The sequence below is a fragment of the Geomonas propionica genome, assembly GCF_016458235.1.
Classification (GTDB): Bacteria; Desulfobacterota; Desulfuromonadia; order Geobacterales; family Geobacteraceae; genus Geomonas; species Geomonas propionica.
The window spans coordinates 1-230686 of the sequence record NZ_JAEMHK010000003.1 but is presented as its reverse complement, the minus strand read 5'-3'; the positions used below and the strand labels follow the sequence as shown (position 1 = coordinate 230686).

The following is a 230686-nucleotide window of genomic DNA, read 5'->3' as shown; positions in this document are numbered from 1 at the left end:
AAGGTCCCCGGCAAGCGCCCGGCCACACCGCAGGCACTGGTCCGCCTCCTGGCCTCCCACGGCTTCAAACTGGTGGAGACCCCCTCGACCGCGCCCATCATCACCGGCAGACCGGACGACAGCGTGCTGTACCAGATCCCGGAGAAGGATCCCCGTGGCATCGCGGACGCGCTCCTGGAAGCATTGGGCATCCGCTTCCAGGCCGACAAGAGCATCGACCTCTACGCCGACGACAACAACGGAGTGCGGCTGGAGATCCCCGTGTACCGCTACTTCGAGAAAAACGGCAAGCGTTACGTGCTGGCGCGTTTCCAGGGGGATCCGATGGGCGAATCGCTCACTAACCTCTTGGAAGGAAAGGGGTACCAGGTCATCCCGGTCCAGGATCACGACGACCTGCAGAGCCTGTCCGACAAGCTGTTGAACCGGCTGGACGTTGCCGGGCGCTACGGGGAGCAGGAACTGTGGTCGCTTTGGGAGAAGGGATACGGGGTGCGCATGCCGGGCGTGATGCTCAACGACGCCAAGGGAGGCAGGATCTTCATCACGGACCGCAAGGTCGATCCGCTGGTGCGGGAGCTGGCAAAATTGAACGGCTACCGTCAGGAAACCCGGTAGCCGCGTGGTGACAATATTGGAGCCGGGTCAGTCCTGGCCCAGCTGTTTGTAGGCGTGTTGCAAAAGCTCGACCTGGTCACGGTTCATGATGGCCAGGAACCACTTCTGGTACGACTCGGAGAACTGCACCACCTTTTCCATGGTGATCCGGTCCAGGGTGCGCTCGAGATCGATGCCAAGCTGGAGAGCCTCCCGAACCTCGGGGGGCTCTTCTTTTGCCAGTTCCAGCGAGGCGCGGACCTTGGCCAGGACCTCCTCCGCCTCCGCCAGCTCCAGGTGCACCCCCTCTATCACGTCGTCCAGCGCGAGCTTGCCGACCAGGGTCAGCAACCTGGCCCGGTTCTCCCGCTCGAGGGCGCTCTTAAGCCAGATGTAGAAGATCTCCCGATCGTCCTTGAACAGGCTGGCAAAGTAGTGGTAAAGCTCGGCGCAGGTGAATTCCGCCCTCTCGCACACCCCCAGAACCTGACCTGCACTTGCCGCGACACGAAACGCTATCGCTTCTTGCATCTTAAAACCCTCCTATTTAAAAAACCACATAAATACATATCATTACACAAGTATCCACCGTGCCGCCCCCCAGTCGCAGTTCTAGCGGCAGGGTCTGTAGTCGAGCGTGGTGCGTCTGCAACAGGTGCCCCGCGGTAGATTGCGGTGTCTGGTATGGGGCTGGGAAGCGGTCTGAAGAGGTGGCTGATTATTCCCCGGACAGGTGCAGGAAGCAGTCGGCGCGGTACAGGGAGGCATCCGCGGCGAAACCGGAACGAGGATATTTCCGTAAAAAGACGTTGAAGCGGGCCAGGGCCTCGCGGTAGTCATGATCGAGATAGGCCCGCTGGCCACTCTGGAACAGGTCCTGTTCCCCCGGCTTGACGGGCGACATCCGCAGCGAGGCGGCTTTTTTCGGGGCCGCCGGCCGGTGGACGGAGGCCCGCGACTTTGGCTGCACCGCCTTCGCGGCCTTTACCGCCCTCGCCGCCTGCCCCGGAGGGACCGGGACCAGCAGCTTGTCACCGGGATGAATCAGGTCCGGGTTCTTGATCCTGTTGAAGACGAGCACCTGGGGATAGTAGTCAGAGACGCCGATGTGCTTCCGGGACAGCTTGGCAAGTGTATCGCCTGCCTTCACCGTCACCGTGCGCACCAGGACGCCCTCCTTGGGCGACGCCGGCGCCTCGGCGCCCGTCGCTTCCTTGGGGGTGTAGAGCAGCATCTCTTCCGCATGGCCGGCGGTGCCGCAGGCAAGCAGAAAGAGCATGCCAAGGGTGACGATGCGGCGCTTTGTCATCTCAGTACCTGTTCCCGAGCAGATCCTGGTAGGAGAGCGAGTTCTTCATTTGGACGCTGGTGCCGACGGCGATGCCCGGCTTCACGCGATAGGTCACCTTGATGTTGCGCTTTTCGCCAGCGCCGAGCTCGTCGAAGCGCCAAACGTACACCCCGTTGTCGTACCTGCTGAAGGCGGGATCTGCCGCCACCAGTTCGAGCTGCGCCGGGAGGACGCTCTGCAGGGTGACCTGTTTCGCGAGGTTGGAGCCGCGGTTCACGCAGTTGAGCTCCAGCGAGGAGACCTCGCCCGGCTTCAGCTTGCCCCCGCGGGACGCCAGCCCCAATTCCAGCACCGGCCGGGAGTAGGCCAGTTGCAACTGGACGGCGGCGGAGCGATCAGGCGCGTTCTCGGAATCAAAGCGGACCGAAGCGGAAGTAGCAGCGCCGTCAGCCGCGCTGGCCGGGGTCTCGATCTCGAAGACGACGTAAGCTTCTTCCTTGGGAGAGAGCGGCCCGACGTGGTTGATGATCGGCTCGGTGCTCTGCCGTTTGCCGTCGCGGTTTACGTCCTCGTAGAAGTTGTAGGTGGCATTGGTGGGAACGGTCGCCTTGATGGAGAATACTTCCCTGACGTTGCCGGTGTTGGTGACGATGAGCGGGACCGACACGGTCTGCCCCGGGATGACGACCAGTTTGCCGGCGCTGGTACGGGCAGTGACCCCGCTCACCCTCTGTACGACGGTGGTGGCGGAAACGAAGGATTCCTTCTTGTCCAGTTCGCCGTTGAGAAGATCCGCCCTGACGAACAGCTCCTGGTCTGCAAGCGCCTCGTCCTTGAGCCGGAAGGTGAGGTTGACGTCCTGGCTCTCGCCGGACTTGAGCCTCATGCCCTCCATGACCAGGGCACCCTTTTCTTCCTGTTTGAATCCCGCGGGCAATGCAACCGGTTCATACTGCGACGGGTAATTGAGTCGGAAGGTGACGCCGCGGGCCGGCGCGCTGCCTATGTTGAGCAGGGAGATCCGGTAAGAAACCTTCTCGCCCGGCAGCAGCTTGGCCTTATCCGTCTTCACCACGCCCCTTAAGAGTGGCGCCGAGGTCACCAGTGCGATTTCCCTGGTCTGGGAAGCCTCCCTGGCGAAAGCGGAGGTGATCTTCACCGGGTAGCTGTTCTTCTGGCCGTCAATGTTGGCGCGCGGAATGGTGCCGACACCGAGCAATCGGAACTTCTCGCCGACGCCGAGGCTGGGAGTTTTATTGATGGTGGCATCCGGAGCGGACGCGGCGGCGAAGTGGAAGCCGTACTCCGGCGGGAACCCGGATTCGAGGTTGAAGCTGTCGCTACCGTTCCCCCTGTTGACGATCACCATGGGGATCGCAAACGGCTTGCCTGCCTCCAGGGTCTCAGCGGCAGGTCCCAGCTCGACATCGACATCGGCAAACTGGGCCACCTCGATCTCGAAGACCTGGGTGACTTCCCCCGCCGCGCCAGGCGCGTCCGTCCCCTTCATGGCAGGGTACTGGACGCCCATCTGGAGCAGTTTCGCCGATGCGTTGGAGGCGGCCGGAGTGCCGGGGTAACGATCGATGACATCCTTGTAAGCTGCGACGGCCTTCTTACGTAAAGCGGCCGATTTTCCCTTCTGGGCAGCCGGCTTTTTGGCCTTGGCCGACTTCTTTACCTCTGCTTTTTGCGCAGCTTTCTCGGCAGCAACGGCTTTCTCGGCAGCAACGGCTTTCTCGGCAGCAACGGCTTTCTCGGCAGCAACGGCTTTCTCGGCAGCAGCCTTCTCCGCAGCAGCCTTCTCCGCAGCAGCCTTCTCCGCAGCAGCCTTCTCCGCAGCAGCCTTTTCAGCGGCAGCAGCTCTCTCGGCAGTTTTTTGAGCGGCGGCAGCTTTCTCGGCAGCGGCCTTGTCTATAGCCGGTTGCGCAGCGGTTTTCGGTGCCGCAGCGATAGGCTGCCCTTTCTGATATTTATCAGCGAGTTGCAGCAGTTCATCCTCGACAGTCGCTTTGAGCGGGCTCTCAGGGTAGTCGTGGAGGAACTGGGCCATGTATTTGCCGGCTTCTGTGTTATTGCCGACCTTGTAGTGAGCCCTTGCCAGCCAGAAGATCGCCATGTCCTTGAGCGGCGTGTCCGGATACTTCTTGAGCAGCCCCGACATGTTGTCGATCGCGGTCTTATAATCTCTTTTCTGGTAGGCATTGAACCCGGTGATGAAGATCTGTGAGTCATCAGAATCGAGAGAAAAGGCGGGCGCCGGCAAAAGAAGCGCAATGAGCAGCAGGACGACTGGAATTTTCGAGAATGAGGCACGGAAAATCTTATAAAGATGCACGTGTTGAACCTTTCCGGGCATAAGGTATAAAGCGTTGAACGTGTCGGAAAGTATCATCATAGACAACTATTGTCAACGCAGAATGCCCCCCGTCGGAATCCCTGTCTACCTGTGTTTGCGCTAGTTTGGACCGTTTACCACAGGGACCCGAACCTGGGCTCGGGATGAGAAGAAAAGGACGGGATGAAACGATGATGCCAATGGTTTTCACTTTACCTGCCCGACGATTTCAGCTACAGAGATCTAGCCTAAGTAACAGCAGGGACAACTTGTGAACCTCGGGAATTAATGACACGCCTTATCCTCATCGGCATTTGTTCAGCCCTCTTCTTTAGCAGCACCTTCGTCCTCAACCGCGCCATGAGCCTGCAGGGCGGCCACTGGATCTGGACCGCCAGCCTGCGCTACTTCTACATGTTTTTCATGCTGAGCCTGTGGCTGGTGCTGGCCGGCAAGACCCGCCTGCTCAAAGCGGTGCTTTCCGCTTACCGGAGCAACTGGTGTTTCTGGACCATGGCCGGCAGCATAGGATTCGGCGCCTTCTACTCGCTGCTTACCTTCAGCTCATCCTTCGCCCCCGGTTGGGTGGTGGCGACGACTTGGCAGTCCACCATCCTCGCGACGCCGCTGGTGCTGCTGCTGTTCGGCAAGCGGGTGCCGATGCGCGGAATCCTGTTCACCGCCCTCATCTTCATCGGCATCGTCCTGGTCACCTGCGAACAGGCGTCGGCCGCGGCATCGATGCGGGAAACCTTCCTCGGCGTGGTGCCCGTACTGGTGGCGGCCTTTGCCTATCCGCTCGGAAACCAGTTGATCTGGGAGGCGCGCCACGGCAAGATCGCCACGATCCCGGAGAGCAGCACGGCCGTCCTCGACGACAGCGTCGCCCGGGTGCTGCTCATGGTGCTCGGATCGATCCCGTTCTGGATCGTGCTGACGCTCTGCCTGCAGCCTCCCGCGCCATCGCCAGGGCAGTTGCTCAATACGGCGGTGGTCGCCATCTTCTCCGGCGTCATAGCCACTACACTTTTTTACAAGGCGCGCCACCTGGCTAAGACCCCTTTCGAGCTTTCCGCCGTCGACGCCACCCAATCCACCGAGGTGGTCTTCTCGCTGCTCGGCGAGATCGTCTTCCTGGGGGGAGCCTGGCCGGGCAAGGCCGGGATGGTCGGGATAACACTTTCGCTGGTCGGACTGGTCCTCTACGTGAGGTCACAGACAATAGCCGATTGAGATGAACTGCGGCGCAGGCCGCTCCTACTACAGAAAAACCGGGAGGTCGAGATGGCGATCAAGGAAGGCTGGCGCGGCAGGTTCTTCGAGGATTTTGAAGTAGGTGACGTCTATCCGCACCCGCTGGGGCGCACCGTTACCAAGACCGACAACATCTGGTTCACCCTGCTGACCCAGAACACGGCGCCGATCCATTTCGACCAGCACTACTCGGCGCAGACGGAATTCGGGAAGCCGCTGGTGGACTCCACCCTCACCCTTGCCATCGTTACCGGCCAGAGCGTCACCGACATTTCCCAGAACGTCTTCGCCAACCTCGGTTGGGACGAGGTCACCCTCCCCAACCCGCTCTTCGAAGGGGACACGTTGTATTCCCAGTCGGAGGTGCTCGCAAAGAGAGAGTCGAAGTCGCGGCCGAACCTCGGCATCGTCACGGTCAAGACCACCGGCTTCACCCAGAATGGCGACATCGTGATCAGCTTCAAACGAACGCTGATGGTGTACAAGAAGGGGCACGAGCCGAAGATCGCCCGTTTGGAGCCTAAGGCTTAGCTAATTGACATCGTTGGCCAATTTGACTACGATCCCAAGGCTGGACCAATCAACAGGGAGGCACGCTGTTATGAGTACTAAACCGACCAGGGAAGCGACCTGGAAACTTGTCGAGGAATACCTGCCCAGCGACCAGATGAGAAGACATTCGCTCGCGGTGGAGGCGGTGATGCGCCATATGGCGAAGAAGTACGGCGAGGACGAGGAGATGTGGGGCCTGATCGGGCTGGCGCACGACATCGACTACGAGCGTCACCCCCAAGAGCACTGTCACAAGGCGCCGGAGATCCTGAAGAATGCCGGGTGGCCGGAGGAGTATATTCGCGCGGTGGTTTCCCACGGCTGGGGGATCTGCAGCGACGTCGAGCCGCTTAGCAACCTGGAGAAGACACTCTTCACCATCGACGAGTTGACCGGGCTCGTGGCCGCCTCCGCGCTGGTGCGTCCCTCCAAGAGCATCCTCGACCTTCCCGTGAAGAGCGTCACCAAGAAGTGGAAGGACAAGGCCTTTGCCGCCGGCGCCGACCGTTCGGTGATCGAGAAGGGCGCCGCCATGATGGGAGTGGAGTTGAACGATCTCATCGCCGACACCATCGAAGGGATGAAGACCGAGGCGGAGGCCATCGGGCTCAAGGGGAACCTGTAGCAATCGAGCGGCAACTTTACGCCCTCAGGTCTTACCCCTGTAGGGGCGAATAATCATTCGCCCCCCTTTGCCGCACCACCTGTGTTCTCGCCCGGACGGAGATCGGGGCCAGAGCGCTGGACAAATAATTATTCGCCCCTACAGGTCCGTTGCGCCTGGAGGGGGGAAGAGGAGGATCGACCATGTCCCCATCGTTTCGCCCCCGCGGGCCGAAAAACGTCCCGCCCAAGAGCGCCGAGGAGATCGACGAGCTGGTGCGCAAGATGCGGGGCGAGCAGCAGCGCCCCGAGAACTACCGGGAGAAGTCGCTCAAGCTGCATGGCTGGATCTGCGCCAAGTGCGGGCGCGAGTTCGAGCTTGCCAACCTGCACCTTTTGACCGTGCACCACAAGGACGGCAACCACAATTACAACCCGTCTGATGGCAGCAACTGGGAAAACCTCTGTGTCTATTGTCACGACGACGAGCACAGCCGCACCATCCTCGCAGACTACCTGCAGGGGAAGGACAAAAAGTAAAACCGAACCATTGGCCGCGGAGAAAATCTGAGAAATTCGGAGTAACCCAAAGACTCTCGTTTTGTCTTTCTCAGATGTCCTCAGATTTTCTCCGTCGCTAACGGTTTTAGAAGGAAGGAATACTCATGCTGCACCTGAAGAAACTCTCCAAAGACTTCGCGGGTAAACCGCTTTTCACCGAGATCAGCTGGCACCTGAAAAAGGGCGAGCGCGTCGGTCTCGTCGGCGAAAACGGCGCCGGCAAATCGACGCTCATGCGCATCATCGCCGGTGAGGTCGAAAGCAGCAGCGGCGAGATCCAGATCACCCGCGGCGGCACGGTCGGCTATCTGCCCCAGGACGGCATTATCGCCAAAGGCCAGCCGCTCTTCGCCGAGGTGATGACGGCGCTGTCCGAACTGCAGGATATCGAGCGGGAGATCGCGGAGCTGACGGCCCGACTGGAGCACGAACCGCACGATGCTCCGGGGCACGACCAGCTCCTGGACCGCTTCGGCCACCTCCAGGAGGAATTCCGCCTCAAGGGGGGCTACGCCATGGAGAGCGAGGTGGGCAACGTCCTCACCGGCCTCGGCTTCTCCCCCGCCGACTGGGAGAAGGAATGCGGAGAGTTTTCCGGCGGCTGGCAGATGCGCATCGCCCTCGCCAAGCTGCTCCTGAAAAAACCGAACGTGCTCCTTTTGGACGAACCGACCAACCATCTGGACATCGAGGCGCGCAACTGGCTGGAAAGCTACCTGCAGGGGTACCCCTACTCGGTCATGCTCGTTTCCCACGACCGCTTCTTCCTGGATCAGGTCTGCTCCCGCATCGCCGAGGTCTGGAACCACGCCATCACCGACTACCACTGCAACTACAGCAACTACCTGGTGCAGCGCGAGGAGCGGGTCTCCGCCCTGCGCGAGGCCAAGCGGCGCCAGGACGAAGAAGTGGAGAAGATGGAGGATTTCATCTCCCGCTTCCGGTACAAGGCGGACAAGGCGGCCATGGTGCAGTCGCGCATCAAACAGTTGGATAAGATCGAACGCATCGTGCTCCCCCCGGAGCGCAAGAAGATCCATTTCCGCTTCCCCGCCGCCCCCAAAAGCGGCAAGACGGTGATGGAACTTAGCGGGGTGGTCAAGGCCTACGGCAGTAACGTGGTGTTGGATCAGGTCGACCTGACTGTGGAGAGCGGCGAGAGGATCGCCCTGGTCGGACACAACGGCGCGGGCAAATCGACTCTGATGCGCGTCCTGGCCAACGCCGACGTCACATCCGGCACGGTGAAGGACGGCCACAACGTCATCAAGGACTACTTCGCCCAAGATCAGGCCCAGGAACTGAACGCGTCCCGTTCGGCGTACGACGAACTGCTGGCCGACGCGCCGTTCGACATGGTGCCGCAGTTGCGCGACATCCTGGGGGCCTTCCTCTTCTCCGGCGACGACATCCACAAGAAGGTCGGCGTCCTCTCCGGCGGCGAGCGCAACCGCCTGGCGCTGGCCAAGCTTTTGCTGCGCCCCACCAACCTGCTCCTTATGGACGAGCCGACCAACCACCTCGACCTGTTCAGTAAGGATGTGCTCCTCGAGGCGCTCAAGAATTTCGGCGGCACCGTGGTCTTCGTCTCGCACGACCGGCATTTCATCGACGGGCTGGCTACCAGGGTGGTCGAGGTCGGCGGCGGCAAGCTGGAGAGTTTCTACGGTGACTACGAATACTATCTAGAGAAAACCTCCGGAGCGGCCGCGGCGCCCGGACAGGACGGACTCGGGCGGCTCACCCCCGCGAAGGGGGAGGAGAAAGCCGCCACGCCGGCGGAGGAGCAGCCAGACCAGCAGCTGTCCCGCCAGCAGCAGCGCGAGTTGGACAAGCAGCGCCAGAAAGAGGAGCGGGCCCGCGAGCGCAAGCTGGCTGAGATCGAACAACAGATCGGGGTGAAGGAAAAGGAACTCGCCAAGCTGGAAGAGGAAATGGCGGCGCCCGAGTTCTTTTCCAACCACGAGGCGGCCCGCGTCGCCGGCGAGCGTCACGCCCAGCTCAGTTCTGAAATCTCCTCCTTGTACGAAGCGTGGGAGGCCATCTAAACAGGCAGTTCCAGGTTGACAGGGGGCGCTTCTCCAGTAATCTTTTTAAATTCGCGCCCTCAACCAAGTATCTGGAAATACTGTCATGACAGAGAACATTACCATCAACATGCCGGAGATCGTCCCGCTGTATCCCCTGCGGGAGATCATTGCCTTCCCCTACATGGTCTTCACCATCTTCCTGAAACAGGAGGATATGCCCCCCTTCGAGGAGGCAGTGCTCTTCAATAACCTGGTGGCCCTGGTGAAGTTGAAACAGGAACCGGCCGGGGAGTTGCACTCGGCGCTGCACGAGATAGGGACGCTGTGCAAGGTGGTGCAGATCAATAAGCTTGCCGGCGGCGGCGCCAAGGTCGTTCTCGAAGGGGTGATCCGGGTCCGGGTACTGGCCATCGTGCAGCAGACCCCGGTGGCGCTGTCGCGCCTCGAACCGGTGCGCGAGTTCGCCGAGAAGTCGATGGTCTCTGAAGCGCTGGTCGGCAGCCTGAACGCCCTCCTGAAAATCGCCCTCTCCTACGGCCGCCCCCTTCCCGACGACGTCATGAAGATGATCGACTTCATCGACAACCCCGCGCGCCTCTCCGACCTGGTGGCGCTCTACCTGAACCTCCCCATCGACGAACTGCAAAAGCTCCTGGAGACCATCGACCCGCTCGAGCGGCTCAAGAAGGTCTACATGCACCTGACCAACGAGGTGCAGCGGCTGCAGATCAAGGGCGAGGTGCAGGCCGAGGTCACCAAGAAGGTCGGCAAGAGCCAGAAGGAATTCCTGCTGCGCGAGCAGATGAAGCAGATCCAGGAGGAATTGGGCGAGGAGGATTCGCGCCAGGGCGAGACCAACGAGCTCAGGAGCAAGATCGAGAGCGCCAAGATGCCCGAGGACGTCCGCAAGATCGCCGAGAAGGAGATGAGGCGGCTGGAGCGGATCAACCCGGCCTCCCCCGAATACACGGTTTCCCGCACCTACCTCGACTACCTGACCACCATCCCGTGGCAGACCAGTACCCCCGACAACAAGGACATCAACCAGGCAGAGACGGTACTGAACGAGGACCACTACGACCTGAAGAAGGTGAAGGAGCGTATTCTCGAGTACCTGGCGGTGCGGACCCTGAAAGACAATATGAAAGGACCGATCCTCTGCTTCGTGGGGCCTCCGGGCGTCGGCAAGACCAGCCTGGGCAAGTCCATCGCCCGCACTCTGGGGCGCAAGTTCATCCGCATCTCGCTGGGCGGCATGCGCGACGAGGCGGAGATCCGCGGGCATCGACGCACCTACATCGGCGCCCTCCCCGGCCGTATCATCCAGGAGATCAACCGCGCCGGCTCCAACAACCCGGTCTTCATGCTGGACGAGGTGGACAAGATCGGCGCCGACTTCCGCGGCGACCCGGCCAGTGCCCTCTTGGAGGTACTCGACCCGGAGCAGAACTTCTCGTTCACCGACCACTACCTCGACGTCCCCTTCGACCTGACCAAGGTGATGTTCATCACCACGGCGAACCAGCTCGACCCGATCCCGGCGCCCTTGAAGGACCGCATGGAGGTGATCACCCTCTCCGGCTACACCGACGAGGAGAAGCTGAACATCGCCAAGAAGTACCTGATCGCCCGGGAGGTCGAGGAAAACGGGCTGGCCAAAATGGTGCCGGAATTCACCGACGAGGCCATCTACCGGATCACCCACGACTACACCCGCGAGGCCGGCGTCAGGAACCTGCAGCGCAGCATCGCCTCCGTGTGCCGCAAGATCGCTAAGGAAGTGGCCCAGGAGAAACCGTTACGCACCTTGGTCGACCCCGAGACCGTTGCCGAACTGCTCGGCCCCCCGAGGTTCTTCGACGAGGTCGCCTCCGAGAAGGACCGGGTCGGTGTAGCCACGGGGCTGGCCTGGACCGAGAGCGGCGGCGACATCATCTTTGTGGAAGCCACCAAGATGAAGGGGAAGGAAGACCTGATCCTGACCGGTTCGTTGGGCGAGGTGATGAAGGAATCCGCCCGCGCCGCTCTCTCCTTCGTGAAGGCGAACTGCACGGAACTCGGCATCGAGAAAAAGGCCTTCGACGACACCACGCTGCACATCCACGTTCCCGCGGGAAGCATCCCCAAGGACGGCCCCTCCGCCGGGATCACCATGGCCACCACCATCGTGTCGCTCTTCTCCGGCCGCCCCGCACGCCGGGATGTCGCCATGACCGGCGAGATGAGCCTAACCGGGCGAGTGCTGGCGATCGGCGGTCTTAAGGAAAAGGTGCTCGCCGCCCGCCGCGCCGGGGTCAAGAAAGTGCTGGCACCGGCCAAGAACAAAAAGGACCTTGACGACATTCCGGAAAACGTGAAAGAGGAATTGCAGTTCTTCTTCGTGGAAGACATCCGCGAGGTATTCGCCCAGGCCCTCAAGTAGGCTGCCCTAAGGGGACAGGTACCTGGCGGAGCCAGTCCCCTCCTCAGTAGACAGCCGTCAGGTCACCCTTTCGCCGCACCCAATCCCGCGGGAGCACCTCCCGCGGGATTTCTTGTCTGCAAGCCCCTTGCGCTTCAACAGGACAAATGTTATCTTTTTTCTCGCTTCACATTAAAATCACTGAGCCGAGGTAGTCATGAAGTCAGTAGCAAGATGCGTCGTCGCCCTTGCCATCCTTGTCAACGCCGCCACCTGCTTCGCCCAGGGGCTGGCCGAACGGGTGCAAGAGCACACCCTGAAAAATGGGATGAAGCTTTTGATGGTGGAGCGGCACAACTCCCCCACCGTGGCAGCCTGGATCCGCTTCAAGGTAGGAAGCGTCGACGAGAGAAGCGACGAGCGGGGCCTCGCCCACCTCCTGGAACACATGCTCTTCAAAGGAACCAAGACCCTGGGTACCAGGGATTACGCCGCGGAAAAGCCGATCCTGGACAAGATCGAAGCGACCGCTCAAAAGCTCATGGACGAGAAGATCAAGCGTGAGCAGGCCGACCCTAAGGTGGTCGAGAAACTTTCCGCCGAACTGACCGCCCTGGAGAAGGAGGCGGAAAAGTACGTGGTCAAGGAGGAGTTCGCCGACATCTACTCGCGTAACGGCGGCTCCGGCTACAACGCCTTCACCAGCAAGGATGGCACCACCTACCTGATCAACATCCCGGCCAACAAGCTGGAGCTCTGGGCGGCGATCGAGTCGGACCGGATGCAGAACGCGGTGCTCCGTGAGTTCTACACTGAGCGCAACGTGGTCATGGAGGAGCGGCGCCGCTCCTACGACGCGGAGCCGGAAGGAAAACTCTGGGAAACCTTTCTCGCCGACGCTTTCAACGCGCACCCCAACGGCCAGCCCACCATCGGCTGGATGTCAGACATCGAAAACCTGACCCGGACTAAGGCGGAAAACTTCCTGCACAAGTACTACGCCCCCAACAATGCCATCGTGGCCATCGTCGGGGACATCGATCCGCAGAAGACCGTCGCGCTGGTGGAGCGGTACTTCGGCAACATCAAACCGGGGACCCCGGTGCCGCCGGTGGCGGTCACCGAGCCCGAGCAGGCCGGCGAGAAGCGGACCGAGGTGATCGGCGACGCCGAGCCCGAGCTGATGATCGGCTACCACAAGCCGACCCTTCCCGCCCCCGACGACTACGTGTTCGACGTGATCGACATGCTGCTCACCAGCGGCCGCACCTCGCGGCTCTACAAGAAGCTCGTCCTGGAGCAGAAGCTGGTCACCTCAGTCTCTTCCTTCGGGGCGCCGGGGAGCCGCTATCCCAACCTCTTCATCATCAACGCGACGCCACGCGCGCCGCACACGGCGGCCGAAGTGGAGCAGGCGATCTACAAGGAGCTTGAGCGCCTGAAGACCGAGCCGATGACGCGCGAGGAGCTGCAGCAGATCCTGAACCAGCTCGAATTTGAGGAGTCCCGGCAGATGGCCTCCAACGGCGGCCTGGCCCGCAACCTCACCGAGTACGAGGCGATCGCAGGGACCTGGCGTTACCTGATCGAACACCGTCAGAAGGTGGCGAAGATCACGCCCGAGGATGTGATGCGCGTGGCCAAGCAGTACTTCACGCGCCAGAACCGCAACGTCGGCTACCTCACCAAGGCTGAAGGGGGACAGTAAGTAATGATTTCAATCAGCAAAAGCTTGTTCAGCAAGATCAACCTGGCCCGCCTGACCGCCGTAGCTTTCCTGCTCGCTGTCGGCATCCCTGAGGCCAACGCCTTCAGGTCCAGCGCCATAGCAGAAGCCAAGCTCGACGCGATCTCGGGAGTGCAGGCAGTGCAAGCAGCCTCGCCCGCCAACCCGCGCACCATGACTTTCCCGCAGCTCAAGTTCCAGTTCCCCAAGACGGAGCGGGTACAGCTGAAAAACGGCATGGTGGTTTATCTCCTTCAGGACCGCGAACTGCCGCTAGTGAGCCTGACCAGCTACCTTAACGTCGGCAGCCTCTATGAGCCGGATGCCAAGGTGGGGCTCGCGGCCCTGACCGGCGCCACACTGAGAAGCGGGGGCACCTTGAAAACCGCACCGGAGCAACTGGACCGGGAGCTGGAATTCATGGCCTCATCCATCGAGTCGGGCATGAACGCCGATAACGCCAACGTCTCCTTCTCGACGCTGTCCAAGAACCTGGACCGCACCCTCGCGCTCTTTGCCGAGGTGGTCAGGGAGCCTGCTTTCGATCCGGCCCGTATCGAGCTGGCGAAGAGCCACGCCATCGAAGGGATCCGGCGCCAGAACGACGATCCGAAAGGGGTGGCCGGGCGTGAACTCACGCGTGCCATCTATGCCGGTCATCCCCTCGGGCGTATCCCGACCGTCGCCACCGTGAACGCTATCACCCGCGACGACCTGATCGCCTTCCACAAACGCTACTTCTATCCAGCCAATATGATCCTGGCGGTCTCCGGCGACTTTGACCGGGCCGAGCTGCTCAAGAAGTTGGAGGCGCTCTTCGGCGACTGGCCCAACCAGAACGCCCCCTTCCCGGTAGTGCCCAAACCGAACGAGGAGATGACCCCGGCGGTGCTGCACGTGCAAAAAGAGGTGAACCAGTCGGTGATCCGCATGGGGCACATCGGCATCGACAAGAACAACCCGGACCTCTACGCCATCAAGGTGATGGATTACATCCTCGGCGGCGGCTTCACCTCGCGGCTCACCCAGGAAATCCGCTCCAATCAGGGGCTCGCCTACAACGTGGACGCCTACTTCGACCCGGGGCGCCGCTTCAAGGGGCCGTTCATAGCCGAGACCGAGACCAAGGTGGAATCCACCGCGCGCACCATCAAGCTGCTGGAGTCGATCATCACGGGCATGACCCAGGCCGAGGTCTCCGAGGCGGAGCTGCAGCTCGCCAAGGACTCCATCATCAACTCCTTCATCTTCGCCTTCGAGAAGAGCAGCGCCGTGGTGGCGCAGCAGGCGCGCCTGGAGTTCTACGGATATCCCAAGGGATACCTGGAAAACTACCGCGACAACATTGCCCGCGTCACCCGCGCCGACGTGCTGCGCGTGGCCAAGCAATACCTGCGTCCGGACGCGATGAAACTGGTCGTGGTCGGGGACGAGAAGAAGTTCGACCAGCCGCTTTCCGTGTTCGGAAAGGTGCAGGAAATAAAGCTGAACAACAACAAATAGGAGGACGTTATGGCAACGTGGAAATGCAAGAGCTGTGGATTCACCAAGGAAGGACGCTGCAAGCCGCAGAAGTGCCCGCAGTGCCAGGAGAAGGGAAACTTCGAGAAGGCGGAAGAATAAGAGAGGCGGGCGAATGATTATTCGCCCCTACAGGATCACCAATGAAAAGCCCGACCGGGTGTACCGGTCGGGCTTTTTTGTTGTCTAGGTTCTACCCTCGCCCTCCGGGAGAGGGTGACCGAAGGCCGGGGGAGGGCCAGTGCCACAGGGGAATTCTGCTTGGTGCAACGCCCTCACCCCGCCCCTCTCCCAAAGGGAGAGGGGGGAACGGCGGGTTAGTCGCCCGTAAACACCGGAGGGCGCTTTTCGAGGAAGGCCTTGATCCCTTCCGCGTAGTCCTTGCTGTCGTAGACGGTGCGCCTGAGCCCCTGCACCCGCTCGAAGGTGAGCGGCGAGAGGGGATGGGCGCTCGCCAACAACCGGATCTGCTCCTTGATCACCCCGATGGAAAGCGGACTGTTCTTGGTGATCTTGTGGGCCATGTTGTAGGTGAACTCTTCCAGCTCATCCGCCTCGATCAAGTGGTTTAAAAGCCCGGCCTTGCTTGCCTGCTCGGCCGAAAGAGGCTCCGCGGTGAAGAACATCTCCTTGGCGAAATTCACCCCCATGATGTTCATGAAGTGCAGGATCCCCGAGACGTTGTAGGGGACGCCGATCTTCGCCGGGGTCATGCAGAACGAGGAACTGGGACAGCCGATCAGGATGTCGCAGGAAAGGGCGAGGTCGCAGGCGCCCCCCCAGACGCTCCCCTCGATCATGGCGATGACCGGGATGGGAAGGCTCTGGATGGAGCGCAGCACGGTCACCAGCGGGTCGTGGTAGGAAAGCGGATCACGCCCTGGCAGCGGCAGCTCGTGCACGTCGTGCCCGGCCGACCAGACCTTGGACCCCTTTGGGGCCCTGATCACCAACACCCTCATCCTCCCCTTCTGCAGGGCGCCGATCGACTGCAGCATCTCGTCGATGAGCGTGCCGCTCAGCATGTTGCGGTGCTCGGGGTCGTTGAAGGTGATGGTACCTACGTTGTCCTGCAGTGCCGTGTTGATGACCGCCATTGCTCTCCCCTCTCTTTCATGATGCGATAGATAAGGGCGCTCCGGAAGATCAAGCGCCAGCTCTGATTCTAACAGGTAACTCGGAAAAATCAGAAGCCGGTCTGCAAAACGTTCATTAGCTGATCGAGCCGGTAACCGGCCGCAGCAGCACTCTCCTTCATCAGGTTGGCCACGGCCTTGGCCGCCAGTTCCTGTCCCTTGCCGGCCTTGGCTTCGGCGGAGACTGCCGCGTACGGTTCCACCTGCGCCAGCCAGTCCACCAGCAGCTCAAAGCGCTCCTTGTTGAACCACTGTGCGCCGCCGCTTTCGTGCAGGAACAGGAAGCGGGCCGCCGCCGGATCCGAGAAGAGAGCGGCCGAGCAGCGGGTCACCCCGATGGCGCGGCAATTGGCGAGGTAGTCCTCGTGCCGCAGCAGGAGTCCGAGCAGCTTCCCGAAAGCGCGCGGAGGGAGATCGACCACCTGCTCCGGGTCCGCCGGGGGAAGGGTCTGCAGTACCTGCACCAGCGGGTGCACCAGGCCGAACTCCTCGAACAACGATATGCTCTCGGTTTTCCTGAGGCTCGCTGCCCGGTGCAGCGCCAGGAAGGCACACAACAAGAGCCACTCGGCAGGCAGAAGGTCCCCTTCCTGGACCGTTTGTTGGGCCTGCAGGAACTCGGTGCCGAACACGCCAAGCAGCGCGCGCTGGGCCTTTTCCGTCGCATCAGGCGCCAGGGTCTTGTAGAAGGATGCGAGCAGCGGCTCCAGCGGAGCGATCCGGGTCTGCGGGGCAACACCCGGCTCCTGCAGCACCACGGCGGCCTTGGTCAGGAACAGCCTGAACGACTCGTGCAGGGCGCCGTAGCGCACCTTCTTGACCTCCTCGTCCAGGTTCTCTACCCCGGTCCCGTTCAGCCGGTAGCAGAGCGCCCCCCAGGTGCCGAAGTCGTCGTCGTAGATCTCGGTGAAGTCGAGGAAGGCGTGGTACTCGTAGGCACCCATCTCGACGTAGAGCCCCTGGTCGCACAGATCACGGCCATTTCTCAGGTAGCAAAGGCCGGAGGCGTAATCGCGGAAACTGTAGTAATGGCGGCCGTCCCGCTTGAAGCTCAGTGCATCCCCCAAGGTGGTCTGCGCCAGGGAGGTCCCGCCGGAGGCGTTCTTCCTCAAGACGGCACAGGAGGTGCGGATCCAGCCTGCCGTTGAGGCGAAGGCGTTGTGGAACAGGATCAGGCCCCGCTCGCCGTCGTTACGGTTGGAATAGGCGAAGACGTTCTCGTTGACGCTGTGACCGGAATAGAAGTCGTACAGGGTGAACTGCTCGCTTCCTGAGAAGATGTGGCGCCGGCGCATGAGCGGGAAGATGTCGCTTTCGTGGCGGCCCACCAGCTGCTGGTCCACCGGCTCGTCCCAATAAGCGCGCCGGTACTCCATACCGTACTTCTCGTGGAACCCCTCGACCTGCCCGTGCCCGAACATAGGGAGGCCGGGCATGGTGACCAGGAGCACGGTGGCGCCGAAGTATTTCCCTTCCTTGCCGAACTGTTCCACGGCGGTGCGCTCGTCCGGGTTGTTCATGAAGTTCACGAAGCGCTTCAGGATCTCCGGCTCGAACTCGAGCACGTTCTTCACGGTCTGCCGGTACTTGGCGTTTTCTTCCATCTTCAGCATGTTCATGAAAGCGGAGTTGTAGACGCGGTGCATGCCCAGGGTCCGGACGAAGTACCCTTCCATGAGCCAGAAGGCCTCGGCCAGCAGCAGCGTGTCCGGCGCCTCCACCGCCACCCGGTCCACCACCTCGCGCCAGAATTCGGCCGGGAATACCTCGTCAAAGCTGGCGCGGTCCATGCCGTGCTCTGCGCGCGAGGGGACGCCCGTGCCGTGACCCGGCAGCGGGTACCACAGGCGCTGGTAATGCTTCTTGGCCAAGGTCATGGCCGCGTCGAAGCGGATGATGGGGAACTGGCGCGCCACGTGGAGGATGGTGCCGATTACCGCCTCGCGCACCGCGGGGATCAGGTAGTTCAATTGGGCGGTGTCGTTCCAGGGGGTGGAGGTGCCGTCATTGCCGTGATAGATGTAGCGCACGCGGCCGTTACCGCGGTCGAGATGCTTGAATACCACCGCCGCGTCGCGCTTGTCCCAGTAGCCGTCCTCGATGAAGAGGCCGACACGCCCGTCGGGGGAGAGGTCGGGGCCGTTGAACTGGTAGTCCGGGTACGGCGGGTAATCGAGCTGGATGAACCAGTCCGGGTGTTCCACGGTCCACTTGGAGTACAGGCCGGTGTGGTTGGGAACCATATCGCTGGCCAAGCGGATGCCGCGGGCGGCGCAGCGCTGGCGCAGGTTGTCCAGCGCCCAGTCCCCCCCGAGGTCGTGGGCGATCACGTAGTCGTAGAGTGAGTAGGCCGAGGAAATCGCCTCCTGGTTGCCGGCGATGCGCTTGATCTGCTGTGAGGAGGGTGAACGCTCCCAGATGCCGATCAGCCAGAGTGCGCTGAAGCCGTAGCTCGCCAGGCGGTCCAGTTCCGCGTCGGGGATCTGGTCCAGGGTGCGCACCTCGGTCTGGTAGGTCTGGGCGAGCTGCCCGAGCCAGACGTAGACCATCTTGGCGATCATCACCACGTTGGCCATCCAGTCCGCATCCTGGGAGAAGCGTTCGTACTCGGGGTACTCGTCGCCGCCGCTGGCGCTGCGGCCGAAGCGGAGCACCTTCGGTTCACCGGGGCCGCCGAAGAAGGCGCGTCCCTCCTGGGAGACGATGTCCATCGCGGTGACCAGTTCGGTGAGCAATTCCGGGGGAAGGATGGCGGCCCAATGTTCCCTGATGTAGGCGATCTGTCCCGCCAGCGAGTCGGGGGAGGCCTTCATCGGCGCCCGCAGGAGTTCGGGGAGGGAAACGCCCATGGGCTCGAACGGGGGAGCCTGGGCCAGGCGCCGGTCCAGTTCCGAGGTCACCTTGAGGTAAGGGGAGGAATCGGCCAGCGGCGAGGCGTCGAACAGGCGGCGGAATTGGTCCAGGGCCCGGTTTTCGCCGTTCAGCAGCATGAGCAACAGCTCGGCCGAGAGGGCCTGGCGCCGGGTCAGATCCTCGTCGTCGCCGGCCAGGAGACCCTGAGGCGTGTCGCCGCCCAACACCATCTGCTGCGAAGGGAACAGTTCCATGAAGCGCTGCAGGGTCGTTCCCGCCTCGCCGCCGAAACCGTCATACCCGGCCTGGGCCATGAGCGCGGTCAGTACGCCAGGCTGCTGCTTGGCGCAGTACTGTCCCATCACGTAGCGGTAGACCCGGCTCAGGATGGAATAAAGGTGCAACAGACCCGGCATGATGGCGGTCTCGTGCGGCGCAAGCTCCTTGTTCAGCTTGCCCGCTACCCGGCGGGCGTAGATGATGCCGGGGACGTCACCCAGGTCCTCGAGGATGTCCCGCAAAGCGATGCGCTCGCCGCAAGCGGCGGAAATCTGGATCTGAAACGGGAAGTAGTCTGAGTTAATAAACCTCTGCTTCATCAAGCACCTCGTCTGCCCTACTGTAGTGGTGGACCGCTTCGGGCCGAGCGGCACGGTCAGATATGATACATTGGAATTGCCCCACTGTCTTTAAAAAAATTATTATTAAATTACATCAACCATAATTCATTCCCGGGACGGCTCTGGCATTTGGCCTTGACACAGTTGCCGATTTAACCTAAACCTATTGCTGAGTTAGCAAAAGCACCGTTTTGCATAGGATAGTGCCATCGTAGCTTCCAACCTCAAAGATACGCTCCTGCGGCAGCGCAAACTCTGCGTCGCGCTGCTGCTGATAGTCATCCTGGTACCCATCACCCGTTTTTCCCGGTTCCTGCTGCTTCCCTCCGGCGACGGCAAGCGCGTGGAGATCGTCGAACTAGGTAAGGGGCGGCCGCTGAAAGCCTTGGCTGCCGACCTCGAGGCGCGCCACATCGTCTCCAGCGCCCGTCTCTTCACTCTCTACGCCCGCATCAAGGGGGGCGATGCCCGGCTCAAGGCGGGGTTCTACCAGTTCGACGACGGCATGCGTCCGAGCCAGATCCTCGCCAAGATGATCAACGGCGACATCTACCAGCGCATGTTCGCGCTGCCGGAAGGGTACTCCAGCTACCAGATAGCGGAGATGCTGGAGAAACGCGGCATCTTCACCAAGGAAAACTTCCTGGCCGCCTGTCGTGATACCGCGCTGCTCAAGGAATTCGGCATCGATGCCGCCAGCGCGGAAGGGTACCTCTTCCCCGGGAGCTACAACATCCTGCCGGGCAAGACGGAGGTGGATGTCGTGCGCGAAATGGTGCAACGGCAGCAGGCCTTCCTGAAGCAGTCGGTGGACGGCCGCGCCAAGGCCAAGGGGCTCCGGGTGCCGACGCTCCTCACCCTCGCCTCGATGGTGGAGAAGGAGGCGGTGCTCCCCGGGGAGAAGCCGCTCATCGCCGCCGTGTTCCAAAACCGCCTGAAGCTCGGCATGCGGCTGCAAAGCGACCCCACCGCGCTGTACGGGGTGCGGGCCTTCGCCGGCAAGGTGAGAAGGGAAGACATCCTGAAGCCCACCCCGTACAACACCTACCTGATCCCGGCCCTGCCGCCGGGGCCGATCGGCAACCCCGGCAAGGACGCCATCGAGGCGGTGCTCAACCCGGCCGCCGTCCCCTACCTCTACTTCGTGGGGCGCGGTGACGGCAGTCACCAGTTTTCGAAGGACCTCTCGTCTCACAACCAGGCGGTGCAGAAGTACCTGAAGGCGCCTGCCGCGGCCTCGCAAGGGGGAAGCTAGATGACGGGCAGCATTTTGCTGGTGGAGGACAACGAGAAGCTCTCCGCGATGCTGCGCACCGTACTGGAAGGGCGCGGGCACAAGGTGAAGGATGCCGCCAGCGGGGACGCCGCTCTCGCCCTGCTGCAGGAGCAGCGTTTCGACCTACTGGTGCTGGATCTGAAGCTGCCGGGGTTAAACGGCGTGGAACTTTTGCAGCGGGTGCGCCGCAGCGCAGCCCTGAAGGAGCTCCCGGTGGTGATCATGACCGGGGCGTTCCGGGGCGAAGCCTACGCACGCGCCGCGGCGAAGCTGGGGGTCAAGGCCTACCTGGAGAAGCCTTTCGGCAAGGACGATTTCCTCAAAGCCGTGCAGGACGCCCTGGAGCAGAATCCCGCGGGCAAGGAAATCTCCCGACTGCTGCTCGATCTCTACCGCAGCGGCGCGAACGGCACCATCGAGTTGCGCGGCGGGACCAGGATTTTCGTGGTCGGAGGGGAGCCCGCCGGTTTCTCGGCGCCCGGCTTCGTTCCCTTCCTGGTATCCACCCACCACCTGCAGCGCGGCGACCTGGAAGAGTTCCCACCGGCCCGCCCGGGGCGCCTGCCGCTCGTAGAGGCCGGCCTCATCCGCTACGATGACTTGCTGGAGCAGTCCCGCCTGTTCCTGTTCCGCTCCTTGGTGGAGGCGCTGCTGCAAAACCAGTCGCCCCGGTTCACCCCCGACCTTGCCGACCTGGAGCTCCCGCTCACCCCCCTCTCCGTGCCGCGCCTGCTGCACCAGGCCGCCGGCGCCGCGACCTTCGACCTAGCCCCGTACCTCGCCAGGTGCGCCGCCCTCTGCCCGGTACGCACCACGACCTATTTCCGCCTGGTGAACCTGCTCAACATGGGGCCGGAAGAGGTCGACCTGCTGCAGCAGCTGGGCCAGGGCAAGACGGTGCAGGAGATCCTGGCCGACTGCGCCACACCGGCCCGGGGAGCCGCCCTGCTCGACCTGCTGACACGCCTAGGCATGCTGTCCCTATCGCCGACGCCGGCTACGGACCAGCAGCCCGATTTCCCGCAGAAGCTCCTTTTCAACCGTCCCATCGAGGAAGTCGCCGAGCGGCGGGCCGAGGCGGTCAATTTCGAGGACCTAGTCGACGAGGTGTCGGAATCGATCGACTTGGTGGTGGGCAAGAAAGGGATGGCGGCGCCGCTTTCCGCCAGCGAAATCGACTTCGAGCAGGAGGTGCAGCGGGACTACGCCGCGATCCAGAACAAGAACTACTACGAGATCTTCGGCATGACGCCCGGCACCTTCAGCTTCGCCACCTTGAAGGAAGCCTACTTCGCCAAGACCCGCGAGTATTCGCCGGAAAAGTTCATGCAACTCTCCGGGGATACCCTGGGACGGGCACAGGACGTCCTTTCCCACTACGCCAACGCCTACAACACCCTCTCCAGCGTTATCGCCAAGGAGCGCTACGACGAGATGCTGAACGCCGACACCGTGGGCCTTGGGGGCAAGCGCGAGGACGAACTGCAGGCGCGCATCCAGTTCCAGTCCGGCAAGGTGTTCCTGGAGATGGAGGACTTCGGCAACGCCGAGCGCGCCCTGCAGGACGCCTACACCCTCGATCCCGACGATGCCCAGACCAGCGCCTACCTCGCCTGGTCCATCTACAAGAACCCCGGCAACCAGCGCTCCCAGGGCGCCCTGGAAAAGTGCCGCATGCTTCTCTCCAAGAGCCTGCAGGCCGAGCGCAACGCCGACGCCTTCGCCTTCCGCGGCTGGATGCTCCTGGACGAGGGGAGGGAGGGGCTAGCCGAGGGTGAATTCCTGAAGGCCCTGAAGCTGAACGCGCACCAACCGCACGCCCAAGGCGGCATGCGCCTGATCAAGGAGCGCCGCGAAGCCGAGAAGAAGGGACTCTTTAAACGCATCTTCGGCTGATCGCCGCTACCGCCCCCGCTCCCAAACCCATCCGGGCCTCATCACATGAGGCCCTTTCTTTTTTCCCTTCATGTGTTTCCCACCCGGCACCGTGTGTGCCCCTTCCTTGGCATGACTGCATCGGGAGAATGCCCTACCCCGGCTAAGAGATCGGCTTGCCAAGCAATCATTAGCAGATATTATTTTAAAGTTTTTTCAATACGGCCCCGACAAGGGGAAGCATGCGCCTAAGGCAGCACAGCGGCTGGAGAATTTCTCCCGCCCGCCGCCCCGCTTGCGCCCCCCTGCAGGCCCTACCCGAGAAGAGGAGGATGTCATGAAAAGGATGATGTTCCTGACCGTGGTGCTGATGATGCTCGCTCCGACGACACATGCCGCCGGGCCGGTGGGCGACGTGATCAAGATCGGCATGGTGAACGACCAGACCGGCGCCAACAAGGGTTCCGGAAGGGGCATGAAGGTGGGGGTGGAGGCGTATTTCAAGGCGGTCAACGCCAAGGGGGGCGTCAACGGCAGAAAGGTGGAGCTGGTGGCCCTGGACGACCAGATGGTGACCGACAAGACCATCGACTGCCTGCTGAAGCTCGCCGACGAGCAGAAGGTCTTCGCCGTGGTGGGGTCGGTGGGAACCTCCAACTGCGTTGCCAGCCTCCCCGTTGTCAAGGAATACAAGCTGCCGTACATAAACCCCAGGACCGGCGCTAGCGAACTGCGCACGCCGGTGGTCCGGGAGGTGTTCCACATCAGGGCGAGCTACCAGCAGGAAGTGGACCGCATCGTCGACCAACTGGTCAAGCAGGGGGCCAAGCGCTTCGCCGTCTTCTACCAGAACGACGGTCTGGGCACCGACATCCTCACTTCGACCGAGACCGCGGTCAAGCGCCATGGACTGAGCCTTGTCTCCAAGGGCTCCTTCGAGAGAAACACGGTGGCGGTAACCACGGGCCTCGCCAGCATCATGACCGGAAAGCCCGACGCCATCATCGTCGGCGCGGTGTACAAGCCGGGAGCCGAGTTCATCAAACTGGCACGCAAGGAAGGGGTGACCGCCTACCTCGCCTCCGGCTCCTTTGCCGGCGGCATGAACCTGGTCAAGGCGGTGGGGCCGGGCGCCTCGGAGGGGGTCATCATGAGCCAGGTGGTGCCGGAACTGGACGACCTGTCGCTTCCCATCACCCGCGAGTGCAAGGAAGCCATCGACAAGAACCCCGAGGACGTCGGCTTCAACTCGGTGAGCATGGAGGGGTGCATAGCGGCCAAGTCGATGGTCATGGCTCTCGAGAAGGCGGGCAACCCGCCCACCCAGGCCGCCTTCATCCAGGCCTACGAGAGCATGAAGGGAGCCGACATGGGGGGGATCAAGCTGACCTTCTCGCAGGACAACCATCAGGGGCAGGACAACGTCTACCTGCAGGTGGTCAAGGGCGACAAGCTCGTTTCCCTCAAGTAGAGGCAGGGGGGCCGAGAAGAGCGGGTAACCGGTGCCGTTGAGCTGCGCGGCACCGGTTTTATTGGTACTTCGGGGGTGGCAATGACCGTCAAAAGCAAGCTTCTGGGGAACATCGCGCTGACCATCGTCGGCATTTCCGTCCTGGCCGGGATCGGACTCTTTTCCATCGCCAAGGTCAAGTCGAGCATCGAAATCCTGACCGGCAAATCGACACCGCTGCACCTGAAGATGCTGGAGCTGCAGCAGACGGTGGAAAAGGTTTCCGCCGATTTCATGCGGCTGGAGATGAGCACGGAACCGACGGAGGTGGCGCAGCTCTCCAAGTCGATCACCACCCGCATCAAGAGAATGGAGGAACTGAACGACCAGATCGTCAAGGGAGGGGCGGACTCCAGCGGCGTGGACACCGCGGTCCTGCGCGACATAGAGAAGACCGTGGTCCAGGTCGCCTCGCAAAGGCTCAGGGACATGACGCTCTTTAAAAACGAGATCGCCACGGTCAACTCGGAGCTGCAAAAGGCGGAGGCAAGTGTGGCCGGGCTGGGCAAGCAGATCAGCCAGATGGGGAGCAGCGCACTCTCCAACATCAACTCCTCGCAGGCCGCCAACCTGCAGGTGAACAGCTCCATCAAGAAGCTTCTCACCCTGCAAAGCCGGCTCAAGGACATCAACATCATCCTGAGCGACCTGGAGCTGGTCAAGAACAAGTTCAAGGTGGCCCCGCTGCGGGAGCGCCTGAAGAACACGGTGGAGCTGACCCGCAACATCGAGGTGGACCAGGGGGACAACCCGGCCATCAAGGAGGTCAAGGGGGTGGCCGCTGACATCCTGAACCAGATCGGCGCCGAGGAGGGGGGGCTGGTGGCCCTGAAGCTGGAGATGCTCAACAACCCGGAGAAAGCGGACGCCGAGCAGTACGCCAACAAGGCGCGCGACATCCTGAAGCCGCTGGAGGAGAACAGCAGGAAGATCTTCAACACGATCGACACGCTGGAGCTGCAGATCGTGAAGGACCGCAACAAGGTGGTGTCCTCGCTCGGGTTCCAAAACGCCGCCAACAGCGTCATGGACGCGGGGAGCAATATCAGCGTCGACGTGAAAGAACTAAACTCCGGGGTGCGCCAGATCATGCTCAGTTCCACCGACGCCGAGGTCGGCAGGCTGGTCGGCACCCTGGCCCAGACCCGCAGGAGGATCGAGACCAACATCGCGCTGGCGAGAACGGCGCTGCTCGAATCGGGGCAGAAGGAGCTCGCGCAGAAGATCTCACACGTCTCGGAAACCGTGCGCCGCGCCTCGGCGTCGATCCAGAAGATCGAGGCCACCAAGCTGGGCGTGATCAGGAGCAACGCCGCCATGCAAAGGGCCCTCGAGTCTGCGCGCGGCATCTCGCACGAACAGGCGCAGCGAAGCGAAGAGCAGGTGAAGAGCATCGGCGAGAACCAGGCGCAGATCCTGACCGGCGTGCGCAGCGCGGTCGACAACGCCACCCTGCTCTCCTACGTCATGATCGCGGTTTCCGTCGCGGTGGTGTTGATTTCGCTGGTGATCAGCCTGCGCATTATCGCCTCCATCACTAAGCCTCTCTCCCACGCCAAGCTGGTGACGGCCGAGATCGCGGACGGCAACCTGACCAGGCGCATCAAGACCGGCTCCAACGACGAGATCGGCGACATCTGCAGCAGCATCAACAACATCGTGGTGCACTTCCACGAGGTGATCTCGCGGGTGTCGCACAACACGACCCAGGTCGCTTCGACCTCGACCGAACTCTCCTGCGCCGCCGAGCAGATGGCCTCAGGCGCGGCGCGGGTCGCCGAACAGGCCGCCACGGTGGCGACGGCCAGTGAAGAGATGGCCGCCACCTCGAACGACATTGCAGTCAGTTGCACCCAGGCCGCGGCCGGCTCCAAGCAGGCCAACGACGCCGCCGTCGCCGGGGCTGACGTGGTCAAAGAAACGGTGGTCGGCATGAATCAGATCGCCGAGCAGGTGCGCGCCTCCGCAGTGACCATCGGCGACTTGGGGCAGAAATCGGAGCAGATCGGCGCCATCGTCAACACCATCAACGACATCGCCGATCAGACTAACCTTTTGGCCCTGAATGCCGCCATCGAGGCGGCGCGCGCGGGAGAGCAGGGGCGCGGTTTCGCCGTGGTGGCCGACGAGGTGCGTGCGTTGGCGCAAAGAACGGCGAGCGCCACCCGGGAGATCGGAGAGATGATCAAGGCGGTGCAGCAGCAGACCAAGGGGGCCATCGGCGTGATGCAATCGGGGGTCACCCGGGTGGAGGCGGGGACGGTGGAGGCGGCCAAGTCCGGGGCCGCACTGGAGGAAATTCTGCAGCAGATAGGTTCGGTCACCCTGCAGGTGAACCAGATCGCGACGGCAGCCGAGGAGCAGACAGCGACCACGGTCGAGATCAGCAACAACATCCAGAGCATCAACGAGGTCGTGCAGGATACCGCAAAGAACGCGCAGGAATCGGCCTCGTCGGCGCTGCTGCTGTCACGGCTGGCGGAGGAGCAGCAAAAACTGGTGGGGCAGTTCAAGCTGACCGAATAGCAAGGGACGTGAGGCGCATCAGGGTGGTGTATGGTTCATCAGGGTGGGCGCGGCCCGCCGGCGACAGAGGTGGCAATCATGATCAAGATACTCCTCGAGAACCCGTTGATGCTGCTGCTCATGGTCGCAGCACTGGGCTACCCCCTGGGCAAGATCAAGGTGTACGGCATCACCCTCGGCGTCGGCGCAGTCCTCTTCGTCGGGCTCGCTTTCGGCATGCTCCATCCCGACATGAAGGCGCCCGCCATCGTGTACATCATGGGGCAGGCGCTCTTCGTCTATACCGTCGGCCTCTCCGCCGGCCCATCCTTCATCTCGACCTTCCGCCGCAACGGGGTCATGAACAACGGTCTCGCAGCGGTAGTGCTGTGCGCCTCGGCGGCGCTCTGCATCGCGCTGCAGCGGTACTTCGCCATCAAGCCCGGCATCGCCGCCGGCATCTTCTGCGGCAGCATGACCGCGTCGCCGGCCCTGGGCGGCGCGCTGGAATCGATCCGCCAGATCGCCCCGCCGGAGATGCTGGATACGCTGCTCGCCGAGCCGGTGGTCGGCTTCTCCGTCGCCTACCCGATCGGCGTCATCGGTCTCATGCTGACCATCAACGTCTGCCAGAAAATCTGGAAAGTGGACTACCAGGCGGAGTTCAAGGTGCTGCGCAAGCCCGAGGACCGCAACTCGCTGGTGCACTGCACTATCAAGGTGCAGCAGGTGGATCCGCCCGACCTGACCGTTCAGGCCCTGAACGATTCTAACAACTGCGAGATCATCTTCAGCCGGATCAAGAGGGGGGACGAGTTCTTCTATGCCGGTCCCGCCACGGTGCTGCAGCCCGGGGACTTGGCCATGGTGGCCGGAGCCCCACACGAAATAGAGAAGATCGCCACCGTGCTCGGCGAAAGAAGGAGCAAGGAGCGCCTGGGGCTGGACCGCACTGAATACGAGTATCGCAGGGTCTTCGTCTCCAGTCCGCAGGCGATCGGGCGGACCATCGGCGAGCTGCACCAGGACCAGCGCTTCGGAGAGGTGATCACACTGGTGCGGCGCGGGGACAATGAGTTCCTACCCGAGGCCGAGATGGTCCTTGAACTGGGGGACGTGGTCAGGGTCCTGGCGCACAAGACCTGCATGGATGACGTGACCGCCTTCTTTGGCAACTCCTACCGCAGGGTGAGCGAGGTCGACGTGATGACCTTCAGCCTGGGGCTGGTGATCGGGCTGATCCTGGGCCTGATCCCCTTCCCCTTCCCCGGCGGCGGCAGCATGCAGCTCGGGTTCGCGGGAGGACCGCTCATCGTCGGCATCCTGCTCGGGACCTTCGGCCGCACCGGCAAGATGGTCTGGAGCCTCCCCTACAGCGCCAGCATGGTGCTGAAACAGGTGGGGCTGGTGCTGTTTCTGGCCGGCATCGGCACCCGCTCCGGCTACAGCCTCCTCACCACCTTGAGCCACGGTGGCGGCGGCAGCATCTTCATCACCGGTGTCTGCGTCACCTCCATCACGGCGTTTCTCGGCCTGTTCATCGCACACAAGGTCTTGAAGCTCCCGATGACGCTGGCGGTCGGCATCGTGGCCGGGATGCACACCTCCACGCCGGGGCTAGGCTACATCAAGGAACAGACCGGCAACGACCTCTCCGACCAGGGTTACGCCTGTGTGTTCCCGTTCGCCACCATCGGCAAGATCATCCTGGTGCACATCATCCTGATATCGACGGGCCAGCTATGATCCACACATCCGCGTGATGGTGCTGAGGGCCGCGGGCGTAACGCCGGCGGCCCTCTTCTTTTGCCCCGTGGCCGCTGAACGTCTTCCATGCGCGATCTTCGTATATCTTTGCTATACAGCAGCCGCCACCACTCGACGCAAAGCACACCACGAAAACGCTTTATTTTCCGGTATCTTGCCATGTCACACCCTGCCCCGGTGTATAGCGTCTTTATACAGCCCGGGGCCATGCCCGCCGGACACTGGAAGCAAAACATCCGCTCTTTCGGCAACTTACACCAGAACCAAAAATCAGGCACGGCTAATGCTAAAGAGATCTCGTCCCGGTTTATCCGCGACAGCCGCAAGCGCGGCGTCAGTCCAGCCGCTTCCGGTAATCCAGCTCGCAGATGAGTAACTGATAGGCAAGCCAATCCCAATACACCGTCAAAGGAGGAAACCATGAGATTCACATCGGCATTCTTCGTCCTCGCCGCGCTAGCCGTAGGATCTTCCGCAGCATACGCCATCGAACTGAAGGACATCGCCTACCAGACCGACGGGGGGGGCAAGGTCGTCTTCAGCCACAACAAGCACCTGAAGAAGAAGGTGGAGAAGAGTCCCAACGTAAGTTGTAAGACCTGCCATGAAAATCCGCGCGCGGCCAAGGTCAAATACAGCATGGCCGACATGGAAAAGGGGAAATCGTGCGGCAAGTGCCATAACGGCAAAAAAGCGTTCAGTGTCGCCAAGTGCACGGCCTGCCACCAGGTAAAAAACATCACCTTCAAGGTGAAGGAGACCGGCCCGGTGCTCTTCAGCCACAACAAGCACCTGAAGACCATGCAGTGCAACGCCTGCCACAACACCCTCTACAAGACCGGCCCGAACAAAACGGTCTCGATGGCGGAGATGGAGAAAGGGAAATCGTGCGGGGCCTGCCATAACGGGAAGAAGGCATTCAGCGTCGCCAAGTGCGACGGCTGCCATCCTTCGCCCAAGCAGGTTGTCTTCAAGGTGAAAGAGACCGGCCCCACCGTATTCAGCCACAGCAAGCACGTGGAGATTTACAGCTGCAGCTCCTGCCACACCAAGCTGTTCCCGCTCGGCTCCAGCAAACCGGTTACCATGGCGGCGATGGAGAAAGGGAAATCATGCGGGGCCTGCCACAACGCCAAGGATGCCTTCGCCGTATCCCAGTGCGACAAGTGCCACCCAGTCAAGGAGATCAAGTTCAAGGTGGCCGATGTCGGCGACGTCAAGTTCAGCCACAGCAACCACCTCGGCATGTACAAGTGCAAGGATTGCCACAGCGGCACCTTCCCGACCAAGCGCGGTGGCAAGGCTGTCTCCATGGACGAGATGAAAAAAGCCAAGTCGTGCGGAGCCTGCCACGACGGCAAGTCCGCCTTCACCGTGAACGGCAACTGTGACTCCTGCCATCAGCACGGCTAGTAAGCCTCCTGTTGGCACTCCCGACGTACAAAAAAACCGGCCACTCGAATTCGAGTGGCCGGTTGTGCATGGAGGGCCGTTCCTGCACAGACAGATCAATCGCGCAGGCGTTCCAGGCGGGCCGTCTCCTCCTTGATCGCCTTGGCGGTGTAGCACACCACGAAGCTGTGTTCCAGAAGCAATAAGGCGAGGCCGGCAAGAAATACTACCGGGAAGTAGGTGCCGGTCGTGTCACAGAAGACATAGAGCGGGTAGAAAACGGCGGGGAGGCCGACGTTGTGCCATCTGTACCCCGGCCTGCCGTCGCTCCCCCTGCGCCCCACGATCAACACCAGGGCGGACAGCCACGAGACTCCCAGGACAAGGTTGAGCAGGTCGATCGACGGCAGAGGACCGATAATGCCTTCCAGTTCCGCCTGGGCAACCGACGGCACGCCTCCCTGGCTGAGCGCCAGAGCCGCGGCGCTCAACCCCAGGAACAGCACCATCCCCCACAACCCACGGCGGGAAAGGACATGTAGCTGCTCGACGTTTTTGGCCACCTGTTCGCGGCTCCAGGAACGTTCGCTTCCCGTCGCGACCAGGGCCGTTTCCCGTATCGGTTTCGCCTTGACGATCTGCTCGATAAGATGATGTCCTGACATGGCCGTTCTCCTTTCCCGGAATTAGCAACCTTGTCCCGTCAACTGTGGCGCTGCTCCAGAAGTTCCCGCTCGTATTCCGGATAGTGACGCACCGGCCGGTAGCCGGGGATCACCACCTCCGGGGCCGCCTCCACATCCTCATGCTCTTCCACCTCCTCCCACCCGATCAGCATCGGCTTGATGTAGTCGCCCAAGGTCGCCAGGTACACGTGCGTGCAGAGGAAGGCGAGCAGCGAGCAGGCCAGGAGGAAATGGAGCGCGACGATGAACTTGATGCCGCCCCACATCAGGATCAGCACGCGCAGTGGTGTCACGTTCAGCAGCAGGATCCCGGTGAGGCCGACCAGCGGCATGAGGACGAACATGACGGCGAGGTAGGCCGACTTCTGCATCGGGTTGAACTTGTGATCCGGTGTGGCATGATACGGGCTCGGCCGCCCCAGGAAGTACCAGAAGCAGTAATAAAGGAGCTGACGCACCAGACCGTGCTTGATGTCCTCCTCGTCCGGGATGTACAGCTTGTCCAAGGTGTTCTTCACCATCTTGTAGTAGAAGAACCAGAACGAGAAGGAGATGGAAACTATGATCCCGGCGGTGTTGTGCACCTCGATGGCGCTCTTGTAGCTGGTGAAGATGCTCAGAGTCTCAGGAAACCGGATCTGGGCGCCGGACAGGATCAGGATGATGATGCCCGAGGCGTTGATCCAGTGCCAGATGCGTATGGGCCAGGGCTGCAGGTAGATCCTCTTTGTCTCGCTCATGACTGATGCTCCTTTTGTTTCCTATTTTTGCGGGTCAGGAACCGGACGAAGCCGTGTCCGACCGGCATGATGAGACCGCAGCAGATGACGGCAAGCCCGATGCTGTTCAACCTAGTGTTCTTGGTGGACCCCATCATGTAGAAGTCCGGTGCGGCGTACAGGGCATCAAGGACCGCCCCCTTCTCTACCGGCACTCGCAGGAAGGTGCCATTCTCTTCCGGCACGGCTATAAAGCTGGTCTGCATGAGCCCCGAGCCCGAGGTGTGACAGAAACTGCAGTTACGCCGGCTGTCGAGGATCTCGAACTTGTGCGATACCGTCGACGGGGTCATCATCCCGTACAGGCGAAGCGACTTCTGGGTCCGATTGAAAACACGCAGTTCCTCCAGGGAAACGTAGTTGTCACGGTTGGTGTCGATGAGGGACACGATGGGACGGCCGTCCGCCATCGCTTTCAGCTCGGCGTACTCGGCGACTTCCTGCTTGCCGAACCGACTGTCACCCTTGCTCTTGACGATGTACATGCTGATGTAGTAGTCCTTCGCGCCGGTATGGCAGGTGATGCAGGGGAGCATGCGCAGGTGCAGCTCGGATTGGGGCAGCCACTCACCGTGTTTTGCTGTCATCTCCAAAGAGTTGTGACAGTTGGAGCAGATCATGTTGATTTCCTGCCCGGAAACGTCTTTGGGGTTTTGCACCAGGTGCGGGTTATGGCAGCCGTTGCAGTTGGTCTTCGAGGCATGAAGCCCCTTGGCGTACTCCTCGCTGATGCCCGAATGGCAATCGCGGCAGTCGGCTTTGGGCACCTTGGTTCCGTCGGGATGATTGACGGGGACGGTGGCGTGACAGGCTTCACACCCGAGGTTGGCGTGAGCGGTCTGCGTGAAGCGCTGCGGGTCGATGAAGGTCCCCTTCGGCACGTTCCCGGTTTTACCGTGACAGGACAGGCAGGCCTGGTTGTTGCCGGTCTGGTCCCCGTAAGAGAAGCCCCAGGCGTTCGCCTGCGCGATGATCCCGGCTAGGGCCCAGGCGCACAACGCCAGCTTGGCGAGCAAACTCATCTTTTGTAGGTCGGCTGGTTTCACGTATCCCTCCTTTCAAGGAGCGCGTCCTTAGTTAGGATGATTTTTTGTCAGATGAGGCAGCCTGCTCTTTGGCAGCTTGCTGCGCCATGATGCGATGCGGCAACCTGACCCGGAAGACCGGGAAGAACTGCGCCACCAGCAAGAGGGCACAGAATCCGAGGAAGAGCCAGATCCCCAGGTTGCTCTCCCGATCTATGCTCTGCGCCGCCGAAAGGGCCAGGAAGCTGGTCCCGAAGATCAAAACGGTGAGGGCCATCAACCAGGAGAAGCGCCTGGACCTGCCGGCGGTTTGCAGTTCCTGCGCCTCGCGCCGATGTGCCCGGCGCCTCATCGCGGCCTCCATGCGCTCCTGCTGCCGGCTGGCCCGATAGGTCTTGAAGGCGCACTCCACCGCGAGCCCGAGCTCTTCGGTGTCGCTGTTTTCCGCCGGTTTCATGGCCTGGTAGAAGATCCCCGCCTTGCGTACTTGCCTTGCCTGGGTCAGCGGGAGATCGTCGGATACCATGATCACGTTCAAGTGGCGGTTGCATTTCTTCAACAGGTGAATCAGATCCGAGGAAGAAACCTTCTGGTCGAAGTCACTACCCAACAACAACACCGGTGTCTTCTTCTGCAGGATGCTGCAGAGCACGTGGACTGTTGAATCAGTGGTCTCAACCTCATACCCCGCTTTGCGGAAGTATTCGGCTACCTGTTTGCGAAAGTCCGCATCGCGGTCCGCAATGATGATTCCCCGTTCGTCCATAAGCCACCTCGCGTCTCGCGACCGCTACTTTTTGTCCTGTTCCAGAGGGACCTTTACCTTCTTGCCAAACAGGCTGTAAATCCCTTTGAGCATGGCGCTGAAGAGCATGATGCCAGGGATGACCTGCACGACGATGATGGCGCCGATGAAGAGGAGGAATATCTTCGCCATCAGCCCGCTACCTTCGGAGACGTCGGCAATGCCGGAGATGAGGAGCGTTCCGGCCACAACCACCCCGATGATCGACCAACTTGTCACTTTCCCGGACAATGATTCTTTCGTTTCCTTTGTCATGGCCCTCTCCTTTTTCCGCATTATTCCCCGAAGGGTTACCCATACATAGCAACCACGGTGCCGAACCGTGCGCAGCACCTAAAACCACAGCAATGTAGGGTGGTTACCTGCAGGAGCGGCAAGAGAAGGTTTTTTTAGCGCGGGCACAGCCCCAGGGGCCGAGCAACAGCACACACGCCAAAATGACAAGCAATAACGAAAACTTACGACTACTTAAGGATCGGACGAAGGGTAAGGTGCCGTTCCTGCCGTGCAGGAACGTTCTCGCGGGACAGGAAAGTAACGGGGCAAGAGGGAGAGGTGCGGCGGCTAGGTCGAGCGGTGCAGGTCGTGAATCTTCAAGAGGGCGTAGAGGCGAGACTGCGAAAGGCCGGAGAGATCGCAGGCGGTGGCGATATCGTGTTGGGCCAGCGCCATCAGGTCGCAGAGGTATTGCTTTTCGGCCTGGGTGTAGACGGTGTCACGAAAGTCGTTCAGCTTGGGGAGTTGAGTGGGCGGCGACAGTTGAGCCGGGGCGGCGGCCGCGGCCTCGTGCCGGTTCACCGCGCTTTGGGTAACCTGTACCCGGATCTGCGTCGGCAGGTGCTGGGCGAAAAGAACCGGCTGTTCCCTGGCGGTCAACACCGTGCGCTCAATGGTGTTGATGAACTCGCGGACGTTTCCGGGCCAGTTGTACGCCTGCAGCGTTTCCACGAATTCAGGGCAGCTCCCTTTGGGTGACAAGCCGTTATTCTCGCAGAACTTGTCCATGTAATAGCGGGCGAGTTCCTTGATGTCCTCGCTGCGCTCCCGCAGCGGAGGGAGTTCAAGGACGAAGGTGCTCAACCTGAAAAGGAGGTCGCTGCGGAAGGTCCCGACGTCCGCCATCTGGTTCAGGTTGCGGTTGGTGGCGGCCACCAGCCGAAAATCGCTCTCCAACTCGCGCGCCCCCCCCACGGGACGGTAGCGCCTCTCCTGCAGCACCCTGAGGAAAGCCTTCTGCGTGGCGAAGGGAAGCTCGCCGACCTCGTCCAGAAAGAGGGTCCCGCCGTGGGCCTGGCTGATCAGTCCGTCGCGCGCTTTCTCGGCGCCGGTGAAGGCCCCCTTCTCGTGTCCGAACAGCAGGCTCTCCACCAGCGTCTCCGGCAGGCTGGCGCAGTCCACCACCACGAAAGGTTTGTCGCAGCGCTTGCTGTTCTGATGTACCGCCCTGGCGAAGAGCTCTTTCCCCGATCCCGTTTCCCCAAGGATCAGAACTCCGGCGTCGCTCACCGCCGCACGCGCCACCGCATCGAGGCACGCCGTCAGGGCCGGGCTGTTGCCGACGATGTTTTCCCGCTTCAGGGCAACCACCTCCTGGCGCCCAGAGAGCGAGAGCTTCTGCTTGCGATACTCCAGGGCGCGCACCAGGGAAAGGGTGATTTCCTTGAAGGACGATCCCTTCTCGATGTAATCCCAGGCGCCGCTGTTGATGGCCAATTCCGCGCCGGCCGGGTCGCCGTATCCGGTCATGATGACTATCTCCGGCCGGGACGGGGCCTGCGCCAGGCGCGGCAGCATTTCCAGTCCGTTGCCGTCGGGGAGCCGTACGTCGAGAAACACCAGGTCGAACGCCCCCTCCGAAGCCATTTGGCAGCCGGCGGTCAGGGTCCTGGCGCAGGCGGTTTCGTGCCCGGCACGCTTGCCTACCAGCGACATGGACTCGCAGACGGTCTCCTCGTCATCGATAATCAGGATCTTCGCCATCCCCCTCACGCCTCCCCGGCCGGGGGCATCACCCGGCGTATCAAGGCAGCCATCTCCTCGCGGTCCAGCGGTTTGTAAGCCACTTCGCGCACTCCCGCCAGCTCAGCCTCTTCCCGCTGCTGGGCACGGTCCACGCCGGAACCCAAGCCGGTGCAGAGAATGACGGGGAGCTCGGAACGCACGGCAACGAGCTGCCGCGACAGTTCGATGCCGGTCATGCGCGGCATAGTCTGGTCCGTGATGACCAGGTCGACGGCGCCGGGGTCGGCCGTGAAGATTTCCAAGGCCTCCGCGCCGTCACGGCCGGTCACCACCTGGTACCCCAGCCGCTCCAGCATCTTCTTGCCGGCAAACACGACGTCCTCTTCGTCATCAACGAGAAGTATCCTGCCGCTCCCGGTCAGGGAGGCCGCCTCAGTCTGCAACACGCAGTCTTTCTGCGCCGCCGCGATCCGGGGCAGGAATACCTCGAAGGTCGCTCCGAGGCCGGGTCGGCTGCTCACCGAGATCCCCCCACCGTGGTTCCTGACGATGCCGTGCACCACCGAGAGCCCGAGCCCGGTGCCCTCGTTGTGCCCCTTGGTGGTGAAGAAGGGATCGAAGATCTGTTCCATGGTCTTTTGATCCATGCCGTGCCCCGAGTCCTTGACCGTCAGCTTGAGGTAGGGACCTGGAGGGAGGTCCGGAGCCCCAAGGGAATCGGCGTCGAGGGTGACATTTTCCAGCGCCAGATCGAGGGTTCCCCCCTTGAGCCTCATGGCGTGGCTCGCGTTGGTCACCAAGTTCATGATGATCTGGTGAATCTGGGTGGGGTCGCCCATGATCATGCCGAGATCCTGTTCCAGTTGGGCTCGCACCGTTATCGAGGAAGGTATCGACGGGCGCATCAGGTTCAGGCACTCGTTCACAATGGCCTCGACCTGGACCGGTTGCCGCTCCTGCTCTCCCTTGCAGCAGAAGGTGAGGATCTGTTTCACAAGCTTGCGCCCACGGTAGCTTGATTTCAGCACCACGTCCAATAGCTCGCGCAGAGGACTTTCCAGCGGCACGTCGTCCCGCGCCATCTCGGTGCAGGTGATGATGGAGGCGAGGTTGTTGTTGAAGTCGTGGGCGATGCCGCCGGCCAGGGTGGCGATTGCCTCCATCCGCTGGGCCTGGCGTAATTGCCGCTCCAGTTGCAGTTCGTGGGTCACGTCCCGCACCAACGCGGCGTAGTTCTTCACTTCGCCGTCGGTATCGGATATGGACCAGAAGGTGATGTCGATTTCGTAGTAGTCGCCCTCTTTGCCCTTCTGGATGAAGTGCCCCCCCGCCCGCCGCTCCCCCTTGGTGAGGTCATCCCACACCGAACGGTAGAGTTCCACGCCCCCGTCGCCGTCGCCCAGGACCGCCACGTTGCGCCCGACCACGCACTGTGCATCGTGCCCGGTGATGCTCTCGATGGCGGGGTTGACGTACTTGATGGTGCCGTCGCTGTCGAAGAGGATGAGCCCCTCCTTGGACTGCTCGATCACCGATGCAAGCAGCATGATTTCCTGTTCCGCCTTCTTGCGCTCGAGGTTCATGCGCAGGGTCGCGATGCCGAAGGAGAGGTCGTCCGCCAGTTGCTCCAGGAGCTTGACCTCCTGTTTCCCGAAAGCCCGCTTCTCCCCGGCGAAGATTACCAGCGCCCCGAGCGGCCGTCCTTCGTTTACCAGCGGCAGCGATACCGAGGCGGCGAAGCCGTGTTTGAGCGCCTCCTCGCGCCAAAGAGCCCAGCTGGCGTCGTAGCGGATATTCTGGACAATGCGCGTGGTGCCGGTCCTGATGGCGGTTCCCGTCGGCCCGCGGCCGCGGTCGATGTCGGCCCAGCTCATGTCCAGCTTGGTCAGGTAGCCACCTTGGTCGCCCCACTGGGCCACGGGGCGCACCGTCTTCCAGTCGTCGTGCTCGGCCATGCCGACCCAGGCCAGCTTGTACCCGCCGGTCTCCACGATGGTACGGCAGATATCCTTCATCAGCTGCAGCTCCTCCGTGGCCCGTACCAGCGCTTGGTTGCAGCCGCTGAAGGTCTTCAGCGCCCGGTTCACCCTGAACAGCGACTCTCTGCCGCGCACCACGTCCCCTTCGCTGCGGCTGATCAAGAGGTAGAGGAGGGCCGCCGTGGCAAGTATGAAGAAGGCGTGATTCATGGTTTCCGCGGAGAGGTATATGAAGCTTTTGTGTGCCAGGACGGCGGGGAACAGGCAGGAGGCGGCGCCCCAGAGGACACCAACTACGGCATAGACGATCGAAATATTGAGGGGGGTCAGCTTGGTTTGATTGTTGATCTGTTTCATACACGCTCTCCCCTGCCGCTCGCGGCCGTTAAGAGAAACACGCATTGAGTCTAACACATTGGAAAAAACTCGCCATGAGTAGGCGCGTAATTAAATAGAGGAGCTGTGAGGAAGTCAGACGAAAGGGTGAGGCGCAGAAACAGCATCGGCCACGGCGGTAGCTGTTGCGATTGCACTGTCCGGGCCAGTGGGGGAGACCGGCAGAGCTGTGCTACCGGCCGAAATAGTCCTTAACGGAGATGCCCAGACGCTTCAACATGGTCTGGAAGTTGGGGCGCAGCATGCCGGTTTCCTCGGCGGCGCGGGAGATGTTCCAGTTGTTGCGCTTCAAGGCCTGGATCACGAAAGCCTTCTCCACGTTCTCTACCGAGCGGTCGCGGATGTGGCGCTTCATCTCCTTCAGGGCCTCGGCACTGGTTGGGACGAAACCGTCGAACCCGGTGCTGCACGACTCGGCCGCTTCGCCCAATTCCAGGTTTTCCTTCTGGACCACGTCACCCTCGCACAGGACCACGGCGCGCTCGATGGTGTTGACCAGTTCGCGCACGTTCCCCGGGTAGGAGTAGTTCTCCAGAAAGTGCATCGCCTCCGGGGAGATGCCCCGCACGTCCTTGCCGACCTCCTCGACGAACTTGTTCATGAAGTGGCGGATCAAAAGCGGGATGTCACCTTTGCGCTCGCGCAGCGGCGGGAGTTCCAGCGGGATGATGTTGAGGCGGAAAAAGAGGTCCTCGCGGAACTTGCCCTCGGCGACCATGGTCTTCAGGCTGCGGTTGGTGGCGGCCACTAGGTGGATGTTGAAGGAGACCGGTTGGGTGCCGCCGATGGGGGTCACCTGGCGCTCCTGCAGCACACGCAAGAGTTTTGCCTGGGTGGAGAGGCTGATGTTGGAGATCTCGTCCAGGAACAGGGTGCCGCCATCGGCCACCATGAGGAGACCCATCTTGGTCTGGACGGCACCGGTGAAGGAACCTTTCACGTGGCCGAAGAGTTCGCTCTCCAGCAGATTTTCGGCGAGGGCCGTGCAGTCGACGGCGACGAAGGGCTGGTCGCGCCTGGAGCTGTGCTTGTGGATGGCCCGGGCGGCGACCTCCTTGCCGGTGCCGCTCTCGCCGGTGATCAAGACGGTGCTGTCGGTGGCCGCGACCTGGATGATGCGACGGTAGATCTTCTGCATTTCCCGGCTTTCCCCGACGAACTCGTCGAAGCCGTGGTGGCAGTCGACCTCCTGCTTCACCACGATGTCTTCCACCGTGGTCTTCTTCTGCTCCAGGGCCAGGTGCACCTTCTCGAGGATCTGCTCAGGGGTGAAGGGCTTCACGATGTAGTCGACGGTGCCGTTCTTCATCGCCTCGACCGCCGTCTCCACCGTGGCGAACCCGGTGATCATGATGACAGGGGTGTCCGGCTGCAGGATCTTGACCGCGTTCAACACCTCAAAGCCGCTCATGCCCGGCATCTTGAGGTCGGTGATGATCAGTTCGAACTGTTTTTGCTGCAACAGTTCTATGGCAGCGTGGCCGTTCTTGGCAGCATCTACGGTGAAGGAATCTCCTTCAAGAATCCGTGCCAGACCTTCCCTAATAACAGACTCATCATCGACCACCAGAATATTCATAGAATCACCATGTTATATCCAGCTATAGATGCACCGTGCCAATCGGTTTTCCGAGCCCGCTGAAGCAGGGCGGCCTTACACCTCTTACTCTGCCAATGAGAGGCGCCTTGGACGGAGTCCGCCCGCTGTATCAATAGCCCACAAAAAACCCTCTGTCAACAGAAAGACATGAAAATACTTTCACCGCCCAACCTGTAACAGACCTCATACTTTGCCCCCCGGCTGCAGGCAAATACACGTAACGGCGCGAATTGCGCTGAATTTATTGGTGTATGCGGGAACCATACACCGCACCACATCCCTTTACCCCCCGATATCACGACGTTTTTCCTGACCAGCCCGACCGGGGCGGTCCGCGCCGGTCCGCGGCATGTATAGGGTCGCTATACATTCGGCCGCCCCGGCCGCCCGTAACCGGCCACACCCGCCCAAGAAAATCAAGCAATATCGGCAATTTACAACTTTTAGCAGTAACTGGCACGTTGGATGCTTAGTAGGTCACCAGGCAAGATAAGCTGACCAAGGTTCGCAGACACACCAAGGGAAAGGAGACTATCATGAAGGTTCTATCCGCAACGACAGCCTCGCTGGTGCTGAACGCAACCCAGGCTATGGCGTCACCCGCCGCGACAGAAACCGGCGGGCTCGGCCTGGCCTCTCTCATCTTCATCGCCTTTATAGCCATGGTGGCCCTGTTCCAGCTTATGCCGGGTCTCGCCATGTTCCTCCGCATCTTGAAAGGGATCTTTTCCAGCGAAGCCGAGCAGCGCGCGAAAGAGGTTGCCAAGGACAACAGGACCAGCCTATGACCGCTGGCCGGCTGGCGGGGCGGGACTTCCGCCGGCGCGCCCCCCCGGTGTCGGCGGCGCAGCCAACTACAGCGGAACCTATGCTCCCAGCCGTGTGAGGGTAAAGCTATGCAAGGACTTCTCATCGTGGACGAAGACATGGACTGCAGAAAACAGATGGCCGAGATGTTCATCGAGTCCGGCTACAACGTGATCGTCACCAACTCCATAGAAAGTGCCGTTTCCGGGATTCTGAAAAAAACCGCGCAGGTGGTGCTCCTGGGGACCAAGTTCGACGAGTTCTCCGCTTCTGAGATCATCCCGCTTTTGAAACAGTGCAACCGCAAGCTGTCCATCATTCTCATAGCCGCCGGCACCTCGCTGCCGCTCTCCAGGAAGCTCAGGAGCGAGGGGATCTTCTATCACGCACTCAAGCCGGTCAACGCCGAGGACCGCGCCGAGATCAGACAGGCAGTGCAGTGTGCCTTTGAAAGCCTCAAGTTGCAGATGGCGTGACGGTAACAAAGGGGGCGGCACGACAAAGCCCCGAAGATAAAACGACCGAGTCTTTCACATCAAAGCCGAAAAAGGGGGAAATCATGAAAACCAGGATGAGTCTGCCAGCTTTAGCGAACACGGCCATTGTCTTTCTCATGACGACAGCAAACGCTTTCGCCGCCTCGACCAGCAAGGTATTCGTCAGCAAGCTTGGGATCCTGCTTTTCCTGGGCTTCTGCGCCCTGGTACTGGTGGTCCAGTTGATCCCGGCCCTGATCACGCTCTACGGCATGCTGAAGGGGGTTGGCAAAGAGCAGGAAAAATCCCCCTCCCGCGTCAAGAGCCACTAGGGGCGATGGAATTCAACCTGATCGCAAAGGAGCCAAGCCATGACACTGGACGCCGTAGGACAGATAAAGGAAGTCTTCACGCTGGTGGATTTCTACCAGTACATCAAAGGGGTGGAGTACCTGATCTGCGTAGCCTTCTTCATTGGGTTCCCCATGTTCTACCGCTACCTGCACAAAAGGGAACAGGAAGAAACCAAGGAAGCGGCGCGCCACTAGCATCGGGTCAGGCAGCAAGGGAGCCAGGCTCCCCACTACTACAGAGCCAGGAGAACATGACATGTCCTCTTTCAAACATCTTTTAGTTGCCGCGCTTTCCATAGGCGCCATCTCGGTGTCCTCCCCTGCTGCGCTGCAGTGCGCGCCGGTGCCGGACTCCATCACCTTGAACCAGAACGGCAAGCTGTTCAGCCCGTTCACCTTCAACCACGCCAAGCACATCCAGTCGATCAAGGAGTGCGCCGACTGCCACCACCACACCACCGGCACCCTGGTCACTGATCCCAACTGCGTGCGCTGCCACCAGAACTCGAGCCCGACCGCCGTGGTTTCCTGCAAGGGATGCCACCTGGCCACCCCGTTCTCCCCGGAGACCCTGGCCGCCAAGCGGGCCGACAAGCAGCGCTTTCACCTGGACAAGATGGGGCTCAAGGGGGCCATGCACCAAAGCTGCATCGGCTGCCACAACAAGGTAGGCAACGGCCCGACCGGGTGCCAGGACTGCCATCCGCGCACCAAGGAGGGCTCCGCCTTCTACAGTTCCAACCGCAAGGGAGCCAAACCCGCCCATGCTGAAGAGGAATGAGATGCACCAACTCAAGCAGCTCATCATGAATTGAGGAGGAACGCTGATGAAACGAAGAAACTTCCTGAAGGCGTGCCTGATAGGCGGGACCACCATAGCGCTGGGCAAAACCAACAAGGGTTGGGCCAGCGGTTCCTTTGAGGGTTATCCCGAGGCCATGGGTGTCCTGGTCGACACCACCCGCTGCATCGGCTGCCGCAGCTGCGAAGCTGCCTGCAACAAGGAACAGAAGCTGCCCGAACCGGATACCTCCTTCGATGATCCGGCGGTATTCGAACACGAACGGCGCCCCACCTCCAAGGCCTACACGGTGGTGAACCGCTACCAGAAAGAACAGCCCTCCGGGCCGGTGTACCGCAAGGTGCAGTGCAACCACTGCAACGAGCCCGCCTGCCTCACCTCCTGCTTCGTGAACGCCTACACGAAGACCAAGGAAGGGGCGGTGATCTACAACTCCAAGATCTGCGTCGGCTGCCGCAACTGCATGATCGCCTGCCCGTTCAACGTCCCGGGCTACGACTACGACAGCGCGACCAACCCGATCGTCAAGAAGTGCATCCTGTGCTACGACACCCGGCTCAAGTACGGCAAACCGCCGGCATGCGTCGAGATCTGCCCTCAGGAGGCGCTCACCTTCGGGCACCGCGCCGACCTGATCAAGCTGGCGCACGAGCGGATCCGCGCCACCCCCGAGCGCTACGTCGACCACGTCTACGGCGAGAAAGAGGTGGGAGGCACCAGCTGGCTCTACCTGGCCCCGGTCGGCTTCGACAAGCTCGGTTTCGACACCACGCTTTCCAACGATCCGATCATTTCCAACGTGAAGGATTTCCTCGGCATGGTGCCGATGGTGCTTTCTATCTGGCCGGCGCTCTTCTCCGGCATCCACCTGCTGTGCAAGAACCAGGAGCACGACGGGCATGGGCATGATACCGATTCCAACCAGGAGGATACCAAGCCATGAAAAAAATGATCCAGCACGGTTTGGCAATAGTGGACTCACCCTACGACGAGGACGGCAAGAAGCGCACGCTGGTCAACAAGCTCCTTTTGGGGCTCACCCCGAGCCAGTACCTGCTGCAGGCTTTCCGGAACCCCTTCAACTGGATCCTCGCGGCGATCTTCGCCATTGGGATCCCGGTGCTGATCGGCCGGTTCATCTTCGGCCTGGCCTGGGCCACCAGCGGCTCCAACGATTATCCCTGGGGCCTCTTCCTCGGGTTCGGTCTCTTCGCCATGGTACCGCTCTCCTCCTCGGGCTTCCAGTTGGGGACCGCCTGCGAGATCTTCGGCAGGCATGACCTGGAGCCGATCGAGCGCCTCGCGCTCCTGAACGGCCTCTTAGGCTACTTCTTCGCGGTCATGTACCTGTTGGCCGACCTGGGGCAACCCTGGCGCCTCCCCTACCCGATGGTGGTCTCCTTCGGGCCGGCCGCGGTGCTCTTCCTGGTCGCCTGGCACGTCGCCACCTACCTCTCGGTGCAGGTCGCCGAGGTCTCTACCGCCTTCTTCGAGTGGATCGGGTTCCCGGCCGGCAAGAGGGGTATCCGCAAGATCACCCTGGGGCTCACCGTCTCCGGCATCATCCTGTCGACCCTGCACCAGGGGGCGCTGGGCGCGCTGTTCACCTACGCGCCGGGGAAAGTGCACCCCCTTTGGTACTCCTCCTCGTTCCAGTGGTTGCACTTCTTCGTCTCCTCGCTGCCGGGCGGGCTGTGCATGGTAATCACGGTGAGCACCATCGCGGCCAAGACCATGGCCTGGCGCGGCGACACCCGCTTCCGCGAGAAGTTGGACAAGGTGACCGTATCGCTCGCCAAGGGCGCCTGCATGGGGATCGCCACCTACATCACCATCAAGCTGATCGCCATCGCTCATGACAACAAGTGGGCCTACCTGGACACCGGCTGGGGGCAATGGTTCATGTTCGAGATCATCGTCGGGTTCATGCTGCCGCTGACCCTGATGACCTACGGCGTGCACACGAGGAAAATGGCGATGGTCCGCATGGGCGCCTTCATGACCGTGTTCGGCGTGGTGCTGAACCGGGTCAACACAGCGATGATCACCTTCAACTGGAAACTGCCGCACCGCGAGATCCCGCCCTGGCGCGAGGTGATCATCAGCCTGACCATCTTCGCCACCTACATCGTGGTCTACCGTTTCATCCTGTACCGGCTCCCGATCCTGTTCAAATGGCGCCAGCAGGAGCAGGAAGAGACCGTACCCGAAGCGGTGCCGGCGCCGGCGCTTGGCAGACGCGAAGCGAGCAGGGTTCCGGTGGCAAGCTACAGCAGCATGACCAAGCTGGATTAGCAGGACCGTTGCAGAGGGCAGCCGGTTCTCAGGGGGACAGGCACCTGACGGAGCCAGTCCCCACGAGGCCGGCGCCCTCAAAGGGTCTTTCAAGGAAGTAAGATGAGGCACAGCGGGGCTGACGGCGGCGGAAAGCCGGCTACCCAGATTGGAGATGGAGCCATGTTCGACAAGATCGCAGGAAGGGCCTTGGTTCCCGTAGGGATAGTGGTTACCGGATTTCTGGTGGTCTGCTTCGTGCTCCTCTACGCGGCCATCAAGCAGGTGGTGATCCGCGATTCCATCACCCAGGCGAACAACCTGGCGGGCATCGTGCTCAAGTCCACCCGTTACGCCATGATGAAGTCGGACGCGGAGTTAAACCGCGCCATCATCCGCAACATCAGCGCCCAAAACGGCGTGCAGCATGTGCGTATCTTCAACAAGAAGGGTGTGGTGGCCTTCTCCTCGAAGCCCGAGGAGGTGAACCGCCAGGTGGACAAGAAGGCGGAAGGATGCGTGGTCTGCCACGAGAAGGCGGTGCCCATCACCACCCTTGGGACCATGCAAAAGGCGCGCACCTTCAAAAACGCCTCAGGTGACGAGATCCTCGCTATCACCGCGCCCATCTACAACGAGGCGGAATGCGCCAACGCCGCCTGCCACTTCCACCCGGCCGAGCAGCGCGTACTGGGTACGCTGGACATCGGACTGTCACAGGAAGCGACGCTGCACTCTCTTGCTCTGATCAGGATGCAGATGCTGATCTTCTCGATCCTGACCCTGTTCCTCACCATCGCGGGTGTCATTACACTGTTAAAGATGATCGTACTGGTTCCGATGAGGAAACTGCAGGAGTACACTGAGAGGAGCGAGGAAGGAAACGGCACGGCGCGACCGCCACACCTTCCCTATGAGCTTGACAAGATCGCGCAATCTTACTACTTTATCAGGGCCAAATTAAACGAAATTGAACAAAAGCCTTTCCAGGGACCGAAGAACGATCCCATATGCCAGCACAAATGACCTTTTTCACAGGGGGGACCGGTTCCGCAGGTGCCTGTCCCCTTTAGAGAGTCGAGCGAGCGATGGAGCAGGCCGAAAACAACAAGACGGGGACGATGGGGGAGTTGGCGCGCGACGCGCAGGGGCAGTTGCGCCAGGGACTTCTCGAGGAGATAGGGCGCCTTAAAAGGTTTTCCAACCGGGGACTTTGGGCGCTTTCCCTGTTTCTGCTTTTGAGCACCGTGGCCTGGCGTGACTTCTGGTTCCTGCCCCGCCCCCAGGAGGTGGTGGCGTCGCTGGGAGCGGCGCCCAAGCCGCTCATGATCAGCCTGGTGCTGGTGCTCTACACCTTCTCGGCCATCATACTGAGCCTGTCGCGCATGATGGCCGGCCTGCGCCATCCAAGCAGTTTCTGCCATGTCGGCTACCTGGCCGGCTTCTACCTCTTCTACTATTTCGCCGAGGCGCTCCAGGACAATTACTGGGCGGTTTTCGGCGCCGGCTTCACCATCCTGTGCCTGGAAAGCTACCGGATCTGGACCTTTTGCAGCGACCAGATCGGCAAGCGCAGCGAACAGCTCGCCTTCCTGGAACGTAACGGCAGGATGCCCCCCGAAGAAGATGAAGATTCCCTCTACGACTGATCTCCCTACTCAGCTCTCCGCCGCACTCAACCTTTCGTAGCCCCCGCAAGGCTGCCCCGTCTTCATGCGCGGCACGTCCAGTACCGTGTAGATGGTGCAGCGCCCCTTCTGGTGCAACTTGCAGTCATCGAAACTGCACACCACGTAGGCGCGGTCGTTGGGGCCGGTGAGCATCTGGTCCAGCTTATCCGCGATCTTGTCGTTCTTTCCCGCCAGTGCCGCTATCTGTGCAAGTTTGTCGTCCATGGGCACCTCACTTTGAGAAGTAGTCGCTTTGGGGACCGCGCTGAGCCTGAAGACTAGCACTATACGTTGCGGCCCGCCATAAAAAAAGGCCCCGTGCCATCGGACGGGGCCTCTTTGTCAGTCACGCCGTCGCGGCGAGGTTACGCTTTTTCAACCTTCACTTCGACCAGGTTGCAGTTCCCCTTGAGGAGCGCGTTGGCGTTCAGATCGCGGAAGTGCGCGGGTGCGAAGAGCAGCCCGGGCTGCAGCTTGTCGCTGATCCTCGCGGCAGCGGTCAGGGCGCCGGTGCCGGAGGAGAGCTTAACGCTCGCCCCTTCGGCGACGCCCAAGGCGGTCGCGTCGGCGGGATGCAGTTCGACGAAACCGGCCGGTGCCACGTCGAGGTTGGCGTCCGAGCGGGTGGTGGAGGTGCCGTTGTGGAACCCGATCGGGCCGACCAGGAGCTGGAACTTCGGCCGGGCCGGTGCCGCGGGCTTGGCGATCGGCGCCAGGGGGGCGTCGTTTCTCGCCGCAGTCCCCCCCTTGATGACGCCGTTGCGGGAGCCGTCGAAGGGCTGATACCCCTTGGCGGACACCTTGATCTCTTCCATGACGCCCGCCGGGGTAATGCGCTGGACGCTGCCGGTCAGCCTGCCGTAGAGATCGGCCAGGATGACCCAGTCCTCTTTGGCCTGCCCCGGTGCGTCCACGGCTTTATAAATGGCCTGGACCCGGTTGTCGAGCGAGGTAAAGGAGCCGCTCTTCTCGGCGGCGGCGCCTGCCGGCAGCACGACGTGGGCGTAGTCGAGGGAATCGCCCTGGAAGACGTCCTGTACCACCAGCAGTTCCAGCTTGCCGAGGGCCTTGCGGATGCGCTGATTGTCCGGGAGGCCGGACAGGTCGCATCCCAGGAGGTAAAGCGCCTTGATGCTCCCCTGCTCGATCCCCTCGACGATGCCCCAGATGTCCTTGCCGTCGGCGCCGGGGGTGACCCCCATGTCCAGCATGCCCACGGTGTTGTTCTTGGCGTCGATCGGGAAGATGCCGCCCCCCTGCTCGCTGGCCGAGCCGGTAAGGACGGCGAGGTCGGCGAGCGCCGCGATCTTGGCGGAGGCGTCGGCGCTGCGGATCAGGTCGGCGCCGAAGACGATGGCTACGCGGGTCATGCCGGCGAGTTGCCGTACCGCGTTTTCCACCGCGGCCACGGTGACGCCGGCCTGCTGGCAGAGTTCGTCCATGGAGAGCTGAGCGAGCCCGTCCTTGATGCTCTCGGACCCGGCCGGCAGCGCCACGCCCGCCTCGACGAGTCCCTTCATCAGGGCGTAGACGACCTGGAGCTCGGTGCCGGGGAGGTGCTTCAGGTGCGCGTTGGAGAACTTCCTGAGTTTCACGTCGCGCATGTTTACCAGCACCAGGCGGGCGTCCTTCTTGGTGGCCGCCTTGATGACGCGGTACTCGGCGCCGGTCGCCTCCGCGTTCAGGTCGCAGCCAAAGACCAGGATCGCCTGGGCCTCGTCGAGCGCGTCGAGTTGCTTGCTGGCGCCGGTGAAGCCGAAGCGGCGCTGCATCTGCGCCTGCGCCTGGGCGAAGCCCAAGCCAGCCTCGGAATCGAGGTTGGAGCTGCCGAGCCCCTCGCTGAAGAGCTTGCGGAACAGGAAACTCTCCTCGTTGGTAAGCCTCGGGGAGCCGAGTCCCGCCACGGCCTTGCCGCCGTCACGCGCCACGATCTCCTTGAGTTTCGCGGCCGCCGTCCCGAGCGCCGTATCCCAGTCGGTCTTGGCGAGGGCACCGGAGTCGCCGCGCAGCAGCGGATCGGCGAGCCTCTCCGTGGAGTGCAGGTAGCGGTAGCCGAAGCGGCCGTTTATGCAGAGGTTGCCGTTGTTGTAGCTGGTGTCTTCGCTGGTGACCCGCTCGACACGCCCGTCCTTGGCGTGGTAGTCGATCTGGCAGCCGGCGCCGCAGAAGGCGCAGACGCTCGGGATGCGGTTGAAGGTCCAGGGACGCCCCTTGAACTTGAAGGGCTTGGTAATCAGGGCGCCGGTCGGGCAGGCCGCGACGCAGTTGCCGCAGAACTCGCAGTTCAAGGGCTTGCCGTCCACCGTGTCGATGATGGCGTCCTCGCCCTTGTTGACCACCTCGATGGCGTCGCAGCCGACGATCTCGTGGTCCACCTTGACGCACTTCTCGCACAGGATGCAGCGGTTGGGGTCGCTTTCGATGAGCGGCCAGTCGTAGCGGATCGCCTTGCGCTCCAGGATCGCCGAGTAGTCCTGCTTGGTGGCGTTCAGCGCGTAGCAGGAATCCTGCAGGTCGCACTCGCCGCCGGCGTCGCAGACCGGGCAGTCCAGCGGGTGGTTCACCAGCATGAGCTCCATGATCTTGCGGCGGGCTTCCCTGAGGGCCGGGGTGTCCGTGGTGACTTCGATCCCCTCCTTGACCGGCGTGTTGCAGGCGGTCATGGTACGCTCCACACCCGCCACCTCTACCGCACAGACGCGGCAGGCGCCGGTGGGGGAGACCTTCTTGAGCCAGCACAGCGTCGGGATCGTGATCCCTACCGTGGCTGCGGCCTCCAGTATGGTGGTACCTTTCTCGACCTGCACGCTTTTGCCATCAATGGTTAAGCTGACCATATAAAAACCTCAGTATTCGGTGTAATGAATTGCAATAGGTCCGGGTGCTGCGGCCCTAGACGGCCACCATGGCGACCCGGTAGCAGCGCAGGCACCTCTCGGCCTCCCGCACCGCCTGGCTGTTGGCGTAGCCCAGTTCCACCTCGCAGTAGTTCTTGAAGCTCGCCCTCTCCTTGCCGTGCACCTCTTTCTGGTGCTCACGCGAGGCGCTGTCCAGCCACTGCACGTCCTCGTTCTTGTCGTAGACGCCGAAGTAGGAGAGGATGTCCTCCATCCGCTCGTCGTCGGTGAGGTTGACCCCCTTCCCTTCCAGGTAGCGCTGGATCACCTTGGCGGCGCGGTGACCGTTGCCGACGCAGGCGACCACGGTGAGCGGGCCGATCTCGGCGTCGCCGGAGGCGAAGACGCCGTCGCAGTCGGTGATCAGGGTCCTGGAGAGCATGTTGCCCATGCCGTCCTTCAGGTCCTTGCCGTCGTGTCCCTTGAGCGGCACGTACTTGGTGACGATGGTGCTCCACTTGGTGGTGTCGATCCCCGCATCGGCCGGGATGAAGGAGAGATCGGCGTCCTGGCCGATGGCCGGGATGATGGTGTCGCACTCGATGACGAACTCGGAGCCCGGCACCGGTTCCGGACGGCGGCGCCCGGAGGCGTCCGGCTCGCCGAGAGCCATCCTGATCAGCTCGACCCCGGTGACCTCGTTCTGCTCGTTGGCGATGACCTTGGTCGGGAGCACCTGGAACTCGAAGCGTACCCCTTCCTCGTCCGCCCCGTCGACCTCCCAGACGTCCGCGGGCATCTCGGTGCGGGAGCGGCGGTAGACGAGCACGCTCTCTTCGGCCCCTTCCCGCAGCGCCACCCTGACGCAGTCGATGGCGGTGTTGCCGCCGCCGACCACGAAGACCTTCTTGCCCATACCGGTGGGAAGGCCCAGGTAGACGTTTCTCAGAAAGTCGATACCGCCGGTCAGGAAGCCCTTGTACCCCTTGTCCTCACCCTCGACGCCCATCGGCTTGGAGCGGTGTGCGCCCGGAGCGAGGAGCACGGAGTCGAACTTCTGTCGCAGCTCGGCGAGGGTGACGTCCTTGCCCACCCTGGTGTTGTATTTGATCTCGACCCCGAGGGACTCGATGATGTCGATGTCGCGCTGCAACAGGTGGCGCGGCTGGCGGTAGGGAGGGATGCCCACGGCGACCATGCCGCCACCAAGAGGGAGGGCCTCGTAGATGGTGACCGGGTAACCTTCCAGGGCCAGGTAGTAGGCGGCGGCGAGGCCTGCCGGGCCGGCACCCACCACGGCGACCTTTTTGCTCTGCTTCGCCTTGGGAGCCATCGGGGGGAGGTGGCCGTGCTGCCACTCGTAGTCGGAGGCGCTGCGCTTAAGCACCATGATGTTGATCGGCTCGTCCACGTTCTTTCTGCGGCAGGCGGTTTCGCACGGGTGAGGGCAGACGCGGCCGCAAACCGACGGCAGCGGCATCGACTCACGGATGGTGGCCAGGGAGTCGCCGAAACGGTAGTCCTTCACCGACTCGATGTAAGTCGGGATATCGATGTGGGCCGGGCACTTGTCCATGCAGGGGGCGGTGTACTTCTCGATGTAGCGGAACTCCGACGAGAGGCTCTTGGCGCCGCGGATGTAATTCACGAAGGCGTCGCGGAAGTGGGTGACCGCGTCGATGACCGGCACCGAGGAACTCGGGCAGAGGGTGCACTTGCAGTGCGACAGGACGCTGCCGACGTCGAGGATGGTGTCCAGGTCCTCTTCCTTGCCACGCCCCTCCATGATCCCGGAGAGGGCATCCATGATGACGCGGGTCCCCTTCTTGCCGGGGGTGCATTTGCCGCAAACGTACTTGGTCTGAACCCGCTTCATGTACTCGGCGATCATGGCGGGGATGTCGACATCCTTGTTGTACAAGATGATGCCGTCCCAGCCGATGAAAGCCGAAAGCGGCCGCTCTCCGTCGTAGGTGGCGGGCAGCTTGAAGGAGACCTCTTTCTTCTCGCCCCCCTTGCGGTTATCAACTACGTTTCTGCCCCAGCTGGAAAAAACTACCTCTGCCACTTAGGCCTCCGAAATAGCTGTAAAATTGGCCGGATTATCGGCTAAATATTTACATTTATTAAGTAAATTGTTCGGTGTACATTGTATACAGTATCCAGTTTTTACCACATCACTCGGCTCTAATCAAGCGAAAAATCATGCGGATTATCGCTGGGGTACGCCGTATACGACGAGCGGCGATCACGACGGCGGGCGCCCTTCTCCATAGCTTCAATTAATGGTTGTTTTTGTCCGCGATAGGCCCTAACATCGCCCCCAGCACGGCGCGACGCGCCCCCTTAAAGAATTCAACTTTTTGCTGGAGATGCCGATACTTAATCTGGAAGCGCCCATGAAGGCCCCGTGGGCGTCACCGGAGGGGGTCATGGAGACCGACATGCTCGACGGCACCGGCTTGAAGCTGCAATTGAGCCCGGACCAGAAGTCCCTGCAGGCGCAGTACACCCCGGTCACCCAGCGGCGCGCCCTGAATGTCGGGCAGCTGCGCGAGGCGATCGAGGCGTCGGATTACCGGGAGTTCTTCGTGTCACAGGACGCGCTGGAGCAGCTGCTGGCGCGCTGCGCCGTCTCCCCGGTAGCGTTCACCCTGCAAATCGGTGAACGGCGTGACGCGACCCTGACCGTGCAGCTCTCCGACGACATGATGAGCGCCACCATGAGCATCCAGCCAGCCTGCGGCGGGCGCCGGATCACCCGGGAAGAGGTGGAACAGGAGCTGTCCCGGGCCGGGGTAGTCTGCGGCATCCTTTATGACGAAATCGACGCGGCGGTCGCCGCAGGCGAGGCCGCCAAGGTGGTCATTGCCCAGGGGACCCCGCCCATTCCGGGGGAGGACAGTCAGTTCATCAGCTTGGTCCCGGAGATGGCGACCCAAGCGCCGCAGCTCTCCGATGACGACATGGCTGACTATCGCAACCTGGGCGACATCGTGAGCGTGAGCCTGGGCGATCCCCTCATGCGCCGCACCGCGCCAACCACCGGGATCCCCGGCACGAACCTGCTGGGGGTGGAGCTTCCCACCAGCGACGGGATCGACATCCCCTTCGCGGACAACCTGACCGGCATCGCCTGCGACCTCAAGGACTGCGATATGCTGGTGGCCGCCATCTCCGGCTACCCCGTGATCGTACCGCGCGGGGTCATGGTGGATCCGATCTTCAAGCTGAAGCGGGTCGACCTCTCCACCGGCAACTTCCACTTCAAGGGATCGCTCGAGATTTCAGGCGATGTCAGCGAGGGGATGGAGGTCACCGCCACCGAGGACATCACGGTGGGGGGGCTCGTGGAAGCCGCGCGGGTCAAGGCGGGAGGAAACATCGTGATCCAGGGGGGCGTGATCGGCCACGGCAAGGCGGCCCAGCCGGGCAAGATGTTGAGCCGCCAGGAGATGGCTCAACTGGAAGCGGGCGGTACGGTGACGGTGCAGTTCGCGGAAAACGCCGCCATCAGCGCTGGCGGGGACATCGTGATCCGGGAGCTGGCCATGCAGAGCGATCTCACCTCAGGCGGGAGCATCCTGGTCGGCGAGAAAGGGGGACGCAAGGGGCACATCATCGGCGGGCTTTGTCGCGCCGCGACCCTCGTGCACGCCGTGGTGATCGGCTCCCACGCCGGGGTCCCCACCGTCATCGAGGTCGGCGTCGATCCGGCTTTGAACCGCAAGCTGGAGATGGTGCAGGAGAACCTGGCCGAGAAACAGCGCCAGCTGGATGAATTGACCAAGACCCTGGCCTACGTCAAGGAAAACCCCGGCAGCATGGAAGAGGGGCTCTTCAACCTGAAGCAGCGCATCTACACCAAGTGCCAAGGGGAACTGGCCGAGCTCACCGGGGAGAAGAAAAGGCTGCAGAAAAGGATGGAGATCAACGCCCAGGCCCGGGTCGAGGTGGAGCGTGACGCCTTCCTGGGGGCGCAGATCAGGATCGGCTCCAGCACCCTCCTCGTCGAGGAGGATCTGACCAACCCGACCTTTACCCTGGGAGAGGAGGGGATCGCATTTTGAAAGGAAAAGGAGCGGCATGCGCATCATAGGACTCACCGGGGGGATCGCCTCGGGCAAGACCAGCGCCGCGCACCTGTTAGAGCGGCTGGGAGCGGCGGTGATCGACGCCGACCAGTTGGCGCGTGAGGTGGTGCAGCCGGGCGAGGAGGCCCTGGCGCAGATCGTGGCGAGCTTCGGCGACAAGATAGTGAACCCCGATGGCACCCTGAACCGCGCCGCGCTCGGGGAGATCGTCTTCGCCGACCCGGCAGCCAGACGCACCCTGGAGGGGATCACCCATCCCGCCATCAAGCAAAGGGCTGAGGAGAAACTGGAGCGGCTCAGGGCAGCCGGGACCAGCACTGCCTTCTACGTCGCCCCCCTGCTATTCGAGGCCGGGATCACGTCGCGCGTGCACGAGGTCTGGGTGGTCTACCTGGACCGGGAGACCCAGCTCCAGCGACTGATGGCGCGCGACGGACTCTCTCGGGAGGCGGCGCTGTCGCGCATCGCTTCGCAGATGCCCATGGAGGAAAAGAAGAAGCTGGGCAAGGTCGTCATCGACAACCGGGGCAGCAAGGAGGAACTGGAAGCGCAGGTGTTAAAGCTGTGGCGCGAGGAGATAGCGGACCGGGAACCGGAGCGGGAGTGAGCAATGGGCGGCGCCCCCGGGGAAAGAAGGGAGCATGAATGAAGAAGGCCCCGCGGGAAGCGGGGCCTTCTTTTTATTTCAATCTTAACCTTTGTCTTAGTCTTGACCTGTCTACTTGTGGTAGCCCAGCTTGTGCGAGATCTCTTCGCCGGAGCGGATCACCAGCGGGATCAGCTCCTTTTCGAGCCGCTCGTCGGTGAAGCGCATCGAGGGGCCGGAGATGCTCACCGCGCCGATGATGCGGCGGGTGTAGTCGCGGATCGGCGCGCCGACGCACTTGACACCGACATCCATCTCCTCGTCGTCGATGGCGTAACCCTGCTCGGCGATCACCTTGAGGTGCTTCTTGAGCTCCTCCCGGTCGGTGACCGTCTTCTGGGTGTAGCGCTTCATCTCCTTGGTGGGGAGGTAGTTCTCGAGCTCCTCGTCGGTCATGTAGGCGATCTGAACCTTGCCGGCGGCGGTGCAGTAGGCCGGCAGGCGGGCGCCGACGCGGGGCACGACCCTCACGGTCAGGTCGGTCTCCACCACGTCCAGGTAGACGATGTGGAATTCCTTGAGGATGGCGACGTAGGTGGTCTCGTTGCACTCCTTGACCAGTGCCTCGAGCACCGGGCGGGACTGGCGCAAAAGACCCATCTGCTTGATGAAGGTCTGCCCCAGCTCCAGGGTCTTGAGCCCCAGGCGGTAGTTTTCCGTTACCTTGTTCTGCTCTATGTAGTTCCGCGACTCCAGGGTAGCCAGGAGACGGAAAACGTTGTTCTTGTGAAGCTTCAGCCTCTTGCTCAGCTCGGTCACGCCCAGTTCGTCCACCTCGTCGTGGAATTGCTCCAGGAGGTCGAGTGCGTGGGAGACGGCCTGAATGATGTACTCAGATTTCTCTTTTTTCGCCATTGGCTGCACCTATAAATATCAGGAAAAATTTCAAACAATATTAACTAGGCCATTTGATAAGCCGTGTCAAGAAAATTAATCGCTTGATAAACGCTTTTAATGTGTTTAAACTCGCCCTACTGTTGCGGCCCGGAAACCGCCGTCCGGCAGGAGCGGTAAAACAGCTTCCACTGGTAAAGTCGGCAGGATGCGGCTCCGGATAGTGTCATACACGCAAAATATAGAATTATGTTCTAGAAATGTCAAGCAACAAGACGTTCGCAGCGATGCGATCTTGACGGTCTGGCGCCCGGGCATCGGCGCCGGCAAATCGGCGGAGAGCCACCGTGCGCCTCAACCTGATTTCCAAGCTTGCCCTGGCCACCGGACTGGTGCTTTTGTGCACCATGGCCCTGTTCGCCTACCTGAACCTGCAAAGCCTCAAGGGGCTCCTGCTGCAGGAGGCGATCTCCGAGGCCGACCGCATCACCGAGACCATCATCCGCACCACCCACAACCAGATGCTCCGGGACGACCGTCCCCTGTTCTATAAGACCATCGAGGAGATCGGCAACCAGCAGGGGGTGGAGCGGATCCGGCTCATCAACAAGACCGGGCGTATCATCTTTTCCACCGACGACTCCGAGACCGGGACCGTGCTCGGCAAGCACTCCGAGGTCTGCGGCATCTGCCACGGCGGATCGCAACTCCTCCTGACCGCCTCCTCCAAGAACCGCAGCCGCCGCTTCTACGGCAAATCCGGCGCCGAATTTCTCGGCATCACCAACGCCATCTACAATGAGGAGGGCTGCTACACCGCGAGCTGCCACTTCCACCCGGAGAACTTCAAGGTGCTCGGAGTGCTCGACGTCGTGGTGCCGCTGGACCGGATGCATTCACTGCTGGACGCCTACCGCGGCCGCATGCTGCTCCTCACCCTGCTCCTCATCACCCTCACCTCGCTGAGCCTCACCTATTTCACCCAGAAACTCGTGAACCGCCCGGTGCGGGAGCTCCTGGAACACACCCAGATGCTGGCCCGCGGCGAACTGGACGGCCTGGTGCACAGTTTCGCCCAAGACGAACTGGGGGAGTTGGCAGACTCCTTCAACACCATGACTGTCAACCTCAAGAAGGCCCGGGAGGAGCTGGAGGGATGGGGGCGCGACCTGGAGCTGATCGTCCAGCAAAGGACCCAGGAGATCACCCGGATGCAGGCGCAGTTGATCCGGTCCGAGAAGCTCGCCTCGCTGGGGGAGCTGGTGGCCGGCATCGCCCACGAGATCAACAACCCGCTCACCGGGATCCTGGTGTTCGCCTCCCTGATCCAGAGTAACCCAAAGCTCGACCCGGTCCTGAAAAACGACATCGAGACGGTGCTGCGGGAAACCAAGCGCTGCGCCGGCATCGTCAAGGGGCTCCTCGAGTTCGCCCGCTGCGCGCCGCCCCAGAAATCCCCCTGCTCGCTGAACGAGATCTCGGACGCCGCGCTCGAACTGGTCCGGCACCAGATCCTGTTCCAGGACGTCACCATCGCCCGCAACTACTCGGGACGCGTCCCGTCGCTTTTGATCGACCCGAACCAGATCGAGCAAGTCCTCGTGAACATGCTGGTGAACGCGGGGCACGCCCTGCGCGGCGAGGGTATGGTCATGGTGGTGACCGGCGTCGACCCGCTGCAGGGGCAGGCCTTCGTCAAGATCAGCGACAACGGCTGCGGCATTCCGGAGGCGAACCTGGGCCGGATCTTCGACCCCTTCTTCACCACCAAGTCCAACAAGGGGACCGGCCTCGGGCTCTCCGTCTCCTACGGCATCGTCCAGGAGCACGGCGGGCACATCGAGGTGCAAAGCCAGAAGGGTGCCGGAACCACCTTCACCATCTTCCTCCCCATTCCCGAAGCGGACGAGCCCACGCTCGCCCCCGCGCCCCCCGCCACCGCGCAACTCCCGGCGGAACCGACCACCGTCTAAAAAGCCGTATACAATGGGGCATTTCCCCTTCACCCGCCCCCTCCCGGCGCCTCGTACTGGGCGCAACTGCGCGGAAGAAAACGATTGACAGCAGGGGGCCGTATTGTTAGTTTACGGTCGGGTTACGCCCGGCTCGCGCCGCGGCGAAAGCCAGCCCCAACGTCACGCAGTACCGGAGCCGCAGTGAACATCACCACCAACGGCGAAGCCGTATCGATCGATCCCCTCACGGTTCAGCAGTACCTAGTTTCCCTCGGCATCGACCCGCGCCGCGTCGCGGTGGAGCTGAACCTGGACATCCTCCCCAAGGCGCAGTACGAGACCACCCTGCTCAAGGAAGGCGACGCCCTGGAGATCGTCCATTTCGTGGGAGGGGGCGCCCTCCGCGGCTAGCCTGGCGCGGCACCCCGCCCGCACGTATCCCGCTCGCCTTCCGGTCCCGCGCCGGCAGGGCCTGAGCCGACCATCTGACAAGACGCCACCGATTGGAGAATAGTGATGCCATCAACAAACGACAAGCTCGTCATCGCAGGACGCGAATTCGACTCCCGCCTCATGGTGGGGACCGGCAAGTACGCCGATTTCCAGCAGATGGTGCGCGCCATTGAGGTTTCCGGCGCCCAGATCATCACGGTCGCGGTGAGAAGGGTGAACATCTCGGACCGGAGCAAGGAATCCCTCTTAGACCACATCGACCAGAAGAAATACACCCTGCTCCCCAACACCGCCGGCTGCTACACCGCCGACGACGCCATCCGCACCTGCCGGCTGGCCCGCGAGGCTGGGCTCTCCGACTTCGTGAAACTCGAGGTACTCGGCGACGAGAAGACGCTCTTCCCGAACAACGAGGAGCTCTTGAAGGCGGCCAAGGTGCTCATCGCGGAGGGGTTCACCGTGCTCCCCTACACCAGCGACGACCCCATCATCTGCAAGAGGCTCGAGGATATGGGGTGCGCGGCGGTGATGCCGCTTGGAGCGCCCATCGGCTCGGGGCTGGGCATCCGGAACCCGTACAACATCCAGATCATCCTGGAGACGATCAAGGTACCCGTGATCGTCGACGCCGGGGTCGGCACCGCCTCCGACGCGGCCATCGCCATGGAGCTTGGCTGCGACGGCGTGCTCATGAACACCGCCATCGCGGGGGCCCAGGATCCGGTCGCCATGGCCGAGGCGATGAACCTCGCGGTCCGCGCAGGGAGGCTCGCTTACCGCGCCGGGCGCATCCCGAGGAAGCTGTACGCCTCCGCTTCGTCCCCGCTGGCAGGGCTGATCGCGTGAAAGAGCTCGATTCCCCCTGGATAGACTTCAACCTCTACCTGATCACCGGACGCGGCGAGACCCTCGGGCGCAACCTGGAGTTCGTGGTTGAGGAGGCCCTACGGGGGGGCGTGCGTGCGGTGCAGCTCAGGGACAAGAGTGCCACCAGCACCAAAGAGCTCTACGAGACGGCCCAGGAACTGCGCCGCCTCACCTCCCGCTACGGCGCCAAGCTGCTCATCAACGACCGCATCGACGTGGCGCTGGCGGTCGAAGCCGACGGCGTCCACATCGGCAGCTCCAGTCTGCCGCTGTACAAGGTGAGGAGGCTTTTGGGCGAACGCAAGCTGATCGGGGTCTCCTGTCACAACCAGACCCAGGCCATCACCGCCCAGGAGATGGGAGCCGACTTCATCACCTTCGGCCCGGTCTACTACACCCCCAGCAAGGCCGATTACGGGGAGCCCGTCGGTATCGAGAAGCTGAACAAGGTGGCGCAGATGCTGCAGATCCCGGTGTTCGCCCTCGGGGGGGTGAACCTGGACAACTGCGCCGAGGTGGTCGCAGGCGACGTGCGCGGCATCGCCCTCATCTCCGCCATTCTCTCCGCACCGGAGCCGCGCGAGGCGGCCAAGAGGCTTTTGGCCCTGCTGCCCCCGCTCGAGGAGCATAACGACTAGATGACCGTGGGCGAACCGATCCATAGCGAACTGCGCATCAACTCCTACGGCTCGTACCTGAGGCGCCGCTTCGGCTGTCGCGTCAGCAAGGTGAACGTGGACGGGGGCTTCACCTGCCCCAACCGCGACGGCAGCCGCGGTACCGGCGGGTGCATCTACTGCGACAACAGCTCCTTCTCCCCCAAGGAGACCCAGGCCCTGATCCCGGTCGAGGAGCAGATGGCGGCGGGGATGGAGTACCACCGCGCGCGCCTCTCCAGCGACAAGTTCATCGTCTACTTCCAGAAGTACACCAACACCTACGGCCCGGTGGAAAAGCTCGCCGAGCTGTACCGGCGCGCCCTGGCCCACCCGGACGTCCTCGGTATCTCGGTGGGTACCCGCCCCGATTCACTCTCCCCCGCCGCCATCGACCTTCTCACCGAACTCGCCCGCGAGCACTACGTCTGCGTGGAGCTCGGCCTGCAGTCCATGGACGACGCCATCTTATCCCGGATCAACCGCGGCCACACCCTGGCCGAGTACCTGGACGCGGTGGAGCGGCTCTCCGGCCGGGGGTTGGAGATCTGCACCCACCTGATCTACGGCTTCCCCGGCGAGACCAGGAGCGGCTTCCTGAAGACCGCCCGCCTGATCGCCTCGCTCCCGGTCAACTCCGTCAAGCTGCACCAGCTGCACGCGGTCGAGAACACGCGGCTCGCCGAGATGTATCGGGACGGGAGCTGGCAGCCGATCGGCATCGACGAGTACGTGGCTACCGCCTGCGACTTCCTGGAGGAGCTGCCGGCACGGGTCACGGTACAAAGGCTGTACGGCTCGGCCCCGCTCTCCATCCGGGTCGCCCCCAATTGGAACCTGAAGAACAACCAGATGTGGTACGCCGTGATCAACGAGCTGAGAAGGCGCGGCAGCTGGCAGGGATGCCGGCTCGCCAGCGAGGTCAGGGCGGCCTGAACAGGAGGACCATGAAAACGGCACAACTGATCGGCTCTGCGGAGCCGGTACGGATCGGCAAGATCCTCTGCATCGGGCGCAACTACGCGGACCACATCAAGGAACTGGGCAACGAGACCCCGGAGCGGCCGGTGATCTTCACCAAGCCCGCCACCAGCGTGATCGGCGCCGGCCAGGAGATCGTGATCCCCTCCTACTCCAGCGACTGTCACCACGAGGCGGAGCTGGCGCTTCTGATCGGTAAGGAGGGGCGCGACATCCCCGCCGACGACGCCCTCTCCTACCTGGCCGGTTACGCCGTCGCCATCGACCTGACCCTCAGGGACGTGCAGGCGGAGCTGAAGAAGAAGGGGCTCCCCTGGGACATCGCCAAGGGTTTCGACACCGCCTGCCCCCTCTCCCCCTTCGTCCCGGCGCAGCAGGTGGCCGATCCGCATCAGCTGCGCATCACCCTCACCGTGAACGGCGAGAAGCGCCAGGACGGCGGCACCGACCTGATGATCCACCGCATCCCCGAGCTTTTGAGCTACCTCTCCTCCATCTTCACGCTGGAGCCGGGCGACCTGGTGCTGACCGGGACCCCCGCCGGGGTGGGCCCGATCAAAAGCGGCGACCGCGTGGTCGCGGGGATCGCCGGAGTGGGGAGCATCGCGGTTTCGGTGCGGTAGAAAGGCTTTATCCCACCAAGGAGGGTTTCCATATGAACAACGAGAAAAGCTGCCCCGATTGCCAGGGGCTCATGGTACTGATGCCCGGTTGAGGTGGCCTCTTCTGGCGGTGCCAGAAGTGTGGCAAGAAGCTTCGCCAAGACGGAGACAACTCCAAAGGGTGCGGCTGCAGTTAAAGAAAAAGGGGGCTCGTTGCGAGTCCCCTTTTCGTTTCCCTCCGCCCGGCGCACACCGGCTGCGCCGGCACGGCCATAACTACTCCATAACCGCCACGGGCGCCGCTACGTCGGCGCCACCCCCCGCTCCCGCCTCACACGCTCCCCCAACCGTTCCCTGCTCGAACCGCTCCCGCTCCTCGCGCAGCACCTCGAGCAGCCGCTCCTCGGAGAGCGGACGGTGGTAGTAGTATCCCTGCAGCTCGTCGCACCCCCGGTGCGCCAGGTACTGCGCCTGCTCCAGGGTCTCCACACCCTCGGCGATCACGTGCAGCTCCATCGCCTTGGCGATGCCGATGATGGCCTCCACGATGGCACGCTCGTCGGGGAGTTCGCAGACATTTTTTATGAAGGCGCGGTCGATCTTCAAGTGGTCGATGGGGAAGTTCTTCAGGTACTGCAGCGAGGAATAGCCGGTGCCGAAGTCGTCGATGCCGATGGAGACGTTGAGCCCCTTCAGGTACCAAAGCTTGGCGGCGGTCTCCTCCACGTCCTTGACCAGGCAGGTTTCGGTGAGTTCCAGTTCGAGGAGGCCGAGGTCCACGCCGGTTTGCTCCGCCGCCTCCTCCACCATCCGGCACAGCTCGCTACGCATGAAGTGACACCCCGAGATGTTCACCGACATCCTGATCGGCAGGCACCCCGCATCGAGCCATTGGCGCAGCTTGGTGCAAGCGGTTTTCAGCACCCACTCTCCCAGCGGGACGATGATGCCGGTAGCCTCGGCGAGCGGGATGAAGGAATCCGGCATCACCCGCCCCTTTTCCGGGCTCATCCAGCGCACCAGCGCCTCCACCGCGGCGATCCTGCCGGTGCGGGCATCCATGATGGGCTGGTACTCCAGGAAGAACTCCTCCCGCTCCAGGGCCATCCAAAGCTCGAATTCGAGCCGGGTGCGCTCCTGCAGCTTCTGGTTCATCTGAGCGCTGTAGAAGCAGAATTCAATCCCCGGCTTCTTGGCGTTGTACATGGCGATGTCCGCGTTTTTAAGCAGAGTTTCCGGGGCGGTGCCGTCGTCGGGGTAAATCGAGATGCCGATGCTCGCCCCCACGAAAACTTCCCGGCCGCCGACCTCGTACACCGGGGCGAGCTTCCTGAGCAGGTTCTGCGCGATGCAGCTGGCGTTGTCCTCCGTGTCGAGGGTCGCCACCACCACGAACTCGTCCCCCCCGAGCCGGGCCAGGGTGTCCTTCTTGCGCACGGAGCTCTTCAGGCGCCGGGCCACCTCGATCAGGATCTGGTCCCCCGCTTCGTGCCCCATCGTGTCGTTGATCGGCTTGAAGCCGTTCAGGTCGAAGAAGAGGGTGGCCATCTTGATCCCGTCGCGCTGGGCAGTGCCCAGGGTATGTTCCATCCGGTCCAGCAGCATGCGGCGGTTCAACAGCCCGGTCAGACTGTCGTAGTACGCCAGGTTTTCCAGCTGTTCGGCGCTGCGCTTTTTCTCGGTGACGTCCTCCAGAAGGGTCGCCACCATCCCATCCCCCATGGCAAAGGCGTTCACAGTGAATACCCGCCCCGCCCCTTCCTGCGTCAGTTCGAGACTCACCTCGGCCGGCGCCCCCTGGAGCGCCTCCCGGACCGGCGCGAAAAGCCCCCCCTGAAGCTGCAGGATGCTCTTGCCGATGTCGTCCCGGCCGAAGCCGAAGACGGAGACGGCCGTGGGGTTGATGTCCGCCAGGACCAGGTCGATTTCAGCGCCGCCGACCGGGATCGTCCGGTACAGGGCCAGCCCCTCGTTGAGTGACTCGTACACCGAGCGATATTTCTCTTCGCTTTGTTTCAGGTTGCGGTAGGCATTCTCGATGGCCCGCAGCGGCACGGTGCGCAGCCGGAAAAAGGTGAAGCCAGCGGCGAGAGCCCCCAGACAGAAGAGCAGCGTGGTCACCATGAGGGTCGGGGCCAGCGACCGTGACACCACCAGGTTGGCCACCTGGTGCCCCGCATCGTACACGGGGAAGGCCTGGGAAAGAAGCGGCCGCAGCACCTGGTCCGAGCTCTCGGCGATGACCTGCCCTTTCAGGTTGTACAGGACCCGCGTTTCCGCCGTGTCCGTGGAGCGCCGCGCCAGGAGCTCCTTCAGGCGCAACTCCTCGAACTCCCACATCTTCGGGTTCGCCACCACCAGCGTCCCCACCACGCGCGCGTTGATCTCCCCCTCCGTCTCGATGACTCCCGTCATGTGTGAGAAGGCCATCACGAAGTAGATCGCTGGCGGCACCACGGTCAGCACAGCGGAGAGTATCCCTGCGGTCAGGGTGGTGCTGCGGCGTATGGACTGGCTGTGCCTGTTCATTTCGTCCCGGGGACGACGAGGCCGTATTTGGCGGCGATGGAGCGCCCCTTCTTCGAGTTGAGGAACTTGACGAACTTGGCCACCGCGGCAGGGGCATCTTTCCGCATCACCAGGTGCATATCCTTGACGAAGCGGTACTTGCCCGAGGCGGCGTTGGCAACGCTTGGCAGCACCCCGTCAAGCTTGAGGACGTTCACCGAATTAGGCTCGGCGAGCGCCAGCGACAGCGCCATCACCGCCACCGCCCCTTCGGTCTTCTTAAGCGATTCGAAGGCCTCGTTGTCGGTGATGCCGAGGAGCATGTCCTTACGCCCTTGGGCCGCGCCGACGCCACGGTCCATCTCCGGGGACATGGAGCGGGTCAGCTTGGTGTCGGTGTCCTCGTTGGGGCGCAGCACCACCCGGACCAGTTCGCCGCCTGGCCACTTGGCGCTGCTGCCGGCGTACATGGCCGCCAGTTCTTTCAGCGTCACCCCTTTGGAACGCACACCGCGGTTGGCAAGCACCGCCATCGGGGTCTTCCCCCACTCCTGCTGGACGAGCCCCTCGGCGCTCTCGGCCGGCTTGAGCGTGCGCCCCGAGATGGCGAGGTCGAGCGCGTTGCGGGACACGGCCTTGATGGCGGCTGAACTGCCGAGGCTCTTCTCCATTTCGATGACGATGCCGCGGTTTTCCTTCTGGAAGGCTTCTGCCAGCGGTTTCACCACCACCAAGCCGGCGCCGGTGCCGTTGATTCTGAGCGTTTCCGCTGCGGAGGAGGTCGGGGGGGACACGAAGGTGGCAAGAACGGCCGTGACTGCCAATGCTGCCTTGACGAAAGATGCCATGGGTGCTCTCCTGTCAGACTGAATTGAAGAATATGGGGAACCTGCGCGGGGATGCCAAGGGGTGGCGAAACGGCCACCGTTCACCCTACTGTTTTATCGGTTTTACGGTCGTGATCTTAAGTACTTTATCGGTACAAGCGGTGGGCGGGGTGCCGCGGGAGGCGGAACTACGGGGGGGGACGACAGCGCGGTGCTAGAGCATGAAATCGACTACGAGCCCCTTGATCTTGATGATCTGGGCCACGATACGGATATGGTCCTTCTGCTCCCGCATCACCAGGTGGTACAGGAGATCGGCCTCCTTGTCGATCACGGCGATCACCTCGTGGCTGCGCCCGGTGACCCCGCCGCTCAGCATCTCGATGCGGTAGGCCTCCGCGGAGACCTTGCGCGCCATGGTGCCGATCAGTTCGCGAAAGACCTTGAAGTTGGCGATGGTGGGCTCCTGCTCCAGGACGTCCCCCACCTTGTCGATCTCTTCCTTAAGGCGCTGCAGCTCTCCCTGGTACTCGGCGCTCGCCTTGGCGACGGCGGTCAACCTGCCGGCGAAGAGGGGCCCACCGGCTCCGGCGACGTTCTTGGGAGCGGGCCCCTTCTCCTTCTTGGCGATGCTGCGGGAATCGGACTTTTCATTGATACGCATGCGCTGGCACCGTCGCCCTGTGGGCGGAAATAAAAAGGCCCCGAAAAAGATTCGGGGCCGGACCAAGGCTCGGAAAGGATGTTAGTTCTTGACCACGTTGGCGGCCTGCGGCCCCTTAGCGCCCTGCACCACGTCGAAGCTCACCGAGTCCCCCTCGACGAGAGACTTGAAGCCGTCCCCCTGGATGGCGGAGAAGTGCACGAACACATCCGCGCCGTTGTCCTGCTCGATGAAGCCAAACCCCTTAGCGTCGTTGAACCATTTCACCACACCGTTTGCCATTACTTTTCTCCTGTACCGCTCGTTGTCTTGTTCAGGGCGGCCGGTGTCCGGCCGCCCCTCTTCGCGTCTTAAAAACGCCCTATCCGCTATTACACGTTTACATCAAGCGTGTCAAGGCTTCTCCGGCTGCCTTGCGACGTCCCTACCGTGGCGCCTGCCGGACTAGGCGCTGGCCACGGGCTGTTCCAGGGCGTCACTGGCCTTTCCCGCCGCGGCACTCTTGGCCGGAGCGGCCGCCTGCGCGTTGAGCGTGGCGTGGGCCGCGGCCAGGCGCGCGATGGGCACCCGGAACGGCGAGCAGGAAACGTAGTCGAGGCCGACCGAGTCGCAGAAGATGACCGAGGCCGGGTCGCCACCGTGCTCGCCGCAGATGCCGAGCTTGATGTTGGGGCGGGTCTGGCGACCCTTCTCGCAACCCATCCGGACCAGGGCGCCCACGCCGTTTTGGTCCAGGGTCACGAACGGGTCGTCCTCGAGGATGCCGTTCTCCACGTAGAACGGGAGGAACTTGCCGGCGTCGTCGCGGGACAGGCCGAAGGTGGTCTGGGTGAGGTCGTTGGTGCCGAAGGAGAAAAAGTCCGCCTCGGTGGCGATGCTGTCGGCGGTGATGGCGGCGCGCGGCAGCTCGATCATGGTGCCGATCAGGTACTCAACCTTGACGCCGTAGCGCTTTTGCACGTCTTCGCAGACGGCAACCGCGTTGGCGCGCATGATGGAGAGCTCCTTGGTGACCGCGACCAGCGGGATCATGATCTCCGGGACGATCTGGAAGCCTTCGTCCTTCACCAGCTCGCATGCGGCCTCCATGATGGCCTGGACCTGCATGTCGTAGATCTCGGGGAAGGTGACGCCGAGGCGGCAGCCGCGGTGCCCGAGCATCGGGTTGAACTCGTGCAGGAACTCGACCTTGTGCTTCAGGGTCTGCACGGAGACACCCATGGTGGCCGAGAGCGCCTCGATGTCCTTCTCCTCCTGGGGGAGGAACTCGTGCAGCGGCGGGTCGAGCAGGCGAATGGTGACCGGCAGCCCTTTCATCTCGCGGAAGAGCCCCTTGAAGTCGCCCTTCTGCATCGGGAGGATCTTGGCCAGCGCCTTCTTCCTACCCTCGAGGTCGGCGGAAAGGATCATCTCGCGCACCGCGGCGATGCGGTCCGCCTCGAAGAACATGTGCTCGGTGCGGCACAGGCCGATACCCTCGGCGCCGAACTCGCGGGCGGTTTTCGCGTCATGCGGGGTGTCGGCATTGGCTCTCACCTTCATGCGGCGGAACTTGTCCACCCAGGCCATGACGGTGGCGAAGTCCCCGCCCACGCCGGCGGCGACCATGGGGACGGAGCCCTTCATCACCTCGCCGGTGGAGCCGTCCAGGGTGATAACGTCACCCTTCTTGATAACGGAGCCGTCCTTGGCGACGAACTGGCCGGAGTGGTAGTCGACCTTGATGTCGCCGCAGCCGGCGACGCAGCACTTGCCCATGCCGCGCGCGACCACCGCCGCGTGCGAGGTCATGCCGCCGCGCGCGGTGAGGATACCCTGCGCCGCGTGCATGCCGTGGATGTCCTCGGGGGAGGTCTCGACGCGGACCAGGATCACCTTGTGGCCCAGTTTCGCCGCGCTCTCCGCCTCGTCGGCGGTGAAGACCACCTCGCCGGAAGCGGCGCCCGGGGAGGCCGGGAGCCCTTTGGCTATCACGGTTTTATCGGCTTTGGGGTCGAGGGAGGGGTGCAGGAGCTGATCGAGCTGGTTCGGGGCGACGCGCAAGACTGCGGTCTTCTCGTCGATCAACCCCTCGGCCACCATGTCCACCGCGATCTTCAGGGCCGCCTTCGCGGTTCTCTTGCCGCTGCGGCACTGCAGCATGTACAGGATTCCCTTCTCGATGGTGAACTCGATGTCCTGCATGTCCTTGTAGTGGCGCTCCAGGATGTCGCGGATCTGCACCAGCTGCTGGTAGCACTCGGGAAGCACCTCCTCCATGGAGGGGAGGTCGCCCGGCTTGTACTTGGCGCGGTTGATCGGCTGCGGGGTGCGGATGCCGGCCACCACGTCCTCGCCCTGGGCGTTGACTAGGTACTCGCCGTAGAAGTAGTTCTCGCCCGTGGAGGGGTCGCGGGTGAAGGCGACGCCGGTGGCGCAGTCATCACCCATGTTGCCGAACACCATGGACTGCACGTTGACCGCGGTGCCCCACTCGGCCGGGATGTTGTTCAGCCTTCTATAGGTGATGGCGCGCTGGTTCATCCAGGAGCCGAACACGGCGCCGATAGCGCCCCAAAGCTGCTGTTTCGGGTCCTCGGGGAAAGCGACGCCCAGTCGCTCCTTGATCTTGGCCTTGAACTCGCCCACCAGCTCCTTCCAGTCGGAGGCCTTCAGGTCGGTATCGAGGTGCACGCCGCGCGCGTCCTTCTTGCTCTCCAGCAGGTGCTCAAGCTCGTCCTTGTGCATCCCCATCACCACGTCCGAGTACATCTGGACGAAGCGGCGGTAGGCGTCGTAGGCGAAGCGCTCGTCTCCGGACTGGGCGATGATCCCCTGTACCGTGGTATCGTTCAACCCCAGGTTAAGGATGGTGTCCATCATACCGGGCATGGAAGCGCGGGCGCCGGAGCGTACCGAGACCAGGAGGGGGTTGGCGGGATCGCCGAACTTCTTGCCCATGAGCCCCTCGACGCGGGCCAGGTTCGCTTCGACCTCGGCGGCCAGGGCGGCGGGGTACTGCTGGTTGTTCTTGTAGTACTCGGTGCAGACCTCCGTGGTGATGGTGAAGCCGGCCGGAACCGGGAGACCGATGGCGGTCATCTCAGCCAAGTTGGCCCCCTTGCCACCCAGAAGTTCCTTCATTTTGGCGTTGCCGTCAGCCTTGCCTGCGCCAAAAAAGTAGACGTACTGCGTTCCCATGTGCACCCTCCTTAGACTTTGTTAATTAATATGGAGCTTAAAGTATACACATAAACCAAAAAAGGCAAACAGCCGCCGGGAGTTGCACCCGGACGGCTGTTTACGTGAGCGTCAGATTTTGCCTGCTTTTACCGTGGCGGCCTGCTCCAGGGTGCTGCAACCCGGCGTCAGCTGTCGCAGTCTTTTCATGCCGACAGTCTCCCGAAGTCGGCGAGGCTCCCGAAGAGCCGGGCGATCGCGGTCAAAAGCGCCAAACGGTTCTGGCGTACCGCTTCGTCCTCGGCCATAACCATGACCTTGTCGAAGAAGAGGTCGACGGCGGACTTCAGGGTGGCGATCTCGGTGAGGGCGGCGAGGTAGTCGGCCTTACCGAGGGCGGCCTCGACCTTCTGCTTCACCTGCTGCTGCGCCTCGTAGAGCGCTCCCTCGGCCTGCTCTTGGAAGAGGTTAGCCGCGACCGGCGTGTCCACCCCGTCCTTGACGATGTTGCCGACGCGCTTGAAAGCGCCTGCCAGCGGGGCGAAGTCGTCACGTTTCCTGAACTCGGCGAGCGCCTGGATCTTGGCGGCCGCCTCGACCAGATCGTCGAAGGAGACCGAGACCACCGCGTCCACCACGTCGGAGGGGTAGCGGTCAGCCATCAGGTTCACGAAACGGCCGCGGAAGAAGTCGAGCACGTCCTGGTAGACCTGCTCCACGGGGCGGTTTGCCTTGGCGGCCAACAGCTCCAGGGACGCCTTGATCAGCCCGGAGAGCGGCTCACGGTACTTCTTGTCCAGGATGATGTTGATGATGCCCAGGGCCGAGCGGCGCAGGGCGTAGGGGTCGGCGGAGCCAGTGGGGATGAGCCCCACGCTGAAGCAGCCACAGATGGTGTCGGTCTTGTCCGCCAGCGACACGAAGGCGCCGATGTCGGAAGCGGGCAGATCACCGCCGGCCTGGGTGGGCAGGTAGTGCTCGGCGATGGCGTTGGCGACCGCGGCGTCCTCGCCGTCATGCAGGGCGTATTCGCGCCCCATGATCCCCTGTACCTCCGGGAATTCGCCGACCATGCCGGAGACCAAGTCGGCCTTGCACAGGGTGGCGGCACGGGCGGCCTTGTCGGCCACCGCAGGGTTGTGGCGCTGGGCCAGCCCCTTGGCCAGCTCGCGGAAGCGCTCCATCTTCTCGTAGGAGGTACCCAGTTTCGCTTGGTAGACCACGCTCTTCAGGCTTTCCACGCGGGACTCGAGCTTCACCTTGTGGTCCTCGTCGAAGAAGAAGCGGGCGTCGGAAAGGCGCGCCCTCAGCACGCGTTCGTTCCCCTTCACCACCACCTGCGGGTCCTCGGTCAGGGTGTTGTTGATGGTGATGAAGCCCGGCAGGAGCCTCCCCTGGTCGTCCACCAGGGAGAAGTAGCGCTGATGCTCGCGCATGGAGGTGATCAGCACCTCGCGCGGCACCACCAGGAAGTCGGGGGAGAAGGTTCCGTGCACCGCGGAGGGGTACTCGACCAGGAAAGAGACCTGCTCAAGGAGCGCCTCGTCGGGGAGCACGTTACCCTTGGCCTGGCGGGCCACCCGGTCGATCTCCTGGCGGATGATCGCCTTTCTTTTCTCCGGGTCGGGAATGACGAAGTGGCGCTCGCACTCCTCCAGGTAGTGGGCGAAATCGCGCACCGGGAAGGTGCTGTTGGCCATGAAGCGGTGCCCGCGGGAGGCGGAGCCGCTTTCGATGTTGCCGAAGGCGAAGGGGACCACGCTGCCGCCGTAGAGCGCCACGATCCAGTGGATCGGGCGGGCGAAGCGGACGTCGAAGTCGGCCCAGCGCATGGACTTCTTGAAGGGGATGTTGCCGATCAGGCGCGGCAGCATCTCGGGGAGGAGCTCCGCGGTATCGCGCCCAACCTCGCTCTTCACGGCGGCCAGGTACTCCCCTTTCGGGGTCATGACGACCTTCAGGTCGGCGACATCGACACCCTGACCGCGAGCGAAGCCCTGGGCGGCCTTGGTCGGGTTGCCCTCGGCGTCGTAGGCGGCGCTTTTGGCCGGCCCCATGGCGGTCAGTTCCGCGTCGGGCTGGCGCTCAGCGATCCCCTTCACCGCCAGCACAAGGCGGCGCGGGGTGCCAAGCGTCACGATCTCGCCAAACTCGATGCGGGCCGTCTCCAGCTCGCGCTTCATGAGGGCTTCCATGTCGGCCATCGCCTTGGGGACGAAGCCGGCCGGAATCTCTTCGCAGCCTATCTCAAGGAAAAGATCCTTAGCCATTAACGACCTCCTTTCAGGAGCGGGAAGCCGAGCCGCTCACGCATCTGCAGGTAACCCTCGGCGCACAGGCGCGCCACGTTCCTCACCTTGCCGATGTAGGAGGCGCGCTCGGTGACCGAGATGGCGCCGCGGGCGTCCAGGAGGTTGAAGGTATGGGAGCATTTCATGACGTAGTCGTAGGCGGGGAGCACCAGCCCCTTCTCGACCAGGCGGACGCACTCCTTCTCGTACATCTTGAAGAGGGAGAGCAGCATGTCGACGTCGGCCTCCTCGAAGTTGTAGGTGGAGAACTCGACCTCGCTCTCGTGGTGGATGTCGCCGTACTTGACCCCCTTGACCCACTCCAGGTCGTAGACGTTGTCCACGCCCTGCAGGTACATGGCGATCCGCTCGCAGCCGTAGGTGATCTCGGAGGAGATCGGCTTCAGGTCGATGCCGCCTGCCTGCTGGAAGTAGGTGAACTGGGTGATCTCCATGCCGTCCAGCCATACCTCCCAGCCCAGGCCCCAGGCGCCCAGGGTCGGGGATTCCCAGTCGTCCTCGACGAAGCGGATGTCGTGCTTGTTGGGGTCGATGCCGAAGGCGCGCAGGGAGTCGAGGTAGAGGTCCAGGATGTTCATGGGCGAAGGCTTCATGATCACCTGAAACTGGTAGTAGTGCTGCAGGCGGTTCGGGTTCTCGCCGTAGCGCCCGTCGGTGGGGCGCCGGGAGGGCTCTACATAGGCCACTTTCCACGGCTCGGGCCCGAGCACGCGCAGGAAGGTAGCCGGGTTGAAGGTACCCGCCCCTTTTTCCGTATCATAGGGCTGCTGGATTACGCACCCCTGTCCCGCCCAATACCCCTGCAGGGAGAGGATCAGATCCTGAAATGTCAACACGCCGCCTCCGATCAAATCGTATATTTCAAGTGGTGCAGCTTTTTGGATAAAAAAGTTTACTGTATCCAAACAGTTAGGCTCGCCAGATTACAACAGCGCACACGGCGCTGTCAAGGGAATATCACCCGCAAAATCGGGAAAAACCCGGGCGCAGTGGGGCCTCCCGGGAAGGATGCCGGGACAGGTGCCTGGAAAAATCGGGTGAAATCTTCTGTTTACCGGCCGACCGCGGAACGGTAAACTTGACTGAGGGGAGATTCACATGAGTACCACCGGCGAGATCGTCATATTAGGATCGGGTTCCACGGCTTTCGCGGCCGCGTTACGGGCCAAAGAGCGGGGGGCGCGCGCCATCATGATCGAGCGCAGCGTCCTGGGGGGCACCTGCATCAACTGGGGCTGCATTCCCTCCAAGACCCTGATTCACTGCGCCCTGTTCCGGCACGAGGCCGAGCTGGGCGAGCGGCTGGGGCTTGGGGTCAGGCGCGACGGCGTCGATTACGCCACCCTGGACGGGCACAAGTTCGCCGTGGTGCAGGAACTGAGGCAGAAGAAATACCTGGACGTGCTGGCGCAGCTCCCCGAACTGTCGCTCATCAAGGGAAAGGCGGTCTTCATCGCCCCCGGCAAGGTGCAGGTGGAGGATCGGGTCATCGAGAGCGAGCACATCCTGATCGCCACCGGCGGCCACCCGCGCGTCCCGAAGATTCCGGGACTGGAGCATACCCCCTACCTGACCAGCAAGAGCGCGCTCCTGTTGAAGACCCTGCCGCAATCACTCACGGTGATCGGCGGCGGCGTGATCGCGCTGGAGCTGGGGCAGATGTTTCACCGGCTGGGGGTTCCGGTCACGGTCCTGGAGCACGGCGCGCGCGTACTTCCCGCCGTGGAGCCGGAACCGGCGCTGGCGCTGCAAAAAGCGCTGGAGGCAGAGGGGATGCGCTTGGTGGTGGGCGCCGCCATCTGCTCGGTGGCGCACGAGGGGGAAGGAGTCCGGGTCGAGGCGCTGATCGACGGTGAGCCGCGCGAGTTTCGCTCGCAGCAGCTGCTGCTGGCGGTGGGCACCGCCCCCGCCACCGAGGGGATTGGCCTCGAGCAGGCCGGGGTGGAGTTGGACGCACGCGGCTACATCAAGGTGGACGGCGAGATGCGCACCTCCGCGGCCGGCATATGGGCGGCCGGCGACGTAACCGGCGGCATGCAGATCGCGACGGTGGGTGCGCGCGAGGGGATCGCGGCGGTGGACAACATGCTGGAAACCGGCTGCCACTGCGAAATGAACTACCAGACCCTTCCCATGGCCATCTTCACCGATCCCGAGGTGGCCATGGTGGGCTACGGCGAAGAAGCGGCCCGAGAGGCAGGGTTCGACGTGGAGAGCCAGTGCATTCCCGCCTCCGCTATCCCCAAGGCCCACGTCACGGGCGCGCTGGACGGCGCAGTAAAGATCGTCGCCGACCGCGTCACTGATCGCATCCTCGGCGTCCACGTCTGCCTGCATCGCGGCGCCGACATCATCAACGAGGCGGCGCTCGCCATCCGCTGCCGCATGACCGTCGCCGAGCTTGCCGACACCCTGCACGTCTACCCCTCCATGGGTGAGGGACTGCGCCTGTGCGCCCAGGCCTTCCACCGCGACCTGACCCAACTCTCCTGCTGCGCCGAATAACTCCACTGCTGCGATTTACCAGGTTGATATAATGGCACGCGCTCCGGCGGGCATGGCACCAGTCACGCCCTTGCCGTCACTGCCAGGCCGATGCCACGGCTCCGCGTGGACGGTTCTCACCGGGAGCGGGACCATCGCCAGCAAAGACTGGCGATGGTCGTGCAAAGCAGATGATGATCATGTTCGTGCTCCACCCACTCGGGGTAGCCGATCTCTCGCATAGCCCTGTTTTCCAACTCGGCCAGGTCAAGGGTGTTGGCAAGGAGATGCTGGAGCCCCTTCCCGACTTTTTGCATCTGGCCATGGCCGGCGTCGGCGAGCAGACGGTCCAACACGGCCACGACCTTCACGTACCTGCTGTCATGTCCGCACTCGAGATCCTGGCACGGCTGCCACTCCTGTTCGTTCACGTTTACCGTCACCATTTGCCCACCGATGCGCCAAGCCATCACCAGGTACCCCGCTACAACAGATCGAAGGTCTTGCTCAACTTCAGCTCGATCCGGAACCCCTCCGAGGGGGTATTGGCCTCGTACCACCGCGCCATGGGGAACATGACGGCCAAGCCTGCCGCGAATCCAGCCGGCCGGTACTTGAAGGCCACCTTGGGCCCGGCGTACCACTCGTTCTTGGAATCGCTCTGGCTCTTGCCGTTCTTCTCGCTCTGGCCGTTCCAGTCAAACTGCGACTCAGCCCCCATATCGAAGTAGTTGTTCACGGCGTAGCCCCAGGCGGTCGTACTCCGGACGTAGGTGGGCTTACGGTAGTCGTGAGCCCCTTCGGTGAAGGTGTAGACATGGACCTCCTGGTCGATGCGGTGCGAGCCTGTCGAATAAGTGAGGCCGACGGCGCCGCCGGTGCCCCAGGCGCCGTTGCCGACGAAGTCGACGCTTCTGCTGCTGACATCCGTCGTCGGCACCACGAGGCCAACGTCCACCGCCAGGTCGAACGGTGCGCCTTTCGCCTGGTTCAAGAGCACCTTGTGCAGGGCGATAGCGGTATCGCCGATCCAGCCCAGGTGCTCCCCCCTGCCGGTGATCAGGTTCTTTTTGTGGACGTCATAAAGGGGAGTCGCCGTGCGCACGTCGAGCCCCTCGGTGATGCCGTACCGGAGTTTCACCACGCCGACGTTTTTGGACAACCTGACATTTTCGTTTACTTCACTCCCCCCCTTACGGATACCGTCCGTCTCGCAGTATTGATAATTGAGCAGGACGCCGAGCTTTCCCACCGGGAAACCGGTACCGGCAGGACCGAAGGCGGAGATGGCCGGGCCGAACGGCTGGGGGACGACAGGGGCATCAGCACCCCAGGAAAGGCCGGCGCAGGTGCTGAGTGCCGCGAGGGAAAGCGGGATGATACGCTTGCTGAATTTCATGACGTGCTCCTTTTTTCTGTGCGCAGCGGTTACTGCCGAATTGCGCTGAAGATGCGGTGGATCCCTCAGCCCCCCTGCGGGAGCCACTGGTACAGTATGGTGCTCATGGTGTTGAAGAGGCCGAAGAAGAGCAGGATCCCCACGACCATGAGCAGCAGACCGGTGAAGAACTCCATCTTCCTGATGTGCGCCCTGAAGCGTTTGAAGAAATCGAGAAACCCGTGGAAGAGCAGGCCCGAGACGATGAACGGGATACCCAGTCCCGCCGCGTAGCTCCCCAGGAGGAACATGCTTTTACCGGCCGAACCGGAAGTGCCGGCGGCCATGGCGAGGATGGCGCCGAGGATCGGGCCGATGCATGGGGTCCAGCCGGCGGCGAAGGCGACCCCGACGAGGAAGGTGCCGACAAGACCGCTGGGTTTACTGTGCAGATGGATCCTTTTGTCCCCGAGCAGGACTCCGAAATGAAACAGCCCGGACATGTGGACCCCGAAAAGGAAGATCAGCACCCCGCCGGCGCGCTGCAGCCAGATGAGGCCGTCCTTCATGACGGACTGGAAGGTGGAGGAGGCGACCCCGGCGAGGGCTCCCATGCCGATAAAGACCGCGGAGAATCCGAGCACGAAGGTGACCGAGTGAATGAGGACGGTCAGGCGCACCTTCCTGGCCGGATGGGCATCCTGCAACTGCCCGAAGGAGAGCCCCGTGATGTAGGTGATGTAGGAGGGAATCAGAGGCAGGACGCAGGGGGAGAAAAAGGAGAGAAAGCCCGCCGAGAATGCAATCCAGAAGGTGATATCGGAGCCGAAAAAGGTCATGACGGTCCCCTCCGTTACAGGGACTTCAGATAAGTGACGACCTGGGGGGAATCCCAGGCGATCCCGCCAGTCACCCTTTGCCGCAGGACTCCTTTACGGTCGACGATGAAAGTGTCGGGCAGGCGGCTGGCCCCGTACCTTTGCTGCACAAACCCGTTCGCGTCGCTGAGAAAATCGAAGGTGAAGGGGAGCTTGCGAAACCTTTCCGGGACCTTTTTCTCAACGTTCACCGCGACGACCACCAGCTCCCCCTTGGGGAACGACTTGACCAACCGGTCCATGGAGGGCATCTCGTCGCGGCAGTAGGGGCACCAGGAAGCCCAGAAGTTCACGAGGACGATCTTGCCGCGGTACTGGGCCAGGCTTTTACCTTCACCGGCGAGTGCGGGCAACCTGAAGTCCGGGGCGGGGACGCCGATTCGGACCGGGGCGGCATCATCCTGGGCTTTGCCCGGCGCCGACACGGCAAGTACCACCAGGCTCATAAGGCAGGCGCAGATGTAGCGGACCAATCGTTTCATGGTGACAACCTCTCTGCGGTTTCCTAGATGGTTCATCGAGGAATCCGGTGCAAGTTTGGGCTGTGGATCTCCCCCTCCCTTGACGGGAGGGGGCAACGGCGGCATCTTCGGGGTGGGTTACTTGGTGAAGGCCTTGTCCACGCTGAACGGCATCGCCTGGTAGCCGGTCGTATCCTTCAGCTGGATCTCGACCGCCGGCTCTTTGGAGCCGTAGTTGAACTCCATGATGTAGGGGTTCGGGTCGCTCTTGAACGCGCCGGTGGTGATGTCAAAATCGGCGCCGGCTGTTGCGGAGTAGACGAACACGGAGTCCTTGTCGGTCTGGTACTCGGTCAGCGAGGTCACCGGGCTGTACCAGCCGTTGCCGCGCTCCTTGCCAAACTCCCAGATCTGCTCGATGGTCATCTTCTTCTGGTCGATCTTGTAAATGACCGCGCGCGAGTACTTCATGCTCGGCAGGGCCGGCTGCTCCATGCCGCGGCTGTCGCCGTTGTCGAAGACGCTCACGTAGATGATGTCCCCCTTGGACTTGCTGTCGATCTTGAACGCGGTGTGCTGCGTCCAGGTCCAGTCGAAACCGCCCTCGTCGTTCTCGTAACCGGGGCACTTGGAGCCGCCGGCCTCGCATACGATCTTGTTACCCTTGGAATCGACCGGGGTCAGGAACTTGCCCAGGTATTCCTTCTTCCACCCCTCGGGGCTTCCCATGATCCACTTCACCTGCTTGTCCCGGCCGATCTTGACGACCGCCGACTGGTGGCGCGAGCTGATGATGATGGAATCGTCCTCGGCGTCATGGTCGACGCTGTTCACGTGCGCCCAGTTCCTGCCCGGTCCGACGCCGACGATGTCGCCGAACTTGTCGCTCGCGTCCTGCTTGGCGAGCTCCTCGGCCGTCATGGTGTGGCCTGCCTTGCTGGCGTCGATGTTGAGGCACACAGCCCCCTGGTCGAGAACCTTCATGTTGACGTCGCGATACGGATCGAGAATGTCGAAGAGGCGCCACTCGTCCTTCACCAGGCCGGTGCTCGGTTCGACCTCGATGATCACGTCGCGCACGGTGCGGACGTTTCTGCCGTCGGGCCGCTTCAGGTTGGAGCTCGCCACGCGGAGGAAGTAGTTGCCGTTGGGGGAGTTGTCCATGGAGTGGGAGAAATCGTTGTAACCGGCCGGCAGTTCACGGTTGAAGACTTCTTTACCCAGGATGTCGTACTTCACGTAGCGCTGGCCGAAGCCCCAGCTCATGGCGCCGTCGTTGTTCTGCTTGAAGCCCATCATGACGCCGGCGTTGTAGATCGACTTCAGGTCGTAGATGGTGTCGACTTTCATGAACCAGCGGACTTCGCCCTTGGTGTCGACGATGAAGTTCTGCGGGTAGTAGTTCCATTCCAGAGCGCCGCCGGTCGGGTTGTTCCAGACCGCCCTGGTCCCCTTGCCCGCCTTGTGCAGGAAGTTGTTCACGAAATAGAGTCGGTCGCCGAACTTCTTGTCGACCTTCTTCACCTCTGCCCCGGAGAAGAGGGCGGCCTTCAGAGTCTTAGTGGCGTTCGGCTCGGAATACACGGGGGGGGCGTAGAGGGTGTAATTTTCCTTAACCTGCTCCCACTTACCGTTGAAGAGCTTGGAGTATTCGACCTCGACGGTGTTGACGTAGTCGGCGTAAAGGCCGAACACCGGGATGCCACCGTGGGTCAGCAGATGCTTGTTGGCGACCTGGTATTTGATCTCCTGCCCGTCTTTTTTCGGGACGATGCGCACGGTCACGTCCTTGAGAACGTACCCGCCGCTTTTGATGACCGCGGTGAGCGGGGCCAAGTCATAGGGATTCATGACCACCTCGCCGAGTTTCCCCTGAACCTGGTAGTCGACATGCGCGCCGCTCGCCCCGCCGATGGCGAAAGCCATGGTCGGGATTGCAGCTCCCAGCATCGCCGAGCACAAAACGAGTCGCGCCAATCTTCCGGTCTTCACTGCTGCTGCGTTTCGACAGTTCATACTGTTCTCCTTTTTGTTGTCCGGGGCGGACGCGCCGCCCCTCACGCCGAGATTGTCGTTATGCCAACTTGCCGGTGTAGCTCGAAGTTTCCACGTGTGCCGCGGCTTGACGCTTGCGCACCAGGGTCACGACCCAGCAGGCTGCCGCCACCAGTAGTGCCAGGAGGATGACGCCGAAGGTGATGACGGTGCACTGCGCCATGTTCATGAAGTGGGCAGGAGGCCAGAGGTACCACCCGTCCGCATAGAAGTCGGTGATGGCCTTCTGCATGGAGCTCAACTGTGCCCCGTCAGGAATGATCGGGTTGTCGTAGCCGCAGTCGCCCGTCGGCTTGAACCATTCCGGAGACCACTTATCCAGCGGCAGGTGGAACGGGAAGGTGGGCTCCGGGGAGCACCCCTGCACGCCGAAAAGGTCGTCGCTGTGGGCGGCGTGGTGGATCTTGTTGAGCTTGATGCTGTAGAGGACACCTTTGAAGCTTCCCCAGATGGCGAACAGGTAGCCGACGATCTTCAAGCCCGAATTCGAGGGGCTGATGGCCGCGACGATGCCGCCGAAGGCCATGGCGAAGAAGGCGAGCCTTATGTAGACGCACTGTTCGCAGGGTCTCATGTAGAGCCAGATCTGGAACACGGAGTGGGCCAGGATGACCATGAACAGGCTGAGTGCCGCCATGAACACCCAGAGAAACCGCTTATCCTGCCACTGGCTGATGGTTCCTATGGGATCCGACCTGAAGTTGCCGATCATTTCTGAGAGTTTCACGACGCGTCTCCTTATTTGGTCTTCAGCTCGTTGATAAGCTTCAGCATGCCGTCGATGGAGGTGATGCTCTTGGTCATGACGAGGTATTTGCCGTTGACGACGAAGCCGGGGACGCCCTGGATCTTGGCGACGTCATAGGACTGGTCCCACTCTTTGAGCAGCGCCTTGACCTTGGGGTCGTTCTTTGCCTTGTCGAACTCGGCCTTGCTCATGCCGACTGCGTCGAGACCGGTCTTCAGGTAGGCTTCAGGACCCGCATCCCAGCGTTCCTTCTTGTCGTGGTAGGCGGTGTAGTAGGCCATCTTGGCCTTTTTCAGGAGGGATTTTTCGGTGTAGAGATCGCGGTCGGAGAGGCCGGCCTTCTGATCCTTGAGCAGCAGCACGGCAAATAGCTCGCTGCCCTGGACGCCGTACTTGCCCTTGGTTTTCAGATGGAAGGGGCGGAACTTCAGATCGCTCGGCAGTTTGGGAACCAGGTTCGGCGTGATCTTCTTGTCGTACTTGTAGCAGAAGGGGCAGTCGTAGCTGAACACCTTAATCAGGGTCCCCTGGGCGTTCGGGATCGGTTTTGCCAGCTTGACGTAATCGGTCCCTTCGGTGAAGGCGAAGCTGGTGCCGGCGAGAAGGGCTACCAGTGCGAAACTCTTGATGATGGTTTTTGCGAATTTGAACATGATCTGTCTCCTTTGTAGCGTATGGTTGTTACTGCTGATCCTGGCCCGTTTCCTCTCGTGTGACATCCGATCCGTCGCGTCCCTCCTTTCTCTTGATGCCGGCTGGTACAGCGCTGGTTATTTGGTTCTGTTAAATGAACTTAAATCCGTCACGCGGCCCCGGCATGTGCCCATGCTTTACTTTTGGTTTTATAAAGTGTCATAAACTCGTTTTTAGTTTATTTAACAAAACCAAAAGCTAGGTGTCAAGCACTTTTTGTCAATTTTTTTCGCACAAACCACGAAACTGTTATCTCACAAGGTCGTGTCCCTACTGGCAACGGCGCGGGAAGCTCTGTCTTAGCCAATAAAAACAGGTGATTACGACAGGGGCACGGCTTGGCTATGAGTGGGGTGGAATGTGGCTATGACTCGGCTTCAGCACGGGGGCAGGGTCAAAACAGCGGGGATGTGAGGTTCTTTCAGGAAGAATCGTGAACCTTTCCTACTTTTTGGTTTACATGGTTTGTTATACTGAAGTAAACTAAACTGGTTTTGAGGCTGGGCCGCTACGACAGGAAACCGGGGTTGTGCGCCAGGGGGACCGGCCCGCGATCGGGAGTGAAGGGGGGACGCCAGAGTGAAAAAGTTTCGGGAAGCCAGCAAGAATCGTATCGTCATAGTCACCTACGTCCTGCTCTTCTGCATGTTCTGCTTCTTTTCCCTGATGGATCTACAAAAGCGCACTTCCGACTACGCCTACTTCGCCAACAAGATCAACAGTTTCATAAAGAATGCGCACGACAGCGAGTCGGAGTACCTCTGCTCCCGGCTGGTTAACTACGTCAGTGCGATCGCGCAGGAGAAGAAGTTTGCCGAACTGCTGAAAGCTGGTGACGAAGAGTCTCTCCAAGAGGCGGCCGAGCCCGCTTTCCATGATTTCGGCAAACGTTACGTTCCGGTCATTTCGGTGCTGATCTATGACGGCAACGGGAAACTGAGATTTCACATGACGCCGCCATCCGTCCCGCATGATCCGGCGACGTTCAGACCGAGCGTCGGCAAAGAGGTCTTCACCACCAAGAAATATACCTACGGTTACGAAAGCAATATCGTCCCCCTCTACTTCTGTACGGTTCTTCCTGTGCGGGACGCGCAGGACAATGTGGTGGGCACCATCGAGATAGGGGTCGACGTCTCATTTTTCCACTACAACCTCAAGTGGTTCTTCAGTGACGTCAGGACAGCCATCTTCTCGAGGGGCAAACTGCTCGACAGTAACAACGGATTAAAACCAAACTCTGCCGAGTTCGTCTATGACTACTACCGCAAGCTGAAAGCCAACGACGCCGAGTTCTTCAACCAGTTCAAGGACAGAATCGACTTCAGGCGAAGCAGAAACGACATACAGATGGGAGACAGGTATTACCTGGTCAGCACGTCCCAGGTCCTGCGCGACAACGCGGGCCGCGAAGTCGGCAAGTACCTGGTCGCCTACGACATGACTGAACTGCGACTCCGGCACTGGGGTTATTTCTACGTGTGGCTACTGTTTTTCGCCATTACCGCATGTGTCATGCTGTGTATCAACATGGTCGGGTTCAGAAAGTACGAGCGCATCATCACCGAGCAGGGAACCATGCTGGCCCAGCGCTCCAAACAGTGCGCCCTGGGCGAGATGCTGGGACATATCGGACATCAGTGGCGGCAACCGCTCTACAACCTGTCGCTGATCGTTCAGAACATCGGACTGCAGAACCAGTTCGGCAAACTCGATGACACCATGCTCAACAACCAGATCATCCTGGCGAACCAGAACATAGAATACATGTCCAACATCATAGATGACTGGCGCTCCCTGCTGATGTCGGGCAGCAGCCGGACCGTGATCGACCTGCAGGCATCGGTCGAGCGGGCCATATCGATGGTGGCACCGGTCATGGAACAAAGCCGGATCACCATCGAAAACCGGATCACCTCTCAGGCGCAGACCATGGGATTCGTCAACGACCTGGTGCAACTGACCATTAATGTGCTGTTGAATGCCCGGGATCAGCTATCCTTGGTGACGGGTGAGCGGTTCATCCTGCTTTCTTGCGGGGAGGAGGAGGGGCTGGTGACGGTGACCTTCCAGGACAACGGCGGGGGGATTCCGGAGCATCTGCTCAAGCGTATCTTCGAGCCGTACGTGACGACCAAGGACAAGGGCGACGGCACCGGGCTGGGGCTCTACCTGTGCCACCAGATTGTCAGCAATCTGGATCAGGGCAAGGTATGGGCGGAGAACAGGTCCTTTGAATTACAGAGTAAAGTGCTGCACGGGGCCTGCATCTGCGTGCAGTTCGCCAGACTAACCGAAGGGGGATAATGTGAACGTAACGGCGTTGCAACAAATGACGATTCTTTTTGTGGATGACGAGGAGACTGCCAGGGAGCAGATGAAACTGGTGTTGAGCAGTTTCAGCAAAAACACGGTCTGTGTCGGCAGCGCAGATGAGGCCCTGCGTGCGCTGGAAGAGCATCACCCCGACATCGTACTCACCGACATCCGCATGCCCGGCCTGTCGGGCCTCGAACTGCTCAACGCCATTAAACAAAAGGATCCGGCAGTTGCGGTCGTCATGGTTTCGGCCCATTCCGAGTCGGAGTACCTGCTCGACGCCTTTCGCTTCAAGGCTGACGGCTACCTCTTGAAGCCGTTCAACTTCCACGACATGCTGGAACTCCTCTCCGACTTGGCTACCAAGAAGGTAACCGAGGGCAAAGCGTCAGACAACGGGGTTGAAAAGAAGGAGTTCGTCCTCAAGATCCTCGATACTCTCGGCGGCAGGCGGGCGGAAATCATGGAGTACGTCCTCAACCACCTTGACGCGGACAACATTTTCAACGGCACCTACGACGAGGTGGCGGAGGCCTTGGGCGCCAGTAAGCCGACTGTCGTCGCAACCTTCCAGATCATGCTGGAAAAAAACGTGCTGACCCGGATCAAGTACGGGACGTACCGGATGAACATGAATGTTTCGGAGTAGTTCGGGTGTCAGTAGGGTTCGCTGCGCGAGTGATCGCCCCCGCGCTTACCGCACCGCTCAAGTAGAGATTAGGAATTGACAACAAATACACGAAGGAATACCATGCAGCCGCGTACGCACTCGACCTGGAAAGCGCTGTACCGGTGAAATGCTTTTATGCCATGAATCATGAGCGGGGGATGCAACGATGGCGGCTGAAGTACTCTTCGTGGACGACAACAAACTGATTCTGGAGACCTCCCTCGACCTGTTCAGGTCACATGGCATCGACCTCATCACCGCGGAAAACGCGGCCGAGGCCCTGGAGCTGTTCCGCCACCATGAGATCGCCGTCGTGGTCTCGGACAACCGGATGCCCGGCATGTCCGGCCTCGACTTTCTCTCCCGACTGCGCCAGATTTCCCCAGACACCGTCAAGGTGCTCATCTCCTCCTATGTCGACCTCGCCACCGCGCTCACCGCCATCAACAGCTCGGAGGTGTTCCGCTACCTTTTGAAACCATGGAAAAATCAGGAAATTCTGGAAGTGGTGCAGGAGGGGCTCAGGCGCTATCGGACCGTGCAGGCCATGAGGCGGGAGGATGAGGCGGTGCTGCGGTCCCTGGCCCAGACTATTGAACTGAAGGACCCCAACACCAAGGGGCACTGCGACCGCGTTGCGGTCTACGCTCTGCTCATTGCCGAAGCGATGGGGCTCTCCAAGGACACCCTGCGCCAGATCAAGTACGGCAGCTGGCTGCACGACTGCGGCAAAATAGGCGTTTCGGAACTGATCCTCAACGGCAGCGGCCGTCTCAATGAGGACGAGTTCAAGACCATGAAGCTGCACACCGACTGGGGCGCCGACCTTGCCGAAAAGGCGCGCCTCTCGGAAGTGGCCAAGAACATCATCCGCCACCATCACGAGAAGTACGATGGGACCGGCTACCCCATGGGCCTGAAAGGTGAAGCGATCCCGCTGGAGGCCCGCATCGTCGCAGTGGCCGACATCTACGACGCGCTGACTACGGACCGCTCCTACCGCGACAGGTTCCTGGAAACCGAGGCCCTGGATATGGTCCGCGCCATGAGCGGCGAGGCGCTCGACCCGGAGGTCGTGGAGGTCTTCCTGAAGGTGGTCCCGGAAGGCGCACTCCCCTCCTCCGAGGAAGTGCTTGGGGAGGCGCCGGTCGAACCGGGCACCCCCACCGCGACCCTTAGCCTGGTGCGCGCCCGGGCTTAGGGCGCATCACCTCCCCGTTGCGGGGAACCATCTGCGCACCACGAAACTCCGGGCCCCGGCGCTCCCCTGCAGGAAGCTGTCCGCGGGCTTTCTCGTTTTCATAATCTGCCGGACAAGCTCCAGCTTGGGCGTGATCATGACCCCGCTTGCCTTCCCGCCGCACCCCATCCTGCTTTCAATAATGGAATCATTGTCCAGGACCATCATCACGTGCCCGTTCCAGACCAGAAGGTCCAGCGGCACGAGCTTGCGCGCGATCGCCTCGGCGGAGAGCCCCGCCACCGGGACCGCCGCGCCGTAGCCGATCAGGGTCGAGGTGTTCCGGGGGGTGAAGCCGTCGGTCGCCTGGTAGAGAAGGCCGGAACAGTCCACGCCCGCCAGCGGGTCCCCCTGCGGGTAGTACTTGCGCAGCAAGGGAACGCCGTCCTTCACGTTGCCTCCCCAGACATACGGTTTGGCCAGGGCCGCCAAAAGCCGTTTCTGGATCTCCGCCAGCTCCGGCAGATGCGGACGGCGCTCCTCTACAGCCGGACCGGCCGCCTCCACAAAACGGGCGTCGACGAACAACCCGGTTTTGGATGGATACGGGTAATCATTGCTGGTGACCCGCAGCACCTTGACGCCGTTCTTCTCCAGCTCCCCCTGCACAGTGAAGAGCGTGCCCGGCAGGGCGATGAATTCGATGGGGCGCACGCCGCGGCAGGGGTCGAGCCGAACCTTACCATCGAAGCTGCCCGCGAAATCGGGGGTGTTGAGGACCGGGGTGTAGGAGAGGGCGACTACCCGTTTCGGGGGAGCACCGGCGGCGTTGCGGGGGGAGAACGGGGTAACGAGTAGGGCAAGGGCTATTACTGCAAGGAGAAGAGTCTTCATGACTACCTCGTGACAGGACCGGCGCGAGCGGCTTTAACTGCCAGGGCCGGTGCAAGTGCGGCAGGAGCCGCGGGTTGTGGCGCGAAAGCGGGGGGCGATCACTGCGCGAAGGCCGCCGGGAGCGGCATAAGGTGCACCCCGGGCCCCTTCAAGAGCGGCAGCGCCAGCTTGATCCCTTTCGGCTCGTTACCGTTGCCGTGCACCAGGATGAAGCTGCCGGGCTGGGGCTGCTCCCCCTTGGCGAGCCAGGCGTCGGCGCCGATCGGCACCAGGGAGAGCTCAGCCAAGAGGTTCATGGCGGCGCCATCGGACACGAGCCCCGGAAAGCGGAAGAAGGGCGAGGGGACCAGGCCGCGGGAGAGAAGCTCTTGCTCCACCTGCAGCACCTCGGCGCGGAGGTCGGTTCCCGGGGCGAGCAGGAAGTTGGCGGCCAGGGGGGCCTTCGGGTCGTAGTGGTGGTGCCAGGAGTGGTTCACCCAGGTGACCGCCAGCCTGCCCGCGGCGATCTCCCCCTTAAGGTAGGCGACCTCCTCCGGGTGGCTCTCGAGCCAGAGCCCGCTGACCATCACCGCCACCGGGACCACCTTCTCCCTGGCGAACGCTTCGGCGGTCTCGAACAGCTCGCGCTCGAAGGGGCGCTTTGAGGGGCAGAGATCGACGGTGAGGAAAAAGCCGTCGGCGCCGCTGTCGGCGCGGGTGGCGCCGCCGTTTTGCAGCCGGTAGGGGGAAGCGGTGTAGCGCTTGACCGCGCGCCCGAGACGGGTGGCGTAGAAGCCGGGGGCGCCCTTCCGGGGAACCAGGTCCGCCGCCGGAAGGTCATAGCTCTGCAGGGTGACGGCATCGACCGCAAGCCGGTGCGGCACCCCCGCCTCCTTGAAACTGCGGACCGCCCAAAGCGGCCGCCCGGAGCGGTCGGCGACCGGCTCGCGCAGCACACGGTATTCGGTGATCTGTTGGGCGTGGCAAGCGCGCGAGGCGCCGAGAAAAAGCGGGAGGAAAAGGAGCAGGGAGCAGAAAAGACGCATGACGGACTCTTTGGCCGGGTGCGGGCCGCCGCCGGGCGCGGCGGCTAGGCCAGCACCGAGCGGAGCGCGGCGTCGATCTTGTCGACGTCGACGCGGGTGTTGAAGCAGGGGCCGAAGGGGCGATCGTTGAGCACCCCGATCACCGGTAGGGGGTAGCAGTCCTTGATCCCGGAGGTGAGGTCCCGTTCGCAGGCGACGGCCAGGACCAGCTTGGGGCGCTTTTCGATGATGACCTTGCGGGCCAGGGTGCCGCCGGTGGCCACCGAGATGTCGATGTTGTACTTGCGGGCCAGGTCGGCGAGCCCCATGATGTCGCAACGGCCGCAGCGCAGACACTTGTCTATCTCGCCGGTGACCTTGATCTCGCACTCGGCGAGCTGCAGGCAGTGGGGCAGCAGGATCAGGATCCGGTCGGCATTGATCTTCAGGCGCTGCGAAATCACCAGGGAGTTGTTCATGGCCACGAAGGACTGGCGGATGGTGTCCTTAGAAATGCCGCAGAGCTTGCCGATCTGCTCGATGAGCGGAAGCAGGAACTTGATCACCACCCCGCGCATGAACTTCGTGCCGAGAATGTCCTTGCCGAGCGCCGTGGTGAGCACCAACAGCGCAGTCCCGAGCACCGCGATACCGGAGAGGACGGCAAAGACCATCCCCACCACACGCGGCAGGTCCGGGTGGATGTTGGCGAGCCCCATGGTCGGGATGTACCACCCCAGGTAGATGAGCCCCACCACCAAAAGGCAGGTCACCCCCATGAGTGCCACGAAGAGCCGCTTCTGGGGCGGCTTCTGATTGGCGCCCTTATGCCCCAACTGCGCAGTCCTTCCTGCCCAGCAGGGAACCTGCCGGCACCTTGTAGCCGGCGAGGAAATCCCCCGCCGCCATGCGCTTCTTCCCTTCCAATTGCAGCTCGCGGATCAGAAGGCTCCCCTCACCGCAGGCGACCTCGATGCCGTCGCGGCCGGCGGCCACCACCTCGCCGGGGTTACCGGTCCCGGCGGTGGCCTGCACCTTGTACACCTTCAGGAGCTTGTCGTCGAGGAAGCTGAAGGCACCGGGCCAGGGGGTCATGCCGCGCACCTGGTTCTTGATGTCGCGGGCGCTCCTGGTCCAGTCGATGAGGCCGTCCTCCTTCTTCATCATGGGGGCGTAGCAGGTGAGCGCGTCGTCCTGCTTCTCCGGGATCAGTTCCCCGGCCACCAGGCGGTCCAGGGTCTCCGCCAGGAGCTCGGCGCCCAACCGCGACATGCGGTCGTGCAGGCTCTGGGTGTCCTCGTCCGGATCGATGGGGGTCGCGCTTTTCAGGAGCATGTCGCCGGTGTCGAGGCCGACGTCCATCATCATGGTGGTGACCCCGGTCTCGTTCTCGCCGTTGATGATGCACCAGTTGAGGGGCGCTGCGCCACGGTAGCGCGGCAGCAGCGAGGCGTGCACGTTGATGCAGCCGTGCTTGGGGATGTCCAAAAGCGCCTTGGGGAGGATCTGCCCGAAGGCGATCACGACGATCAGGTCCGGCTCGAGGGCGCGGATCTGCTCGATGGATTCGGGCAAGCGCACCTTCACCGGCTGCAGCACCGGGATGCCGTGCTCCTCGGCCAACACCTTCACCGGCGGCGGCAGGGTCTGCTGGCCCCTCCCCTTGGGGCGGTCGGGCTGGGTGACAACGGCCACCACGTTTTCACCGCGCTCGATCAGGGTGCGCAGGGTCGGGCAGGCGAATTCGGGCGTTCCCATGAAGATGATGCGCAAACCGGTCATCGAAGCTGCTCCTTTGCCTCTTCCTGGGCGCGCTGATAGCGCTTGCGGAAAAGCCCCTTCTTGAGCGGGGAGAGGTGGTCTATGAACAGGACACCGTCCAGGTGGTCGATCTCGTGCTGGAAGGCGATGGCCAGGAGGTCATCGGCGCGGATCACAATCTCCTCGCCGTCGAGGTTCAGCATCTTCACCACCACGCGGGCGTGGCGCCGCACGTTGGCCGAGAACTTGGGCACCGACAGGCACCCCTCCTCCTCGTAGGCCTCGCCTTCGGCGTGGACGATCTCGGGGTTGATGGCGACGATCAGCTCGGGGCTCTCATCCTGGCTCGATACGTCGATCACCACGATGCGCTGATGCACGCCGATCTGGGGGGCGGCCAGGCCGACGCCGGGGGCGTCGTACATGGTTTCGGCCATGTCCCGCACCAGTTCGCGGGTCTTTTCGTTGATCACGGTAACCGGCAGGGAGCGCTTCTTCAGCTCCGGATCCGGATAGGTTAATATTTTTCGCAGCATATGTCCGTCCTTTGCGTTGGGTCTATCCGGGTCACTATACTAAAGTTGTCGGGAAAAAATCAACGAGATACTCATGAGGGAGGCAGCGCTGCGGGGACGCCGACCGGCGCCGGCGCGCGTCAAAATCCCGGCGACGCCGGGCCCAAAGTCAAAATTACGACGGTCAAAAAAGCCGCACCCGCCGCACCGGTTCCTGCAATATCGAATAGTTGGCGAGAGGGAACACCTCTTGCTTGTCCCAAGGTTCGACAGGCAGCAGCAGGAGGAATACATGAGGCAGCAGATCGTAGCAGCATCGACAACACTCAACGCAGCAAAAAAACAGGCCCCGACACCCCTTCTCTCGGCAGCCGCCGCCCTGCCGCACCTGCTGGCCCATGGGCGCGCCGACGCTCCGTCCCGCCTGCCGGCCAGGCGCCCGCGCCGCATCTGGGGGCGCGAGGACGGCTTCACCATGGCTGCTCCCCGCTAGACCGACTCGACAGCTAACGCCCCGCCACCAGCCGTTGTCCCATATGGCGCGCCTTCTCCAGCACCCGCCGCCCCGCGCCCTGATGTTCCTCCTTGGCCGCGAACCCCACAAACACCGTCCCCACGCAACTTGCGCCCAATAGTTCCGCGCTCTGCCGGAGCGTCTTCACGACCGGCGTGAACAGCCGCGCCAGGAAGCCCGGCGCCGCGCTTGCCGCCACCAGCACGGCCCGCCTGGGCTTCTCCTTGCTGCGCACCTTGGGAGCGGGCACCCCCCAGGGCCAGTAGGCGTAGCAGACCAGCCGTTCCGCGAAGCGCTTGGTGAGCGCGGTGACCGAGCCGAAGTTGGTCGGCGAGGCGAGCACCAGCGCCTGGCACCCCTCCACCAGGTCGAGCAGCCGCGCCATCTCGTCGGCAACCGGGCAGATGCCACGCGCGCCTCCGGGCGCCTGGGTGCAGAGGCGGCAGTTGGTGCAGAACTCGACGTGGGTGTCGAGAAGATACACCTTCTGCACCTGCGCGCCGGCCTCGGACGCCCCGGCGAGGACGGCGTCCACGACCTGGTCGACCATCCCCCCCTTGCGGTAGCTCCCCACTATGGCGACCACCTTCAGTGCGTCTCCCATAATGCCTCCGATACCCTCGAAAGCCTGCGAACCCGCGGCAGCTCCCTCACCCCTGCCCCTCTCCCGAAGGGCGAGGGGAGATTACAGGTACTACTTACTTTCCGTCCTCGTCCCGCGCCGCCTGCTCGGCCTGCGCCTTGCGCTCCAGCTTCCTCCTGCGGCGCCCGCCCAGGAAGGACTCCTCGATCACGATGAACACGAACAGCACGATGAAAAGGGCGAAGATGACGCCCAGGATCTTGAACAGCAGGGTCATGTTGCGCTTGCTCCTTACTTAAGCTTCTCGCCCAGGGACGCCGGGCCGGCGGCTACTATACCGATACCGCGTCCCCTGTCAAGGCAAACCGCTACCCCTGGCCGGTGAGCTTCTTCCAGCCGCTGCCTGCCAGCTCGAGCACGCCGTCCATGGTGCGCCGGTAGAACTTCTTGACCGGGATGCGGTTCACGAGGATCTCGTCGCCGCTTCTCTCCAGGCTCACCGGCTCCCCCGATTTCAACTGCACGATCTCCGCGTAGTGCTCCCCTCCCACCCCGAACAGGAAGGAGTGGCGCTCCCCGTGGGCCAGGCAGGAGACGATCAGGATGATCCCTTCCGGGGCGCCGGTCTTGAAGTCGAAGCGGGTGGTGGCGGCGACGAAGCGTCCCGTTACCGGCTCACCGGTCAACAGCTCGCCGAGGTTCAGGTTCTTGGGCTTCATGCGCCCCAGCGGGGGGAGTCCCCAGGGGGAAAGTTGGGGGTGGGAGCGCTGTCGGTAATGGCTGGTGCGCTCCAGGAGGGTCACTACGTTGTTGTTGATCGGCCCGCCGATGGAGTGGGCGAGCCCCATCTGGAAGCGCCCGCCGGTGATCAGGCGGTGGTTCTCCACGATCTGGATCATGCCGGTGGCTCCGAGCGGGTGGCCGCGTCCCTTGAGGCCGCCGGTGATATTGGTGGGGAAGCTGCCGAACTCGCCGGTCAGTTCGTCGTTCAAGAGCGACTCGAGGATGCGGCGCCGGGGCACGAAGCCCAGGTCCACCATGTTGATGGGGCCGAAGCCGTTGAAGGGGTCATGCATGTTGACGTGGATCTTGCCGGCGAAGTCGGTGATCTTCCTGATGCCGGCCATGGCATAGGCCTCGGCGGCGGCGCGCACCGTGGCGGGGAAGCTGTGAAAGTAGGGGCGGTCGGCGATGGTGGGGATGTCGGTCGCGCTCCCCACCCCCGACACGATCACCTCGTGCGGCGTGGCGGAGAGGAGCACGGCGGCCACCCCGTCCGACATGGGGCAGAAGTCGTGGTAGCGCAAAGGCCACCAGTAGCGGTAGTTCTTGCCGGTGACGATCTGGCGGTAGTACTCCTCGAGCGGGATCTCGAAATTGAGATGGGCGTCGGGATTTCTGGCGGCGAAGCGGTGGGCCCGCTGGGTCAAAAGCGCGGAGAAGGCGGTCCACTCCTCGGTGGAGAGCTTGAGGCGCTCGATGAGCGAGCGGGCCACCAGGGCGCCGCAGGCAGGCATGGAAAGCCCGAACTCGGCCTCGTCCTTGTCGATCACCCCCGCGACGATGCGGGTCGCCTGGCCTGTGGAAACGTCGCTCATCTTCTGGATGCCGATGGCGAGCACATGGTCGCAGCGCCCGGAGGCGATCTGCAGGTAGGCGTACTCCAAGGCCGAGGCGCCGGAAGAGGAGGCGGTGTCGATCAGCACCGACTTCGCCCCCGAGATGCCGAGCACCCCGGCGATCTTGGCCGCAGTGTTGTCCACCCCGGAAAAGGCGACCGGGTTCTGGCAGCCGACCACGACCGCGCCCACCTCGGAGCGGCGGATCCGGCTCCCGGCGAACACCTCGCCGGCCTTTTCCGCCATCTGCAAGAAGCTCAGCGCCTCACGCTCGCGGCCGTTGTAGCGCCCGACCGGGGCTGCATACGAGGAGGCGACGTAGACCTCCCTGGGTTTGAAATGCTGCGTCACGGATCCCTCCTGCAACGGGCGTCCGCCGCCGTCCGGCGACTGAATAGCCTTGCCAGCGCCCGCCCACTCTGCTATGTATTAGAACGCTGTCACAACATATCACTCAAGGTGGTTTTCATGGTAGAAAAAATTAAGAATGTTGTTGTATTTGTCAAGGACATCAAGGCCGCGCGCCGTTTTTATCGGGAGCAGCTGGGGCTCCCCGCCGGACAGGAGACCGAGTACATGATGGAATTCCTCCCGACTGAGGGAACCGGCCTGGGCGTGTCGCTCGCCATGCACGAGGCAGCTCAGAAGCTGGTCGGCCGCCACACCGGCATCACCTTCACCGTGAAGGGGCTGGAGGAACTCTACGCCAAGCTGACCCAGGAAGGTGTGCGCTTCACCGAGCCGCTGGAAAAGAGCCCGTGGGGCAAAATGGCAGTTGTCGCCGACCCGGACGGCAACGAGTTCGCCCTGGTGGAAATGTGAAAAGAGTTCTGACCGCCGCACTGCTCCTTTTCGGCGCGGGTTCGGCGGCGCTGGCCGCCCTCCCTGCGCCGCGCCCTTTCAGCGGGTGCGGCGTCCTGATCCTCAAGCAGGAGGCGGGATGGCAGCCGGAGAGCGTAGCGCTGTACCAGGAGCCGGGGATGCTGCGGGTCGCCGAGACGACGCCCCAGGCGCTGCCGCGGCTCTCCGGCAGCGACACGGAGCCGCTTTTGGCGGCGAGCGAACGGCGCGGCGGCTGGGTCAAGGTTGCGCTGGACGAGGCGGGACGCCAGGGGTGGCTCGCGCAGGCGCGCGGCTGGGAGTACCGCGAGTGGCGGGACTTTCTTCCCGGGCGCACGGTGCGCCTTCTCCCCGGGCTGAAAAAGGAATGGTACCAAGTGCGTCTCACCCCCGGCGGCGAGGCGAGCCCCGCCCCGCCGCTTTCACGGGACCGTGAAGTCAGGGTCATCGAGGTGGAAAAGGAGTGGGCGCGGGTCGAGGCGCCGGCGGGGTGGCTGCGCTGGCGCGACCCCGACGGCAGGCTCACCGTCTCGCTGAAGTAAGCTGTTAAATAGAAAAAGCATTGACATTGAAATCCCTGCATGTTATTTGAGGCGTCATGTATACTAACAACGTTACATCACGTGGCTCCGTCCACGCGGCAGCAGCGGCCAGACCCTTTTAGAGCCGCCACTGCTGATTAGAAAATTAGATTTCTACTGAAGGCCGTGGGGGACCCCCACGGCCTTTTTTTATGCAAAATTCGCTTCAGTCCAGCAGACACATACCATCAGGGGGAGAAAGAATGCGCAACGAGATAGTCACTCCCGGCGCGGGAGAACTGACCTACGAAATCCGAAACATCGTCACGGTGGCCGAGAAGGTGCAGCGCCTCGGGGTGAAGATCAATTGGGAGAACATCGGGGATCCCATCGTCAAGGGAGAGAACATCCCGCTCTGGATGAAGGAGATCGTTGCGGCCGAGGCGATGCACGACGAAAGCTACGCCTACTGCCCGACCCGCGGCGTCCTGGAGACCCGGGAATTCATCTGCAGCATCACCAACCAGCGGGGCGGGGCGCAGATCACCCCGGACGACATCATCTTCTTCAACGGCCTCGGGGACGCCATCGCCAAGGTCTACGGAAACCTGAGGGCCGAGAGCCGCGTGCTGATGCCGTCGCCGACCTACACCACCCACTCCATCGGCGAGGCGGCCCACGCCAACGCGGTCCCGGTCTGCTACCGCTTGAAGCCCGAGGACAACTGGTACCCGGACATGGACGACTTGGAGTGCCACGTTAAGTACAACCCGCAGATCTCGGGCATCATGCTCATCAACCCGGACAACCCGACCGGCATGGTCTACCCCCCCGAGGTGCTCAAGCAGATCGTGGCCATCGCCAAGAAGTACGACCTGTTCCTGATCGCGGACGAGGTGTACAGCAACATCGTCTACAACGGCGAGCACACGGTCCCCATCTCCGACCTGATCGGCGAAGTGCCGGCCATCGCGATGAAAGGGATCTCCAAGGAACTCCCCTGGCCCGGCTCCCGTTGCGGCTGGATCGAGGTCTACAACGGCGAGCGCGACCCGCGCTTCAAGAAGTTCGTCAACTCCATCCTCTCCTCGAAGATGAACGAGGTCTGCTCCACGACCCTGCCGCAGCGCTGCCTCCCGGCCGTGATGAAGCACCCGGAGTACCACAACTACCTGAAAGAGCGCATCGGCCGCTATGAAAAGATGAGCAACATTATGTTCGACGCGCTCTCCAAGATCCCCGAACTGTCGGTGAACCGCACCAACGGCGCCTTCTACATGGCGGTCCCTTTCAAGCCCGGCGTTTTGAACGACACCCAGAGCCTGCCGATAACCAACCCGGAGATCCGCGCCCTGGTGGAGGGGATCGTGAACCAGCCCGGCGTGGCGCCCGACAAGCGCTTCGTCTACTACATCCTGGCCCACACCGGCATCTGCGTGGTGCCGCTCTCCTCCTTCAACACGGAGCTCCTGGGCTTCCGGGTGACGCTCCTCGAGCGCGACGAGGAGGAGTGCCGCAAGATCTACCGCACCCTGACCGACAACATCGCCGCCTACCTCGCCTCGTAAGGCGCGCCGCGGCGTCCCTCCCTGTCCCTCCCCTCCGGGGGAGGGACCCCTTTGTCCCCCCCGCACACACCGTTGGGCTTTTTTAAGCTTAAGTGGACGTCCTCATTGACTAATGAGCCGTACATATGCTATCCATTCTCCATTTGGGCAGCATCCTCATCACCGTAGGGGTTCAGATGGCCTCGGTTGCACCGGAAAGAAGGCGGTCGGCGGCAAGCGCCCGCGGCGCGGCACATGCTTAGCGGCATCACCGGCAGCGTCGAACCGGATATCGCCCCAGACACCTTCGAGGTCATCGGGCGCATCCTCAAAGCCCGCTCGGGGTTCACCCTGGACGGCTACAAGGACAAATGCGTCAAGCGGCGCATCCACATCCGCGTCCGCGCCACCCACTCCCCCTCCGCCGAGGCCTACGGCGAACTCCTCACGCAGAGCACGACCGAACAGGACCACCTGCTCCGGGTGCTCACCATCCATGTTTCCCACTTCTTCAGAAATCCATCGGTCTTCGAAAAACTGGGTGCCGAGATCGTGCCCCAGCTGCTCGAGCAGCGCGGCCAGGTCCGCGCCCTGAGTGTCGGGTGTGCCGGCGGAGAGGAACCTTACAGCCTGGCGCTGCTCATGCAGGAGCGGTGCCCCAAGGCCGTCAAGGCGGGACAGGTCACCATCCTCGGGGTGGACGTGGACACGGCCATCCTGGAGCAGGCCCGGGAGGCGTTGTACCATCAGGACCGTCTGGCGGAGCTCCCCCCGGGGCTTTTGGAGCGCCACTTCGCCCCCGAGGCGGGGCGCTACCGCCTGCGCGACGAGGTCCGCGACCAGGTCCTTTTCGAGCACGCGGACCTGAACCACCGGCAGGGGTGGGACCCCTGCGACCTGATCCTTTGTCGCAACGTGCTGATCTATTTCGAGAGGGAGCGGCAGGAAACCGTCCTGAACGGTTTCGCCGACGCCCTTTCCCCCGGAGGCTACCTGGTGCTGGGCAAGGCCGAGACCCTTTTCGGCACCGCCCGCAAGCGCTTCCGGACCATCTGCCCGGTGGAGCGGATTTACCGGGCCCTGTAGCCCTACCGATTTTTTTGAGCAGGAAAAGGAGCACGCCCACATGTACATCCAAATCGGCTACAAGTTCATCCTCGGCTTTCTGGCCGTCGTCGCCGCCGTCGTCTTCGTTCCTTCCGCGGTGCAGCACCTGCAGTACTCGCCGGAGCTGACCAGCGTCCTCTCCTACGTGGTGGCGCTCACGGTGGGTCTCATCCTGGGCTCCTTCTTCTCCCGGAGCTTTACCAAGAACATCTCGCTGCTGACCGGCGCCACGGAGGCCATCAGCCAGGGGGACCTCTCCCGCGACCTGGAGTTCCCGGCCACCCGCTTCCCCGACGAGACCCATTCCATGGCGCTCTCCGTAAACACCATGCAGGAGAACCTGCGCACCCTGGTGCGCCAGATCCGGCAGACCTCGGAACAGGTATCCGAGTCGTCCCGCACCCTGTCCTCCAGCGCCCTCGAGATCAACGCCTCCACCGAGGAGGTGGCGCAGGCCATCGAGAGCATCTCGGGAGGGGCCGAGAACCAGGCCGAGATGCTGTCCAAAAGCGCCAAGGTGATCCACGAGATGGCGATCTCGGTGGACCTCGTGGCGCGCCGGGCCAAGGAGACCGCCAAGGCGGCACGCGAGACCAGCCAGACCGCGCAGAAGGGGGGCGAGCTCGCCACCGATTCGGTGGAGCGGCTGAAGAGCTTCTTCGATTCCGTGGAGCTGATCAGCATGCAGTTCATGGACCTGAACGGGAAGCTGCAGCAGGTGGGCAAGATCGCCGACTTCATCGTGGAGATGTCGCGCCAGACCAACCTGCTCGCCCTGAACGCCTCCATCGAGGCGGCCCGCGCCGGCGAGTACGGCAAGGGGTTCGGCGTGGTGGCCGAGGAGGTGAGAAAGCTCGCCGACGGCAGCGCCAAGAGCGCCACCGACATCGTGGAGCTGATCGACCTGGTCAAGGTGGAAAGCCGCAGGGTGCAGGAAACCATCACCGACAGCTCGCGCGGCATCATCGTGGGCAAGAAGAACCTGGACACCACCGCGGACGCCTTCAAGGAGATCCTCGCCACCGTCGTCGAAACCGAGAGGAAGGCGAACTCCATCGCCGACCTGTCCCAGATGCAGACCACCGGCGCCGCCAAGATGGTGAGCATGGTGGACGAGATCGCCAAGGTGGCCGAGGACAACGCCGCATCCACCGAGGAGGTCTCCGCCGCCACCGAGGAGCAGCACTCAGCGATGCAGGAGATGGTGTACCAGACCCAGGAGCTCTCCAAACTGGCCGACGAACTGCTCCGCTCGGTGGAGCGCTTCCAGGTCGGGCCCGACAGTGCGCCGGAGCCCAAGGCGTGACCGCCGAACGCCTGCTCCTGTTCAGCGCGGCGCGGCAGCTCTTCGCCCTGAACCTGCAGGAGGTCTGCGAGGTGATGGAGCCGCAGCGGTGCTATCCCCTGGCGGGAGCGCCTTCCCACTACCACGGGTTGATCAACTTCCACGGCAACCTCACCGCGCTGGTGGACCTGGCCGGTTACCTGCGCCTGCAGGGGCGCCCGCTGCCGGGGAAGGTCCTGGTGATCGACACCAAGCTCGCTCACCTCGCCCTCAAGGTGGACGCGGTCGGCTCCATCCTGGACGCCACCAGCATCACCGGCGCCAGCAGCCACGAGGACCCGCTCACGGAGGCGGTGCTCGACACGCCGCACGGGAGCGTGCACCTGCTCCGCCTGGAGGCGCTTTTAACCGGACTGGAGCAGGAACTGCAGCAAAGCGCCCCCAACAATGCCAAACCTGGAGGTACCTGATGGCCTTGAAGGTCATGATAGTTGACGACTCCCTTTTCATGAGGAAGATGCTGCGCGACATCCTCGTGGAGGAGGGGTACGAGATAGCCGACGAGGCAAGCGACGGCGTGGAAGCGGTGCAGAAGTACAAGGAGTGCCTCCCCGACCTGGTCACCCTGGACATCGTGATGCCCAACAAGACCGGCATCGAGGCGCTGCAGGAGATCATGGCCTACGACGCCGGGGCCCGGGTGGTGATGTGCTCCGCCATCGGCCAGGAGGCGCTCACCACCGCCGCGACCGACGCCGGCGCCAAGGCCTTCATATTGAAGCCGTTCAACCCCGAGTTGGTGACCCGGGTGCTCAGGGAAGTAGCCCAGGGGTAATCGATGGACATGTCGCAGTACAAGGCCCTGTTTCTCTCGGAATCCCGGGAGTACCTGCGCAGCATCGCGGAGCAGGTGGTGGCCCTCGAGCAGTCACCCGGGGAGCGCAGCGCCGTCGACGCGCTGTTTCGCGGCGCCCACTCGCTGAAGGGGATGGCTGCCTCCATGGAGTATGGCGACGTGGTGGTGGTGGCCCACAGCATGGAGGACCTCATGGCGCGCGTGCGCGACGGTGCCCTCCCCTTCGACCCGGGCGTTGCCGACCTACTCCTGGAAGGGGTCGACCTGATCGACGTGCTGCTCCAGGATGTGGAGCAGGAGCGTCCCTCCACCCTCCCTACCGGCGATTTCGCACAGCGGCTGGCGATCTACACCCCGGCGCCCCCCAAGGCGGCCCCGGCCGACCAGGCGGAGCCGCAGGAACCTGCGGCCGCCGACGCCGTCACCGCGCCCCACTCCGCTACCGCCCCCGCCGCTGCCGACGCCGCCGCCCCCCCCGCCGCCGAGGCGGAAAAGGCCAAGGAACCGGCCGGCGAGGCTGGTGGAACGGTGCGGGTGAAGACAGAACTGCTGGACCACCTGATCAACCTGACCGGGGAACTGGTCACCAACAAGCAGCGCCTTTTGACCATCGCCGGCGAACTCGCCTCCCCGCCCCTGAACGACGCCATCTCCGAGACGGCGAAGCTTTTGCGCTCGCTGCACGACGAGGTGATGAAGGTGCGCCTGATGCCGTTCGAGGCGATCAGCGATCGCTTCCAGCGCTCGGTGCGTTCGGTGGCCAAGAAAAGCGGCAAGGAGATCCATTTCGAGTTGACCGGCCGAGAAATCGGCCTGGACCGCGGCATGCTGGAGCAGCTCGTCGATCCCCTGAACCACATGCTCAGAAACGCCGTGGACCACGGCATCGAGGAGAGCGGCGACCGGGAACGGGCGGGCAAACCCGCCCGGGGGACGGTGCGCCTGGCGGTAAGCCGGGACCGGGACCGCATCCAGATCACGGTGCGCGACGACGGCCGGGGCATGGAGCCCGCGACCATGATCGCCGCCGCCGTCGCCAAAGGCATCCTGACCCCGGAAGAAGGAGAACTGCTGTCGCCGCGCCAGGCGCTCATGCTCTCCTGCATCCCCGGCTTCTCCACCGCCAAGGAGGTGACCGACATCTCCGGCCGCGGGGTGGGGATGGACGCGGTCAACGCCGCCATTCAGAAGCTCGGCGGCACCCTGGGGATCGAGTCCGAGCCGGGAGTCGGCACCACCATCTCGCTCAGGCTCCCGCTCACCATCGCCATCATCCACGCGCTCGTGGTGCAGGTGGGCCAGGTGAAAGCCGCCATCCCCGTGAATGCGGTGCAGCGCACCGTGGAGTTGTCCCGGCGCCAGATCGAGAACATCGGCAAGCGGCAGATGTTCCAGCTCGACGACGAGGCGATCCCGCTTCTGTCGCTGAACCGGGTGCTCGGCATGCCGCTGGGGCGCTTCCCGGACGGCATCCTCCCGCTGTTCGTCACCGAGGCGCGCGGGCGCCGGGTCGGCATCGTGGTGGACCGGCTCCTCGGCCAGCACGAGCTGTTCGTAAAGCAACTGGGGCGGCCGCTCGCCAAGATGGCCGGCGTGGCCGGGGGCGCGACCCTGGGCGACGGCGAGATCGTCGCCATACTCGACTTGGCGGGACTGCTGTGAATTGTTTTCCGATCCTTAGCCGCCGTTTCCCCCTGCGGGAACGGCTCATCTCCGGAGGCTAGCATGGCGCACCACGAACTGCACGATGGCGAACTGAACGCGCTCACCCACGTGTGCAATACCGGCATGCAGCACGCCGCCGTCGCCCTGTCCCAACTGATGGGCAAGGGGGTGAGCATCCAGGTGCCCCGGCTCCAGGTGCTCGAGGGCTCCGGCGTCACCCACCTGCTCGGCGCGCAGGAGGTGACCGCCCTGCAGCTGCAGATCCTGGGCAACGTGCGCGGCAGCATCCTGATCCTGCTGATCCGGGAGAACGCCCAGCGCATCCTGGAGCTTTTGCTGGGCCAAGGGCCAAAAGAAGGTGAGCCGCTCTCCGAGATGGAGCGGGCGACCCTGATGGAGGTGGGCAACATCCTGGCATCGGCCTGCCTGAACGCCCTCGGCAACTCGCTCAAGATGACCCTGCTCCCCTCCGTCCCCGCCCTGAGCACCGGCCTGGGGAGCGATGTCCTGACCCGCGCCCTGGAGCGGAGTGACGGCGACGAGACGGTGGTGATGATCGACGCCATGTTCTCGGTCTCCGATTCGCTTTGCGGCGGAAGCATCTTCCTCATTCCCGCGCCCGCCTCGCTGGGGGCGCTCCTGGGCGCGCTGGAGCAATGAAAAGGTTGCACGTTACCCGGTTGTATGTCAGAATGCCCGGTCAAACTGCCGCCGCTGCGGCACATTGAGGGTCCCGAGCTCCAGCCCGAGACCTTCACTACTTTCAGAGGTCGAAGCTATGAAAATCGCCAGAACAGCCCTCCTGTGTCTCGCCCTGATCGCATTCAACGCCGGCCTGGCCCTGTGCGCTGAACTCTCCCAGGTGGTGCGCACCATCGAGCAGGGGTACGGGTCGCTGAACGACCTGCAGGCCGACTTCAGCCAGAGAAGCAGCATAAAAGTGATGAAACGCGAGGAAAAGGGCGCCGGCGAGCTCCTCCTGAAGAAGGGTGGCGGCAAGGAATCGATGTTCCGCTTCAACTACTCCAAGCCCAAGCAGCAGATCGTCTCCAACGGGAAGACCGTCTGGTACTACATCCCGGACCAGAAGCAGGTTATGGTGATGGACCTGGCGCAGCTCCTCGAGGCGAGTAACGGCATCGCCATGAACTACCTCTCGGGACTCGGGCAGGTTTCCAAGGATTTCAGCATCGCCTTCGCCGCCGAGGCAAAGGACAAGAGCGGCAACTACCAGTTGGAGCTCACCCCGCACAAGAAGAGCCCGGCCATGGCCAAGCTACTGCTGACCATTTCCGGGGACGCGGTGGAGAGTTTCGTCGCCAAAGGGCATCCCGGCACTCCCTTCCCGGTGCTCTCCTCCACGGTGGTCGACCAGACCGGCAACACCACCAGGATGGATTTCAGCAACGTGAAGACCAACCGCGGCATCTCCAGCGGCAAGTTCAGCTTCAAGATCCCCTCGGGGGTCCAGGTCATTAAGAGATAAAGCAGGTCAAGGTTAAGGTTGAGGTTAAGAAAGGCCTCTGCGTTTGCTCAACCTCAACCTCAACCTGCATTTTTAGGGGGTTTTATGCCGTCATTCGACATCGTTTCCAAGGTCGACCTGCAGGAGGTCGACAACGCCATCAATCAGACCGTGAAGGAGATCGCCCAGCGCTACGACTTCAAGGGGTCCAAGAGCGAGGTGACCCTGGAGAAGGAAAGCATCAAGGTCCTTTCCGAAGACGACTTCAAACTGAAGGCCGTCATCGACATCCTGCAGACCAAGTTCGTCAAGCGCAACATCTCGCCCAAGGCGCTGCAGTACGGCAAGGTGGAGCAGGCTTCCGGCGGCATGGTGCGCCAGATCATCACCCTGCAGGTGGGGATCTCCAAGGAAAAGGCCAAGGACATCGGCGCCGTGATCAAGGAAACCAAGCTTAAGGTACAGAGCCAGATCCAGGATGACCAGCTCCGGGTCACCGGCAAGAACATCGACGACCTCCAGGAAGTGATCCGGGTCCTGAAAGGGAAGGATCTCGACATCGACCTGCAGTTCGTCAACTTCAGAAGCTGACAAGAAGAAGGGGAATTTTTTGAACCAGAAGATTAAGGAAAAAGTGAGCCTGGTGAGCCTGGGCTGCCCGAAGAACCTGGTGGACGCCGAGGTCATGCTGGGCTACCTCTCCAAGGACGAGTACGAGGTCACCACCGATGAGATGCAGGCGGACATCATCGTGGTCAACACCTGCTCCTTCATCAAGGAGGCCAAGCAGGAGAGCATCGACACCATCCTCGACCTGGCCGACAGAAAGCACGACGCGCGCTGCAAGCTGCTCATCGTGACCGGCTGCCTGCCGCAGCGCTACCAGGAAGAGCTCGCCAAGGAACTCCCCGAGGTGGACATCTTCATCGGCACCGGCGACTACCCGCGCATCGCTGAGATCATCGCCGAGAAAAAAGGGACCGACTCCCAGCTCTGCTACACCGGCGATCCCAACTTCGTCTACAACGACGAGTTGCCGCGCCTGCAGTCCTCACCGCACTACACCGCCTACCTGAAGATCGCGGAAGGGTGCTCCAACAACTGCTCCTACTGCGTGATCCCGTCCCTGCGCGGCGCGCACCGCTCCCGCCCCTTCGCGACCCTCATGGCCGAGGCCAAGAGCCTGGTTGCCGGGGGAGTGAAGGAGTTGAACCTGATCGCCCAGGACATCACCGCCTACGGCCGCGACCTCCCGGAGCAGCCGAGCCTCGAGCTCCTGGTCCAGGAACTGGCCAAGCTGGAAGGGCTCAAGTGGATCAGGCTCCTGTACGCCTACCCTGACGGGGTCAGGGACTCGCTGATCGAACTGATCAAGAACGAGCCCAAGGTCTGCAAGTACCTGGACCTCCCGATCCAGCACATCTCGGACCCGGTCCTGAAGAACATGAAAAGGAGAAGCGGCGAAGAAGAGATCCGCACCCTGATCGCCAAGCTGCGCCGCGAGATCCCCGACATCGCCATCCGCACCTCGCTCATCGTCGGCTTCCCCGGCGAGACCAACGACGACTTCAAGAAGCTTTTGCAGTTCGTCGACGAGACCCGCTTCGACCGCCTCGGCGTCTTTTGCTACTCGCGCGAAGAGGGAACCCCGGCGGCGGACATGCCGGACCAGGTCTCCGAGCGGGTCAAGCGCGAGCGGCACAAGAAGCTGATGCGCACCCAGGCCCGGGTTTCCTTCAAGCACAACCGCACCTTGGTCGACAGCGAAGAGGACGTGCTGGTCGAGGGATACAGCGAGGAAACCGAGCTGCTCTTGAAGGGTCGCTCTTCCCGCCAGGCACCCGATGTGGACGGACTTGTGTACATCACGGCAGGCAACGCCAACGTCGGTGACATAGTGAGGTTGAAGATCACTGATTCCTCTGATTACGACCTGATTGGGGAGATCATCGACTAGGCTTTTAGTCTTGACACCGACCGCTATTGCTGTATTATTGCGTCGCTTTGCGGGACAATGACTCAAACGGAGATAGTTTATACATGACTGAAAAACCCGAAGAAATGAAAGCGATGCTCCTCAAAATGAAAGAGGAGACGCTTAAAGAGATTAACAAGACTGTCAAGTCCGGCTCCGATGCACCGATCAACGAGCCGAGCGGCGACATCTACGACCAGGCCTCCAGCGAGCGCGACCGTGAACTGGGTCTCTTGCTGGGCGACCGGGAGCGCGAGAAATTGCGCAACATCGACGAGGCTTTACTGCGTCTGGAAGAAGGCGAGTACGGCATCTGCGAGGAGTGCGAGGAAGAGATCCCGATCGGGAGGCTGAAGATCGTCCCCTTCGCCCGCCACTGCGTCAAGTGCAAGGCGGACCTGGAGAAGCAGCAGGCGCAGACTAAGCGCTTCGAAGAGGACCGCGCTTACCGCGAGATCGCGCTGGGCGAGGAAGAAGAAGGGTAGCAGGCAAAACAGCAACAGCGGCAGGGGAAACGGGCATTATCCTTTTTCACCCGGCCGGTGCCAGAAATACCAAGAGGGGACGGTAGAGATACCGTCCCCTCTTTTTGTTTTGTCTCAGCTCCTCCCCCTGGAGGGGGGAGGTTGGGGAGGGGGGAAGGCTTTCGGCAGCCGCTACGCGCCCCCACCGTATCCCTCCCCCTCCGGGGGAGGGGACTATGCTAGGGGTGGTCCACCGGGGGGGCGGCGATCAGGCGCTGGTAATCGGCCTTGGTGATGGAGCTGTGCCAGTGACCGGTGGCGCGACCGATGAGAGTGCCGCCAACAAACACGACCACGACCAGGGCGGCGTAGACCACGCCGGGGATCACCTTGCCATTCTTCGCCTTCATCTGCAACGCTTCGGGCTTGGGGCAGGCGCTCACACAGCGCAGGCAGCCGACACACTCCTCGGAACAAACCCTTTCCTGGTGCATGACGTCAATGTAGGAGGGGCAGGCCTTGGTGCAACCGCCACAGGAGATGCAGGCGCTTTGGTTGCGCTGCACCTTGACCGGAGACAGACGCGACACCAGGCCGAGCAGCGCGCCGTACGGGCAGAGGAAACGGCAGAACGGGTTCTTGAACAGGAACGAAAGCGCCAGCAGCACGCCGATCACCACCAGCGGCGTACCGGACAGGTTGACGAAGAAGTCGAGCATCTTCACGTCGGCCATTTTGTTGTAATCGCCGGTGATGAAGGAGGCGACGCTGTCGGGCGCCATGATCACCAGGATCGAGAACAGGAAGAAGGCGAGCAGCAGGTACTTGATCGGGCGCAAGAGCCAGTCCAGCCAGAGCCACATCTTAAAGTTCTTGCCGAAGAGCTTGGTCCCCACCTTCCAGCACACCTCGGTTATGGTGGACACCGGGCAGACCCAGGAGCAGAAAGAGCGCTTCAACAGGAGCGAAACGGCGATTACCGACAAGAGGACCACCAGCGCCGCCGGGTGCACGTCATTGATGGTGCCGAGGCTCATCCACCCCTTGAGACTTACCAGGCCGGAGATGGGAAGAAAGGCCTCGACGCCGTCGGGACGCGCCACGAACGGGGTGGCGCCGCCGTTTCTGAAATGAAGCACGAAACGGTAGAAGGTTACCCCCAAAAAGAGGGAGAAAAGAAGAAAGCCCCACTGCACCGCAATCCTGACCTGCTGCACTTTTTTTTCCGCCATGAACCTCACCTTGTTTGCCCTGCATATATGTTGCGACTTATTTTGTCGCTACCACCTGTTACCGTCGTATCATCAAGGAAAGCGGAGGTAGCATATGGAACCGATGGTAATAGGAGCTGTGGGAATCGTCGTCTACTGCGGGCACCTGACGGTGAAGGACATCATCACCGATCTGCGTCAGGAAGGCATCCTGGTCAAGCCCTTGTCCAGCAAGTGGCGCGGGTGGACGTTGGATAAGGCCTTCAAAAGGCTCTTCTTCACCAAGGGGTTGTCCCGCTCCAAGGTCTCCAACAACTCCTTCATCTTCTTGCGCTGCAAGTCCGCCGTGCCGCAGACCGGGCAACAGCAGCAGACCACGGGGAAGCGGTTGTTGCGGGAGAACGGGATAATCTCCTTCTCCGGGACGTAGACCAGCGGCCTGATCACCGTGGTGACGCCGTTGTCGGCCAGCATGCTCGGGGCCATCGCCTTCAGGGACCCGACGAAGAACTGGTTCAAAAGCAGCGTCTCGATGAAGTCGTCCATGTGGTGGCCAAGCGCCAGCTTATTGCAGCCGTACTGCTGCGCCAGGGTGTAGAGCGTACCGCGTTTCAGCCTCGCGCAGATGGAACAGTAGGAGGAGTTCGGGCGGCGCTTCTCCGAGATGATGTCGTAGTGATCCGTCTTCTCCATGTGATAGGTGAAGCCGTGCTCCTTCAGGTGCTCCTCGATGATGTCGGCGCGGTAGCCGCGGTAGCCGGAGTCGATGTTGATGGCGACCAGCTCGTAGCGCACCGGGGCGCGCCGGCGCAGCGTGTCCAGCATATGCAGCATGGCGTACGAGTCCTTGCCGCCCGAGACCGCGACGGCGATGCGGTCACCTTCCGAGATCAGGCCGAAGTCGTGGATCGCCCTGCCGACCCGGTTCTTGATGCGCGTGAAGAGCGCGTCCTCAATAAGCGCCACGGATACCTCCCGCGCGCGGTCCTCTTTCAGTCGTAATTGCCGCTCTCATATCACTTCCCGACCGCGGCGTCCTGGCTGCCGAGCACGGCCGCCCTGAATGCCTCGATCCCCTTCTCCTCAATCAGCCTGCCCAAACGCCCCTGCTGCGGGTCGTTCTTGTAGACTTCCACCACCTTGGCCACGATCTCCAGCACCTCTTCCTCGGTCTGGATGTTATCCACCAGCAGTTCGGCCAGGCGCGGCCTCGGGCCGGAGTTGCCGCCCACCAGGATGCGCCACCCCTTGTTGTGGCCGACGATGCCGATGTCTTTAACGCCGGACTCGGAGCAGGCGAGCAGGCAGCCGGAAACCCCCATCTTCATCTTGTTGGGGAGCTCCATGGCGTGATAGATCTTGTCCAGCTTGAGCCCCAGCGAGGCAGAATCGAGCACCGCCCTTTTGCACCACTGGGTGCCCGGGCAGATCTTGATGCTCCTGACACAGAGGCCGATGGCGGCTCCGGGCGTCTGGGCGAGATCGGCCCACACCGCGTCGATCTCCTCTTCCTTAACGCCGAACATGGCGATGCGCTGGGCCGAGGTGAGCTTCAGCTCCAGCTGGTACTTGTCGGCCACGTCGCAGATCTTGCGCAGGGTGACGGTGTCCGTGAAGCCGCCCGGGATGTGCGGGGCTATGGCGTAGGTCTCGCGGTCGCGCTGCAGGATGGCGCCTTTCTCAAGCATGTCCTTGGTCTTCATCATCTGCTCCTTTGTCTCCAATGAAATTGATGCAGGTCAAAATAGCTGAAAAGCAAACTCGGAACACAGAGGTCTCAGAGGTACACGGAGGGCACAGAGGAAAATGCCGGGGACAGGGGACGCCCTCACCCCGACCCTCTCCCGGAGGGCGAGGGGGAAACGGCAGGTCTTCCACAATTCCTTCCGCTGTGTCCTCTGTGGACCTTAGTGTCCTCTGTGTTCCGTGTTGTTTTTTATAAACTTAACCAACTCCACCGCAATCTCGTACTTGCCGAAGGGCGGAATGATGTAGAAACCACCGGCCTTCGCGCGGGCTGCCTCGATGAACTCCCTGGCGATGGCGAGACCTTCGGCCACACCTTCGTCGCCGCTCTTGCCGGCCATACGCCTCCTGATCTCCTCGGGGATCACGATACCGGGGACCTCGTTGTGCAGGAACTCGGCGTTTCTGCCTGAAACGAGCGGCAACACGCCGGGGAGAACCGGGATGCCCAGGTGCGAGGTCTGCTCCATCATGTCATGGAAACGGGCGATGTCGTAGATCGGCTGGGTCTGGGCGAAACGGGCACCGTTGGCCACCTTCTTCGCCAACCGCCGTACCTGCACCTCCATGTTCTGAGTGTTCGGGTTGAAGGCGGCGCCGATGGTGAAGCCGGTGCCGGATCCAATCGGGTTGCCGAGCGCATTGACGCCACTGTTCAGGTCATTCAAGAGCTTGATCAGCGTGAAGGAGTTGAGGTCGAAGACCGAGGACGCGCCCGCCTCGTCGCCGAGGCTCGCCGGGTCGCCGGTGACGGCCAAGATGGAAGTGACCCCCAAAAGGCTCGCCCCCATCAGCTCGGACTGCATGCCGATCAGATTGCGGTCGCGGCAGGTGACATGGGCGATCACCTCGATGCCGACTTCGCGGCGGATCATGGAGGCAAGCGCCAGGTTGCCCATGCGCACCCGGGCCAGCGGGTTCTCGGCCAGGTTGATGGCGTGCGCTCCCGCCTCCTTGAGCGCTCGGCTCCCCGCCAGCACCTTGGCGCAATCAAGCCCCTTGGGCGGATCGAGTTCCACCGTGATCACCGGTTCAGCGCCCCAGCCGTCCAGGAAACTGGCTGCAGGCTCCCCTCCCCCCTCGGGGGAGGGGCTGGGGGTGAGGGCGTCCACAGCAGCAACGTCTTCACTTCGTGGCACCGCCCTCACCCGCCCTTCGGGCACCCTCTCCCGGGGGGCGAGGGTAAGATTCAGACTCCCCTGCAGCCGCGCGGCCATGGCTCGGATGTGCTCGGGGGTGGTGCCGCAGCAACCGCCCACGATGGACGCGCCGGCGGCTACCAGCTCCTCGGCGCGATCGGCGAAATACTCGGGGGTGGTGCGGTAGATGTAACGGCCGTCGATGTACTCCGGGAAGCCGCTGTTGGGATAGGCGGCCACCGACAAGGAGCAAGCGGCGGCGATGCGCTTCACGGTGGCCAGCAGCTCCAGCGGACCGGCACCGCAATTGGCGCCCACGACATCGGCACCGGCGGCGGCGAGCGCACGCGCGGCCCCCTCGGCGGAGGTCCCGCCCGGCAGCCGCCCTCCCTCGCCAAAAGCGAGGTTTGCCACCACGGGAAGCCCGGTCTCCTTGGCTGCCGCCAACGCGGTCAAGAGTTCGTCCAGTTCGGAGAAGGTCTCCAGGATCAGGAGATCCACCCCACCCTCGGCCAGTGCCGCTGATTGGACCTGGAAACAGTCGGCGATCTGCTCCTGCGACAGTTCGCTCTTGCCGCGCCCCAAGGGACCGATGGAGCCGGCCACGAACACGTCCTGCCCGCCCGCCGCGCTCCTGGCTAATTCCGCGCCCTTCCGGTTGATCTCGGCGACCTTGCCGCCCAGACCTATGGCGGAGAGCTTGGCGCAGTTGGCACCGAAGGTGTTGGTCTCGATGACCTGTGCGCCGGCAGCCAAGTACTCGCGGTGCAGCTCCAGCACCAACTCGGGGCGCACCAGGTTCAGGTGCTCAAAGTTGGCCTCAGGCGCCACTCCCTTGGCGTAAAGCATGGTGCCGATGGCCCCGTCGCCGATCAATACCCCTTGCGCGACCCGATCCAGGAACTTCTTCATCTAGCGACCTCCCAGAACCTTGATCATGTGCGGCACCAGCTGCTTCTTGCGCGACATGACGCCCTTCATCTCGAAGATATGGGGTTCGGGCTGCGGGTAACCCATGAAACGGGTAAAGGCCTGCCCCCCTTCCATCATGAACATGGTGCTCTCGCTGGAGATGTCGGTAACCATGAGGCCGGCAAGTTCCAGCCCCTCCTTCTCGCGCCGCGCCGCGAGCGCCTGGCGCAGTTCCGCTTTCATCTCGTTGAACTCTGCAAAGCCGAACACCTCGACCTGTCCCACGCCGAAGTTGAGCTCGCCCTGGCTGAAGAGCTTGAAGTCCGAGCCAACGACGCGCTCGGGGCTGCCGTAGCCGGAGAGCGCCCCGGAGGCGGCGAAGATCTCGGCGCCGAACGCCTCCCAGTCCAGCCCGGCGACGGCGGCAAGGCGCGCCACGGTGGCGCGGTCCCGGGCCGTGGTGGTCGGGGACTTGAGGATGACGGTGTCTGAGAGGATACCGGCCAAAAGGAGCGCGGCGATCTGCGCAGGGGGCTCCACCTCGTGATCCTCATACAGGGAGGCGACGATGGTGCAGGTGCTGCCGACCGGCGCGGTGATGAAGGGGATCGGGTTGCTGGTTGGCGGGTTCCCCAGCTTGTGGTGGTCGATCACCTCGAGGATCTCCAGGTCCTCGGCGCCAGGCACCGACTGGGAGAGCTCGTTGTGGTCCACGAGGATCAGGGCGTAGGGGAGCGGCGCGAACAGTGAGGACTTGGTGGCGACGCCGGCCAGGGTGCCGTCCTCCTCGAGCGCCAGCACCGCGCTCTCGCCCGAGTGCAGCAGCTTGTCCCGCAGCCGTCCAAGCGGCTCGCCCACCGACACACTCTCGAAGTTGGCAACGGCCAGCTCCAGCGCCGGGGTGGCCAGGCGGGCCCGGGAAACGGTGGCGGCCGTGTCCAGCGGCGTGGATATAAGCGCCACCCCGCGCGACTGCGCCAGGCGCACCACCTCCTCGGCGACGGCAAGGCCGCCGGTCACCACCAGCAGGCGCACGCCACGCTCAATGGAGGCCTTCTGGATCGAGGTGCGGTCGCCGGTCACGACCACCAGCGTCGCTGGATCGAAGCCGGAGATCCGGTCCACGAAGGATTCCTCGGCCATGGCCCCGACGAAGAGGTTCAGGCTCTCGACGGCGGCGTCGGGGCTGCCGGAGAGGAAGCTCCCGGTGAGGCAAGCGGCCAGCGAGGCGAGCGAGGCGGAGACCAGGCGCAGCGAGTCGGCGCCGGTCACCAGCGAGCGTTCGGCGATCTTTCTCAGCGGGATGACCCCCTTGGGCACGCCGGCGGCGTCCAGCACGGGAAGAACCCTGATGGAGCTGTGGTGGAACTGCTCCAGCGCGGTCAAAAGCGGCGCGTCCGCGGCCACGGTGATCGGGGTGCGCTGGATCACGTCGCGCACCTTGGGGTGCACGTCGGCCAGGTACAACGGCGCCTCGATGCCGAGCCGCCCCAGGAGCCAGGTGGTCTGGGGGTTCAGGTTGCCGGCCATGGCGGCGGTGACCCGCTCGTTCCCTAGCGCCCGCTTCAGATGGGCGTAGGCGAGGGCCGAGGCGATCGAGTCGGTGTCCGGGTTTCTGTGGCCGATAACGAAGATCTGCTTGTCCATGTTTCCTTTCGTTTGCGTCCCGCTCAGGGTCGGGGCTCCCCCCTGACGCCCCAGCACGAGACGGAAAAATATTAAATTAGTCGTTTTTTTGGCGCACGCCGTATAGAATGGCGCCGGCAAAGAAAGCGATAAAGGAGAGTAAGGCATGCATGCAGCGGTACAGTGGCTGGTCGAAACCATAGGAGCGATGGGGTATCCCGGGATCTTTCTCCTGATGGCCCTTGAGAGCTCCGTCTTCCCCATCCCCAGCGAACTGGTGATGCCGCCGGCCGGGTACCTGGCCCAGCAGGGGCAGATGAACATGGTCGTGGCCATCGTCAGCGGCACCGTGGGGAGCCTGATCGGCGCCTACGCCAACTATTTCGCGGCCCACTACCTCGGGCGTCCACTGTTGCTGAAGTACGGCAAGTACGTATTCATCACCGAGGAGAAGTTCGCCAAGGTGGAGCGCTTCTTCAAGGACCACGGCGAGATCTCGACCTTCATCGGCAGGCTCCTGCCGGTGGTGCGCCACCTGATCTCGCTCCCGGCAGGCCTCGCCGGCATGAACCACGTCAAGTTCTCGCTCTACACCCTGCTCGGCGCCGGCATCTGGGTCACCGTGCTCACCTTCATCGGCTACTTCATCGGCTCCAACCAGGAGCTGATCATGCGCTACTCGCATCAGGCGCTCATCGGCGTCCTCGTCGTCAGCGCGGTGATCATCGCCGTGTACGTCCGCCTGCAGCGCGGCAAGCGCGCCCAGTCCCCGGAATAATCCCCACCATAAAGCAAGGGCGGGTCCAGGACCCGCCCTCAGTAACGCCGTTGTTACCCGAACCGCGGGAGAAGCTCCCGCGTCGTCTTCTACTTGGGAACCTTCTCCCAGTCTTCCAGGAACTTCTTGATGCCGGCATCGGTGAGCGGGTGCTTGGCAAGCTGCAGCATGACCGAGTAGGGGATGGTGCAGACGTCCGCGCCGATCAGTGCCGAGTTGAGCACGTGCACCGGGTTCCTGATGCTGGCCACGATGATCTGGGCGTCCATGCCGTAGTTGTCGAAGATGGTCCTGATCTCTTCGATGATCCCCATGCCGTCCTGGGAGATGTCATCCAGGCGGCCGACGAACGGGGAGACGTAGGTGGCGCCGGCTTTGGCCGCGAGCAGTGCCTGCATCGGGGTGAAGATCAGCGTGACGTTGGTCTTGATCCCCTGCTTGTGCAGGGTCTTGGTCGCCTTGAGCCCTTCCGGGGTCATCGGGAGCTTGATGACGATGTTGGGGTGGATCTTGGCCAACTCGGTGGCCTCGGCGATCATGCCGTCGTGCTCGAGCGAGATGACCTCGGCGGAAATCGGGCCGTCCACGATCTCGGTGATCTCCTTGATCACTTCTTCAAAACGCCGGCCGCTCTTGGCGATCAGGGAGGGGTTGGTGGTGACGCCGTCCACCAGTCCCAGTTCGTTGGCCTCCCGAATCTCTTTAACGTCCGCTGTGTCGATAAAAAACTTCATCTTTCCTCCGGTTATGTGTTATTGCCGCTGCTGCATCTCTTCGAATTTTTTCAAACAGTCCATGGAGCAGAAGTGGTAGCGCTCCCCCTCCATCCTGCCGACCACCGCGTCGGCCTCGGCTATGTACACGCCGCAGACCGGGTCCTGGAAGGTCTCGGCGGCGGCAGGCTCCTGCTTCGTAATCTTTTGGGCGGTCTTGCCGGCGAACATCCGGTACACGAGGTACGCCAACAGCGCCCATATCAGAAACTTCACCGGTCCCCCTAGATCCTGACCACCTGTTCGGGGGAGGCCAGCTCGGTCAACAGCTCTATGATGCGTTTGCCCAGGATCGGGTGCACCAGGTCGGGTGCGATGTCGGAGAGCGGCTGGAGCACGAAACGGCGCTCCGCCAGCCCCGGATGCGGGATGGTGAGTTGTTCGCAGTTAAAGACCAGCTCGCCGTAGAGGAGGATGTCGAGGTCCATGCTGCGGGCACCCCAGCGCTGCGACGGCACCCGGTGGAACACCTCGGTCTCCAGCCTCTTCAACCGGTCCAGGAGTTCCAGCGGCGCCAGCTCCGTGTTGAGGCGCACCACCGCATTATAAAAGTTGTCCTGGGGGACCCCTCCGACCGGTTCGGTCTCGTAGAAGGGAGAGACCGCCGTGACCTTGGTCTGCGGCAGCTTGCCCAGCTCCGCTATCGCCATCAGGAGCTTCAGCTCTCGGTCGCCGATGTTGCTCCCCAGCCCTATGTATGCGCATTGTTCCACAGCGCCAGATTAGAACACAAATCCCTTTTTTTTTCAACCCTGCCCGCCGCCGCGGCTAACGCGCCGCCTGCCAAGAAAAACGCGGGGATAGCCCCGTACCAGGCAACTTGGCAGTTTCACATGGCGCAAATTAAATGGTATAGTATGCCATCTTAATGTAAGCGGCACCGACAGGAGAACGTGTGAATCCCGATCTTGAACAAATGGAGACGAACGAACTGGTACATCTCGGCACCGAGGAACTGGAGGCACGCCGCTTCTCGTCCGCCTTGCGCTACCTGCAGGCAGCCATGGAGCAACAGCGCACCCCGGAGCACGTCTCCCTGTACGCCCTGGCCCTGGCCCAGGCGACCGGAAACGTGAAGACAGCGGTAGTCCTGTGCCAGGAGGCAATCAAGAGGGAACCCCGAAACTCCGAGCACTTCCTGCGCCTGGGTACGGTGTACCTCGTCGCCGGGAGAAAGAAGGAGGCGATCAGGACCCTGAACCTCGGCCTCAGGGTGGGAAAAAATCCGGCCATCATGAAGCTACTGCAGACGCTGGGACACCGCGAATCCCCGGTCATCCCCTTTCTCTCCAGGGGGAACCCTTTCAACAAATACCTGGGGAAGATCCGGAACAGTCTCTTCAAAAAATAGTCGGCACATGGAGTAAAGGTGACAGGCACCTGCGGAGCCAGTCACCTATGACGTGGGAGGGACGGATGATCCAGTACCTGACATTGAAAAGCAGGGAGAGAACGGAACTGATCGACATCACGGCGCGGGTCGAGGAGTTGATTGCGGCGGCGATGGTGGGGACCGGCAGTTGCGACGTCTTCGTGCTGCACACGACGGCGGGGGTCACGGTGAACGAGGGGGCGGACCCGGCGGTGAAACGGGACATCGCCAACTGCCTGGACCAGCTAGTGCCGGACGCGCACTACTTCACCCACGCCGAGGGGAACTCCGCCGCCCACGTCAAGTCGACCCTGGTGGGGAGCTGCCAGCGCCTTTTGATCGACCGGGGCAAGCTCCTGTTGGGCACCTGGCAGGCGCTCTACTTCTGCGAGTTCGACGGACCGAGGGAGCGGAAGGTGGCGGTGAGGATCAGTGCGGACTAGTCCGCGCCGAAGTGATCGAAGCCGCGCCGCGGCGGCGTGTAGGATGAGCCGTCCGGGGCGGTGAGTTTCATCCCGGTGCCAGCGGTGATCTCTCCGATCACGCTAACCGGTAGGTCGACCTTGGCGCAGAGCGCCGCCACTTCGGCTTCCTTGCCGGCAGGTATGCAGAAGAGCAGTTCGTAGTCCTCGCCGCCGGAGAGCGCCAGCGCGAACAGATCGTCGCCGCACCCGGCGCGGTAGGCGTCGGAAAGCGGCAGCCGGGCCAGCTCCAGGCGCGCCCCCACCCCCGACATCTCGCAGATGTGCCCCAGGTCCTGCAGCACCCCGTCGCTCACGTCGATCATGGCGGTCACCACGCCCGCCTCGGCCAAGGCCACCCCCGCCTCCACCCGCGGGGTCGGGTCCAACTGCCGCGACACCAGGAAGCCTTCCCGCACGCCGGCAAAGAGCTGCTTAAGCCCCGCCGCCGCGTCCCCGACCGTCCCGGTCACGCAGATGAGATCCCCCGGCTTCGCTCCGCTTCGCTTCAACACCAGTTCCGGGCGCTGCTCGCCCAGGGCGGTCACCGAGATGGCGAGCCCCCCCTTGGAGGCGCAGGTGTCCCCGCCGACCAGGGTCGCGCCGTAGCGCTGCGCCTGTTCCAGCATCCCGGCCATGAAGCCGTCCATGAATTCGAGGGGGATCTCCTTGGGGAGCGCGACGCCGAGCAGGAAGTGGCGCGGGCGCGCACCCATGGCGGCGACGTCGGAGAGGTTCACGGAAAGTGATTTTCTGCCCAGGGTGCGCGGGTCGCAGAAGGAGAGGTCGAAGTGGACCCCCTCCAGCAGCATGTCCGAGGTGATCAGGGTGACCTGACCGGGGGTGGGAGACAGCGCCGCCGCGTCATCCCCGATGCCCAGAAGCACCGAGGGGGACGCGGCGACGTTTGCCTTGATCCTGTCTATGAGGCCGAATTCGCCCAGTTCGGCTAGTTTCAAGCCTTGCCCCTCACCGGGGCCGGGACTGGGACGCGGGTCCTGACCTTGCTTTTAGGAGGCTCCGGCTTGGCCTGCTTGGGCGCCGGGGGCGGATACTTCTCCAGGGCGACCGCCAGCACGTCGTCGATGTTGGCGGCGGTGACGATCTTCAGCTTCTTGAGGATGGTCTTCGGGACGTCCTCGAGGTCCTTCTTGTTCTGTATCGGGATGATCACCGTGGTGACGCCCAGGCGCGCGGCGGCGAGGATCTTCTCCTTCAGGCCGCCGATGGGGAGCACCTTGCCGCGCAGGGTGATCTCGCCGGTCATGGCGACGTCCTTGCGCACCGGGATTTTGGTCAGTGCCGAGACCAGCGCGGTCGCCATGGTGACGCCGGCCGAGGGGCCGTCCTTGGGGATGGCGCCGGCCGGGACGTGGACATGGATGTCGGTGGTGGAGTTGAAGTCCTCCGGGATCTGGAACTCGCCGGTACGGGAGCGGATGTAGGAGAGGGCGGCCTGCACCGACTCCTTCATGACGTCGCCCAACTGGCCGGTAAGGGTGAGCCCACCCTTACCTTTCATTACCGTCGCCTCGACGAAGAGCACTTCGCCGCCGACTGGGGTCCAGGCGAGACCGGTGACCACGCCGACCTCGTTCTTGTCCATCTCCTCCTCGCGCAGGAACTTCGGGGGACCGAGGTACTTGGCGACGGTGCCGGCGCTGATGACGAACTTCTCCCCTTTCCCTTCGGCGACCTTCCTGGCCACCTTGCGGCAGATTGAGCCGATCTCGCGCTCGAGGTTCCTCAAGCCCGCCTCGCGGGTGTACTTGGCGATCACGGTCCTGAGCGCCTCCTCGGAGAACTGCACGGTCTCCTCGGTGATGCCGTTTTCCTTCACCTGGCGCGGCACCAGGTAGCGCTTGGCGATGCCGAGCTTCTCCTCCTCGGTATAGCCGGAGAGGTTGATCACCTCCATCCTGTCGCGTAGCGGCCCCGGGATGGTGTCCATCTGGTTCGCCGTCGCGATGAACATCACGTTGGACAGGTTGAAGGGAAGGTTGATGTAGTGGTCGGAGAAGCTGTTGTTCTGCTCCGGGTCGAGCACCTCCAAAAGCGCGGAGGAGGGGTCGCCCCGGAAGTCGGAACCAAGCTTGTCCAGTTCGTCCAGCATGAAAACCGGGTTGTTGGAGCCCGCCTGCTTGAGCCCTTGGATGATCCTCCCTGGAAGCGCCCCCACGTAGGTGCGCCGGTGGCCGCGGATTTCGGCCTCGTCGCGCACGCCGCCCAGCGAGATGCGTACGAACTTCCTCCCCATGGCGCGGGCAATGGACTTGCCCAGGCTGGTCTTGCCGACGCCCGGAGGTCCCACGAAGCAAAGGATGGGGCCCTTCATCTTCTTCTTGAGTTTTCTGACCGCCAGGAACTCAAGGATGCGCTCCTTCACCTTCTCCAGGAAGTAGTGATCCTCATTGAGGATTTCGGAGGCGCGGTTGATCTCCAGGGCGTCCTTGGTCGCCTTGCCCCAGGGGATGTCCACCATCCAGTCCAGGAAGGTGCGCAGCATGCCCGCCTCGGCGGCGTCCGGGTGCATCTGCTCCAGGCGCCCGAGCTGCTTCAGGGCCTCCTTCTCGACGTTCTGGGGCATCTTGGCGCTCTCGACGGCCTTTCTGAGTTCGGCCATCTCCTCGCTTCTGGCGTCGGTCTCGCCCAGTTCCTGCTGGATGGCGCGCAGCTGCTCGCGCAGGTAGTACTCGCGCTGGCTCTTGCCCATCTCCTCCTTGGCGGCGGACTGGATGCGAGCCTGCATGTTGAGCAGCTCGCTCTCCTTGTTCAGGAGATCGTTCACCCTTTTCAGGCGCTCCAGCGGATCGATCACCTCGAGGAGCCCCTGCGCCTCTTCCACCTTGAGGCCGATGTTGCTGGCCACCAGGTCGGCGAGAGCGCCCGGCTCCTGCATATTCTCCACGATGACCATGACCTCGGGGGAAACCGCCTTGCCGAGCGCCACGATCTTCGCCAACTCCTCCTTCACGGTCCGGATCAGGGCCTCGGACTCCAGGGTGTTCTCCGGCGCGGCCGGCTCGATGATCCGGTCGATGCGCACCGAGTAGAAGGGTTTCTCGGCCAGGTATTCCGTGATGCGTCCCTTGGTGAGCCCCTGCACCAGGATCTTGACCCTGCCGTCGGGAAGCTTCAGCATGCGCATGATCATGGCGACCGTGCCGACCTCGTAGATCGCCTCGGGGGCCGGGTCCTCGTCACCCACGTCCCTCTGCGTCGCGAGGAAGATCATGCGGTCCTTGGAAAGAGCGTGATCAACGGCCGCGATGGAGATCTCGCGCCCCACGAAAAGCGGCAGAATCATGTAGGGATATACGACCACGTCCCTTACCGGGAGCAGCGGCAGAACATCCGGTATGTTAAGTTCTTCGGTCTCCTGCCTGTTTTCCATTTACCTCTCCTTACTCAATCGGGATCTCGCGGATGTGCGGCTTCTCCCCCTTGCACCAGGGGAACTCAACCGTGAGCAGACCGCGCCGGTACTGCGCCTGCACCCCTTCCAGGTCAGCGCCTGGAGGAACCTCGATGGCCCTGCAGAAGCGGCCGGTGCCGCGCTCAAGGCAGGTGTAGGTGGCGCCGGGGTCTGTTTCGTCCCGTGCTGTCCCCTCCACTACCAGGGTGGAGCAGCATAGGCTCAGGGTGATGTCGCTGCGGTCGCAGCCGGGGAGTTCTACCTCGACCACGAAGGAGCGGTCGGTTTCGTAGATGTCTACCAGCGGGGATTGTTCTTTGTCGGTGAAGCCTTCCCGCCCTTCCAGCGTGGAGAGAAAGCGGAAGATCTCGTCCATCTGCTGGCGAAACAGGTTCAGCCATTCCAAAGGTTCCTTGGGAATTACCGCCATCGCGCCCCTCTGTTGCCCGGCTTTTAATTAAAAACGGCCCCATGGCCGGTGCAGATGATTTAACCATCTTTATCATGAAAGTCAAGGTAATCCGCCTTAACCTTTGAGCCCCCCTCCCCTAGTGCGGGTTTGCGGGCCCAAAGCGGCGGGATCCTTAATGATTATCGTTTTGGAATTGAATTTATTAGTCCCCATGTGTATAATCCCGCAACCTCACCGGGCCACACTTGGCCCGGCAGCGCCCGGCTGCCCCGGGCCGAGTCCCCGGCGCCGCAGCGCGCGCCCCCACCACACGTTCTCTCGTAAGTAAAAGGGCCCTACATGAAAAGATACGCAGCACTGTCGTCGCTCCTGGCGGTGACCCTGTTCAGCACCGGCTTCAGTTGGCCCTTCCCGGCCACCAACAGCTGCCTGGAAGCGAAGAAGATCATCCTGGAACTCCCCCCGCAGGCGAGCGAGCAAAAGAAAAAGGATGCCGAAAAGCGGGTGGCGGAGCTCTGCCCCACCGGCGCCCCCGGCCGATACCTGAAGGCGCTCGCCTTCGAGCGCAGCGGCAACATGGACGCCGCCATCCAGGAGTACCGCGAGACCCTGGCGCTGGACCCCGACTTCTACCCGGCCAGCGGCAACCTGGGCCTTTTGCACCTGCAGAAGGGAGCCAGCGAGGAGGCAGCGGTTGAGCTCTCCCAGGGGCTCAAGACCGGCGACCCGCGCTACCACGGGGGCCTTGCCCGCTTCCTGGCCCAAAAGGAGCTGCACCAGCTCGCCATCTTCCACTACACCGAGGCCCTGGCCGCCCTCCCCGAGGACGCCTCCCTGCACACCGACCTGGCCGTCTCCTACGACGCGGTGGGACAGAAGCAAAAAGCCGAGGACGAATACAGAAAGGCGCTCGCCATCCTGCCCGGCAACGCCCGGGCGCGCCTGGGGCTGGGGGCCCTGCTCCTCGCCCGCGGCGAGACCGACAAGGCGGTGACCGAGCTCAAACAGGCCGCCATCGCCGAACCGGGCAACAAAGAGGTGCATCGCCTCCTCGCCGACGGATACCTCCGCAAAGGGGATCAGAAGAGCGCCGAGTACGAGCGGGTGCTGGCCGGCATCGTCCCCAAGGTGAAGGATACGCCCAAGGTCGATCACATGGCCCTGGCCGACCAGTACCGTAACGCCAAGGATTACGAGATGGCGATCAGCGAGTACCGGTTGAGGATCGCGGAGGAGCCGACCGACGCCGTGGCTCAGCAGCACCTGGGCGACTGCCTGCTGGCGGTGGGACGCGAGGACGAGGCGATGTCCTACTATCGCGACGCCATCAGGAACAAGGGTGAGAACCCGCAGCTGCACTTGAACCTGGCCGGCGTCTACGAGCGCAAGGCGCTTCTGGACGAGGCGGTGGTCGAATACCGCCAGGTGCTCGCCAGCACGCCGGACAACCTGCAGGCCCGGCAGCGCCTGGCCGAGATCTACACGCTGAGGGGGAGTTTCCCGCAGGCCCTGGAGCAGTACCAGGCGCTCATCAAGGCGAACCCCGCCGACGCCCCGACCCAGCTCAAGCTGGCCCGTGCCTTCGTGAACACCAAGGACCTCGACTCCGCCATCAGCGCCTACCAGGCGGCTATCAAGCTGGACCCTGAGTCGCTGGAGACCCACCGCGAGCTTGCCAACCTCTTGCGCAAGCGTAACGAGATGGACCAGGCCGCCAACGAGTACCAGGAAGTGCTGCGCCTGAAAAAGGACGATCAGGAGGCCCGCACCGCCCTCACCGCCATCTACGTCAAGAACAAGAACTACGACTCCCTGGCCAAGCTCTTGAAGGAAGGGGTCGAACTCTCCCCCACCGACGCCAACGCGCACTATAAGCTCGGGCTGGTCTACGAGTTCCAGAAGAACTACACCGCCGCCACCGACGAGTACAAGGAAGCGGTGAAGTTGAAGCCCGACCACGCCAAGGCCTTGAACGCCATGGGGCGCGTGCAGATGAAGGACGGCCACATCGCGGAGGCCAAGGAGTCGCTGGAAGCGGCCAGAAAGGCGGACCCCGATCTGGAGGAGGCCCAGGTCCTTTTGAGCAACATCAAGGACGAGTTCAACCCGGAACCGCGCAGCTTCCGCAAACACAAGGGGTCGTCCGGCAGCAAGTCGAAGAAGGGGAAGAAAGGGAAGAAGTCCAAGGAGGAGAAATCGTCCAAGAAATCCTCCTCCAAAAAGAAGAAGTCCTCGGCCTCCAAGAAGAAGCACAAGGAAGATTAGCCCGCCCGATCGGGCAGCAAACAACAGAAAAGGCAGCCCCTGCGGGGGCTGCCTTTTTTTGTGCAGAGATTGATTGGCTTCTAACAATATAACGTTGCCCGAACGTTCTCCCCCCCTCCCGCAGGGGGAGGGGGGATCAACTGCGGCAACTCCTTGAAAGAAAAAAGGCCGGGGATAATCCCCGGCCTTTTTTCTCTGTTCGCCCAGATTGTATTTAGATATTGCTAGGATTCTTCCTCGGTCAGCGGGATGATGGCCACCTTGGCCTTGCCTTGTCCGAGAAAACCCAGTTTCCTTGCCGCGGCCCGTGACAGGTCGATGAAGGGGAATCCCTTCTTGCGGCAACGGTCGTTGACGACAACCGTGACTTCCTTGTCGTTGGCGAGGTTCCTGACCAGAACCTTGGTGCCCAGCGGAAGACTCTGGTGGGCGGCGGTCATCTTTTCCGGATGGTACCGTTCTCCCGAGGTAGTCGCTCTTCCGTGGAACTTCTTGGCATAGTAAGAGGCTATGCCGACCAGTTTTTTCACCACCGACTTTTCTTCCAGTGCTGCGTTTTCTACTACCGGTGCTACGGGTTTTGCTACTTGTTCTGCAGCCAGCAGGGGAAGCGTGTGGATCGGGAGGAGCATCAGGGCCAGGGCGACTATGCGCACCAGCCTGCGGCTCCGCTCGGATGATGCCATGCGCACCTCCTTTGTTGGGCGAGGCATTTGTATAGCATGCTCTAACCCGCAAGTCAAGTTCCAATGAACCCAGAACGGGATAACACTCTAATGTTGCGACGTTTTGCTACCCGGCCGTCCGGGCCTGCACCGACACATCCTCGAGGGGCTGCGCGCCACGCTGGCGCTTCCCGATGGTGGTGGTGTCGTTGATGATCACCACCTCGCGCGCCGAACCGTCGACCTCCGGCGGGAAGGCGTGCCGTTTGGCCACGAACCACTTTCCGGTCGGCTTGTGCAGCAGTTCCACCCCCGGGGACTCCAGGTGTTCCCTGAGGCCGTGCTGCGCGAGGAACTCCAGGCAGTCCCTGCCGACGATGTCGCGGTGCGCCATCCCGGTGAAGGTCTCCACGGCGCGGTTGAAGCGCCGGATTTTGCCGAACTGGTCGGCGAGGATGAACAGGTCGGAGATGCAGTCCATGATCTCCTCCCACTCGCGCCGGATACCCTCCATCTGGTGGAAGACGTTCTTCAACTCCTCGTGTTTCATGTAGAGGCGGGCGTCGCTTTCCAAAAGCTCCCGCTCCATCTGGCGCTGATCGGTGACGTCGCGGGAGATGGCGATCAGGCACGCCTCCCCCTGGTACTCGATCACGTCCGCCGACCACAACAGCTCGCGGATCTCTCCGGACTTGACCCGGAAGCGCACGTCCAGGTTGCGCACGTGCCCATGCTCGTTCAAAAGCCTCAACATGACCATGCGGGCATCGGGATCGGCCCAGAGCATGAGTTCGGTGGAGGTCCTGCCGATCACCTCATCGCGGCTGTAGCCGGTGATCTCCTGGAAGGCCTCGTTGACGTCGATATAGGTGCCGTCCTCGGCACGGGTGATGACGATAGAGTCCGGGGAGGCATGGAAGGCTTTGGAGAACTTCTCCTCGGAATTCCGGAGCGCCTGCTCGGCCTCGAGGCGCCAGGTGATGTCCTGAGCGGTGCCCAGCATGTGCAGAGGCTTCCCTTGGGCATCGTAGGTCACCTCGGCACGCGCGGAGAGGGTGCGCGTCGAGCCGCTGGGGAGCACTATCCGGTAGTCCATCTGGTAAGCCCTGCGGTTGTAGATGGCGTCGTTCACCGAGCGGATCACCTGCTCACGATCCTGGGGGTGCACCGCCTGCAGCACCAGCTCGTGGCTCGGCACGAAACTGGCGGGGTCGGCGTCGTAAATGCGGTACATCTCGTCGGACCAGGTGAGCGTGTCATTGCCGAGGTCCCAGTCCCAGTTGCCCAGGCGCGCGATGCGCTGCGCCACGGCGAGGGTGGCCCGGCTTTCCCTGAGCGCCTCCTCCACTTCCTTATGGGCGCTGATATCCACCAGGGAGAGCACCGACCGGTCCGTCCCCTCAATGGCGGCCCAGTTGCCGGCCATGGTCCGGGTGCCTTCCTTGCCGGAGAACTGGACCTCGAAGCTGCGGCGCGGCGTGCCGGACAGGTCGTTGTCCTCCAGGGGGGAGACCCCGTCGCTGTCGCAACTGCCGACGAACTCGGTCCAAAGCCTCCTCCCCTCCAGTTCCTCCCGGGAGAGGCCGGTCACCGCCGCGAAGCCGCGGTTCACCATCTGCAGCGTCCCGTCGGGACGGATGATGGCCATGGCGGTCCCGGTGTCTTCGAATATGGCGCGGTACCTGGCCTCGGACTCTTCCATCCGCTGCTGCGACATGCGGCGCACCGTGATGTCGCGCGCCACGAAGAGCACCCTGCGCACCCCCTGCTCCAGGTCACCGATGGGGTGCACCGAGATGTCCTCGTACCGGGCGTCGCCGTCCTGCGCCCGGTAGCAGATCTCGCTGTTGAGCGCGGTACCGCTGCAGGCGCAGTCGGAAATAAGGCTCATGATCTGGTCGGCAAGCCCCTGTCGCGCCACCAGTTGGGAGAAGCTGCACCCCATGGCGTCCTTTTCGCTCAGGTGGTAGTTGGACAAAAAGACGCCGTTGCAGTTGACAACGGTGTAGTCGGTAGTGCTCAGGACGCAGATGGCGTCACGAGATGATTCCAGGAAGATCTGGGACAGGTCGTCGGAATGGCGCAACGCCGTCTCCACCCTGCGCCCCCGCTCGGCCACGATGGAGAGGGAGGCGAAAAAGGCGCCCAGCAGGCAGGCGTAGACGGTCCGCATCCAAAGCTCGTAGGCATTGGGGTCGTGGAGCTGCTGCAGGAAGGTATCCCGCCCCATGAGGGTGGCATCCAGCAGGGCGTCTCCGACCCAGAATACAGCGATGAACCCAAGGGCCACGCCTATGTGCCGCTTCCAGTTCAACGGCTTGGTCATCTGGAATCCTCCACGATGCTATGACAGCTTCTGCACATTTCGGCGCAAAAGAAAATATCTTGAGGTTTCCTGTTCAGGAAATGAGCAGCGGTTCCTGCCAGGGGGGGATGATCCCCGCCGCTGCCGCCCGCCCCAACAGCAGGCGCACCGCCGCTTCACCTTCGTTGCCCAGGCCGCGGGAGAAATCGTTCACGTAGAGCCCGATGTGGGCGTCGCACACCTCGTCGCTCATCTCCTGGGAATGGGCGCGGATGTAGGGACGGGCCTCGCCGGGGTGTGCGAAGGCGTATTCGACGCTGTCCGCTATCCCCTGCTCGAGCCGCAACAGCGCGCTCCTCCCCAGCGAGCGCTTGGCGGCGATCCCGCCCAGGGGGATTGGGTGGCCGGTTTCGCGCTCCCACCACTCACCGAGGTCGACCACCTTGTGCAGGCCGTACTCCTGGAAGGTGAAGCGGGACTCGTGGATAATCACCCCCGCCGTCACCGAACCATCGGCCACCGCAGCCATGATCTCGTGAAAGGGGAGATAGACGAAATCGGTCAGGGAGGGGTTGAAGAGCCGCAGCAGCAGCGCGGCCGTGGTGTAGCGCCCGGGAAGGGCGACCCGCCCACCCGCCAGGGTGCCGGGGTCGATCTGGTCGCGCGCCACCACCAGCGGACCGCAACCGCGCCCCAGGGCGCCCCCGCTTCTGAGCAGGAGGTAGTCCTTCAGGATGTGCCCCAGGAGGTGGTAGGAAACCTTGGAGACGTCGAGCACCGACTCGAGCGCCATCCGGTTCAGAGTCTCCACATCCTCCAACTGCTCCCGGAACCGGAAGCCGCAGTCGACGCGCCCGTGGATCAAGGCGTCAAAGATGAAGGTATCGTTGGGACACGGTGAAAAGCCGAGTGACAGCACCGACCCCGGCTCGGAATCTTGTTTCTCTGACATTGCTGTATTCATGTGTTGCTATTACTCCTATTTACAGCGGCAGCAGTACGGCTGCGGGCGCCCCCAACGGCGGAGCGGCGTGTTTAAGACTCACCAATATACAGTCAGCGGCCCCGCCGTGCAAGAAAAGGTTAACGAATTTAACATAGTACAATTGGAAGTTCTGACGGGAAGATTCCTTAGAGTGAGCCAGGAGAGAGCTACTGAAACTTCATTCAGGGTGTGCCGGGAGTTTTGTCCGCCAGCTGCTCGAGGTGACCGGCCAGGAAGCGCTGCACCTCGCCCAGCGCGCGTTTCAGCTCCCAGCGCGACAGGTCCCGGTCCTCCACCATGTTGCTGATGCCGCGCACCTCGAGGCAGGGGATGCCGTACATGAGCGCCACCTGCGCCACGGCGGCCCCTTCCATGTTCTCGCAGACCCCGGGGAAACGCCGCAGCAGTTCCTCCCCTTGCCGGGCGGTCCCGGAACAGGTGGAAACGGTGAGAAAGGGCCCCATGACGGCCTTGAAGCCGCCGGTCATCGCGCAATCGAGGGCGCGGCGGGCAACCTCCAGGTCGAGCGGGATGCGGTTGAAGAGCCGCTCTCCCCTTCCCTCGTAGACCGGGATGCCGATCAGGTCGAGCCCGCGCCATCCCGTTGGGGTCTGCACCCCTTCGTCGGCGAGGCACTCGCTGTCGGCGACGGCGAGGTCGCCCACGGTGAGGCCGGAGCCGGCAAAGGCGCCGCCGCAGCCGGTATTCACCATAAGGTCCGGGGCGTAGCGCTCGCAAAGGAGGGTGGCCGCACTGGCAGCGTTCACCTTGCCGAGCCCGGTGAGGGCGAAGATGATTTCAGCCCCCCTTAGGTCCGCCCGATGCAGGGGCAGGTGCCCCCCACCCGGCAGCGCCGAGGCCGAGGTTGCGACCAGCAATTCGGAGAGTTCCATCCGGGTCGATGCGGTGACGATGATGCGGCTCATATGCTGCTCCCTGCACAGTTTTTGGTGCGCGAGTGTACCACAGCGAAGAAGCCGACTCAACGACTGTCGCGCCGCCCATCGCGTCAAATTACCGTCGTCTGTCAAAAAAAATGGCCCGTCCTGGTCATGTTCCTTGGGATCGGAACCACCGCACCACCAGGCGCCCGACATCTTCATTGGAAAAAAGTGCGGCAAATCATGCCTCATCTGCTACAATCGCTCCCGTATCTTCGCTCCAGAAGCGGCGGCACAGCTTTTGCTGATAATGGTGGCGCTTGATTAAGGCAAGGGTACCGTAGGCTCTCATTATCCTGTCTCCCCTCGTGAGCCGTCGTGACGGTGGCCCCTGAGCCTGGTGCTACCAAGGCCATCGACAGAGGGGGAAAAGGGAGCCGCCGGTATGCCCGAAACCGGGGTACCCTGACCCCCTTTTTTGTTGCATATGTCAGAGGCATCTAATATATTCGCTCCGTTCCAACTACTCGCAAAGAAGGGTCTTTCATGCCGCGCTGGATTCTCTCCCTGAACCTCACTCTTGGCCTCGCCATCACCGCAGTCGCGGCGCTCATCGCAGCCGATTTGCTGAGCGTCAAGATCGCCGCACTGTATCCCAGGAACGCGCAGAAGCAGGTCGCGGCACAGGCTGCGGCAACGCCGGCGGGAAGCCAGGACCTGTTGAGCTTCGCGCCCATCCTGGAGCGGGGGCTGTTCGGCAAGGCGACCCAGGGAAAACTCACCCCTCTGCAGCAGCAGGCGGCCGCGGGCCCCGCGGCCGTGGCGCCCCCACCGGCGGCGGTCGGAGACCTGGTCCTCCTGGGGACGGCGGTCGGCTCCTTCCGCGAGACCTTCGCCCTGGTGCTTAAGAATTCAAGCCACGAGGAGCGGGTCTTCAAGCTGGGGGACACCGTGTTCTCGGCGGGGCCGCTGGTTTCCGTGAAGAAGGACGTGGCCGAGATTCTGGTCGGCGGCAAGCGGATCAAGATCCTCACCCCGATGGCCGCCGCGGCCGAGGCGGCGGTTACTCCAGTGGTAGCGCCCACTGTGGTCCCCGGTGGCGGCATGGCCGCTACGACCGGAGCAGGCAATTACGTCATCGACCAGCGCGCGCTGAACGCCGCACTGGACAACATCGGGCAGGCCATGACCGACGCGCGCCTGCTCCCCAGCATAAAAGACGGGAAGGTCGAAGGTTTCCGTGCCTCCGAGGTGAAGCCGCAGGGGATCTTCGGGACCGTCGGCATCAAAAACGGCGACGTCCTGTTGAGGATGAACGACTTCCCCATCGACTCACCCGAGAAGGCGATCCAGTCCTTCGCCTCGCTCAAGGGGCAGAGCCGGATCAAGCTCGACCTGATCCGCGACGGCCGTCCCACCACATTCAATTACGACATTAGATAAAGGCAGGGGGTTGCTTTGAAAAGAAGAGTTGCGCGCATCACAGCCATGCTCATGTTCCTGGTCGCCGCCCCGACGCTGGTCTTCGCCAAGGGCGTGGTGCTCAACTTCACCGACGTGGACATCGCCACCATGGTGAAGTTCGTCAGCGACCTCACCGGCAAGAACTTCATCATGGACGACCGGGTCAAGGGGAAGATCTCCGTGTTCTCCCCGGCGAAGCTCTCCAACGAGGAGGCGTACAACGTCTTCACCTCGGTGCTGGAGCTCAAAGGTTTCACCGTCATCCCGGCGGGTAAGGTGATGAAGATCGTCCCGACCGCGGCCGCGAAACAGGCCGGCATGAAGGTCCTGAGCGACGGCGAGAAAGGTGTCGTCAACGACAGCTACCAGGCGCGGGTGATCCAACTGGAGCACATCCCCCCCCAGGACGCGGTTACCTTCCTGCAACCGCTGGTCTCCAAGGACGGGCAGATCTCCGCCTTCGGCGCCGCCAACCTGATCCTCGTGGTCGATTCCGCCTACAACATCCAGAAGATCCTGGGCATCCTCAAGTACATCGATACCGACCAGGTGCGCGAGGGGGCCGAGCTGGTGTTCCTGAAGAACGCCGCGGCTGACAGCGTGGCGACCCTCGTCAAGGACTGGCTCTCCGGCAAGCAAAGCGGCAAGACCGCAGCCGGCGCAATGCCCTCGGCCGGTAACGTCCCCGTGGTCGCCGACGCCAGGCTGAACGCCCTGATCATCTTCGGCTCCGACAAGGACAAGGCCGACATCAAAAAGCTGATCGCACTGGTCGACGTGGTCCCCCCCACCACCAGCAGCAAGGTGAACGTCTATTACCTGGAAAACGCCGAGGCGGCCGAGGTGGCCAAGGTGCTGGAAGGGCTGGTCAAAGGGACCTCGACCGCGGCTCCCGCCGCTCCGGGCACCGCGGCGGCACCGCAGCAGGCTGTCTTCGAGGGGGGCAAGATCACCATCACCCCGGACAAGTCCACCAACTCGCTGGTGATCATGGCCTCCCCGACCGACTACCAGAACCTCCTGCAGGTGATCCAGAAGCTGGACAGAAGAAGCCGCCAGGTGTTCGTGCAGGCGATGATCGCAGAGGTCTCGGTAAACCGGGCCAAGGACCTCGGGGTACAGATCGGCGTCATCGGCGCCGCCTCCAACGGCACCGTGGCCACCGTCGGCACCTTCGACCCCTTCGGCACCGTGGCCGGCCTCACCACCACGGCGGCCGCAGCCAAACAGCTGGGCATGGATGTGACCTTTGGCAAGTTAAACGTCCCCGTGATACTGCAGGCGCTGCAGACCAACGGCGCCCTCAACGTCCTCTCCACGCCCAACATCATGACCAGCGACAACAAGGAAGCCGAGATATTCGTGGGCGAAAGCGTCCCCTTCGTCTCGGGAACCACTTCTACGTCGATCAGCACCCTCCAGTCCATCGAGCGGAAGGACACCGGTATCATCCTGAAGATCAAGCCCCAGATCAGCGAGGGTGAGTACGTCAAACTCGACATCTACCAGGAGATCTCGGCGGTGAAGAATTTCGGCACCGCGACCGACCCGAGCCTCGGCAGCACCAAGCGCTCCGCCAAGACCTCGGTGGTGGTGAAAAATACCGACACCGTGCTGATCGGCGGCCTGATCCAGGACACCGACCAGGAGACCGAGAGCAAGGTCCCCTTCTTGGGCGATATCCCGGGCCTGGGCTGGCTCTTCAAGACCAAGAGCACCAAAAGGGACAAGACCAACCTGTTGATCATGCTCACACCGCGCATCATCAAGGACGCGCGCGACCTGGCCGAGGTATCGGTGACCCAGAGGAACAACTTCTCCGAGGCCGTGAAGAACAACGCTCCCTTCAACCTGGAGCGCGCCCTCGAAGAAAAACCCAAGTCGGTGACGGCGGACAAGCCCGAAATTCGCAACCAGTAACGGCGGACAAATTCCCATGGCAGAAACGCTTGACATAGAAGGCATAGCGGAACGTCTCGGCCTCCCCTTCCAGGCCGAGATCGACGATTCCAAGGTGGACGGCTCGCTGGTGACCCGGGTGCCGCTCAACTTCGCCCGCAACAACCTCATTTTGCCGCTGCGCGAAGAAGGCGGGACGGTGATCGCCGCCAGCGCCGACCCGGCCAACCTCCTTGCCGTGGACGAGATGGCGGGGCTGTTCCAGCTCCCGGTCTCCACCGTGGTGGTGCCCCAGCCGGTCTTGATCGACGCGGTCAACCGCCTCTACTCCCGCCTCTCCGGATCGGCGCAGGAAGTGGTCGAGGAGCTCGAGGGCGAGGAACTCTCCACTCTCGCCACCTCGTTCAACGAACCACGCGACCTGATGGAGTTGACCGACGAGGCGCCGGTGATCCGGCTGTTGAACTCGATCCTGTTCCAGGCGGTCAAGGAGCGCGCCAGCGACATCCACATCGAGCCCTTCGAGCGCGAGCTCGAGGTCCGCTTCCGGATCGACGGCCTGCTCTACAAGATGCTCTCCCCCCCGAAGGTGATCCAGGAGGCGCTCACCTCCCGCGTCAAGATCATGTCCGGCCTGAACATCGCCGAGAAGAGGCTGCCGCAGGACGGCCGCATCCGCGTCAAGGTGGCTGGCCGCGACGTCGACATCCGCGTCTCCCTCATCCCGACCTTCTTCGGCGAGCGCGTGGTCTTAAGGCTATTGGACAAGCAGCGCGGCGTCCTTTCCCTGAAGGAGATCGGGCTCTCGGACAAGAACGACCTCCTCATGGAGCGGCTTTTGTCGCGCACGAGCGGCATCATCCTGGTCACCGGCCCGACCGGCAGCGGCAAGACCACGACCCTCTACGCGGCGCTGTCCCAGATCAACTCGCCGGAGAAGAACATCATCACGGTCGAGGACCCGATCGAGTACCAGTTGAAAGGGGTGGGCCAGATCCAGGTGAACCCGAAGATCGACCTGACCTTCGCTAACGGGCTCCGCTCGATACTCAGGCAGGACCCGGACATCGTCATGATCGGCGAGATCCGCGACGCCGAGACCGCCGAGATCGCCATGCAGGCCTCGCTCACCGGCCACCTGGTGCTCTCGACCCTGCACACCAACGACGCAGCCACAGCCGTGACGCGCCTGGTCGACATGGGGATCGAACCCTTCATGGTCGCCTCGTCGCTCTCCGCGGTGCTGGCGCAGCGCCTGGTACGCGTCATCTGCCCGCACTGCAAAGAGTCCTACACCCCGGACCGCAGCTACCCCGGCGTTGAACTGCCGCCGGTCCTCTATCGCGGCCGCGGCTGCGACAAGTGCTTCAACCTCGGGACCATGGGGCGGATGGGAATCTACGAACTCCTTCCCATCGACGCCGAGCTCTGCTCCATGATCATCCGCCAGGCCTCGTCCGGCGCCATCAAGGAATACGCCGTCTCCAAGGGAATGCGTACCCTGCGCGAGGACGGCCTGATGAAAGCGGCACAGGGGCTTACCACCATCGAGGAGGTCCTGAGGGTAACCCAGGACGACTATGCCGACCTTTCGCTATAGCGCATTCAACCAGAAGGGGGCCGAAGTCGCCGGGACGGTGGACGCCGCCAGCGAGACCGAGGCGCGGCTGCAGTTGAAGCAGAAGGGGCTATTCGCCAAGGAGATCGCCCCCGCAGCCGAAGCCGGCTCGCGCTGGGCGCTCAGATCCGGCGTCAGCGTCCCCGATCTTTCCCTCGCCACGAGAAGGCTCGCCACCCTCCTTGGGAGCGCGGTGCCGGTGTACGAGGCGGTCGCAACCCTCTGGGAACAGGAGGCGCCGGGCGAGCTGAAGCGGGTGCTCGGGCGGGTGCGGGATCGACTCGCCGAAGGGCAGGGACTGGCGCAGGCATTGGCCGCCGAGCCGCAGGTCTTTTCCGAGAGCTACGTCGGCATGGTCGCCGCCGGCGAGGCGAGCGGCGCGCTTGAGGTAGTCCTGGAGCGTCTGGCCGAGTTCCAGGAGGACCAGGCCGAGGTGAGAAGCCGGGTCATCACCGCCCTCATCTACCCCGCCATCATGGTGGTGGTAGGGATCGGCGTCATGATGGTGCTCCTTGGGTTCGTGGTCCCCAAGATCTCCGCCGTCTTCGAGAGCAACAAGGCGACGCTGCCCCTGGTCACCGTTCTTCTGATCAAGGCGAGCACCGCGGTACGGAAGGGATGGTGGATTATGGGCGCGGTGGCCTTCGGTGCCGTCGCGGCCTGGAAGCGGGCAAAGACCAACGAGGAGTTCCTGCACAAGCGCGACCGGTTCCTCCTGGGCCTCCCCATGGCCGGCCAGCTCTGGCGGCGCCTGGTGCTATCCCGTTTCGCCAAGGTGCTCGGGCTCTTGCTGCAAAGCGGGGTCCCCATTATCAAGGCCATGGAGATCACCGGCGAGGCCGTGGTGAACCGCGAGTACAAGTCGTTCCTGGCCGGGGCGCGCGAGTCGCTGATCCAGGGGGGAAGCCTCTCCGCCGCGCTGAAAACGAGCCCGCTCTTTCCGCCGCTTTTGACCCACATGACCGCCGTGGGGGAAAAAAGCGGCGAGCTGGACGCCATGCTGATCAAGGCCGGCGACGCGTTCCAGAAGGAGTTCAACGCGCAGGTGACCCGGTCCATGGCGCTGTTCGAGCCGATGCTGATTCTCGGCATGGGCCTCACCATCGGCTTCATGGTCATCGCCGTCCTGCTCCCCATCATGCAACTGAACCAGCTGGTCAAATAACTGAATTGATTCCATTCCATTTTTTGGGAGGTCCACCCATGCTGAAGACAATGAAAGACAGCCGCGGCTTCACCCTGATCGAACTGATGGTGGTCATCGTCATCCTGAGCCTCCTGGCCGTCCTGGTCGGACCGAAGATCATCGGCCGTAGCGACGACGCCAAAGTGGCCGACGCCAAGGTGCAGATCAGGAACATCGAGACCGCGCTGAAGCTCTACAAGCTGGACAGCGGCAACTTCCCCTCCACCGAGCAGGGGCTGCAGGCGCTGGTAACCAAGCCGACCACGGGAAAGATCCCCAATAACTACAAGGCTGAAGGGTACCTGGAGAACAAGAACATCCCCAAGGATCCCTGGGGCAACGACTACATCTATCTCTCCCCCGGCGAGCACGGCGACTACGACCTCTCCTCCTACGGCGCGGACGGCGCCCGCGGCGGCGAAGGCAAGAACGCCGACATCGAAAGCTGGAGCATGAAATAGGCTGCGAGGAGTGGCCACGCCTGTAGGGGCGAATAATCATTCGCCCAGCCCATGGTGCGCAAGAGGAAAGACCTGTTTGGGACCGATGAGTAAAGGCAAAAACGAAGACCGCGACCAAGCCGGCTTCACCCTGCTGGAGCTGATGGTGGTGATCTTCATCATCGCCCTGGCGGCCGGAATCGTGCTGCCCCGGCTCCCGGAACCTGAGGGAACCCGGCTCAAGAGCTCGGCACGCAACCTGGCCAGCGGCCTCAGGTTCCTGAACGACCAAGCCATCATCACCAAGAAGGTCTACCGTCTGCACCTGCACCTGGGCGAAAACACCACCCGCATCACCGAGGTCTCCCCCTCCGGAGAAGAGTTGCAGCCTGGGGACCAGTTCATGGGGAGGCGTCTGATTGAAGAAGGGATCGACATCGAGGACGTGAACGTGCCAACGCTCGGCTTGGTGACGGAGGGTGAGGTGATTGTGCCCTTCGGACCGGGCGGAGTGGCGGACGGGATCATCATCCACCTAAAGGGCGGGGAGAAACATTACACCGTGATCGCGAACCCTTCCGGCGGCAAGGTGACGGTGCAGGACGGTTACCAGGAGGTGGGCTCTTGAGAGGCTTCACGCTCCTGGAAGTCATGATCGCACTCGCCATCACGGCCGGGGTGCTTTTGACCGTGATCTCCTCGGTGAACCACCACCTGGCCAGGATCTCGGAGGACACGGAAGAGACCAGGGCGGTGCTCCTCGGGCGTGCCAAGCTGGAAGATCCCGAGTTTGCCAAGAAGGCCGACAACAAAGGGGACTTCGCCCCTGACCATCCCGATCACAAATGGGAGCGCGAGATTACCAAGACCGAGATCCCCGGGCTGAACATGATCCGGCTCACCGTCACCTGGAACAACGACAGCAAGAGGCTCTCCCTCGTGCAATACGCACCGCAAAATGTGCAATAACGACAGGGGCTTCACCCTGATAGAGCTCCTGATCGCCCTGGCGCTCCTGGTGATCCTCGCTGGCGCCCTGTACGGCACCTATTTCTCGGTGGTGGCGGCCCGCGAGAAGGGCGGCATCCGAATGGAGGAGCGCCGCGAGATCTCGACGACGCTGGGGAAGCTGCACAACGAGCTGGCATCGTGCTTCTTCAACAAAAAGAACGAACGGCTGCTCTTCGTCGTCGAGAATCAGGACAGCTACGGGAAGCCTAAGTCTCGGTTGGCATTCACCACACTGGCAGCTCCCCGTATTGACTCTGCTCCGGCCTCCGATGTAGTGCTTGTAGATTACTTCGTACGGGAACAGGATGACGGGCAGCGCCTGACGTTAATGCGAGAATCCCGCTCCCCGTACCTCGATGTCAGCGTGAAGTCCACGCCCTATCCTGTTATCGACCAGATAGAGGGCTTCCTTGTCGAATGCTGGGATGGAGGCAAGTGGGTAAAGGTGTGGGACACCGGCAAAGTTAACGGCATCCCGATGAACTCATTCGTGCCCAAACAGGTAAGGGTGACCGTCACGCTTAAGGGGGGGGAGGTGCTCAGCACCATTGCCGCACAGAGGCTTAGCGAATGAGGAGTGAAAAGGGGTTCGCCCTCGTCATCGCCCTCATCGTGACCACGCTCCTCGTGGCGCTCCTGGCCGAGTTCGTCAATGAGGTCTACGTCGACACCTCGCACAGCCACAACTTCGTGGCGTCGCAGCAGGCGGGCATCCTGGCCGAATCCGGCATCGCTGGCGGCCTCAAGATCCTACAGGTGTCCAACATGAAGAGGCAAGGGCAGAAATACACGTCCCTGTTGGAGCCATGGGCCACCCCTCAAACGATGGAGACTGACGGCGGATTGTTGACGATAAGCATCGAGGAGGAAAACGGGAAGCTCAACATCAACGACGCCACTACGCAAAACGGCAAACCCAATGAACGAACCGACATCATGGTGCGCCTGCTCACGAGATTGAAGCTGGGTTCCGACCTCGCGGACTCACTCCTTGACTGGGTAGACGAAAACGAATTTCCTAACCCGGGCGGGGCCGAGAGCAGTTACTACCATAACCTCAAGCCCCCCTATGCTGCGAAGAACAGCAAGCTGGAAACAGTGGAAGAACTGGCACTGGTAAAGGGGTTCACGCCTGAAGCACTGGCGAAGCTGCGCCCCTACGTGACGGTTTACAGCAACGAACAAGTTGCCAAAGTGAACGTGAACACAGCCTCTAAAGACGTGCTCCTTGTGCTGGACGACATGATGACTGAAGATCGGGCACAAAGGATAATCGATTACAGAAAAGAGCGGGCGATCATTGAGGGCGACCTGCCCTCCATCGCCGGCATGGAAAGACTGCAAGCCTTTTTCCAAAGAGTTTGTTACATGGGAAGCATTTACAGAATTCGTTCGGAAGGAAGGGTTGGAGAAAGTATCGCGGTGACAGAGGCCGTGGTCGACACGTCCCAGAGCATCACGTCTCCTAAAATCCTTTACTGGAGAGAATATTGATGGACATGCTGATCGTACAACTGAAAAGGACCGAGCTGGTCCTGGCCGGTTTTAGAGCCAAGAAAGGTGGAGCGACCTTCCTCTCCGCCGAACGGCACTCGCTTCTGGGTGAGGAGGGGGAACTCTCCCGCATCCTGGGCGCAAGCTCGCTGGCAGCGGGGGAACACCGGGTGGTTCTCGCCCTCCCCCCCTCCTCGCTGTTCATGAGGGAGTTGGAGCTCCCCATCAGCGACCGCGCCAAGGTGCGCGAACTCCTCCCGCTGGAGTTGAAAGGGGAGACCGCCCTCGATACCGACCAACTCGCCTTCGATGCCCTGCCCCTTTCGAGCGGCAAGGTGCTGGCGGTATGGGGCAGGGTCCAGGAACTTTCGGAGAAGATCGAACTCCTCAAGAACGCCGGGCTGGAGCCGGAAGTGGTGACGGCGTCCCTGTTCCACTGGGACAAGCTGGCGCCCACCGCCGGTACCGTTGCGGTGAGTGACGGCGAGGCACTGGCGGCCTACAGCGATGGAGCCCCCATCTACTTCCGTGCCCTCCCCCCCAACGCCACCGATGCTGACCTACAGCGCACCGTTGCCGCCCTGGAGCTGTCCCGCAACCTGCGCGTGGAACGGGTGATCTCGCATACCCCGGGAAAGCAGGAAGCAGCCACCGTATCCCCCGCCACCAGGGCCCTCTTGGAAGCCTTCGGCGACGACCCGCGCGCGGCACACGACCTGGCCGGCGCCTACGCGCTGGCGGCGGCGGTGGCGGATAATTCCGCAGTCAACCTGCGCCGCGGCCCGTTGGCCTACACGGCGGCGACCGAAAAGCTGTACCAGCGTCTCAAGGTGAGCATGATACTCGCCGCCGCCCTGGTGCTCCTCATCTTCGCCGAAAGCGGCGTGCGCTACTACCTCGTGAAACGCGACCTCGCCTCCCTGGACCGCACCATCACCGGCATCTACAAGGAAGTGTTCCCGACGCGGAAGAAGGCGGTCGACGAGGTGGCGGAACTACGCTCCGAGATCAAGCGACTGGAAGGCGCCAAAACTTCCAGTAACGTACTGAAGCTTTTGAGCGACGTGGCCCTGGTCAAGGGGGAGGATGTGTTCGGCATCTACGAAACCGAAGTGACCGGTTCCGATGTGCGCCTGAAGGGTGACGCGAAGAGCGCGCAGGCGGCCAACGACCTGAAAGGGCGTTCCGCCGCGATCCTGGAGGGTGCCGAAGTGGGTGAGACCAAGTCCCGTCCCGACGGCAGCGTGACCTTCACCCTGAGCGGCAAGATGAAGGGGGTGACTCGATGAACCGCGAAGAGATGATCACCCGCTTGCAGGGGCTGGACCAGCGCACCCGGCAGCGCATCGGCGTCGCCGTCGCCGTGGTGCTGGCCATCCTGGTGCTCCTTTCCGCCGCCAACAGCAGGATCGCGGCCCTCGAAAAGAAACGCGGCGCGCGCGAGGCCGACATCGCGGAGATGATGCGCCTGAAGCTCCGTTACCAGGAGGCGAACCAGGGCGCCCAGCGTCTGGCCAACCGGCTCATGGCCACCAAACCGGATGACTCGCCGGCCAAGATCGTGGAGGAGATCGGCATCAAGGGACGCGCCAGCCAGATCAAGTCGGTCAAGGGGGATGACATCCCCGGGTACGTCGAGGATGCGGCCGAACTGCGTATGGAAGGACTCTCCGCCAACGAAGCGGTCAACCTGATCTACCGTCTGGAAAAAGGGGCGCGGCCGGTGACGGTCAAGAAGGCGCTCATCAAGCAGAGGTTCGACGATCCGTCCAAGCTCGACGTCAATCTCACCATTGCCCTCATCAAGCCGGCACCGGCGGGGAAATAGATGAACAGACGTACCCTTTACCTTGCCTGCGGCATTCCCGCCGCACTGCTTTTGTTCCTGCTGCTGACGCTCCTGTTCACCCCGAACCACGCCATCAAGGGGGTCTTGGTGCGGGCGGCCGAAAACGCGGGGTACACCCTGGAGTGCACCGGCTTCGGCAAGAGCTTCCCGCTGGGCGTCAAGGCGGACAAGGTTGAACTCGGCACCGCCAAAGGCGCCCTTCTGGCGCTAAACCAGGTGAAAGTACGGCTGGAGCTCCTGCCGCTATTGACCGGCAAGGCCCGACTCGCCTACCGCTGCGGCATCGGCGCCGGGGTGGCGCAGGGGGAACTCGACCTCGGCAAGGCCCAAGGGTGGAGCATGCAGTGCCGCGGCGTGCGGCTCGAAGACATCCCCTTCTTCAGCACCGTCGCCGAGGCCAAGGTGCGGGGAGAGCTGAAGCTCAACGGTAAGATGGAGACGAACAAGACAGGGGGCAGCGGCGACCTGCAGCTGGAGGTGCGCGCCGCCGAGGTAGCCGGGGTGAAGATCGGCTCCATGCCGCTTCCTGACGCGGCCTACCGCGAGGTGCGCGGCGTCCTTAAGATCGACAAGAGGCGCGCCGTTTTAAAAAGCTTTACCTTAAACGGCGACGGCATCTACGTTCGCCTCTCCGGCGACACCGTGCTCGGCAACCCGGTCGGGGCCTCGCCGCTCAACCTGACCATGGAGATGATGCCCAAGCCATCCTTCCTGGAGCGCCAGAAGTTCGTGTTTTTACTGCTCACCAAGTACCAGAGTTCCCCCGGCGCCTTCAAGATCCCCATCGGCGGCACCCTGGCGCATCCCTCCTTATAGCTTCGTCAAAACGCGGTTTTGAAAATATCGAAAATTGGGTTGCATTTGTCGCATCCGTTACTTAAGATGAAGGTAATGAGAGCGCGGTCGCGCAGGTCTTAACCGAGCGGGAGCAACCCATGATCGAATTCCGAGGCGTCCACAAGTGGTTCAAGAAGCTGCACGTGCTGAACGACATCAACATGCACGTGAAACCGGGGGAGGTGCTGGTGGTATGTGGCCCCTCCGGCAGCGGCAAGTCCACCCTGATCCGGACCGTGAACCAGCTTGAGCCGATCGACCAGGGGACGCTCATCGTCGACGGCAAAGACTTGAGCGACAAGAAGCTCGACATCAACAAGCTGCGCGCCGAGGTTGGCTTCGTCTTTCAGCAGTTCAATCTCTACCCTCACCTCTCAGTACTCGCCAACATCACCCTGGCCCCCATCAAGATCCGGAATACCCCGAAAGCGCAGGCGCAGGAACAGGCCATGGCGCTACTGGAGCGGGTCGGCCTCGCCGAGAAGCGGGACGCCTACCCCGCGCAACTCTCCGGCGGTCAGCAGCAGCGCGTCGCCATCGCGCGGGCGCTCGCCATGAAGCCGCGCATCATGCTTTTCGACGAGCCCACCTCAGCGCTCGACCCCGAGATGATCGGCGAGGTGCTCGACGTCATGCAGAAGCTGGCCCTAAGCGGCATGACCATGGTCGTGGTCACCCACGAGATGGGTTTCGCCCGTGAGGTTGCCCACCGGGTCGTCTTCATGGACCAGGGGACCATACTGGAGCAGGCCGCTCCCGAACAGTTCTTCAAGAACCCGCAACACGAACGCGCGCAGCAGTTCCTGAAACAGCTACTCTCTCCCATGCACTAAAACCAGACGGCCGTTCTATGTTCTGTGTTCTAAGTTCTACGTTGAGCACCGGCTGTTTCCATCTGTAACTTTTTTTCCAGTCAGAGATGCAGAGATAGCAAGCTTTGCTATAATCCCGTAGGCTTTTCCAACCTAGATCGTAGAACATAGAACGTAGAACGGATTTTATTCAATTCCCAAGGAGGAACACTGATGAAGAAACTGTGGACGCTGTTTGCTGCTTTTGCCCTGGTTGGCATCATGGCTCACGCCGCGCTGGCAGCCGGGGACACCCTGGCCGAAGTGAAGAAGAAAGGGGTCCTCGTGGCAGGGGTGAAGGACTCGCTCCCCCCGTTTGGCTACGTGGACGAGAAGACCCGCGAGATCGTCGGCTACGACATCGATTTCTGCAAGTACATCGCCAAGAAACTGGGCGTGAAGCTGGAACTGAAGCCGGTCACCTCTGCTTCGCGCATGCCGCAGCTCATGGAAGGCAACATCGACATCATCGCCGCCACCATGACCAAAAACCCGGAGCGCGCCAAGCAGATCGACTTCAGCCACACCTACTTCCTGACCGGGCAAAAGTTCATCACCAAGAAGGGAGCGGTTAAGAGCCTGAAGGACCTGGAAGGGAAGAAGATCGGCACTGCCAAAGGCTCCACCTCGGAGCAGAACGTGGCCAAGGCGATCCCCACCGCCACCGTGCTCTCCTTCGACGATTACCCGCAGGCCTTCCTGGCGCTGCAGCAGGGTAAGGTCGCGGCAGTCACCACCGACGAGTCCATCCTCGCCGGCATCCTGGGCAAGGCTCCCAACAAGAACAAGTTCGAGATCCCCAACCTGCAGATCTCCGAGGAGCCCTACGGCCTTGGCATGCGCAAGGACGACAAGAACTTCGTTGCCTTCGTGAACAAGACCCTGCTCGAGATGGAGAAAAACGGCGAAGCCAAGAAGATCTTCGAGAAGTGGTTCGGCCCCAAGACCGCTACTCCGCTTAGACGCACCTTCAAGATCACCGCTGACAAGTAATCTCCCCTGCGGCCTCCCCATCACCGGGGAGGCCGCACCACTGTTACACCCCGCACAATCACCAACTTCAGTTCGAGAACCAATGTAAAAGCTCGCTATGCTGGTTCTTTATCCACGCCTCTCTCTTTGTCACCGTTTCCCCCGATGTTACCTTGGCAGTTATCGATCAGGATGGACTGTAGTTAGTGAGGCACAGATGCTTGATCAAAGGGTCCGCTTTAGTGCCTAAACCCTTGACAATTCACCTCAAGACGTTATATAAATCCATGCTTAAAATTAACTCTGTTTTAATACCAAGGAGGGGGCAATGAGAGTAGCAAAACTTTTCAACCTTGTATCGGCCCTGGCGCTGTTCGCATTTGTGGGAACCGCTGCCGCTGCCGGTCCTGCACAACCTACGGCGGTGCTGACCAGCGCGGACTGCGTGAAGTGTCATGAGCAGCCGCCCAAGGATATCGCAGCTGCCGGCGGCAAGCACAAAACCGAGGTTTCCTGCCAGGACTGTCACGTCGGGCACCCGCCCAAGGTTAAGAAGCCGATCCCGCAGTGCAGCCAGTGCCACGAAGGCAAGCCGCACTTCAAGCTCCAGGGCTGCCTCGGCTGCCACTCCAACCCCCATACTCCGAAGGTCATCAAGTTCGGCAACAACGTCACCGACCCGTGCCTGACCTGCCATACCGGCCAGATCGAGCAGCTGCGCTCCTTCAAGAGCAAGCACTCCGCCCTCAACTGCTCCTTCTGCCACAACGTGCACGGCCGTATTCCGGACTGCACCCAGTGCCACAAGTCGCACTCCAACGAGATCGTCCAGAAAGACTGCAAAGTCTGCCACCAGGCCCACAAGCCGGCTGACGTGACCTACAAGTCCGACACCCCGTCGAAATTCTGCGCCGCCTGCCACAGCAAGGCCTACAAGCTGCTGACCTCGAGCACCGCGAAGCACAGCAAGCTCGCCTGCGTCTACTGCCACCAGGCTAAGCACAAGATGGTTCCGCAGTGCACCCAGTGCCACGTCAAACCGCACCCGGCCGCCATCATGGCGAAATTCCCGAAATGCGGCGAGTGCCACAGCATCGCACACGACCTGAACCGTTGGGGTGACGCAGCAGCCCCGGCAGCAGCTCCGGCTGCAGCCCCGGCCAAGCCGGCAGCTCCGGCCAAACCGGCCAAGAAGAAGTAGTTACTCCTGCAGCGCATCGGGGAGGCCTTAGCGGCCTCCCCGACCTTTTTGCCCCTCCCCTGTTTTCAACCCTTTGACAACCAGTTCGCGTAGCACCAGGAGGATCGCATGCTTTTTCTACAGATAACCTCGGCAGTGACGGCGCTGACCCTCGTGATACTGGCGCTGTGCCTCGTTCCGGTCCTCACTGAAATAAAAAAGGCCGCACTGGCCCTGCAGGACGCCGCGGACCTGTTGCAAAAGGAAGTGACGCCGCTGGTCAAGGAACTGCGCGACACGGTGTCTGATGTTCAGGTCGTTACCGGTGCCGCTGCCGCCAACGCGGATGGCGTGAACATGCTATTGAGCGAGCTCGGTCACGCCGGACACAACATACGCATGATCAACAAGGTATTAGGCATCGCCACTGACATTGTGGCCAACGCCCCGGTCTGGATGACGGGGGCCAAGGTTGCAGGCAAGTATATTGCTGATAGAATAATCAAATCCAAAATTAGGGGGTGACGCCATGTCAAAAGATAAAGATATCGGAACCGGTACCATGCTGCTTTCCTTCCTGGCCGGTGCTGCCGTCGGAATAGGTGCAGCCCTGTTGCTCGCGCCCAATACCGGCGAAGAGCTGCGCGGCAAGATCAAGGATCTGGCCGACGACGCCGTCGACAAGATCAAGGAATACGCCAGCGAGGCGCAGGACAAGATCAGGACCAGCTACGAGGACGGTAAAGACCTGGTGCTGGAGAAGAAGAACATCATCTCCTCGGCCATAGAGGCCGGCAAAGAGGCGATGGAGCGGGAACGGGAAAAGAAGAGCGAGGTCTAAGCGCCAGTCCCCCAGCACGAAAGCCCACCAAAGGTGGGCTTTTTTTCTTTCCGGTACGGTCCCCGGCGGACCCAGTGCCGCGAGCAGCAGTGGTGCCACAGCATATGAACGACAGTAACGGTAAAAAGAAGTTCTCCCCCGGCCTCATCTGGGAGTACGACCCGGCAGCCATCGGCGGCGCGAAGGGGAAGGGCCTGAGGCTTTTGCAGTTCGCGAGCTTCGCCTTCTCCAACTTCATGGCCAACAACGCCCTGTTGCGCGCCACGGCCCTCTCCTTCACGACGCTCTTGTCCCTGGTGCCGCTGCTCGCCCTCGCCTTTTCCGTGCTGAAGGGTTTGGGCGCCCAGAACCGCCTGGTCCCCCTGATCCTGAAGCAGGTGACCGCCGGCAACGAGGAGGTGGTGAACCGGGTCATCTCCTACATCGGCAACACCAATATGGGTTCGGTGGGCGCCATAGGCCTGGCGGCGCTTTTGTTCACCGCCATCAGCATGCTCGGCAGCATCGAGGACGCCTTCAACGTGATCTGGGGGGTGCCGGAGACGCGCACCTTCTACAGGAAGTTCAGCGACTACCTAAGCGTCCTGATCAGCGCGCCGCTGCTGCTTTTGGCGGCCACCAGCATCACCACCACGCTGTCGAGCAAGTGGCTCACCGGCTGGATCATGGAGTGGACCTACCTGGGGGACCTGTTCCTGTTCACCCTGGGGCTCACCCCGTACATCGTGGTCTGGATCGCCATTTTCCTCCTGTACGTCTTCATGCCCAACACCCGGGTCCGCTTCGATTCGGCGCTGATCGGGGCCGTGCTTGCCGGCACGCTCTGGCAGTTCGCGCAGTGGGGCTATATCCACTTCCAGGTCGGCGCCGGCAACTACAACGCCATCTACGGCACCCTGGCCGCGCTCCCCATCCTTATGGTCTGGATCTACGTGAGCTGGATCATCGTCCTGTTCGGGATGGAAGTGGTCGCGGCGCACCAAAACCGCGGTACCTTCCGGCGCGACATCCGCGGGCGCGAGATCAGCCACGAGTTGCGGGAACTGGTGGCGCTGGCGGCGCTGCGCCACATAGCGGACGCGTTCTACCGCGGCGAACCGGCCTGGGGAGAAAACCACCTGGCCGCGAAGCTGGGGGTCCCGCTGCGCATCGTGCGCCATACGCTGGAGCACCTGCGCGACGAGGGTTTTGTCGTGATTGCCGGCGAGGGGCGCGGCAGCTACTACCCCGCACGCGATCTGGACCAGGTCTCCATTGCCGAGGTACTCCTCTCGCTGAGAAGGCGCGGCGCCTCGGCCGCCATCGCCGGCGAAGAGCTGGCCTGCGGGCTTTTGGACGAGTCGGAACAGGCGGTAACGGCCGCGCTGGGAGGGGTCACACTAAAGGATCTCGCCTTCCCGGAAATGCGCCCCCGCGGCGTTGACAAAGGGGACGCAGTTGACATATAGTGGCCCGATTAAACTGACGGCCAGAAGCGGGATATGCAAGATTTAAAAGACATCGACAAAGAAAAAAAACGCAGCAGACGATTCCGCAAGGCAAAGGCGCAGGAAGGGCGCAACATCTTTCTTCCGCAGATCGAGGAGACCAAGCCGCAGAGGCAGAAGCTCAAGATCATCCTGCCCGCCATCGCGCTTTTGCTCGCCTCCTACCCACTGATCTCCCTCTTCGGATCTCCCCGCGCCAAGAGCGCACCAGCGGCTGAAGTCCAGGCCGCGGTGTCCCTTTCCAAGCTCGACCAGGGCAGCGCCTTCAAACTTGCCGCCGACGCCTACTCCAACGCCAAGGTACAGGGGGGGAAGTTCACGGCTCCCCTGCCGCAGGGCGGCCAGGTGATCTACGGCATCGATGAAGAGGTGCAGAAGAAGATCGAGAAACTGTTCAGCGACTACAAGGTTCCCTACGGCCTCTTTGTCGCCCTCGAACCCAAGACCGGGCGCATCCTCGCCGCCGTCTCGCATTCCTCGTCCCAACCGGGATGGGAAAAGGGCGCCAACTACCACCTCTACCCCATGGCGTCGCTGTTTAAGATCGTCACCGCCACGGCGGCCCTGGAAGAGAAGAAGGTGGGGCCGGACACCATGTTCGCCTTCAACGGCAAGCTCACCTCGGAGAGCCCGAAATACTGGCGCGTGAGGCCCGGCCGCGGCAACCAGCAGATGCCGCTGTCGCTCGCCATGGGCAAATCGGTGAACCCGGTGTACGGCCGCCTGGCCGGCGAAGTGGTCGGGCGCGACCCGCTGCTCTTATACGCCGGCAGGTACGGCTTCAACCAGGCCATCGTCCCCGGCTCGCCGATCTTTGCCAGCACCGCCCCCGTTCCCGGCACCGTCGACGAACTGATGCGCATGGGCGCGGGCCTGAACCGCGAGGTCAAGATTTCCCCGTTCCATGCCGCCGCCATCATGGCCACGGTGGCCAACGGTGGCGTGATGATGGCGCCGTCGCTCGCCAGCGAGATCCGCGACGCCAAGGGGAACGTGGTGTTCGCCCAGAAGCCGCAGGTGCTGCGCACCGTGATGACGCCGCAGACAGCCGGCGCCCTGGCGCACATGCTCGCCACCACCGTGGAGAGCGGCACCTCCCGTCGCGCCTTCCACGACCGCAGGGGGAGAAGGATGCTCGCCTCGGTCCGGATCGCCGCCAAGACCGGTTCCATCGACGGTACCGATCCCGCCGGGCACTACAGCTGGTTCGCCGCCTATGCCCCGATGGAGGACCCGCAGATCGCGCTGGCCGCGCTGGTCATCAACGAGAACAAGTGGCGCATCAAGGCGACCTCCGTGGGCGAACAGGCCCTGGAGGCGTTCTTCAGGTAGGTGAAGATGGATTGTTCGGGATGCGGGACCTGCTGCGTCGCGCCGGATATCAGCGCCTTGGGAAAGAAACTGGGGGAGCGGTGCCGCCACCTCTCCGGTGAGCAGCGCTGCCAGATCTACGAGGAGCGCCCCGCCGTGTGCCGGGGCTACCGCCCGGACGAGATCTGCGGGCTGATCGCCGCGCCGACCTTGCAGGAGCGGGTGGAGAATTACCTGGGGCTTTTCGGGTTACGGCCGCACTAGTCGAAGCGCTCGAGGGTCAGTCCCGCTTCGGTCCACTGGGCGTAGGAATAGTGGGTGATCCAGTCCCCAAGCGCGACAAAGACCCGCTCGCCGTCCCGCACTTCCATCGGGAGATGGAAATGCCCGGTGACCACCAAGTCGCACCCGGCGGCGAAGCGCTCGCGGGCGAAGCCCTCCAGGATGCGACGGTAGTCCCAGCGGCTCTTGCGCGAGTCGTGCTGGCGGCTCGAGCGCTGCGACAGGTTGACCGCGATCCGGTCGGTAATCTGGCGCGGGAACACCGGCACCAGCGCCTTGACCAGGGGGCTGTGCAGCAGAAACCGCAAGGCGCGGTAGTGGTAATCGGCGCGGTTGACCTGGTCCCCGTGGCACAGGCAGACCTTCCTCCCTCCGATCTCCGTTTCGGCGCCGCCGGGATGGACCTCGGCCTGCAGCTCGTTTCGGAAGAAGCCCCCCAGGTGGAAGTCGTGGTTCCCCTCGAAGTAGACGATGCGCACCCCGCGCGCCCTCACCCGCTTCAGACACTCCACGATTTCGCGATAATGCCCGTACACCGGCTGCGGATTTCCGATCCAGAACTCGAAGATGTCCCCCAGCAGATAAAGGGTGTCGGTGTCTGCGGGGAGCGTGTCCAGGAAACGGACCAGGGTCTGGTAGTTCCGGTCCTGCGGGCTCCTGAGGTGGGCGTCGGCGATGAAAATCTTGCGCATTTGCGCAATATATACAAAAATACGGAGTTGGTAAAGGGAACAGGCACGGGCGGACCTTCCATCTCGACCTCAACCTTAACCTTAACCTGTTTCCAAGAGGTACCGATGCACGCACTACGCAACCTGGAAATCGTCTGGGAAGACCTGATGGAGGCTTTCGAGAACAACGACCAGGATCTGATCTTCTTTCTGGACCGCGAGACGGGCGAGGTTTTTTCGGTTCCTGCCGAGTACGAAGACGAAACGTTCTGGGATGAAGTAGCCTCCCAGGAGGAGCGTTTCCTCGAGATCCCCCCCTTCGACTACGGGCAGGAGCGCCAACTGGTGCACGCCTTCATCCAGCGGCTCACCAACGAGGGGCTCAAGGCGATGCTGACGCGGGCCTTCAGCGGGCAGCAGTCCCACGGCAGGCTGCACGAGATCCTCTCCTTCTACCAGGAGGAACAGGAGCACTTTCAGGCGATCCGGGAGGCCTTTCTCACCGACCGCGCTGCGCACTGGCTGGAGGAGCACGACATCTACCCCCCCGAGCGCTAACATCATCCCCACGGGCGCCCCGGTTGACCTGGGCGCCGCTTTTGCGTAACATCTCTCAGGTGTCCATCTCAACCGGGAGCACGGCCAGCACAGTGCCGGCCGCATCCCCCGCTCGGGTATCCCAATGGCAGAAAAAAGCTGGCGTAAAACGCTCTGGGAAATCGCCGTTATCGTGTTCGCCTCCGCGCTTTTCGGCATCCTCTGGAACAGGCCGCTCCTCTCCGACGCCTGGCGCAGTGCCCCTGCGGTACAGGCCGCACCGACCGCGCAGCAGGCGGAGGCGGTCCCGATGCCGATCGGCGTCGCCCAGGTAAAGGAACTGCACGACTCGGGACAGGCGGTGCTGGTGGACGCGAGAAGCGCGGCCAGCTACATAAAGGAGCACATTGCGGGGGCGCTCTCCCTGCCGCTGGAAGAAGCGACCCGGCAGCAGGCGCCGCAACTCAAGGGAGTCGCCAAGGACGCTGTCATCATCGCTTACTGCAACGGCTTTTCCTGCCACGACAGCATGCAACTCGGCAAACTCCTGATCAAGGCAGGCTACGGCTCGGTCTACGTCTTCGAGGGAGGACTTCCCGAATGGCGCGACGCCGGCTACCCGACCTCGGGAGGGAAGCAATGACCCCCTTGCGTGCCACCATGATCCCCCTGGCGCTCCGCGTCGCCCTCGGCGCCGTCTTCATCTATGCCGCCATCCCGAAAATCGTCGATCCGGTCGCTTTTGCCGGCAGCGTCGCGGCCTACCAGATCCTTCCCTATTTCTGGAGCTACCTCACCGCGGCCGTGCTTCCTTTCGTGGAACTCGCCTGCGGAGTGCTGCTGGTCTGCGGCGTCCGGGTCAGAAGCGGCGCCCTGATCATCGGAGCCCTCAACCTCGTCTTCATGGCCGCACTCACCTCCGCCATCATCCGCGGCCTCGACATCGACTGCGGTTGTTTCCGGCAGGATGGTCCCAAAACCTCCCCGTGGCTTGCGCTTGTGCGCGATGCCTTTTTCCTCGCCATGACCGCGGCCGTGCTGCGCTACGAGGGCTTGCGCACTCGCTAGTCCCGCAACGACCGCCCCCCCCCTCACCTGCCCGACTCCCAATCGTCCCGCCAGCCCCCCCGGCAGCTTGCAGTTTCACCTGAAATCCTGTAGGATGCCGCGTTGTTTCATTAAGCATTGGGAGAACGTTTTGAAGAGCGAAATTCTGCTTCTGGTAGGCGCGTACCTGCTCGGCTCGGTACCGACCGGCCTCCTCCTGGCCCGGAGCATGGGCATCAACATCAGGGAATGCGGCAGCGGCAACATCGGCGCCACCAACGTGTATCGCACCGCCGGCAAGAAGCTAGGCATCATGACACTGGTCGGGGACTGCTTCAAGGGGCTGATACCGGTCCTGATCGCACAAGGGCTCGGGCTCTTGCCGATCTGGGTCGCAGCCATCGGCCTCGCCGCCTTCCTGGGCCACGTCTACACCGTCTTTCTCCGCTTCAAGGGGGGCAAAGGCGTCGCCACCGCGCTGGGCGTGCTGCTTGGCACCGCGCCGCTGGCGGTGCTCTTCGGGATCCTCGTTTTCGCCGCAGTTCTGTACAAGTGGCGTTACGTCTCCCTGGCCTCCATCACCGCGGCCGCTTGCATCCCTTTGCTGGCCCTGGGCACCTGCGCCCCGCGCGAAACCATCGTCATGGCGGTTACCATCGCCGTCATCGTGATCCTCAAGCACCACGAGAACATCTCCCGGCTGCGGGCCGGCACCGAGAGCAAGTTCAAGGCCTGACCTGACCACAACCATAAGAGCCGCACCGACTCGTCCGGCGCAGGGGTAAATCCCCCTGCGCCTCGTTAACATTGGGTCATTTGCACCTCAAAACCTACCTTCCCCACTCATCTTTCCGGCATCCCTTCTCGCTTAACCAGCCAACACCCCGTGATCAAATCGCTTTACGGCTGACAGCAACCGCGGCGGTATATCTCTTGCTGTTCACGATGCAGCTGCACAGGAACGTTTACGCCCAGCCTGGAGGAAATGGATGTCCCTTCGGAGAAGAGCGATCGCCCTGGCGATCGTGATACCACTCCTGCTGATCCCCTTGTTTGCCTGTAACCAGTCAGACCAAAAACAGCAGCGGCAAATCCCGCCGGCACTTCGGCAAGGTTTCCCCGCCGATGCCGTCGAAAAGGTCAACGGCAAGACCATCACCCGGGCCGAGGTCGATCGCGCAGTCAAAGCACTGGTGGCAAACAGGGAACTGAGTCCGCCGCTGTCGGCCGCGAAGCTGCGCGACCTGAACAGGGAGGCGCTCGAACAGTTGATCGCTTCCGAGCTGCTGTACCAGGCGGCCCAGGAATCGGTCGCCGCGACCGAGGGGGTGGAGCAGCAGGTGGCGCAGGCGATATCCCGCGACCGCGCCAGACATCTAAGCGACGTCGCGTTCTACCGCAGCATAGAGGAGGCGGGCCTGACCCTGCCGCAATTGGAACAGTTGATCCGCAAGGAACTGGTGATCGGCAACTTCGTCGAGAAGAGGTTCGGCAGGCGGGTTCGCGTCGATGCGGAAGAAGCCAGGAATTTCTACGAGGCGAACAGGGAGCGGTTCAAGACCGGATGCAGCGCAAGGGCAAGCCAGATCCTGGTGGTGGTCATGGGTTCGGGAGAAGAGCGGGACAAGGAGCGGGCGCGGGAAAGGGCCGAGATCCTGCTGCACCGGGTGAAAGAAGGGGAAAATTTCAGCATCCTGGCACAGTCGCACTCAGACTGCCCCAGCAAGGCGCGCGGGGGCGACCTCGGCTTCTTCAACCGTGGCGAACTCGATCCCCGCTTGGAACAGGCGGTCTTCGCGCTGAAGCCGGGCGAAATCAGCGATCTGGTGCAGACCTCCAATGGTTTCCACATCCTGAAGCTGACCGAAAAGCGCGCCCCGCGCCTGGAAAGTTACCAGGAGGCCGAGCCCGCGGTGTGCGCCTTTCTGAAAAAAGAGAAGATGGCTCCCCTGGTGGCGGCGTACGTCGCGGAGCTGCGCGGCGAGGCGAAGCTGGAACAAGTCGTGAAGTGGTAGCGACGGGGTATGAATAAAAAGGGCGGCTCCCATCGCGGAAGCCGCCCCTATTTATTTCAGATTTTCTAAGATGTCCTCAGATTTTCTCCGTGGCCAATGGTTTTGGTTTAAGCCGCCTGATCCACCACCAGCGGGGTCAGGAAGCGCTTCATCTTCTTGAGCGCCCCTTCCTCGATCTGGCGCACCCGCTCGCGGGAGATGGAGAAGTGATCGGCGATCTCCTGCAGGGTCAGCGCCTGGTCCGCCGCCACGCGGCGCTCGATGACGAAGCGCTCCTTCTCGTTCAGGTGCTCGAGCGCGCTCGCCACGGTCTGCTCCAGTATGGTGGCCTCCTGGCGCTCGGCCAGCATCTCTTCCTGGTTCTGGCGCAGGTCGGGCAGGCTTTCCAGGAAGGTACCTCCCTCCCCTTCAAACATCTCCACGTCGAGTGAGAGCTCGCCCCGCAGGCGCTGTTCCATCTCCTGGGCCTCGGTGTCCTTCACGTCCAGCGAAAGCGCCGCCGCGTGCAGGTCTCCCTCTCCGGTCATGTTGATGATCGCCTGCTTGGCTTGGTTCAGCTTGAAAAATAGCTTTCTCTGCGCCTGGGTGGTGCCGATCTTCAACAGGCTCCAGGCGGAGATGATGTGGTTCTGGATGTACGCCCTGATCCACCACACGGCGTAGGAGATGAGCCGGACGCCCTTGGCCGGGTCGAACTTCCTGACGGCCATCATGAGCCCCACGTTCCCTTCCTGGATCAGGTCCAGCATCTTCATTCCGTAGGAGCGGTACTCTCCGGCGATCTTCACGACAAACCTGAGGTTCGAGGTGATCAGCTTGTGAGCCGCCTCCAGGTCCCCCTCGTCGCGGAACCTGCAGGCCAGATCCATCTCCTCATCCGCCGACAAAAGCGGAAAACGGTTGATTTCCGTGAGGTACAGGGTAAGGCTGTCTATAGGTACCGGCATTGCGTACGTCATGTTGATCTCTCCCTTGTGAGTGCTGTTTTGCCAACTGCTTGTTAGCACTCTCCACTCTTGAGCGCTAATAAATATAGCAAGCGGCATGCAAAAAATCAAGGGGATGCCCGTGAATTTACGGGGGTTAAATTACTTGCGCCTGCCGCTGCGAATGTGGTAAACGAAAAGATCGAAATAAGCGACGCCTGGCGCCGAACAACCGGAGGTTCTGCCATATGGAGATCAGGGTAATACCGATTAGCGAGGGGGATAAGAAGGCCAAGTACACCGACGAGTCGCAGCTCGGCTTCGGTACGATCTTTACCGACTACATGCTGCTGGTCGAGTGGAAAGTCAACCAGGGCTGGGTCGATGCCCGCATCAAGAAGTACGAACCGTTCCAAATCGACCCGGCGGCGCTTGTTTTGCACTACGCCCAGGAAATCTTCGAGGGGCTGAAGGCCTACCGTTGGGAGGACGGCACCATCGCGCTGTTCCGCCCGGAGATGAACGCCCGTCGCTTCAACCACTCCGCCGAGCGTCTCTGCATGCCGGAAGTTCCGGAGGAGCTTTTCGTGAAAGGGATCGAGCAGCTGGTGGCTCTGGAAAGCGCCTGGGTGCCCGGTTCGGAGGGGACCTCGCTCTACGTCCGTCCCGCCATGATCGCGGTCGAGCCGCACGTCGGCATCAAGCCCTCGGACCACTACTACTTCTACGTGATCCTCTCCCCGGTGGGCGCCTACTACTCCGCCGGCTTCAAACCGGTCAAGATCATGGTCGAGGACAAGTACGTCCGCGCCACCCCGGGCGGCACCGGCGAAGCCAAGACCGGCGGCAACTACGCGAGCTCCCTCAAGGCCGGCCTCGAGGCGAAGAAGAAAGGGTACGACCAGGTGCTTTGGCTGGACGGCGTACACAAACGCTACATCGAGGAAGTCGGCTCAATGAACATGTTCTTCGCCTACGGCGACACCATCGTCACCGCGCCGCTGGAAGGAAGCATCCTGCGCGGCATCACCCGCGATTCCGTGCTGACCCTCGCCAAGTCCTTTGGGCTCAAGGTTGAAGAGCGCAAGATCGACGTGAACGACCTGATGCAGGACCTGAAGAACGGCAAGATCACCGAAGCCTTTGGCAGCGGCACCGCGGCGGTGGTCACCCCCGTCGGCACGCTCTGCTATGCCGGCGAGACCGTGCAGGTCGGTAACGGCGGCGTCGGCAAGCATACCCAGACCCTTTACGACACCCTGACCGGCATCCAGACCGGCAAGATCGAAGACAAGTTCGGCTGGATCAGGAAAGTTAAGTAAGCAGCTAGCAAACGTCAAAAGAAAAGGGGACAGGCTACTTTAAAAGTGCCTGTCCCCTTTTCACATTTACCGACCACGTCGTACGTCCTCCACACCGCAACCTGAGGATCCTCCGCGGCAGAGGTGCTTCAGAACAACTCCATCTGTCCACTCAACAGTTCGCCCGGAGCCGGAGCGACCTTGCCCGGACCTTCGACCCCCTTCCAGGACAGCCCGGCCTTGATCATCTCCTGGAGCCACTTCTTGGGAACCGACCGGTAACGGCACCGCTTGAGGGCGCCCACGGTGATGGTGGCGGAGACGACACCACGACGGATGCGCGGCACGATCTCCGTTATCTTGCCAATGAATAGGAAGCAGCGGGTCGCGTCTTTGTGCTCGAGGAGTACCTCGTCACCAATCACGGCGAGACAGATGGCGTGGTGACGCTTGTTGTCCACGAAGAAACTGACCGCGCATCCCGGCTTGGCGACGACCGGCTTCGACAGTTCCTCGGCGTCCCAGACCAACTCCTCGCCGTCATCTCCATCGTCATCGAGCGCTTCTTCCGGATCCTCCCCGTAGAAGAGATGCTCGTCCGCCGCCAGATCGAGGTCGTCATCCAGTTCGTCCTCGGCTGCCAGGTCCAGGTCGACCTCAGCATCCGGATGCTCTTCGGCACCGAGTCCGTTATCGTCTCGTTTCAACTTTGCCAACTCAGCTCCCCTGCAACATCACGTGCGTACCAGCAGCTAGCGATTTGCGGTCGGGCATTGTGCACCGCGGCTCCGCAACCCGCTGCCGGATAATGCCATATCTTGCCGCGCACTACAAGCCTTGCCACAGTGGTAAAGATCGAGATGGCGCCGCACCTTTAAGGCTAAAAACAGGACCCTACCTTGACACACCACCCGCCCCTCCCTATCTTCTTCTATGACTTAGGAGGTAAGCCATGATCAGACCTGAGAAAATGACCGTCAAAACCCAGGAAGCGATAGCGACGGCGCATGAAAACGCCCTCGCCATGTCGGCTCCCGCTATCGAAGCCGAACACCTGCTGCTCGCGCTGATCGACCAGGAAGGCGGCTTCGTGCCAGACCTCATCAAGAAGATCGGCGCCCCCCTGCCGCGCCTGCGTGACAGCGTGGACGAGGCGCTTAAACGCCTCCCCAAGGTGACCGGCGGTGCCCAGGTCGGGCTCTCCACCGCTCTCAACCGCGTCCTGGACCAGGCCCAGAAGGAAGCGGACACGATGCACGACGCCTTCGTCTCGACGGAACACCTGCTGCTGGCGCTGGTGGCTTCGAAGGACACGCCGAGCGGCCGACTCTTGAGCCAGAACGGCGTGACCCGCGACGGCATCCTCGCGGCGCTGAAGGAGTTGCGCGGCGGTGAGGCGGTCAACGAGCAGGATCCCGAGCAAAAATACCAGGCGCTTGCGAAATACTGCCGCGACCTGACCGACTTGGCTCGCCAAGGCAAACTGGACCCGGTCATCGGGCGCGACGACGAGATCCGCCGCGTGCTCCAGGTGCTGTCCCGCCGCACCAAAAACAATCCGGTGCTGATCGGCGAGCCCGGCGTGGGCAAGACTGCCATCGCCGAGGGGCTCGCCCAACGCATCGTGTCCGGTGATGTCCCGGAAACACTTAAGGACAAAGTGATCATGGCGCTCGACATGGGCGCCCTCATCGCCGGCGCAAAATACCGCGGCGAGTTCGAGGAGCGGCTGAAGGCGGTGATCAAGGAGGTGGCGCGCTCGGAGGGGAAGGTTATCCTCTTCATCGATGAGATGCACACCCTGGTCGGCGCGGGCGCGGCGGAGGGCGCCATGGACGCCTCCAACATGCTGAAACCCGCCCTGGCCCGGGGGGAGCTGCACTGCATCGGCGCCACCACCCTCAACGAATACAGAAAACACATCGAGAAGGACGCGGCGCTCGAGCGGCGCTTCCAGCAGGTCTACGCGGGTGAGCCGAGCGTGGAGGAGACCATCTCCATCCTGCGGGGCCTGAAGGAGAAGTACGAGAACTACCACAAGATCCAGATCAAGGACTCGGCGATCATCGCCGCGGCGACGCTCTCCGACCGCTACATCACCGACCGCTTCCTCCCGGACAAGGCGATCGACCTCATCGACGAGGCCGCCTCCCGACTCAGGATCGAGCTGGACTCGAAGCCGACCGAGATCGACGAGATCGACCGGCGCGTCATCCAACTGCAGATAGAGCGGGAGGCCATGCTGCGTGAGCACGACCCGAAAGCGCTGGAAAGGCTCAAAAAACTGGAGGAGGAGCTGGCCACGCTGAAGGCGCAGTCGGACGAGTTGAACAGCCACTGGAAAAGGGAAACGAACCTCCTGTCGGAACTGGGTGAGCTCAAGCAGCGCAAGGAGGACAAGGCCGAGGAGGCTAAACGCGCCGAGCGCGACGGTCTTTTGGCCCGTACCGCCGAGATCCGCTACGGCGAAATCCCGGCCATCGAGAAGGAAATCGAGGACAAGCGCCTCACCCTGGAACAGATCCAGAAGGAAGGAAAGATGCTTCCGGAGGAGGTGGACGCCGAGATGGTCGCCGAGGTGGTCGCCAAGTGGACCGGCATCCCCGTTAACCGGATGCTGGAGACGGAAAGCGAGAAGCTCGTGCGCATGGAAGAGCGGCTGAAAAGTCGGGTGGTGGGCCAGGACGAGGCACTCACCCTGGTGGCCAACGCCGTGCGCCGCGCCCGGAGCGGCCTCTCCGACCCGAACCGCCCCATCGGCTCCTTCATCTTCCTGGGCCCAACCGGGGTGGGCAAGACGGAAACCGCCCGCGCCCTCGCCTCTTTCCTGTTCGACGACGACCAAGCCATCGTGCGCATCGACATGAGCGAGTACCAGGAAAAGCACACGGTGGCCCGCCTGATCGGTGCCCCCCCAGGCTACGTCGGCTACGAGGAGGGGGGACAGCTCACCGAGGCGGTGCGGCGGCGCCCCTACTGCATCGTGCTCTTTGACGAGATCGAGAAGGCGCATCCTGAGGTGTTCAATGTCTTTCTGCAAATCCTCGACGACGGCAGGCTGACCGACGGCCAAGGGAGGACGGTCGACTTCAAGAACTCGGTGATCATCATGACCAGCAACCTCGGTTCGCAGTGGATCCAGCAGTACGGCGCCACCGACTACGCCAAGATGCAGGGCGAGGTCATGGAGACCCTCAGGGAGGCTTTCAAACCCGAATTCCTAAACCGCGTTGACGAGATCGTCATCTATCATGCCCTTCCGCTGGAGCGGATCAAGGAGATCGTGTCGATTCAGCTGCGGTTCCTGACCAAGCGGCTCGAAGAAAAGGGCATCGGGCTGGAAGTCACCGACCAGGCACGCGAGTTCCTGGCGCGGGAAGGGTACGACCCCGCTTATGGGGCCCGCCCCTTGAAACGCGCCCTACAGCGCAAGATCCAGGACCCGCTTGCGCTCATGCTGCTGGAAGGGAAGTTCGGCCCCGGAGACACGGTCCAAGTCGATGTGGCAAGCGACGGGAGTACTTTGGCTATCGCCAGGAGATAGCCAAACAGTGAATACGATAAGCAAAAATTAACAAATTGATATTTTGCCTTGAAGCTGCTATTGTACGCGGCGCAAAGCTAGGCTTTTGCGCCGCTCCGGCGGCAATTCGATGTGGGGGAGAGTCTTAGATGAAGCGTTATTCCACCATTATGTCCGTCCTCGTCACGCTGGCACTGCCGGTGGCCGGGACCTGTGCTGACGCACCCAAAGCGCCCGAGAAGGCTGATGCCAAGGTCGAAGCTGTTGCCGCCCCGAAAGCGGTCGAGAAAGCCGACGCCGCTGCCCAGGCGCCCGAAAAGGCCGAGTCGAAAGCCGAAGCCATCCAAAAAAGCATGTCCAAAAGCGGCCATTCCATGATGATGGGTGGCGCGGCTCCCGCCGAAGCAGGGGCGCCCGAGGTAAACACCAATCCCACCGGCAAGGTTGTCGAAACCATGGAAGGCGGCGGCTACACCTACGCCAACCTGGAAGTGGCCGGCGGCACCAAAACTTGGGTAGCGTACCCGGTTCTCGAGACCCGCGTCGGAGATACTCTTTCCTTCCAGGGCTGCATGCCCATGACCAAGTTTCAGAGCAAGACCCTGAACCGCACCTTCGAGACCATCCTGTTCTGCAACGCGCCTGAAGTTAAGGGAGCTGCCAAGCCCGCCAAGGAGGCCAAGAAAGCCGCCCCCGGCGAGAAGATCAAGGTAGAGAAAGCAACCGGCGCCAACGCCTACACCGTGGAGGAGATCTTCGCCAAGCGCGGCTCCCTGAACGGCAAACAGGTCCTGGTACGCGGCCAGGTGGTCAAGACTGCCACCGGCATCATGAACAAAAACTGGCTGCACCTGCAGGACGGCACCGGCGACGCCAAGAAGAAGACCAACGATCTCGTCGTGACCACCAACGACAATGCGGAAGAGGGCGACGTGATCACCGTCTCCGGCACTCTCGCCAAGGACAAGGACTTCGGCGGCGGCTACAAGTACACCGCCATCATCGAAAAGGGGAGCGTGAAGAAGTAACACGCCCCGCAGCCAAACCAGGCGAAGGCCCTCCGTCCACACGGAGGGCCTTTTTTTTCGATTCTTCTCAGAAATCCCGGTATCTTTTATCCACGAAGAGCTGCTCAAGTCCCCGCGTGCTCCCCTTTGCGAAGGGGAGACAGAGGGGATTTGCCGTGGTTAGGCTGAAGGAACCATTTTCTCATGGCGGCGCAGGCCAAGGCTTGTTCAGCCTGCCCAGCGCCCCTCGGAGAACAACCATGTCCACCACGTCGCTCTTGATCGCCCTCTACCTCGCACGCTTCGCCGCCGCCTGTCTGCTGCGCTACCTGAACCTGCGCCACCTGCGCCGCTACGGCAGCACCGTGCCGCAAGGATTTGCCGACGCCGTCGACGCGGAGGCGCTGGCCAAGTCGGCAAGCTACACGCTGGCGCAGAGCAGGCTCGCCCTCATCGATTCCATCTACGACAGCGCTCTTTTACTCATCTTCATGTTCACCCCGCTGCTGCCGCTCTACGACCACTGGATCGCCTCGCTGACGGATTCTTTCGTGCTTCGGGGCGTGCTGTTCATGCTGGTCCTCACCCTGGTCCAGGAACTGCTGGACATCCCCTTCTCGCTCTACAGCACCTTCCGCCTTGAGCGGCGCTTCGGTTTCAACACCACCACGCCTGGCCTGTGGCTGTCGGACCTGCTCAAGTCCACTTTCATCTCCATGGCCCTTACCGCCATCGTCGTCAGCGCCGCGCTCTTGCTGATCAGACACTCTCCGGAATTTTGGTGGCTCTGGGTCTGGGCCTTCTTCGCCCTCTTCTCCATCGTCATGATCTACATCTCGCCGTACATCATCGAGCCGCTCTTCTCCAAGTTCGAGCCGCTGGGCGACCCGGAGTTGGAGGAGGAGATCCGGAACATGCTGCAAAAGGCCGACCTGAGGGTGAAAGACGTGCAGCAGATGGACGCTTCCCGCCGCAGCCTCCACTCCAACGCCTATTTCACCGGCATCGGCCGTGTCAAGCGCATCGTGCTCTACGACACGCTGCTGAAACAGATGAATCGCCCGGAACTCCTGGCGATCCTCGCACATGAGGCCGGGCACTGGAAGAAGGGGCATATCTGGAAGCGCCTGGTTCTGATTGAAGCCGCCGCCCTGGCGATTTTCTTCCTGGTGCACCAATTAATCGCATGGGGCGGGCTTCCGCTGCTCTTTGGTCTCCCGGAAGCCTCTTTCCTGGCCCAGATCCTCATGATCAGCTTCATCTTCTCCATCGTCTCGTTCCCACTTACCCCCATCGGCTCCTGGCTGTCGCGCCGCAACGAATGGGAAGCCGACCGCTTCGCGTCCGACCTCTCGGGGACCCCGGAGGCGCTCGCCTCGGCCCTGGTGAAGCTCTCCACGGAAAACCTCTCCAACCTGCACCCGCATCCGTTCTACGCGGCTTTCTACTACAGTCATCCGCCGGTGGTGGACCGGGTGGCGGCCCTGCGCAACATGAAGACGAAGGAAACGTCGGAATAATTAACACTACCTCATTGCGTCTCACATCTTGTTCTGGTATTTTTGCTGAGGCCTAACGCCACGAGACCAGCAACAGGAGCCGATCGAAATGCGTCTGAACATCCTGATAACCGCCTCAGAAGCAGTCCCCTTCGCCAAGGAAGGGGGCCTCGCTGACGTGGTCGGCGCCCTCCCCAAGTATCTTTCCGGTCGCGGTCACGACGTCCGCGTGGTAATGCCGCGCTACTACAAAGTCGACCGGGAACGCTACCAGTTGCGCCAACTCCCCGGAGTACTGGTGGTCCCCATGGGGATCATCGGCAACATGTACTGCGGTGTGCACGAAGGCAGGATGCCCGGCTCCGACGTCCCCATCTACTTCCTGGAGCATGAAGACTTCTACGGGCGCGAATCGCTTTACGAAAGGGACAACAAGGGCTACCTCGACAACGACAACCGCTTCATCTTCCTCTCCAAGGCCAGTCTGGAACTGTGCAAGATGATCCAGTTCACCCCGGACTTGGTGCACGCGCACGATTGGCACACGGCCGCCGTGCCGCTGTTGATGAACACCTCTTACCTCCACGATCACCACCTGGCGCAGGCCGCCTCGCTGCTCACCATTCACAACATGCAGCACCAGGGGAGCTTCTATGAAGGTGCCATGGATGTCCTTGGCATCGGCTGGCACCACTTCACCTTCCTGGAACTGGAGATGGACAACCAGGTAAACCTCCTGAAGGGCGGGATCTACCACGCGACCATGCTGAACACGGTAAGTGAAGGATACGCGAGAGAGATCCAGACGCCGGAATACGGCTGGGGGCTGGAAGGGGTGGTTCGAGAGCGCTCCGGCGCCCTGTCCGGCATCCTCAATGGCGTGGACTACCAGGAATGGAATCCGGAGGAGGACCGCCTCCTGCCGGCCAACTACAGCGCCCAAGACCTTTCCGGGAAGGCGGTCTGCAAGAGGGAGTTGCAGCGCTCCCTGGGGCTGCCTGAGCGCGAGGACGTGCCGCTGATCGGGATGGTCTCGCGCCTGGTGAAACAAAAGGGGATCGATGTCCTGGCGCAGGCGCTGCCGCGGCTTCTCGAACTGGACATCCAGTTGGTGCTTCTCGGCGCCGGCGAGCCTTGGGCCCACTTCTATTTCGGCGGTATGGCCGCCGACCGTCCCGATCGCTTCGCCTGCCGCATCGGCTACGACAACACTTTGGCCCACCGCATCGAGGCTGGGTGCGACTTCTTCCTGATGCCGTCCGCGTTCGAACCGTGCGGCCTGAACCAGATGTACAGCATGCGCTACGGCACCCTCCCCATCGTGCGCGCGACAGGCGGGCTGGACGACTCGGTCGAGAATTTCAATTCCGCTCAACGCACCGGCGACGGCTTCAAGTTCTGGAACCTGGACGCGGGCGCGCTCTTCGACACCGTCGGCTGGGCAGTGCACTCCTGGTACCACGACTCAGAAGCGATCGCAGCCTTGCGGCAGAACGCCATGGCCAAGCGCTTCACGTGGGAGAATGCCGCGGAGAAGTACGAGGGGCTCTACCTGGAGGGAATGAGAAGGAAACTGGGCGAGGAGAGGTTCCAACAGGTGCTGGCGGAGAGGTCTCCGAAGCGCATAGCGCCCTGCGCGACGACCGAAGCCTGCCTGCCCCCGGCGTAGCCGTCCCGCTTTCTCGGTCCACAGGGCCCACTAAATCCAATAGTCCCCTCCCGCACAAAACAAAAAAAGGCGCCCCGGAAATCCGGGACGCCTTTTTCGTTTCAGCTAAAAGCCGGTGCTACATCTTGTTCAGCAGCGGAACGATGAGCAGCGACACGATGTTGATGATCTTGATCATCGGGTTGACGGCCGGGCCAGCGGTGTCCTTGTACGGGTCGCCTACGGTATCGCCGGTTACGGCAGCCTTGTGGGCTTCGCTACCCTTGCCGCCGTGGTAGCCGTCCTCGATGTACTTCTTCGCGTTGTCCCAAGCGCCACCGCCGGTGGTCATGGAGATAGCGACGAAGATACCGGTTACGATGGAGCCGACGATGACGCCACCCAGAGCCTTGGGGCCGAGTGTGAAGCCGACGACGATCGGGGCGAGGATCGGGATGAGACCCGGGATGACCATCTCCTTGAGAGCGGTCTTGGTCACGATGTCTACGCAGGCTGCGTAGTCCGGTTTGCCGGTGCCTTCCATGATCCCTGCGATGGTGCGGAACTGGCGACGGACTTCGTCGACGACCGCGCCGCCTGCTTTACCAACGGCTTCCATGCACATAGCGGCGAAGTAGTACGGCAGCATCCCGCCGATGAAGAGACCGACGATGATCTTCGGATCGGACAGGGAGAAGCTCTTGTCGGCGATGGTCAGCTCCTGGACATAGGAGGTGAACAGGATGATGGCGGCCAGACCGGCGGAGCCGATGGCGTAGCCCTTGGTGACGGCCTTGGTGGTGTTGCCGACTGCGTCGAGCGGATCGGTAACGGCGCGGACGGAGTCATCGAGTTCAGCCATTTCGGCGATGCCGCCGGCGTTGTCGGTGATCGGGCCGTAAGCGTCCATGGCGACGACGATACCGGTCAGGGAGAGCATGGAAACCGCGGCGATGGCGATGCCGTACACGCCCGCGCAGTTGGCGGCGACGATGATGCCCGCGGAGATGACGATGACCGGCAGTGCGGTCGATTTCATGGAGATGCCAAGGCCGGCGATGATGTTGGTGGCGTGGCCGGTCTTGGAGGCCTCGGCGATGTGCTTGACCGGGGCGTATTCGGTGGAGGTGTAGTACTCGGTGATCCAGAAGATGGCACCGGTTACGACCAGACCGACGATGGCGGAGATGAAAATGTTGGTTGCGGAGATGACCGTGCCGTTAGCCTCGGCGAGACCCTGCGGGAACATCTGCATGGTGACGAAGTAGAAGGCGATGCAGGCGATCCCGCCGGAAGCGATGAGGCCCTTGTAGAGAGCGCCCATGATCTTGCCGGAAGAGCCCAGCTTGACGAAGTAGGTGCCGATGATGGAGGCGATGATGGAGATGCCGCCCAGGATCAGCGGGTAGCTGACCGCGCCGGGGTTGGCGAAGGTGATGGCGCCCAGCAGCATGGCAGCGATCAGGGTAACGGCGTAGGTTTCGAAGAGGTCAGCGGCCATGCCGGCGCAGTCGCCGACGTTGTCGCCGACGTTGTCCGCGATGACGGCCGGGTTGCGGGGGTCGTCCTCGGGGATACCTGCTTCGACCTTGCCCACCAGGTCGGCGCCGACGTCAGCGCCCTTGGTGAAGATACCGCCGCCCAGACGGGCGAAGATGGAGATCAGCGAACCGCCGAAGCCGAGGCCTACCAGCTGGCTGACGATGTCCTTCACCGGAGCGCCCGGCATGACGGCCTGCAGGAACATGTAGTAGCCAGCAACGCCCAGAAGGCCCAGACCGACGACCAGCATGCCGGTTATGGCGCCGCCCTTGAAGGCAACGTTGAGAGCCTTGTGGATGCCGGACTTGGCAGCCTCGGTGGTCCTCACGTTGGCGCGCACCGAGACGAACATCCCGATGAAGCCGGTGAGGCCGGAGAAGACTGCGCCGACCAGGAAGCCGACTGCGGTCATCCAACCGAGGGAGGCGAAGAGGGCCACGAACATGGCGACGCCCACCACCGCGATGATGGTGTACTGACGCTTCATGTAGGCGCCGGCGCCTTCCTGGATCGCGGAGGCGATCTGCTTCATCCGCTCGTTACCCTGGGGAAGCCCCAGGATCCACTGGGCCGAGATCAGGCCGTAGGCGACTGCCGCCGCGGCACAGACCAGGGCGAAGACTACTGCATACTGTTCCATTGAAAAAAATCCTCCTATTTGGATATGCCTCAAAAAAAGGCGTGCCTTCCAACATAGTCATAAAAACGGGTGATTGTTATCGAAAACGCCCCATTTTGTCAATCTAATTCATACTTGGGGCACCGGTTTATTGGAATTCTTTTATTTTCATTGCAGTATACTTCGCTTCAGCCACATCCGTCCGCTACGGCAGAACCTCGCGTTCCCCGGCTGCAGGAGTGAGAACATGCCTTTAGATCCTGTAGGGGCGAATAATCATTCGCCCGCCTCTCCTCTGTGCCAGCCCGCACACATGCCGGCACCTAAGCCAGTCACTTCAATTCCTTATCCAGCGATTGGATCTGGTAAACAGTTGCGTATCGGAGGTCGAATATGTATCATAACGCGATGCCTGATCTTAAATGCGGCGACCACAGCTATCCTCTGCAACTGGCTCCGGAACATCTCCTTTCCGTGCTGCGCCCCCGCCCTTTCCAGCGGCAGGGAACGCCGGTCGAATTGATCGAGCGCGCCCTCGACAAATGCACCGATTTCCTGGCGAGCTTTGCCCCCGGTGACCGCGTCGTCATTGTCACCTCCGACGTGACCCGCCCCACCGGTAGCGATGTCTACCTTCCCCTGTTGGTCTCTCGGCTCAACTCCGTCGGCATCCAGGACCGGGACATCGAGATCGTCGTCGCGCTGGGCATCCACCGCAAGCAGACGCCGGCCGAGCACAAGAAAATCGTGGGAGAGTTGTACGGCAGGATCAAGGTGACCGACCACGACTGTGACGACCCCGGCGAGTTGGTCTTTCTGGGTGACACCGCGCGCGGCGTCCCGGTAGAGGTAAACCGCAGGGTGACCGAAGCGGATCGGGGCATCCTGACTGGCGCCGTTACCTTCCATTACTTCGCGGGCTTCGGCGGCGGCCGCAAGAGCATCCTCCCTGGCGTCTCCAGCCGGAAGAGCTGCATGGCGAGTCACTTCTCCCTGCTGAACCCGGACGAGGGGAGCGGCCGGCACCCGAAAGCGGTGGCCGGCAACCTGGAGGGGAACCCGGTGCACGAAGCGATGCTGGAGGCCTGTGGCATGGTCGCTCCGGACTTCATCCTGAACACGGTGCTCGGCCCGGACAAGCAGATCATTGCCGCCTTCGCCTGCGATTGGCAGGAGGCGCACCTGGCCGGATGCCGCTTCTACAACGACTCATTTTCCGCTCCCATCGACGAGAAAGGGGACCTGGTCATCGTGTCCTGCGGGGGCTACCCCAAGGACATCAACCTGATCCAGGCCCACAAGTCGATGGAGTACGCCAGTCGCGCGCTCAAACCCGGAGGAGTCATGATTCTCCTCGCCGAGTGCCGGGACGGCTACGGCAACGCCACCTTCTTCAACTGGTTCGGCTACGAGACCTGCGCCGAGTTGGAATCCGGACTCCGCAAGCGCTACGAGATCAACGGCCAGACGGCCTGGTCGGTGAAGGAAAAGGCCGAGCGGTTTAGGATCGTGCTGGTATCCAAGCTCCCGGTGGAAGAGGTGCGGACCATGGGGATGATCCCGGCGGCCACCCTCGACGAGGCGCTGGCGCTGGCAGCACCCATGCTTTTCGAAGATTACCGCGCCTACCTGATCCCCGAGGGGGGGACGGTGCTGCCGGTAATGAAGGTTTAGAGATAACGAACGAAAGGAAAAACTTGAATGCTAGACGCACGCACCCTGCAGCAATTGACCGACATCGTCGGAGCAGAGAACATCGCCACCGGAGCGCAGGACCTGATCTGCTACGGCTATGACGCCACCCAGATGGAGTTCCTCCCCGACGCCGTGGTGCACCCGGACAGCCCCGAGCAGGTTTCCCGCATCCTGCAGCTCGCCAACAAGGAGAACTTCCCGGTCTTCCCGAGAGGCGCCGGCAGCGGCTTCACCGGCGGCGCCCTCCCCAAGGGGGGCGGCGTGGTGCTGGTGACCACCCGGATGAACCGCATCCTCAGGATCGACACCGACAATCTGGTGGCCGAGGTGGAGCCGGGTGTGGTCACCGAGACGTTCCAGATGGCGGTCGAGAAACTGGGGCTCTTCTATCCCCCCGACCCCGCCTCGCTCAAGTTCTCCACCCTGGGGGGGAACGTCGCCGAGTGCGCCGGCGGCCCGCGTGCGGTCAAGTACGGCGTCACCAAGGATTTCGTGATGGGGCTCGAGGTGGTGCTGCCGACCGGTGCCATCATCCGCACCGGTGGTGAGACGGTGAAGGGTGTGGTCGGCTACGACCTGACCAAGCTTTTATGCGGCTCAGAGGGGACGCTCGGCATCATCACCAAGATCATCTTCAAGCTCCTCCCCTACCCGGACTCGAAGAAGACCATGCTCACCGTGTTCGATTCCATCGACGGCGCGGCGCGCGCGGTTTCCACCATCATCAAGAACAAGATCATTCCGACCACGCTGGAGTTCATGGACCACGCCACCCTTACCTGCGTCGAGCGCCGCTTCAATCTCGGCATGCCCGAAAGCGCCCGGGCGGTGCTCCTGATCGAGGTGGACGGCGACCGCGACCTGATCGAGAAGCAGGCCGGGCAGATCCACAAGCTGATCGAGCCGCTGGGGCTGGTGCAGTTCCGGGTTGCCAAGGATGCCGCCGAGAGCGAGGAGCTCTGGCGGGTGCGTCGCCTGGTGTCGCCGTCGTTGCGCGACGTTAACCCGGACAAGTTTAACGAGGACATCGTGGTCCCCAGGAGCAAGGTGCCCGACGTGATCCGGCGCATCGAGGTGATCCAGAAGCGCTACGACATCCCCATCGTCAACTTCGGCCATGCCGGCGACGGCAACATCCACGTCAACATCATGATCGACAAGAGCGTGCCCGGACAGATCGAGAAGGCGCACGAGGCGATCAAGGAAGTGTTCCAGGCGGCGCTCGACCTGGGGGGCACCATGTCCGGCGAGCACGGCGTCGGTCTGGCCAAGCAGCCCTACATCCCCTTGGAGCTGAACGCAGAGCAGATTGCCGCCATGAAGGCCATCAAGGCCGCCCTGGACCCGAACAATGTCCTCAACCCCGGCAAGATGCTGCCGTAAGGCAATTGACAATAGACAATGAAAACGGGCCACGAGCTAGCTTTCCCATGCTTCCCATAGCTCCCATAAGTCCCATAGTTCCCATTGCTCCAACAAGCGAGACCCCAGCATGACCAAGAAGCACACCGACCCGCTCGAACGGGTAGCCCAAGAGATGAAGAAATGCGTCAAGTGCGGCGCCTGCCGCGCCAACTGCCCCGCCTTCAGCACTTTCCAGCGGGAACCGGCCACCGCGCGCGGCAAGGTGGCCCTGGCCCAGCACTTGATGAAAGGTGACATCACCCTCGACGACGGCACCTACTCCGCCATGTCCAAGTGCCTTTTGTGCGGCAGCTGCGTCGACAAGTGTCCGAACCAGGTCCCCACCGACGAGATCGTCATCGCCGCCCGCGAGGCCCTGGCGCAGCGGCGCGGCCTCACCACCTTCCATAAGGCGGTGGGACAGGTGATCAAGAACCGCAAGTTGATGAACTTCGGTGCTCTCGCCGCGGCAGTCCTGGGACCGGTCTTCTTCAGGAAGGTCCCCAGCACCTCGGGGCTCAGGCTCCGGTTCCCGATGCCGTTCATCGGGGGGAGCCGCCACATCCCGCAGATCGCCAAAAAGCCATTTATGAAACGGCATCCCGAAATCATCAAGGGCGAGCCGGGCAAGCCCACCATCGTCTTCTTTGTCGGGTGCATGACCAACTTCGTCTACACCGAGATCGGGGAAGCGACGCTCGCCTTGTTCCGCCACCTGGGGTGCACGGTGATCATCCCGCAGGGGCAGCAGTGCTGCGGCCTTCCCGGCATGTCCGGCGGCGACCTGGAGACGGTGCGTGGGTTGGCCGAGCAGAACTTGGCCGCTATCGAGAAACACCAGGCCGATTACGTGATGACCGCCTGCGCCACCTGCGGCGGCGCCTTGCACAAGCTCTACCCGCTGGTGGTCGGCAAGAGGAATCCGGAGCTGAAGGCCCGGCTCCAGGCGGTAGCGGACAAAACGGTGGATGCGGCGGTGCTGTTGCAGAAGCTGGGACTCCATCCCGAGGAAACCGGCACCGGTCAGAGGATGCGCGTCACCTACCACGATCCCTGCCACCACAGGACCGCCGGCATCGCCAAACAGCCGCGCACCCTGCTCCAGGAGACCCCGGGGCTGGAGCTGGTGGAGATGGAAGGCGCCGACCGCTGCTGCGGGCTGGGCGGCACCTTCAACGTGTACCACTACGAAAGCTCCCTTGACATCAACGCCGGTAAGAGCAAGGCGATCATCGACACCGGTGCCGACGCCGTGGTGACCGGCTGCCCCGGCTGCATCATGCAGCTCTCCGACGGCCTAAAACAGGCAGGAGATAAAACGAGGGTATTGCATACCGTCGAGCTTCTGGCCCGCAAAATCAGGCGCTGACAGGCAACCCCTGTCAGCCGCCTCCCCCCTCCTTTTTAGTCCCGCTTTAGAACCCCACGTATTTCCGGTACTTTGCCTGTATACATTCTTTTTCTTATTGACAAAAGCCAAGCAAAACCTTATGAAGGGTACGCGCCTAAAAAGTAAAACAACAGTTCGTTTTACTTCGCTTCATTAGCCGTCACGGCGCACCCAGGCCAGGTTAAACCAGCCCGAAATGACATTTAGCCAAAATGAAATTTCGGAAATGTTCGATACACGAAGAACGATCTTTCTGCCCGGCCCAAAAGTACCTCTCTTAGCGTCACGCCCCCTTCAGATTCGCTAAATACCTGCAATAGAGCAGCATCTGCCCTCGGGCGGCCCCAGGATCCCACATCCTACGCCCACCGGCGGACACCGTCTCCTTGCCCTCCGCGTTCAGGGAGACTAAAAAAATCCTCCGCAAGGAGCTGCCTCTTTTTCCGCACAGAGGTTGACGTTTTCGCTAACTGACCAGGATTTGCAACAGTTTTTTAATATCCACACCAGGAGGAAGTAGATGAGCTGCGCAGCACCCCCTAAACAGATGGAAAATCCCAATGCCCGGAAGGATGCCAACAATGTCGAATAAAATGATCAAGCCCTCTTTGAAGAATCCGTTTGACGTAGCGGAGAAGGTTGAGTTCAACATCCCCGGCGAGATTTCCCGCGCGACGGGCGGCTACGAGGAGGCGATGCAGGCCGGTTACGACCTGATCCAGCGCCCCGTCAAGTCGGTGAGCATCGACCAGATCGAGAAACAGCACTTTAAAAAACGCATGACCGTTTGGGAAAGGATCCGCGTCCTGACCGAGTGCGAGCCCAACATCCTGTTCCAGAACTGGGGCAAGAACCTGGACGGCGCATCTCTGGTCACCGGCATCCTGAACATCCACGGGCGCGACGTCGCGGTCTACGGCCACGACTTCACCGTGCGCGCAGGCTCCATGGACGCCACTAACGGCAACAAGCTGGCCCGTCTCTTCTACATGGCGGGCGAGAAGGGGATCCCGGTCATCGGCATGAACGACTCGGCGGGCGCCTTCGTTCCGGCGGGCGTGGGCGGCCTGGACGGCTACGCCGAGGCCTTCACCGCGCTCAGGAAGATCTCCGGCGTGGTTCCCTCCATCATGTGCATGTTCGGCTTCAACGCCGGCGGCGGCTCCTACCTGCCGCGCCAGGGGAGCTTCGTCATCCAGCCGAAGGACACCTTCTTCGGCTTGACCGGCCCGGGCGTCGTCAAGAGCGTGCTCGGCGAGGACGTCACCCCGGAGGACCTGGGCGGACCCAAGGTGCACGGCCAGTCCGGCGTCGCCGACCTGACCGTCGAGGACGAGGTCGGGGCGCTCAGGACCGCGATCATGCTCCTCAACTACCTCCCGGACAACAACTCGGTGCTGGCCCCCTACCAGGAGACCAGCGATCCCTTGGATCGTAAGACCTGGGAGATCAACACCCTCTTGAAGAAGGCCTTCAACTCCCCGACCGGCTTCAACACGCCGTTCGACGTCTCCATCATCATCCAGCAGATCTGCGACCACGGCGACTACTTCGAGATGCAGCGCGACCGCGCCCGCAACGTGGTCACCGCCTTCGGCCGCCTGGGCGGCAACGTGGTCGGCTTCGTAGCCAACAACTCCGCCGTCGACTCCGGCCAGATCGACTGCGACGCGGCGTACAAGATCGCCCGCTTCAACCGCTTCTGCAACATCTACAACATCCCGATGATCTTCATGGAAGACACCACCGGCTTCCTCCCGGGACGCGAGCAGGAGGCCCGCGGCATCGTCCAGGCCGGCCGCGCCATGCTCGACTCCATCGTCGACATCCGCACCCCGCGCATCCTGTTGATCCTCAGGAACGCCTACGGCGGCGCCTACGCCTCCTACAACAACTACCCGACCGGCGCCGACCTGGTGCTCGCCCTCCCCACCACCCGCCTCGCGGTCATGGGGCCGGCAGGCAAGGAGTTCGTCTACAAGGACGAACTGAGGAAAATCAGGAACGCCGTCATCGAGCGCGTCAAGCGCGGCACCCAGGAGCGGGTCGATGCCGGGGTCAAGCCGGAACTCGCCAAGGCCGACGCCGAGAAGGAAGCCGCGGACTGGCTCAAGGCCGAGGAGGCGCTCCTCAACACCCGTTACGAGAAAGAACTGATGAACCCGAAAGAGGCACTCTCGCTGGGCTCCATCTCGTCGCTGGTCATGCCGACCGACCTGAGGAAGGTACTGGGCGAGAACATGAACTTCTTCCTGCGTCACTACAAAGCGGGCCCGATGCAGGCCGTACAAAGGGAGTTCCACTAATGGCGACTACTGATATGGGAATTGGCATTGCGCAGGGGGGGAGCCTCGCTTCCGAAACGGCAGGGTTCGGGCAGGGTGCCCTGGCAAACCAGGGCGCCCGCCCCTCGTCCGCGCTTTATAACGTAACGGAGATGAAAACGATGGCACACACATCTGAAAAATACACCAAGAACCCGATGATCCACCGGGACCGCAGGCTGGCCCTGTCCCCGTCCGCGTGGGTCCGCTCCTTTGCCTGCGAAGATCTCAAGCCGCTCATCGTCTGCCGCGGCCCGATCCGTAAAGAGGCGATGGACGTCTACCAGGAAATGGGGATCAGCCACTACGGCATCCTGCTCTCCGAGAAGGATTCCATCGTCTACCCGAACGCACTGGCCCCCGAACTGCGCACCCTGACCGACTCCACCCGCGTGCACCGCGTGCCCGACTACACCGGCGCCAGCAAGGAGGAGCGCGTCGAGCGCATCCACCAGATCATCAGCATCGCCAAAGACAACGGGTATGACTCCATCTTCGCCGGCTACGGCTTTATGGCCGAGGACGACGAATTCGTCGGCGCCATAGAGAAGGCGGGGCTCAACTTCATCGGCCCCTGCGCCGCCACCCAGACCGGCGCCGGTAAGAAGGACGAGGCGAAAAGGACCGCACTTTCGGTCAACGTCTCCGTCACCCCCGGTATCGACAACGTCACCGCCCGCACCCTGGTGAAGAAGCATGGCAGCCGCGAGAAGCTTCTGGCCCTGGTCGCCTCCGACGGCCTCCAGTGCGACGCCAAGGTGCTCGCCGACGAGAAGCTCTCCATCGAGGACCTGGCCGACCACATCCTGTACGCCTCCTACAACAAGGGGATCGACCTCTTCTCCATCGAAGAGCTCTGCGCCCAGGTCGAGGCCGAGTGCGCCGCCATGCTGAAGAAGCACCCGCAGTCCCGCGTCCGCCTCAAGGCCATCGGCGGTGGCGGCGGCAAGGGTCAGCGCCTCTTGGGGGCTGATCTGCTGACCATGCAGAACGCCTCGGACGCCGATATCGCCAAGGCGGCTGCTGACGCCCCGGGCCTCGTGCGCGAGATCCTGAACGAGGTCAAGGCCAACGGCGTGGGCGACAACAAAAACGTCCTGGTCGAGCTCAACATCGAACAGACCAGGCACAACGAGATCCAGCTTCTGGGCAACGGCGACTGGTGCATCGCCCTGGGCGGCCGCGACTGCTCCCTGCAGATGCACGAGCAGAAGCTCCTCGAGGTCTCGGTGACCCAGGAAGGGCTGATGACCGCCATCGAGGAGGCCAAGATCGCCGGCAGGAAGGCCGAGGTCAAGGCCCTCGAGAGCGACCTCAAGGTCCTGAGGAGGATGGAAGAGGAATCCGAGCGCTTCGGCAAGGCCGTGGGGCTTGACTCCGCCTCCACCTTCGAGTGCATCGTGGACCGCGACCGCCATTACTTCATGGAGGTCAACACCAGGATCCAGGTGGAGCACCGCGTCACCGAGCTCTGCTACGCGCTCAAGTTCGTGAACCCGGAAGACCCCAAAGACTTCTTCGTGGTGGAGAGCCTGGTGGAAGCGATGGCCCTCCTCGCCCGCCACAAGAAGCGGGTGCCCAAGCCTCAACGTATCGTCCGCATGAACGCCGCCGTCGAGGCGCGCCTGAATGCCACCGACGCCTCCCTCTCCCCGCATGCGGGGGGGATGATCCGCTACTGGTCCAAACCGATCGAAGGCGAGATCCGCGACGACCAGGGGATCAGCATGGTGAACCCGGATACCGGCATCTTCATGAAATACAAGGTGGCCGGCGCCTACGACTCCAACATCGCTCTCCTGCTCACCACCGGTGAGGACAGAAAGACCAGCTACGACAAGATGTCCGAGGTGCTGCGCGCCACCACTCTGCGCGGCTCCGACCTTGCCACCAACCTGGAGTTCCACTACGGCCTGGTGAACTGGTTCCTGGGCAGAAACGTAATGGCCAAGCCGACCACCCGCTTCGTGGTCCCCTACCTGACCCTGGTGGGTACCCTCAAGGAAGAGGCCAACAAGCTGGATCCGGTCTACGCCTTCCTGCAGATGAAGAAGAACTATGCCAAGCGTGTCTCCGAGGCGTACCCCGAGCCTGACGTCCAGGCCAAGGAAGCCAAGAACATGTCGTCGCTGTTGGACCGCAAGGGGACCCTGATCATCCGCCCCATCGAGCGGCTCCTGGGCGACCCGCACCTGCTCTCCGGCTGGCTTTCCATCAACACCAAGAACTTCCGCATCGACAACGGCAAGGTGGTGTGGCTCAGGAACCCGGTTGGGGTCCTGAACGAGACCTACGAGTACCTGCATATGAACCACCGCCCGCACAAACCGGCGGCGGAGATCATCTGGAGCCACGACAACGAGTTGCTGCAGCAGGCACTGCGCTTCTCCAGGACCCTGCGCGAGCACTTCGGGCTTGCCCGCGACGAGTACTTCACCCTGAACGAGATCGTCAACAAAGAGGAGCCGCAGGGTGGCTTCGACGCCGACACCTGGCAGCAGATCCGTTCCGCCCACTTCGGCTACGAGGCCGGCCTGGAGCTTCTGGGCATGCTGTTCCTGGTGGGACAGAACACTAAGTTCTGGGATCTGCGCGTCGAGGAAGACCTGGAGATCACCATCCCCGAGTACCTCACCGATCCGGAGCTGCAGGCTCGCATGAAGAAGATCCTGGTCCCACCGCCGGCCACCAAGGCCGACGAGATCGTCGCCGCCTGCGGCGGCATGTACTACGGTCAGGAAGCCCCGGGCATGCCCCCGTTCGTCTACGAAGGGATGCACTTCGAAAAGGGACAGCCGCTGTACATCATCGAGGTCATGAAGATGTTCAACAAGGTGTACGCTCCCTTCGCCGGCACCATCGACAAGATGCTGGTCACCTCCGGCGACGGCACCATCGTCTCCAAGGGACAGCCGCTCTTCAAGGTCACCCCGGACGAGAAGTTCGTCGAAGTCGACGTCAACGCGCTGGAGAAGGAAAAGCGCGCACTGACCTCCGACTACCTGAAGGCGGTACTCTAGGCCCAGACGCAAAAAGGGCTCCGGATGGTGACATCCGGAGCCCTTTAATCATCGGCTGACCCCGCCCGCAAGGCCGGGTCAGTTGTTTTTTTTCGAGCGCCTAGGCTGCGGCGAAGCAGATGTTGTCGGAGGAGAGAGCCTCCAGGAAGGAATCGGCGAGCGGATCCTTCACGATGGCCATCATGCCGTGGTTGACGGACCAGGTGGTGCCGCAGGTGGGGCATTCTTTAAGGTCCTCGGTGAAGGCACCGGAGCGAAGGTCCATGGCGTTTTGTTCGTCGTTCTTACATACCGGGCATTGCATCTCGTTCTCCTCTTACCCACTGGGGGGCGCTTCATAATTTTTTTGGTCGCCCAGAAATATATGAGGGTCCTCGTTGTTTTACAAGAGAAAAAACGGCAAAAGCGCTGGTAAAACATTATGTTATGAAATATCACCTGTTCTGTATGACAAATCAGGATTTTAAATTTTATAGCTAAAATAAAACACCATGCGGTGGCGCGCCACGGCGTTTACTGCGTAACATGCTGTTTATACGTGCTTGGTTCAATATAGACCGGTATTATAAAAATAGAACAGCACTAAGACAGGTCGCTGCAGCACCACGGCCTATCGGTTAAGAAAAAATAATTCCATTTCTTGAAAATTTAGCGTAAACAAAAGTCGTCTTCCGAAAACCTTCATTCTGTTATCACCATTTCGTACCGCCAGGAGAGCAACATGAGCATTTCTGAAAAGAAACAGGCATGGCAGGCAACCGTAGAGAAGAGCATGGCCAAGGCGCCCGAGCGCAGGAACTCCTTCAAGACCAGCTCCGACAACGAGCTGGAGCGTTGCTACGCACCGCAGTTCGACTACCCGGGCTACGAGGAGCACCTGGGCTTCCCGGGCCAGTTCCCGTTCACCCGCGGGGTGCAGCCGACCATGTACCGCGGCAGGTTCTGGACCATGCGCCAGTACGCCGGCTTCGGTAACGCCGCGGAGTCCAACGAGCGCTACAAGTACCTGCTTTCCGCCGGCCAGACCGGCCTCTCCATCGCCTTCGACCTCCCCACCCAGATGGGCTACGACTCCGATGCGTCCATGAGCCGCGGCGAGGTAGGCAAGGTCGGGGTCGCCATCGACTCCCTGGCGGACATGGAAGTCCTCTTCGACGGCATCCCGCTGGACAAGGTCTCCACCTCGATGACCATCAACTCCACCGCCTCCATCCTTTTGGCCATGTACATCGCGGTGGCCGAGAAGCAGGGGGTGACCGCGGACAAGATCTCCGGCACCATCCAAAACGACATCCTTAAGGAGTACATGGCGCGCGGCACCTACATCTACCCGCCCAAGGAGTCGATGCGCATCATCACCGACATCTTCGCCTACTGCAAGGATAACGTCCCCAAGTGGAACACCATCTCCATCTCCGGGTACCACATCCGCGAGGCCGGCTCTTCCGCGGTGCAGGAAGTCGCCTTCACCCTGGCCGACGGCATCGCCTACGTCGAGGCGGCGGTCAAGGCGGGGCTCGACGTGGACGAGTTCGCGCCGCGTCTTGCCTTCTTCTTCAACGCCCACAACAACCTCCTGGAGGAGGTGGCGAAGTTCCGCGCCGCCCGGCGCATGTGGAGCCGCATCATGCGCGAGCGCTTCAAGGCGAAAGACCCGCGCTCCCAGATGCTGCGTTTCCACACCCAGACCGCCGGTTGCACGCTGACCGCGCAGCAGCCCGACAACAACATCATGCGCGTCACCCTGCAGGCGCTGGCCGCTGTCTTGGGCGGCACCCAATCGCTGCACACCAACTCCCGCGACGAAGCACTGGCGCTCCCCACCGAGGAGTCGGTACGCATCGCGCTCAGGACCCAGCAGGTCATCGCCTACGAGTCCGGAGTCGCCGACTCCATCGACCCCTTGGCGGGCTCCTTCCTGGTCGAGTCCCTCACCGACCAGATCGAACAGCAGGCGATGGCGTACATCGAAAAGATCGACTCCCTCGGCGGCGCGGTCGAGGCGATCTCCAGGGGCTTCCAACAGAAAGAGATCCAGGACTCCGCCTACGCTTACCAGCGCGCCATCGAGAAGGACGAGACCATCATCGTGGGCGTGAACAAGTTCACCGTGGAAGAAGGCGCTCCGCAGGGGCTTTTGAAGGTCACTGACGAGGTCGAGGTGAAGCAGAAGCAGGCGCTCACCGCCATGAAGGGGCAGCGCGACGGCGCCCAGGTGGAGAAGACCCTCAAGGCGCTGGAAGCGGCAGCCAAGGGGACAGAAAACCTGATGCCGTACATCCTCGACGCGGTGAAAAGCTACGCCACCCTGGGGGAGATCGCCAACGTCATGCGTGGCGTTTTCGGCGTGCACAGGGAAACGGTAGTGCTTTAAAATGCAACGCATCAAGTTCCTGCCGGGACGGACAAGTTCGTTCCGGCAGGCCCCGTAACACTGCAAAGGTTCGTTCTTTTCATCCGCTATTCAATTTCTGTCACAGCGCATCATCTTGCCGCGTTTCATCCCTCATCACTTTGTCATAACGTTTTTTTCACTAATTGTTTCCGACCTGTAACGTAACTTTTTCGTTACTGTTGCTTGCATTTTGGAAAATATTGGATATCATCAGCCACCGTCAGAGACTTTCTGACGCAGCTATCAGGGGACCATACATGCTCACGAAGATAAACCACCTTGGGGTAGCCGTTACATCTATTGAAGAAGCACTTCCCTTCTACCGTGACACACTCGGAATGAACTTCGCCGGGATCGAAGAGGTGCCGAGTCAGCTAGTGAAGGTTGCCTTTCTTTCCATTGGAGAATCCAAGATAGAACTTCTGGAACCGACCTCTCCTGAGAGTCCCGTCGCCAAGTTCCTCGAGAAAAACGGTCCGGGCGTGCATCACGTAGCTTACGGGGTGCAGGACATCGAAGCCACCATCGCCAGGTTGGTCGCCGGAGGCACCAGGATGATCGACACCGCCCCGAGAAACGGGGCTCACGGAGCACGCATCGCATTTCTGCACCCCAAGAGCAGCAACGGCGTGCTCACCGAACTGTGTGAGGTGCACCAGGGAAGTCATTGAAATATGCGGGATCTAATATCTAATGAGTGCAGTTTTTTTCTGTTGACTTTTGTTTGAATAATTATATAGTGGCCTCAGTTTTATATAACAGTGGTTTGCTAATTGGGATTGGCTGTACTGGCTGATTTGCGCGGCCTTCTGCGCAAAAGACTAGGAGACAATATTGCTGACTCAAAACAGCCCGAGGACCATACCGAAGAGCTCTTGACCTTACGCTGCTCATTAGCAGCTGCTGACTCGAGGGCTTTTTTTTTAGTGAGACTGCACCTTCGCCGTGCGGCGAATTGACAGTACAGCAGGAACTACAATCGCGTTGTAACAAACAAACCAGGAGGTAGACGATGAGCTTTCAAAAGAAATTGCTTGCATTTGCAGCCGTCAGCGCTCTGAGCGCAGCAACCGCCGTTCCGGCAATGGCGCTGGAGAACGAGTTCCACGGTATGTTCAAATTCATGGGCTACCAGACCAACGCCCTGGCAGGCGGCGACACCAAGGACATCCTCAGGAAGGATGCGCACTCCGGCTTCTTCGCCGAGCAGCGCGCCCGCATCATGTACATCGCCAAGGCCAACGACAACTTGAAGCTGGTCACCCACTTCGAGCTCGACACCCGCTTCGGCGGCATCTCCACCGGTTACAAAGGGACCACCGGCAACGACTCGGGTAACCTCGACGCCGACGCCCTCACCCTCGAGACCAAGAACATCTACCTCGATTTCAATGAGCCCGCCACCGGCGCCAACTTCAAGGTTGGTATGCAGCCCTGGGCCGACGCCTACGGCAGCCTGTTCCTGCTGGCCGACATGACCGGCGCCATCGCCACCAAGAAAGTCGACGCCTTCACCGGCCAGCTCGGCTGGTTCCGTTTCGACGACAATACAGCCGCCAACGCCATCACCGGCCCGGGCCAGTTGACCGCCGACCTGATCGTCGCCGACGGCAAATTCGCCATCAACAAGGACATCACCGTAGGCGCCACCTACTACAACATCCAGAACGATACCGGCCTGAGCTCGGCTTCCACCACGGCCCCGACCGTGTCGATTCCGAACTACGAGCTGCTGCACATGATCGGCGTCAACGCCGACATCAACGTCGGCCCGGCCAACATCAAGCCGTTCGCCGCTTACCAGTTCGGCGATCAGAACTCGGCTAAAGACATCAGCGCCTACATGATGGGTGCAGTCGGCAAGGTCAAGGCAGGCCCGGGTGCAGTCAACTTCTCCGGCTTCTACCTCTCCGGCGACAAAGGCGGCACCAACAATAACGCCTTCCAGATCGTCACCACCGGCACCACCTACTTCAACCCGGCCAACATGTGGCTGCTGATTCGTCCGAACCAGGCGATCAATACCTCCACCTCCCTCACCGGAAATGACATGACGGTTGGCGGCCGCGGCTCCATCGGCGTCTTCGCCGGTTACGAGGGTGCCATGGGCAAGACCTTCTACAATGCCAACGCTGGCTACATGAGAACAGCAGAGGCCCGCGGCAACGAGAAGAAGTCCCTCGGCACCGAGGTTAACGCCCAGGTCGGTTACAAAATCTTTGACAATCTGAGCGCTAGCGCTGCTGTCGCATACGTCTTCCTTGGCGACGCCCTCAACGGTAAAGGCACCGACAGGATCACAACCTATGCACAGACCGCAGACGCCGACAATCCGTACCTCGTAAACCTGCAGCTGAGCTACGCATTCTAGGAGAAGTTCTGCCTCTTGTGGCAGAATGGACACTACAGAACCAGCAAGCCGGAGAGGCGACTCTCCGGCTTGTTTTTTGTCACCGCTTTGCCTGTCTCGCCTCCCCCCTTACCATTCCCCCGCAATGCTGTTCCTTATGCACCGAGCCGGGTGCCGCTTCCCTGGTAGACTGAGCCAGTGCCAGAGCCTGTCTGCAGTTTTATCGCCTCCCTGTTTGACAAGCACACGTTATGTGTTTCAATCATTGTACTTTTCTAATCAAATCTTAAAAGGAGCAAACGTATGAGAAAGATGGCAATGATGCTGGCGGCGAGCCTTTTTATGCTGTCTTCGGTCCCCGCGTTCGCCCAGACAGCGACTGACCAGAGGGACGAGTGCCTCTTGGCGTCCAAAAACTGCATGAACCAGGTCGATGACATCCAGCAGAGGATCCGCAAACTGAACAGGGAGATCGAGAAAGGGACCCGTGTCTACACCCCCCAGGAGCTGAAAAAGCTGCAGGACAAACTGAAGGAAACTGACGACATCCTGCGCAACCTTGAAAGGCCTGACAGCTAAACCGGCAACCTGCGCTTCCCAGGGACTTCCATAACAGAGAGCCAGAAAGGAGCAGACCATGAAAAGGGCGATACTGTTAGTCACGGCAGCTTTACTAATGACGACAAGCACAGGCGTCTATGCCGAGCAGACACCAGCCGAAAGAAACGAGTGCCTGCTCCTGTCCCAGAACTGCAAGGACCAGGTCGACGACATCTATACCCGGATGCAGCGCCTGTCCCGGGAGATCGACAAGGGGACCAGGGTCTATACGCCGAAGGAACTGGAACAACTACGGCAGAAACTGGTGGAAACCCAGGAATTGCTGAAGGAGATGGAAAAGCCGGGGCGCTGATACTTCCCCCCTAAGTAGATGATGAAAGAGGCGGACCAACGGTCCGCTTTTTTTATTGCCGAGAGAGTATGGAAAACTGGCCTGAAAGCGCTTCTGGCGGGGTGAAACAGTTTGACTAATGAGGGACGCTCTGCGATAATTCGGCGTCCAAAATTAACCCCAAAAGCGGAGCAATCAATGAAAAGATCCCTTGTTGCCATCCTGTTTCTCGCTGGCACGCTGCTGGCGGCCGCGGCAGCCTCAGCCTCCACCATCCGCGCCTATATCGCCGAGTTCACCGTCTCCCCCGCCGACAACGGCAACCTGAAAACCACGCTGCAGCGCCTGCTGGCGACCCGCCTGGCCGGCGACGGCGTGGTGACCGTGGACACCCCCGCCGAGGCGGACGTCATCGTGTCGGGAAGCTACACCACCCTGGGCAAGATGTTCAGCCTGGACGCCATCGCGAAAAGCGCCGGCGGCAAGCAGTTGTCCGCGGCGTTCGAGCAAGGCGAGAGCATGGACGTCCTCATTCCGGCTGTGGGCAAGATCTCCGGGAAACTGAAGGGGGACATCGTGAAGCAGTTCCCGCAGGGGGCGACCGCGCTTCCCGAGGCTGCACCCAAGGCCCCGCGTGCCGACATCGTGAGACCGGCGGCCTCCGCTGAGCTGGTTAAGGCACCCTCTTCCGAGATCGTGCGCAGCGAGGGGGCCGCGGGCTGGACCAGCCAGCGTCTTTCGGGCATCTACAGCGGCGTGGCCACCTGGGGGACCAAGGAGTTCGTGACCGCCGACGACAAGGGGATCCACCTGTACCGCCCCGGCAGCAAGCTCGACCTGGTCACCGAGGTCGCCCTCCCCGACCGCATGAAGATCCTGGCACTGGACGCCATGGGACCTGAAGCCAACGGGCGGGTGCTGGTATTTGTCACCATCATGGACCGCGAGAACATCTCCTCCAGGATCTATGCTCTGCAAAACGACACCCTGAAGCTGGTCGCCGAAGACATCCCTTACATGTTCCGCACCATCGCCCCCTACGGCGGCGCCAAGAAACTCTTCGCCCAGCAGATGGGACGCTCGGACGACTTCTACGGCGACGTGTACGAGGCGAGCATCGTCGACAAGGGTGTGAAGCTCAGCAACCCGATCAAGATGCCGCGCTTCGCCAATATCTTCAACTTCAACCTGTTCCGCGACCAGTCCGGCAAGAGCTACCTCGCCACCTTCAGCGACAGCGGCTACCTCCTGGTCTACGCCGCCGACACCGGCGAGGAGCTCTGGAGAAGCACCGACAAGTTCGGCGGCTCCGAGACCTACTTCCAGCGCAGGGACTGGGAGAACGAGAGGACCAACATGACTCCGTTCCGCACCCGGTTCCTTGACCAGCGCATCACGGTGACCGACAAGGGGGAGATCCTGGTGCCGCAGAACTCCGGCTTCTTCGTGCTGGGCAATCTGCGCTCCTATTCCAAGTACTCCGTGGTCAACTTCGCCTGGAACGGCTCCTCCCTCGAAGAGAAGTGGCGCACCAAGCAGAGCCAGAACTACCTGGCCGACTACTCCTACAACCCCGCAACCAAAGAGCTGGTCCTCCTCGAGGTGGCCCAGAAGGATACCTTCGGGGGCAAGGGTGGCAGCGTGGTGCGGTTGCTCGGCATCGAATAGCCTGAAGGCGGGGGGAATGTCTTGACTTCCCCCCGCCATACTGTTACGATTTCCCGTTTTTTGCCACCTTTTGCCGGACTGCCGGTACCCCCGGACGTTAGGACGACCCGTGACCAACCCCGCATGCATTGAAGCGCCCCTCCCCAAAGGGGTAAGCGATTTTCTCCCGGAAACTGCCGACAAGATCACCTTCATCGCCGACAGCATCCATCGAGTCTTCGAACTCTGGGGCTTCCGCCGCATGATCACCCCGCTGCTCGAGTTCGAGGACGTACTCGCCCTCGGCATGGGTGACGAACTGCGCAGCAAGACCTTCCGTTTCGACGACCGACAGACCGGGAGGCTCTTGGCCATCCCGCCCGACATCACGCCGCAGGTGGCGCGCATCGTCGCCACCAGGATGCACGCGCTCCCCCTGCCCCACCGCATCTATTATTCAGGACGCGTGCTCAGGCAGGCGCAGATGCAATCCGGCAGGAGCCGCGAGATCTTCCAGTCCGGCGTCGAGTTGATCGGCCTGAACTCGCCGGAGGCGGACGCCGAGATGGTCGCCATGGCGGTCGAGGTACTCAAGAACCTAGGCTTCACCGGCTTCAAGATCGACCTGGGCCAGGTGGACTTCTACCGCGGCATCATGGATGCCTCCGGACTCTCCCGCGAGGTGCAGTACCAGTTGCAGGATGCCATCAGCAAGAAGGAAGTCACCGCGGTGCGCTCCATCCTGGAGGCGGCCGGCGCTCCCGACCGGGTCAAGGAAGAGATCGCGCTGCTCCCGAGACTCTACGGCGGCCGCGAGGTGCTCAAGGAAGCCGCCCGCATCGCCGGCAACGAGCGCTCGCGCAAGGCCTTGGAGAACATCACCCAGGTAGTGGAGATCCTCGACATCTACGGCGTCGCCGACCACCTCACCATCGACCTAGGCGAGATCCGCGGACTGGACTACCACACCGGCATCACCTTCGAGGGATTCGTCCCCGGCATCGGCGAGGCAGTCTGCAGCGGCGGGCGCTACGACGACCTCACCGCCAAGTACGGCTACCCGGCGCACGCCACCGGGTTCGCCTTCAACATCCTGGCGCTCTTGGCCAGCATGGCCAAGCGGCCGGAGGTCGAGGCATCCAGCAGCCGCGACTTCCTGGTCTTCAACAAGAAGGACGAGCGCCGCGAGGCGCTGGAAGTGGCGCAGAAACTGAGAAGCCTCGGTTTCACCTGCGCCAGGGATATCATCAAGCGCGACTTCGAGAGTTCGCTTGAGTACGCGAAGAAGATGGACATCCGGATGCTTTTGGTGATCGGCGCCGAAGAATGCGCGGCCGACCAGCTTTACCTGGTTAGGGTCGCCGACCGTCGCGCCATCACCGTGGGCAAGCAGGAGTTGTTCGATAAAGGTCTCGATTTGAAATTCGATCTGCAAGGGGAGAATCATGGCTAACGTCGTTGTAATTGGTGCCCAATGGGGCGATGAGGGCAAAGGCAAGGTCGTCGACATCTACACGGAATACGCCGACGACGTGGTACGTTACCAGGGGGGCAACAACGCCGGCCATACGCTGGTGGTCGGGGACGAAAAGGTCATCCTGCACCTGATCCCGTCCGGCATCCTGCACGAGGGCAAGCGCTGCGTGATCGGCAACGGCGTCGTGCTCGACCCCGAAGTCTTCATCATGGAGATTACCCGCCTTAAGAGCAACGGGTACTTGAAGGATGACGGCATGCTGCTCCTCTCCGAGGCGCTGCACATCATCATGCCGTACCACAAGCGGATCGACATCGCCCGCGAGAGAAAGTCCGGCGCCAAGAAGATCGGCACCACCGGCCGCGGCATCGGCCCCGCCTACGAGGACAAGATCGGCCGCAGGGGCATCCGCCTGATGGATCTCCTGGACGAGAAGGCCTTCACCCGCAAGGTGAAAGAGGTGCTCGACGAGAAGAACCTGATCCTCACCCAACTCTTGGGCGATGAGCCGTTCACCTTCGAGGAGATCTACAACGAGTACATGGGTTACGCCGAGACGCTGAGGAAGTACGCGGCGGACACGTCGCTCCTTTTGCACAAGGACATCAAAGCGGGCAAGAGCCTGCTGTTCGAAGGCGCCCAGGGGACCCTGCTCGACGTCGACCACGGCACCTACCCGTACGTCACCTCCTCCTCCACCTGCTCCGGCGGCGCCTGCACCGGTAGCGGCGTCTCCCCGAGGGAGATCCATGAGGTGATCGGCATCTCCAAGGCCTACGCCACCCGCGTGGGTAGCGGCCCGTTCCCGACCGAGCTTTTGGACGAGACCGGCGAGGCGCTGCGCCAGGCCGGCCGCGAGTTCGGCTCCACCACCGGACGTCCGCGCCGCTGCGGCTGGTTCGACGCACTGGTGGCCCGCTACGCGGTACGCGTGAACGGCCTCTCCGGCATCGCCATCACCAAGCTCGACGTACTCACCGGCCTTGAGACCATCAAGGTCTGCACTGCCTACAAGTACAACGACCAGATCCTGGACGAGATCCCGGCGAGCCTGGAAGTGATCGAGCAATGCACCCCGGTCTACGAGGAACTCCCCGGCTGGACCGAGGACATCACCGGCGCCAAGAGCATCGCCGCACTGCCCAAGAACGCCCAGGACTACGTGAAGCGCGTCGAAGCACTCTCCGGCGCACCGGTGGTACTGGTCTCCGTGGGTCCGCGCCGCGACGAAACTATCGTACTCAGGAACCCGTTCGAGCGAGTCTGATTTTTTAATAAAAAGTGTTGACTGGCATAAATCGATTTGCTATAAGGTTGTTCTTGCTTCGCTGCACTGTTTGAGCCGCTAGCTCAGTTGGTAGAGCACCTGACTTTTAATCAGGTGGTCGTTGGTTCGATCCCAACGCGGCTCACCATGTCCCCATCGTCTAGCCCGGCCCAGGACACCGCCCTTTCACGGCGGCGACGCCGGTTCAAATCCGGCTGGGGACGCCACTCAAACACACAGCGCTTGTGCCTCGGCACAAAGCTTAAGCGAGCCGCTAGCTCAGTTGGTAGAGCACCTGACTTTTAATCAGGTGGTCGTTGGTTCGATCCCAACGCGGCTCACCATCCTTTCACTGTCGCTTGACTGGGCCTTGCGACAGCCCCCTGCCCTAACGGGACGGGATGCAACATTTTGGTCCCATCGTCTAGTGGTTAGGACACCGGCCTTTCACGTCGGTAACAGGGGTTCAAGTCCCCTTGGGATCACCACAAAAGGAAAAGGCCGCAACCCACACGGGTCGCGGCCTTTTCTCATTCCAGCGGGCCGGCTTCGGCTTTTCACTTCCTCACGGCCTCACTCAGTCGTCCTTCTTCCCCGGCCAGACCTTCATGCAGAAGGGACACTCTTGCACCTCATACGGCACCGTGTCGCGCAGCTGCTCCTGCTGGTAGGAAGCTGTGCACCCCTTGGCTACCGGATAGGTGTGGATGGTATTCTGCTTGATGAAGTAAAGCATGACCTTCCTCCTTTGCCTGCAACAGATTTCCGGTGACCGCGCCACCAATTGAAGAGTAGGGTAAAGAACCCTGTTGTCAACAGCGGCAAAGTCATTTACAAGAGTGGTGCGAACCAGATATTGTCACGCGCCGGGCGCACTGCCAGTAACGAAACGGACCCCTTTTGCTATGACATCCACTGTTGAGGCAGGAACCTACCAGCAATCAGTGTTGCGGCACCGACCGTTCCGGTTTTTCTGGCTGGCGCGGGTCTGCTCTTCGATCGCGCTGCAGATGCAGGCGGTCGCCGTGGGGTGGCAGATCTACGCCCTGACCGGTTCCGTCTTCTACCTGGGGCTGGTCGGTCTCGCCCAGTTCCTCCCCATGTTCCTGCTGACCCTGGCGGTCGGACACGTCGCCGACCGCTACGACAGAAGGCGCATCGCGGGGGCCTGCCAGGTGCTGGAAGGTCTCGCGCTGGCGCTCCTCGCCCTGGGCTCCCACGGCGGCTGGCTGGGCAAAGACGCCATCCTGGCCATCGTCTTCGCGGCTGGGGCTCTGCGCGCCTTCGAGGGGCCGACCATGCTGGCGCTGGTACCCTGGCTGGTGCCGCAACAGTTGATTCCGCGCGCCGCGGCCTGGTCCGCCTCGGCCAACCAGACCGCCAGCATCGCGGGTCCGGCCCTGGGGGGCCTTCTTTACGCCCTCGGCCCCACCACGGTCTACGCGAGCGCCGCCTTCCTCTTCTTCGCCGCGAGCCTCCTCATGTCGCGCATCCGCCTTGACCGCCCCCCCGCCCCGCGCGAGCCCGCCACGGTGCGCTCGCTCTTCGCCGGAATCTCCTTCATCAAGAGCCGCCAGGAGATCCTCGGCGCCATTTCGCTCGACCTCTTCGCTGTGCTCCTCGGGGGCGCCACCGCCCTCCTCCCCGTCTTCGCACGCGACATCCTGCATACCGGACCGCTCGGGCTCGGCCTCTTGCGTGCGTCCCCGGCCCTCGGGGCGCTCGGGGTCTCGCTGTTTCTGGCCCGCCGTCCGCTGCGGCACCGGGTCGGGCGCACCATGTTCCTGAGCGTTTTCCTGTTCGGCGTCGCCACGGTGATCTTCGGCATCTCCACCTCGTTCCCGGTTTCCATGGTCGCCCTCATGGTGCTCGGCGCGGCCGACATCGTAAGCGTGGTGATCCGCGCCTCCCTGGTCCAGATCGAGACGCCGGACGAGATGCGCGGCAGGGTGAGCGCCGTGAATTCGATGTTCATCGGCACCTCGAACCAGTTGGGCGAGTTCGAGTCCGGGGTCACCGCGGCCATCTTCGGCACCGTCCCGGCGGTGTTGATCGGCGGGGTCGGCACCATGGTGGTCGTGTTTTTGTGGATGCGGCTCTTTCCGAGGCTGCTGCAGGTGGACAAGCTGGGAGAGTGAGGCGGTTCAGGTGATGGCGCGCACCGGGCAGGCGGACAGGCAGGCAAGGCAACCATCGCAGCCGCCCCGCTTGGTCACTACGGCGTACTTCCGGAAGCCGGCCACCTCGAGGGTGATCAGCCGGTACGGACAGGCGGCAACGCAGCGACCACAGCCGGTGCAGCGAGCGGCGTCTATGTCAGGTTCTCTCGTTTTTGTCATAGCTGTATTGATCACTGTTTGTCGTCGCCGCGGCACTGACATGAAGGGCGGGGATCCCACGAGCCGGCACTGTGACTTTATGACGCAGCTCTCTATTAGCGGACGTCCAAACCGCTTGCACAGAGCCTGCATCCCGCATAGAATATCGCAATCGAACTGCAAACTACAAGACAGGAGGCATCTGCATGAAGAAGATCGGCGTAGTACTCTCCGGCTGCGGTGTGCGTGACGGAAGTGAAATTCACGAGGCGGTGCTGACCCTGCTCGCCATCGATAACAGCGGCGCCAAGGCCGTCTGCCTCGCCCCGGACATCGAACTGGACGAAGTGAACCACCTCACCATGCAGGACACCGGCGCCAAGCGCAACGTACTGGTCGAGGCGGCGCGCATCGCGCGCGGTGACATCGCCGACGTGAAGACCGCCAAGGCGGAAGAACTCGACGCCATCGTCCTGCCCGGCGGCTTCGGAGCGGCCAAGAACCTGTGCAGCTTCGGCTTCGAGGGCCCAAAGGGGAGCGTGCAGCCGGACGTTCTCAAACTGATCCGCGACATGGCGGCGGCTAAGAAACCCATCTGCGCCATCTGTATCGCCCCGGCCGTGGTCGCACTCGCCCTCGGCAAAGAACTCGCTCCCAAGCTGACCATCGGCAACGACCCCGGCACCGCGCAGGGGATCAACGGCACCGGCAGCAGCAACGTGGAGTGCCCGGCCACGGAGTGCGTGATTGACCGCGACAACCTGATCGTCTCGACCCCCGCCTACATGCTCGCCGGAAGCATCGCCGAAGCGGGTAAGGGAATCGAGAAAGCCATCAAGGCTACCCTGGAACTGATCAAGTAGCGCCTACCTTCCCATTGATGTGTTCATTAGGGCTTGAACCGCGCGCAGTTTTCACTTAAGATGCCGCTGTTTCATGAACGCTTTTTGGGGAGGGAAACAGCATATGCGCAAAATGTTACTGCTCTGCGCGGCGGCGCTGCTCATGGCGGCACCCCTGGCAGGGAACGCTTCGGCGGAAGACTTGAGAGGCAGGATCGCCGTCAGCGGCAAGATCGGGGTAAGCAACCCCGCAGAATCCGAAGTGGACACCATAAACGGCAGGATGGTGGTCTCCACCGATGCCGGCCTTACCGGCGGACTCGGCTTTCTGTTCGGCGTCGACGACAACGTTGCCGTCGAGATGGAGGTGAGCCGGACCAGATTCGACGCCTCCAGCTTCGGCGACGCCGACGTAACCGACGTCTCCATCGGGGCCCAGTATCGCTTCGCCGGACAGCAGCACGTGGTTCCCTACATCGGTGCGGGGATCGACGTACTGATCAACGACCTGGACCGGAAGTACACCAACACCACCGTGGGCGCGCACGTAAGCGGCGGCGTGGACTTCTTCATGAACCGCCAGGTGGCCCTGAACCTCGAGATGAAGGGTGTCGAGGCCTTCAAGGCGGATGTCGACGGCCCCAACGGGACCGGCAAGTTCGATCCCTCAGCCCTCTCCTTCACGGTCGGCGCGAGGTTCTTCTTCAACTAGGTATCAAAAACGGCGGTGGGGATCTCCCTGCCGCCGTCTCTTTTCCCGCTTTTTACTCCCCCAGCGCCTTCCGGTACTCCCGCTGCAACCTCCCGGCATCCCCTCCGTCGATGAAATCCCAGGGGAGGAGTTCCTCAAGGGCAATCTCCCGGTTCACCAGCGCCTCTGCGTCAAATTCCTGCTCCCGCAGCGCTTCCTTCCAGTTCCCCAGCCGGTCCGCAGCCACCAACAGCTCCGCCAGCCTGCGGTCGCCGCGCGACAAGAGCGCCTGCTGGAAGGCCTCGCGCGGGCTCTCCATCTGCAGCTTCAGGTTGGCAAGCCGCCCCAGCTCCTTTTGCAGGAACTTCCATTTCTTCTCCAGCGACTTGACCGGTTCCATGGCGCACCACTGAAAGGGGGTGAAGGGCTTGGGGATGAATGGGTTCACGGAAAGCTGGATCTCGCCCAGGCGCCGGTTATCCTTGGCCGCTGCCAGCACCCGCTCCCGGATCTTCTTCACCAGCGCCACCAGTTCATCCAGGTCCTCCCCCGTCTCGGTGGGGAGCCCGATGATGAAGTACAGCTTCAGGTTCAGGATGTCGTGGCTCACCAGCATGTCGCAGGCGGCAAGTATCTGTTCCTCGTTGATCCCCTTCTTGACCAGGTCCCGCAACCGCTGCGAGCCTCCCTCGGGCGCCAGCGCCACCGACTTCTGGCCGCTGGCCTTGAGGGCCTCGATCATGCGCCCGTCCAGGTGGTCGATGCGGAAGGAGGAGACTGAAAACTTACCTCCGGCCGCAACGATGTCGCAGCAGAGATCGCCGATGCCCGCGTAGTCGGAAACGGCGGCCGCCACCAACCCCACCTTCCTTCCCTGGGCCACCCCCTTGAGGACCTCGCTGCGCACCAGTTCGGGGGAGCGGGTCCGGTAGGGGAGATAGATGAACCCGGCGGCGCAGAAGCGGCAGGCGCGCGGGCAGCCGCGCGAGATCTCGACCAGGTGCATCCCGGAGAACTCGGTGGCGTCGGTGTGGATCTCGGTGACGGTGGGACGACTTTCGGGATCCGGGTCCCAGACGCGCCGCACCTTGGCGGGTGCGCCGGGAGCGGGGCGCAAGGCAAGCTGGCACGGCCCGTCATACTCCGGCTGGTAGAGCGACGGGACGTAGATCCCGGGAAGCTGCGCCGCCTCGAGGAGCAGTTCCTCGCGCGACGGCGCCCCCTGCTTCAAAAGCTCCAGCAAGGGTGGCAGGGTCGGCTCGGCCTCGCCGATGCAGACCAGGTCCAGGAACGGTGCGACCGGCTCGGGGTTCAGAAAGAGCGCGGCGCCCCCGGCCAGGACCAGCGGCTGCAAGCGGGACCGTTTGGCGGCGTAAGGCTCGATGCCGGCCAGCCGGAAGATGGCCGGCAGATTAAGGTAGTCGCTTTCAAAGGAGATGGAAAAGGCGATCAGGTCAAAGGAGGAAAGGGGACGCTGGCTCTCCAGCGACAGGAGGGTACCCCGCGTCCTCTGCAGTTCCTCCAGTTCGTCCCGGTCCGGCAGGTAGGCGCGGTCGCAGCTGACCTCCGGGTGCGCGTTCACCATGGCATGCACAGCCTGAAAGCCGAGGTTGCTCATAGCGGAGTGGTAGCGGTTGGGGTAGACCAGGCAGCAAGAAAGCCGGCCGCCGCTTTTGCCGCGCCCGGGGCCGCTCTCGCCGGCCAGCAGCGTTCGTTTTCTCTCTATGATCTTCCACGACATTGCGCCAAGGTAGCATCTTTGGCCGCCCCTGTGGAACAAAAAAACACCACCCTTGACAGCCATTCCGACAACTGTACACTAGGGTGCGTGCCAAACATTACAGTCTTGTAATTATCCCACGCCAATCATGTCGCAGCGCACACAAGCCAGCCCCGGACAGCACCCAAGCAGGTGCGCTCTCACGCCGATAGAGCCGGCTCCCCGTGCCCCCTGATTCAGGAGGAATATATGACCGATTACACCGATACCATCAGGTCGTTCATAGAAAACGAGATGGCGGGCCCTGGCTCTAAAGTTACCATCTCCCCTTCCGACTCCCTCATAGACAAGGGGATCGTAGACTCCCTCGGGGTGCAGAGACTGATCGCGTACCTGGAGAAGGAATTCGGAGTGCAGATTGCGGACACCGAGATAGTGCCAGAGCATTTCGAGACCATATCGGCCGTGGCGGAGTTCATCAACTTCAAACTTACCGCCAAGGGATAACGGCGCACAAGCGTTGGGGGAAGCGATGCTTCAGTACTGCAAGATGCGACTGGTGCAGGCCCGCGAGTTGCTCCTCATCGCCGGGTGGCGCGGCCTGATGCGGGACATCTTCTACCTGAACCGTGTGGCGGTGCCTGTGGAGATCGCACTCGACGCGCTGCGCCCGGTCACCGACTTCACCCGCCCTGCCGACGAAGCCGTGCTGGAACTGAACGGGGAGCTCCTCGAAGCAGGGCGCCTGGTGTACCGGTTCCAAAGCAGGTACCTGAAGGCGCGCACCTACCTGGGCAAGGGGTACCGCGGCTTTGCCCTGGTGAAGGGAAACACGGTGGTGGGAGACATCTGGTGCGCCGACAGCCGGCCGGGCCCGGGCGCCGACAACCATCCCGATGAAGCATGGCTGGGCATCCAGTCCCGCGCCGGGGAGGCCTACACCTTCGACATGTTCGTCGACCCGGCCCATCGCGGGGGGAACGTGGCCGCCGCGCTGCAAAACGGCTCCCTGCACCTGCTCAAGAAGAGGGGCGTCACCAAGGCCTACGGCTTCTTCTGGGCAGACAACGTCCCGGCGCTCTGGGTGCACCGGACCCTGCGCTGGCGGGAACTGAAGCGTGTCAGGGCGACGCGCCTGCTGCTGACCAAGAAGCTGCACGTAACCGAGCACAGCGCGAGCTAGGGCCGCTACGCTCAAAGGAGCCGACATGAACAGCAAAGAAATCCCCATGGTTCCCAACAGGAAGGCCTCGCTCCCCCGGGTGTACGGCGACACCCCCTCCTTCCTCGGTGTGCCGGTGCTCGATCCCCGCAACCTCCAGGGCGGCTGCGACGTCATCGTGGCCGGCGTTCCCTGGGAGGGGACGGTGACGTGGGGCTCCTTCAGCAGTTGCGAACTCGCTCCGCGCAGCATCAGGCACGCCTCGGCGCGCTACGGCGGCTTCCTCCCCGAGTACGAGATCGACCTGTTCGACCACCTGCAGTTGGGGGACATGGGCGACGTCCCGGTCAACCCGAACGACCCGGCAGAGACCATGGCCAACGTGCACAAGGCGATGTTGCAGGTGTACCGCAGCCACAGCATCCCCTTCGTCCTGGGAGGGGACCATTCATTCACCCCCGAAATCGTCAGGGCGCTCGCGGAGGCCGGTGAAGGGGACATCGGCATCATCCATTTCGATGCCCATCTCGACAACGCCAAGTCCTTCGGGGCCGACCTGTTCCCGCGCTGCGGCCCGTTGCACCGGATCTCGCAGCTCCCCCATGTGCGCAAAGAAAGCATCGTGCACATGGGTATCAGGGGGCCGCGCAACTCGCCCGCCCAGTACGAGTACGCCCGCAGCATGGGTGCGCGCATCTTCACCACCAAGGAGATCCGGGAACGCGGGATGGTGGCGGTGACCCAGGATGCGATCTCCGTCGCCCACGAGAAGACCAAACATGTCTTCGTCACCATCTGCAGCGACTGTGTCGACGCCGGCTACAACCCGGGCGGACCCGCCGACTTCAATGGGCTGTTGCCCAACGAGCTGCTGCCCGCGCTGCAGACTATCGGGCGCTCCGGTATCGACGGGCTCGACTTCGTCGAGGTCTACCCCGGGCAGGACCCGCACGGGTACTCCTCGCACCTGGCGGCATGGGCCATGATCTACGCACTATCAGGGATGGCGCAGCGCAAGAAGGACCAGGGCTGACGGTCTGGTCAGGGGAGCGACATGCACAGGGACCTCCGGGATTTCTTGCATTTTTCCAGACCGTACCGGCTGTTCCAGCGCGTGGCCAGCCTGAGCCACGACCTGCTGGACCAGGATCATGACCTGTCGCCGCAGGCCCGGGAGGCGCTGGAAAAGCTGAACCGGGACCGGGTCGCCTGCCAGCTCGGCATAGCCGCCCTAGATCTCCCCTCGTATGCCCGTTGCGATAGATGCCAGGGCGCCTGCTGCCGGGAGTCCGCCGAGAACTACTTCACCGCCATCGATTACTGGCTGCGCCGCCACACAGACAGCAGGGTTTCGGGGTACGCCGGGCAGGCCGCCCCCCCGTTGGCGGCGTACCTGTGCATGCGCCTGGGCGCGGCATGGCGGCGCTTCGAGCCGGAACGCACCATCGTGCCGGCAGCACGGCCTCCCGCTGCACACTGCGCCCACCTCGGCCCGCGGGGATGCCTCCTGCCCCATGCGGAACGTCCTCTGAAATGCCTGATCTATGCCTGCTCCGGTCTGAAGGGATCGCTGGACGAGCAGGCCCGCAGTCGCTATGTGGCGGCGATACACGAACTGCAACAGGTTTCCATCGGCACCTTCAACGTGCTGAAGCGAGAGGCGGGGCTTCCCCCCCACTACGGACTTGCCTCTCTCTTCTTCACCTTGTAAGGTCGAAGCGGCGGCGAGGCGCACATGGACGCGACCACCTTCACCACGGAGCAGGAAAACTTCAAGCAGATGGCCATCGAGTTTGCCCGCCGCGACCTGAACCAGGGGGCCAAGGAGCGGGAGAAGCGCGGGGAATTCTTCCACGAGGGATGGCGCAAATGCGCCGAGTTCGGTATCCCGGGCATCACCATGCCCGAGGAGTACGGGGGGCTCGGCCTGGACACCATGACCGCCGTCGCCACCATGGAAGGGCTCGGCTACGCCTGCCACGACAGCGGCCTCATCTTCTCACTCAACTCCCACATCTGGACCTGCGAATCACCCATCAACCGCTTCGGCACGCCGCAGCAAAGGGAGCGTTACCTCCCCCGGCTCGTCTCCGGAGAGCTCAAAGGGGGGCACGCCATGACCGAGCCGGAGGCGGGCTCGGACGCTTTCAGCATGCGCTGCCGTGCCGAAAAGCGCGGTGACCGCTACCTCTTGAACGGCTCCAAGACCTTCATCACCAACGCCCCCATCGCCGATCTCCTGCTCGTCTTCGCCGTCACCGATCCGAGCAAGGGGTTCGCCGGCGTCTCCGCGTTCATCGTCGAAAAAGGCACGCCGGGCTTTTCGGTGGGGCGGCCACTGGAGATGATGGGGCTCAGGACCTGCCCCTTGGGCGAGGTCTTCCTGGAGGAGTGCGAGGTGCCCGAGGAAAACCGGCTCGGCGCGGAGGGAAGCGGCGCCGCCATCTTCAACTCCGAGATGGAGTGGGAGAGGAGCTGCCTGTTCGCGGCGCACCTGGGGGCGATGGACAAGATCCTTGAGGAGTGCGTGGCGTACGCCCGGCAACGGCGCCAGTTCGGCCAGCCGATCGGCAAGTGCCAGTCGGTCTCGCACAAGATCGCCGACATGAAGGTGCGTATCGAGCTCTCCCGCCTCATGCTGCACCGGGTTGCCGGCTTGAAGAGCGCGGGGCGCCGCGCCCCGTTGGAATCGGCCATGGCCAAGCTCTTCATCAGCGAGAGCTACGTGCAAAACGCGACCGACGCCCTGCAGATACACGGCGCCTACGGCTACAGCACCGAGTTCGACTTCGAGCGCAACCTGCGCGACGCCATCGCCGGCAAAATCTACTCCGGCACGTCCGAGATCCAGCGCAACATCATCGCCAGCTTCCTGGGGCTTTAGGGGGAGAAAGGAGGACGCCATGTACCTGCTGCAGCAGCTTTTGACGCAAAGTGCGGCCAGGTTTCCGGAACGGCAGGCGGTGCTGATCAAGGACCGGACGGTCTCCTACCGGGAACTGGAGCACACCAGCAACGGGCTGGCGGCCCTTTTGGCCGGCCACGGCGTCAAACGCGGCGACCGGGTCGGCATCCTCCTGAACAAATCGATCGAATGCATCGTAGCGGTCTTCGCCATCCTCAAGGCCGGTGCGGTCTATGTGCCGCTCGACCCCGCTTCTCCCACGCCGCGGCTGTGCTCCATCATCAACCATTGCGGCATACGGCTCGTCGTCGCCTCGGCGGAACACCTGGAACGGATACTCATGGAAGGGGGTGAGGGGCTGAAGCTGGAGCAGGCGGTGGTGACGACGCCCTGCAGCGCGCCGCCCAAGGTCGAACTGATCGCCTGGGAAACCCTGGAAGCGCACCCCTTCCCGCCACTCTCCCCGCAGGTCTGCGGCGCCTCCCCCGCCTACATCCTGCACACCTCCGGTTCCACCGGCTCCCCCAAGGGAGTGGTCATCTCTCACCTGAACGCCCTCACCTTCATCGATATGGCCACGGAGTTCTTCGCCATCGGCGCGGGAGATCGTCTCGCCAACCATGCGCCGCTGCACTTCGACCTCTCTATCTTCGACATCTTCTGCGCCATCAAGGGGGGGGCGACGTTGGTGCTGGTGCCGGAGGCGCTCTCCGCCTTTCCGGTGCGCCTGGCCGAGTTCCTCGCTCGCGAGGAGATCACGGTATGGAACTCGGTGGCGTCGGTGCTGACCAAGCTGGCCGACCAAGGCGCCCTGGAGCGGCTCACGCTCCCCAGGCTGCGCCTGGTCCATTTCTCGGGCGACCTCATGCCGGTCAAATACCTGAAGGTCCTCAAGCGCTTCATGCCCACCGCCGCCTTCTACAACGTCTACGGCCAGACCGAGGCCAACTCCTCCCTCTTTTTCCGGGTGCCCGAGCAGCTGCCGCAGGAGGCCTGGAAGATACCGATCGGGACCCCCTTCCCGAACTTCGAGGTCTTCGCCGTCGACGAGGAGGGGGAGGTGGTGACCGAGCCCGAGCGCGAGGGGGAATTGCACGTGTTGAGCACTACCGTGGCCCTTGGCTACTGGAACGATCCCGTGCGCACGGCGACCCAGTTCAGCCCCGACCCCCGCAACCCCGCCAGCCACGCCAGGGTCTACCGCACCGGCGACCTGGTGCGCCTGGACGGCGACGGCAATTTCGTCTTCTCCGGACGCAAGGACCACATGGTGAAGAGCAAGGGCTTCCGCGTGGAGCTGGACGAGATCGAGGTGGTCCTGAACAGCCACCCGGGGATCAGGCAGGCGGCGGTGATCGCCATCCCCGACGAGCTCACCGGCAGCCGCATCGTGGCCTACGTCTCCCACGCCGAAGGCGCCGCCGTGGAAGCGGCGGAACTGCTCGACCTGTGCGGCGCGCACCTCCCCAAGTACATGATTCCGGAGCGAATCATCTGCCGTCCGGCGCTTCCGGTCACCTCGAACAGCAAGATCGACCGCAAGGCCCTGGAGCGCGAGTTCACGCCCTGCCCCCTCCCCAAACCGACTCATCCCCCCCCCACCACCCGTATACGGGAAACCACAACTAATGAAAGTTCAATTAGTTGTTTTCACAGCATAAATCTGCTATGGTTCGGCGGCTTTAAACAAATGTTCCGAAGGAGCGGAAATGGTACTCAAAGACATGGAGGACATTCGCCAGAAGGCGGATTGTCTGAGGTCGGAGCAGGAAGTCGAGGAGGCGCTGTCACGCATGGCGCGGGAAATCGCGGAACGCCTGGCGGGGACCGACCCGGTCGCGTTCTGCATCATGAACGGCGGGCTGTTCGTGACCGGCAAACTGGTGGACAAGCTCCCCTTTGCCCTCGAACTGGATTACCTCCACGCGACACGTTACGGCGCGGAGATGTTCGGTGGCAACCTGCTTTGGAAGGTGAAGCCGGAACGCTCCCTGAAGGGACGCACGGTGCTCTTGATCGACGACATCCTCGACGAGGGGGTGACACTGGCCGAGATCACCAAGTTCTGCCTGGAGGAGGGGGCCGCCGCGGTCTACACCGCCGTCCTGGTGGACAAGATCCACGACCGGAAGGCACCCGGTGCCAAGGCCGACTTCGTCGGGATGGAGGTTGAAGACCGCTTCCTGTTCGGCTGCGGCATGGACATAGCAGGATACTGGCGCAATTTACCCGCACTCTACGCAATGAAGGAGCAAAACTAGCAATGACCTCCCGTATAGCCACGTACTTCCAGTTCCAACGCTACGGCACCAGCATGAAGCGCGAGATCATCGGCGGTCTCACCACCTTCCTCACCATGGCGTACATCATCATCGTCAACCCGGCCATCCTCGAAAACGCCGGTATCCCGCGCGGCCCCTCCACCACAGCCACCATCATCGCCGCCGTGTTCGGCACCGTACTGATGGCCTTTTTCGCCAACCGCCCCTTCGCCATCGCCCCCTACATGAGCGAGAACGCCTTCATCGCCTTCGTCGTGGTCAAGGTGATGGGTTATTCCTGGCAGACCGCGCTGGCCGCCGTCTTCTTCGCCGGGGTCATCTTCACCCTGCTCACCCTGTTCAAGATACGGAGCTGGCTCGCCGAGTCCATCCCGCTGTCGCTTAAGTGCGCCTTCGCCACCGGCATCGGCCTGTTCCTCACCTTCATCGGCCTGAACGAGACAGGCATCGTCGTGCTGGGCGTCCCGGGCGCCCCGGTCAAGCTGGGCGACCTGTCCCATCCCTCCGTGCTCCTGGCCGTCTTCGGCCTGCTCTTCACCGTGGTGCTCATCTCCCGCAAGGTGCTCGGCTCCATGATGATCGGCATCGTGGTTACCACCATCGCCTCCATCATCCTCAAGGTGACCCCGCTGCCGCAATCCTTCGTCAGCATGCCGCCGGACATCACCCCCATCCTGTTCAAAATCGATTTCGCCGGCGCGCTCAACCCGAGCTTCTTCCCGATCATCCTGACCATCTTCATCATGGCCTTCCTGGATACCGTGGGCACCCTGCTCGGCCTCTCCATGCGCGCCGACCTCCTGGATGAAAACGGCAACCTCCCCGAGATCGAGAAGCCGATGCTGGCCGACGCCCTCGCCACCGTGGCCGCGCCGCTGCTCGGCACCACCACCACCGGCGCCTATATCGAATCCGCGGCAGGCATCGAGGAAGGGGGGCGCACCGGCTTCACCGCCCTGGTCACCGCCCTGTTCTTCCTGCTGGCGCTCTTCTTCGCGCCGCTGTTCACCATCGTCCCGGCGCATGCCTACGGTATCGCCCTGATCGTGATCGGCTCCTACATGATCAGCCCGCTGGCAAAGATCGATTTTGACGACTTCACCGAGCTCATCCCCGCCTTCCTGACCGTGGTGCTGATGATCTTCACCTACAACATCGGCGTCGGCATGACCGCCGGCTTCATCGCCTACCCGCTCATGAAGGGGGCCACCGGCCGCATCAAGGAAATGAAAGGGGGCATGTGGGTGCTGGCACTGCTGTCGCTCTCCTACTTCCTGTTCGGCGCGAAGTAGCTCCCGCCCGTTTCGCCGTTTGTCGGCAAGCCGCTGCCCCACCATGAGGGCAGCGGCTTTTTTTGTAGCTCCCCCCCCAAGCCAAGCCTCCAGCCTCCAGCCATGTCCGCTCTCCAGCTCCCATGACTCCCATCATTCCCGTCGCCATCACCGCCGCCCCTCCGCAAATTTCGCTAAAGCCCCCTCCCGCCCCGCCGATAAATTGAAAACTAATGTCAAAGGCGGGCAGAGATGCCGCCACAATGCGCCGCCAGTCGCGCCTGGCGCGGGAGTAGAGGCTGGAGAACCCCGTGCGAAGGAAGGAACAACCATGTTTCAGAATCTAAGAATCCGCACCAAGCTGTTGCTGATGATCGCCGTCCCGGTGCTCGGTATGGTGGTGTTTTCGGTTTACAACGCGAACAGAGACTATGCGGTCCTGCAGGGGCTGGTCCAGACCCAGAAGCTGACCGCACTGGCGGTCCAGGTGGGTGAGCTGTCGCACCAGATCCAGAAGGAGCGAGGCTACACCTCCGGCTACCTCAACGCCAAGGGTGGCAAATTCAAGGAGGAACTCGCCGGCCAGCGCGCCAAGGTGGACCAGCAGATCGAGGCGGTGGCCGGGTTCCTCGAGAAGAACCAGGGATCGGTGGCGGTGGTGAAGGCAAGCCTGGACGCGGCGTCAGGCGCGATCGCGAAGCTCAAGGAGACCCGCGTCAGGATCGACACGCTCCAGGAGACCGGCGCGCAGGCCTACACCTTCTACACCGGCTTGATCAACTCGTACATGGATGTCGTGGCAGCAGTTGCCACCACCAGCGGTAAGCGCGAGGTGATGCGCCAGGCGACCGCCTACTACAGCTTCGTGAAAGCCAAGGAGGAGACAGGGAAGGAGCGGGCCGCCTTGAACGCGGTGCTCGCAGCCGACAACCTCGACCAGGAGAAGCTGCAGCGGACCATGACTATCCTGGCTGCCCAGCAGGACTACCTCGACATGTTCCGCAAGTTCGCCTCTCCACAGGCGGTCGCGGCCTACGAGGAGAAAGCGAAGGCGCCTGTATTCGGCAAGGTCGAGGAGATTAGGGGTGCCGTGCTGTCCAAGGGGCTTTCCGGCCACTTCGGCATCCCTGCCGAGACCTGGTTCCCGGTGATCACCGAGAAGATCGACACCATGAAACAGGTCGAGGATGTCCTTACCGAAGAAATCCTGGCCACCGCCGGACGACTGGCCCACGACGCGCGTCTAACCCTTATTCTGAGCCTGGTGTTGGCAGGCGCGGCGAGCCTCGGCACCTGCCTCCTCGGCGTCATCATCTCATTGGGTATCACCCGGCCGCTCTCCCGGATGCTCGGCATGCTCAAGGACATCGCCGAAGGGGAGGGAGACCTGACCAGGCGACTCGAAGTGGGGCGCAAGGACGAACTGGGCGAGGTAAGCACCTGGTTCAACCGTTTCATCGACAACGTCCATGGCATCGTCTCCCAGCTCTCCCGAAACACCAGCCAGCTTTCCGTCTCCTGCCAGCAGCTGAGCGCAACGGCGGTACAGATCGCCACCGCCGCGGAGGAGGTCGCCGCTCAGTCCGGAACGGTCGCGACGGCCAGCGAAGAAATGAGCGCCACCTCCAACGATATCTCGAGCAACTGCTCCCAGGCCGCCGAGTCATCCAACCGCGCCAGCGACACCGCCCGCGGCGGCGCCCAAGTGGTGCAGCAGACCCTGGTCGGCATGCAGAAGATCGCCGAACGGGTGAGAGAATCGGCACAGACCGTCCAAAACCTCGGCACCCGCTCGGACGAGATCGGCGCCATCGTCGGGACCATCGAGGACATCGCCGACCAGACGAACCTCCTGGCCCTCAACGCGGCGATAGAAGCGGCCCGCGCCGGCGAGCAGGGACGCGGCTTCGCCGTGGTGGCGGACGAGGTCCGCGCGCTCGCCGAACGTACCACCCGGGCGACCAAAGAGATCGGTGCCATGATCAAGGCGATCCAGAACGACACAAGCGGTGCGGTGGGGAGCATGAAGCTCGGGGTGCAGGAGGTGGAATCGGGCATGGAAAGCTCGCGCCGCTCCGGCGAGGCGCTGGGCGACATCATGAATGCCATCAACGAACTCACCTCCCAAATCCACCAGATCGCGACCGCGGCGGAACAGCAGACGGCGGTGACCGGCGAAATCACCGCCAACATCGGCACCATAACCGACGTGGTCTCGGAAACTGCGGGAGGCGCGCACGAGACTGCCAAGGCCGCGACGCACATGTCGGGGCTCGCCGCGGAGCTGCAACAGATCGTGGGGCGGTTCAAACTGGCATAGCCCCCTGTCACCCAAAGGCGCAAACCATCGTGGCGCACCGCACGCTTGAGCAATGCAAATGCGGGCAAGATTGAGCTTCCGCTCCGCAGTAAAAAACGACCCGCGAGCCTCCTCTTTCTATGGGGAGGCTCGCTTTCGTTTGCGCTGTTTGCCGCACACGCGCGCAAGTGACAGATGCCCATATTTCAGCTGCTTTCAGCGGACATGACGATCTTTTTCAGCCTGTCAGTTGACACTCAGGAACAGGCCCATATACTTGGTTAAAATTTTCCCAAAAAGGAGAACAACCATGAAAAAGCTGCTGATGGCATTTGCACTCACTCTTTTGATTACCGGTTCCGCCTTTGCCGCTGGTCAGGCTCACACCAACACAGGTTGCGGCCTCGGCACCATGCTCTGGCAGAACAAGGCCGACGGCTCGATCCTGTTCGAGATCCTGCAATCGACCACCAACGGCACCTCGGGCACCCAGACCTTCGGGATCACCTCCGGCACCTCCGAGTGCACCCAGCCCGGTAAAATCGTGCAAAACGAGAAACTGAACCAGTTCGTCCGCGCCAACATGGACAACCTGGCCAAGGAAATCGCCATGGGCAAAGGCGAGACCCTGGACACCTTCGTCGAGATGATGGGTGTCCCCTCCACCCAGAGCGACGCCTACAAGGCGAAGCTGCAGGCCAACTTCAACAAGATCTTCACCTCTGACAAGATCGTCATGGCCGAGGTCATCGACAACGTCGTGACCGTAACCGCCAACTGATTCTGCCGGGCAAAACGTCGCGAGGGGTGCACAGTGAGAACTGTGCACCCTTTTTAGTCTCGAAGTCCCCTCCGCAACCTGTTATGAGTACTGGAATGATCATGTCCCTGCTGCGCCACGCCTTGTGCACCCTGCTGCTGCTCGCCTTTTCCTGCCTCCCCGCGCCTGCCGCGGACCTCGCCTACCGCGACCAGCTCCTCAAAGAGGCTGCGGCGAAACGGCTCTGGGAAGAGCGCCCCTGGCAGATCCTGCTGCACTACAAAAAGGCCTTCGCCGGCGGCACCGTAAGCCGCATCTCCGACGCCAACTTCTTTCTCTCCCCCACCGGAAGGACCGACCCGGCCGCCGAGTTGTATGCCACCATTGCCGCGTTCTTCCGCCCCGAGGCTCCGGACGGGGAACATCCCCTCTGCCGCTTCCCGGCCCGCCTGGCCTGGCTCAGCGCTGAACTCTCCATCGATCCGTCCCGGCTCCCTGGCGCCGCCTGCTCCGAACAGCAGGAGCAGATCAGGACCATCGATGCCCGGTCCGCCGTGCTGGTGTTCCCGGTAGGTCACATCAACAGCCCCGCCTCGATGTTCGGCCACACCCTGATCAGGATCGACAGCTCCAGCAAGAGCAACCTCATCTCCTACGCGATCAATTACGCGGCCGACGCCACCGACGCCAACGGCTTTCTCTACGCCATCAAGGGGCTCACCGGGCTGTACAAGGGGTACTACTCCCTGATGCCGTACTACCAGAAGGTAAAGGAGTACAGCGACCTTGAGCACCGGGACATGTGGGAGTACCGCTTGAAACTTTCCAAAGAAGAGGTGGACAAGCTGCTGCTGCACGCACTGGAACTGCAGCGGGTGGCCTCCGACTATTACTTCCTGGACGAGAATTGCTCCTACAACCTGTTGTTCCTGATCGAGGCGGCGCGCCCCTCGCTGCACCTCTCCGACCGTACCGGCCTGCTGGTTCACCCCACCAACACCATCGAGATCGCCCAGGCAAGCGGGATCCTGGAGCCGGCGGTTTATCGCCCCTCTCAGGGTGCGCGCATCGTCAAAGTCGCTTCCCTGCTCGAAGACGAAGGACAGCAAGCCGCCGTCGAAGTGGCCCAGGGCAAGCGCGCCCCCACAAGCATTGGCGCGGTGGCCCCGACGGCGCAGGGCCAAAGGGAGGTGCTGGACCTCGCCGCGGAGCTGGTGCAGCTGCGTCTTGCCCGCAAGGAACTGGAGCAGGATGCCTACAACAAGCTCTACCTGAAGGTCCTCGCACAACGAAGCGCCCTCGGCACCGGGAGCGAGGCGGACTATGCCGTCGCGCCCCCCGCCCCCCCCGACGCCGGGCACCACACCTCCAAGGTCGGCTTGGGAGGAGGCGTGCGCCGCGGGGATTGGTTCGCAGCGGTACATATGCAGCCCGAGTTCCACAGCCTGCTCGACCCGGACCAGGGCTACCTCAAGGGAGCGCAAATCAAGTTCTTCGACACGCGGGTCGACTACGTGCCGGAAACGGGGCGCTCCCGCCTGCGCACCCTGCACCTTCTGGACATCCTCTCCACCGCCCCCCGTGACCGCATTTTCAAGCCCTACTCTTGGAAGATCGCCACCGGCTGGGATACCGAGGTGATGGAGGACGGCAGGGACTCGCTCATCTTCAGGCTGAACAGCGGCGGTGGCGTCTCCCGCAGGTCCCCCTGGGGCGGCATCGTGTACGGCTTCGCGGAACTTGACGTCGACGGCGGCAGGCACCTGCGCGGAACGGTGGCCGCTGCGCCGGGCATCAGCCTGGGGATCCTGGAGCAGATCAGGGAGTGGTGGAAAGTGAACCTGGAAGGATCGGCGTTTTGCTATGTGGTGGGAGATGACCGCATCACTCTCAAAGCGACACTGGCACAGAACTTCCGGCTGGCTCAGCAACAGAGTGTTAGCCTGAGCTTCAGCTATGGAGATGTGTCAGGGCACAGTCTTTCTGAGCACAGCCTGCTTTGGAACTACTATTTCTGACAAAAATACTTTTTTAGTGATTCAACTCACGGGGAAGTCCCTGCCAATAGCTGTCATACCGTTGACTTCAATCAAACCAAAGAGCATAATGACCTAAAATTAAATACATCAACAAGATACACGATAATACTCAACCATCCGCGAGGATGGGGCGGAAAGCCTATTGGGTCTCTCAGAGACAGCCGGGTTGCCGAAATATCATTCGATATTCTGCCCCGGCTTTTTTGCGTCCCGTGCAGGACATGGAATGCGTTCTTCAGGACCTGTGGGGTAACGGCATGTCAGTAGATGGTGATTTGAGCACACAGTTTCTCTACGAAGCCCTCAGCCGCGGCAAGCGGGAGTGGGAGCTCACCTTCGACGCCGTCCCCGACCTCATCTTCATCACCGATACCCAACACACCATCACCCGCGCCAACCGCGCCATGGCCGACCGGCTCGGCATGCGCCCCTCCGAGGTCCCCGGCCGCAAGTGCTACGAGCTCTTCCACGAGATGGGCGGCGTCCCCGGCACCTGTCCCTTCGTGAAACTGCTGCAGGACGGCGAGGCGCCCCACGTAGAGATGGAGGAGCGGCACCTAGGCGGCTTCTTCGAAATTTCGGTCTCCCCTTTGTACAACGAGTTCGGCGAGATTACCGCCTGCGTGCACGTCGCGCGGGACGTGACGGAACGAAAGAAGGCGGAGGAATACCGGCTTTCCCTGGAGCAGCAGCTGCAGCAGACCCAGAGGCTTGAGAGCCTGGGTGTCCTCTCCGGCGGCATCGCCCACGACTTCAACAACATCCTGACCATCATTCTCGGGCACTGCGCCATGGCCCGTACAGCGACGGCCGAAGAGGTGCAACAGCATCTGGCGCAGATCGAGGCGGCAGGGAACCGCGCGGCCGACCTGTGCCGCCAGATGCTCAACTATGCCGGCAAGAGTCCGCTGGTGCAGACGGAGATAGCCCTCGGCGTCCAGGTGCGTGAGGTGGTGAGCATGCTCCAGCCCGCCTTCAAGAAGAAGGTTGCCTTCAGGTACCTGATCGAGCCGGACATCCCGCTGATCAAGGGAGACCAAGGGCAGGTGCAGCAGATCATCATGAACCTCGTGGTCAACGCCGTCGAAGCGATCGCCGACCAGAAAGGCACCGTCACTATCACGCTGGCCGGGCACACCATAGGGCCGGACGAAGCCAGCTACGACACATTCGGCAACACCATCGCCCCGGGCTCCTACGTCTGCCTGGAAGTCAGCGACGACGGCTGCGGCATGAGCGAGGTGACCCGGCAGCGGCTCTTTGAGCCCTTCTTCACCACCAAGTTCACCGGGCGCGGCCTCGGGATGTCCGCCACCATGGGCATCATAAAAAGTCACAACGGAGCCCTGCAACTCTCCAGCGCCGAAGGAGAGGGATCCACCTTCAGGATCTTCTTTCCGACCTGCCCCGCTCCCTGCCCGCGCCTGGGAGCAAGCGCAGATCCGGAGCCACCGCGCCCCTCCCGGGAGCGGTTGGAAGGTACCGTCCTGCTGGTTGACGACGAACCGGAATTGCGCCAGGTCGGCACCGTCCTTCTCAACGGGCTGGGCTTGACCGTCATCACCGCCTGCAACGGCCGCCAAGCCCTCGAGATCTATCGCGAGCGGTCACAAGAGATCAACCTGGTCCTGATGGACCTCACCATGCCCGAGATGGACGGAGTCGAAGCCTACCAGGAACTGCGCAGGGAGGCCGTTGCGCTTCCCGTCCTCTTCTGCAGCGGCTACGGCAAGAAGGAAGTATCCCCCTTCATCGACAGTGATCCGTACGCTGCATTCCTCGCCAAGCCCTACAATAGGGATCAGATGCGCGTCATGCTCCGCAAGCTGCGGGAACCCGCCACAAGTTCCGCCTAGCGTCCTCGATTCTCAATTCTCCATCCGCGTCCTCGTGCCTCACCCGTCCCGGCACCCCTCCCTTCTCCCTGCATTCCCCAATCCACTCATGCTGTAATCCGCCGTTCCTCTGATCCGCTGACCAATGGATGAGCCGTCTCCACAGCCGCTGCAATCCCTCCATCGCAGCTGGCCCCTGCCACGTCGCCTGATACAATTAACCGCGCTTAATTTTTCACCCAAAGAGACGCGAACCACGGCAGACGCGGTGTGCGCCGGCCGCCATTGTGGCGCAGAGCCGCGCAAGGGGGCGATTATGTTGGGATGCTTCAGGACGTTGTTCGTCGCGGTGCTGATAGCGGTTTGCTGCGCCCAGGCTCACGGGCATACCATCATCACCCGCCTCAGTGATGGTCAGACTCTATCTCTACCGCAACTCGCAGCGGCGGCTGCCACCAGCCAGGTGATCCTGGTCGGCGAGTCACATGAGGAGTCGTACCATCACGAGTTGCAGCTCGACCTGCTCCGCTTGCTCGACGGAGGCAAGCTGCCAATGGCCATCGGGCTGGAAATGATGCAGAGCGACTCGCAGAAGGTACTGGACGACTGGGTAGAAGGAAACATAGGGGAGCCGGAGATGCAGCAGGTCTTCGAGAGGAACTGGACCGGCTGGCAGATGTACCGGGACATCTTCCTCTTCGCCAAGGAGAAACGCATCCCGATGGTAGCGCTCAACGTGCCGCTTGCCATCGTGCGCAAGGTTTCCCGGGATGGCTTCGCGGCACTTACGCCGGAGGAACGGAAGGGGCTGCCGCCGGGAACCAGTTGCGACCTCGCCAACCCGCAGGTTGCCTTTTTGAGGAAAACATTCCGGTCGGCGCCGCACCACCAGCAAAACGGCGGAAAGTTCGACTTCTTCTGCGAGGCGCAGACGGTACGCAACAGCGGTATGGCCCTCAATATTCTGCGCTACCGCGATAAGGAGCCTGGGCGGACCCTGGTGGTGCTGACCGGGGTCTGGCATGCCGTTAAATACGCCATTCCCGACCAGTTGCAGCGTCTGGGCGGCGGCATCGCCTCGACCGTCATCCTCCCCGAGACCCCTTATCTGAATAGCAGCAATTCCGGCACCAGCGAGGCCGACTACCTGGTTGAACTGTAACGGTCGATCCGAGCGCGCCGGTGCACCCTGCCGGCGCGCCTGAAGCCTCCTCTGCCCCCCCTTTGGCTTCAGGACCCAGGTGCTTCGGCAAATTTCACGTGAGCCTTGTCGAGGTACCAGGCGGCCACCCCCCACCCGCCCCCCACCCGCTCCTCCAACATCCCTGTCGCTAAAGCTCCTCGGCCCGAAGCCGCTCATGAGCCCTCGCCTGCGTGCGCAGCCTCTTTTTTGTGCAAATACAGGAACAGGTTATCGGAAGCAGCCCTCGCCCCCCATTATAAAATTCCCTGTTATCACGCGCATTTAGCATCAACCAGCGACGCCAGCAAGGTTGGCTTTTTTTAATTGATTATGGTAAGTTGAGATCAGCAGCACTGGTTTGCATACAACCTAGAGTTGACACCGTGAGGACCATCAGGCCCATCTGCAAGCTATGCAGGCGGTGTCGCCCGGTCGGGACCGGGAACGGAGGTCCAACTATGAGAACAGTGAGAAGGTTGCTATTCACCACAATCGCCGTGGTGGGCATGATGGGCATGACCACAGGCACAAGCTATGCGGCTGGCACAGGAAGCCAGTGCAACAAGAAGATGACACACAAATCCGGTTCAACCTCAACCCATAAAGCCGGAATGACCCACAAAAAAACCTCCCACAGAAGCGGGACGGTTTCCGGTACATCTGGTGGCGGTAGCGTAGAGAGCTACAGTAGCACCACCCTCCCCATTGGAACAGGAGCCAGGAGCACAGTGCGGCAGGACTTCACGGTTGAGCGGTTGGGACCTGAAGGTGGCAGCATGGGCACCGGTGCAGGCGGAACGGTGGGGGGCAGCACCGGTGGCACCTACAACCAGGGTGGGACCTACGACCAGAGGGGCACCGGGGGTACCTATAACCAGGGTAGTGGCGGCAGTTACTACGGCACCGGCACTGGTAGCGGCATGGGTGGCACCATGGAAAGGGGGACCAGCGGCACAGGCGGTGGCGGCACGCTGAACCCGGGTGCCGGCGGCAGCTACTTTGAACAGGGGACTAGAGGCACAGGCAATACCTTGGACCGTGGCCCGAGCGGAATCCTGAATCAGGGCACCGGCGGGTCCATGAACCGTGGCACTGGCGGCACGTTGAATCAGGGCACCGGCGGTAGCTACTATGATCAGGGAACCAGGGGCACGACCGGTAGCGGCACCGGCGGAACTCTGAACCAGGGCACCGGCGGCACCATGAACCAAGGTACGGGCGGCAGCTACTATGATCAGGGAACCAGGGGGACAACCGGTAGCGGCTCCGGCGGAACACTGAACCAGGGCACCGGCGGCACCATGAACCAAGGTACGGGCGGCAGCTACAATAACCAGGGGACCGGCACCGGTAACATGGGCACCGGCACTATGGGTACAGGCACCACGGGCACCGGTACCATGGGTACTGGCGGTATGGGTACCGGTACGGGCGGCACCACTGGCACCGGCACCGGCGGCACCGGCGGATCCATGGGTACCGGCACCGGAACCGGCGGTAGTGGCAGGTAAGACGTGATTATAAGGCAGGTAGGCAGGGAAAGGGGTTACGGGCGGGGCCTGTAGCCCCTTTTTAATGTGATCCGGCCAGCAGAACGGCGCCCTGGGTTTCGCCGTGCCTGGTGTCGTGGTCGTATCCTATCTGGATCTCCTTCAACTCCTTGAACTTTTCCTCGGTGCGCTTGGTGATCTCCGCAGCCAGTTCCTCCTCACTGCCGAAACTTGGCAAGGTCCCGAACATCTCGTTCACCTCGGAGGCAGCCTTAACCGCCAGGTCCTTGTGACCGAACTCATGCCCCTGCAAATGGGTGAGGTAATTGCTCCAGGCAGTGACCAGTTCGGGGGCGCAGGTGGCAAGATTCAGACGAGGCATGTTGTACAGGATGTCTACGCGGGTGGCGGCGGATTTGACCGAGTAGCGGCCATTTTGACAGGTGACTTCGTACTTGTAATGGATGTCCCAGTTGGTCATGGCGGAGTACACTTTGCCGTCGCTCCACTTGGTTCCATTGAGCTTGATCTCTTGCACCAGATCGTCCAGGGTTTTGCCGGTTATGTCATAAAAGTGGTAGCCTTCTCTCACCTTCAGTTCACAGGAAGCCGAATCTGAAGCAAACAGGGAGGTGGAACTGGCCAGAAAGAGCAGGGCGATCCCTGCGCCGGCAACGAGGCGGTGCATCATGCAGATACGGACTCCTGAAGCTGAGGTGGAAAACGTGAAGTAACCATACCCTATCAGGCATCACCCAGGAGTGACCCAGGTCACAAAGCACGACGAATCGCACCTTTACCGGCATCTCCTCCTTTATTGCCGGCGAGCTCGCCACTCCAGAGAGAATCGCGGTTGTTGGTGACTAAGGCCTCGCGGCGCGACCCCATCTGCAAGAGCGAAAGACCGGCGATGCAGAGCGCAGAGGTGAGCGTGAGCGCGCAGGAAGCTCCGAGCTTCGCGGCGACCCCACCCATGAGGGCGTTACCCACCGGCGCCATCCCCAGCAGTATCACGGTATAGCCCCCCATCACCCTCCCCCGCAGCCGGTCCGGACAGGCCTGCTGCAAGGACCGGTTCGCGCCGGCCAGGAACACCACCACCGCCCCCCCCGCGAGGGCCAAGGCAACCAGGGCAACGGCGTAGTCGGTGCTGCGGGAGAAGAGCAGTAGCGCCAAGGCGAAGAGTATCCCGGCGCCGGCGCCGTTGAAGTGTGGGTGGGGCAGGTTGTCCCGAAAGGCAAGTCCTAGTGCCGCAAGGAGCGAACCGCTGCCAAGACAGGCGGACATGAAGCCGAGCCCCTGCGGGCCGCGCTGAAACATCTCGGCGAAGACCGGCAGCAGCGGTACGAAGGGAATGGCAAACAGGCTCACCAGGAGTACGGAGAGGAGGAGTTGGCGCACCTCCTTATGGTTAGCAGCGAAGCAGAGACCTTCATGCAGCTCGGTTGCCGGGAGCCCTTGCGACCGCAGCGGATGATCCGGTTCCCGGCAGGGGAGGCGCACCTGGAGCAGGGTGAGGATCGCCGCCACGCAACTGAGGGCGTTGAGGAAGAAACAGGGTGCGGCGCCGAAGGCGGCGATGATGCAACCGGCGGCCGCGGGGCCGAAAAGGCGGGTGGCATTGAAAGAAACCGCGTTGACCGCTACCGCCTGCCCCAGGCACTCCTTGGGCACCAGTTCGGCCAGCAGCGCCTGGCGGGCCGGGACCTCGAAGGCGTTCAGCACGCCCTGGCACAAGGAGAAGAACATGATCGCCGGCGCGGTCACCTCGCCCCGCAGGGCCAGGATGCCCAGGAACAGGGGCGGGACCAGGGAGCCTCCCTGGGTGATCACCAGGAGGGCGCGCTTGTCGAACCGGTCGGCGGCCACCCCGCCCGGTACGCTGAACAAGAGTACCGGAAGGGAGAGCATGATGGCGGCCAGCGCCAGCTGCGCCGGTGACTTGGTGAGCGACCAGAGCAGCCACCCTTGGGCCACCGACTGCATCACACTTCCCAGCCAGGAAATTCCCTGTCCGAAGGAGAAGATACGGTAATTGTCGTCACGCATCAGCGTGAAGCTGGAGTGGAACATGCCCGCCTCGCTCGTCTTGCCCCCCGAGCGTTGGATAAGCCCAGGGGCAAACAGTGGGGAGACGCCGCGAGGGCGTCTCCCCGGTTGTTTCTGCCGTTACCGGCACATGGTGCTAGGGGCGGGCGTTCTTGGCGAACTTGGCGGCGTTGTCGCCGGCGATGCGGCCGAAGGTGATGGTCTGCGAGATGGAGTTGCCGCCCAGCCGGTTCTTGCCGTGGACGCCGCCGGTCCCCTCCCCGGCCGCGAAGAGTCCTGCGATGGTCTTGCCGTCCTTGGCGACGACTTCACTGCCGGTGGTGATCTTCAGGCCGCCCATGGTGTAGTGCACGCCCGGCTTCACCTCGATGGCGTAATACTTGGCGGTGCGCAGGGCGCGCGGCAGGTCGGGACGCTTGAACTCGGCGTCGTTCTTCTGGTCAACCCCCTTGTTGTAGGAGGCGACGGTCGCTTCCAGTGTCTCGGCCGGGACCTTGATGGCAGCGGCGAGATCCTTCAGGGTGGCCCCCTGCTGCACCAGGTTCAGGTGGAAGTAGCCGTCGATCTGCTTCAGGCTCTTGCGGACGCCGTCGTCGAAGATCAGGTAGGCCGACTGCCCCTTCTGGGCCAATATGGCGGCGGAAGCCTTATCGCGGGTGGTCAGCTCGTTCACGAAGCGCTTCCCTTCATGGTTGACGAGGATGGCGCCGTTGCCGCGCACCGCCTCGGTGATGAGGGTGCGGCTGCCGGCAGCGACGGTCGGGTGGATCTGGATCTCCTTCATGTCCTTCAGGTCACCGCCCACGGCGGTGCCGAGATCGATGCCGTCCCCGGTGGCGCCGGGCTGGTTGGAGGTGGTCATCCCCTTGTACTCGGGGCGGTAGTAGGCGACCCGCTCCGGGTTGGCCGAGAAGCCGCCGGCCGCGATGATCACCGCCTTGGCGTTGATGGTGTACTCGCCGCTATGCTTGCCTGCGACGCGGACGCCGGTCACGCGCCCCTTCTTGTCCTCCAGGATCTGCACCACCTTGCTGTTGACACGGATGTCGATGCTGCGCTGGGCGGCGTTTCTGCGCAGCACTTCGGTGATGTGGGCACCGACCGCGGCGCCCCCCTTGGGACGGTGGGTCCTGTTGACGCTGGCGCCCCCCATGCGGCCGACGTCGCTCAAGTCGGCGCCCAGGCCGGTGAGCCAGGCAACCGAGCCGGCGGAATTCTTGGCCAGCACCATGGCGAGGGCCGGGTCGTTCTGGTCGCCGCCGCCGGTCATGGTGTCCTTGTACATGAGATCCACCGAGTCGGCGATCCCCTTCTCCTTCTGGAAGGTGGTCTCAGCCGCGTTCATCCCGCCCGCCGCGAGCATGCTGTTGCCGCCGGTGATGGGCTGCTTCTCGATGATGACCACCTTGGCGCCGGCATCGTGCGCGGTGATGGCCGCGGTGAAGCCGGCAGCACCGGCGCCGATGACCACGACGTCCGCTTTCTCGGCGTGCTTCTTGGTCTTTGCCACGGGAGTCGCCTTGGTCGGGGTGGCCCCGCCGCCGGCGATCTTCATGTCGAAGGGATGGCAGCTCAGACAGTAGGCCCAGGATGCGGTGTGGCCGTGGTGGCAGGCGGTACAGTTGATGTCACCGAGGTGCGACTTGTGGGGATTAACTTCCTCCTGGGATTTCTTCCCCATCTCTGCCAGCGTGCCATGGCAGCCGACGCAGTTTTTGTTGACGCCCTTCTCGCTGTCGTCGACGCTGATCTTCTTGCTGCTGCCGTGGCAATCGGCGCAAGTCGCCTTCCCTTCGTGCAGCTTCGCCAGCGGCTCAGAGCCGCCTGCCCAAAGGGCCGTGGCGGATACCAGCACCAGCAACGCAGCCATCACAATGCCTATCCTCGAAGTCATCATCTTTCTCCTTTCTTGTTGTCTCGGGTGGGAACCCGTTTCTGCTCGCAGGAATACGCCGCAGGAAAGGCATAATGAAGCCCTCTCGCGACCTTTCCCCATGAGCACGAGTGATGCCAATACCGGTGCAACAGGCCAAGGTGTCGAATTAATGATAACTTTAGCCGCGGGGCGTTGCATGACAATGAGAACGAACGATAACCGCAGGTTATCGGGTGACGGGTGCTCATTAAGAAAGCAGCTGTTATTTCAGAAGGTTAGCACGAATCATAACCCTAGGTTATAGATATAACCTGCGGCTATACCCCTTGTTATGACGAGGGGTTAGCGAGGAGCGCGGCTGTTTTGGCAAGGAGTCCTTCGAAAAGCATTACGCCGGAACAGGTGGGCGCCGGGACACAGCAAAGGACGGCGCCAGGAGCAGCGAGACAAGACACGGACACGGCATGATTGACCGTCGGATAAGGGAAGGATTACAATTGGTTAGAAGGCAAGGTGGAATAAAAGGAGGCAACTATGAAAGTCATATCGGGCGACAAGGCAGAGGTAAAAAACTTCGCCACTCCTTACGAGGTGAGGGAGTTCCCCAAAGGCAAGGTAGAGTTGATCCTGATCGGCGGGGCGCTGGTGGGCAAGGCGACCTTTCTCCCCGGCTGGCGCTGGTCGACATCTGTGCAGCCGTTGGTGCACACCAAAAGCTGTGAAGCGCCGCACTTCCAGTACCACGTCTCCGGCAGGCTCCACGTGGTGATGGATGACGGCAGCGAGTTCGACTGCGGCCCGGGTGATGTTTCCCTTTTGCCGATGGGACATGATGCCTGGGTAGTCGGAGACGAACCGGCCGTTGTGGTGGATTTCCAGGGCATGATCGATTACGCCAAGGCGGCCTGAGCGGCTCAGGCAAACGTAGATGGGGCGCCACTCGCAGGCGCCCCATTTTTTTTGCGGCCGTTGCACCTCGGCGCGGGACCAGGTATAACTGTCGGATATCTCACCAGGAAAAGGAGTCCCACATGCCCTCGACAATGCCCGCACTCTTTCTGGGCCACGGCAACCCGATGAACGCGCTGGCCCGCAACGACTACACCGAAGCGTGGCGACACCTGGGGCAAACCATGCCGCGCCCGGAGGGGATCGTCTGCGTTTCCGCCCACTGGTACCGCCCCGGCACCGCGGTCACCGTCAACGAAAAGCCCCGCACCATCCACGACTTCGGCGGATTCCCGCCGGAACTGTACCAGATGAGCTATCCCGCTCCGGGCGCTCCGGAACTTGCCCGCCGGCTGCAGCGCCTGCTCTCTCCACTGGAGGTGCAGGGGGATGACAGCTGGGGGCTCGACCACGGCACCTGGGCCGTCTTGTGCCACCTCTATCCGAACGCGGACATACCGGTGCTGCAGTTGAGCATCGACGAGACACAGCCGGCGCAGTTCCACTACGACCTAGGCAGGAAGCTCGCCACGCTGCGCGAAGAGGGGATCCTCATCGTGGGGAGCGGCAACCTCGTTCACAACCTGCACAGCTACGCCTGGGGGAGACACCTTGTCGAGCCGTATGACTGGGCGGTGCGCTTTGAAGCCAGGGCGAGAGAATTGATGCTGGCCGGGGACCATGCTCCCCTGGTGGCGTACGAGACGCTAGGCGAGGACGCCCGGCTCTCCATCCCGACGCCGGACCATTATCTGCCGCTTTTGTACGTGCTGGCGACCAGGCGGGGGGAGGAGCAGATCACCTTCCCGGTAGAGGGGGTCGACGGCGGCTCCATCTCCATGCTGGCGGTCCAGGTTGGCTAGCCGTTGCGGCCGTCCCGACTACAGCCCGAGCACCAGCTTGAGGCCCAGTATTCCGCCCAGTATCACGAACAGTCCGCGCACCCAGTCGTGCCCCTTGTGCCGACCGATCCTCGAGCCGATGTAGGCGCCCGCGACCGAGCCGACCGTGGAAGGTATCATGAGCCGGGCGTCGGCCAACCCCGCCATGCTGTAGACTGCGACAGCGAAACAGTTCCAGAAGAAGGCGATCTGGTAGTAGCATCCGAGCGACACCACCAGGGTCTGGCCGCGCCCCTTGGCGAGGAGCAGCGAGGTGAAGAGCCCGTTGCCGGAGCCGAAAAAGGATTCGTAGACGCCTAGGGGAAAGGCCAGCAACGCCGTGACGGAGCGCGACAGCGCGGGCTCGCTCTCATCGCGTCCCAAGGAAGGGTTCAGCGCCACCACGACCACCAGCGACAGGATGATGGCGCCGATGACCCGTTGCAGCAGGCGGGGATCGACGCCCCGCACGATCACCGTTCCGGCATAGGCGCCGGCCAGCCCGCATAGGATCATCGCCCTTATGAGCGCCCAGTCGACCCGGCGCCCCTTGAGGTAGTTGCGGGCCGCAAGCAGTGTCCAGGCGGCACCGTTCAGCTGGTTCGAGGCGATGGCCACCGGAAGCGGGAAGCCCAGCGCGAGCCACACCGGCGTGGTGAGCATGGCGGAACCCGCGCCGCTCATGGCGCTGAGCAGCGAAGCGAGAAAAGCAACCGGCAGTACGATCAAGAAATCCATCTCACCCCAATCCGCACCGGCGCAACCGCAGATGCGGGGACCCCGCCTACCCGTTAAACCTGCTCCAGCACCTCGCGCAGCTTTACTGCCAAGACCGGGAGAGAAAAAGGCTTCTGGATGAAATACAACCCGTCGTCGATGACCCCGTGGTGGGCGATGATGTCGGCGGTATACCCGGACATGAACAGGCACTTCAGGCGCGGCTGCCCCGAGGCGAGCACACCGGCCAACTCCCGGCCGTTCATCTCGGGCATGACCACGTCCGTCATCAGCAGATCGATGCCACCCGGCCGCTGCTCCGCACTACGGATCGCCTCGCTCGGGGACCCGGCCGTCAGGACCAGGTACCCCAGGCTCTTTAGGAGCATGGTCGTCATCTGCAGTATGGCCGGCTCATCCTCCACCAGCAGGATGGTTTCCCGGCCACGCGGCGGCTCCGGTGCCTGTCCCTGCAGCTCCCCGGCGCCGTCGGCACCCAGGTACCTCGGGATATGGATGGTGAAGGTCGCCCCCTGTCCCGGCTCGCTGGCGGCATCGATGAAGCCGTGGTTCTGGGTGACGATGCCGTAGATGGTGGCCAGGCCCAGCCCGGTCCCGGCTCCCACCCCCTTGGTGGTGAAAAAGGGTTCGAAGATGTGCCCCAGCGTTTCCCCGTCCATCCCATCGCCGTCGTCGCTGACCGAGATCCAGACGTACTCCCCCTGCACCGCCTCGTGATGGTGCAGCCGGTAGGCCTCGTCGATGCTGACAGTTCCGGTCTTGATGGTGATGGTGCCGACGCTTAAGATGGCATCGCGGGCATTGACGCAGAGGTTGGCCATGATCTGGTCGATCTGGGACCGGTCCATCTTTACCGGCCAGATCCTGCTCCCCGGCTGCCAGCAGAGGTGGATCTCCTCCCCGATCAACCGCTGCAACATCTTCAACATGCCGCTGATAGTCTCGTTCAGGTCCAGTACCTGGGGCTTGATGGCCTGCTTGCGGGCAAAGGCCAGCAACTGGCGAGTGAGATCGGCCGACCGCTCCGCCGCCTTGCTGATCTCCTGCAGATGGACCTGGATCGGGTCCGCGGGGGGGATGTCCATCAGCGCCAGGCCGGCATGGCCGATGATGACCCCCAGCATGTTGTTGAAGTCATGTGCCACGCCCCCCGCCAACCGCCCTATCGATTCCATCCGCTGGGCCTGTTGCAGCTGGTTCTCCAGGGTGACCCGCTCATCCTCGGACCACTTGCGCATCAGCGCCGCGCCGACATAGGCCGCGATACCCTCCAGGTGCTGCAGCGACTCCGCGGTGAAGCGTTCCTTGCGATGATCATTGCACTGGATCAGCCCCACGATCTTGTCCTTGTAGCGGATCGGGACCAGCGCGATGGAGGCGTATTTGCGGTGCATGCATACGTTGCGGGGATTGTGGCGCGGGTCCTGGTCGCGGGGGAGATCCAGCAGCTGAAAGGAGTCGTTGGTCCAGAAGCTTCCCCCCGGGGTGACGTTGGGGTGCCCCTGCGGCACCCGACCGGAGATGACCAGGCCGCAGGTGCATTCCAGCCGGACCTTGCCGTCCTGGTCCCTGCAGACACCGCCATCCGCGGAACGCTCCACCAGTGCATTTTCCTGCTCGAGCATCGCCTGCGGGAATCCGGACTGGGACCAGTACGGGTAGTCCTCCCCCTCCTGCAGGCGAATCCCCACCGCGGCAAAATCCAGCTTCACCTTGAGTAATTCTATGATGCGTTGCACCGACTCCTTGAGTTCTCCCGGTTCGTTCAGGACCTGCAGCACCTCCCTGCTCACCTCCCGGCGCGTCTCCGCCTGCTTGTGTTCGGTAATGTCCTGGTCCATGCCGCGATACCCAAGGAAGTTCCCTTGCCCGTCGAAGTACGGGACACCGCTGGTCTCCAGCACCACCAGGCGGCCGTCCTTGTGCCGGTTGGCGTTCTCGAGGCGGTGAAAGGGCTCTCGCCTGGAGCTGATCCCGGCGAAGATGGTCCCGATGCGGGCGGCCTCCCCGTCCGGCATCAGGTCGAAAGGAGTCTTCCCGATCACCTCCTCCGGTGCATAGCCGAGCAACTCCTTTACCTGGGGGCTGGCGAAGGTGTAACGGGCATTGGCATCGACCTCCCAGATCCAGTTGTGCGACGACTCGATCAGGTTCAGGTGACGGGTTTCTTTTTCCTGCAGCCCCCGGTGCGTTCTCTCGAAGTAGATGAGGATCATGCCGATGGCGATGCTGGTGGCAACGATGCTGCCAAAGAGAAAGCCCCATGGCGCGAACCACTCAACGGGGCGCAGCAGCGGGTAGTCGGCCTGGTGGATCCCCCAGGTGATGAAGAGCCAGCCCACCACGCGGCTGGCGATTTCACCCGGTTGGGCCTGCTTCAGCACCTCGATGCCGATGCGGATATAGGTAAAGGCGAGGAAGGCGAAGATGGGGACGATGGCGTACATGACCGGCAGCCCCGACCACAGGACGCCGACGGTCCACAGGGCTATGGCCGTGCCGGTGATGGTGAACCCGTGCGCGACGGGTCGGCCAATGAAATTCCTGGTGCCGGCCAGGAGGATGACAGCGCTGGCGATGATACAAAGGTAGTTGATTTGCTTGCAGACCAGGCAAGCAGGCCATAGTACCGAGAGGATGAGAAAGATGTACCTGCAGATGAGGATGCCCCATGCCACCGCCCACAATTTCATGAACGGTTCTTTGTAGCGGGAGTAGAGGTAGACATTAACAAGGGCCAGTATCGTCACCGAACTGGCAGTCGCTATCGCGGCAACGATTATCCAAGGCATATCAACCTCTAAGCAGAACTTCTCACAAGCTTTTAATTATATCTTCTTTCCTGTTGAGACAGTTGGGATAAGATTCTAGCCCAGTAGATATAGATTGCCAGTTGTTTTGTTTTAATCAGGTTGCTTTTTAAAAATAAAGTTCTGGATCTTCCTTTTATTGATGCCTGCTTCGCACTGTGCGCATCCTCACGGTATGGCAGTACAGTGCGTGGGGCCGCGTGCGCTTTGTCACAAACGTGCTAAGTTATAGTAGGTGGAACGACAAGCCAGCTAATCGAGGTTTCCCGTGCCAAAGCTCAACAAATATCTCCTGGTTTCAATCGCAGTATTTGCCGCTCTCATTCTTTTTACAGCCGCGATACTGCCTATCATCGTAAAAAATAAGGCTATAGCGGCGATCGAGGATGCCACTGGACGCACCACGCGCATCGGTTCGGTCAGCATCAATCCGCTCACCCTGCACGTCGCCGTCACGGACTTCGCGGTGGCCGAGAAGACGGGTCCGACCCTGATCGCCTTCCGCGCCCTGGAGGCGTCGGTCGCACCGGCATCCGTCTTCAAGAGGGCGTTGATCCTCTCGGAGGTCACCCTCGACACCCCGACCGTCAACCTGGTTCGCACCGCCCCCAACCGCTTCAACTTCAGCGACATCATCGAGCGGCAACCCAAGGAAAAGGAGACCGAGAAGAAGGCCCCGCTGCGCTTTTCCGTCAACAACATCCGCTTGAAGAACGGGTCGATCGATTTCGACGACCGCATCGTCGGCGGGGGTAGGAAACACAGCATCCGCAGCCTCGACATCGCACTGCCGTTCATCAGCAACAGCCCCTACCTGGCGGACAACTACATCGACCCGCGTCTCTCTGCGGTGGTCGACGGCGCCCCCTTGAGCTTCACGGGGAAGCTGAAGCCGCTCAGCAAGTCGCTGGAAACCTCGGTTCACATCGGGCTGAAACAGTTGAGCCTGCCCCAATACGTCGCCTACTACCCGGTCAAGCCGCCCGCCGACCTCACGTCGGGTAAGTTGGACGTCGACCTTGACCTGGGGTATCGCATCTCTGCCGATAAAAAGCCGGAGCTGACCCTGAAAGGACTGACCAGGCTCGATGCAGTCGCGATAGATCTCCCTGGCGGCAAGCCGCTGCTCCGCCTCCGGTCGCTGGAGGTGAAAGCGGCACAACTGGAGGCGCTGGCCGGGAACTTCCAGTTCCACTCCATCACCACCGACGGTCTCGAGCTTTTCTTCGAGCGCAACCAGCGTGGAGAGTGGATGTACTCCCAGTTGGTTGGTCAGCAAAAGAAACAGGAGGAGCCCACCAAGCCGGCGGAGCCCCCGCACAAGACCACCATAGTGCTCCCCTACTTCGCCTGCAAGGGGGGGACGGTGCACTTCCGGGACGACCTGCCCAAGGGAGGCTTCCAGACCACCGTTGCCGACATAGAAGCGACGGTACGAAATTTCAGCACCGCGCCGGGGACGTCTGCGGGCTACCAGCTCTCCCTCAAGCCGGACCACGAGGTGACGCTAACAACGGAAGGGAAATTCTCCGCAGCGCCGCTGACCGTCGCCTCCACCATCCAGCTCGTCGGGTTGAAGCTCCAGCGCGCCTGGCCGTACCTGACCCCGTACCTGACCGCGCCGGTGCAAGGCACCGTGGCCCTGGCCGGTGAGGTCAGTTACAGCGAGCCCGCCGGGGTGACGGTTCAGAAAGGTAACCTCTCCGTCACGGGTCTCGCCGCCCGCTACGGTCAGAAAGAAGGCTTCGACCTCGCCTCGCTCCAGGTCAAAGACGCCGGCTTCCGCCAAAGCGACAACCGCCTCGACATCGGCGACGTCCGCCTGTCGCAAGGTTCCCTGTCGCTGTCAAAGGAAGCCGATGGCAAGTTGTCGCTCCTGTCCCTGTTCGCCGCCCCCGAAGCGGCCTCACCGCGTAAGGGAAGCCTGCCCTCCACGGCAGCCTCACCGCGTAGGGGGAGCCTGCCCCCCGAAGCAGTCTCACCGCGTAGGGGGGTGGCAGCTTCACCGCAAAAAGGTATTTCCTATCACCTGAAGCAGCTGCAACTGGAAAAGCTGAATTTCGCCTTCACCGACAAGACCTTCGAAGAGCCGCCGCGTTTCACCCTGCGCAACACGAACCTGACCCTTGCCAACCTGCAGGGCCCGAAGTTCGCGCCGGCGCCGCTACGCTTCTCAGCGACCTACGGCAAAGGGGCAGCCCTGAAACTGAACGGCACCGTCACCCCCGCCCCCTTCCGCTACCGGGGGAGCGTCGCCATCTCCCGGCTCCCCATCTCCGACTTCGAGCCCTACTTCCCCGACACCTTCAACTTCTCGGTGATAGGAGGCTCGCTGGACACGACAGTGAACCTCGACCTCGCCCTGAAGGACGGCAAGGCCAAGGGGAGCTTCCACGGCAACGCAGGGGTGCGCGACTTCCACAGTGTCGACGCCGTCGGGGACCAGGACCTCCTGAAATGGGAGAGCCTACAGTTCGACGAGTTCCAGGGCAACTTCGACCCGTTCGCGCTGACCATCCGCGAGGTCGCGCTCAACGACGTCTACTCCCGCATCATCATCAGGAAGGACGGAACCCTCAACCTCCAGGACCTGGTGAAGAAGGAGCCAACGGCACCAGCTGCCGCGCCTGCAGGGGCGGCACCAGTGCCGGCAGCCGCCACGACTGGTGCTGCTGTTGCCACGGTTACCGCAGCGCCGTCGCCCACAGCACAACGCCAGGTCTCGGTCGGCAGTGTCACCATCCAGAACGGGACCATGGCCTTCACCGACAACCACCTGCCCCAGACCTTCAACAGCACCTTCTACAATCTGGGGGGCCGGGTCAGCGGGCTCACCTCCGAGGAATCGAAGTTCGCCGACGTCGACCTGCGCGGCAACCTGGAGAACCACTCGCCAATGCAGATCACCGGCAGGCTCAACCCACTGCGGGATGACCTGTTCGTGGACCTCAAGGTCTCCTTCCGCGACATCGAACTTTCCCCGGTGACCCCGTATTCCGGCACCTACCTCGGCTACGCCATCGACAAGGGGAAGCTGTTCCTCGATCTCAAGTACCTCATCGAGAAGAAGCAGCTCACCTCCGAGAACAAGGTTTTCATCGACCAGTTCACCTTCGGCAAAAAAGTGGAGAGCAGCCAGGCAACCAGTCTCCCGGTCCGCCTTGCCGTCGCCCTTCTCAAGGACCGCAACGGCGAGATCCATCTCGACCTCCCGGTGACCGGTCGCACCGATGACCCACAGTTCAGCATCTGGGGGCTGATCGGGCAGGTACTGAAAAACCTGCTGGTGAAAGCCGCCACCTCCCCCTTCGCCCTGCTCTCCTCGCTAGGCGGCAGCGGCCAGGATTTCAGCGTCATCGCCTTCCAACCCGGCTCCAGCGAACTGCCGGCAGACGAGGGAAAGAAACTGACCCAACTGGCCAAAGTCGTGGCCGACCGGCCGGGGCTCAAACTGGAAATCAAGGGATTCGTCGACAAGGGGAAGGACCCGGAGGGGTATCGGCAGGAACTTTTGACCCGCAAGGTGAAGAACGAGAAGTTCCTCTACCTGGTCAAGGAGCAGCAGACCAAGGAAGGCGACAGCAGCGAGAACGTTCAGCTCTCGCCCGAGGAATATTCCAGGTACCTGAAGGCGGTCTACAAGAAGGAGAAGTTCCCCAAGCCGCGCAACGCTTTGGGGATGGTGAAGGACCTGCCTGACAACGAGATGAAGAAGCTGATCGTGGCCAACACGGTGGTCGGGGAGAACGAGTTGCAGTCGCTGGCGCGGGAACGCAGCGCCACCGTGATCGCCTACCTGGTTGCCAAGGGAGGGCTGCCGCCGGAAAAACTGTTCCAGGCGAGCGACAATATCTACAAGCTCCCCGAGAAAGATACTGTGGCCCGCAGCCGCGTCGAATTCAACGCCATCGCGCGATAGCGCCGGGGACAAGTTATTGCGCGCCCCCGGCCTGCTACCGTTTCTTTTTCTTCTTCCTGGCCTTCCGGGCCTGATCCACGTGATCGTGCTGCGGCTCGGCGCTTGGCGGCTGGTCGCTCTTCATGAACATGAACGGAATGATGATGACGGCAAAGAACGCTAGGATCGCCGCCAGTGCAATTAGTGGTGTCGACATAACTCCCTCCCTCAAAACCTGTAGTTGATCCATCCACCGCCGGTGACCGCCTATCCTTACACCGACGGCGCGCTGGTATGCCTTTGCCTTCTCCCCTTGCGCAGGTTGTTGCGCGCGTCCTCAGCCAGCTTCAGGTAGCTCTCCCGGATCGACTCAAGATCCTTCTCGTCCAGTTCCTCCATGTTGAGGAGCGCGTTGTTCGCCCCCTCCAGGGACCGGATGATCTCGTCCAGCTTGAGCTGCGTGGCCGCGGAGTCGCGGTTCTGGGTGTTCTGGATCACGAACACCATCAAGAAGGTAATGATGGTGGTGCCGGTGTTGATCACCAGCTGCCAGGTGTCGCTGAACTTGAACAACGGCCCGGTCACCGCCCAGACCACAATGATGATCAGGGCGAATATGAAGGAGGATGGGTGCCCGGAACTGTGTGAGGCCCAGGTAGCGAAGCGGCTGAAACGTGACATCTGCTGTTCCATGACTCCTCCTGTTCATTCCTTTGCCGAGGCGGCCGTAAAAGGCCTGTCCCGGCGGCCGGCCGTTATCTGGTTGTTCCCTTCCCGGCGGAAAGTGCCTTGGCGGCGGGAGCGCCGCCCCCCCTGGATGCCTCGCCGGTCCTGAAGTTGCCGCTCGCCTCCTGGTCGCGACGGACGATCGCGGCCACGTCGGCATCGCTCAGCTCCGGATCCTTCCGGGCGTCGACTACCATCCAAAGACCGTCGCGCTGCTGGCACGTGATCTGGAAAGCCCAGTGCCTGGACTGGTCATCGGAAAGGATGATGTGCTGGATGGGGAGCCCGTCACTGACGTTGAGGTCGAGGGAAGGGTCCTTTTGGTGCACCCGGAAAAACTGGGATCCGCCCCTGCCGAACAACTGTTCCCGAAGTGCCAAGGCTCGCTCCTTGGTATAGCGGATCCGGGTGGTGCGATACAGATCGATCAAAGGCCCGCCGTTGGCAAGTGCCAGGATGTACTGGTTGGCGGCGCTGCCGGGCCCGTAAGCGGATCCGATGCGGCTCTCGGGGAGCTCGGACACGAAGGAAATCCGGTAGGCGACCGGCGTGGTGCTCTCGGTACTGATCCGGATCAACCCGCGCTGAGCCTTCCGGATCCTGGCCAGATCTGTTATGGAAATCATGGAGGCCTCGATGAGCTTCGCGCCGTTTTGCGGCGAGACACTTTTGCGGGACCAGGGACCTTGAGCGGCGGATTCCTTCCCCGGAACCTCGACAGCATCCTCTATCAGAAGCGGCCCGGTCGATCCGATGCGGATGTAACCGGGGCCGTCCGCGGCCGCCACGACGTACCAGCTTTTCATGCCGGTCACGATCACGCCATCTACGGGCGCGCCCCCGACCTGCAAAGCCCGGGCGGTGGTGAGCGAGTTGTTGGCGGTGGTGACGGTCAACTGCTGTTGGCCGTTGGTCCCGACAGGAGTCACCGCCTCGTCCGCCTCAACCAGGATCCCCGGCTCCAGCCACCACGCGCTAGTCGCAGCTACGGGTGGAGACAAGGCGAGCGTGAGCATGGTCGCCATGACAATGTTGAGCATCCACCTTTTCATAATTCCCCCTATCATCACATGCAGGTGCGATGAGCTCGCCAGCCTTCGGCAGGCGCAGCATAGCACGCAGCGTTAATTACTATCAATGTAAATATGTGAACCTCGCGCCCGATCTTCACTCTTCTCCTTTTGCGAAGGTTCCCCGAAGCATGCCCGGAGACTGAGCATGTTCCCGACCAAGCGCCGCACGTGCCCCCCTGCCCCCCCCTTTGCGACAGGGGGGACAGGGGCGACAGGGGGGATTTGCCTTGCCCGAATCCCACAACCGTGCAGGCAGGTCACGCACGTGGACATCACCCCTGTGCCGGATATACTTGCCGCGTTCATCCGCCGCACGTTGAGAATCTGAACCGGAGGTGTCTATGAGCTGCAAGAGAGCATGCCTTAAATCCTTTGCCGCACTCTGTGCCATTGCCGTTTCCGTCTGGTTCGCTGGCGGCGCTGCGAACGTTCATGCCGCTGCGCCCGCCGACGCCGGGTTCCCCGCAAAGCTCACGCTGATACCGGTAGTGAAGGGGCTCAAGCAGCCCACCGCCATCGTCAACGCCAGGGACGGCAGCAAGCTGCTCTTCGTGCTGGAGCAAAAAGGCAAAATCAGGATCATCCGCAGCGACACCCTCGACCCGGCCCCCTTTCTCGACATCACTTCCCTGGTGAAGTCCGGGGGGGAGCGGGGGCTCCTCGGTCTCGCCTTCCCCCCCGACTTCGCCTCCAGCAGAACCTTCTACGTCGACTACACCAACAGGACCGGCATCGGCAACACGGTCATCGCCAGCTTCAAGGTCGGCGACAAGCCCGACCTCGCCGACCCGGCCACCCGGAAACAGTTGCTCACCATCGTCCAGCCCTACACCAACCACAACGGCGGCCAGCTCGCCTTCGGGCCGGACGGGCTCCTCTACATCGGCATGGGAGACGGCGGCAGCGGCGGCGACCCGCACGGCAACGGGCAGCGGCTCGACACCCTGCTCGGCAAGATCCTGCGCATCGACGTCAGGTCGGAGGCGGCTCCCTATCGGCTGCCGAAGAATCCCTTCGGCAACGAGATCTGGGCTTACGGCCTGCGCAATCCCTGGCGCTTCTCCTTCGACCGCGCCACCGGCGACCTCTACATCGCCGACGTCGGCCAGGACGAGGTGGAAGAGATCGACTACCAGCCCGCCGGTTCCGGGGCCGGAGCGAACTACGGTTGGAACATCATGGAAGGGGACCGCTGCTTCAAGAAACCAGACTGCAAGAAGTCCGGCCTCACCCTCCCCGTCGCCGTCTACCGCCACGACCGGGGCGATTGCTCCGTCACCGGGGGGTATGTCTACCGCGGCAGGATCGAACAGCTGCGCGGCACCTACCTGTACGGCGACTTCTGCAGCGGCCGCATCTGGGGGCTGCGCAGGGTAGACGGCAAGTGGCAAACCAGGCTGCTCCTCGACTCACCCTACGCCATCTCTACCTTCGGCGAGGACGAGGACGGCGAGCTCTACCTCGCCGATTACGGCAGCGGCACCATCTACCGGATTTCCTTACCATGACTGCGCACGAATATATTGCGCATCAACAATACACCATATAGAATGCCTATGAGTGCTACGCTGGCCTACGCCAAAAAAGAGGTCTACAGTTCAGGCCTCATCGTGGAGGCGGTGATCTGGCAGCTTCCACAACCGACAACCGAGCGCCCACATGGCTTGAAGTACCGTCTATACTGCGGCCACAGTGGCAGATGCATCGTCCGTTACGACAACGAGACTGGCAAAGGCGACCACGTGCACTACGGGAGACATGAGAAGGATTACTGCTTCTCTTCGGTCCAGCACCTCATTCGGGATTTTTACTACGATATCGAACGGCTAGCAGGAGATCTTCTATGACTAAGGCAATAATAGGCATAGCCAATTTCAAAGATACACACAACGAGCTGTTGGACATTGCAGCACGCCTCGATAACGGAGAACGTCTGCCCGATGCAGATTACCAACTTAATTTTGCAACGGCATCGCAGCTCTTCACTGAAATTACCCCAAAGAGGCTTGAACTTCTGGACACTTTGAAGCGGACTGGCCCCCAATCGGTCTACCGCCTTGCCAAGACATTGCGGCGAAACTACAGCAACGTACATAGCTCTGTGGTCGGTTTACTCGGGCTGGGCTTGATTGCCAAGGACGCCAACGACAAGGTTTATGTTCCGTGGGATGACGTCGAGATACACGTGTCCCTCTCAAGATCAATCGCGGCATAACTTCGGAGTCCCCTGATGTCCCTACGCAGCCTGCGCATCCTCACCGCCGTCGCCAGCAAGGGCAGTTTTGCCGCGGCGGCGGAACAACTCTGCCTGACCCAATCCGCCATCAGCCTGCAGATGAAAAACCTGGAAGCAGAACTGGGCGTGCCCCTTTTCGAGCGCACCGGCAGGGGCACCAAGCTGAACCTGAACGGCAAACTGGTCGTGGAGCGCGCCCGCGAGATCCTCGACCTCTATGACGGCATCAGGACGGAACTGTCGCCCTCAGGGGCCATCAGGGGCGTGTTGACCCTGGGCGCCGTCCCCACGGTGATCACCGGCGCGCTCCCCCCGGTCCTGGGCCGTCTGCGTCAGGACCACCAGGAGATGCAGGTGCGGCTCGTCTCCGGCCTCTCGGCGGAGCTGGTTCGGCAAGTGGAGCAGGGGGACCTCGATGCCGCCCTGACTACCGAGCCCCCGTTCGCCGTCCCGGTGCAGTACCAGTGGCAGCCCTACGACGCGGAGCCCTGCTTCGTGGTCGCCCCCAAAGGGAGCGTGGCCGCCACCGCCGCTGAACTCTTCGCGGCCTATCCCTTCGTGCGCTTCGACAAGACCGCGTGGGCGGGCGCGCTGACGGATGCACAGTTGCTGGCCCAGGGGATTCGCCCGCGCGAGGTGATGGAGGTAGATTCCCTGGAGGCGGCGACCACGCTTGTGCAAGAGGGACTGGGGATAGCGGTAGTGCCGTTGAACCGGCGCCGGCTCGAAGAGGCGCAAGCTCATTTCACGCTGACGCCGTTCGGTTCACCACAGTTGACCCGACGGGTCGGCATGTACCAGAAACGCCACCACCCGCGCCTCGCGCTGACCCAACTGGTGCTGGACGGGTTGTGCCGGGAGTGCGGATACTTAAAAAACACTTGAGCGACGCCCAAGTATTATGAACTTTTTCCTCATGTGACCACGTGCTACCCTCGTTCCACCAACTGGTAGAAGGAGAGCAGCTTGATCCCCATCGTTAACGCCCTCACCCCCGTACTGTCGCTGATACTGGTCGGCTTCCTGATCAGGCGCAGCGAATTCCTTTCCCCTTCCTTCTGGCCCTGCGCCGAGAGACTCACCTATTTCCTGCTGATGCCCGCCGCACTCATCCACAGCCTGGCAGGCAAAAAGATCGGCTCGCTCCCCTGGTTCGGCATCCTCCTCACCGTCGAAGGTGTCGTCGCCGCCAGCGCGCTCCTGGTGATTCTTTGGGGAGCCGCCAACCGGCGCATGGGGGGCGGCGTCTTCACCTCGCTGTTTCAAGGCGGCGTCCGCTTCAACACCTTCGTGGCGCTGGCGCTGGCCGAAAGCCTCTTCGGCAGGGACGGCCTCTTCCTGGCAGCCCTGGGCGCGGGCTTCATGATCGTGCTCATCAACGTGCTCTGCGTCTCCGCCTTCTCGTTGACCGTCGGCAACGGCGCGGGGCTTGATCTCAAGCGCCTGGGCGTCGACCTCGTGCGCAACCCGCTGATCATCGGCTGCCTGCTGGGCATAGGCGTCAGCGCGTCGGGGTGGCAACTCCCCGCCGCGGTGGACGGCACCCTTGCCCTGGCCGGGAAAGCGGCCTTCCCCGTGGGGCTCATGGCGGTGGGGGCGGCGTATCGGGCCGGCAACCTGGCCCGGCACTGGCAACCGCTACTGGTGAGCTGCAGCATCCAGTTTCTCTGCAAGCCGGTGCTCGCCTGGTGGCTCACCGCGGCCACCGGCCTGACCGGCGCGGCGGCGGGTGCCGTGCTGCTCCTTTTCAGCGTCCCCACTTCGCCGGCCTCGTACATCCTCTCCCGGCAGATGGGAGGCGACCACGACAGCATGGCCTCCATCATCACCGCGCAGACCTGCCTCTCCTTCGTAACGCTCCCGGTCACGATGTGGGTGCTCCTCTGAATCCCGGGTAAAAAAAAACGGGCGCCCATATCGGGTCGCCCGTTTTCCATCCTTCGCCCGTCCGGGCGCTACCCTGCTAGCCGGCCACCGGCGCCTTGGCCAGGTCCGTTTTCAAGAGCTTGTCTATCTCCTTTTTGAGCAGGGTCTTCTGCTCATCGGACATGACGGAGAGTACGCTCCTCTCGATGCGCAGCGATTCCCCCTCGAAGCCGAGCTTGTTGAGCTTCATCAGGTCGGTGGCGAAGATCGGGATGTCGATCTGTTTCAGGTCGTCACCTTTCACGTCTGGTAACTCCCTCCTCATCACCTGCTCATTTAATGATGCTTCTCAAAAGCATTGTTCACATTTCAAAATTAATACAGTCCCGCGACACTACTTGATGAACTTTGATACATATTGAAGTCGCGTCTGCCAGTATTGTGAGTAATGTTTTATATACAAAAACAGTTTATATGGCAAACACAATATGGCCGGCGATGAGGCAACATCCAGATGGTCCTCGAGTTAAGGGGGCCGTTTCTGCCCACCCCGCTGCCGTCACCATCGCAAGCGCGCCACGAAGCACCGGTAGCTGTGTTGTCACTACTCGGCAAGACTCTATTTAAGGTTGAATGAAAAACGTCCGATACAGTGCATGAGTGAGAAAACTTGCTTCATTATCTCACCCAAAGCATCCTGACAGTCTCAGGGAGAAGATGATGTTCGATGACGTGAAGGTGATCCTGGCCGATGACGACCCCCTCAACCTCGACATGCTCGAGAAGATGCTGCAGCAATTCGAATGCACCCTGATCAAAACCGGTAACGGGCAGGAACTGCTGGAAGCCATCTCGGCCCACCCGCAGGTGGACCTGATCATCATGGACCTGAACATGCCGATAATGGACGGTTATCAGGTCCTGCGGCGGGTCAAACAGGACGTGCATTGGCACGACATACCTGTGGTCGTGGTCACAGCGGACAGCACCGAGGTGGCAAACGTGCTGGAGTTGGGCGCCAACGACTTCCTCAGCAAGCCCTTCAACCTGAGCGAGTTGCGCCACCGGGTCATGAACCAGATCCGCAATAAGAGGCTTGCCGATTTCGCCAAGGACACCAACGCGGTCCTGGAAGTGGAAGTGGCCAAAAGAACCGCCGCCCTGCAGCAGGCGCTGGCCAAAGCCCTGCAGACGGAGTACGAGATCTCGTTGCGCCTGGGACGGGCGGCGGAGTTCAGGGACCAGGAGACGGGATCGCACCTGAAGTGCATCAGCCAGCTTTCCAAGCGGCTGGGCCAGCTGGCCGGCATCCCCGGCGAGCAGTGCGATATTCTTTACTTCGCCTCGCTATTGCACGACGTGGGCAAGATCGGCATTCCCGACTCGATACTGCTCAAGCCGGGTAAGCTCGCGCCGGAGGAGTTCGCGACCATGAAGGAGCATACCGTGATCGGCGGGAAGATCATGTCCGGGGCCAGGGACTACCCGGTGATCGAGGCGGGAAGGGTGATCGCGCTGCAACACCACGAGAAATGGGATGGGACGGGGTATCCGTACGGGCTCAAGGGGGACGAGATACACATCTTCGCGCGGGTGGTATCCATCGTGGACGTCTTCGATGCCCTGCTGACCGAGAGGGTCTACAAGCGGGCCTTCAGCATAGAGGAAACCACACAGATCATGAGCGAGGAAAGCGGCAAGGCCTTCGACCCGCAGATGTTCGGGCTGTTCTTCGCACACTTGGAGGAGTTCCACACCCTCCAGCAGAGCATCCACACCGACGCCCTCCCCATCACCAGCATCACCGAGATGATCCGTTAGCCTCCGGCGCACCCGCCCGCCGTCCCCCCCCGCTTCGCAGCCCAGTTGCCGGTCATCCCCGCGACGGCTGCCGCCGCTCCCTGGTGCGGACGCGCTGCAGCTTCTGGCCCAGGTCCGCGAGGCGATACGGCTTCTGGATGAACCCCGCCAGCCCCCTGCCGATGAACCTCTCGGTGATCTCCTGCTCGCTGAAGCCACTGGAAAGGATCACCTGCACCTGGGGGTCCAGCGACCGCAGCTGCTGCAGGGCCTGCTCCCCGTCCATGTGTGGCATGGTGAGGTCGAGGATCACGCAGTCCACCTCGTCCCGATGCTGCTGGAACATGTCCACGGCGACCGAGCCGTCCTCCGCGGTGAGCACGCTGTAGCCAAGGCTCTCCAGCATCTCCCGGCCGAGGCTGCGGATCGCCTCCTCGTCGTCGACCAGCAGCACGGTGCCGGATCCGCAAGCCGCAATGCCACCGTGGCCCGGGCGCGCGGGCTGCCGCAGCTCGCCCTGGTACGCGGGGAGGTACACCCGAAACAGGGAGCCGCGCCCAGGTTCACTGAGCACCTCGATGGTCCCCCGGTGCCCCCGGACGATACCGAGGACGGCGGCCATCCCCAGCCCCCGCCCGGTGAACTTGGTGGTGAAAAAGGGGTCGAAGATTTTGCCCAGGGTCTCCTGGTCCATGCCGCAGCCGTCGTCGGCCACCTCCAAGTAGACGTAGGGGCCTGCCTGGAGCCGGTCGGTAAGCCACAACCGGGACAGCTCCGCTTCGTCCAGCCTGCGGGTGCCGGTCCTGACCGAGATCACGCCGGTGTGGTCGCCGATCGCCTCCGAGGCATTGATGACGAGGTTCATGATGACCTGGCGGATCTGCGTCGCGTCCACCTCGAGCGGAGGGAGGTCGTGGTCTAGCTCCAGGCGCATCTCGGCCTTCTTGGAAATGGAGACCTCCAGCATGTGGCTCATCTCCCTGATGACCGCGTTCACATCCAGGACCTCGATGACGAAGCTTCCCTTCCCGGAGTAGGCGAGCATCTGCTGAGCCAGGTCCGCCGCTCGTTGCGACGACTTCTCTATGTTCTGCAGGTTGGTGCGCACCGGGGATTCCTGCGGCAGCCGAAGCAGCGCCAGCTCGGCGTTGCCCATGATCGCCATGAGGATGTTGTTGAAGTCGTGGGCGATGCCGCCGGCCAGGACTCCCAGGCTCTCCAGCTTCTGGACATGGAGGATCTGGGCTTCCATCTGCTTTTTCTCCTCGCCCAGGCGCCTTTCATCGGTGATGTCCCGCCCCACCACCAGGAGGTGCTTCTTGTCCTTCATCAGCAGTCGGGACAGGCTGTAGGACATGGCCACGTCTTTGCCGAAGCTGGTATGCAGGTCCACGTCGCGCACCCGGGCCACGCCATCTTCCAGCACCTGTTCGGCAACCGCCAGCAGGCCGCTTTCCCGCCACGAACGCAGGTGGCGGAAGTTCTGCTCCTGCATCACCTCCACCGGCCCGCCCGCGATCTCCCCCGTCGCCTGGTTCAGCAGGATGCACTGCCCCGTTGTTCCGTCGAAGATGCGGATCCCCATGGGGGAGTAGCGCATCAGCGACTCGAACAGCAGCAGGTTCTCCTGCCGCTCCTCCTCGCTCTTTCTGTGCTCGGTGATGTCCCTGGTTATCCCCAGCAGGGAGACGATGTCGCCGTGATCGTTGCGGAAGGGGACGGCATGGGTGTCCAGCCAGACCCGCCTCCCTTTGAGCCCGGTGGTCTCGAACACCAGGTTCCCGGCAATGCCGCGGAAGACGTTCTCGGTCAACTCGACGAAGGCCTCCCGGTACTCGGGGGCGACCAGGGGATAGATGCACTCCCCCTGCACCTGGGCCAGGGAATCCGCCTCGATCATGGCGAGACCGGCGCTGTTCATCATCTGCAGGCGCCCCTCGCGATCGAGCATTTTCACGCACTCGGGTTCGGTCTGGATGACGGTGTTCAAAAACGCCTCGCTCCGGGCCAGTGCTTCTTCCCTGGCGTGCAACTGCTCGGCCATGGCGTCGAAGGTGCGCGCCAGGCTTCCCAGTTCGCCTCCCACCACCAGCGCGGCAACCTTGACCTGGGCATCCCCCCCCGCGAGTCTTTCCGAGGCGCCCTCCAGCACGCGGATGCGATCTCCGATGCAGCGCTTCCCGATCAAAATGGCGCAGCCACAGGCGAGAAAGAGGACCGAGGAAAGCAACAACATGCTCCGGGTCAGGGCGCGGCTGGCTTCCCGGGTAGCCACGTCGACCGGGATGCCGGCGGTGACGTACAAGTAGGGGGTGGCCTCACCCGGCAGCCGCAGCCGCCGGTAAGAGATGATCCTGCTGTCCCCTTGCAGCCCCGGCCGCATCTCGGTACCGGTTTCCGGTCCTCGCTGGATGTTGGCGAAGGCCGCCGCCGGGTACGGCTTGCCGACGTAGCGCTCGGGGTCCACCCCCCGGGCCAGGATGATCCCCTTATGATCCAGGATCACGAAGCTCGCCCCCTGGGGGAGATTCATCTGCTTCGGCAGTTGCCGGTAGCCGTCGATGTTGATGCTGACCCCGATCACCCCCACGACCCGCCCCCCCTGGTCCTTGAGCGGGTATCCCAGGTTGAATATGGGCTTGGTGACGATCCGGCTCACGATGTACTCCCCAGAGGAGAGCCTGCCGCTGGCCACGGCGCTCTTGAAGAAGCGCCGCGTGCTGACGTCGATCGGCGAGCTCATGGGGGCGGCGCTCGCCCACATCATCCCCCTCGAGTCGGCGATGGTGATATTGGCGTACATCGGGTTCAGCCTGAGCAGGTCCCTCAGGATAGGCTCCACCCTCGACCGGTCACGGTGCTTCACCTCGGGAAGCTGCGCCAGCGAGGTCATCAACTGCTCGGCCGCCATCATCAGGTTGCGCTGCTCGGTCGCGATCCGTTCGCTCAGCTGCAGGGTTTCCTGGCGGGCCTGGTCGAGCATGGTATTGCGAAACTCGAGGCCGGAATAAAAAATCACCCCGGCCGCGGGCAGGGCGACCACGAACACGATGAGCAGCAGCAAAAAACGGATCGACAGTGAGGACGGGCGGAACATCAGACCTCTCTTGGCTCAATGAGTACGGGCATTGACAAAACACCTGCAAAGGATTTATCTATCCTAACAGAAATAATATCAATCCCAAATGTGACATTGCGAAAGAGAGTGTGCCAGATGTCATTCCTTCCTCGGACTCACACAGCTCCAGACTGTCGTCCTTCTTGCAATGCCGCATGCTACTGCTATGTTCGCTGGCACGAGGTACTGTCATGAGCCTCTACAGTGAGTTTTGTCTGCCTCATCTCACCGGCTGCGTCTGCGGACTGAAGGCGCTGGCCCGGCAACGGGAACTCATCGTCCCGCTGGCGCATGGGCGTGTGCTGGAGGTGGGGATGGGGACGGCGCTGAACCTTCCCTTTTACGACAGGGAGAAGGTGAGCTGCATCTGGGGGTTGGAGCCGTCGCCGGGGATGCGCAGGGCGGCGGAGAAAAACGTGCGGCGCAGCGGGTTGCCGGTGCGCTGGCTCGACCTGCCGGCCGCGGCGATCCCGCTGGCGGACGGCAGCGTCGACACGGTGCTGTCCACCTTCACCTTGTGCAGCATAACCGACTGGAGGGGAGCCCTGGCGGAGATGCGGCGCGTGCTCGCGCCGCAAGGGAGGTTGTTGTTCTGCGAGCACGGGGCCGCGCCCGACGAGGGGGTGCTCAAATGGCAGCGGCGGATCACCCCGTGGTGGCAGCATCTCGCCGGGGGATGCCGCCTGGACCGCCCCATCCCGGCGCTGATCGCCGACTCGGGGTTCAGGGTGGTCGCGCTCGACGCGGGGTACGCGGAGGGGGTGCCCAGGCTCGCCGGGTACACCTATCGCGGCTGCGCGGAAAAGGGGTGAGGTCAGGGGCGGGCCTCGCCCCACATGGCGCGCAGCCTGCCGGCGCTGTACTCCAGGAAGGCGGGGTCCGGCGTGAAGACCTCGAGGGTGATGGTGCCGTCATATCCCGCCCGCTTCAAGGTGGCGAGATGCTTGGCGACATCGATGGTCCCGGCGCCGAGGGGGAGGTGGAGGTCGGCGTCCCCCCCGATCACATTGGCGCTTTGTAATCGACCAGGGATTTATACCATCCTTCGGGCGTCAATGCACCTGCGCAGCGATAAGAAGCGTCCCTTTCGCCCGTATCGGATCCCATCTTACATCACCGGGGCTTGCCCCCCCCTTTCCGCGCCAGTGGGCCGCAGCCTCAGGTACTCCTTCGCGGCCTTTTTCGCCTGCCGCATCACCCCCGCCGACCGCAGGGTGAAGCGGGTGTCCATGGGCACGCCGCCGCTTGCCAACACCTTGGCAGTCCAGGTGTTGCAGGTATGGGTGATGAGATAGTGCCCCTCCCCCTTGAAGAACCGGTATTCGCCGTGCGCTCCCCCCTTCAACGGGTACGGACGCTGTGCCGCGTCCAGCTTAAAGCTGGCGCGCAGCTGGTCCTTCAGGTGTTTCAATCCCGTCTGTGACAACTTGAGCTCCACCATTTCGGCACCGGGGAACTGCACGGCCGGCGCGGCCGGCATGGAGAAGACATGCATGACGCTCGGGTTGCTCCAAAACACCGCCTTCAGAAAGATCGGCACCGTGATCTTGTCGGCCTGGTAGAACTCCGCCTCCCCCCAGCCGAACTCGTAGTAGCGGCCGGGACGCAGGTACCCCTTGAGAAAGCCCAGTTCGCTGCCGAGGTCGTCGCTCGAGAGCGCGATGCCGGCGTGCCAGCCGTGGGCGATCACATAGATGGAGCGCTCTTCGCCCCTGGTTGCCGGCAGGTACTGCCATTTCTTTCCGGCCGCGCACCCGCTCACCCCCCAGAAAAGCGCGACCAGCAGTACAACCAGCCCTGGTCGCGCCAGTGTGCCCCAAAGTCTCTCCAGAAGCGCAGCAACCGCCGCTTGTCTTTCCATGTAGACCTCCCGACGCCGCAGTGTCAGAAGCCACCCTTTGCGTCACGCGGAGATCTTACCAAGCCCCCTGAAGCCGTCAACGCGGGCACTGCGGGCTTCACTGTCCGGCGTGGCCGCATTGACAGCCGGACCTCAGGTGCTAGCATGGCGTAGTCATTAATAATCACTAATACCCGTCACATGCAGAGCCCACTGGAAGAGGCCAAAGCCACGTGAGATACCTTTTCAAATACATGCGCCACAAATCCATCATCAAGAGGATGACCTGGCGCAGGCTTTATAACTGCCTCCTGCTGTGCCAGGAGCTGAAGGCACGCAAGGCACTCGTAAACTCATCTCCTGTCGTCGCACGCATCAATACCTATCCGCTTTGCAACCTGAACTGCACCGCCTGCCAGAGGATCGCAAGCAACACCGCTACGACCGGCACCGAAATGATGACGCTCTCCCAGTACCAGGAAATACTGGATCAACTAGCGCCTCACCTGTTGTTGGTCGTTCTCTACGACGAAGGGGAGCCGCTGCTGCATCCACAGCTGCCGGAAATCATCAGGTGTACGCACAGCCGCAACATCTCGACCAGCATCAGCACCAATCTCGCCATGACTCTCTCCGATGACTACCTGCTGGACCTCATGACTTCCGGGCTGGACCGCATGACGGTATCGATGGACGGCTTCACCCAGCCGATCTACGGGCGTTACCGGATCGGCGGAAGCGTGGCAACGCTCAAAGAAAACCTGGAGCGGCTCTTGCGGGTGAGAAAGCGGACCGGCAGCAAGACCAGCGTCGAGGTCCAGTTCATCGACTTCGGCTTCAATGCACACGAAATGGGAGACGTGAAAAGCTACGCCCGGCGCGTGGGAGCCGACACCTTCCGGGCGCTGCCGTCCTCCATCTACGGGATGGAAGAGTACCTGGCCCACCGGGGCATGACCCTGACCGAGGGGGAGCACTTGACCTGCGGGTGCCTGGACCTCTGGAGCATCGCCCATATCAGCAGTGACGGCCGGCTGTTTCCCTGCGATTTCGGGGAAGACAACGGGATGGCGGCGGTGGGAAACGTCTTGCGGGAAGATTTCGCGGCACTTTGGAACTCACCGCGCATGAGGCAGGCGCGTGCGTACTTTGCAGGGTCCGATACTGTTTTCGATACCTCCCTGTGCAGGAGGTGTCCCTCCGCCAACCGGGCACCGTGGTTTTTGAGATAGCTGCACCAAGTTCTCGTGTCAAAGGAGCCGCACATTGAAGATCTGGATAGATCTAAGCGCTGCGCCCGACCCTTACTTCTTCCGGCCGATCATCAGAAGGTTACACAGTATCGGTCACGAGACGCTCATCACGTCGCGGGAGTACAACGAGACCGTACAAATCGCCCGACACTGCCAGTTCCAATTCGAAGTAGTGGGGCGTAACGGAGATGAACGGCTGCTGGACAAGATGAAGTGTACCTGGCTGAGGGCTTTGCAACTGGCGCGCTTTGCCAGGAAATTCCGTCCCGACGTCGCGGTCAGCTTCAACTCGTACTCCCAGGGTCTGGTGGCCAAACTGCTCGGAATCCGTTTCGTGACTTTCATGGACTACGAGTACCACCCTTTGACCTACCTCGCCTTCTGTCTGGCGGATGACGTTGTCATCCCTGCCGGCTACGACGCCGCCATGCTGTCAAAACAGGCGGGACAGGGAGAAGTACTGCACCGTTTCGATGGGTTGAAAGAGGACATTGCGGTAACTACGTTCACCCCCCATGAAGAAACCCGCCAACAGCTCGAACGGCTCGGCATCCGCAGTTCACAGGTCCTGGCGACCGTTCGCCCTCCTCCTGACAGCAGCTGCTACCACCGGTTCAACAACGAGCTTTTTTACGACCTGGTCTCTTTCCTGGCCGACCAACCGAAGGTGAAAATCCTTTACCTACCCAGGGACGCTTCCCAGCGGGAGAAAGCCAAGGCTCTCCGCCTCGACAACCTGGTCACCCCACCCTTCTTCATGGATGGTCATCAACTGGTCTATCATTCCGACCTGGTCATAAGTGCCGGGGGATCCATGAACCGCGAGGCCGTCGCCCTGGGCGTTCCGGCATACACTACTTTCCAAGGGCAGATGGCTGGGGTCGACAAGGCTCTGATAGAGGCAGGACTGCTCAAATATATCGGCTCATCCGGGGACTTCGGCAAGATCAACGTGGAAAAGTGTAAGCACCGAGGCCCGGTGCACGGTAACCCCGAGTTGGTGCAGCGGTTCACCGAGATCATCTGCGCGGACCGTCCATGATGGGCGGCAGGGTATCCTCGAACATCCCCCTGTCATCCCGCGGATTCTCGATTGGCACGGCTCAAGCCATTGCCATGCCTGCGCAGGACAGCGGCAATCCGGCATGCAGCCTTCCCGTCGCCATAAAGGTCGCGGCAGCAACCGGAATCACCCTGACTGGATGAATTCCGAAGCAGATCACGTCCCGCAGCAACAACTTTCCCGCAGTCGGTACCCACCATGCGCACATTCCCGGCCACAACCGCTTCCGGGCGTTCGGTCACATCGCGAATAACCAGCACATGCTTGCCGAGCGAGGGAGCCTCTTCCTGCAACCCGCCCGAGTCCGTGATGATGAGGCGGGAGCGATTTATCAGGTAGACAAAGGGAAGGTACTCGACCGGTGCTACGAGGTGGATGTTGGGATACGAGCCGCCTCCGAGAAGGCGGTGCACGGGTTCCCGAACGTTCGGGTTCGGGTGCACCGGGTAAAGTATCTCAACATCGGCATCAGAGGTGGCTATCTCCGCCAGGGCTCGGCAGATATTTTCGATCCCCTCGCCGAAGTTTTCCCGACGATGGCAGGTAGCGATGATCAATTTCCTGGTTGGGTCCAGGAATGAGAACTGCTCCTCCAACTGCTCCTGCAAGGCACGGTCGCCGGCAATCCTCTTGGTAATCGACTGAAGGGCGTCGACGATGGTGTTGCCCGTCACGAAGATGGTCCCTCCGTCGATCCCCTCGCCCAGCAGGTTCGCCCTTGCTACCGATGTGGGCGCGAAATGCAGGTCGGCAACGGCCCCGGTCACCCGCCGGCATATTTCTTCAGGGAACGGCTGGTACTTTTGATACGTGCGCAGTCCCGCCTCCACGTGGCCGATGCCGATCCGGCTGAAACAACACGCTATGGCAGCGGCCATGGTCGTTGCCGTGTCGCCGTGCACCAGCACGATGTCAGGTTGCACTTGAGCCAGTACGGTCTTGAGCCCCTGCAAAACCTTCCCGCTCACATCGAAAAGGTCCTGCCCAGAACTCATCACGTCGAGGTTGAAGTCCGGTCTGATGTCGAAAAGATCAAGCACTTGCGCCAGCATCTGCCGATGTTGCCCGGTGACGCAGACAAGGCTCTGGAAGTCGCCGGGATTTCTTTCCAGTTCCATGATCACCGGCGCCATTTTTATCGCCTCCGGCCTGGTGCCGAAGACGGAGAGGATTTTGACCATGACCCGCCCCGATGCGGCTACGGGTAAGAGAAAGGGGGTAAAGCGAGAGGAATCTTAAGATCTTCCAGGCCCGTGCAGGCGCGCAAGATCTTAATATAACCCAAAGGCTCCTTTTAACAACCGCACGCCTCCTCGAGGGAACTACGCGATCATGTTCGTCGTCTCCAGGTTACGCGGGTCGCAAGGTTTTGTGCTTGTGGAAGTACCAGACGATAAATACCAGAGATGCAACGGGCTGAAAGCAAGAAAGACCGACACACAAAAGGACTTTGCTTCCAGTTTCAATTTTCATTTTTATCGCCAGATAAAGGGACCAGAAGAAAACGCCATAGATCGCTCCGATGGCGGACCAGATGAAAAGTGCGAAGAAAGGTGAATCCATAGCCTGCCTCCTTTACCAGCCACAGCCCAACGCTCAACCTTACAGTTCCGTGCCCGTCTGATCTAGGACTTTTGGGCAGGTCCAAGACGTGGTTATGCAGTCATGGCTGAGATTCGCTGAGCTCTTCATAGACGAGCCATTCGCCCGTGCTAGACGGCTTCACCAAAACCGACAGTGGGCTATGGTACTTCTTTAAGTTGGAGTAGCGATCAGCCTTGATACGTACTCCGTCACCATCGAAAGAATATGAAACATCGGCATAGGTACTGGTATCGCCTCTCAGTTTGGCAAGGGGCATCGACTTACGCAGGAGCTCCTTGTATGTTGGAGCGGGCATGGTCAATTCACGAATTTGCCCCGTAGGATATGTTCTTTTGTTTCGTATGACTGCCTCGTCCGAATACAGATCTGCAGCTGCTGGTTCAAATGCATGCTCAAGACTAACGTACCTTTCGAATAACCTCTTTGCTTTCGTAATGCGAACATCTTCCTTTAGCTCTGCTGCAGTAGTCACTTGAGCAAGCGTGGCAAAGGCAAGTAATAATGTGAGAAATATTTTCCCCTTCATTCGACACTCCTTTCAGTTCGCATAACGGGTGGGAGTTCACTGGACGGTTCTCGCCCCGCTTCAACTGCCTTGTTGGTACCTTTGGCTACACAAATGTCCAAATGTCGAACCGCCCCCCTCTTCTTCCGAGTTATTTCCTGTTTGATCCTATTTTTGCTTATATCTATTTGGTTCGTCGAAAAAGGTAATGTCAGCATAACCAGCATATATTTTGCCCGAATGTTTTACTCCTGCTGGGATGTAGTAAACATCTCCTTGTTTATACGTTCTTAATTCATCTGAAAATAACATATCAATTCGACCTCTTATTACAATACCTACCTGGGCACAATGCGAGTGTTCCGGCAGATCAATGTCTTCTTCGAACTCCATAAATATGACCTGATGATGTTCTGCCTGAGATAAAAAAGCTTTTACTCCGTTCAGCGGGATATCAGCTTCAGGTAATGTCATTATTGGTTCAGGAAAGATACTTTCCATATTAATCCCTTCCTCTTGTGACGCATAACGGCTTGACAGTTGACCCGCCAGTCCAGTTTTTTCGGGCGGGCGGCGTCCAACTGTCTGGTAGGGACATAACGCGATTTTTTCCAACACAAATGGGATACGGAGAGTTGCCGCTTCGACCTTCAACTCAAAACTAATCATGTTTCATTGAATGTGTTCTCGTTTATCGGATGCGCAGGAAAATTACCGTCAATGGTCGGCTTAAGTTCTATAGTATGACCACCATAGTTAGTATTTATTTGTTTCCCGTTTGCCCCATCGACCTCTGTGATGGTCTTTCTGACTTCAAGTAGTTTGTCCGCTATTGAAAAAGACGATTTTCTGTTAAAGCGTTTATTATCTGTATTCCAGTCAATCCCGTAAGCATAAACAACCTTGTAAGATCCCTCTGGTAACTGTTTCGCTTTGTAGGTGCTGCCTCTAGGAATATAGAAGTTACGAATCAGTACACTCTGGCTGTTATCAGTGTTAATTAGCTTAACCAATACATCCGTTTGAGTGCCATTGTTGACTTGGATTGTTGATAAAGAATCAGAAACATACACGCCACTTCCAAGCGGTTCAGCTCCCAATTGCAAGGATAATGCAGGCTTTTCAGGTTGTGAAGTTACAGTTCTGGTTATTTGTAGATCGTCAGTAGTTTGCTGCTTGTTAAAGAAACTAAGTAGCAAAATACCTGTAATTATAGATGCGATAAGTGCGGGCATGTAATTTTTCATAGATTCATTTCTCTTTTTATTTCTCGACCAACGGGTTGCGGGTGAGCGGCGGAGCGACCTTGCTTCCACAGACTCCTCCTCGCTCCTACTGACTCGCGCAGTCCGTCTCCACCCGTTTTGGATACTGTTACAGGCCCCCCTTTTGGGCATACACTTTCCTGTTAGTGTATGCTGGCCTTTGCGAGAAGCTTTTAT

Annotated in this window: 205 protein-coding genes, 4 tRNA genes, 1 pseudogene and 1 riboswitch (1 of these 211 cut by a window edge); of the genes and pseudogenes, 131 read left to right on the top strand and 79 right to left on the bottom strand. The window is 62.1% G+C overall.

The features are described from left to right. Positions 1-618, top strand: the 3' portion of a protein-coding gene (locus JFN90_RS05700; protein ID WP_199394134.1) for a LysM peptidoglycan-binding domain-containing protein. The gene continues 939 nt to the left of window position 1, outside the view; the window shows 618 of its 1557 coding nt (coding positions 940-1557); the start codon falls outside the window, past its left edge; the stop codon is at positions 616-618. A gap of 27 nt (positions 619-645) precedes the next feature. Here the strand turns inward: JFN90_RS05700 and JFN90_RS05695 are convergent, their stop codons facing one another. The 3 genes from JFN90_RS05695 to JFN90_RS05685 form a co-directional block, all read right to left on the bottom strand. Beyond that, positions 646-1128, bottom strand: a complete 483-nt coding sequence (locus JFN90_RS05695) for a rubrerythrin (protein WP_199394133.1) — start codon at positions 1126-1128, stop codon at positions 646-648. A 187-nt stretch (positions 1129-1315) separates the two neighbouring features. Further along, entirely contained in the window at positions 1316-1906 is a 591-nt protein-coding gene (locus JFN90_RS05690) for a LysM peptidoglycan-binding domain-containing protein (protein WP_199394132.1), read from the bottom strand. A gap of 1 nt (position 1907) precedes the next feature. Next, entirely contained in the window at positions 1908-4283 is a 2376-nt protein-coding gene (locus JFN90_RS05685; RefSeq protein WP_199394300.1) for a tetratricopeptide repeat protein, read from the bottom strand. 231 nt (positions 4284-4514) lie between these two features. On the opposite strand from JFN90_RS05685, the gene JFN90_RS05680 reads away from it, so the two are divergent. The 9 genes from JFN90_RS05680 (at position 4515) to JFN90_RS05640 (ending at position 14976) form a co-directional block, all read left to right on the top strand. Continuing rightward, positions 4515-5459: a DMT family transporter gene (locus JFN90_RS05680; protein WP_199394131.1), complete on the top strand. Its 945-nt coding sequence runs from the start codon at positions 4515-4517 to the stop codon at positions 5457-5459. Positions 5460-5510: 51 nt separating this feature from the next. Continuing rightward, a complete protein-coding gene (locus JFN90_RS05675; RefSeq protein WP_199394130.1) occupies positions 5511-6011 on the top strand; it encodes a MaoC family dehydratase in 501 nt (166 codons plus the stop codon). A 70-nt stretch (positions 6012-6081) separates the two neighbouring features. Beyond that, entirely contained in the window at positions 6082-6657 is a 576-nt protein-coding gene (locus JFN90_RS05670) for an HDIG domain-containing metalloprotein (protein ID WP_199394129.1), read from the top strand. Positions 6658-6839: 182 nt separating this feature from the next. Then, a complete protein-coding gene (locus JFN90_RS05665) occupies positions 6840-7175 on the top strand; it encodes a YajD family HNH nuclease (protein ID WP_199394128.1) in 336 nt (111 codons plus the stop codon). Positions 7176-7300: 125 nt separating this feature from the next. After that, the gene (abc-f, locus tag JFN90_RS05660; RefSeq protein WP_199394127.1) at positions 7301-9244 is read left to right on the top strand and encodes a ribosomal protection-like ABC-F family protein; all 1944 of its coding nucleotides are present in this window, start codon (positions 7301-7303) and stop codon (positions 9242-9244) included. 85 nt (positions 9245-9329) lie between these two features. Then, complete coding sequence (gene lon / locus JFN90_RS05655) at positions 9330-11648, top strand: endopeptidase La (protein ID WP_199394126.1); 2319 nt, start codon at positions 9330-9332, stop codon at positions 11646-11648. Between the two features lie 196 nt (positions 11649-11844). Beyond that, positions 11845-13335 (top strand): M16 family metallopeptidase, encoded by a 1491-nt coding sequence (locus JFN90_RS05650; RefSeq protein ID WP_199394125.1) that lies wholly within the window; start codon positions 11845-11847, stop codon positions 13333-13335. Between the two features lie 3 nt (positions 13336-13338). After that, positions 13339-14856, top strand: coding sequence for a M16 family metallopeptidase (locus JFN90_RS05645; protein WP_199394124.1), 1518 nt, complete (start codon positions 13339-13341; stop codon positions 14854-14856). Positions 14857-14865: 9 nt separating this feature from the next. Continuing rightward, entirely contained in the window at positions 14866-14976 is a 111-nt protein-coding gene (locus JFN90_RS05640; RefSeq protein WP_129127189.1) for an RCKP-type rubredoxin-like domain-containing protein, read from the top strand. Between the two features lie 215 nt (positions 14977-15191). Here the strand turns inward: JFN90_RS05640 and scpB are convergent, their stop codons facing one another. Beyond that, on the bottom strand, positions 15192-15971 hold the full coding sequence (gene scpB / locus JFN90_RS05635; protein WP_199394123.1) for a methylmalonyl-CoA decarboxylase: 780 nt from the start codon (positions 15969-15971) through the stop codon (positions 15192-15194). 89 nt (positions 15972-16060) lie between these two features. Next, positions 16061-19462 carry an alpha-amylase family glycosyl hydrolase gene (locus tag JFN90_RS05630; protein WP_199394122.1) on the bottom strand — a complete coding sequence of 1134 codons (3402 nt, stop codon included), beginning with the start codon at positions 19460-19462 and terminating at the stop codon, positions 16061-16063. 229 nt (positions 19463-19691) lie between these two features. Between JFN90_RS05630 and mltG the strand changes: the two genes are divergently transcribed. The 6 genes from mltG (at position 19692) to JFN90_RS05600 (ending at position 29829) form a co-directional block, all read left to right on the top strand. Continuing rightward, positions 19692-20738, top strand: coding sequence for an endolytic transglycosylase MltG (gene mltG, locus JFN90_RS05625; RefSeq protein ID WP_328755386.1), 1047 nt, complete (start codon positions 19692-19694; stop codon positions 20736-20738). After that, positions 20739-22655, top strand: a complete 1917-nt coding sequence (locus JFN90_RS05620; protein ID WP_199394121.1) for a response regulator — start codon at positions 20739-20741, stop codon at positions 22653-22655. Between the two features lie 316 nt (positions 22656-22971). After that, positions 22972-24105: an ABC transporter substrate-binding protein gene (locus tag JFN90_RS05615; protein ID WP_199394120.1), complete on the top strand. Its 1134-nt coding sequence runs from the start codon at positions 22972-22974 to the stop codon at positions 24103-24105. 81 nt (positions 24106-24186) lie between these two features. Further along, the gene (locus JFN90_RS05610; RefSeq protein WP_199394119.1) at positions 24187-26670 is read left to right on the top strand and encodes a methyl-accepting chemotaxis protein; all 2484 of its coding nucleotides are present in this window, start codon (positions 24187-24189) and stop codon (positions 26668-26670) included. 78 nt (positions 26671-26748) lie between these two features. Beyond that, entirely contained in the window at positions 26749-28395 is a 1647-nt protein-coding gene (locus JFN90_RS05605) for an aspartate:alanine exchanger family transporter (protein WP_199394118.1), read from the top strand. A 441-nt stretch (positions 28396-28836) separates the two neighbouring features. Next, positions 28837-29829 (top strand): cytochrome c3 family protein, encoded by a 993-nt coding sequence (locus JFN90_RS05600; protein ID WP_199394117.1) that lies wholly within the window; start codon positions 28837-28839, stop codon positions 29827-29829. A gap of 95 nt (positions 29830-29924) precedes the next feature. Here JFN90_RS05600 and JFN90_RS05595 read toward each other — a convergent pair whose 3' ends face one another. From JFN90_RS05595 to JFN90_RS05560, 8 genes are all read right to left on the bottom strand, one after another. Beyond that, positions 29925-30473 carry a hypothetical protein gene (locus JFN90_RS05595; RefSeq protein WP_199394116.1) on the bottom strand — a complete coding sequence of 183 codons (549 nt, stop codon included), beginning with the start codon at positions 30471-30473 and terminating at the stop codon, positions 29925-29927. Positions 30474-30511: 38 nt separating this feature from the next. Beyond that, positions 30512-31234 carry a cytochrome b/b6 domain-containing protein gene (locus JFN90_RS05590; protein ID WP_199394115.1) on the bottom strand — a complete coding sequence of 241 codons (723 nt, stop codon included), beginning with the start codon at positions 31232-31234 and terminating at the stop codon, positions 30512-30514. After that, positions 31231-32319, bottom strand: coding sequence for a multiheme c-type cytochrome (locus JFN90_RS05585; RefSeq protein WP_328755360.1), 1089 nt, complete (start codon positions 32317-32319; stop codon positions 31231-31233). Before JFN90_RS05585 ends, JFN90_RS05590 begins: the two co-directional genes overlap by 4 nt. 31 nt (positions 32320-32350) lie before the next feature. After that, the gene (locus JFN90_RS05580) at positions 32351-33064 is read right to left on the bottom strand and encodes a DNA-binding transcriptional response regulator (RefSeq protein ID WP_199394114.1); all 714 of its coding nucleotides are present in this window, start codon (positions 33062-33064) and stop codon (positions 32351-32353) included. A 24-nt stretch (positions 33065-33088) separates the two neighbouring features. Further along, positions 33089-33358, bottom strand: coding sequence for a hypothetical protein (locus JFN90_RS05575; RefSeq protein WP_199394113.1), 270 nt, complete (start codon positions 33356-33358; stop codon positions 33089-33091). Positions 33359-33667: 309 nt separating this feature from the next. Continuing rightward, a complete protein-coding gene (locus JFN90_RS05570) occupies positions 33668-35083 on the bottom strand; it encodes a sigma-54-dependent transcriptional regulator (RefSeq protein WP_199394112.1) in 1416 nt (471 codons plus the stop codon). Between the two features lie 5 nt (positions 35084-35088). Continuing rightward, on the bottom strand, positions 35089-37401 hold the full coding sequence (locus JFN90_RS05565; RefSeq protein ID WP_199394111.1) for a hybrid sensor histidine kinase/response regulator: 2313 nt from the start codon (positions 37399-37401) through the stop codon (positions 35089-35091). A gap of 211 nt (positions 37402-37612) precedes the next feature. Next, positions 37613-39019 carry a sigma-54-dependent transcriptional regulator gene (locus tag JFN90_RS05560; protein WP_199394110.1) on the bottom strand — a complete coding sequence of 469 codons (1407 nt, stop codon included), beginning with the start codon at positions 39017-39019 and terminating at the stop codon, positions 37613-37615. A gap of 557 nt (positions 39020-39576) precedes the next feature. Between JFN90_RS05560 and JFN90_RS05555 the strand changes: the two genes are divergently transcribed. The 9 genes from JFN90_RS05555 to JFN90_RS05515 all read left to right on the top strand — a co-directional run bounded on the left by JFN90_RS05555 (position 39577) and on the right by JFN90_RS05515 (position 45401). After that, positions 39577-39828, top strand: coding sequence for a hypothetical protein (locus tag JFN90_RS05555; protein ID WP_199394109.1), 252 nt, complete (start codon positions 39577-39579; stop codon positions 39826-39828). Positions 39829-39936: 108 nt separating this feature from the next. Next, positions 39937-40323 carry a response regulator gene (locus JFN90_RS05550; protein ID WP_199394108.1) on the top strand — a complete coding sequence of 129 codons (387 nt, stop codon included), beginning with the start codon at positions 39937-39939 and terminating at the stop codon, positions 40321-40323. 83 nt (positions 40324-40406) lie between these two features. Beyond that, positions 40407-40655: a hypothetical protein gene (locus JFN90_RS05545; RefSeq protein WP_199394107.1), complete on the top strand. Its 249-nt coding sequence runs from the start codon at positions 40407-40409 to the stop codon at positions 40653-40655. A 39-nt stretch (positions 40656-40694) separates the two neighbouring features. Further along, a complete protein-coding gene (locus tag JFN90_RS05540; protein WP_199394106.1) occupies positions 40695-40871 on the top strand; it encodes a hypothetical protein in 177 nt (58 codons plus the stop codon). 61 nt (positions 40872-40932) lie between these two features. Beyond that, positions 40933-41457: a cytochrome c3 family protein gene (locus JFN90_RS05535; protein ID WP_199394105.1), complete on the top strand. Its 525-nt coding sequence runs from the start codon at positions 40933-40935 to the stop codon at positions 41455-41457. Between the two features lie 46 nt (positions 41458-41503). Next, positions 41504-42421, top strand: a complete 918-nt coding sequence (locus JFN90_RS05530) for a 4Fe-4S dicluster domain-containing protein (RefSeq protein WP_199394104.1) — start codon at positions 41504-41506, stop codon at positions 42419-42421. Then, positions 42418-43773 (top strand): polysulfide reductase NrfD family protein, encoded by a 1356-nt coding sequence (locus tag JFN90_RS05525; protein WP_199394103.1) that lies wholly within the window; start codon positions 42418-42420, stop codon positions 43771-43773. The genes JFN90_RS05530 and JFN90_RS05525 overlap by 4 nt, the downstream gene beginning before the upstream one ends. A 102-nt stretch (positions 43774-43875) precedes the next feature. Then, positions 43876-44778 carry a cytochrome C gene (locus JFN90_RS05520; protein WP_236018886.1) on the top strand — a complete coding sequence of 301 codons (903 nt, stop codon included), beginning with the start codon at positions 43876-43878 and terminating at the stop codon, positions 44776-44778. A gap of 62 nt (positions 44779-44840) precedes the next feature. Further along, the gene (locus JFN90_RS05515) at positions 44841-45401 is read left to right on the top strand and encodes a menaquinol oxidoreductase (RefSeq protein ID WP_199394101.1); all 561 of its coding nucleotides are present in this window, start codon (positions 44841-44843) and stop codon (positions 45399-45401) included. Positions 45402-45410: 9 nt separating this feature from the next. Here the strand turns inward: JFN90_RS05515 and JFN90_RS05510 are convergent, their stop codons facing one another. From JFN90_RS05510 to JFN90_RS05500, 3 genes are all read right to left on the bottom strand, one after another. Beyond that, entirely contained in the window at positions 45411-45647 is a 237-nt protein-coding gene (locus JFN90_RS05510) for a hypothetical protein (RefSeq protein WP_199394100.1), read from the bottom strand. 140 nt (positions 45648-45787) lie between these two features. After that, positions 45788-48259 carry a molybdopterin-dependent oxidoreductase gene (locus tag JFN90_RS05505; protein WP_199394099.1) on the bottom strand — a complete coding sequence of 824 codons (2472 nt, stop codon included), beginning with the start codon at positions 48257-48259 and terminating at the stop codon, positions 45788-45790. Positions 48260-48314: 55 nt separating this feature from the next. Continuing rightward, the gene (locus JFN90_RS05500) at positions 48315-50327 is read right to left on the bottom strand and encodes an FAD-dependent oxidoreductase (RefSeq protein ID WP_199394098.1); all 2013 of its coding nucleotides are present in this window, start codon (positions 50325-50327) and stop codon (positions 48315-48317) included. A 331-nt stretch (positions 50328-50658) separates the two neighbouring features. Here JFN90_RS05500 and JFN90_RS05495 point away from each other — a divergent pair, with 331 nt between their 5' ends. Then, positions 50659-52329 carry a DUF342 domain-containing protein gene (locus tag JFN90_RS05495; RefSeq protein ID WP_236018885.1) on the top strand — a complete coding sequence of 557 codons (1671 nt, stop codon included), beginning with the start codon at positions 50659-50661 and terminating at the stop codon, positions 52327-52329. Between the two features lie 16 nt (positions 52330-52345). Continuing rightward, positions 52346-52960, top strand: a complete 615-nt coding sequence (gene coaE, locus JFN90_RS05490; RefSeq protein ID WP_199394097.1) for a dephospho-CoA kinase — start codon at positions 52346-52348, stop codon at positions 52958-52960. Between the two features lie 111 nt (positions 52961-53071). Here the strand turns inward: coaE and JFN90_RS05485 are convergent, their stop codons facing one another. Further along, positions 53072-53854: an IclR family transcriptional regulator gene (locus JFN90_RS05485; RefSeq protein WP_199394096.1), complete on the bottom strand. Its 783-nt coding sequence runs from the start codon at positions 53852-53854 to the stop codon at positions 53072-53074. Between the two features lie 326 nt (positions 53855-54180). On the opposite strand from JFN90_RS05485, the gene JFN90_RS05480 reads away from it, so the two are divergent. From JFN90_RS05480 to JFN90_RS05455, 6 genes are all read left to right on the top strand, one after another. Next, entirely contained in the window at positions 54181-55806 is a 1626-nt protein-coding gene (locus tag JFN90_RS05480) for a sensor histidine kinase (RefSeq protein WP_199394095.1), read from the top strand. A 183-nt stretch (positions 55807-55989) separates the two neighbouring features. Next, complete coding sequence (gene thiS / locus JFN90_RS05475) at positions 55990-56199, top strand: sulfur carrier protein ThiS (RefSeq protein ID WP_199394094.1); 210 nt, start codon at positions 55990-55992, stop codon at positions 56197-56199. Positions 56200-56304: 105 nt separating this feature from the next. After that, complete coding sequence (locus tag JFN90_RS05470; protein WP_199394093.1) at positions 56305-57087, top strand: thiazole synthase; 783 nt, start codon at positions 56305-56307, stop codon at positions 57085-57087. Beyond that, positions 57084-57746 carry a thiamine phosphate synthase gene (thiE, locus tag JFN90_RS05465; RefSeq protein WP_199394092.1) on the top strand — a complete coding sequence of 221 codons (663 nt, stop codon included), beginning with the start codon at positions 57084-57086 and terminating at the stop codon, positions 57744-57746. The genes JFN90_RS05470 and thiE overlap by 4 nt, the downstream gene beginning before the upstream one ends. Then, positions 57747-58700, top strand: coding sequence for a TIGR01212 family radical SAM protein (locus tag JFN90_RS05460; protein WP_199394091.1), 954 nt, complete (start codon positions 57747-57749; stop codon positions 58698-58700). 11 nt (positions 58701-58711) lie between these two features. After that, positions 58712-59368: a fumarylacetoacetate hydrolase family protein gene (locus JFN90_RS05455; protein WP_199394090.1), complete on the top strand. Its 657-nt coding sequence runs from the start codon at positions 58712-58714 to the stop codon at positions 59366-59368. A gap of 255 nt (positions 59369-59623) precedes the next feature. On the opposite strand, the gene JFN90_RS05450 is transcribed toward JFN90_RS05455, so the two are convergent. From JFN90_RS05450 to glyQ, 7 genes are all read right to left on the bottom strand, one after another. Beyond that, entirely contained in the window at positions 59624-61876 is a 2253-nt protein-coding gene (locus JFN90_RS05450; RefSeq protein WP_199394089.1) for a putative bifunctional diguanylate cyclase/phosphodiesterase, read from the bottom strand. Next, positions 61873-62703 carry a PstS family phosphate ABC transporter substrate-binding protein gene (locus tag JFN90_RS05445; RefSeq protein ID WP_199394088.1) on the bottom strand — a complete coding sequence of 277 codons (831 nt, stop codon included), beginning with the start codon at positions 62701-62703 and terminating at the stop codon, positions 61873-61875. Before JFN90_RS05445 ends, JFN90_RS05450 begins: the two co-directional genes overlap by 4 nt. A 193-nt stretch (positions 62704-62896) precedes the next feature. After that, positions 62897-63346 (bottom strand): YaaR family protein, encoded by a 450-nt coding sequence (locus JFN90_RS05440; protein ID WP_199394087.1) that lies wholly within the window; start codon positions 63344-63346, stop codon positions 62897-62899. Between the two features lie 81 nt (positions 63347-63427). Next, entirely contained in the window at positions 63428-63628 is a 201-nt protein-coding gene (locus JFN90_RS05435; RefSeq protein ID WP_199394086.1) for a cold-shock protein, read from the bottom strand. A 162-nt stretch (positions 63629-63790) separates the two neighbouring features. Beyond that, the gene (gene ppdK / locus JFN90_RS05430) at positions 63791-66526 is read right to left on the bottom strand and encodes a pyruvate, phosphate dikinase (protein ID WP_199394085.1); all 2736 of its coding nucleotides are present in this window, start codon (positions 66524-66526) and stop codon (positions 63791-63793) included. 185 nt (positions 66527-66711) lie between these two features. Beyond that, positions 66712-68775, bottom strand: a complete 2064-nt coding sequence (glyS, locus tag JFN90_RS05425; RefSeq protein WP_199394084.1) for a glycine--tRNA ligase subunit beta — start codon at positions 68773-68775, stop codon at positions 66712-66714. Then, positions 68775-69650, bottom strand: a complete 876-nt coding sequence (gene glyQ / locus JFN90_RS05420; protein WP_215906716.1) for a glycine--tRNA ligase subunit alpha — start codon at positions 69648-69650, stop codon at positions 68775-68777. Before glyQ ends, glyS begins: the two co-directional genes overlap by 1 nt. Positions 69651-69915: 265 nt before the next feature. Here glyQ and merA point away from each other — a divergent pair, with 265 nt between their 5' ends. Then, a complete protein-coding gene (gene merA / locus JFN90_RS05415; RefSeq protein ID WP_199394082.1) occupies positions 69916-71322 on the top strand; it encodes a mercury(II) reductase in 1407 nt (468 codons plus the stop codon). A 116-nt stretch (positions 71323-71438) separates the two neighbouring features. On the opposite strand, the gene JFN90_RS05410 is transcribed toward merA, so the two are convergent. The 7 genes from JFN90_RS05410 to JFN90_RS05380 all read right to left on the bottom strand — a co-directional run bounded on the left by JFN90_RS05410 (position 71439) and on the right by JFN90_RS05380 (position 77474). Beyond that, a complete protein-coding gene (locus JFN90_RS05410) occupies positions 71439-71747 on the bottom strand; it encodes a hypothetical protein (protein WP_199394081.1) in 309 nt (102 codons plus the stop codon). Between the two features lie 38 nt (positions 71748-71785). Then, positions 71786-72700, bottom strand: a complete 915-nt coding sequence (locus JFN90_RS05405; protein ID WP_199394080.1) for a transporter — start codon at positions 72698-72700, stop codon at positions 71786-71788. 65 nt (positions 72701-72765) lie between these two features. Continuing rightward, entirely contained in the window at positions 72766-73518 is a 753-nt protein-coding gene (locus JFN90_RS05400; protein ID WP_199394079.1) for a cytochrome c biogenesis CcdA family protein, read from the bottom strand. Positions 73519-73532: 14 nt separating this feature from the next. Then, the gene (locus tag JFN90_RS05395) at positions 73533-74039 is read right to left on the bottom strand and encodes a TlpA disulfide reductase family protein (RefSeq protein WP_199394078.1); all 507 of its coding nucleotides are present in this window, start codon (positions 74037-74039) and stop codon (positions 73533-73535) included. Positions 74040-74156: 117 nt separating this feature from the next. Beyond that, entirely contained in the window at positions 74157-76034 is a 1878-nt protein-coding gene (locus tag JFN90_RS05390) for an aryl-sulfate sulfotransferase (RefSeq protein ID WP_199394077.1), read from the bottom strand. 58 nt (positions 76035-76092) lie between these two features. Further along, positions 76093-76800 (bottom strand): protein-disulfide oxidoreductase DsbI, encoded by a 708-nt coding sequence (gene dsbI / locus JFN90_RS05385; RefSeq protein ID WP_199394076.1) that lies wholly within the window; start codon positions 76798-76800, stop codon positions 76093-76095. Positions 76801-76811: 11 nt separating this feature from the next. Next, entirely contained in the window at positions 76812-77474 is a 663-nt protein-coding gene (locus JFN90_RS05380) for a thiol:disulfide interchange protein DsbA/DsbL (protein WP_215906706.1), read from the bottom strand. 619 nt (positions 77475-78093) lie between these two features. Here JFN90_RS05380 and JFN90_RS05375 point away from each other — a divergent pair. The 3 genes from JFN90_RS05375 to JFN90_RS05365 all read left to right on the top strand — a co-directional run bounded on the left by JFN90_RS05375 (position 78094) and on the right by JFN90_RS05365 (position 81704). Then, the gene (locus JFN90_RS05375; RefSeq protein ID WP_199394075.1) at positions 78094-79821 is read left to right on the top strand and encodes an ATP-binding protein; all 1728 of its coding nucleotides are present in this window, start codon (positions 78094-78096) and stop codon (positions 79819-79821) included. A 25-nt stretch (positions 79822-79846) separates the two neighbouring features. Further along, positions 79847-80482, top strand: a complete 636-nt coding sequence (locus JFN90_RS05370) for a response regulator (protein WP_215906705.1) — start codon at positions 79847-79849, stop codon at positions 80480-80482. A 187-nt stretch (positions 80483-80669) separates the two neighbouring features. Continuing rightward, complete coding sequence (locus tag JFN90_RS05365) at positions 80670-81704, top strand: HD-GYP domain-containing protein (RefSeq protein WP_199394073.1); 1035 nt, start codon at positions 80670-80672, stop codon at positions 81702-81704. Positions 81705-81710: 6 nt separating this feature from the next. Here JFN90_RS05365 and JFN90_RS05360 read toward each other — a convergent pair whose 3' ends face one another. The 5 genes from JFN90_RS05360 to def all read right to left on the bottom strand — a co-directional run bounded on the left by JFN90_RS05360 (position 81711) and on the right by def (position 85878). Beyond that, on the bottom strand, positions 81711-82577 hold the full coding sequence (locus JFN90_RS05360) for an NlpC/P60 family protein (protein WP_199394072.1): 867 nt from the start codon (positions 82575-82577) through the stop codon (positions 81711-81713). A gap of 98 nt (positions 82578-82675) precedes the next feature. Then, a complete protein-coding gene (locus tag JFN90_RS05355; RefSeq protein ID WP_236018884.1) occupies positions 82676-83602 on the bottom strand; it encodes a polysaccharide deacetylase family protein in 927 nt (308 codons plus the stop codon). A gap of 44 nt (positions 83603-83646) precedes the next feature. Next, complete coding sequence (locus JFN90_RS05350) at positions 83647-84417, bottom strand: DUF116 domain-containing protein (protein ID WP_199394071.1); 771 nt, start codon at positions 84415-84417, stop codon at positions 83647-83649. Continuing rightward, positions 84407-85363 carry a methionyl-tRNA formyltransferase gene (fmt, locus tag JFN90_RS05345; protein ID WP_199394070.1) on the bottom strand — a complete coding sequence of 319 codons (957 nt, stop codon included), beginning with the start codon at positions 85361-85363 and terminating at the stop codon, positions 84407-84409. Before fmt ends, JFN90_RS05350 begins: the two co-directional genes overlap by 11 nt. Next, positions 85360-85878, bottom strand: coding sequence for a peptide deformylase (gene def / locus JFN90_RS05340; protein ID WP_199394069.1), 519 nt, complete (start codon positions 85876-85878; stop codon positions 85360-85362). Before def ends, fmt begins: the two co-directional genes overlap by 4 nt. Before the next feature lie 271 nt (positions 85879-86149). Here def and JFN90_RS05335 point away from each other — a divergent pair, with 271 nt between their 5' ends. Beyond that, positions 86150-86350 carry a hypothetical protein gene (locus JFN90_RS05335; protein ID WP_199394068.1) on the top strand — a complete coding sequence of 67 codons (201 nt, stop codon included), beginning with the start codon at positions 86150-86152 and terminating at the stop codon, positions 86348-86350. Between the two features lie 13 nt (positions 86351-86363). On the opposite strand, the gene JFN90_RS05330 is transcribed toward JFN90_RS05335, so the two are convergent. The 3 genes from JFN90_RS05330 to JFN90_RS05320 form a co-directional block, all read right to left on the bottom strand. Continuing rightward, positions 86364-86975: a flavodoxin family protein gene (locus JFN90_RS05330; protein ID WP_199394067.1), complete on the bottom strand. Its 612-nt coding sequence runs from the start codon at positions 86973-86975 to the stop codon at positions 86364-86366. A 94-nt stretch (positions 86976-87069) separates the two neighbouring features. Further along, a complete protein-coding gene (locus JFN90_RS05325) occupies positions 87070-87231 on the bottom strand; it encodes a hypothetical protein (RefSeq protein WP_199394066.1) in 162 nt (53 codons plus the stop codon). A gap of 91 nt (positions 87232-87322) precedes the next feature. Next, entirely contained in the window at positions 87323-88924 is a 1602-nt protein-coding gene (locus tag JFN90_RS05320; protein WP_199394065.1) for a thiolase family protein, read from the bottom strand. 117 nt (positions 88925-89041) lie between these two features. Between JFN90_RS05320 and JFN90_RS05315 the strand changes: the two genes are divergently transcribed. From JFN90_RS05315 to JFN90_RS05255, 13 genes are all read left to right on the top strand, one after another. Then, the gene (locus JFN90_RS05315; protein ID WP_199394064.1) at positions 89042-89395 is read left to right on the top strand and encodes a VOC family protein; all 354 of its coding nucleotides are present in this window, start codon (positions 89042-89044) and stop codon (positions 89393-89395) included. Next, on the top strand, positions 89392-89955 hold the full coding sequence (locus tag JFN90_RS05310) for an SH3 domain-containing protein (RefSeq protein WP_199394063.1): 564 nt from the start codon (positions 89392-89394) through the stop codon (positions 89953-89955). Before JFN90_RS05315 ends, JFN90_RS05310 begins: the two co-directional genes overlap by 4 nt. Positions 89956-90197: 242 nt before the next feature. Continuing rightward, positions 90198-91502 (top strand): pyridoxal phosphate-dependent aminotransferase, encoded by a 1305-nt coding sequence (locus JFN90_RS05305; protein ID WP_199394062.1) that lies wholly within the window; start codon positions 90198-90200, stop codon positions 91500-91502. A 234-nt stretch (positions 91503-91736) separates the two neighbouring features. Further along, positions 91737-92567: a CheR family methyltransferase gene (locus tag JFN90_RS05300; RefSeq protein ID WP_199394061.1), complete on the top strand. Its 831-nt coding sequence runs from the start codon at positions 91737-91739 to the stop codon at positions 92565-92567. Between the two features lie 40 nt (positions 92568-92607). Beyond that, positions 92608-93894 (top strand): methyl-accepting chemotaxis protein, encoded by a 1287-nt coding sequence (locus JFN90_RS05295; protein WP_199394060.1) that lies wholly within the window; start codon positions 92608-92610, stop codon positions 93892-93894. Then, a complete protein-coding gene (locus JFN90_RS05290; protein ID WP_199394059.1) occupies positions 93891-94343 on the top strand; it encodes a chemotaxis protein CheW in 453 nt (150 codons plus the stop codon). The genes JFN90_RS05295 and JFN90_RS05290 overlap by 4 nt, the downstream gene beginning before the upstream one ends. Continuing rightward, positions 94343-94708: a response regulator gene (locus JFN90_RS05285; protein ID WP_199394058.1), complete on the top strand. Its 366-nt coding sequence runs from the start codon at positions 94343-94345 to the stop codon at positions 94706-94708. The genes JFN90_RS05290 and JFN90_RS05285 overlap by 1 nt, the downstream gene beginning before the upstream one ends. A gap of 3 nt (positions 94709-94711) precedes the next feature. Then, a complete protein-coding gene (locus JFN90_RS05280) occupies positions 94712-96391 on the top strand; it encodes a chemotaxis protein CheA (protein WP_199394057.1) in 1680 nt (559 codons plus the stop codon). A 63-nt stretch (positions 96392-96454) separates the two neighbouring features. After that, complete coding sequence (locus tag JFN90_RS05275; RefSeq protein WP_199394056.1) at positions 96455-97054, top strand: chemotaxis protein CheC; 600 nt, start codon at positions 96455-96457, stop codon at positions 97052-97054. A gap of 118 nt (positions 97055-97172) precedes the next feature. After that, on the top strand, positions 97173-97880 hold the full coding sequence (locus JFN90_RS05270) for a LolA family protein (RefSeq protein WP_199394055.1): 708 nt from the start codon (positions 97173-97175) through the stop codon (positions 97878-97880). A gap of 84 nt (positions 97881-97964) precedes the next feature. After that, entirely contained in the window at positions 97965-98450 is a 486-nt protein-coding gene (locus JFN90_RS05265; RefSeq protein ID WP_199394054.1) for a YajQ family cyclic di-GMP-binding protein, read from the top strand. 19 nt (positions 98451-98469) lie between these two features. Continuing rightward, the gene (gene rimO / locus JFN90_RS05260) at positions 98470-99816 is read left to right on the top strand and encodes a 30S ribosomal protein S12 methylthiotransferase RimO (RefSeq protein ID WP_199394053.1); all 1347 of its coding nucleotides are present in this window, start codon (positions 98470-98472) and stop codon (positions 99814-99816) included. An 83-nt stretch (positions 99817-99899) separates the two neighbouring features. Continuing rightward, the gene (locus JFN90_RS05255) at positions 99900-100319 is read left to right on the top strand and encodes a TraR/DksA family transcriptional regulator (RefSeq protein ID WP_183345553.1); all 420 of its coding nucleotides are present in this window, start codon (positions 99900-99902) and stop codon (positions 100317-100319) included. 218 nt (positions 100320-100537) lie between these two features. Here the strand turns inward: JFN90_RS05255 and JFN90_RS05250 are convergent, their stop codons facing one another. The 5 genes from JFN90_RS05250 to JFN90_RS05230 form a co-directional block, all read right to left on the bottom strand. Then, positions 100538-101530 (bottom strand): 4Fe-4S binding protein, encoded by a 993-nt coding sequence (locus JFN90_RS05250; protein ID WP_199394052.1) that lies wholly within the window; start codon positions 101528-101530, stop codon positions 100538-100540. A 177-nt stretch (positions 101531-101707) separates the two neighbouring features. Continuing rightward, positions 101708-102475: a tRNA 2-thiocytidine(32) synthetase TtcA gene (gene ttcA / locus JFN90_RS05245; protein ID WP_199394051.1), complete on the bottom strand. Its 768-nt coding sequence runs from the start codon at positions 102473-102475 to the stop codon at positions 101708-101710. A 50-nt stretch (positions 102476-102525) separates the two neighbouring features. Continuing rightward, a complete protein-coding gene (locus JFN90_RS05240) occupies positions 102526-103212 on the bottom strand; it encodes an NAD(P)/FAD-dependent oxidoreductase (RefSeq protein ID WP_199394050.1) in 687 nt (228 codons plus the stop codon). Between the two features lie 204 nt (positions 103213-103416). Next, on the bottom strand, positions 103417-105306 hold the full coding sequence (locus JFN90_RS05235; RefSeq protein WP_199394049.1) for a bifunctional homocysteine S-methyltransferase/methylenetetrahydrofolate reductase: 1890 nt from the start codon (positions 105304-105306) through the stop codon (positions 103417-103419). After that, on the bottom strand, positions 105307-106953 hold the full coding sequence (locus JFN90_RS05230; protein ID WP_199394048.1) for a putative manganese-dependent inorganic diphosphatase: 1647 nt from the start codon (positions 106951-106953) through the stop codon (positions 105307-105309). A gap of 145 nt (positions 106954-107098) precedes the next feature. Between JFN90_RS05230 and JFN90_RS05225 the strand changes: the two genes are divergently transcribed. Further along, complete coding sequence (locus tag JFN90_RS05225) at positions 107099-107710, top strand: DedA family protein (protein ID WP_199394047.1); 612 nt, start codon at positions 107099-107101, stop codon at positions 107708-107710. A gap of 89 nt (positions 107711-107799) precedes the next feature. Here the strand turns inward: JFN90_RS05225 and fsa are convergent, their stop codons facing one another. From fsa to folK, 3 genes are read right to left on the bottom strand one after another with little or no spacing between them, the layout of a single operon-like run. Further along, positions 107800-108444 (bottom strand): fructose-6-phosphate aldolase, encoded by a 645-nt coding sequence (gene fsa / locus JFN90_RS05220; protein WP_199394046.1) that lies wholly within the window; start codon positions 108442-108444, stop codon positions 107800-107802. An 18-nt stretch (positions 108445-108462) separates the two neighbouring features. Further along, positions 108463-108699 (bottom strand): YHS domain-containing protein, encoded by a 237-nt coding sequence (locus JFN90_RS05215; protein ID WP_199394045.1) that lies wholly within the window; start codon positions 108697-108699, stop codon positions 108463-108465. A gap of 8 nt (positions 108700-108707) precedes the next feature. Beyond that, the gene (folK, locus tag JFN90_RS05210) at positions 108708-109196 is read right to left on the bottom strand and encodes a 2-amino-4-hydroxy-6-hydroxymethyldihydropteridine diphosphokinase (RefSeq protein WP_199394044.1); all 489 of its coding nucleotides are present in this window, start codon (positions 109194-109196) and stop codon (positions 108708-108710) included. A gap of 182 nt (positions 109197-109378) precedes the next feature. On the opposite strand from folK, the gene JFN90_RS05205 reads away from it, so the two are divergent. Further along, entirely contained in the window at positions 109379-109834 is a 456-nt protein-coding gene (locus JFN90_RS05205; RefSeq protein WP_328755346.1) for a tetratricopeptide repeat protein, read from the top strand. 65 nt (positions 109835-109899) lie between these two features. Beyond that, complete coding sequence (locus JFN90_RS05200) at positions 109900-110298, top strand: secondary thiamine-phosphate synthase enzyme YjbQ (protein ID WP_199394043.1); 399 nt, start codon at positions 109900-109902, stop codon at positions 110296-110298. Here the strand turns inward: JFN90_RS05200 and thiL are convergent. From thiL to JFN90_RS05185, 3 genes are read right to left on the bottom strand one after another with little or no spacing between them, the layout of a single operon-like run. Further along, positions 110295-111275 carry a thiamine-phosphate kinase gene (gene thiL, locus JFN90_RS05195; RefSeq protein ID WP_199394042.1) on the bottom strand — a complete coding sequence of 327 codons (981 nt, stop codon included), beginning with the start codon at positions 111273-111275 and terminating at the stop codon, positions 110295-110297. The genes JFN90_RS05200 and thiL overlap by 4 nt on opposite strands. Next, positions 111272-113710: an endopeptidase La gene (gene lon / locus JFN90_RS05190; protein ID WP_199394041.1), complete on the bottom strand. Its 2439-nt coding sequence runs from the start codon at positions 113708-113710 to the stop codon at positions 111272-111274. Before lon (JFN90_RS05190) ends, thiL begins: the two co-directional genes overlap by 4 nt. A 10-nt stretch (positions 113711-113720) precedes the next feature. After that, positions 113721-114161: an Hsp20/alpha crystallin family protein gene (locus JFN90_RS05185; protein WP_199394040.1), complete on the bottom strand. Its 441-nt coding sequence runs from the start codon at positions 114159-114161 to the stop codon at positions 113721-113723. Between the two features lie 321 nt (positions 114162-114482). Between JFN90_RS05185 and JFN90_RS05180 the strand changes: the two genes are divergently transcribed. Beyond that, the gene (locus JFN90_RS05180; protein WP_199394039.1) at positions 114483-116408 is read left to right on the top strand and encodes a tetratricopeptide repeat protein; all 1926 of its coding nucleotides are present in this window, start codon (positions 114483-114485) and stop codon (positions 116406-116408) included. Positions 116409-116632: 224 nt separating this feature from the next. Here the strand turns inward: JFN90_RS05180 and JFN90_RS05175 are convergent, their stop codons facing one another. The 4 genes from JFN90_RS05175 to mqnB form a co-directional block, all read right to left on the bottom strand. Next, the gene (locus JFN90_RS05175; RefSeq protein ID WP_199394038.1) at positions 116633-117094 is read right to left on the bottom strand and encodes a septal ring lytic transglycosylase RlpA family protein; all 462 of its coding nucleotides are present in this window, start codon (positions 117092-117094) and stop codon (positions 116633-116635) included. A gap of 106 nt (positions 117095-117200) precedes the next feature. Further along, entirely contained in the window at positions 117201-119399 is a 2199-nt protein-coding gene (locus tag JFN90_RS05170; RefSeq protein ID WP_199394037.1) for a PAS domain S-box protein, read from the bottom strand. 73 nt (positions 119400-119472) lie between these two features. Beyond that, positions 119473-120342, bottom strand: a complete 870-nt coding sequence (locus JFN90_RS05165) for a 1,4-dihydroxy-6-naphthoate synthase (protein WP_199394036.1) — start codon at positions 120340-120342, stop codon at positions 119473-119475. Between the two features lie 203 nt (positions 120343-120545). Next, complete coding sequence (gene mqnB / locus JFN90_RS05160; RefSeq protein ID WP_199394035.1) at positions 120546-121289, bottom strand: futalosine hydrolase; 744 nt, start codon at positions 121287-121289, stop codon at positions 120546-120548. 501 nt (positions 121290-121790) lie between these two features. Between mqnB and JFN90_RS05155 the strand changes: the two genes are divergently transcribed. The 20 genes from JFN90_RS05155 (at position 121791) to JFN90_RS05060 (ending at position 139948) form a co-directional block, all read left to right on the top strand. After that, the gene (locus tag JFN90_RS05155; RefSeq protein WP_199394034.1) at positions 121791-122687 is read left to right on the top strand and encodes a type II secretion system protein N; all 897 of its coding nucleotides are present in this window, start codon (positions 121791-121793) and stop codon (positions 122685-122687) included. A gap of 15 nt (positions 122688-122702) precedes the next feature. Further along, positions 122703-124628 (top strand): type II secretion system secretin GspD, encoded by a 1926-nt coding sequence (gspD, locus tag JFN90_RS05150; RefSeq protein WP_407931916.1) that lies wholly within the window; start codon positions 122703-122705, stop codon positions 124626-124628. Between the two features lie 16 nt (positions 124629-124644). Next, the gene (gene gspE, locus JFN90_RS05145; protein ID WP_199394033.1) at positions 124645-126207 is read left to right on the top strand and encodes a type II secretion system ATPase GspE; all 1563 of its coding nucleotides are present in this window, start codon (positions 124645-124647) and stop codon (positions 126205-126207) included. Further along, positions 126188-127390, top strand: a complete 1203-nt coding sequence (gene gspF / locus JFN90_RS05140; protein WP_199394032.1) for a type II secretion system inner membrane protein GspF — start codon at positions 126188-126190, stop codon at positions 127388-127390. Before gspE ends, gspF begins: the two co-directional genes overlap by 20 nt. 38 nt (positions 127391-127428) lie before the next feature. Continuing rightward, positions 127429-127872, top strand: coding sequence for a type II secretion system major pseudopilin GspG (gene gspG / locus JFN90_RS05135; RefSeq protein WP_328755344.1), 444 nt, complete (start codon positions 127429-127431; stop codon positions 127870-127872). Positions 127873-127957: 85 nt separating this feature from the next. After that, entirely contained in the window at positions 127958-128479 is a 522-nt protein-coding gene (locus JFN90_RS05130) for a prepilin-type N-terminal cleavage/methylation domain-containing protein (protein WP_199394031.1), read from the top strand. Then, on the top strand, positions 128476-128820 hold the full coding sequence (locus JFN90_RS05125; RefSeq protein ID WP_199394030.1) for a type IV pilus modification PilV family protein: 345 nt from the start codon (positions 128476-128478) through the stop codon (positions 128818-128820). Before JFN90_RS05130 ends, JFN90_RS05125 begins: the two co-directional genes overlap by 4 nt. Then, on the top strand, positions 128810-129436 hold the full coding sequence (locus tag JFN90_RS05120; RefSeq protein ID WP_199394029.1) for a type II secretion system protein GspJ: 627 nt from the start codon (positions 128810-128812) through the stop codon (positions 129434-129436). Before JFN90_RS05125 ends, JFN90_RS05120 begins: the two co-directional genes overlap by 11 nt. Beyond that, positions 129433-130356 carry a type II secretion system minor pseudopilin GspK gene (gspK, locus tag JFN90_RS05115; protein ID WP_199394028.1) on the top strand — a complete coding sequence of 308 codons (924 nt, stop codon included), beginning with the start codon at positions 129433-129435 and terminating at the stop codon, positions 130354-130356. The genes JFN90_RS05120 and gspK overlap by 4 nt, the downstream gene beginning before the upstream one ends. After that, on the top strand, positions 130356-131645 hold the full coding sequence (gene gspL, locus JFN90_RS05110) for a type II secretion system protein GspL (RefSeq protein WP_199394027.1): 1290 nt from the start codon (positions 130356-130358) through the stop codon (positions 131643-131645). The genes gspK and gspL overlap by 1 nt, the downstream gene beginning before the upstream one ends. Continuing rightward, positions 131642-132184 carry a dehydroquinate synthase/iron-containing alcohol dehydrogenase family protein gene (locus JFN90_RS05105; RefSeq protein ID WP_199394026.1) on the top strand — a complete coding sequence of 181 codons (543 nt, stop codon included), beginning with the start codon at positions 131642-131644 and terminating at the stop codon, positions 132182-132184. The genes gspL and JFN90_RS05105 overlap by 4 nt, the downstream gene beginning before the upstream one ends. Next, a complete protein-coding gene (gspN, locus tag JFN90_RS05100; RefSeq protein WP_199394025.1) occupies positions 132185-133021 on the top strand; it encodes a type II secretion system protein GspN in 837 nt (278 codons plus the stop codon). 119 nt (positions 133022-133140) lie between these two features. After that, positions 133141-133875 carry an amino acid ABC transporter ATP-binding protein gene (locus JFN90_RS05095; protein WP_199394024.1) on the top strand — a complete coding sequence of 245 codons (735 nt, stop codon included), beginning with the start codon at positions 133141-133143 and terminating at the stop codon, positions 133873-133875. A 192-nt stretch (positions 133876-134067) separates the two neighbouring features. Then, positions 134068-134886, top strand: a complete 819-nt coding sequence (locus JFN90_RS05090; RefSeq protein ID WP_199394023.1) for an ABC transporter substrate-binding protein — start codon at positions 134068-134070, stop codon at positions 134884-134886. Positions 134887-135193: 307 nt separating this feature from the next. Beyond that, the gene (locus JFN90_RS05085; protein ID WP_199394022.1) at positions 135194-136066 is read left to right on the top strand and encodes a cytochrome c3 family protein; all 873 of its coding nucleotides are present in this window, start codon (positions 135194-135196) and stop codon (positions 136064-136066) included. A gap of 108 nt (positions 136067-136174) precedes the next feature. Then, positions 136175-136570: a DUF948 domain-containing protein gene (locus JFN90_RS05080; protein WP_199394021.1), complete on the top strand. Its 396-nt coding sequence runs from the start codon at positions 136175-136177 to the stop codon at positions 136568-136570. A gap of 4 nt (positions 136571-136574) precedes the next feature. Beyond that, on the top strand, positions 136575-136886 hold the full coding sequence (locus JFN90_RS05075; protein WP_199394020.1) for a YtxH domain-containing protein: 312 nt from the start codon (positions 136575-136577) through the stop codon (positions 136884-136886). Between the two features lie 104 nt (positions 136887-136990). Further along, positions 136991-138334 (top strand): YhjD/YihY/BrkB family envelope integrity protein, encoded by a 1344-nt coding sequence (locus tag JFN90_RS05070; protein WP_199394019.1) that lies wholly within the window; start codon positions 136991-136993, stop codon positions 138332-138334. 33 nt (positions 138335-138367) lie between these two features. Then, entirely contained in the window at positions 138368-139705 is a 1338-nt protein-coding gene (locus JFN90_RS05065; RefSeq protein ID WP_199394018.1) for a penicillin-binding transpeptidase domain-containing protein, read from the top strand. A gap of 6 nt (positions 139706-139711) precedes the next feature. Next, positions 139712-139948 carry a YkgJ family cysteine cluster protein gene (locus JFN90_RS05060; RefSeq protein ID WP_199394017.1) on the top strand — a complete coding sequence of 79 codons (237 nt, stop codon included), beginning with the start codon at positions 139712-139714 and terminating at the stop codon, positions 139946-139948. Here JFN90_RS05060 and JFN90_RS05055 read toward each other — a convergent pair. Beyond that, positions 139945-140658, bottom strand: a complete 714-nt coding sequence (locus JFN90_RS05055) for a UDP-2,3-diacylglucosamine diphosphatase (RefSeq protein ID WP_199394016.1) — start codon at positions 140656-140658, stop codon at positions 139945-139947. The two genes, JFN90_RS05060 and JFN90_RS05055, sit on opposite strands and share 4 nt — an antisense overlap. 105 nt (positions 140659-140763) lie before the next feature. Here JFN90_RS05055 and JFN90_RS05050 point away from each other — a divergent pair, with 105 nt between their 5' ends. From JFN90_RS05050 to JFN90_RS05030, 5 genes are all read left to right on the top strand, one after another. Beyond that, entirely contained in the window at positions 140764-141195 is a 432-nt protein-coding gene (locus JFN90_RS05050) for a UPF0158 family protein (RefSeq protein ID WP_199394015.1), read from the top strand. Positions 141196-141319: 124 nt separating this feature from the next. Then, entirely contained in the window at positions 141320-141817 is a 498-nt protein-coding gene (locus tag JFN90_RS05045) for a rhodanese-like domain-containing protein (RefSeq protein WP_199394014.1), read from the top strand. Next, the gene (locus JFN90_RS05040; protein ID WP_199394013.1) at positions 141814-142242 is read left to right on the top strand and encodes a MauE/DoxX family redox-associated membrane protein; all 429 of its coding nucleotides are present in this window, start codon (positions 141814-141816) and stop codon (positions 142240-142242) included. Before JFN90_RS05045 ends, JFN90_RS05040 begins: the two co-directional genes overlap by 4 nt. 130 nt (positions 142243-142372) lie before the next feature. Further along, positions 142373-142957: a glycerol-3-phosphate 1-O-acyltransferase PlsY gene (gene plsY, locus JFN90_RS05035; RefSeq protein WP_199394012.1), complete on the top strand. Its 585-nt coding sequence runs from the start codon at positions 142373-142375 to the stop codon at positions 142955-142957. Positions 142958-143210: 253 nt separating this feature from the next. After that, complete coding sequence (locus JFN90_RS05030; RefSeq protein WP_199394011.1) at positions 143211-144236, top strand: peptidylprolyl isomerase; 1026 nt, start codon at positions 143211-143213, stop codon at positions 144234-144236. Between the two features lie 107 nt (positions 144237-144343). Here the strand turns inward: JFN90_RS05030 and rpoH are convergent, their stop codons facing one another. Further along, entirely contained in the window at positions 144344-145195 is an 852-nt protein-coding gene (gene rpoH, locus JFN90_RS05025; protein WP_199394010.1) for an RNA polymerase sigma factor RpoH, read from the bottom strand. A gap of 215 nt (positions 145196-145410) precedes the next feature. Here rpoH and JFN90_RS05020 point away from each other — a divergent pair, with 215 nt between their 5' ends. Beyond that, a complete protein-coding gene (locus JFN90_RS05020; protein ID WP_199394009.1) occupies positions 145411-146484 on the top strand; it encodes a branched-chain amino acid aminotransferase in 1074 nt (357 codons plus the stop codon). A gap of 128 nt (positions 146485-146612) precedes the next feature. Here JFN90_RS05020 and JFN90_RS05015 read toward each other — a convergent pair whose 3' ends face one another. Continuing rightward, entirely contained in the window at positions 146613-147179 is a 567-nt protein-coding gene (locus JFN90_RS05015; RefSeq protein ID WP_236018882.1) for a hypothetical protein, read from the bottom strand. A 236-nt stretch (positions 147180-147415) separates the two neighbouring features. On the opposite strand from JFN90_RS05015, the gene clpB reads away from it, so the two are divergent. The 4 genes from clpB (at position 147416) to glgA (ending at position 154161) form a co-directional block, all read left to right on the top strand. After that, entirely contained in the window at positions 147416-150007 is a 2592-nt protein-coding gene (clpB, locus tag JFN90_RS05010) for an ATP-dependent chaperone ClpB (RefSeq protein ID WP_199394008.1), read from the top strand. A 128-nt stretch (positions 150008-150135) separates the two neighbouring features. Beyond that, the gene (locus JFN90_RS05005; RefSeq protein WP_199394007.1) at positions 150136-151014 is read left to right on the top strand and encodes a DNA-binding protein; all 879 of its coding nucleotides are present in this window, start codon (positions 150136-150138) and stop codon (positions 151012-151014) included. Positions 151015-151253: 239 nt separating this feature from the next. Continuing rightward, entirely contained in the window at positions 151254-152513 is a 1260-nt protein-coding gene (locus JFN90_RS05000) for a M48 family metallopeptidase (RefSeq protein WP_199394006.1), read from the top strand. 88 nt (positions 152514-152601) lie between these two features. Then, complete coding sequence (gene glgA, locus JFN90_RS04995) at positions 152602-154161, top strand: glycogen synthase GlgA (RefSeq protein WP_199394005.1); 1560 nt, start codon at positions 152602-152604, stop codon at positions 154159-154161. A gap of 118 nt (positions 154162-154279) precedes the next feature. Here glgA and JFN90_RS04990 read toward each other — a convergent pair whose 3' ends face one another. Further along, positions 154280-156322 (bottom strand): sodium-translocating pyrophosphatase, encoded by a 2043-nt coding sequence (locus JFN90_RS04990; RefSeq protein ID WP_199394004.1) that lies wholly within the window; start codon positions 156320-156322, stop codon positions 154280-154282. Positions 156323-156694: 372 nt separating this feature from the next. Here JFN90_RS04990 and JFN90_RS04985 point away from each other — a divergent pair, with 372 nt between their 5' ends. The 5 genes from JFN90_RS04985 to JFN90_RS04965 all read left to right on the top strand — a co-directional run bounded on the left by JFN90_RS04985 (position 156695) and on the right by JFN90_RS04965 (position 166134). After that, positions 156695-157975: a nickel-dependent lactate racemase family protein gene (locus tag JFN90_RS04985; protein WP_199394003.1), complete on the top strand. Its 1281-nt coding sequence runs from the start codon at positions 156695-156697 to the stop codon at positions 157973-157975. Positions 157976-158002: 27 nt separating this feature from the next. Beyond that, positions 158003-159379 carry an FAD-binding oxidoreductase gene (locus JFN90_RS04980; protein ID WP_199394002.1) on the top strand — a complete coding sequence of 459 codons (1377 nt, stop codon included), beginning with the start codon at positions 158003-158005 and terminating at the stop codon, positions 159377-159379. 109 nt (positions 159380-159488) lie between these two features. Further along, the gene (locus tag JFN90_RS04975) at positions 159489-160769 is read left to right on the top strand and encodes a (Fe-S)-binding protein (protein WP_199394001.1); all 1281 of its coding nucleotides are present in this window, start codon (positions 159489-159491) and stop codon (positions 160767-160769) included. 602 nt (positions 160770-161371) lie between these two features. Next, positions 161372-163096: an acyl-CoA carboxylase subunit beta gene (locus tag JFN90_RS04970; protein WP_199394000.1), complete on the top strand. Its 1725-nt coding sequence runs from the start codon at positions 161372-161374 to the stop codon at positions 163094-163096. A gap of 140 nt (positions 163097-163236) precedes the next feature. Next, positions 163237-166134, top strand: a complete 2898-nt coding sequence (locus JFN90_RS04965) for an ATP-binding protein (RefSeq protein ID WP_199394291.1) — start codon at positions 163237-163239, stop codon at positions 166132-166134. A gap of 100 nt (positions 166135-166234) precedes the next feature. Here the strand turns inward: JFN90_RS04965 and JFN90_RS04960 are convergent, their stop codons facing one another. Then, positions 166235-166438: a hypothetical protein gene (locus JFN90_RS04960; protein WP_199393999.1), complete on the bottom strand. Its 204-nt coding sequence runs from the start codon at positions 166436-166438 to the stop codon at positions 166235-166237. A 417-nt stretch (positions 166439-166855) separates the two neighbouring features. Between JFN90_RS04960 and JFN90_RS04955 the strand changes: the two genes are divergently transcribed. The 12 genes from JFN90_RS04955 (at position 166856) to JFN90_RS04900 (ending at position 176650) form a co-directional block, all read left to right on the top strand. After that, positions 166856-168508, top strand: a complete 1653-nt coding sequence (locus JFN90_RS04955; RefSeq protein WP_199393998.1) for an acyl-CoA mutase large subunit family protein — start codon at positions 166856-166858, stop codon at positions 168506-168508. A gap of 278 nt (positions 168509-168786) precedes the next feature. Then, a complete protein-coding gene (gene mce / locus JFN90_RS04950; protein ID WP_199393997.1) occupies positions 168787-169200 on the top strand; it encodes a methylmalonyl-CoA epimerase in 414 nt (137 codons plus the stop codon). Between the two features lie 341 nt (positions 169201-169541). Continuing rightward, positions 169542-170900, top strand: a complete 1359-nt coding sequence (locus JFN90_RS04945; RefSeq protein ID WP_199393996.1) for a porin — start codon at positions 169542-169544, stop codon at positions 170898-170900. Positions 170901-171182: 282 nt separating this feature from the next. Further along, on the top strand, positions 171183-171458 hold the full coding sequence (locus JFN90_RS04940; RefSeq protein ID WP_199393995.1) for a hypothetical protein: 276 nt from the start codon (positions 171183-171185) through the stop codon (positions 171456-171458). A gap of 97 nt (positions 171459-171555) precedes the next feature. Further along, complete coding sequence (locus tag JFN90_RS04935; protein ID WP_236018881.1) at positions 171556-171792, top strand: hypothetical protein; 237 nt, start codon at positions 171556-171558, stop codon at positions 171790-171792. A 177-nt stretch (positions 171793-171969) separates the two neighbouring features. Next, positions 171970-173439 (top strand): hypothetical protein, encoded by a 1470-nt coding sequence (locus tag JFN90_RS04930; protein ID WP_199393993.1) that lies wholly within the window; start codon positions 171970-171972, stop codon positions 173437-173439. Positions 173440-173548: 109 nt separating this feature from the next. Continuing rightward, entirely contained in the window at positions 173549-174871 is a 1323-nt protein-coding gene (locus JFN90_RS04925; RefSeq protein WP_199393992.1) for an ATP phosphoribosyltransferase regulatory subunit, read from the top strand. Next, positions 174864-176162, top strand: coding sequence for an adenylosuccinate synthase (locus JFN90_RS04920; RefSeq protein ID WP_199393991.1), 1299 nt, complete (start codon positions 174864-174866; stop codon positions 176160-176162). The genes JFN90_RS04925 and JFN90_RS04920 overlap by 8 nt, the downstream gene beginning before the upstream one ends. Positions 176163-176234: 72 nt before the next feature. Further along, a tRNA-Lys gene (locus JFN90_RS04915) sits at positions 176235-176310 on the top strand. Position 176311: 1 nt separating this feature from the next. Continuing rightward, positions 176312-176389: transfer RNA gene (locus JFN90_RS04910), tRNA-Glu, on the top strand. Positions 176390-176430: 41 nt separating this feature from the next. After that, positions 176431-176506, top strand: a tRNA-Lys gene (locus JFN90_RS04905). Between the two features lie 69 nt (positions 176507-176575). Beyond that, a tRNA-Glu gene (locus JFN90_RS04900) sits at positions 176576-176650 on the top strand. An 89-nt stretch (positions 176651-176739) separates the two neighbouring features. Here the strand turns inward: JFN90_RS04900 and JFN90_RS04895 are convergent. Then, positions 176740-176898, bottom strand: coding sequence for a hypothetical protein (locus JFN90_RS04895; RefSeq protein WP_199393990.1), 159 nt, complete (start codon positions 176896-176898; stop codon positions 176740-176742). A gap of 169 nt (positions 176899-177067) precedes the next feature. Here JFN90_RS04895 and JFN90_RS04890 point away from each other — a divergent pair, with 169 nt between their 5' ends. After that, the gene (locus JFN90_RS04890; RefSeq protein ID WP_236018880.1) at positions 177068-178300 is read left to right on the top strand and encodes an MFS transporter; all 1233 of its coding nucleotides are present in this window, start codon (positions 177068-177070) and stop codon (positions 178298-178300) included. Between the two features lie 6 nt (positions 178301-178306). Here the strand turns inward: JFN90_RS04890 and JFN90_RS04885 are convergent, their stop codons facing one another. Further along, positions 178307-178501 carry a 4Fe-4S dicluster domain-containing protein gene (locus tag JFN90_RS04885; RefSeq protein WP_199393989.1) on the bottom strand — a complete coding sequence of 65 codons (195 nt, stop codon included), beginning with the start codon at positions 178499-178501 and terminating at the stop codon, positions 178307-178309. 185 nt (positions 178502-178686) lie between these two features. On the opposite strand from JFN90_RS04885, the gene elbB reads away from it, so the two are divergent. Continuing rightward, positions 178687-179343, top strand: a complete 657-nt coding sequence (elbB, locus tag JFN90_RS04880; protein ID WP_199393988.1) for an isoprenoid biosynthesis glyoxalase ElbB — start codon at positions 178687-178689, stop codon at positions 179341-179343. A 103-nt stretch (positions 179344-179446) separates the two neighbouring features. Next, a complete protein-coding gene (locus tag JFN90_RS04875; RefSeq protein ID WP_199393987.1) occupies positions 179447-180034 on the top strand; it encodes an outer membrane beta-barrel protein in 588 nt (195 codons plus the stop codon). A gap of 52 nt (positions 180035-180086) precedes the next feature. On the opposite strand, the gene JFN90_RS04870 is transcribed toward JFN90_RS04875, so the two are convergent. After that, positions 180087-181754, bottom strand: coding sequence for a radical SAM protein (locus tag JFN90_RS04870; protein ID WP_199393986.1), 1668 nt, complete (start codon positions 181752-181754; stop codon positions 180087-180089). Between the two features lie 228 nt (positions 181755-181982). Between JFN90_RS04870 and JFN90_RS04865 the strand changes: the two genes are divergently transcribed. From JFN90_RS04865 to JFN90_RS04800, 14 genes and pseudogenes are all read left to right on the top strand, one after another. Beyond that, positions 181983-182240, top strand: coding sequence for an acyl carrier protein (locus JFN90_RS04865; protein ID WP_199393985.1), 258 nt, complete (start codon positions 181983-181985; stop codon positions 182238-182240). 25 nt (positions 182241-182265) lie between these two features. Then, on the top strand, positions 182266-182916 hold the full coding sequence (locus JFN90_RS04860; RefSeq protein WP_199393984.1) for a GNAT family N-acetyltransferase: 651 nt from the start codon (positions 182266-182268) through the stop codon (positions 182914-182916). Positions 182917-182941: 25 nt separating this feature from the next. Continuing rightward, entirely contained in the window at positions 182942-183928 is a 987-nt protein-coding gene (locus JFN90_RS04855) for an agmatinase family protein (protein WP_199393983.1), read from the top strand. A gap of 21 nt (positions 183929-183949) precedes the next feature. Continuing rightward, complete coding sequence (locus tag JFN90_RS04850) at positions 183950-184606, top strand: hypothetical protein (protein ID WP_199393982.1); 657 nt, start codon at positions 183950-183952, stop codon at positions 184604-184606. 24 nt (positions 184607-184630) lie between these two features. Further along, positions 184631-185779 carry an acyl-CoA dehydrogenase family protein gene (locus JFN90_RS04845; protein WP_199393981.1) on the top strand — a complete coding sequence of 383 codons (1149 nt, stop codon included), beginning with the start codon at positions 184631-184633 and terminating at the stop codon, positions 185777-185779. A 19-nt stretch (positions 185780-185798) separates the two neighbouring features. Beyond that, positions 185799-187319, top strand: a pseudogene (locus tag JFN90_RS04840) (amino acid adenylation domain-containing protein); the annotation flags it as partial. Positions 187320-187509: 190 nt separating this feature from the next. Further along, complete coding sequence (locus tag JFN90_RS04835) at positions 187510-188061, top strand: hypoxanthine-guanine phosphoribosyltransferase (RefSeq protein ID WP_199394290.1); 552 nt, start codon at positions 187510-187512, stop codon at positions 188059-188061. Between the two features lie 2 nt (positions 188062-188063). Further along, a complete protein-coding gene (locus JFN90_RS04830) occupies positions 188064-189374 on the top strand; it encodes an NCS2 family permease (RefSeq protein WP_199393980.1) in 1311 nt (436 codons plus the stop codon). 310 nt (positions 189375-189684) lie between these two features. Next, positions 189685-191673: a methyl-accepting chemotaxis protein gene (locus JFN90_RS04825; protein WP_199393979.1), complete on the top strand. Its 1989-nt coding sequence runs from the start codon at positions 189685-189687 to the stop codon at positions 191671-191673. Positions 191674-191962: 289 nt separating this feature from the next. Next, positions 191963-192433 carry a DUF3015 family protein gene (locus tag JFN90_RS04820; protein ID WP_199393978.1) on the top strand — a complete coding sequence of 157 codons (471 nt, stop codon included), beginning with the start codon at positions 191963-191965 and terminating at the stop codon, positions 192431-192433. 95 nt (positions 192434-192528) lie between these two features. Beyond that, a complete protein-coding gene (locus tag JFN90_RS04815; protein WP_236018879.1) occupies positions 192529-194430 on the top strand; it encodes an Lnb N-terminal periplasmic domain-containing protein in 1902 nt (633 codons plus the stop codon). Between the two features lie 118 nt (positions 194431-194548). Beyond that, positions 194549-194625, top strand: a riboswitch (cyclic di-GMP riboswitch). A gap of 47 nt (positions 194626-194672) precedes the next feature. Further along, positions 194673-196307 carry a hybrid sensor histidine kinase/response regulator gene (locus JFN90_RS04810; RefSeq protein ID WP_236018878.1) on the top strand — a complete coding sequence of 545 codons (1635 nt, stop codon included), beginning with the start codon at positions 194673-194675 and terminating at the stop codon, positions 196305-196307. A gap of 295 nt (positions 196308-196602) precedes the next feature. Then, positions 196603-197448 (top strand): ChaN family lipoprotein, encoded by an 846-nt coding sequence (locus tag JFN90_RS04805; protein WP_199393977.1) that lies wholly within the window; start codon positions 196603-196605, stop codon positions 197446-197448. 797 nt (positions 197449-198245) lie between these two features. Continuing rightward, positions 198246-198980, top strand: a complete 735-nt coding sequence (locus JFN90_RS04800) for a hypothetical protein (RefSeq protein WP_236018877.1) — start codon at positions 198246-198248, stop codon at positions 198978-198980. 61 nt (positions 198981-199041) lie between these two features. Here the strand turns inward: JFN90_RS04800 and JFN90_RS04795 are convergent, their stop codons facing one another. The 3 genes from JFN90_RS04795 to JFN90_RS04785 all read right to left on the bottom strand — a co-directional run bounded on the left by JFN90_RS04795 (position 199042) and on the right by JFN90_RS04785 (position 202902). After that, positions 199042-199650 (bottom strand): DUF922 domain-containing protein, encoded by a 609-nt coding sequence (locus JFN90_RS04795; RefSeq protein WP_199393975.1) that lies wholly within the window; start codon positions 199648-199650, stop codon positions 199042-199044. Positions 199651-199730: 80 nt separating this feature from the next. Further along, positions 199731-201032 (bottom strand): MFS transporter, encoded by a 1302-nt coding sequence (locus JFN90_RS04790; RefSeq protein WP_199393974.1) that lies wholly within the window; start codon positions 201030-201032, stop codon positions 199731-199733. A 112-nt stretch (positions 201033-201144) separates the two neighbouring features. After that, positions 201145-202902, bottom strand: a complete 1758-nt coding sequence (locus tag JFN90_RS04785; RefSeq protein ID WP_236018876.1) for a flavocytochrome c — start codon at positions 202900-202902, stop codon at positions 201145-201147. A gap of 516 nt (positions 202903-203418) precedes the next feature. Between JFN90_RS04785 and JFN90_RS04780 the strand changes: the two genes are divergently transcribed. Then, positions 203419-203793, top strand: a complete 375-nt coding sequence (locus JFN90_RS04780; RefSeq protein ID WP_199393972.1) for a cupin domain-containing protein — start codon at positions 203419-203421, stop codon at positions 203791-203793. A gap of 122 nt (positions 203794-203915) precedes the next feature. Continuing rightward, positions 203916-204695 (top strand): 4,5-DOPA-extradiol-dioxygenase, encoded by a 780-nt coding sequence (ygiD, locus tag JFN90_RS04775; protein ID WP_199393971.1) that lies wholly within the window; start codon positions 203916-203918, stop codon positions 204693-204695. Positions 204696-204713: 18 nt separating this feature from the next. On the opposite strand, the gene JFN90_RS04770 is transcribed toward ygiD, so the two are convergent. Both JFN90_RS04770 and JFN90_RS04765 read right to left on the bottom strand, forming a co-directional pair. Further along, entirely contained in the window at positions 204714-205451 is a 738-nt protein-coding gene (locus JFN90_RS04770; protein ID WP_199393970.1) for a sulfite exporter TauE/SafE family protein, read from the bottom strand. Between the two features lie 53 nt (positions 205452-205504). Further along, complete coding sequence (locus JFN90_RS04765) at positions 205505-208243, bottom strand: PAS domain S-box protein (protein WP_199393969.1); 2739 nt, start codon at positions 208241-208243, stop codon at positions 205505-205507. Positions 208244-208529: 286 nt separating this feature from the next. Between JFN90_RS04765 and JFN90_RS04760 the strand changes: the two genes are divergently transcribed. After that, a complete protein-coding gene (locus JFN90_RS04760) occupies positions 208530-212180 on the top strand; it encodes a DUF748 domain-containing protein (RefSeq protein WP_199393968.1) in 3651 nt (1216 codons plus the stop codon). 34 nt (positions 212181-212214) lie between these two features. On the opposite strand, the gene JFN90_RS04755 is transcribed toward JFN90_RS04760, so the two are convergent. From JFN90_RS04755 to JFN90_RS04745, 3 genes are all read right to left on the bottom strand, one after another. Beyond that, complete coding sequence (locus tag JFN90_RS04755) at positions 212215-212376, bottom strand: hypothetical protein (protein ID WP_199393967.1); 162 nt, start codon at positions 212374-212376, stop codon at positions 212215-212217. Positions 212377-212432: 56 nt separating this feature from the next. Then, a complete protein-coding gene (locus JFN90_RS04750) occupies positions 212433-212852 on the bottom strand; it encodes a low affinity iron permease family protein (RefSeq protein WP_199393966.1) in 420 nt (139 codons plus the stop codon). 62 nt (positions 212853-212914) lie between these two features. After that, positions 212915-213937: a hypothetical protein gene (locus JFN90_RS04745; protein ID WP_199393965.1), complete on the bottom strand. Its 1023-nt coding sequence runs from the start codon at positions 213935-213937 to the stop codon at positions 212915-212917. Between the two features lie 362 nt (positions 213938-214299). Between JFN90_RS04745 and JFN90_RS04740 the strand changes: the two genes are divergently transcribed. The 5 genes from JFN90_RS04740 to JFN90_RS04720 all read left to right on the top strand — a co-directional run bounded on the left by JFN90_RS04740 (position 214300) and on the right by JFN90_RS04720 (position 218081). Next, positions 214300-215466: a PQQ-dependent sugar dehydrogenase gene (locus JFN90_RS04740; RefSeq protein WP_199393964.1), complete on the top strand. Its 1167-nt coding sequence runs from the start codon at positions 214300-214302 to the stop codon at positions 215464-215466. A gap of 48 nt (positions 215467-215514) precedes the next feature. Further along, positions 215515-215805, top strand: coding sequence for a toxin-antitoxin system TumE family protein (locus JFN90_RS04735; RefSeq protein WP_199393963.1), 291 nt, complete (start codon positions 215515-215517; stop codon positions 215803-215805). Next, a complete protein-coding gene (locus JFN90_RS04730; RefSeq protein WP_199393962.1) occupies positions 215802-216173 on the top strand; it encodes an HVO_A0114 family putative DNA-binding protein in 372 nt (123 codons plus the stop codon). Before JFN90_RS04735 ends, JFN90_RS04730 begins: the two co-directional genes overlap by 4 nt. A gap of 15 nt (positions 216174-216188) precedes the next feature. Further along, positions 216189-217079: a LysR family transcriptional regulator gene (locus tag JFN90_RS04725; RefSeq protein ID WP_199393961.1), complete on the top strand. Its 891-nt coding sequence runs from the start codon at positions 216189-216191 to the stop codon at positions 217077-217079. An 81-nt stretch (positions 217080-217160) separates the two neighbouring features. Further along, complete coding sequence (locus JFN90_RS04720) at positions 217161-218081, top strand: AEC family transporter (protein WP_199393960.1); 921 nt, start codon at positions 217161-217163, stop codon at positions 218079-218081. A gap of 76 nt (positions 218082-218157) precedes the next feature. On the opposite strand, the gene JFN90_RS04715 is transcribed toward JFN90_RS04720, so the two are convergent. After that, positions 218158-218364, bottom strand: coding sequence for a hypothetical protein (locus JFN90_RS04715; protein ID WP_199393959.1), 207 nt, complete (start codon positions 218362-218364; stop codon positions 218158-218160). A gap of 416 nt (positions 218365-218780) precedes the next feature. Between JFN90_RS04715 and JFN90_RS04710 the strand changes: the two genes are divergently transcribed. Next, complete coding sequence (locus JFN90_RS04710) at positions 218781-219881, top strand: HD domain-containing phosphohydrolase (RefSeq protein WP_199393958.1); 1101 nt, start codon at positions 218781-218783, stop codon at positions 219879-219881. A 52-nt stretch (positions 219882-219933) separates the two neighbouring features. On the opposite strand, the gene JFN90_RS04705 is transcribed toward JFN90_RS04710, so the two are convergent. Continuing rightward, positions 219934-222957, bottom strand: a complete 3024-nt coding sequence (locus tag JFN90_RS04705) for a response regulator (RefSeq protein WP_199393957.1) — start codon at positions 222955-222957, stop codon at positions 219934-219936. 212 nt (positions 222958-223169) lie between these two features. Here JFN90_RS04705 and JFN90_RS04700 point away from each other — a divergent pair, with 212 nt between their 5' ends. Then, positions 223170-223790 carry a class I SAM-dependent methyltransferase gene (locus JFN90_RS04700; RefSeq protein WP_199393956.1) on the top strand — a complete coding sequence of 207 codons (621 nt, stop codon included), beginning with the start codon at positions 223170-223172 and terminating at the stop codon, positions 223788-223790. Between the two features lie 2 nt (positions 223791-223792). Here the strand turns inward: JFN90_RS04700 and JFN90_RS04695 are convergent, their stop codons facing one another. Next, positions 223793-223984, bottom strand: a complete 192-nt coding sequence (locus JFN90_RS04695) for a sugar phosphate isomerase/epimerase (protein WP_236018875.1) — start codon at positions 223982-223984, stop codon at positions 223793-223795. Positions 223985-224086: 102 nt separating this feature from the next. Continuing rightward, positions 224087-224839 (bottom strand): DUF2459 domain-containing protein, encoded by a 753-nt coding sequence (locus JFN90_RS04690; protein ID WP_199393955.1) that lies wholly within the window; start codon positions 224837-224839, stop codon positions 224087-224089. A gap of 212 nt (positions 224840-225051) precedes the next feature. On the opposite strand from JFN90_RS04690, the gene JFN90_RS04685 reads away from it, so the two are divergent. Continuing rightward, a complete protein-coding gene (locus JFN90_RS04685) occupies positions 225052-226050 on the top strand; it encodes a radical SAM protein (protein ID WP_199393954.1) in 999 nt (332 codons plus the stop codon). 34 nt (positions 226051-226084) lie between these two features. Beyond that, positions 226085-227113 (top strand): DUF354 domain-containing protein, encoded by a 1029-nt coding sequence (locus JFN90_RS04680; RefSeq protein WP_199393953.1) that lies wholly within the window; start codon positions 226085-226087, stop codon positions 227111-227113. 32 nt (positions 227114-227145) lie between these two features. On the opposite strand, the gene wecB is transcribed toward JFN90_RS04680, so the two are convergent. The 5 genes from wecB to JFN90_RS04655 all read right to left on the bottom strand — a co-directional run bounded on the left by wecB (position 227146) and on the right by JFN90_RS04655 (position 230560). Beyond that, positions 227146-228315 carry a non-hydrolyzing UDP-N-acetylglucosamine 2-epimerase gene (gene wecB, locus JFN90_RS04675; protein ID WP_199393952.1) on the bottom strand — a complete coding sequence of 390 codons (1170 nt, stop codon included), beginning with the start codon at positions 228313-228315 and terminating at the stop codon, positions 227146-227148. 169 nt (positions 228316-228484) lie between these two features. Further along, the gene (locus tag JFN90_RS04670) at positions 228485-228697 is read right to left on the bottom strand and encodes a hypothetical protein (protein ID WP_199393951.1); all 213 of its coding nucleotides are present in this window, start codon (positions 228695-228697) and stop codon (positions 228485-228487) included. Between the two features lie 100 nt (positions 228698-228797). Next, on the bottom strand, positions 228798-229265 hold the full coding sequence (locus JFN90_RS04665; RefSeq protein ID WP_199393950.1) for a hypothetical protein: 468 nt from the start codon (positions 229263-229265) through the stop codon (positions 228798-228800). A 147-nt stretch (positions 229266-229412) separates the two neighbouring features. After that, positions 229413-229913, bottom strand: a complete 501-nt coding sequence (locus tag JFN90_RS04660; RefSeq protein WP_236018874.1) for a cupin domain-containing protein — start codon at positions 229911-229913, stop codon at positions 229413-229415. Continuing rightward, positions 229910-230560, bottom strand: a complete 651-nt coding sequence (locus JFN90_RS04655) for a hypothetical protein (protein ID WP_199393949.1) — start codon at positions 230558-230560, stop codon at positions 229910-229912. The genes JFN90_RS04660 and JFN90_RS04655 overlap by 4 nt, the downstream gene beginning before the upstream one ends. Between the last annotated feature and the right edge of the window lie 126 nt (positions 230561-230686).

What these genes read in the sequence shown, in the direction of transcription:
- JFN90_RS05695 (WP_199394133.1), bottom strand. Translation starts at nt 1,128, where the DNA reads ATGCAAGAAGCGATAGCGTTTCGTGTCGCGGCAAGTGCAGGTCAGGTT.
- JFN90_RS05690 (WP_199394132.1), bottom strand. Translation starts at nt 1,906, where the DNA reads ATGACAAAGCGCCGCATCGTCACCCTTGGCATGCTCTTTCTGCTTGCC.
- JFN90_RS05685 (WP_199394300.1), bottom strand. Translation starts at nt 4,283, where the DNA reads ATGATACTTTCCGACACGTTCAACGCTTTATACCTTATGCCCGGAAAG.
- JFN90_RS05680 (WP_199394131.1), top strand. Translation starts at nt 4,515, where the DNA reads ATGACACGCCTTATCCTCATCGGCATTTGTTCAGCCCTCTTCTTTAGC.
- JFN90_RS05675 (WP_199394130.1), top strand. Translation starts at nt 5,511, where the DNA reads ATGGCGATCAAGGAAGGCTGGCGCGGCAGGTTCTTCGAGGATTTTGAA.
- JFN90_RS05670 (WP_199394129.1), top strand. Translation starts at nt 6,082, where the DNA reads ATGAGTACTAAACCGACCAGGGAAGCGACCTGGAAACTTGTCGAGGAA.
- JFN90_RS05665 (WP_199394128.1), top strand. Translation starts at nt 6,840, where the DNA reads ATGTCCCCATCGTTTCGCCCCCGCGGGCCGAAAAACGTCCCGCCCAAG.
- abc-f (WP_199394127.1), top strand. Translation starts at nt 7,301, where the DNA reads ATGCTGCACCTGAAGAAACTCTCCAAAGACTTCGCGGGTAAACCGCTT.
- lon (WP_199394126.1), top strand. Translation starts at nt 9,330, where the DNA reads ATGACAGAGAACATTACCATCAACATGCCGGAGATCGTCCCGCTGTAT.
- JFN90_RS05650 (WP_199394125.1), top strand. Translation starts at nt 11,845, where the DNA reads ATGAAGTCAGTAGCAAGATGCGTCGTCGCCCTTGCCATCCTTGTCAAC.
- JFN90_RS05645 (WP_199394124.1), top strand. Translation starts at nt 13,339, where the DNA reads ATGATTTCAATCAGCAAAAGCTTGTTCAGCAAGATCAACCTGGCCCGC.
- JFN90_RS05640 (WP_129127189.1), top strand. Translation starts at nt 14,866, where the DNA reads ATGGCAACGTGGAAATGCAAGAGCTGTGGATTCACCAAGGAAGGACGC.
- scpB (WP_199394123.1), bottom strand. Translation starts at nt 15,971, where the DNA reads ATGGCGGTCATCAACACGGCACTGCAGGACAACGTAGGTACCATCACC.
- JFN90_RS05630 (WP_199394122.1), bottom strand. Translation starts at nt 19,462, where the DNA reads ATGAAGCAGAGGTTTATTAACTCAGACTACTTCCCGTTTCAGATCCAG.
- JFN90_RS05620 (WP_199394121.1), top strand. Translation starts at nt 20,739, where the DNA reads ATGACGGGCAGCATTTTGCTGGTGGAGGACAACGAGAAGCTCTCCGCG.
- JFN90_RS05615 (WP_199394120.1), top strand. Translation starts at nt 22,972, where the DNA reads ATGAAAAGGATGATGTTCCTGACCGTGGTGCTGATGATGCTCGCTCCG.
- JFN90_RS05610 (WP_199394119.1), top strand. Translation starts at nt 24,187, where the DNA reads ATGACCGTCAAAAGCAAGCTTCTGGGGAACATCGCGCTGACCATCGTC.
- JFN90_RS05605 (WP_199394118.1), top strand. Translation starts at nt 26,749, where the DNA reads ATGATCAAGATACTCCTCGAGAACCCGTTGATGCTGCTGCTCATGGTC.
- JFN90_RS05600 (WP_199394117.1), top strand. Translation starts at nt 28,837, where the DNA reads ATGAGATTCACATCGGCATTCTTCGTCCTCGCCGCGCTAGCCGTAGGA.
- JFN90_RS05595 (WP_199394116.1), bottom strand. Translation starts at nt 30,473, where the DNA reads ATGTCAGGACATCATCTTATCGAGCAGATCGTCAAGGCGAAACCGATA.
- JFN90_RS05590 (WP_199394115.1), bottom strand. Translation starts at nt 31,234, where the DNA reads ATGAGCGAGACAAAGAGGATCTACCTGCAGCCCTGGCCCATACGCATC.
- JFN90_RS05580 (WP_199394114.1), bottom strand. Translation starts at nt 33,064, where the DNA reads ATGGACGAACGGGGAATCATCATTGCGGACCGCGATGCGGACTTTCGC.
- JFN90_RS05575 (WP_199394113.1), bottom strand. Translation starts at nt 33,358, where the DNA reads ATGACAAAGGAAACGAAAGAATCATTGTCCGGGAAAGTGACAAGTTGG.
- JFN90_RS05570 (WP_199394112.1), bottom strand. Translation starts at nt 35,083, where the DNA reads ATGGCGAAGATCCTGATTATCGATGACGAGGAGACCGTCTGCGAGTCC.
- JFN90_RS05565 (WP_199394111.1), bottom strand. Translation starts at nt 37,401, where the DNA reads ATGAAACAGATCAACAATCAAACCAAGCTGACCCCCCTCAATATTTCG.
- JFN90_RS05560 (WP_199394110.1), bottom strand. Translation starts at nt 39,019, where the DNA reads ATGAATATTCTGGTGGTCGATGATGAGTCTGTTATTAGGGAAGGTCTG.
- JFN90_RS05555 (WP_199394109.1), top strand. Translation starts at nt 39,577, where the DNA reads ATGAAGGTTCTATCCGCAACGACAGCCTCGCTGGTGCTGAACGCAACC.
- JFN90_RS05550 (WP_199394108.1), top strand. Translation starts at nt 39,937, where the DNA reads ATGCAAGGACTTCTCATCGTGGACGAAGACATGGACTGCAGAAAACAG.
- JFN90_RS05545 (WP_199394107.1), top strand. Translation starts at nt 40,407, where the DNA reads ATGAAAACCAGGATGAGTCTGCCAGCTTTAGCGAACACGGCCATTGTC.
- JFN90_RS05540 (WP_199394106.1), top strand. Translation starts at nt 40,695, where the DNA reads ATGACACTGGACGCCGTAGGACAGATAAAGGAAGTCTTCACGCTGGTG.
- JFN90_RS05535 (WP_199394105.1), top strand. Translation starts at nt 40,933, where the DNA reads ATGTCCTCTTTCAAACATCTTTTAGTTGCCGCGCTTTCCATAGGCGCC.
- JFN90_RS05530 (WP_199394104.1), top strand. Translation starts at nt 41,504, where the DNA reads ATGAAACGAAGAAACTTCCTGAAGGCGTGCCTGATAGGCGGGACCACC.
- JFN90_RS05525 (WP_199394103.1), top strand. Translation starts at nt 42,418, where the DNA reads ATGAAAAAAATGATCCAGCACGGTTTGGCAATAGTGGACTCACCCTAC.
- JFN90_RS05520 (WP_236018886.1), top strand. Translation starts at nt 43,876, where the DNA reads ATGAGGCACAGCGGGGCTGACGGCGGCGGAAAGCCGGCTACCCAGATT.
- JFN90_RS05515 (WP_199394101.1), top strand. Translation starts at nt 44,841, where the DNA reads ATGGAGCAGGCCGAAAACAACAAGACGGGGACGATGGGGGAGTTGGCG.
- JFN90_RS05510 (WP_199394100.1), bottom strand. Translation starts at nt 45,647, where the DNA reads ATGGACGACAAACTTGCACAGATAGCGGCACTGGCGGGAAAGAACGAC.
- JFN90_RS05505 (WP_199394099.1), bottom strand. Translation starts at nt 48,259, where the DNA reads ATGGTCAGCTTAACCATTGATGGCAAAAGCGTGCAGGTCGAGAAAGGT.
- JFN90_RS05495 (WP_236018885.1), top strand. Translation starts at nt 50,659, where the DNA reads ATGAAGGCCCCGTGGGCGTCACCGGAGGGGGTCATGGAGACCGACATG.
- coaE (WP_199394097.1), top strand. Translation starts at nt 52,346, where the DNA reads ATGCGCATCATAGGACTCACCGGGGGGATCGCCTCGGGCAAGACCAGC.
- JFN90_RS05485 (WP_199394096.1), bottom strand. Translation starts at nt 53,854, where the DNA reads ATGGCGAAAAAAGAGAAATCTGAGTACATCATTCAGGCCGTCTCCCAC.
- JFN90_RS05470 (WP_199394093.1), top strand. Translation starts at nt 56,305, where the DNA reads ATGCCATCAACAAACGACAAGCTCGTCATCGCAGGACGCGAATTCGAC.
- JFN90_RS05460 (WP_199394091.1), top strand. Translation starts at nt 57,747, where the DNA reads ATGACCGTGGGCGAACCGATCCATAGCGAACTGCGCATCAACTCCTAC.
- JFN90_RS05455 (WP_199394090.1), top strand. Translation starts at nt 58,712, where the DNA reads ATGAAAACGGCACAACTGATCGGCTCTGCGGAGCCGGTACGGATCGGC.
- JFN90_RS05450 (WP_199394089.1), bottom strand. Translation starts at nt 61,876, where the DNA reads ATGAACAGGCACAGCCAGTCCATACGCCGCAGCACCACCCTGACCGCA.
- JFN90_RS05445 (WP_199394088.1), bottom strand. Translation starts at nt 62,703, where the DNA reads ATGGCATCTTTCGTCAAGGCAGCATTGGCAGTCACGGCCGTTCTTGCC.
- JFN90_RS05440 (WP_199394087.1), bottom strand. Translation starts at nt 63,346, where the DNA reads ATGCGTATCAATGAAAAGTCCGATTCCCGCAGCATCGCCAAGAAGGAG.
- JFN90_RS05435 (WP_199394086.1), bottom strand. Translation starts at nt 63,628, where the DNA reads ATGGCAAACGGTGTGGTGAAATGGTTCAACGACGCTAAGGGGTTTGGC.
- ppdK (WP_199394085.1), bottom strand. Translation starts at nt 66,526, where the DNA reads ATGGGAACGCAGTACGTCTACTTTTTTGGCGCAGGCAAGGCTGACGGC.
- glyS (WP_199394084.1), bottom strand. Translation starts at nt 68,775, where the DNA reads ATGGCTAAGGATCTTTTCCTTGAGATAGGCTGCGAAGAGATTCCGGCC.
- merA (WP_199394082.1), top strand. Translation starts at nt 69,916, where the DNA reads ATGAGTACCACCGGCGAGATCGTCATATTAGGATCGGGTTCCACGGCT.
- JFN90_RS05410 (WP_199394081.1), bottom strand. Translation starts at nt 71,747, where the DNA reads ATGGTGACGGTAAACGTGAACGAACAGGAGTGGCAGCCGTGCCAGGAT.
- JFN90_RS05405 (WP_199394080.1), bottom strand. Translation starts at nt 72,700, where the DNA reads ATGAAATTCAGCAAGCGTATCATCCCGCTTTCCCTCGCGGCACTCAGC.
- JFN90_RS05400 (WP_199394079.1), bottom strand. Translation starts at nt 73,518, where the DNA reads ATGACCTTTTTCGGCTCCGATATCACCTTCTGGATTGCATTCTCGGCG.
- JFN90_RS05395 (WP_199394078.1), bottom strand. Translation starts at nt 74,039, where the DNA reads ATGAAACGATTGGTCCGCTACATCTGCGCCTGCCTTATGAGCCTGGTG.
- JFN90_RS05390 (WP_199394077.1), bottom strand. Translation starts at nt 76,034, where the DNA reads ATGAACTGTCGAAACGCAGCAGCAGTGAAGACCGGAAGATTGGCGCGA.
- JFN90_RS05380 (WP_215906706.1), bottom strand. Translation starts at nt 77,474, where the DNA reads ATGTTCAAATTCGCAAAAACCATCATCAAGAGTTTCGCACTGGTAGCC.
- JFN90_RS05370 (WP_215906705.1), top strand. Translation starts at nt 79,847, where the DNA reads ATGACGATTCTTTTTGTGGATGACGAGGAGACTGCCAGGGAGCAGATG.
- JFN90_RS05365 (WP_199394073.1), top strand. Translation starts at nt 80,670, where the DNA reads ATGGCGGCTGAAGTACTCTTCGTGGACGACAACAAACTGATTCTGGAG.
- JFN90_RS05360 (WP_199394072.1), bottom strand. Translation starts at nt 82,577, where the DNA reads ATGAAGACTCTTCTCCTTGCAGTAATAGCCCTTGCCCTACTCGTTACC.
- JFN90_RS05355 (WP_236018884.1), bottom strand. Translation starts at nt 83,602, where the DNA reads ATGCGTCTTTTCTGCTCCCTGCTCCTTTTCCTCCCGCTTTTTCTCGGC.
- fmt (WP_199394070.1), bottom strand. Translation starts at nt 85,363, where the DNA reads ATGACCGGTTTGCGCATCATCTTCATGGGAACGCCCGAATTCGCCTGC.
- def (WP_199394069.1), bottom strand. Translation starts at nt 85,878, where the DNA reads ATGCTGCGAAAAATATTAACCTATCCGGATCCGGAGCTGAAGAAGCGC.
- JFN90_RS05335 (WP_199394068.1), top strand. Translation starts at nt 86,150, where the DNA reads ATGAGGCAGCAGATCGTAGCAGCATCGACAACACTCAACGCAGCAAAA.
- JFN90_RS05330 (WP_199394067.1), bottom strand. Translation starts at nt 86,975, where the DNA reads ATGGGAGACGCACTGAAGGTGGTCGCCATAGTGGGGAGCTACCGCAAG.
- JFN90_RS05325 (WP_199394066.1), bottom strand. Translation starts at nt 87,231, where the DNA reads ATGACCCTGCTGTTCAAGATCCTGGGCGTCATCTTCGCCCTTTTCATC.
- JFN90_RS05315 (WP_199394064.1), top strand. Translation starts at nt 89,042, where the DNA reads ATGGTAGAAAAAATTAAGAATGTTGTTGTATTTGTCAAGGACATCAAG.
- JFN90_RS05305 (WP_199394062.1), top strand. Translation starts at nt 90,198, where the DNA reads ATGCGCAACGAGATAGTCACTCCCGGCGCGGGAGAACTGACCTACGAA.
- JFN90_RS05300 (WP_199394061.1), top strand. Translation starts at nt 91,737, where the DNA reads ATGCTTAGCGGCATCACCGGCAGCGTCGAACCGGATATCGCCCCAGAC.
- JFN90_RS05295 (WP_199394060.1), top strand. Translation starts at nt 92,608, where the DNA reads ATGTACATCCAAATCGGCTACAAGTTCATCCTCGGCTTTCTGGCCGTC.
- JFN90_RS05285 (WP_199394058.1), top strand. Translation starts at nt 94,343, where the DNA reads ATGGCCTTGAAGGTCATGATAGTTGACGACTCCCTTTTCATGAGGAAG.
- JFN90_RS05280 (WP_199394057.1), top strand. Translation starts at nt 94,712, where the DNA reads ATGGACATGTCGCAGTACAAGGCCCTGTTTCTCTCGGAATCCCGGGAG.
- JFN90_RS05275 (WP_199394056.1), top strand. Translation starts at nt 96,455, where the DNA reads ATGGCGCACCACGAACTGCACGATGGCGAACTGAACGCGCTCACCCAC.
- JFN90_RS05270 (WP_199394055.1), top strand. Translation starts at nt 97,173, where the DNA reads ATGAAAATCGCCAGAACAGCCCTCCTGTGTCTCGCCCTGATCGCATTC.
- JFN90_RS05265 (WP_199394054.1), top strand. Translation starts at nt 97,965, where the DNA reads ATGCCGTCATTCGACATCGTTTCCAAGGTCGACCTGCAGGAGGTCGAC.
- JFN90_RS05255 (WP_183345553.1), top strand. Translation starts at nt 99,900, where the DNA reads ATGACTGAAAAACCCGAAGAAATGAAAGCGATGCTCCTCAAAATGAAA.
- JFN90_RS05250 (WP_199394052.1), bottom strand. Translation starts at nt 101,530, where the DNA reads ATGGCGGAAAAAAAAGTGCAGCAGGTCAGGATTGCGGTGCAGTGGGGC.
- JFN90_RS05240 (WP_199394050.1), bottom strand. Translation starts at nt 103,212, where the DNA reads ATGAAGACCAAGGACATGCTTGAGAAAGGCGCCATCCTGCAGCGCGAC.
- JFN90_RS05235 (WP_199394049.1), bottom strand. Translation starts at nt 105,306, where the DNA reads ATGAAGAAGTTCCTGGATCGGGTCGCGCAAGGGGTATTGATCGGCGAC.
- JFN90_RS05230 (WP_199394048.1), bottom strand. Translation starts at nt 106,953, where the DNA reads ATGGACAAGCAGATCTTCGTTATCGGCCACAGAAACCCGGACACCGAC.
- JFN90_RS05225 (WP_199394047.1), top strand. Translation starts at nt 107,099, where the DNA reads ATGCATGCAGCGGTACAGTGGCTGGTCGAAACCATAGGAGCGATGGGG.
- fsa (WP_199394046.1), bottom strand. Translation starts at nt 108,444, where the DNA reads ATGAAGTTTTTTATCGACACAGCGGACGTTAAAGAGATTCGGGAGGCC.
- JFN90_RS05200 (WP_199394043.1), top strand. Translation starts at nt 109,900, where the DNA reads ATGATCCAGTACCTGACATTGAAAAGCAGGGAGAGAACGGAACTGATC.
- lon (WP_199394041.1), bottom strand. Translation starts at nt 113,710, where the DNA reads ATGGAAAACAGGCAGGAGACCGAAGAACTTAACATACCGGATGTTCTG.
- JFN90_RS05185 (WP_199394040.1), bottom strand. Translation starts at nt 114,161, where the DNA reads ATGGCGGTAATTCCCAAGGAACCTTTGGAATGGCTGAACCTGTTTCGC.
- JFN90_RS05180 (WP_199394039.1), top strand. Translation starts at nt 114,483, where the DNA reads ATGAAAAGATACGCAGCACTGTCGTCGCTCCTGGCGGTGACCCTGTTC.
- JFN90_RS05175 (WP_199394038.1), bottom strand. Translation starts at nt 117,094, where the DNA reads ATGGCATCATCCGAGCGGAGCCGCAGGCTGGTGCGCATAGTCGCCCTG.
- JFN90_RS05170 (WP_199394037.1), bottom strand. Translation starts at nt 119,399, where the DNA reads ATGACCAAGCCGTTGAACTGGAAGCGGCACATAGGCGTGGCCCTTGGG.
- JFN90_RS05165 (WP_199394036.1), bottom strand. Translation starts at nt 120,342, where the DNA reads ATGAATACAGCAATGTCAGAGAAACAAGATTCCGAGCCGGGGTCGGTG.
- mqnB (WP_199394035.1), bottom strand. Translation starts at nt 121,289, where the DNA reads ATGAGCCGCATCATCGTCACCGCATCGACCCGGATGGAACTCTCCGAA.
- JFN90_RS05155 (WP_199394034.1), top strand. Translation starts at nt 121,791, where the DNA reads ATGCCGCGCTGGATTCTCTCCCTGAACCTCACTCTTGGCCTCGCCATC.
- gspE (WP_199394033.1), top strand. Translation starts at nt 124,645, where the DNA reads ATGGCAGAAACGCTTGACATAGAAGGCATAGCGGAACGTCTCGGCCTC.
- gspF (WP_199394032.1), top strand. Translation starts at nt 126,188, where the DNA reads ATGCCGACCTTTCGCTATAGCGCATTCAACCAGAAGGGGGCCGAAGTC.
- gspG (WP_328755344.1), top strand. Translation starts at nt 127,429, where the DNA reads ATGCTGAAGACAATGAAAGACAGCCGCGGCTTCACCCTGATCGAACTG.
- JFN90_RS05130 (WP_199394031.1), top strand. Translation starts at nt 127,958, where the DNA reads ATGAGTAAAGGCAAAAACGAAGACCGCGACCAAGCCGGCTTCACCCTG.
- JFN90_RS05120 (WP_199394029.1), top strand. Translation starts at nt 128,810, where the DNA reads ATGTGCAATAACGACAGGGGCTTCACCCTGATAGAGCTCCTGATCGCC.
- gspK (WP_199394028.1), top strand. Translation starts at nt 129,433, where the DNA reads ATGAGGAGTGAAAAGGGGTTCGCCCTCGTCATCGCCCTCATCGTGACC.
- gspL (WP_199394027.1), top strand. Translation starts at nt 130,356, where the DNA reads ATGGACATGCTGATCGTACAACTGAAAAGGACCGAGCTGGTCCTGGCC.
- JFN90_RS05105 (WP_199394026.1), top strand. Translation starts at nt 131,642, where the DNA reads ATGAACCGCGAAGAGATGATCACCCGCTTGCAGGGGCTGGACCAGCGC.
- gspN (WP_199394025.1), top strand. Translation starts at nt 132,185, where the DNA reads ATGAACAGACGTACCCTTTACCTTGCCTGCGGCATTCCCGCCGCACTG.
- JFN90_RS05095 (WP_199394024.1), top strand. Translation starts at nt 133,141, where the DNA reads ATGATCGAATTCCGAGGCGTCCACAAGTGGTTCAAGAAGCTGCACGTG.
- JFN90_RS05090 (WP_199394023.1), top strand. Translation starts at nt 134,068, where the DNA reads ATGAAGAAACTGTGGACGCTGTTTGCTGCTTTTGCCCTGGTTGGCATC.
- JFN90_RS05085 (WP_199394022.1), top strand. Translation starts at nt 135,194, where the DNA reads ATGAGAGTAGCAAAACTTTTCAACCTTGTATCGGCCCTGGCGCTGTTC.
- JFN90_RS05080 (WP_199394021.1), top strand. Translation starts at nt 136,175, where the DNA reads ATGCTTTTTCTACAGATAACCTCGGCAGTGACGGCGCTGACCCTCGTG.
- JFN90_RS05075 (WP_199394020.1), top strand. Translation starts at nt 136,575, where the DNA reads ATGTCAAAAGATAAAGATATCGGAACCGGTACCATGCTGCTTTCCTTC.
- JFN90_RS05070 (WP_199394019.1), top strand. Translation starts at nt 136,991, where the DNA reads ATGAACGACAGTAACGGTAAAAAGAAGTTCTCCCCCGGCCTCATCTGG.
- JFN90_RS05065 (WP_199394018.1), top strand. Translation starts at nt 138,368, where the DNA reads ATGCAAGATTTAAAAGACATCGACAAAGAAAAAAAACGCAGCAGACGA.
- JFN90_RS05060 (WP_199394017.1), top strand. Translation starts at nt 139,712, where the DNA reads ATGGATTGTTCGGGATGCGGGACCTGCTGCGTCGCGCCGGATATCAGC.
- JFN90_RS05055 (WP_199394016.1), bottom strand. Translation starts at nt 140,658, where the DNA reads ATGCGCAAGATTTTCATCGCCGACGCCCACCTCAGGAGCCCGCAGGAC.
- JFN90_RS05050 (WP_199394015.1), top strand. Translation starts at nt 140,764, where the DNA reads ATGCACGCACTACGCAACCTGGAAATCGTCTGGGAAGACCTGATGGAG.
- JFN90_RS05045 (WP_199394014.1), top strand. Translation starts at nt 141,320, where the DNA reads ATGGCAGAAAAAAGCTGGCGTAAAACGCTCTGGGAAATCGCCGTTATC.
- JFN90_RS05040 (WP_199394013.1), top strand. Translation starts at nt 141,814, where the DNA reads ATGACCCCCTTGCGTGCCACCATGATCCCCCTGGCGCTCCGCGTCGCC.
- JFN90_RS05030 (WP_199394011.1), top strand. Translation starts at nt 143,211, where the DNA reads ATGTCCCTTCGGAGAAGAGCGATCGCCCTGGCGATCGTGATACCACTC.
- rpoH (WP_199394010.1), bottom strand. Translation starts at nt 145,195, where the DNA reads ATGACGTACGCAATGCCGGTACCTATAGACAGCCTTACCCTGTACCTC.
- JFN90_RS05020 (WP_199394009.1), top strand. Translation starts at nt 145,411, where the DNA reads ATGGAGATCAGGGTAATACCGATTAGCGAGGGGGATAAGAAGGCCAAG.
- clpB (WP_199394008.1), top strand. Translation starts at nt 147,416, where the DNA reads ATGATCAGACCTGAGAAAATGACCGTCAAAACCCAGGAAGCGATAGCG.
- JFN90_RS05005 (WP_199394007.1), top strand. Translation starts at nt 150,136, where the DNA reads ATGAAGCGTTATTCCACCATTATGTCCGTCCTCGTCACGCTGGCACTG.
- JFN90_RS05000 (WP_199394006.1), top strand. Translation starts at nt 151,254, where the DNA reads ATGTCCACCACGTCGCTCTTGATCGCCCTCTACCTCGCACGCTTCGCC.
- glgA (WP_199394005.1), top strand. Translation starts at nt 152,602, where the DNA reads ATGCGTCTGAACATCCTGATAACCGCCTCAGAAGCAGTCCCCTTCGCC.
- JFN90_RS04990 (WP_199394004.1), bottom strand. Translation starts at nt 156,322, where the DNA reads ATGGAACAGTATGCAGTAGTCTTCGCCCTGGTCTGTGCCGCGGCGGCA.
- JFN90_RS04985 (WP_199394003.1), top strand. Translation starts at nt 156,695, where the DNA reads ATGTATCATAACGCGATGCCTGATCTTAAATGCGGCGACCACAGCTAT.
- JFN90_RS04980 (WP_199394002.1), top strand. Translation starts at nt 158,003, where the DNA reads ATGCTAGACGCACGCACCCTGCAGCAATTGACCGACATCGTCGGAGCA.
- JFN90_RS04975 (WP_199394001.1), top strand. Translation starts at nt 159,489, where the DNA reads ATGACCAAGAAGCACACCGACCCGCTCGAACGGGTAGCCCAAGAGATG.
- JFN90_RS04970 (WP_199394000.1), top strand. Translation starts at nt 161,372, where the DNA reads ATGTCGAATAAAATGATCAAGCCCTCTTTGAAGAATCCGTTTGACGTA.
- JFN90_RS04965 (WP_199394291.1), top strand. Translation starts at nt 163,237, where the DNA reads ATGGCACACACATCTGAAAAATACACCAAGAACCCGATGATCCACCGG.
- JFN90_RS04960 (WP_199393999.1), bottom strand. Translation starts at nt 166,438, where the DNA reads ATGCAATGCCCGGTATGTAAGAACGACGAACAAAACGCCATGGACCTT.
- JFN90_RS04955 (WP_199393998.1), top strand. Translation starts at nt 166,856, where the DNA reads ATGAGCATTTCTGAAAAGAAACAGGCATGGCAGGCAACCGTAGAGAAG.
- mce (WP_199393997.1), top strand. Translation starts at nt 168,787, where the DNA reads ATGCTCACGAAGATAAACCACCTTGGGGTAGCCGTTACATCTATTGAA.
- JFN90_RS04945 (WP_199393996.1), top strand. Translation starts at nt 169,542, where the DNA reads ATGAGCTTTCAAAAGAAATTGCTTGCATTTGCAGCCGTCAGCGCTCTG.
- JFN90_RS04940 (WP_199393995.1), top strand. Translation starts at nt 171,183, where the DNA reads ATGAGAAAGATGGCAATGATGCTGGCGGCGAGCCTTTTTATGCTGTCT.
- JFN90_RS04935 (WP_236018881.1), top strand. Translation starts at nt 171,556, where the DNA reads ATGACGACAAGCACAGGCGTCTATGCCGAGCAGACACCAGCCGAAAGA.
- JFN90_RS04930 (WP_199393993.1), top strand. Translation starts at nt 171,970, where the DNA reads ATGAAAAGATCCCTTGTTGCCATCCTGTTTCTCGCTGGCACGCTGCTG.
- JFN90_RS04920 (WP_199393991.1), top strand. Translation starts at nt 174,864, where the DNA reads ATGGCTAACGTCGTTGTAATTGGTGCCCAATGGGGCGATGAGGGCAAA.
- JFN90_RS04895 (WP_199393990.1), bottom strand. Translation starts at nt 176,898, where the DNA reads ATGCTTTACTTCATCAAGCAGAATACCATCCACACCTATCCGGTAGCC.
- JFN90_RS04890 (WP_236018880.1), top strand. Translation starts at nt 177,068, where the DNA reads ATGACATCCACTGTTGAGGCAGGAACCTACCAGCAATCAGTGTTGCGG.
- JFN90_RS04885 (WP_199393989.1), bottom strand. Translation starts at nt 178,501, where the DNA reads ATGACAAAAACGAGAGAACCTGACATAGACGCCGCTCGCTGCACCGGC.
- elbB (WP_199393988.1), top strand. Translation starts at nt 178,687, where the DNA reads ATGAAGAAGATCGGCGTAGTACTCTCCGGCTGCGGTGTGCGTGACGGA.
- JFN90_RS04875 (WP_199393987.1), top strand. Translation starts at nt 179,447, where the DNA reads ATGCGCAAAATGTTACTGCTCTGCGCGGCGGCGCTGCTCATGGCGGCA.
- JFN90_RS04870 (WP_199393986.1), bottom strand. Translation starts at nt 181,754, where the DNA reads ATGTCGTGGAAGATCATAGAGAGAAAACGAACGCTGCTGGCCGGCGAG.
- JFN90_RS04865 (WP_199393985.1), top strand. Translation starts at nt 181,983, where the DNA reads ATGACCGATTACACCGATACCATCAGGTCGTTCATAGAAAACGAGATG.
- JFN90_RS04860 (WP_199393984.1), top strand. Translation starts at nt 182,266, where the DNA reads ATGCTTCAGTACTGCAAGATGCGACTGGTGCAGGCCCGCGAGTTGCTC.
- JFN90_RS04855 (WP_199393983.1), top strand. Translation starts at nt 182,942, where the DNA reads ATGAACAGCAAAGAAATCCCCATGGTTCCCAACAGGAAGGCCTCGCTC.
- JFN90_RS04850 (WP_199393982.1), top strand. Translation starts at nt 183,950, where the DNA reads ATGCACAGGGACCTCCGGGATTTCTTGCATTTTTCCAGACCGTACCGG.
- JFN90_RS04845 (WP_199393981.1), top strand. Translation starts at nt 184,631, where the DNA reads ATGGACGCGACCACCTTCACCACGGAGCAGGAAAACTTCAAGCAGATG.
- JFN90_RS04835 (WP_199394290.1), top strand. Translation starts at nt 187,510, where the DNA reads ATGGTACTCAAAGACATGGAGGACATTCGCCAGAAGGCGGATTGTCTG.
- JFN90_RS04830 (WP_199393980.1), top strand. Translation starts at nt 188,064, where the DNA reads ATGACCTCCCGTATAGCCACGTACTTCCAGTTCCAACGCTACGGCACC.
- JFN90_RS04825 (WP_199393979.1), top strand. Translation starts at nt 189,685, where the DNA reads ATGTTTCAGAATCTAAGAATCCGCACCAAGCTGTTGCTGATGATCGCC.
- JFN90_RS04820 (WP_199393978.1), top strand. Translation starts at nt 191,963, where the DNA reads ATGAAAAAGCTGCTGATGGCATTTGCACTCACTCTTTTGATTACCGGT.
- JFN90_RS04815 (WP_236018879.1), top strand. Translation starts at nt 192,529, where the DNA reads ATGATCATGTCCCTGCTGCGCCACGCCTTGTGCACCCTGCTGCTGCTC.
- JFN90_RS04810 (WP_236018878.1), top strand. Translation starts at nt 194,673, where the DNA reads ATGGAATGCGTTCTTCAGGACCTGTGGGGTAACGGCATGTCAGTAGAT.
- JFN90_RS04805 (WP_199393977.1), top strand. Translation starts at nt 196,603, where the DNA reads ATGTTGGGATGCTTCAGGACGTTGTTCGTCGCGGTGCTGATAGCGGTT.
- JFN90_RS04800 (WP_236018877.1), top strand. Translation starts at nt 198,246, where the DNA reads ATGGGCACCGGTGCAGGCGGAACGGTGGGGGGCAGCACCGGTGGCACC.
- JFN90_RS04795 (WP_199393975.1), bottom strand. Translation starts at nt 199,650, where the DNA reads ATGATGCACCGCCTCGTTGCCGGCGCAGGGATCGCCCTGCTCTTTCTG.
- JFN90_RS04790 (WP_199393974.1), bottom strand. Translation starts at nt 201,032, where the DNA reads ATGTTCCACTCCAGCTTCACGCTGATGCGTGACGACAATTACCGTATC.
- JFN90_RS04785 (WP_236018876.1), bottom strand. Translation starts at nt 202,902, where the DNA reads ATGACTTCGAGGATAGGCATTGTGATGGCTGCGTTGCTGGTGCTGGTA.
- JFN90_RS04780 (WP_199393972.1), top strand. Translation starts at nt 203,419, where the DNA reads ATGAAAGTCATATCGGGCGACAAGGCAGAGGTAAAAAACTTCGCCACT.
- ygiD (WP_199393971.1), top strand. Translation starts at nt 203,916, where the DNA reads ATGCCCTCGACAATGCCCGCACTCTTTCTGGGCCACGGCAACCCGATG.
- JFN90_RS04770 (WP_199393970.1), bottom strand. Translation starts at nt 205,451, where the DNA reads ATGGATTTCTTGATCGTACTGCCGGTTGCTTTTCTCGCTTCGCTGCTC.
- JFN90_RS04765 (WP_199393969.1), bottom strand. Translation starts at nt 208,243, where the DNA reads ATGCCTTGGATAATCGTTGCCGCGATAGCGACTGCCAGTTCGGTGACG.
- JFN90_RS04755 (WP_199393967.1), bottom strand. Translation starts at nt 212,376, where the DNA reads ATGTCGACACCACTAATTGCACTGGCGGCGATCCTAGCGTTCTTTGCC.
- JFN90_RS04750 (WP_199393966.1), bottom strand. Translation starts at nt 212,852, where the DNA reads ATGGAACAGCAGATGTCACGTTTCAGCCGCTTCGCTACCTGGGCCTCA.
- JFN90_RS04745 (WP_199393965.1), bottom strand. Translation starts at nt 213,937, where the DNA reads ATGAAAAGGTGGATGCTCAACATTGTCATGGCGACCATGCTCACGCTC.
- JFN90_RS04740 (WP_199393964.1), top strand. Translation starts at nt 214,300, where the DNA reads ATGAGCTGCAAGAGAGCATGCCTTAAATCCTTTGCCGCACTCTGTGCC.
- JFN90_RS04735 (WP_199393963.1), top strand. Translation starts at nt 215,515, where the DNA reads ATGAGTGCTACGCTGGCCTACGCCAAAAAAGAGGTCTACAGTTCAGGC.
- JFN90_RS04730 (WP_199393962.1), top strand. Translation starts at nt 215,802, where the DNA reads ATGACTAAGGCAATAATAGGCATAGCCAATTTCAAAGATACACACAAC.
- JFN90_RS04725 (WP_199393961.1), top strand. Translation starts at nt 216,189, where the DNA reads ATGTCCCTACGCAGCCTGCGCATCCTCACCGCCGTCGCCAGCAAGGGC.
- JFN90_RS04710 (WP_199393958.1), top strand. Translation starts at nt 218,781, where the DNA reads ATGTTCGATGACGTGAAGGTGATCCTGGCCGATGACGACCCCCTCAAC.
- JFN90_RS04705 (WP_199393957.1), bottom strand. Translation starts at nt 222,957, where the DNA reads ATGTTCCGCCCGTCCTCACTGTCGATCCGTTTTTTGCTGCTGCTCATC.
- JFN90_RS04700 (WP_199393956.1), top strand. Translation starts at nt 223,170, where the DNA reads ATGAGCCTCTACAGTGAGTTTTGTCTGCCTCATCTCACCGGCTGCGTC.
- JFN90_RS04690 (WP_199393955.1), bottom strand. Translation starts at nt 224,839, where the DNA reads ATGGAAAGACAAGCGGCGGTTGCTGCGCTTCTGGAGAGACTTTGGGGC.
- wecB (WP_199393952.1), bottom strand. Translation starts at nt 228,315, where the DNA reads ATGGTCAAAATCCTCTCCGTCTTCGGCACCAGGCCGGAGGCGATAAAA.
- JFN90_RS04670 (WP_199393951.1), bottom strand. Translation starts at nt 228,697, where the DNA reads ATGGATTCACCTTTCTTCGCACTTTTCATCTGGTCCGCCATCGGAGCG.
- JFN90_RS04665 (WP_199393950.1), bottom strand. Translation starts at nt 229,265, where the DNA reads ATGAAGGGGAAAATATTTCTCACATTATTACTTGCCTTTGCCACGCTT.
- JFN90_RS04660 (WP_236018874.1), bottom strand. Translation starts at nt 229,913, where the DNA reads ATGATTAGTTTTGAGTTGAAGGTCGAAGCGGCAACTCTCCGTATCCCA.